Raw genomic sequence first — 230,686 nt, forward strand, 5'->3', positions numbered from 1 at the left:
ATAAAGACTCAAAAAATAGAGATGGGAAAAGATGGGTTTTATAGTCTTCTTGATTATGAAAAAGTTCCCTTTGCAGTGTAAATGCAACTATTCGGTGAAAGTTTGTCTTTCACAAATAGTTGACGGGCGGCGCGCTCCCAACAGCGGGAAAATGAATGTCCGCGCGCTGTCAACTACCACTCGCACTGCGTTTCCGTTTTCGTGAAAGACCTATGACTTTCACGAATAGTTGGATATAGGTAGTATAACACTACTCTACATAAAAATCAATTCAAAAAAGGAAGTAATCTCATAATGTGAAAATTGTCACGTTTTTAAAATACTGTTTCCCCGGAAATAATAACTTCTGATGCGGTAAACTCCATTCCTACGGACATTCCGGCCCTGATGTCCGTAAAGCCGCCATAAAAATCTACATTTTCTCCCGGGAATTTTGATTCATAATCTTTCCGGCTGTGTCTGTCTCCCAGAATCATATACTGATCGGAAAGTCCCTCGCGGATAAGACTGTAGTCCGCTCCTTTCCGGGCGGAACGCCGCTTTTTAAGCTCCAGTTTAATCTGTCTGACCCGCTTTTCCTTACGGGCCTTCTCCGCATGTTTTTTCCTTACTCCCAAAAGCTCTTCCTGATCTAGCTTTCTGATCTTTTTGCTTCCCCTGGCGAGAAGCTTCTTAAGAGAACGCATAGCCCTCCCAGCTTTCACACGCTCCTTTTCATCCCCATAAACAGCGGCAAGACGGAGGTTATTGATACTCCGGTGAACATCACTCATGACTTTCTTTACTTCTCCTTTGGAACCGGCTCTCGCGAGGCTGGAGAAATGATTCATGGAGGAATAAGAGACATGCACCCTTTTACTGAAATCATTTTCCTCCGGTTTTTGTGCCCAGCTTTCAGGACCTCCGGAGGAGTTCGCCATATTTTTCTTTAATGCGTCGGCCATCTTCTTTGCTGCGTCTGTTTCCGACTGTTCAGGGATATACCAGGAAACTGCTTTAGACTCACTCAGGTAAATTCCCCGTGCCTCCATGTCTTTTCCCCCTGCCGATAACTGTCTCAAAGCCTCGGCCAGGGCTGTCCTGCATGCGTCATAATCTTCCCGGCTTCTTGCCATCCGTTCTAAGAATTCCCGGCTGACAACCAGATACGTGCCCCGTCCCAGTTCGGCCGCCATCTGTCTGATATTGTGTGTCCCGCTCTGCTTTTCAGCAAGAAATGTAATTCCCGGATAATCCTTTGAAAGGATATCAAACAGATCGGAAATTGCAGTATCGGAGACGGACGTATCCCGGTCTGGGGATAATTCGGCAATATCCCTGTTTCGTCTCAGGATCTGTGCCGGCAATTTATCCTCCCGGCCGGATTCCGTCTTCAAATTTCCCAGGGCTCCTATTTTACCGGATGAAGATGAAATAGACGGACTTCGATTTACCTGTCCGGCCTCCATATAATACAAATCGTGATTCCCCTTCCTGTAGCTTTTTACTAAATCAGCGCTTCTATCCACTATGCCCACAGCCACGCCCCCTTCCAGCGGCTTCGCCGCCAATAAGCCTTTTGTTCTTATTGAAATAGTACCACATGGAAATGGACAAATCAATCACTGTTACAGCGGGTGGAAACTGAAAACAAGTATGATATCGGACCGGTCGGGGAGACGGCTGCGGAATGCCTCTTTTATTCTGTTTTCTACCAGTGCCGCATGTTCCGGGGCGGCGTCCGGGATTACGGCCAGAAACTGGCAGCAGCTGTATTGGATGAAAATATCACTGGAGCGGAGGGCGCATCGGATGCTCTTCTTTAACTGATCTGCTAAAAAGTCACGTTCTCTCAGACCGATAAAACAGCCGTGCTGTTCCGATAAGGATATCAGCACCAACTGGGCACAGAATCCTGTCCGGAAAAACCTGTTTTTCAGGAATCGGCAGACAGCCAGGAAGTTCAGGTAGTCCTGTCCGACGTCCATTCCGCAACTATTTATTCCTTCCAGCTGGCGGCAGACATATTTTAGATCGTCAAAGCGCTCTGCTTTTAGGCAGCCCATCTCCGCCTCATTGTCATTGTGTTCCAGTGCGCCATGATAAAAATTAACCTCTTTTCTCTGCCCTGCTTTACCCGAGCGCATGGCAAGAGACGCTCGTTTGCATAAGCTCTGGAACGTGTCTCTGTTTTCCGTTACGGCTGCCCCTATTGTTACCTCAAGATATTCCAGTCCCATTTTTTGAGCGGCCTGCTTGATTCTGGCCTGCATTCCTCCCATTTTACCGTAGAGAAAGTCTTTTTTCTCAGTCCCGGAGATAAAGACTGAAAATTCATCTCCGCCGATACGTCCGATAACATCTTTCTTAAAGAAATAATATCCCATAATTTCCGGCAGTTTTCTTAGGAACATGTCTCCTGCCATATGGCCATATTCCTCATTGATGTGCTGGAAGTTGTCTATATCCATAATGAGCAGTAAACCGGGACGCTTGCCTGCGAGCAGTCTGTCCACCTCCGTCTCCATGGCGTCCCGGCATAAAAATCCCGTTAATGTATCTCTTTGTCCGTAAAGCGCGTTTTTACCGCCGTTTTCCTCTTGTGAAATATTCGTTTTATCCATTCATCACACTCCCTGCCCTGCCTGCTGCAAATTTCAAATTGCTTAAAACCGGATCGTAAATACAGTGCCTTTCCCCTGGGCGCTTTCGGCCCGGACCGTACCGCCCATTGCCTCCACAACCGTCTTTACGATATACAGTCCCAATCCGCTGGAACCGTCCTTTTCCCCGCGTTCCGGAGACACCTTGTAGAAACGTTCAAAGATATGCGGCAGGTGCTCAGGGGCGATTCCCTCCCCCGTGTCGGATACCGTAAGTTCGGTTCCGCCGCCGGTTTTCCGGACCCGGAGAGAAATACTTCCTCCCTCCGGCGTATAACGGATCGCATTGTAGACCAGGTTATCCAGTACGCTCCATATTTTATTGCCGTCCACGTTCAGTTCCAGTCCATCCTCAGACTCTGCCGAGAAATGAATTCCGTTATCCTGAACCAGTTCGCAGTATTTATGTTCAGCTTCCTGCATCAACCGGGCGGCAGAAATGCTCTCCTTCCGGTAAACAGCCGTGCCGCCCTCCATGCGGGTGACCTCGAACAGGTTATGGATGAGTCTCTGCAAATCCAGATTTTTGTGATAGGCGATACCCAGGTATTCTGCCCGCTCCTGTTCATTGGCGGCAACCGTGCCGTCTCCCAGCAGCTCCAGATAGTTATTTAGCACGGTCAGCGGTGTCTTGAGATCATGGGATATATTTGCTATCATTTCCCGGAGCGCCGCCTGGGAGGCAGCCAGCTGCTTATTAGCATTATGGAGCTGTTCTGTCCTCTGTTCCACCAAAAGCTCCAGATTTTCGTTGACGCGCTCGACCTCGTTATGCGCCTTGGCGTAGTTTCGCGAGAGCATAAGGCACTGGCTGAGAAGGAGAAACATGTTTGGGACTATGCCTGGTACGAAAAGTTCCCCCTCAAAGACTGTCTTAGACAGAGGGCCAAAAAATATGAAAATGATCAGGCTGATAAAATATAAAAGCCGATATGGATCTCTTCCGATTTTTCTGTTTTTCACCACCAGTAACACCGAAATACAAAATGGAACCAGTACCAGGAACATCCAGTTTACGGCCACCGCGTAAGGAACGCTCTGAATGATGATGAATATCATAGGCAAAATGAATGCGGCTCCGTATACTACCCGCAGGACCCGGCCCAGCCGGATGGAAAACAGCTGCAGCATAAAGAGGCAGATACACAGATTCTGAAGGGTAAATAAAAGCAGAAATACCCGGTTAAGCACCGGCCCTATCCCGCCCGGCAGAAAATACTGGACTAGGTTGTTGCTTTCCATAGCCAGCCGCATTGTGGTCACCAGACAGGTGACACTGTAAATGAGATAAATCCTCTCCCGGCGGCGGAATGCAAAGAGAAACAGGTGGTAAATTCCGATAAAGAAAATGCCGCCAAGGGCAGCCGCTACCAAAATGCGCTGCCGGAATATGTGATGGGTCAGCACCGTATCGCGGCCGATGAGAAGCGGATAAAACAGGCCGCTCCCATTCATATGGTAGTTGGCCGCCTGAATTACCAAATCCAGAGTACCGTCCATGGGCACAACAGCCAGCAGGTCGTTTCTGACTCCCGGAACTGTATGCTCCGCCGAGCTGCCCGGCCTGCCTGCTTCAAAAAGCTCCCTGCCGTTGACCCAGATAACAGAGGATGACATGATTTCCGGGACATAAAGAAGCAGCGCATCATCTGTGGCGGTCTCAATATGCAGACGGTACGTGGCATATCCAAGCCTTGGATATCCGAGCTTCAGCCACGGTCCCGGCAGGGAAATATACTCTGCCTCCACTTCTTTTCCCTGTCCTAAATCATCAGGGGTATACAGACAGCCATAGTAAAACTCCCATTCACCGGACAGGGCATAGACATCGGAAGTAAAATCGGTCTCTCTTAAATCCATCACCCCTTTAGAAGCGGCCGGGCCTTCCGAGACAAAAGGCTGCGATGCGGTAAACAGCAGGGTGACACAGACCGTCATGATTAAAACAAACATAAACAGAAACCGTTTCATATTTTTGTCCTCGCTTCTGACCTGGAGTGAAACAGATACCCCTCACCGCGTATTGTCTCAATGGTGCCGACAAGATGCCCTGCATCACCCAGCTTTTTTCTCAGCCGTGCAATATGTACCGCAATGGAGTTCGTTGTGTCCGGCAGGCCTGTCCGCCATACCTCACGGTATAATTCCTCTGGAGACAGGATACGGCCGGGATTGCCCAGAAGATAAAGAAATACGTCAAATTCTTTCTGAGACAGCAATATCACGCGGTTCCCCACCGTCAGGCTCTGCTGCTGATGGTCAATGGTAAATCCCTTCATAACGCTGCGGCGCACCTGTGCATATACACGGGCGGCCAGTTCTTTGAGACTGTATGGCTTGGTAATATAATCGTCGCCGCCGGACATTAATCCGCGGATTTTGTCTTCTTCATCGTCCATACAGCTTAAAAACAGGATTGGTGCGGAAGTAATCGCCCGCACTGCCTTGCAGAGCTCAAACCCGTTTAAATCCGGCAGCAGGACATCTAAAAGAATACAGTCATAGCTGTATCTGCGCAGAAGCTCCAGGCCGTCTTTGGCACAGGCTGCGGTATCCACCCTGTATCCTCTGGACTCTAAATATTTCTGGTTGGTACGCAGAATGTCCGGTTCGTCGTCAACAGCCAGCAGCCGGTAAATATGTTCCATCGCTTCTCCTCCCCTCTATGCACTATGAACAAAATCGTTCATATTCCCCTAAATGACAATATGCGAACGGCAGGGGCCGTTCGCATATTTACTCTTACTTTATTATATTGTTGAAATGGTTTTCTGTCAAATGATTTTGAATTGGTTCAAATCTTGAAGAGGCAGCGTCATGAGCACTTAGCGGACAGGATTTTTTGTATGTCATCAAAATGCGCCTTGCAGGTGACCCGGTATTGGATCCAGCCGCCGTCACCACAAGGATATTGATTGTCGATATACTCCTGCGTGTATTTCTGTAACTGTGCATATAACAATTGATACTGATTTGCGGATAAGCGTACCATCACTGTAAATGAATTATTTTCGGCGAAAACATTGCATATCAGTTTTTTCTTCAACCTGTGGGCTATCCCCCAGCCATATTGTTTTCCATAAGGAAAGGTAATCTGCTGCGCTGTAGCATACGTTGCAGTCAGCCACTCGTTCAGCGAAGAAAACATCCCGGCAGTCTCACCGCAATAGGATGCCAAATCGGCCGGCGAAGGCGTCTCCTGTTTGTTTAGCATTCTCTCGTACATATCAGGTGTCTCCCGAATTCTTATTTTATACTTCTTAAATATTATTCATATATTACCATTCTTTTTTCAGCTCCGTATACCAGTCGAGCTGATAAGGACCGTCCTCCATGGCTTTCAGGGACTGATAAAGATAAACACGGTACTGAAACTCAGACTGTGGGTCGGTGGGATCGGATTTACTCCAATATACATACCCGTAAATATAACTTTGCATAAAGTCTTCCCAGGACGGGAACATGGCCTGTGCCTTTTTGGCAATTTCCAGAGATTTGTCCATGGCCTCCTCATAGGTATAATATCCAGTTACATAATACTGTCCCAGAAGCATCAGTGCGCGGCTCAAATCCCAGCCTGCACATGCATGTTCCCCATAAGTCTTGTACGCCATATAGGCTGCCATCTGCCGGCCCGCCTCACCGTCGGAAACAGAGCTTTGGCTGCCGTTGTCTCCCCAGGATGCATTCAAAGCGATATCCGTCTCATACTGACCAAGATTATGTTCATTGTAATAATTTAAAAGCGCCTTGTTATGCCCTTCCGTCTCCAGCCAGGTGATTTTGTCTTCGGCGCTTTGACGGTCCGTAATGCCCCAATCCCGCTGCAAAACCTGCCTGAGAGCCACGGAATAGACCAGATCATTTGGGGAACCGCCTCCCGGTTTTGAGATATCCGCGCCGTTGCGGACACACCAGAGGGCATAGGCGGAATTGAACCAGCGCACCGTATCCGGGTACGTCCGCGACTCAGCCGCGCCGCCGGTTCCGGCCTGCACCGTTAAACCGGCGCCGGGCAGCGGGGAAAGACAGCATGAAAAAACTGCCCCCAGAAGTAATGCTGCTATTAATTTCTTTTTTATCATTCCTTTTCCTCCATCCCTTCTGTACCGCTGAAGTTTATGCCGTAAACCTTCACCATATGTACTTCATTATAATAGATTTTTGGTGAAATAGTGCCGCTTTCCGGTAAGCGGATAGTTCTCCAAAAGGAAGACCTCCTCATAGCCGAGTTTTTTATAAAAATCAGGGGCCTGAAAACTGAAGGTGTCTAAGAATACGTATTTACATCCTCTTTCCCTGGCTGTGTCCTCTGCCTGATTGAGCAGCCGGCGGCCGATATTCTGCCCTCTCAAAAGTGTATCCACCCATAAAAACTTTATCATAAGCCAATTGCCGTGCGTTTCCCCAATCAGTCCGGCCGTTTTTTTCCCCTCTGCGTCTTCCAGGAAAATTCCCACTTCCCTGGGATTTTTGTCTTCCAGTCTTTCCATGTTGTATTCCAGCAATCCGGCATAGATTTCGGCTCTGTCATGCTCCTCAATTTTATCTGTAATCCGAAAATGAACGGTATTCTGATATTCCATTTTACTGCCCTCCTTTTATCTAACTTATTCTTTTTCCGGAATTACATTCAGGGTCTTAAGCAGCTCCTTGTGGGTACGTTCTGCATCCGCGTGGAAAACGGCAATATGGTTCGGATCTCCGCTCCTGTCGGTAAAGGCGGGAAATAAAAATCCGCATTCCGGTTTGCCAGGTTCATACTCTCCGGACAGGGGACAGATGGCGCAAATCATATATTCAAATACCTCTTCCGATTCCCACAGACGTTCCTTGTCGGACGCTTTTGCCGGTATATCATAGCGGTCGTGGAAAACGAGAATGGCGTACCCGGAGGATGCGTGATAGTTCTCCATGATGACATCGTAAAACGTATCCATCAGGGCGTCGTTTTTCAAGCCGCATTCGTTCATCGCCATCAGTAACTGCCACATACCGCCCGGCTTTCGTACCGCCTCGGGAAATTCGTATTTCTTCAGGTTCACATTGGTGGCCGAAAAAGGGATTTCCTTTGCCAGCGCCAGCTTTTTAGTCCGTTCCGGTGAGGAAAGCTTCAGAAAATTGGTATTAAAACTTCCGTCAAAATCACCGTCCCTGTCCACATAACATCCTGCAATTCTCGTGAAGGAGGTCCGTGAAAGAGTCATCCGCCTTGTCAGCTCCAGCATATCTTCTCTGTTAATCATAATCTGCGTTTACCTTTCTGTCATATTATCGGTTTTTTATTAGTCGGGAGTGGGTCAGAACCTCATCAGAAGAAAATTCGCCGTCAGTCCGGCGGCCGTTCCTATGAGCAGTATTAGATCCCCCCGTTTGATTCTCCCCTCCTCAACAGCCTCACAAAGCGCGTAGGGGACCGAAGCGGAGATCAGGTTGCCATACTCCGGGACGCGGTCAATATAGGCGCCCTTCCCAAAGCCAAGTCTGGGCATGATGAGATTAAGCGCCCTGCTGGCCTGATGGGGAACCACCAGATCAATCTCATCCCGGGTCACGCCTGCTTCCTTCAGACAATGCTCTACAAAGCCGGGCAGACACTTGGCGGACAGCTTCAGGATCCGTTTACCCTTCATATCAAAATAATAGTCTTCCCGGTTCTTATCATTCATCGAAAAGGAGGGCATCAGGCCGCCTCCGCCTCTGATTTCCGTGTCATGTGCGCCCTCGGACCAGGTTCTCTGGCAGCTGTAGAGGATCGCGGACGGATTGGATTCTTCGGATTTTGTCAGCACACAGGCGCTGGTTCCATCTGAAAACAGTTCGTAGCTCTCCGTCTGCTCCGGGTTCAGGGCCGCGGATGCCGTATCGCCCGATATAATCAGCGCATTGTTATACCGTCCGATTTCAATCATGCATGACATTACATCCAGGGCCGTGATAAAACTGGTACACGTTGTATTGATATCCATAGCGGGAATCTGAAGGCCTTTCGCCAGCCGTTCATGCACAAGGGCGGCGTTGCAGGGAATAGCCTGCAGCGGAGTTGCCATGGCACAGACAATACAGTCTATCTCTTCTATCTTCATCCCGGCGCATATAAGCGCCTTTTCTGCCGATACCACCGCCAGATCCAATAGAGTTTCCCCCTGTTCCAGCCGGTACCGGGTCTGTCCTCCAAAATCTATCTTATGCGCCGCCAGGTTATTTCCCCAGCCTGCAATCTTTACCCTGCGTTCCTTCATCCGTTCCCCTTTCCCCTGCGTTCTTCCTCTCCACCCGCTTCATCTTCCTGCCTTTTTCCCTGACGTATGCCGTAAATCTGATTTCCGGCAGGATAAAACCGCAGTCCTCTGAGAGAAGTAAAAATTCCTCCGCAATTCTCTGTTTTCCGTATTCCGTCAGGTCGGCATAAACGGTCAGACGGCCGTCCCGCTCCTGCACAATCCTGTAATCTCCGGATATGCCCGTCTCTTCCGATTCTCCGCCCCCATCCGCAAACAGGATGCATCTTCTGATAAAGTCGGGGAATACGGACACATCCCGCCCGTCATGGCCCTGGAAGGTAAAGACGTCATCCTCACGGCCCTCTATCTTTTCGAGCGCCAGGCATGGACTGCCGCAGGCACAGGCAGCCTTCTTTTCCACCAGTATGTCATTTAAACGGTAGCGGATGATGGGTTGAGCCTTCCGTTCAAAGTCGGTCACAATGGGTACAAATCTTTTTTCATCCAGGTATTCCCGTTCGATATGTACGATATCCTCGTTCAAATGGAGCGTTCCCTTTGGACAGGTGGAAGCCAGGCAGCCTTCGGTGCACTGGTAGACCTGGTGAATCACGGGCAGCCCGAACGCTTCCTTAAGTCTCTGTTCATCCTCCTGTTCCAGTACCTCGGCAATGGAAATCACGGTTTGCGGCTGGAGTTTTGTCTTCCCCTGCCTGATATCTTCCGCAATCATAAGAAGGAGTGAAGGCTGCCCCGCCAGAATCTGCGGCCGGATTTCCTCAAGACGTTTCCGATGCTCCTCCATGTCTTTATAAATATCAAAGAAATGAAACCGGATATTTTTTGACTTTACCGCCTCATAGAGGTTACTGTCAGCCCTCATGAAAAATGCGATGGCGTACTTACCCAGGATGCTGCCGGGAAGGAATTTTGCAAGGACATATCCGGCCCAGCGGTTCTTCTCATCGTCGGATACCAGGAAAATCCCTCTGCTGCCTGAGGTGCCGGAGCTGAGCCCCACCGTCACCCCCTTGAGTTTTGGCGTAAATTCCCGTTCCCGTTCCGCCCGGACCGCAAAGTCCAGGGCTTCCTCCCTGCCGATCCCGACCGTGTTGAGCTCGTCAAAATGTTCCATCATGAATGCTTTATCCGTAACCGGACAGGAAGACAGTTGTTTTACTCCCCTGTAAACGGTGGAATGGTCTGCAATATATTTTAAATGTTTTTTGACTTTCTGTTCCTGCCATCTTTCCAGGGAACTCCTGTCGGAAAACGGCCTTCTGTATTTGTAATAAAGATAATATTTAAGCACGGAAAGCTGGTCTGCCATAAGTCTTTTCACTCCCTCTCTGGTGGGAAAACACGAATTGGATTTCCGGGTGCTCCCGCTTCAGCCTGCAGAGCTTCCGGAGCGAATTTTTGTACTCCGCAAAATCTTTCTGGATCAGGCGCGGAATCACTCTCATCCGGAGCGTATCGCGGACCAGGTCACCTCCCCAGCAGGCATCCGCCGCCAGGAACAGCTTCAAATCGGGTATCCAGAGTCCCATCTGTCCCGTACAATGCCCATGAAGCGCTACGCCGATGAGGCTGCCGTCCCCGAACAGATCGTAAACCTCTTCAAAATACCGGCAGAGGAAATGTTCGGTAAGCCGGTTCTCCGGTTCCAGGCGGCTCACCCCGTCACTTTCCCCGGGCAGCATCTCCGTAAACACCAGATCCCGGATTCCCGGTTTTTCAAGCGTCTTCATGGTTCCGGCCGAAGCCACCAGGCGGTATCCGCTGAATTTCTTAAGCCCTCCGATGTGATCCGGATGGGCATGGGACAGAATGATGGTTCCGATGCTTTCCGGACTGATTCCGTCGGCTTTCAGCCGTTTATCAATCACCTGTTCCGGACTCACATGGACCGGGTTTAAAAGACGGTACAGTTTATGAAACGGGCCGCCCTGATAGATGGCCTCCGAGTATCCCGTGTCAAACAGGATGTTTCCAAGCCGCCTGTGCCGTATCAGGGCCGCCATTGCCGGAAACTCTCTCTTTTCACCGGGATGTCCCCGGAAAAGGAGCCGCAGGTCATTGGTGCAGGAACCGCAGTGATACAATTTTACCACATCAACCAGCGCGGGCGGTTTTGGCAATCTCTGGGACATCTCCGCTTTTGGGGAAAATTGCCCCGGCAGCGCTTTCTTCCTCTCCGGCTCGTTTTCCTTCCACCAACGCCCATATTCCTGAATCGATTCCGTCAGGGATTTCTCAGGTTCATAGCCGAGTATGTCCCTTGCCCTGCTGATATCCATGGTCTGGGAAAACGCCAGCGTGCATACCGTGTACTTTGTAAGCGGAGGCTCTCCTGACAGGCGGAATGTCCTGTAAGCCCATTCCAGGGCCCAAGCCACGCCGTAAACCGCCTTAAAAGGCAATTTCCTGTAGTGGGGCTGCTTATCAATGGCGGCCAGAAAGGATTCCAAAAGGATACGGAATTCCATCGGCTCCCCATTGGTGATATTAAACACCTTTCCATCCGCCTCCGCCGCAGTCAGGGCCAGACGGCAGGCCTGAGCCACGTTTTCCACACTGGTCAGATCCACGGTGATGCAGCCGTCCCTCATAAGGGGAATCCCAATCCGCTCATTCGCCCGTAAAAGCCGGGGAACCAAGCTCGTATCCCCGATCCCGATCAGCCCCCTGGGGCGGAGAATGACGGTCTCCAGTCCCTTCTCATGCATCTCACCAATCACCCGTTCCGCCATCAGTTTCGACTTGATGTAATAGTTTAAATCGTTCTGTTTTGGCGCCTGCTCCTCACGGATTCCATAGCGGTCATGCTTCTCCGTATAGATGCTTGGGGATGAAATATAAATGAGACGTTCGACGCCGTTTTCAAGGCAGAGTTCCGCCACTAGAGCGGTTCCCGCCACATTCGTCCTGTAGAAATCCTCCCATTTTCCCCAAACCGTGGAAAGGGCGCCTGCATGGATGACGTACCGGACATTCCGAAAATAGGTCTCACACGTTTTGCGGTCTGTGAAATCGCCGGGACAGAATTCAGCTCCCAGTCTTTGAAGCGCTTCTCCGCGCTCCCGGTTTCGCCCAAGGGCTAAAACCCGGTATTCCTTTATAAGGCACTTCACCAGATATCCGCCCAAAAATCCGGTAGCCCCTGTGATCAGAACTGTATCCCTCATTCGCCCTGCCGCCTTTCCTCTTTCGTTGTATTGCTCCGCTCCAGTAAATTAAGTGCCGCACTCACATGAACCGCCGTCGCCTTTTTTCTCCGATCCCAGCTCCATGAATTTTTCAGAGCCATGGCAGCCATGGCTTCCCGATACAAATCTGCTTTTTTTCTCAAGATCCTTCCAAAACCCATTGCCTCAAACCGCCTGGCATTTATAAGCTGTTCTCCCTGCTGGGGGCACATCAGGCAGGGGACGCCGTAATAAAGAGCTTCATGGATGCTGTTCATACCGCCGGCCGTGATAAAGAGAGAGGCATGTTTCAGGATCTCTTTCTGGTTTACGAAGGGACGGACAATGAAGTTATCCGGAATCCGGTCCGTTTTTTCGATATTCCAGGCCATAACTACACGAAAACCGGCTCCCTTTCCCCGGCCGAACTGCCTCAGTATCTCACGAAGCAGTTCCCGATCCCGGTTAAAGACGGTTCCCAGGGAAATGTAGATTAGTTTTTCAGGCGGACAGATGAAATCATTGCTCCGGATGCTCTTCATATGGGGAGACAGAGGCCCGAGGAATACATAGTTCTCCCCAAATTTCCCGCCTCCGGGCTGGAACATCCTGGAGTATCCCATCAGGTTCCGGTTTCCTTTGTTCATCAGGACGGGGAGCATTCCCAGTGTCCGTATTCCATAACTTTGACCAAGCTGACGCCGTATCCGGAGCGCCTGGGGAAGTTCTCCCGCATACCGCAGAAAACCGCAGGAAAATCCCGAGGCATATGCGAAAAAGGCCCTACCCCCGATCCGGTCAATGGCTGCAATACTGTAGAAGCTGAAAGACGGTACCGAAAGAAGTTCCCCAACTGCCCTGCCCCACAGAGCCAGGGAATCAAATATAATATGGCACGGCTTGTCCTGAGCTGCCTCCGAAAGCAGCTCAGGCAGCATATCGCGGGTATATTCAAGAATCAGCCGGTACAGCTTCAGCAGCTTGTTCCCATCCGAAGTATCAATGGTTTTGCCGCCCAGCGGATAAGCCCTGTATTCCCCGCCGTTAGCCTCTATCTCCGCCCGGTAAGGTTCCGTTGCATAATAGATGACACGGAATCCGGCCCGGGCCAGCCGTCCGGTTAAATACAGGTTCGAATGAATATGCCCATAGGCAGGAATCGAATAGAACAGAATGGTCTTTTTCGTTTCCTGCTTCTCTGATTGCTGCTCCATTGCCGCCTCCTTGCTTTTTTTTGCCGCCTTCTGAAAACGGGCACCAGCCATTTCTGACTGATGCCCGTTGGCCCATCTGATACTGGTTTTAAACCGTTATATTTTGTAATGCAGGTAACTGAATAGTTACTATGTCTCTTAAAGAAGCGCGTCCTTCTTTGAAAGGATTGCCTCTGCCGCAGCACAGGCCGGGCAGTCACAGTATTTCGCTCCGGCTGCTTTGATTTCTTTTCCATGAGCAGCCACGCCTTTTGCAACCTCGGCTCCGAAAACCTGAGCGCCGGTTTCAGACTCTGCGAAAGCAATTAAACCGTCGACCGGCATAATGTCTGCTTCCAGCTCATCGATATATTTCTTTGTCTCTGCGGCCTCATTTTCAGTTCCAACGGCATCCAGCCAGGTTTGAGCTGCTGTTCTTGCCTCACCGCTGCATGACTGTGCATCCATTAATTCGTGTGTCTTCTCAACAACATAGTTTAAAACTTCCTTATCCATAATCGGTGCTCCTTTCTTCTGCTGAAATATACTATATTTTACCACATTAGCCGGGCCTTTGCAATTTCATTCTGTTATGGCCCGGATGACGTCCTCTTTGGAAAGCCATTTATCCCACTGATAGCCCTCTTTGGCTTTGGAAGTGTCGTAGACTGCATTAAGCGCCTGATAATACTCCTCTTTGGACATCACGGCGCCGTTCCACTCATACCGGTAAACCGGTTCCCCGTTCTCATCCAGCTGCAGGTTCGAGTTATCCTCCGCCCCGTAGTAACCGGCGGCAATCTGTGTCAGACGTCCGTCCGCCATGCTGTATACCAGATCATAGTAGCTGTCCATATGTCCGTCGGAATTGCAGAGAAGATTCCCTTTTTCAATGTAAGTAAAACCGAGCCTGTCGAGCTGTGTTTCGCTGACCGCACCGTCCGCAAAGCTTACAATCCCGCAGCCTGCGGCTTCGCTGCCGCCAATCTCCACCAGCTCCGGTACGGCATCGTCGTTAATGTAAATCAGGTTATATCCCTGCCACTGCCCTGTCTCCTGCTGAAGGTGGCTTAAGTAGGCCTGCTGCCAGGCGGCCATTTCCTGCTCTTCCTTCTTTCCCGCCCCTAAAAAGCCGAGAACCGACTTTACGGTCTTCTCTGCGAGGGCCGAATTGGCCGAGTCAGACAGTTCCTTTTCCAGGGTAAAAGAACCGTTCCCGCTTCCGCGGTAGATTCTGGCTTCGGAAAAACGGCTGGAAGCGCCTGACGCAGGGGAATAGCTGCAGATAATAATGATATCACTGTAACCGTCGTTGTTATAATCGGGAAATGAGACGGCTTCCACTTTATTGAAGTTCTCGTTTTCACGACGGTTGTCCTGAACCATGCCGTCCAATATCGCGATTGTCCGTTCACCGTCCATCAGCTTGAACAATGCATCCTCATGCAGGCCGCTGCCGTCCGGCTGATAGGAGGCAAAAGTCACCTTTCCCTGGGGGTTCAGCGTCACTTCGAAGGTCTGGGACTCAATCAGGCTGTAACGGTCCGCTTCGCTGCTTTCGCCGTTCTGCGCAGCCCCGGTTTCCTGCTGTGACACTGATTCAGCCTCTGCGGCTTCCGTACTTACGCCGGCCGTCCCGGATTCCTCCGGCTCCCGGGCTTTATTCTTGCTTCCGCAGGCGGCCAGTGTGCTGCACAGAGCCATACAGAATAATGCTGTCTTCCACTTCTTGGTAATACGTTTCATAATCTTTCCTCTCATCTTATGTTCTTTATTTCAGGTCTGGATATCAGGTCTGATCGTGGTGGATTTCCACCCATTTCTATTATAGCAAACGGGAGAACATAAATATAGCGATGATACTTCGGGAAAGAAAAATTAATAATTATGAAAGAAGTCGTCGGCCGTTTTCCATCTGTTCTGCTTTATGTTCATATTTTACCCTCCGGCTGTTTTTCGTTTATTGGTTTTTCTTTTCTTCTGTCAATTGCAGGAAGGATTTTGTTGTGTTACAATACGAGACGGGGCATGAATATATGAAAAATCACATGTCAAAATTATAAAATTATTGGAGGATTATCATGAAAAAATGGGGGGCGGTCAAAGAGTTTGCGGTGATTACTTTTGCGACCATCATTGTGTCTTCGGCTGTATTTTTCTTTCTGATTCCGAGTCATGTATCGGTCGGCAGTATTTCCGGTCTGGCTATCGTTCTGGGGAACTTTGTGCCTTTAAAGATTTCTGCAATCACCTTTATCCTGAATATCTTTCTGCTGATACTGGGATTTCTGTTCATCGGCAGGGAATTCGGCGCCAAAACGGTGTACACCTCTTTTCTGGTCCCCGTTGTCCTGGCCGTACTGGAAATTATGTTTCCGGATAACCAGTCCATTACCAACGATGCATTTTTAGATATGCTCTGCTATATCTTTACCGTGAGCATCGGTTTGGCCATGCTGTTCAACCGCAATGCGTCATCCGGCGGTCTCGATATAGTGGCAAAATTCCTGAATAAATATATGCATATGGATTTGGGCAAGGCCATGTCGCTTTCCGGCATGTGCGTGGCGCTCTCCTCCGCTCTCGTTTATGATAAAAAGATCGTAGTTTTAAGCATTCTGGGCACCTACTTAAATGGAATCGTGCTGGATCATTTTATATTCGGTTTCAATATTAAAAAGCGGGTCTGCATTATCTCCGAACATGAGGAAGAAATCAGGGAATTCATCCTGCATCACCTCCACAGCGGAGCGACGATTTATGAGGCGATCGGCGCATACGACGGCCGTCCGCGCAGGGAAATCATCACAATCGTGGATAAGAACGAATATGCCATGCTGATGACCTATATACTGAAGACGGATAAAAATGCATTTGTAACGGTCTATGCCGTCAATGAGGTAATCTACCGGCCCAAACGGTAAAAAGACGGTAACGGGGGAGGATAAAACATCCTCCCCTTTTTAATGCCAGCGGTATCCGCAGTCCGGATTCAGGCACTCATATCTTCCGAGCAGCAGGGGATTCCGCTCGTGGGGAACTCCCGCTATCACCGCCGCTATAAGATTTCCGCGCACCATCAGTTCATCCGTTGTCAGCCGTCTGATATCCCGGCAGCCGCACTTCGGACAGCCGGGATACCTGCCGTCGTTGTCACGCTCATAAACCGGGACAAAGGAATTGATCTCAAATTCTTCCCCGGCATCTTCGTAGAAAGCTCCGCAGGCGCTGCATTTTTTCATCTCGGCCTGATTGACCGTCTCAATCATATATTCTTCACATCCGCAATAGGGACACTGTTTCATCAAATTCCCTCCTCTCCCTGATTACAAAATTTCCAGGCCCAGGTTTGTAAGCTCCTGCCCCCGGAAGGCGGCATAGGCTCCGGCCAGGCCGGAAAGCTTCTGCCTGTCTTGAAAATCCCGCCATAAAGAGATTTTCATCTCCAAACCCTTACTTTTCTTTTTCCCCGTAAAGACTCCGATTACTTCTCCGCGGTACACAACGGCTCCGGGATTTGTCACGAGTTTCCATATCCGGCTGTGCAGCGTCTTGTCCGGCTGCAGAATCAGTCTGTCACGCTGATCCAGGTAGGGATCGTGCCCTCCGAGAAGGAGAAGCTCCCTTTGAAGAGGGGCGGGATAAATGAATTCCGCCCTGTCGGAGGAAAGAATAAACGCTTTTTTACCGGATACCGTGACCGTCTCCATCTCATCCGAGACGGTATTCCACATGCGGCGTGCCTGTTTCCCGGAACAGCCGAGCCAGACTGCGAACATGTCGGCCGTGGCCGGTCCGTAGCAGTGCAGAAATTTGCGCACCAGTTTCCCGGCAGCTTCGTTTGAAGCGCCGCTTTCACCAGCGCCGTTTTCCACGGCCGCTTCCGTTTTGCCAAGCCAGTTTCTGCGGGAGGTAAAAGTCGGGCTTGTTCCTTCCCGTTCCCCGAACACGACCAGGCCTTCAAAAGCACAGGGCCGGAGTAAAAAAGATACAACAGCCCCGCCGACGGTCTGTCTGTCCGGATCCCCGTACATGGACGGCCGGTTCCAGATAACGCGTTTTTCACCGGGCAGATAAGGAGCCATCCAACCGGCGAGTGTTTGATCCAAATCACTTTTACTGGTTATAATGTTGCCGTCCAACCGGGAAATCACCCGTTTGAGGAGCAGAAACAGCTCCTCAAAATCCATCTGGAGAAAATCGAGCGCCGCAGAGATCCCCCGGGTATAAATCCACGGCTCATCCTCTTTTGGCGTAAGCGCGGTGAGAAACGCATCCCATTCGGAGGCGGGGAACACAACGGGTGCTCCCCGGAGGCTCCATGCCTGAAGCAGAGTTTTTTTCCTGTATAAAAGTTCTTCCATATCCGCCAGGCTGAAATCAGGAATGCGGTTAAAAAGAGCGGTTTCCCATGCTCCCGGCGGGGAGTTCTGCAGTCCGCATGCTCCTGCAATATCGAATAGATCCGATTTCCCGTATTCCCTGTCCAAATGGTGGGAATGCAGCCGGAACATCCGAATCTGCGTTACATCCGGTTCCTTTATATGATTCATGCGGCAGTTCGTTTTTTCCATAAGTAATACTCTCCCTATTCTGGGTAATGTGTTTTACACTAACATTAACTATACCATATTTTTGCGGGAAACGACAGGGTCCACAGACGGCGGCCAAAAAATATCCGGCCTTCTTCTGTGGACCCTGTCTTAATGGGAAGTCTTTATATTCCCTGTATTCTTTGCATGAATCAGCGTCAATCCAGCAGTGCCCTGTAATACGGCCATCTGGCATCCACGATGCTGACTGTGACGTTGCTCACGCTGCCGCCTGTTTCGTGTATGCAGACCATCTGGCCTCCGGGTGCCCAGGCGAGAAACATCATGACATGGGAATTGGCTCCCAGCCTTACGATGATGTCGCCCGGCTGAAGTTCCGAGCGGCTGATGCCTCTTCCCGCATGGATCAGGCCGCTGGTGCCCAGGTTCGTGGGAACCTTCCCGAGGGAGGACCAGTAAACCCAGTTTACCCAGCCGGAACAGTCTAGTCCTGATATGATGCGGCCCTTTCGGTCCGGGGATGTGATGTTTGCAAAATTATTACCCTCATAGCCAGGGGCATGTGCTTTGCCGCCGTAGTAGTAAGGGATTTTCCCGACGGAGTGCAGGGCATATGTAATCACTGCTTTCCTCTCATGGGAGACATCCGCCGGAAGCAGCTTCAGGTAATCATTGATTTCACTGAAGGTAAGCGGTTTTCCAAGGGCCAGTTCAATCGGGGACAGCTCGTATTCAAGGGACCAGTCCTGGCTGTTCAGCGTATCGACGTAGGCCTTGTTGTAGGGAGACCATCCCGGCCATGTATCGGTTGCCGCTGCGCCTCTCCTATCGATAGTATAGAGGTTTTTACGTTCCGACAAGCCTACGATGCGGGCCGTAACCGTCAAATCCACATGTCCTGGACAGAATTTCCCCTCGCTGTTGAGCTGGATTTCAGGCGCCGCCGTCAGTGCTGCTTCGGAGGCATTTGCACTGCCCTCCTCCGCTGCGGCAGTCCCGCCTGCCGGACCCGACAGTTCCGAAGGTGATGCCTCCGATCCCTGGGATGCCGGCTGTGAGCCATCGGATGGCTGCGCGGAAGCTGCTGCAGTCTGTGCAGGAACCGTCTCCTGCGCTCCCAGGAGCGCCGTCTCTGCCGCAACTGCAGTTTCCTCTGCAGAGGCGTTAGAAGCCCCATTTTGGCCTTCTGACGATACGGAGGAAGGAATTCCCGCCTGCTCTCCCTGCGGAGCCTCTGACGGCGCATCTGAGGCTTCCTGGGAGCCTGCTCCTCCGTTTAAAGCCTCAGCGCTGCCGCCGTCGGCACCGGTCCCTACCTTTGTATCGGCCTCATGCGGATCGACACAGCCGTCACAGTAATAGACTGGTCCGATGGCCACGCTGTATGCATGGGATAACTGCCATAATTCATCGATATAATTCTGGAAGTTATCCACATCGTTCCATCCGGTGTACCAGGTGTACACGCTGGCCATCGACGCTATCTCCTGTGAATTGGAATAGAGCTCGATCCGTCGGCCGTCACCGTCGAAGAAATTAAAATCGACATTTTTCCAGGACGGGATCAGCCATGTCGCGCTATTGGCCGGATCATGTTTTTCGTTGGTCGGGTCATACTTTCCGGTGACGGACGCCTGAGACAGCCGGAGCATCTTTGCCGCCTGTTCAGGAGATGCCTGAAGCCATTTATAAAGGCCGGAGGTCCACTCTGCGTCTTTCCGGTTTAAATATTCATACATACGGCCTCCATAAGAATCGGAAGCCCGTGTGCTAAAGGACAGTCTGAAAAAGTCATAAAATGGTTTCAGGTTATGTTTCAGAAGACGGAACAGCCGCTCGCGTTCCGAGGCCGTCTCATCTTCCGGTGACAGCTCCTGTTCCTCCGGATAGAGAGCCATCAGATTGTATTTAAAAACGGATGGGGAATACTCCTCCTCCCTGCCGGAGTTCATTCCGGAAAAAGCGGCGGCCGATCGGCCTGCAAACCGGTTCATGGCATCCATAATCCTGACCGGCAGCGATTTTTCGTCAAAATCTGTATCAGGATTGCATGCCTCCACATTAAACGGTTCCGTTTCCGGATGAAGCGCCGCGGTATTCTCCGGCGTACCTGCCTGGGTTATGGCCTGAGGCGGCGCCAGGGAAGGGGAGGGCGTATAGGTCCCTGCTATGGAGATAAGCAGGAAACCTGATGCAGTCATGACTAAAATCCTCATGATAAGGGGATGAAACTTTCTCATTGGGGCTGCTCTTTTCTATCGTTTATCGTTTGTTCTGCCATTAGGACGTAATTTCCTATGAATTAAAAAAAGACCAATATACCTGTCTAAAATAAACAGGCATACCGGTCTAATTATATCAGTTACTTATAATTCTTTGTTTTAAGAAATTCTTGTTTCTTTTTGGCGAATTCCTTAATAATGTCTACTGCCCCGTCATAGCCTACAATGCTGCTGTTGAGGCACATATCGTAGCTCTTGCAGCTTCCCCAGCGTTTGCTGGAATAATAGTTATAATAGCTGGCTCTCCGCTTGTCTGTTTTGATCATGATATCTTTTGCTTTTGCTTCATCCACATTGTGGCGTTCCATCAGGTGGTGAATCTTATCATCCTCATTGCCGCAGATGAAAACGCTGACCATGTTCGGATATTCGGCAAGGGCATAATCGGCACAGCGGCCTACGATCACGCAGGACTCCTCTTCGGCCAGTTTCTTTATCGTGTCGAACTGTGCCAGGAAAATCTTGTGGTTAATCGGCATATCCATATAAGCCGAGGTGTTGTATCCCAGAGAATATGTATCCATTACGAGCGAATAAAGAAAGCTGCTCGTCGGTTTTTCATCATGAGTCTTAAACAGTTCTTCACATAAACCGCTGTTCTTTGCGGCGAGAGTTAAAAGCTCCTTGTCATAACATTTTACACCGAGATCTGCTGCCAGTTTCTGTCCTATCAGCCGTCCGGCGCTGCCGCATTCACGACCGATTGTAATCACTAAATTACCCATCATCGACCTCACTCCTTTCAATTTGTAAAACTATTCTGCTTCTTAACTCTATTATAGCGCAAAAATTCTGAAAAGTCATTATTAATTTTGTGAATTTTGTATAGATTATAAAGTCACGTTATGGTTCGTTCAAAATTTGTATGCCGGCCGGAATTCTCAGGTCAGACGCCTGAGCTTTGTAAGGAGTTCCTCGAAATAATCGGGCAGAGGAGCCGAAAATTCCATATATTCGCCCGTGCGCGGATGAATAAATCCCAAGACGCCCGCATGCAGTGTCTGGCCGTTCAGACGGAAAGGCTGTTTGGCGGGCCCATACACCTGATCTCCCAGCAGCGGATGGCCGATACTCGCCATATGAACCCTGATTTGGTGGGTGCGGCCTGTTTCCAGCCTGCACTCCACATAGGTATAACCGCGAAAACGTTCCAGAACGCGGTAGTGGGTGACCGCGTCCTTCCCGTTTTTACTGATGACGCTCATCTTCTTCCGGTCGGTCGGATGGCGGCCGATGGGAGCTTTTACCGTGCCCTCGTCATCCGGCAGATTGCCGAATACGACGGCATAATATTTCCTTGTGATAGAGTGTACCTTTAGCTGTTCCGCTATGGAATTGTGTGCCAGATCGTTTTTACAGGCGATGATTACGCCGGTTGTATCCATATCAATCCGGTGGACGATACCGGGGCGCATGACTCCGTTAATTCCGGAAAGCTGATCCCGGCAGTGGTGCATAAGGCCGTTGACTAGTGTTCCCTCATAATGTCCGGCGGCCGGATGGACCACCATACCCTTCGGCTTGTTAATCAGAATAACGTCCTGATCTTCGTACAGAATGTCAAGGGGCATCTCCTGCGCCGTGATCTCCGCTTCCACCGCCTCAGGTACCTCAAACGAAACCGTTTCACCGGCAGACACTTTATAGCTGCTTTTCACTGTCTTTCCGTTCACATCCACCAGCTCCGATTTGAGGAGCTTCTGGAGAAAGGAACGCGACTGCAGGGGGCAGCTTTCGGACAGAAATTTGTCGATGCGTACGCCGGAAAACTCTTCCGGAACAATATATTCCTGTATCAAGCTCTTCTCTCCTTTTTCAGTTATTCCAGTTGTTTTAAGGTTCTGCCTTATTTATTCTTCTTCCCGAAAGAAAGAAATTCCAGCTCATCGTCGGAGTAGACAAAAAAGAAAAGAAGGATTAAAAGGCATGTCGAAATCACAACGTAGCAGTCCGCCACATTAAAAATCGGAAAATCGATCAGTTTAAAGTACAGAAAGTCCACCACATATCCGTTTGTGACGCGGTCGATCATGTTGCCGACTGCACCGGACAGGAGCAGGAATAAACAGCTTGTGAAAGGCAGATATTTTTTCTCAGCCGGCATCCGGAACAGGAGCACAATGACTACTGCAATGACAACGGCGGCAATCAGGAAGAAAAATCCCTGTTTCCCCTGCATCATGCCAAAGGCGGCGCCCCGGTTTTCGGAATAATAGAGTTCAAAAACACCGTCCCAGATGACAAAGGGGGGCCTTCCCTTAAGCTTCAGGACCGCCATATATTTTGCCCACTGATCAAAACCGATGCTGACAATCAGGCCGGCAAAGAAAAACAGGATCTGCCGCATTTTCTTATTCATGGCTCTCCTCCTGTGTCAGGATAAAGGCAAGCGCCTGCTCCATCTCACCATCGGTCACGGTCCGATCCACATAAGCGCAGCCCACACTTTCCAGCAGGATGAACTTAATGACGCCGGATTCCATCTTTTTATCATTTTTAGACGCTTCGATGACGGCAAGAGGCGTGAGGCCGGAGACGCGGTCCGGGATCCGGAATGTCTTAAGCGCCTCCCTGAAGCGGTTAATATCCTCTTTTGCAATCATTCCCCGGATTTCCGATAAATGCATAGCCGCAAGGGAACCGAGAGCCACGCACTCGCCGTGGAGAAGTTCAAAATTTTTAAGTTTTTCAACGGCATGTCCCAGGGTGTGGCCAAAATTCAGAAGCATCCGGTCCCCTTTTTCCGTGGGATCAGTCTCCACCACTTCCCTTTTAATCAGGTTGCTCCCCACGACCGTCTCTCTCAGGGCGGAGAGATCTTTTGTCTGGATTTCCCCGGCATGGTCAAGAAGCCAGTCGTAATAAGCCCGATCCCTGATGAGGCCGTGTTTAATCACCTCGCCCATACCTGCGGCAAACTGGCTGTCCGGCAGGCTGAGCAGTGTACTTATATTGGTATACACCAGCCGGGGCATATGGAATGCGCCGACCATGTTCTTATATGCGTCGAAGTCCACGCCGGTTTTACCTCCGATACTGCTGTCCACCTGGGAAAGCAGGGTCGTCGGGATCTGTATAAAAGAGATGCCTCGCAGATAGGTGGCCGCCGCAAAGCCGCAGAGATCGCCTACAACGCCTCCTCCGAGCGCCACCAGCATATCACTCCTGTCGAAGCGCTCTTTAATCAGTTTTTCATACAGTTTCTGCACGGTGGACAGATTCTTATGGGCCTCTCCGGCAGGAAAAACATAGGAAGTCACGAGACGGCAGCAGGGCATCAGAAGCTCCCTTACTTCCTCCAGATAAAGCTCCGACACTGTAGAGTCGGTGACAATGCAGAGTTTTCTGGAAGCCACGTCAAGTTTCATAACCTCCCCGGGGAGGCCGGTAAAATCTTCCGTTATCACGATATCATAGACCGGTTTATCATTCAGATGCACAGTCAGGCGATCGGTATTTTTCTCTTGTATCGTTTTATCACTCATAAAAAATTACTCCTTATCTGTATTTTTCTGCGCTTACAAACAGGCGCCCTTTTTTCGTTTCATTTAAAGCTCCTGTATAGAGGAACTTCCCAAGGCCGCGCACCGACACGATTTCCCCGCCCTTTAACTGCTGTCCGGGTGAAATACACAGGCGGCCGTCGATAAAGACTTTTTCGCCCTCGATATACGGCAGAGCCTTGGAACGCGATGTCTTGAACACAAGGGCCACTACGCTGTCCAGCCGCGGTGAGGCCACGCTCCCGCTTACGGTCTCAAAGTTTGGCGCCACCTCTTCCGCCTGGGTCACGGGGCAACAGACAACGGGCGTATGACGGACCATCTTAAGCTCATCGGCCAGAAAACCGGCCATCTTCTCCATACAGAAAATAAAACAGCCGTTTTCATTCATCAGAATATCGCCAATGCAGTTTCTCTCGATGCCAAGGTTCATAATGGCGCCAAGATAATCCCTGTGGGTCAGGTCCTGGGAAAAGCGGGGGCTGGCCGGAACGGCTTTCAGTATACTGATAGGTAAATCGGCTGTTTCATCCTCGTAAGACGGCAGAAAACAAACAATTTTCCGTTCGGCAGTCTCATAGCCTCCGTTCATCAGCCAGGTGACAGGGGGAAGCGTACGTTTCATGGAATGGAAAATTGTCTGTTCATTTAACGTCAGAAAATCGGTATATGACCGTATATCGCGCTGATAGCAGTGTTCTGCCAGCTCCGATATACGTTTTTTCAGTAATTGTTCTTCTTTATCCAGCATAATAGTAGTTAAAAGTGAAGGTTCATTCCGGAGATATTCAGCGAACCGTCGGCTAACAGTTCTGGAAAGTCACCGGATAATTCTACAGTTTCTGGTGTGGCAATAAATATGTAATTGGAAATCTTCTGCAGGTTTCCGTTCATTGAATAGGTGGCTCCCGACGTGAAATCAATAATTCTCTGGGCCACTTCCATATGGATTCCCTCCATATTCAGCACGACTGCCTTGCCTGCCAGCAGATAATCGCAAATCTCCCTGGAATCTTCCATGGAGGTAGGTTTAATTAAGGACACTTCCATCCCCCTCCTCATAGGGACTACTTTGCTAGAGGAACGCGAAAGAAAACGGGGTTTCGGCTCCGGATCCTCATCGTAATCATAGTCATCATCTTCTTTTTTATTAAATAACCGCTTTTTGGCAGGTTTTTCATCTTCATAGTCATCATCGATGAAATAATCTTCATCGTCTTCTTCTGTTAAACGCATTGTATCCATTAGTTTGTTCAGAATACTCATACTAAATTCTCTCCTATCTTTGTCCTGGCACCAAAGATCCCAGTACCGACTCTAATCATGGTTGCGCCCTCTTCCACTGCTGTCATGTAATCTCCGGTCATTCCCATCGAGAGCACAGCCATACTAACATTATCGACGTTTTTGCTTTTTATGTCAACATTTAATTGATATAATTTTTGAAAAATATCGCGATTTTCTTCAGAATTTTCAACAAATGGTGCAATTGTCATCAGTCCCTTGATATGGACATGGGAAAACTTGGAAATAATGAGAATTGCATCCATCACTTCCTCCACTTTAAAGCCATATTTGCTTTCTTCTTCCGCGACATTGACCTCCAGAAGGATATCGACGTCGATGTTTTTTTTTGCCGCTTCCTTTTCTATGTATTCAGCCAGATCGACAGAGTCTACGGAATGGATCAAAAAGACCTTGTCGATAATCTGGCGGACTTTGTTCTTCTGCAGATGGCCGATCATATGCCAGCGGATGTCATCCGGCAGTACAGGAGCCTTTTGGAGAATCTCCTGCACCTTGTTTTCACCGAAGTCGCGGGCTCCGGCGTCGTAGGCCTCCCGGAGCATCTCCACCGGCTTTGTCTTGCTGACCGCAATCAGGGTCACATCCCCGGAATCTCTGCCGGATACACGACAGGCAGAGCTGATATTTTCTCTTACTTCATTTAAATTTTCTTTTATCATAATGACATACCTTTCCGGAACCATGCTCCGCGTCCGCTCCTGATAAAGCCGCTGATATGACGTCCTGCAGCCGTCCCTCCGCTACTGGTAAATAATCTGACCTTCCGATACCGTGGATGCATTCAGCACAATATGATCATAGACGGAGAGACCGTATTTTGTCCCTTTTTCAATAATATAGTATTCGCCGTTATTAACCAGTTCCGTGACCAGTTTAAAGACAGCGTATCCTTTGTTGATGTTATATACGCCTTCCAGGGAAGCCACAGGGCCTAACTGGTAGCGCTCGCTGGAGTCCGGCTTGACAATGTAGTCACCGGCCGTGAAAGGACTGGCGTCCCCTTTATCCACATAGTAATATTCTTCCGTGGAATTATAGATTGCGGCAGGGGTAAATACAATGGAAGGTTCCCCTGACTCGGAATACACTTCTTTTAAAAATCCCGATTCCGACATCGTGGCGTCTCCGCCCTGGGTCAGGTAGTCCACCGGCACCGTAAAGAATTCTTTTGTTGTGACCGCGGATACGGGAATCTTAAGTCCCGTCGCTTCATCCGAGACGATCTCAAAGTCCATGAAACGATCAGAAGCAAACTGGATCATGAATTTGTCAAAATCCAGCTTTCCATATGGCTTTCCATCGCTTCCCGTTATCTGGCTGTAGGAACCGCGGAGTGTTAAATCAGTTCCGGACGGTTTAATCTGAAGCGTCTTCCGCTCCGCATACGCGGCCTGGTCCTCCTCGGTCAGAGGAAACACAACAGACCAGTTTTCCGACGTGATCAGCTTGTATACTGCCGTCCCGTTTTCGATCAAATCTCCCGCTTTCCCTGTACCCCTTTTATAGAGGGAACGGTCAAAGGAAGTCTCTGAGATATCGGCAGGAGTCATATTTTCATAGGAATCAATAGCATAAGAGACAATTCCCGGCTGGTCTGCATAGACCTGCTGATAATTGATCCCTTTCTCCTTCAAAAGCTCGTCCATGCCGTCGAGGGCGTTAAAATTCATATACTCCGCCACCGAAGCCTGAAGCGAATATTTCTCATCGTAGACGGCGCCGAAGCGCATGTCGCTGTATGAGAGGCAAAAAGAACTGAGCTGTTTCTTTAGCTCAGAAAGATTCTCATCGGACAGAGGGGCCGCGTTTGCCTGGTTCTCTTCCAGAAATTTGCCGAGCTGGCCCGTCTCGTCCAGGGAATAGACGCGGGCGCCTGCGGCAGCCCTCTTGCCTTCCCTTATGTAATAGTTGACAAAGCCTGTCCTGTCGGCCTGTCTCACTGTCTCTTCCCTCAGAATAATGCCGGTATGGCTCTTATCATTTACAATGCTGCCTTCCACCACTTCGTAGAACTGTATTTTGTCCCGGCGGATATACGTGTAAACACTGAAAGAAAGATAAACGAATATCATGGCAAAAATAATCATGCCGACGTTTATGTTCAGTGGTTTTTTATAGCGAATTACTTTTTTGTTTTTAGCCATGACGAAATCCCGTTCTCCTTTCCTTAGTATTATAAGAGCAATTGTCAAAAAATTCAAGCAAAAGAAAGAGCGCTGCGGCCGCAGCACTCTTTCTTTCGTAGGTTATGTACCATTTATAAGGAAACAACTACATTTGGTCTTGCGCATTCAGGTAACATATCTGCATCCATGGAAATACTGAGAACAAATGTAACGTTATATTTTTCACTGATAGATTCCAGTTCTTTATAGGTCGTTTCAATGTTTTCACCTTCCAGGCAGGCCAGTTTGAGGAAACTGTCTAAGTACATCTGCTCCAGGTCGTGATCCTGACAGATGATTCCACAAAGAAAACCTACAAAAGCTTCGCTGGAGTGAATCGGATATTCGTTAACATTAATAAGACGAACCTTGTTATTCAACTCATACATGTGTTTGGCACTTTTGTCAAGATAAACGATCGAACCCTTGGATTCCTTTACTGCTGTATTCGCCATGTCCAGTAAATACTTAGTCTTTCCTTTTCCCTTATTTCCCGCAATAATCTGAACCATAACAATCTCCTCCTTGGATTTTTATTTAAGTTGTATAAAAAGTCATTTAATCTATAAATAATTATAGTATAAATTCATAAAAAGCGCAATCACTAATTGACAATTTTAGAAATTATATTTGTCATATTATCATAGAGTGAAGGACGGCTGTCTGATTTAAGAACTACGGAAATATATTCTTTATCCTGGCTGTCGCCGGAAGCCATAACGAGGCAGTATCCGGCTGCCTGGGTGGTGCCGGTTTTCCCTCCGAGTACCGTAACCCCGGCCGGTGTTTCGCGTTCGCCTTTCTGATACCAGTTGCCTACGGTCCAGGTCTTTGAGACAGCCTCGCCTGTGCCGTTCTGGTAATTGGCCGTATAGGAATCGGTGGCTATAATCTGTCTGAAAAGCGGATTTTTCATCGCTTCATTGAACATCAGATAGAGATCGTATGCCGTTGTGTAATGATTCTCATCCGTAAGACCGCTTGGATTCATAAAATGAGTCCCGGTGGCTCCCAGTTCCCTGGCCCGGGCGTTCATTCTTTCTGCAAATGCATCAATACTGCCATACATGTGTACGGCTATAGCGTTGGCGGCATCGTTCCCCGACGGCATCATCAGGCCGTAGAGAAGATCCTCCATTGTAATGACGTCTCCCGGTTTGATTCCACAAAGAGAAGCGCCGGCCTCGGTAATAACCGCATCCTCTGTTACAGTCACCTGATCCGTGAGCGTCCCCTCTTCTATTGCGAGGATGGCTGTCATGATTTTGGTGGTGCTGGCCGGGTAAAGTTTTTCAAATACATTCTTGCTATAGATAACGGAATTGTCACTTGTATTAAAGAGGGCTCCCGCCTCCGCCGTCATAGACGCGTCACCGTCCTGTACATCGCCTGTGACCACACAGAGGTTCTCTGCAAACAGTGGTGCCAGTTCGCTTCCGCCATGGGTGGACATGGACTGCGAACGCTCTTCAAATACATATGCTTCTTCCAGCCCGCTCTTTTTCCCGCAGCCAGAAACGGTAAAAGCCGACGCTGCAAGTATAAGAGAAAACTGTATAATTATACGTTTCAACATCGCACCCCTATTTATACATCTCACGCCATTCCATATCACCGCGGTCCAGAGATTTGATAAGAAGCTCTGCTGTGGCGAGATTGGTGGCCAGAGGAATATTGTGCATGTCACAGAGACGGATTACGATATTAGCATCCGGTTCATGTGATTTCGGAGCCAGAGGCTCTCTTAAAAAGATGACCAGATCAATCTCATTGTGTTCTATCTGTGCTCCGAGTTGTGAATCTCCTCCGAGATGGCCGGGAAGATACTTGTGGATATTCAGATTGGTAACCTCCTCAATCAGTCTGCCCGTTGTGCCTGTTGCAGAGAGGGAATGTTTGGATAGAATCCCCTTATAAGCGATGCAGAAGTTCTGCATCAGTTTTTTCTTTGAATCATGTGCAATTAATCCTATATTCATCGACAACCTGCCTCCTTAATGATGTTATTGCTCATATCCCTGCCGAAAAACGGCAGTGCTGAACAGTAACATTTAATGATTGCTGCTTTTTCTTTGAAGTCCGATATTTAAGACAATACCCATACCGATAAACATGCTGAGAAGCGAACTGATACCGGAGCTGATAAACGGCAGCGGCAAGCCCGTATTCGGGAAAATTCCCGTAGCAACGGCTATATTAGCAAAGCTCTGAAAAGCAAGCAGAGCCGCCATACCGGTACAGATAAGTTTTCCTGCCGTATCTTTTGCGCGGCTGGCTATGAAAATGCATTCATAGACCAGCAGAGCATAGATCAAAATTACGATAACGCAGCGGATAAAACCTAATTCCTCCCCGATTACCGCAAAAATGAAGTCTGTCTGTTCCTCAGAGAGGAAATTTCCATTTTTAACGGAGCTTAAGGTGTTGTTAAACAACCCTTTTCCGTTAAGCTGCCCTGAACCTATGGCCATGATTGAGTTGTCCTGCTGACGGTTCAAGTCGGCATACTGGCTGTCACTGTGAAATATCTTTGCCAGAATTCGCTGTGCCTGATATTTTTTCAGGAACGGCACCATATCAAACAGCGCCAGGTAGAGAGAAAGCGCCGTAAGCGGTATTCCGGCCGCCATAACTCCCAAAATCCATTTATAACTGAGTCCTGCGGCGTATACAATACAGACCATCGTAAATGCAATGACAATTGTGGTGGACAGGTTCGGCTGCATATAGACCAGGCCCAGAGGAACGGCGCACAGTAAGGCCGCTGTTCCAAGCACGGACGGCTTATTGATCCTTTCCTGGTTTTTCGCTAAAAACCAGGAAAGGATTACAATCAGGCCTATTTTAACAAATTCAGAAGGCTGAATCTGTATACTTCCGATTTTCAGCCATCTGGTTGCTCCTTTTGTATTTTTCCCGAGTAAGTGTACCGCAACCAGCAGTCCGACACAGCCCAGATAAATCAGCGAGCTGAATTTGAAATACTTATGGTAGTCAATCAGGGAGACGATCACGCACACAATCAGCGCAACCACCACTCCGACGATCTGCTTCATAACGGTTCCCCGGTCCATTCCGCTCGCGCTGCCCACAACCAGCACACCGAGTGTACTGAGAGCCAGCATATATAAAATTATGCGGAAGTTGTAATTTTTAAAATTGTAATCGAATATCATGCTGTAAATGGCCCCTTATTCTGTAAGTCGCGAATCGGTATGCTGGCATACAGCGCAGGTACTTTTCCCTTGTATTCATCAGACGCACTTCTGATGACGCATACGGTGAGATCGTTTGTATCCACTTCCATATACCTGGAGACAGCGTGTATAAAGTCATTCCTTATCATCTCCAGCAGTTCCGGCGAGCAGCCTGCCCGATCAGAAACCAGCAACAGTTTTAGGCGCTGCCTTGCGATTTCGCCTGAATTCTTCCGGCCAAACAGCTCCACTAAATGCATCATACAGTCCCTCCCTTATGCCCGCTTCAGCAGACAGGTTATTCTGGACCATATATTCCGGCTGTTTTCCAGATTCATAAACGGCACCGATTCACCAAGTATTCTTTTGCATATGTTCAGATAAGCCTGTCCGGCATATCCGTTCATTCCCACAAGGGGCTCGCCCTGGTTGGTGGAAACGACGATGTCCTCATCATCCGGTACTGTGCCGATGACAGGGATGGAAAGGATATCCATCACATCATCCACAGACATCATGTCACCGCGGTGCACCATATCCATCCGTATCCTGTTGATGATCAGTTCAATACGTTTGGTGGCGTCTGCTTCAAGAAGACCGATAATGCGGTCTGCATCGCGGATGGCGGAAACCTCCGGGGTTGTGACGACAAGTGCTCTGTCTGCTCCGGCGACGGCGTTCTTAAAACCTTGTTCAATGCCTGCCGGGCAATCTAATAGTATGTAGTCAAAATCTTCTCTCAGGTACTCTACTAACTTTACCATCTGCGACGGGTTGACGGATGACTTGTCCCTCGTCTGCGCGGACGGCAGTAAAAACAGGTTAGGATATCTTTTGTCTCTAATAAGCGCCTGCTTCATGCGACAATTGCCTTCCACTACGTCTACCAGATTATAAACAATCCGGTTCTCCAGTCCCATGACCACGTCCAGATTTCTGAGTCCGATATCTGTATCGATTAATACGACTCTCTTTCCGAGCATGGCAAGGCCGGTTCCGACATTCGCGGAAGTCGTTGTCTTGCCGACGCCTCCTTTTCCGGAAGTAACAACAATGACTTCACTCATTTGAACATCCTCCTGTATTCAGTTTACCCTTTTATTCTACTCTAAAATCAGAAATAATTCCACTATTAAATAAAATTTAAATAATTTAAAAAACTCTTCTTAATTGGCCGGACCACCAGGCCGTCCTCTTCTGCGGAAACAACCATAGGGCCTCTGCCCAGACGTTTTCCTTTCTCCTCCGCTCTGGTGCTGAAATCACCGATGCGAAGCTGCACGGGCGCCAGGTCGAAGGCGACAATCACGGCGCCGCCGCCTGCGGCCCCTGCGTGGACGGTGCCGTTCACCGCGCCGAGCACAATCACGTTGCCCTTTGCAATGACGCGGGCGCCCTGTCCGACATCGCCGATAATCACAATGCTGGCCTCCGACTCCAGGACATCGCCCCTGTGAAGGCTGCCCTTATAAAATTGTCCTGTCTGGGATGAAAGTTCCATCAGACGCTCTGTCAGGGCCTTTTCACATCTGGCAATGCGGTTGGCATCGGTGTCCAGAATACAGAGAATATCAATCTGTGAATTGGCCGTGATAGCGTCCACAATCTGAAATTCCTCAGCAGGTGTAAGTGTGCGTCCTTCCAGAGTCAGCGTCATCTGTATCGAACCCCAGAATCTGGAACTCTCCCTGAACTTTTTTCCTATGTCTTCAATCAGTTGTTCAAAGGGGACGTCAGGATTCAGTATTACAGTCATACCGGCCTTGCTTCCTTTGATCACTACTGAGCTTTGCATGAAACACTCACCTCTTAGTCTCCGTTGATCCTCTCATTGGATGCGTCTAACGCTCCCGAGGTCATAATATCATCAAGTGTCGTATTCTTATAATAGTAGCGGTATACATGTTTTGCCGCCATAGCGGCGTTGGATGACGAATAGCCATTTGGAATGTTGACGGTTACGGCAATTTCCGGATTCTCATAAGGAGCAAAGGAAACGAAAAATGCGTGGTTTCCTCTCTTCTCGGTCTCCTGGGCCGTACCTGTCTTTCCTGCTATATGGACATCCAGGTTATTGAAAATACGTTTGGTACTGCTGTTTGCGATAACCTGTCTCATACCCTGCTGCACCGCATCCCATGTGGAAGGGGCAAATTCAAGCTGGGCGTGAACCGCCGGAGTGTAATCCTTCACCAGGTTGCCCTTGGAGTCGGTTTCCTTGTCGATCAAGCTTAAATCAAAAACAGTTCCTCTGTTGGCCAGAGCCGTCACATAGCGGGCGAGCTGGACATTTGTATAGTTGTGAGTACCCTGTCCCATTGAGGAACGCTCCGGATCGGTGTTACTGATCTCAGGCTTCGCTTCAAAAATTTCAATTCCGGAAGGCTGATCCAGGCCGAACATCGTTGCGTATTTCCGGATTACCTCAAGGCCTTTTTCGGCGTTGTAATTCCCTTCTTCATCGAGAGACAGCCTGTGGGCCAAATCCGAGAAAAAGTAGTTACAGGAATTTTCGATACCGCCGATAATATTTAACGGGCCATGGAATCCAGGATACTTCCAGCACTTGATTGGATTGCTCACCTCTTCGTAAATACCGGTACAGTTGATAGTCTCATCGATTCGGATGGCGCCCTCTTCCAGGCCTGCAACGGCTGTAATCGGTTTAAAGGTGGACCCCGGTGCCTTCAGTGTCTGGGTTGCATTGTTTCTAAGCGGCAGAGACTGGTCCGAATTGAGCTGTGCAAAGTATTCCGGATCGGAAATCCGGTTGCTGTCGTAGCTTGGATACGTAACGAGGGCCATAACCTCTCCCGTGCGGACGTTGGTGACGACACAGCTCGCCGTACAGGGATCGAGAGCCAGCTGGGCCGGTGTAATCTCGATATTGCGTATCTTGTTCATCAGGAATTCAAAGGCATATTCATCTCCGCTGGAACGGAGGCGGCTTACCTCCTCCTCATCATAGGCCAGCACATTCTGGGAATAGAGGGCAAGGCAGAGTTCTTTTCCCGTCACAACATTGTTGTTGATCAGGTAGCGGTAAATCTTTTTCGTGAACTCGCGATCCTCCTCCAGGTTCTGGAACACATAGTCCACCAGGGCGGAGAATACGTCATCGGCGTTGGAATACTTGCTGGTAATATTAAGCTTTGTCGTATCGATCCAGTTGCTGGCAATACCGTAGTAGAGGTAATCCCTCAAACTGATGGCATTGTTCTTCCATGCCTGGTACTCCGCGCTCGTCGTATCGATGGAATCCCTGAGGACAACACCCGCCTCGTCACTGGCAAGATAGGTGTAGATGTAAATCATGTACGCCTGCATCTCTTCCGATAAATCCCGCATCATTGTGGCATTCCCGGACATGAGTTCATTTCTGATATCGTTCTCAACCCTGGCCCTGGCGTTCAGATACTTTGCATTGATCTGGCGCTCCACATCGGAGGCTTCCTCGGATGCAAACTGATCTAAGGACAGGACATTGTTGTTGATTAACTGGAAATAAGCGTCTTTAATCGGCAGTTTGATATTGGAGGAGTCGGTGTAAACAATCTCGCTCGCTTCCTGATTGACAATCGTCTTCAGAAGCACACCGGCAAGCTGCCGCTCCAGTATGTTGTAGATTGCCTTCTGTAAATCGAGATCCAGCGTCAGCCAGATATCATTGCCGGCCACGGGCTGGACTTCATCCGTAATATTCAGTATTCTTCCCACATTGTCTACGTAGGCGGTCTGGGAACCTTTCTTGCCCTTGAGTTCCAGCTCCATTGAAGACTCAATACCGGTTCTTCCGACGACATCGTTGAGCTCGTAATCGTCGTTGACCTGTTTCAGTTCTTCCAGACGTTCCGTCGTAACTTTTCCGGTATAACCTACAATCGGAGCAAAGTAAAGACTCTCATTGTAGACGCGGATGGTGGATTCATCGATGTCGACGCCCGGCAGGACAGACGAGTGCTCCAAGATGTCGGTCATCGTCTCGTCGCTGATATTTGTAGCGATGGTGGTCGTCTCGTACTTCTGGAAAGCAGTAAAACGCATCGTGTACCGGATGTTAATCATCTGAAGGGCGATATCGTCCGGGACCTCTATCGGGTCGCCGTTCCGATCCTTTGTTTCCTCCAGCTTATACTGCTTCTTTAATTTATCAAAAAGTTCTCTGGCTGTGACGTCTGCGGGTGCATCGCCATCCTTATCCGTCAGTTCGTCCACACTTTTAAGACCGTATAGATCTCTTAAAAACCGCTTTCTGGCTGCCTCTGTCTTTGTGGAATAGGCCACTTCTCCATCGTGGTCTATCATAAGTTCAAGGCTTCCCTGGGCGGTTTCCCCGTGTTTGTTCAGAATCGTCACCAGTTCGTAAAGCATACTGTTCCAGTCGGCATCTTTCTTAAAGGCTCCGATATCCTGTATGGTAACGGAATATGCCAGCTCATTATAAGCCAGGACATTTCCGTTTCTGTCGTAAATATTGCCCCTTGTACTTGCTGTCTTTATTACTTTTTCTGCCAGGGCTATATAGGCATCCTGATACTCTTCTCCCTCAACGATCTGCAGCTTGAACAGCCTGCCGACCAACACGCAGAACATGATTAAAAAGACTGCGGACAGGGCGAAGAGACGGGAAGTAACCACTTTTTTGATCAATTCTTTTAAAAACTCTTTCAGGTCATCAAACAAGATTCTTGTCTCTCCTTTGCTCCCACGCCTTCAGTTTACGGTATATGAATAAGAAGAAATGGTAAACAATCAGGGTGGTTACGGTTGTAAAAATGATTTCCGGAATCATGATTTTTATAAAATAATGGCCGAAATTCAGCCTGTTTCTGATGAGAAAGCGGAAAATATAAATGTACATATTATATGCCAGATCGTTGACGATACTGAGCACAAGAGGCAGGGTGATATAGTCCTCATAATAGTACTTTGTGCAGATCCCGTTCAGGTATCCCATGTTGATAAAAAACAGGGTGTAAAAACCAAACGGGCCGCTGTAAAAAAGATCCATAAATAGCCCTGCTATCAGCCCATACAGCATACCGGCTTCCTTACCCTCGATAAAACCGAAGATAAATACGGTGATCAGGAGCAGGTTCGGCGCAGAGGACAGAAAGGCAATCTGCGGAAACACGCAGATTTGGATCGTAAACGCCAGGATGAGAAGTATTATATTAATCAGTACTTTGCGCATCTTCATCTCCCCCGTTTTTCAGTTGGGTGATTACCAGTACTTCCTGGAGGTTGTCGAATTCCGCCACCGGAACAATATAGCCCGATTTTGTGACATTGTTGGCATCTGTGGCCAGATCGGCGGCATATCCGATCAGAATTCCGGGAAGGAAAACATCACTGATATTGGAAGTGACAATCTTATCACCGTTCTGGATGTCGTCGTCCTTTTTAATATGATCAAGACCGAGACGGCCTTCCTGATACAACGTCAGGTTTCCGGACACGTTACAGGTGGCGCCGGAGCGCATGGACATACCGCCCACATTGCTGTCGTCGTCGATAATCGCCCTGACGGTGGCGTAATTGGCTCCCACATCGGTGACAATACCCACCAAGCCGCCTCCGGCCATGACGTTCATATCCACCTTGATTCCGTCGGCAGAACCTTTATCGATCCTGAAAATCTGGAACCAGTTGCCGGAATCTTTGGCGATGACGCGCGCGGCTACCTTTTCATACTGCATGTAGTCCTGATCAAGCTGGTAGAGTTCCCTCAGACGTTCCAGTTCAAACTGTTCCGACTGCAGGCGGTTGTTCTCTTCCGTGAGCTGCTCAATCCGTTTGGCAAGACGGGCGTTCTCAGCCTGGGCCTCCTTCAGGGAGGAATAGTCCCTGATATTATTGTAAAGACTTGTCCCCACCGTGTTCATACCGGATTGCAGAGGTACAAGAAAGTATCCGACGCCGGTCCTCAGCGGTGTAAGAAAACTGCTGTTTATGGACGTTACGGCAATCAGCAGGATACAAAAAGCAGACAGTCCTGCCAGGATATATTTGCTCTTCTTCATAGCTATATAATTCCCCGTTCTTTAAAACTGAAATAAGAATTATCTCCAATGATAATGTGATCCAGAAGCCGGATTCCAAGAAGCGCTCCCGCCTCCTTCACCTGTGCAGTCAGTTTCCTGTCTTCACTGCTGGGAGCAGGATCTCCGCTGGGATGGTTGTGGACCAGTATAATATGGACTGCATGGTGACGCAGCGCCTCTATAAACATCTCTCTGGGGGAAGCAACCGACATGTTGACAGTGCCCCGGAATATCAGTGAATCCTTAATCAGTACATTTTTCGTATTCAGCATCATCAGATGCAGTTCTTCCTGTTCCATATGGCGCATATCTTCCATATAGAAGCCGGAAATAGCGGACGGTTCGGTGAAAACGACCGCTTCTTCGGTGACCAGTGTCTTCCAGATACGTCTGGACAGTTCACCGATACATAATAATTCGATTCCTTTGACCTTGCCGATTCCCCTGATGGCCATAAGCTCGGGGAGGGACAGGTGGAGAAGTCCCAGGATTCCGCCCGGATAATTGATATCCAGTATTCTCCTGGCCAGCTCCAGGGAAGTCTCCCCTCTGGCGCCGGTTCTCAAAATAACAGCCAGTAATTCCGCATCGGTAAGGCCTTCCGGTCCCGATGCCAGGCACTTTTCATAAGGTCTGTCCGAATTGGGCAGCTCTTTCATCGTAAGTCGTCTTTCCATAATATCCTCCCAACCGTGCCTCTCCAAGTACAGTGTAAGGATAACAGCAACGAAAAGTACACTCAGACCAGACGATATGTAATCACTGCAATAATCACGCCGACAATGCTTGCCATCGTGATTCTGATTGTCAGGCCGAACGTGATGACAAGAATCCCAAAGTTGAGGACAACCGGTTCGGTCAGCCCGAATGTCTCACCGAAATTCAGCCATGTCAACCACGGAATACCGGAAGCCAGATTCCCGATAAAACCGCCAAGCACAATTCCCGTCAGCAAAAACAACAAAAGGATCCAGAAGTTTTTTGCTCTGCTCATATCTGTTCGTTCTCTCCCTTATATCCGGTTAGCAACTATTCACATATATGGATAATTGAACCGATTCTTCTTATTGTAGCATAAACCGGCCTGCCTGTATACATTGGGAGGACCAGTTTTTTATTAAAGATTTATTAATGGAATTGAAAAATTTTGGCGCGGAGGGGGTGGATGGACGGGGAGTGATAGGTGGTTGAGGGCTTCAGTCCGTGGGGAGATTGGTGTAAACGGGGAATACGGGCAGAAAGCAATTCCTCCGGGAAACGCTTGCGCTCGGTGGAGTGCATATCAGTACTAAGGCGTCTGAAATACGCCGCCTAAGTGCTGATGGACTCCAAGGTTCCCTGCGGAATTGCTTTCTCCCGTATTCCCCCCCTCTACTGCGTCGAACGGACTGAAACCCGCGTAGACTATGCCCGTCCATCCACCTCGCCTTCCACTATGATGCCGCCTTTTTCAAAGGAAAAGCCCCCCCCCTGTCGCCGCCACTGATCGCCTCTAATCAGCCAAAATATTTTATTTTTACTCTTCTAAAAAGATTTGTTATTAAGGCACTCTCCTGAACGATAGGGACGAAAGTCTCTATTCCTTAATTATAGACAAGTAGTGGCCGCTCCAATACCTCTCCCCTGAAAAGAATTAGAACAGTCAGCGGCGGCAGGCCGTTTTGGGGTGGCGGTACACTGCGGCGTCTTCAGTCCCGGCAAAAATCTTCCCCACCCGCGACAACCTGCAAACCGGGACTGAAGACTCACTCATTCCCTCTCACCACCCAACCCGGCCACCCCATCCGCGTTCTTATTTTTCAACAATCCCCGCCTCTGTCAGTTTTTGAAGAGACATAAGGATCCCAAGTTTCGCATGATACCAGGTCAGTCCGCCCTGGAAAAATACGGAATACGGCGGCTTGATCGGCCCGTCGGCAGACAGCTCGATGGAGGAACCCTGGATGAATGCTCCGGCTGCCATGATGACGGGGGAATCGTAGCCGGGCATGTCCCAGGGCTCCGGCGTTACGTAGCTGTCTACGGGGGCGGCGGCCTGGATTCCCTGGCAGAATGCGATGACTCCCTCTGGTTTTCCAAAGGTTACGGCCTGGATGATGTCATGGCGGGATTCCGTTCCGTTTGGAACAACGGGAAAGCCCAGCTTTTCATAGATATTGGCGGCGAATATTGCTCCTTTTAATGCCCCGGCCACTACGGTTGGAGCCAGGAAAAGTCCCTGGAAAAGAGACTGGTTAACACCCAGGCTGGCGCCTACTTCTCTTCCAAGACCAGGTGAACCGAGACGGTAGGCCGCCTTTTCGATGCACTCCCTGGTACCGGCAATATAGCCGCCGATGGGGGCAAGGCCGCCGCCCGGATTTTTAATCAGGGAACCGACTACCATATCGGCGCCCACATCGCTTGGCTCGATGCGCTCTACAAATTCTCCGTAGCAATTGTCGACCATACAGATAAGATCCGGCTTGATACCTTTGACAAAGGCAATCAGTTCTCCGATTCTCTTTACCGAAAGCGTCGGCCTTGTAGCATAACCCTTCGACCGCTGAATCGTTACAAGTTTCGTCTTTTCACCGATGGCGGCTCTGATTCCGTCGAAATCAAAACTTCCGTCGGGAAGGAGATCCACCTGGCGGTAAGTAATTCCATATTCCTTCAGGGAACCGTTCGACGGCCGGATGCCGATCACTTCCTCAAGTGTATCGTAGGGTTTTCCAACCGGAGATAAAAGTTCATCACCCGGGCGCAGGTTGCCCGCAAGAGCCGTATAGAGGGCATGGGTCCCGCAGGTGATCTGAGGGCGCACCAGGGCGTCTTCCGTATGGAAAATATCGGCGTAAACCTGTTCCAGCGTCTCTCTCCCCAAATCGTTGTAGCCATATCCCGTCGTACCTGCAAAATGGATATCACTGACCCTGTTTTTCTGCATTGCGGCGATTACTTTTAACTGGTTATATTCCGCGTTTTGGTCTATCTCCTCAAAGCGCTCTTTCAGTGAGGACTCCACCTCGTTCCCGAAATCAAGCACTTTCCGGCTGATTCCAAGGCCTTCATACATCTCTTCTAATTGCATTGTCCTGTTCCTTTTTCCTTTCACTGCATGTCGTCTGTACTGTTTGCTGCATTATTTTCATAACATGCATTCTGTGTATTAGTATTATCCCGTCCCGTTTCCATATGGTACTCGGATATGATATGATCAAGCACTCTCTCCCTGTCGTTGTCAAAGTCGGGCAGGTTCAGCCACCGTACGCCGCGTTCCCGTTTAAACCAGGTGAGCTGGCGTTTGGCAAAATGGCGCGTATCGCGTTTCAGGATGTAAACCGCCTCCTCCAGGCTGCAGTTGCCATCCAGATAATCGAGGATTTCCTTATAACCGAGGCCCTGCATTGAAACCATCTGTTTTGTCAAACCCATGGCCTTCAGGGATTTTACTTCCTCCACAAGGCCGTTTTCCATCATCTGGTCCACCCGGCGGTCGATGCGCTCATAGAGCACGCTCCTGTCGGTATTGACGACATAGTAGAAAAACTGGTAGGGAGATTCTTTACTGCGTTCTTCTTCATTGTGGGCAGATATTTTTTCACCTGTCTGCCGGTAAAATTCCAGGGCGCGGATCACTCTCTTTATATTGTTTTCATGAATAGCGGCAGCCGACTCCGGATCGGCCTGTTCAAGCATCGCATGGAGAACGGCCGGGCCCTTTTCCCGGGCAAGGGTTTCCATCTCTTCCCGGAAGGTGCCGTCCTCCTCGGTTTCCGTGAAATCGATGTCATACAGAAGAGCCTGGATATAAAATCCCGTTCCTCCGGCAATAATCGGCACGGAACCACGTGAATAGATTTCCTCCAGCGCTTCCTTTGCTTTTTTCTGGAAGGTCACCACATTGAATTCTTCCGAAGGATCCAGAATATCAATCAGGTGATGGGGGACTCCACGCATCTCCTCTTTCGTGACTTTTGCGGAACCGATATCCATATGGCGGTAGACCTGCATGGAATCTGCACTGATAATCTCTCCTCCTATCCGCTCAGCGAGACGGACGGACAGGGCGGTCTTTCCTACGGCCGTAGGGCCTGTAATGATGATTAAAGGTTTCTTCATATGATAGTTTTCCTGTATATGGGGTAGTTTTGTTGATAGGAAACAGACCCTTTCGAATGCTGTCTGTTCCGGGATGGTTTCACGGTAACGCCTCACCAGGTTGACATAATTATATTATGTCAACCTGGTGGCGGTTTCTATACAATGCGCTTGAATTTCTTTTCCAGTTCATACTTGCTCATGGTAATGATGGTCGGTCTGCCGTGAGGGCAGGCGTACGGATTTTCCAGTTCCAGCAGTTCGTCAATCAGTTTGTCGGCTTCCATGGCCGACATTGCGTGGTTGCCTTTGACCGCCGCCTTGCATGACATGGAGGCAATCTTTTCATTGATAATATCGGGCGTGCCCTGGTCGACTCCATCGGTCAGGCCGTCTATCATCTCCATCAGCAGCTCTCTTTTTGCAATGGAAAAAAGATTGGCGGGAACTGCCCTCACCGCATACTCTTTGCCGCCGAAATGCTCAATCTCAAATCCGACCGATGTGAAATGATCCATGTATTTCTTAAGCATCAATTCCTCGTTTCCTGACAGGGTCAGGATAATCGGAGGATTAATTAACTGTGAAGTGTACTCTCGCTTTTTCAGCGAGGCGATTGTCTTCTCATAAAGAACCTTCTCATGGGCCGCGTGCTGATCGATAATGTAAAGATTGTCATGAAACTGCACCAGCCAGTAAGTGTCGAACAGCTGGCCGATCAGGATGTGCTCGGAGCGGGCCTGCTTTGTGAGCAGTTTTTCTTCGAATAAATCAAGCTGCTTTGGCGCGGCCTGTGACAGGGTGTCTGCCGCCGCTGTCTCTGCTTCAGGGCGCAAATCGGAGGGTGAATCCGATCCGGTATTTGGTTCCGGATCAATATTCTGCTCTGGTCCGATACCGTGTTCCGATTCAATCCCGGTATCCGGCTTTGCGGCAGAGAAAGAAACGGGGGCGTCCGGCCGCCCTGAATAGGGGGCGGTTTCATCTGCAATCACGGGTGTCCTTACGGAGAGCAGATCCCTGATATCCTTTCCGGTCAGACCGGAAGAGCCAGAAGGCCTGCCGCCCGCTTCCGGCGCAGCCTGCTCACTTGCTGCTGCTTCGTGGGCGCTTGTGAGATCCGAGGCTGCCGCTGATTGAATCAGGGACTCCGCCTGCAGTCTGCGTTTTTCAAAGGGCTCAGGCCGGTTTTCCCTGAAAATAACGGGTTTGAGTCCCCTGGATGATGGGACGCCGTAAGGCATTCCGTCCTGTGTCCGGCCGTTCCCATAAGACCCGCCTATGCCACGGTCTTTCCCTGTTTCCTGGTTTTCAGCATTCTTCCCGCCAAACGGGTTTACACCAGGCAGTTCGACCTGCGGGATCAGTTCTTTTTGCGACAGGGCCATTGAGATTGTATGGTACACCATCTTATAGACCATCTCCCCATCCCTGAAGCGCAGCTCCATCTTGGCCGGATGGACGTTGACATCCAGAAATTCCGGCTCAATCGTAAACTGGAGCATGGTAAAAGGGTATTTGTGCTGCATCATAAAAGGCTTGTAGGCATCTTCTATCGCTTTGTTGATAAGACTGCTTTTGATATATCTGCCATTGATAAAATAGTTTTCATAATTGCGGTTTCCCCTGGCAATCAGGGGTTTTCCGATATAACCTTCCACCTTCACCGGATCCGCCCCCGACTCCACCGGAAGCAGATTAGCCGCAATCTCGCGGCCGAATATGGTGTAAACAATATCCTTCAGGTTGTGGTTCCCCGAGGTATGGAGCTTGCTCTGTCCGTTCTGGATGAGTCTGATGGAAATCTCGGGATGTGACAAGGCGATTTTCTCCACCAGATCGGCCACATGGGCGCCCTCCGTCATCGGGGTTTTCAGGAATTTTCTTCTGGCGGGCGTATTGTAGAAGAGGTTTCTCGCTATGAAGGTAGTTCCCTCCGGAGCGCCCACCTCTTCCAGGGAAATTTCTTCTCCGCCCTCTATCTGATATCTGGATCCCGACATGCTTCCCGTCGTCTTTGTAATGAGTTCCACCTGGGCTACGGAGGCAATGCTCGAAAGAGCCTCACCCCGGAACCCTAAAGAGGCCACGGTAAATAAATCTTCCACCGTCCTGATTTTACTCGTCGCGTGACGCAGGAACGCAAGCGGAATCTGCTCTTTTGGAATTCCGCAGCCATTGTCCGTAACGCGGATCATGGAAAGGCCGCCGTCGCGTATCTCAACGGTGACCGCCGTCGCTTTGGCATCGACGGCATTCTCAAGAAGTTCTTTTACAACGGAGGCAGGGCGTTCGATCACCTCTCCGGCCGCTATCTGGTTAATCGTATTCTGATCTAATACTTGAATGTTTGCCATCGTTTCGCCTCCTTATACTAATGCTTAATGCCGATTATTACTGTTTGCTGCTCCATCTGTTTCTCAGACGTGACTGCATCTTGTCGAGGGTGGTCAGGGCGTCAATAGGAGACATTTTGTTAATCTCAAGCTCCATCAGCTCCTTGATGATGTCATCCTCGCTCACCGTATCAAAGATAGACATCTGAAGCAGATCCACCTCGTCCGGTTTGCTCAGCTTCTTCCTGACCGCGATTCCACAGCCGTTCTCGGCTATTTCCTTGGCACGGGCGGTGATGTCGGCGTCGCTCAGCTCTTCTACCAGCTCTTTGGCGCGTTCGATGACCGGATCCGGCACACCTGCCAGCTTGGCAACCTGGATGCCGTAGCTCTTGTCCGCCCCGCCTTTTACAATTTTTCTGAGGAAAACGATATCGTCTCCCTGCTCCTTGACGGCGATGCAGTAGTTGTTGACTCCGCTCATCGTGCCTTCCAGTTCCGTCAGCTCATGGTAATGAGTGGCGAACAGGGTTTTGGCTCCCAGAATCTTGGTGTTGCTGATATATTCCACGACGGCCCAGGCAATAGAAAGACCGTCAAAGGTGCTCGTTCCGCGCCCGATCTCATCCAGGATGAGAAGGCTGTTCCTGGTCGCATTCCGTAAAATGTTGGCGACCTCGGTCATCTCAACCATGAAGGTACTCTGGCCCGACGCCAGATCATCGGATGCGCCGACTCGTGTAAAGATTCTGTCGCAGAGACCGATATCGGCATCGTCGGCCGGAACAAAACTGCCGATCTGCGCCATCAGCGTGATCAGGGCAGTCTGTCTCATATAGGTGGATTTACCTGCCATGTTGGGTCCCGTGATGATGGAAACACGGTTTTTCCCATTGTCCAGATACGTGTCGTTGGCCACGAACATGCCGCCCGACATCATCTGCTCCACCACCGGATGACGGCCGTTTTTAATATGGATAATGCCCTTCTCATTGATTGCCGGCTTCACATAATTATTTCTCACCGCCACTACGGAGAGGGAGGCCAGGACATCGATAAGGGCGACGGCATGGGCTGTCTGCTGGATTCTCTTTACTTCCCCGGCAACGCCGTCTCTGACCTGGCAGAACAGTTCATATTCCAGGGAGTAAAGCTTGTCCTCCGCCCCCATAATCACGTCTTCCAGTTCTTTTAAACGGTCCGTTGTGTACCGCTCCGCATTAGTGAGCGTCTGTTTCCTGATAAAATAATCGGGTACCTGTTCCTTGAAGGAGTTGGTGACTTCAAAATAATAACCGAAAACTTTGTTATATTTGATCTTCAGGTTTTTAATGCCCGTCTTTTCTTTCTCCGTCTGTTCCAGTTCAGCCAGCCATGTTTTACCCTCCGTCTTTGCATGGCGCAGACGGTCCGCCTCCTCATGGAAGCCGTCTTTTATGATGCCGCCGTCCCGGACCGATATGGGCGGATCGTCGACGATCGCGTCGTCAATCAGCTTTTTCAAATCCTCCAGAGGATCGAGCTGCTCTTCTGTCTCCTTCAGCATCCCGGCGCTGAATTCCTTCAGGATGTGTTTGATATGCGGCAGCATTTCAAGGGAATTCCGAAATGAAATCAGGTCGCGCGGGTTAGCCGTTTTATAACTGATACGCCCTAAGAGGCGTTCCAGATCATAGATCGGATTCAGATATTCACAGATTTCCTCCCTGGAAATATAGTTCATATTCAGCTCTTCAATCGCGTTCTGGCGTTTCAGGATTTCATCTTTATTGATCAGCGGCTGTTCCACGAAGGAACGGAGCATTCTGGCTCCCATAGCCGTTTTCGTCTTATCTAATACCCAGAGCAGGGTTCCTCTCTTCTGCTTTTCGCGCAGGGTCTCAATCAGCTCCAGATTGCGTCTTGTGGAAGTGTCGAGCATCATAAACTGCCCCGTCGTATAGGGGGTGATTCTCGTCAGGTGATCCAGCGAGTTCTTCTGTGTCTCATAGAGATACTGCAGCACGGCCCCCGCCGCGATAGTGCCCGTCTCGTAGTCGTTCAGGCCAAGACCTTCCAGGTGCTCTACATGAAAATGATCCCGCAGAAGTTTTCTGCAGAATTCATCAGAAAAGAACCGATTATCCAGATCCGAAATAACGACGCGCAGTCTGTTTTTCAAATCATCTAAATCGATTCCCGACATGTAAAATGCTTCATTGCATATAATTTCAGAAGGAGAAAATTTGTAAATCTCATCGATCAGGTTCCGCTCCGATTTGACCTCGGTCACCAGATAATCGCCGGTGCTGACATCGGCTACGGAAATTCCGAATACGCCGTCGGTGTACACAATGCCCATCAGATAATTGTTCTTCGACTCTTCAAGAGCCTGGGAGTTGGTGATGGTGCCCGGCGTAACGACGCGGATTACTTCCCTCTTTACAAGCCCCTTTGCGGTTTTCGGGTCTTCTACCTGTTCCCCGATTGCCACCTTATAGCCCTTTTGGACGAGCTTGCTCAAATAACCTTCAAGCGCGTGATAAGGAACGCCACACATAGGTGCGCGTTCCTCAAGTCCACAGTCTTTTCCAGTTAGTGTAATTTCCAGTTCCCGGGATGCCGTTAAGGCATCCTCAAAGAACATCTCATAGAAATCTCCGAGTCTGTAAAAAAGAATACAGTCGGGATATTGTTTTTTAGTCTCCAGATACTGGGTCATCATTGGTGAAAGCTGTGTCACGTTTTAACCTCTCTTCTCTTATCTTACAATAAGCGGATCCGTCGGATCCCATGTCTGCTCAAAGGAGAGCGGAACCAGTTCCGGAACGTCGAACGGTGATGCCACATTCGGGTCCTCGTAGATTGTAACCGCTGTACCAAGTGCACAGTTATCGTAAATCCATTTAGAGTTTTCTGCGGTTAATCGCACGCAGCCGAGAGATCTTGTAACACCCAGGCCGTTGTAGCCAACCGTCATCAGAGCGTTGATATCCGGTGTCTCATAGGTAATGGAGTGTAACAGGAAGCCCTGTGTGATTCTCGTTGCATACTGTGTGTATGTATCATTTACCATCAGTCTCCAGCGGTATTTCTCAGGAGTGTAAAATGTTCCGATCGGTGTATCGTCACCTACGGATGTCAGCATCGCCTTCACCGGAATGATATATCCGTTGCTTCCGTCTTTTGCATAGACAGTCAGGCAGTTGAGGGTCTTGTTGACCTTCAGAAGATAGCTGCTCTGCTTTCCAATCAGCGGTTCCACATTCTGTACAAGGCGGCCGTATGAATCAAAGTAGAACTTATAACCGTCCACATACTGCCATCCCGTCAGGGCGCGTCCGTCTACAAAATAGTAGCGGGCATGGTCGTTGGATACCCAGCCGTTGTAGTTTGTTCCGTCCTCATTCACCAGAGTGGTTGCATTCTCGGCGAGAACAAGACGGCTCGAAAGAGGCGTTATATAACGCATGGCGTCGCTCACAGGTCCCTGGGCTCCCTTCGGCACAAGTATTACCTCAATGCCGAGAAGTTTTTCACCGATATCGCTTGTACCGGCTATCTGGCCGTTCATGGCCCAGCCCATCTTGCCCTGGCCGGATGAGGTGGCGCTGTAATAAACATCGTACATACGCTCCGCATCACCTGTCAGCTGAATCTGGAATGCCTCAACATAGTTACCGTCTCCCGGAACGCCTGTCAGGCCACCGTCGTGATACCACCACAGGAAACCGCCAGTATTCGTGTAGGCGCGGTAGGATACTCCGCCGATTCCATCGAAGTTTTTAAGATCCATGGAGAAGGCAGTAATATCGCCGGATGATTCAAAGGTATAATTTACTGCCACATGAAGAGAGGTATCCTCCACCGCGGGCTGTTCTGTGCCGGCCTGTTGCTGATGTCCTGCGGCAGTGGTGCCGCCCGGTCCGAAACCGGCATTGTCTGTGTTGCCTGTTGATGCCGATGGAGCGCCGGCTTCACTTGCAGGTCCTGCATATGCCGTAAAGCTTCCGCCGGCGAGCATAAACGCCGACATGGCAACTGCAAGACCTTTATAGTGCTTTTTCATAGAAAATTTCCTCCTTATTTATCCTTAAGAGTGTCCTGGGGGCCGTGATGCAGGCTGCCCATATAATAAAAGCCTTTGGACTGCTCAAGGTATACATTAACAATCTTTCCAATCAGATCCCTGCTTCCGGGGAAGTGGACAATCGTATTGTTGGAAAGCCGCCCGGTGAGATAACCCTCTTCGTGATCATCCGGTTCTTCCACCAGGACCTCCTGAACCGTGTGAAGCTCCCGGCCGCATACCTGGGCCGAAATCTCCTGGACCTCCTTCAGAAGGCGGTCAAAACGGTTCTTCACCGCTTCCTCCGGTACCTGTTCTTCCATCGCCGCAGCCGGAGTTCCGGTACGTTTGGAATAAATAAAGGTGAATGCGCTGTCATAGCGCACGGTTCTCACCACATCCAGAGTCTCCTCAAAGTCTTCTTCCGTCTCTCCCGGGAAACCTACGATGATATCCGTGGTCAGGGAAATATCCGGGATGGCTGACCTAATCTTCTCAGCCAGTGTGAGGTACTGCTCTTTCGTGTACTTCCGGTTCATCAGATTCAGGATACGGCTGCTTCCCGACTGAAGGGGAAGGTGCAGATGACGGCAGATTTTCTTCGAGTCCTTCATCACCTCAATCAGCTCGTCCGACAAATCCTTCGGATGGGACGTCATAAAACGGATTCTTTGAAGGCCCTCAATCTGTTCCACTCTCCTCAGCAGCTCGGCAAAGGTGATGGGATGCTCCAGGTTTTTACCATAGGAGTTGACGTTCTGTCCGAGAAGCATGATCTCAACGACTCCGGTTTGTACCAGAGACTCGATCTCGCGGATGATGTCCTCCGGATTTCTGCTGCGCTCCCGTCCCCTGACGTAAGGGACAATGCAGTAGCTGCAGAAATTGTTGCAGCCGAACATGATATTGACTCCCGATTTAAACGGATATTTCCGCTCAGCCGGAAGGTCCTCCACAATCCGTTCGGTGTCCTTCCATATGTCTATTACCATCTTCTTCCCGTCAATTCTTTCGGAAAGAAGCTCCGCAAGCTTGTAAATGTTGTGGGTGCCGAAAATAATATCGACGAAACGGTAGCTCTTCTTAAGTTTCTCCACAACTTCGGGTTCCTGCATCATACAGCCGCAGAGGCTGATCATCATGTGGGGATTCTTTTTCTTCAGGCTGTGGAGGTAGCCCAGACGTCCGTAAACACGCTGGTTGGCGTTCTCACGGACCGTACAGGTATTGTAAAGAACAAAATCAGATTCTTCGTCCGTCCCTTCCGCAAAGCCTGCTTCCAAAAGAATTCCCATCAGTTTTTCCGAATCGTGGGCATTCATCTGGCAGCCGAATGTGGAGATAAAGCAGGTCATCGGCCTTCCGAGCTCTTCACTCTTCTTTGTGACCCACTGTCTGCACCTGGCGATAAAATACTGCTGTCTGGCCGGTTCCGTCTCCGGAGGCAGACAGGAAAGGTCAATATTTTCGTAATCTATTGAAGTCATAAAATATGTAGTTCTCCTTGTGTCTTCCATCGTTTTCATACATTAGTTAATATTACTATAATGCAGTCAAATGATCAAGTGCATTTCTTTTACGAATTTGCTCCCAATCTTACTTTTTCACTACAATTTTCCCACTTCAGGGGTATTTTTACAGGAAATTGAGGAAGCGTCTGCCACCACAGGGGAAAAATGACAGAAATGGCAATAGGGAAGCGTGAAAAGCCAAAACCCCGCCGGACGTTTTGCACGCCCGGCAGGGTTCCATCAGGAACGTTACTGTCAGCGGACGGATACCACCTTGTAATCCTGATCCTCCACCGTCTTTTTAAGCACATCATCCCCCACCGGGGCGCTCAGTGTCACAACCGCGGTGCCTGCCTCATGGCTGACTATTGCTTCCGTAACCTCGGGAAGTCCTTCCAGGCATTTCTTTACTCTTGCCTCACAGTGTCCGCACATCATTCCTTCAATCGTCATCGTCTTTTCCATCATTTTTTCTTCCTTTCTTTTTGACTTTATTTTTCTGTCCCTTCCGGCATCGTAAAGTTTAAAAAAGTTAAGCCTTAGGGCGTTTGTCACCACACAGAAACTGGATAAGCTCATAGCCGCCGCTCCAAACATCGGGTTCAGTTTCCAGCCGAACAGCGGGTACCACAGCCCGGCGGCCAGCGGTATGCCGACCGCATTATAAAAGAACGCCCAGAACAGGTTCTCATGGATATTTTTAAGAGTGGACCGGCTTAAACGGATGGCAGCCGGGACATCGCTCAGGCGGCTCTTCATCAGGACTACGTCGGCCGCGTCGATGGCAATATCCGTACCCGCCCCGATGGCGATTCCGATATCTGCCCTTGTCAGGGCCGGCGCGTCGTTAATTCCGTCGCCGACCATAGCCACCTTCCCCTTCTTTTTCAGGGAACGGATTACACTCTCTTTGCCGTCGGGAAGCACGCCTGCGATTACCTCGTCAACTCCTGCCTGCCGACCGACCGCCTTGGCGGTTCTCTCATTGTCACCGGTCAGCATTACCACATGGATTCCCATATTCTGCAGTTCCTTTACCGCCTGCGGACTGTCTTCCTTGACGGTGTCGGCTACGGCGATAATTCCAATCAGTTTACCGTCTTTACTGAAGAACAGAGGTGTTTTCCCTTCTTCCGCCAGTCGCTCGGATGCTGTCTTCATCTCGTTTGTCACTTCACACTGGGTGCTGATAAAAGAGAGATTTCCCCCTGCTAAAGATGCGCCGTTAAGGACAGCAGACAGGCCGTTGCCCGGGAGCGCCTTAAAGTCGGTGACCTCTCCGGCTTCCATTCCCTCTTCCTCCGCCCTTAAAAGGACTGCCCTGGCCAGAGGATGCTCACTCTTCTTCTCCAGCGCAAAAGCGGATTTGAGAAGATCGGTTTCCGTGTTTCCGGATGCCGGAACCACATCCGTCACCCTGGGTTCCCCACTGGTGATCGTACCGGTCTTATCAAGAGCTACAATCTCCGTCTTGCCGGCTTCCTCCAAAGAAACGGCCGTCTTAAACATGATGCCGTGCTTTGCGCCCATGCCGTTGCCCACCATGATTGCAACCGGAGTCGCAAGGCCGAGGGCGCAGGGACAGCTGATTACCAGCACGGAAATGCCTCTCGCCAGTGCAAATCCGACGGTCTGCCCCGCAATCAGCCACCCGACAATTGTAACAGCCGAGATGGCAATCACGGCCGGGACAAAAACGCCCGACACCTTATCGGCAACCTTTGCGATCGGAGCTTTTGTGGCGGCTGCATCGCTGACCATCTGGATAATCTGGGATAAGGTGGTGTCCTCTCCAACCCTGGATGCCCGGCATTTCATAAAACCGGACTGGTTTACTGTGGCAGCCGACACCTGATCTCCGGCGTTCTTATCGACCGGAATACTTTCGCCGGTCAGCGCCGATTCATTAACAGCGCTGCTCCCCTCCAGGACAATTCCATCCACCGGGATATTCTCACCGGGCCGTACCACGAAGATATCGTCTTTTTTAACCTGTTCAATGGAAACCTCCGTCTCCACGCCGTTCACCAGGAGGGTTGCTGTCTTCGGAGCCAGCTTCATCAGGCTCTTTAAGGCGTCCGTGGTTTTTCCCTTTGAGCGTGCCTCCAGCATCTTGCCTACCGTAATCAAGGTCAGAATCATGGCCGCAGATTCAAAATAGAATTCATGCATATAGGCCATCACGCCGTCCATATCACCGGCCGCCTGCGCTCCGGTCATGGCAAACAGCGCATAGAGACTGTATACAAAGGAGGCTCCCGAGCCCAAAGCCACCAGGGTATCCATATTGGGGGCTTTGTGTATCAGTCCCTTAAAACCGCTTATAAAGAATTTCTGGTTAATCACCATGACGATGGCCGTCAGCACGAGCTGTAAAAGCCCCATTGCAACGTGGTTGTTTTCAAAAAACGCCGGAACCGGCCAGTTCCACATCATGTGTCCCATGGAGAAATACATGAGCACAATCAAAAATCCCAATGAGTAATAAAGCCGCCGTTTCAAAATAGGAGTTTCACGGTCCTTTAATGCATCACCGGCAGGAGCTGCCGTCGGGGCGTTCTTAACCGCCGCTGCTTTAGCCGCCGCTCCGTATCCCGCCGCCTCGACTGCCGCTATGATTTCCTGATGCGAAGCGCTTCCCTCCACTCCCATTGAATTAGTCAGCAGGCTGACAGAACAGGATTCCACGCCAGGTACTTTTGACACTGCCTTTTCCACCCGGGCGCTGCAGGCCGCACAGCTCATCCCCGTTACTTCATATTGTTCCATTTATTCGGTCTCCTTTCTGTGATCTCTGCATGAGCGGCAGAAATAATGACTGATTCCTTCAAAAATATTGTGTTATACCCGTATAGGGTATCTGATTTATATTTGAATTATATACCCTATTAGGGTATATTGCAAGGAGTTTTTTGGGAATCTATGAAAAAAATGGGTGGGGATTTAGTTGAGATGCGAGGACGCCTCTGTAAGACGGCGGACGGGGGAGTGGGAGGGTGTTTATGAGTCTTCAGTCCCGGCTTGCATGATGTGGTGAGGGGGAATCCAGGAGAAAAAATTCCTACGTGGACTCGCTCCCGCTTGTGGAATGCGCAACGGATGCTAGATTCGAAAAAACCTCATCAAGCACCGGCGGATTCCAAGGTCCCCTTCGGAAAGTTTTCTCCTTCCTTCCCCAGGCAGGTTGTCGACGGGACTGAAGACTCAGCGAAGGTGATTGCCCCGTCCGCCGGCTTCAGGGGCTGATTGTCTCTTTCGTCGAGTGCGGGGAAGGTATTGTCGCGGCCACTACGAAGCGGTGATATTTAATCGATTCGCTGTCTTATAACTGCCTCCCAGTGCATGTGAAACAGGATAGAACGCTGTTTTGAGCGGCTAAGACCCGGAATTTCTACTATTTCATCCTGAGTGAAAGCCGGCTCTCTGACAACACATTTCTCAGGTTTATAAAGAGACTGTTCCCGGGCATCTGAAGGCCCGTGGTGGCAGAGACAATACCCTCTCCCCTTGAAGGAACAGAACAAATCAGCGGCCGCAGGCCGGGGTTCGGGATGGCGAAAAACCTCGGCGTCTTCAGTCCCGGGCCATAAACTTCCCGTGGGGAATCCGGGAGAAAAAGATTCCGCAGGGAACCTGGGAGTTCATCAGTACTTGCCGAGGTCTTTTCGAGGCTAGTACTGTTATGTACTCCAAAGAGCGCAAGCGTTTCCCGCAGGAACTTTTTCTGCCCGGATTCCCCACCCGCGACAACTTACAAACCGGGACTGAAGACTCACATCCCCCCTCTCCCCATCCCAAACCCAGACCGTCCCGGCAGCGTTCTCCTTCCTCACCCCACCTCCCGCATTTAAAATGGCTATACCATGTTATCCATGATATAGCCCTAATCCTTCGTTTTTGGTTCCTTGCTGTCCTGCAGGCTAACTTGAGCCGCTTATGGCCGTACCTGCCCGTTTCCGTAAATAATATATTTCGTGGTAGTCAGTTCCTTAAGCCCCATAGGCCCTCTTGCATGAAGCTTCTGCGTACTGATTCCGATTTCCGCCCCAAAGCCGAACTCGAAGCCGTCGGTAAACCGTGTTGACGCGTTGACATAGACCGCAGCGGCATCGACGCCCTCCAGGAATTTTCTGGAGCTGTCGTAGTCTTTTGTGATGATAGACTCAGAATGGCCGGTGTTATAGCGGTTGATGTGGTCTATGGCCTCTTCCACCGAACCGACTTGTTTTACGGAAAGTATGTAGTCGAGATATTCCGTTCCCCAGTCTTCCTCGGTTGCGGCTTTAAATTCAGGCACAATGGAAAGTGACTCATGATCTGCGCGGATTTCCACCTGTTTTTCATCGAGGCGTTTCTTTAAAAGCGGCAGGAATTCACCGGCAATGCTCCGGTGCACCAGCAGTGATTCACAGCAGTTGCAGACGCTGATTCTCTGGGTCTTGGCGTTGAATATAATGTCGAGCGCCATATCAAAATCAGCGGTTTCATCCACATAGATATGGCAGTTTCCTGTCCCTGTTTCGATGACCGGCACGGTGCTGTTCTCAACAACGGTGCGGATTAATCCGGCCCCGCCGCGTGGAATCAGTACGTCAATGTAGCCGTTCATACGCATAAACTGCTTTGTGGCCTCGCGGTCCGTATCGGTGATTAGCTGAACGCAGTCCTCGGGAAGCTCGCAGCCGTTAAGTCCCTCCCTCAGCCATTTCACAATTGCCTTGTTTGATTCCAGGGCATCGCTGCCGCCCTTCAGGATCACGGCGTTGCCGGACTTAAAACAGAGGGCGAAGGCATCCACGGTGACATTAGGCCTGGCCTCGTAAATCATGCCGATAACGCCCATCGGGACACGCTTCTGCCCTATCAAAAGGCCGTTGGGACGTTCCTTCATCCCCAGGACTTCGCCTACGGGATCGTCCAGGCTGATTACCTGGTTCACGCCCTCAATAATGGCCTCGATCCGTTCATGGGTGAGCGTCAGGCGATCGATCATTCCCGGGTTCATTCCGGCCCCGCGGGCTCTTTCTATGTCCTTACGGTTGGCCAAAAGGATTTCCTCTTCGCCTTTCAGCAGAGCCTCCGCAGCCGCTTTAAGCCCCTCATTCTTTTTTACGGAACCGAGGAGGGCCAGCTTTCTGGAGGCGTCCTTTGCGCGTTTGCCGATCATTTCGAGCATATTAATCATCCTTTCTGTTCAGGCTCTTTTGAGGCGTGATAATCCGATCCATCAGGATATCGTATTGATCCACGGCAATCGCCTCCGTCATCTGAAAATCATAGCAGATGGCAATCTTCTCATGCTGTGGCTCCTTTTCAAAAAAGCGGTCGTAATAGCCTGCGCCGTAACCGGTTCTCTCAAAACGTTCGGAGAATGCAACTCCCGGCACGATGACCGGCACATCCTGTTCGGCAGCCAGTTCACAGCTCTTTTTAGGTTCAGGGATCCCGAAGCAGCCGGGTTCGAGATCTTCATAACGGTCGATGTAATAAAAATCCATCTCCTTGCCTTTTACTCTCGGAACAGCCACTTTGATCCCCTGCTCCAGGTAAAAACGAATCAGGGATTCAGTCCCGGTCTCTCCGCGCACGCTGACATAACAGTATACGGTGCCAAACTGCTTTTCCAGTCCAAGTCCCTTTATTTTCTCACAGATTGTATTGTCCCACTCTGCCATCTCTTCCGTGGTCAGGTGTTTTCTAAGCTCCAGTACCTTTTTTCTAAGGTCAGCTTTGGATGTCACTGATATTCCCATATTTTTTCCCGAGATCGGTAATTGTACCGTCTTCCTCCTTGATTGATATACTGTTTAAGGTTCCGCGCATGTTTTTCCGAATTGTCTCGATATATTCTTTGCGAAGGGCAGCCTGTTCATTCTTCTCCTCTTCCGTGAGGCCGGTTGACTGGCTCTTATGGTAGAGTGTGTTGATGCGATCAATTTTTTCCTGGTCCATATTGTACGCTCCTGTGTCATCATTCAGATTTTGGTTTCTCACCGAGAATCATGTGTTCCTGCATGTAACTCTCGGCTCTTCTTTTCCCCGCTCAGCTTTCGCTGTTCAGGTATGTATTCAAATCAAAGTCTTTGTTCTCATGGGCGGCAAAGAGGGTGCCGCATTCTTTTCCCTCCAGAATCTCATAGATTGCGTTCAGATCATTTGCATTGGCAATCAGCATATCCGAACCGCTTCCCGTGGCAATCTGCGCCGCCGCCAGTTTGGCCGACATTCCGCCCGTGCCCACACTGCTTGCGGAATCCTTGCCCATGGCTTTCAGTTCCGGCGTCAGCTCCTTGACAAACGGGATGAATTCGGCATCCGGGTTTTTATTGGGATCATCGGTGTACAGACCGTCGATGTCCGACATGAGAATCAGGACATCGGCCTCCACCAGGGCGGCTACGATGGCCGAAAGCCTGTCGTTGTCACCAAACTGGATCTCATCGGTCGCAACCGTATCATTTTCATTGACTATAGGAATGGCACCAAGTTTTAAAAGTTCGTTGAACGTATTGTGGGCGTTAAAACGCGACTGCTCATTCGTCACCGTATTCTTCGTCATCAGTATCTGTGCGGCAGTCTGGTTGTACTCCGCAAACAGCTTCTGGTAAACCATCATCAGTCTGGCCTGCCCCACCGCAGCAAACGCCTGTTTCTCTTCCAGAAGGCGGGGCCGTTCATTAAAGCCGAGGGCCTGACGGCCAGCAGCGATGGCTCCGGAGGATACGAGAATCACTTCCCGCCCTTCTCCGCGCAGATCGCTGAGTACCCGCACCAGCTGTTCAATCTTTCTCAGGTTCAAATCCCCTGTCTCAGGATGGGTCAGGGAGGATGAACCTATTTTAATAACAATTCTTTTTTTCTGTTTTAAGGCAGCTCTTTCCTCTGTCATATCAATTCCTCTTTTCCCGCAGCATTGTGCACCGTTTTCGTTTGAACAGTAATCCATTTTCTGCAAGTTTACCTCATTTACAAAATCACGTCAATAAAAAATGGGGGAAAATCTGGAAACGATTGTTTCCGCTGCCCTGAGTCCGTCCATTGCGGCCGAGGTAATGCCTCCGGCATATCCCGCGCCCTCTCCGCACGGATAGAGTCCCCTGACACGGCTTTCCAGTCCCTCGTCCCTGGGGATGCGGACCGGTGATGAGGTGCGGCTTTCAATGCCTGCCAGAATTGCGTCGTCCCGGTCAAAGCCCGGTATGGTGCGTCCAAAACTGTTTATCCCTTCCACCAGGGCCTCCGACAGCGGCTCCCTCATCACATCGCGCAGGTTTGCAAAGGAATAGCCGCCCTTAAATGCAGGCTCTACATCTCCAAAAGTCTCTGATACAGCGCCCGTCTTAAAGTCTTTGTAAAGCTGGACCGGAATTTTACCGTCTCCCGCACGATATGCCGCCTCTTCCAGGTTTCTCTGGAACGACACGCCTCCAAGAGGCCCATTGTCAGGAAAGTCCTCCGGCGTCACCGTGACGATGAGGGCGCTGTTTGCATTTTTTCCGGCCCGGTCGTGGTTGCTCATGCCGTTGACGGCGAGTCTGCCGTCCTCCGACGACGCATTGACGACAAAGCCTCCCGGACACATACAGAAGGAATAAACGCCGCGGCCCGACGAGGTCTGCTTTGTCAGCTTGTAGCTGGCAGCTCCCAGAGAACCGGGATGTTCCATTCCGTACTGCGAAAGATTAATCTGGCTTTGGGGATGCTGAATCCGGAGTCCCACTGCAAAAGCTTTTGCATGCAGATCCAGTTCTTTTCCCGCCAGCATGGAAAAGGTGTCGCGGGCACTGTGCCCGATGGCAAGGACAACGGCCTGCGCCGGGATGATTTCTTCTTTAAATGTTCCATCCTCCTGTTTCTGTGATGCGGTGATAGAGGTAAGCTGCCCGTTTTCATCCGTAAAATCGGTCATTTTGCAGTTGAAACGTATTTCTCCGCCCAGGCGGATAATTTCCTGCCTGATATTTTTCACGACAAGGCTCAGGACATCCGTGCCGACGTGAGGTTTATTCACATAAGTAATAGAAGGATCTGCGCCTGCTTCGGCGAGAATTTCCAGCACCTTTTTATTTCTGCCTGAAGGGTCTTTTACCAGGGTATTCAGCTTTCCGTCCGAAAATGTCCCGGCGCCGCCCTCTCCGAACTGGACGTTGGACTCAGGATTTAACGCTCCGCCCGCCCAGAAGCGGTTTACTTTTTCCGCACGGGAATCGACATCCTCTCCGCGCTCCAGAATAAGAGGCGTAAATCCGGCTCTTGCAAGCATCAGGCCGCAGAACATACCGGCCGGCCCGAATCCGATGATGACGGGCCGTTCCTTAAGCGGTTCTTCCCCATGCTCCGGGAAACGGTATGCCTTTTCCTTATCGAAAAGCACATTTACGTTTTTCGCATTTTTAATGACGGCTCTCTCCTTGCCGGAGACGGCGGCATTCAGCGAATATATGTACAGCAGTTCGTTTTTCTTTCTGGCGTCCAGGGACTGTCTGACCGGGGCGAGGGAAAGAATTTTCTCCTCCGGGATCCGCATCATCCTGGCTGCTTTTTTCTTAAGGTCTGCCTCCGTGTGATTGACAGGCAGTTTTAACTGGTTAATACGAATCATGTTTACAGTCCTGCGTGAGTCCCGGCGATTGCTCCGGTGCTCCACGCCCATTGCAGATTGTATCCTCCGCAGATACCATCCACATCCAATAGTTCTCCTATCAGATACAGGCCTTTCTTTATATTAGATTCCATTGTCTCGGGATCAATCCCGCATACATCCACTCCGCCGCAGCAGATCTGGGCATTCTCAAAGGGATTGACAGCCGTAATTTCCGTGCGGAACTCCTTGATTATGCCGGTCAGCCTCCCTGTCTCCTCCTCTGTCAGAAGTTTCACCGGCCTCTGCGGCTCGATTCCCGCCAGTTTGATAAACAGCGCAGAGAGCTTTTTATGGAACCAGCCCGTGAAAAATTCCTCCATTGTCTTGTGGGCGCAGCTTAAACTTCGCTCCCTTATCATTTTGCGTGTTTTTTCATACGTCTCCTCCGGATAGAAATCCAGGATGGCGGTGACTTTTTTACCCTGGTCGAGAGCCCTTGACGCAAAACGGCTGACCTGGAACACTGGAATTCCTGAAATTCCGTAATCAGTCAATTGAAGCTCGCCCTGATCCCTTGCCATCTCCTTTCCGTTACAGAAAAGAGCGACGCAGGCCTCCGTCCGGACCCCGGAGATCTGTTTGTAAAACTTCTCCCGGCAGCGCAATTGTACGAGGGCGGGAAGGGGTTTTATGATACGGTGTCCAAGCTGCTCTGCCAGTTTGTATCCGCTTCCGTCGGAACCCGTGACCGGCGCCGCCTTAGAGCCGGTGGCGAGAATCAGGGAGTCGGAGGAAAATTTACCCTTTGAGGCTGTAACTTCAAACCTCTTTCCACCTTCTTGCCTGTAAGAAACCTTCTCGATTCCGCACTCCGTGACGACACGCACGCCGCGGTGGATAAGTTCCGACCTGAGGGCATCGAGAACAGAGGCTGCCTGTCCGGAATTCGGGTACAGGTAACCGTTTTTATCTTTTGGGACAATGCCGAGATCACGGAAGAAACAGAGAGTTTCCTCCACGGTGAACCGGCTGATGACATTCATCGGGAAATCGGTTTTTCCGCTTCTATAGCAGTTTTCATCCATTACACGGTTTGACAGGTTACATTTCCCATTCCCCGTGGCAAGAATCTTTTTACCAACGCGGTCCGTGTGTTCTAACAGAGTCACGTCCGCGCCCTGTCTGGCGGCGAAGATAGCCGCCGTCATGCCGGATGCTCCGGCACCGATAATGATAACCTGTTTTTTCATAATACTTTTTCTCCTGTCTTGTAACGATTTAAATCTTCCCAGTCCCCACTTTACAATACGCATTTAAGACAGAATTCTGTTACTGTGCACGGAGTGAACAGTAACAGAATTTTAGCTGCTGTACGATTCCAGATAACTGAACACATCCATCATGGATGTAAACCAGATGCCCTCCATCAGTTTCTCCTGCTCCTCCAGCGGGAATTCGGCAAGCGGCATATGGGTGTCCAGGCATACATTGTTACGGTCCTTCGCAAAGACAAGGAGAAAACCTTCCTCTGCCACCAGACAGTAGTTCTTTACTTCTTCCCTGGTTTCTACCTGGCGCTGGTTGATTACCACATTGTCCTCCGGCGCGGACTCCGATTCCAGAATCTGTCCCGGTATCGGCTGCGCATGCTCCGGCCGATAGAAATAAATATAGGCTCCCGTTAGAATGGATGCAGCTAAAAATACTGCTAATAGAAAAAAGCAGACATAATACTTTTTCATGGAATTCCTCCTTAAGTATTATTAGTATCTGCCTTTTTCTGTTATCTTAAACACAAAATGGGGGTGAAAAATGGATTCCCCCCACTACTCTTTCGCCGGGACCGAAGACGCGAAGTTTTATGCCCGCCCGCCATCGGCCGCTGCCTCTGAAGTATCCTCATTTTTGGGGAAGGCCCCGAAGGGAAGCTGCCTCTGCGGTGCCTCGTTTGGTTTTATATTTTACAGTTCTTCTGCTTTGTATACAAAGTAGCCCTCGTAATAATAGCTGTGATCGATTCCTTTCATGTAAAGTTCTCTGTCGCTTACCCTGTCTGTCAGGGCCTGTTTGAGGAGATGTTTTATTTCGATGTCTTTTATGGGGCTTCTCTCCATGGCAAGGAGATAGTCGTCTTTGTCTATCTTGCTCCAGTCTATGACCAGGTTTAACTCTTTTTTCAGCATCTGATCCAACCATATTCTTGCGCTTCGGCCATTGCCTTCTCGGAATGGATGTACCACATTCATTTCTACGTATTTTTCTATTATTTCATCGAAGGTAGACTGCGGCATTTTCTCTACGTTTTCTATTGCAGCCTGCAGGTACATAACCGGGGCAAACCGGAAGGTGCCTTTGGCGATGTTAACATCCCGTACTTTTCCTGCAAATCCATAGATATCTTCAAATAGATGCCGATGAATTTCAGCGAGCGCATTATAGGTTCCTGCTTGTAAGCTGTCTAAAAGGCCGCTTTCGAATAATTCCACGGCTTTTTTCTTGCTTAGTTTTTCTTCCACTCTTGCGAGTTCTGTAGAATCGCTGATGCCCAATTTGTTTTCAAGTGTCATATGGTTTACCTTTCTAAATCGGATGTTGTTATTCTTAAGTCTGCAAAAAGCGCCGTTCTGTGAACAACATCACGATTTAAAACTCATTTTTTTAGAATTCTCTTTAAGTAGGAAAGATCCAGCAAATTCACAGTTTCGAATTTTCCCTTATAAAATACAGCCCAGTTATTAAATACGCAGGGCAGTTCTTTTGCTTTTTTGAGTGTATCCACCTGGATTAAGGATACAGGGATATCGTTTGTTTCACAATATTCTTTTACCATGTTAATGGTCCGGCCGACAAAGGGGCATTGCATATCGTAATAAATGGTCAGTTCCTTGTTTTCGATTCCCCCGTTTTTGACATTGGGGCCGAAGGCTGGAGTAGTTCCGTCGAATGAGAGGGCAAGCAGTTCGTATCCGTCACCAGTTGTATCGACCGCCTCAAAACCGTACTTTTTCACAAACGACTGATCGGAGAGCCAGGATTTCTGCTTTTTGGAACCGAGCATGCAGACACCTGATTTTCCTTTTGCCCTGGCGTCGGACAGACAATATTCCATCAGCTCTTTTCCATATCCTTTCCCCTTATAGTCTCCTAAAACCCACAAGCAATACAGGTAATAATAATTGTCCCCGTCAATCGGGACCCAGGCAGTTTCAAGAGGGGCATATTCAATAAAAACAGTAGCCTTTGCATTCAGCTTCCGGAAAACATGGCCTTCCTTAAGCCGCTCCAGAAGCCACTGCCGCTTCGCTTCAACACCCGGATAAGGCTTTTTACTGCGGATAATACAGCACAAATGCTCATCGGCAAGGTTTTCTGCCGTCAAATTCACAAATTCGTTATCCATATCGTCTCTCATTTCTTACATCAGCCTCAGTTTCTTTGATATCCTGATAATCTTCGTTCCGCCCGGCATGGTATAAAGCTCTTCCTCATCGATGCAGCGCAGCTTAATCAGGAGAATCCCATAAACCGCAATGGCTGTGATGACCGCCAGGATTGTTCCGATCAGGTTGCTCTTTACGATCAGTATCACGAGCTTATACACTCCGAAAGCCGCTGCGCCCATGAAGGCCGCCGCGACCGCCGGAAGCAGGAAGGTTTTGAGAAGCTCCTGTCTGTAATTCAGGTATTTCCGGATTGCCAGGGCATTCAGGACGCACATGAAAACGGCGAACAGGATGTTGGCAAAGACCATGCTGTAAATTCCCATCTTAAATACCATCAGCATAATATAGAGGGCAATCACATGCAGGACCAGGGAAATAAATGCGTTTCTGACCGGTACGTTCATGTGGTTGATACCCTGCAGGATGGCGTTGGTTACCGTTGAAAGAGACAGGAAAATGACTGCCGCCGAACCGATAATCAGCATCCGGATCGCCTCTGCGTTGTTGCCGCCTCTGAAAAGCAGATTGTTGATCGGCGCAGAAAGAACCGTAAGCCCGACGGCGGACGGAATAGCGATCAGCATCGCAAAACGGATGGCAAGGCCTGTCTTCGCAATAACCGCCCCCTTCTCTTTTCTGGCTACCGCTCCCGACAGGGAAGGAATCAGAGAGGAAGAAAGGGAGTTGGCCATAGCCAGAGGCACATGGACGAGAAGCATGTATTTGTTATTATAAATTCCCCACAGGGAAAGGAACTCCTTTCCCTGACCCAGGGATTCCATACCATAAGCCATAATGCTGTTGTCCACAACCGCATTGATATTGTAAACGGCCGAGCTGATAATGACCGGTACAACGGTGAATAAAAATGTTACCGAGATATCGCCGTAGGAATCGGTGCGTTTGCTTCTGTCCCGCCTTTTGCGCCGTTTCATTACGGGCGCATAGATGGCAAAAAGAAGGAGCATGAAAAGCAGGGCGGCCAGCGCGCCGGCTCCTGTTCCGATAGTGCCTCCGGCGGCGCCGAATGCCTGCGGGTAGCCCGTTGTGTTATAAACACGGTTGGAATCCAGCCCGACTTTGAACAGAACGCTGGCGGCAACCACGCTGATTACCGCATTGACAATCTGTTCGAAAATCTGGGAAATTGCCGTGGGAATCATCGTTCCGTGTCCCTGGAAAAAGCCTCTGAGAACACCGAGATAAGCCATGATCCAGATCGTGGGCGCCAGGGTCTTCAGCGCATAAACACAAAACGGCGTATTGAACGCTGTCGTTGCAAAGAAACCTGCAAAATTCCAGGTGATAAAGCAGGCCAGTCCTCCCACAACAGTGGCATAGACAAGCGCGGCCTTCAGGACCCGGACCGAATTCCGGTACTGCCCCTTCGCCATTCTCGCAGACACCATCTTGGACACCGCCAGCGGCAGACTGTACGAGGAGAGAATCAGCATGATGTTGTATACATTAAATGCCGTAGAGTAATATCCCATCCCCTCGTCGCCGATGATGTTGGTCATCGGCACCCGGTAAAGGATTCCGATCAGCCTTACTACAATTCCCGCCACTGCCAGGATACTGCCCTGGACAACGAAATTTGATTCCTTTCTGCCCGTTGTTTTACGTCTACTCTGTCTGTTCTCCATAAAATTCCGCCTTATCCATACGTTCAGACTGAATGATGCAGATCCAGGTGCTTCCCGGATTCATCATAATCTCCTGACCGCTTTCGTCATAGTATTTTGTCATAGCCTCGGCGCTTCCTTTGGTCCAGGTGATCTTTTCCCCTCTTCCGTTTGTGAAATAATATCCCAGCCCCGGGCTATGTACGTCAATGTCCAGATATTCGGACGGTGAATAATATTTCCAGCCGCAATACTGGAAAATAATATTTTTGGCCGTCAGCTGTCCTTCATTGCCGTTTTGTGGACCGCCGTATTGGAAACGGTAATACAGGCCGTCCTTGCTGTTATATTCAAACCATGGATCATTCATTATGTATCCCGGGCGCACAAAAGCGGCCGCAAAACCGTTCTCAAGCGTCACCGGATATTCCGGTTTTGAGAAATGGTAGTGGCCTTTATAGTCCTCCGGATATTTCTGGGAATACCCCATCGCTTCAATCGCTTTTTGGATACGGTCCCCGCTGGCATAGGCATTGTGGGGGGATTTCTTATCCTTGGTCCTGTAAAAGGCCACGGAACCTTTTCCCTCTATGCCGTTTAAATGCTCCATCCTATCCAGGTAGGGGCGCGCAAAGGAGCTCTGCCCGAAGTGGGCATAGATTGCTTTAAACTCATTTGCAAAAAAAGTATAGTAAGTGCGGCAGCTTCTGACCGAACCGATGCGGTCCAGGCTATCATAGTCTTCCAGGATGGCCATGTACCGGTTCATCCCGCCCTCCACGGGAGCCTCATAGATAACGCCTGCATGATTAATTCCGTAATGGGGCAGCGCCGCCTTGTCATTGCTGATCATGATGGCAATGGGACGGCGGTCCGCTATCGCCACGTCCGTCATCTCACCGGTCAGGTAACTGGGGATTTTTCCGTCCTTCTCCACACGTTCCAGTTCCCGGCTCCCTTCGGTCTCGGGTTCCGTCTCCGGTTCCGTAATCTGGATCACCCTGGTCTCCTCTGTTTCTTTCACACTTGCAGTAACCGATGTTTCTTCATACCTGGTACATCCTGCAGTCAGACAGAGTCCGGCCGCCAGCGCCAGAATAACCCCCCGTTTCATCATCTGGTATACCCTCCCGCTTTCAGGATTTCCTCCTGCTTCTGCTCCATGACGGCGCGCTCTTCCTCTTCCATATGGTCATACCCGCAGAGATGAAGCATGCTGTGTGCGACCAGAAAGGCCAGTTCCCTGGACTCGGAATGCCCGTATTTCTCCGCCTGCTCTTCCACCTTGTCCACCGAAATCACGATATCCCCGAGAAGCAGCTCCCCCGTCTCCGGGTTAAAATAGTCCTCTGACTGTTCCTCCATGCGTTCAAAATCGGATGGGGTTTCAAAATCTCCCATTGGGAAAGACAGTACATCGGTCGCATTGTCTATCTGGCGGAATTCCCGGTTGATGCGCCGGATTTCTTCGTTGTCGGTCAATACCACGTTGACCTCGGCCTCGTAAGGGCATTCTTCGTAGTCCAGCGAGGCTGTCACCACTTCCTCTATGATCGATTCATACGGCAGTTCAAGCTTCTTTTCGGCTTCGTATTCGATATTGATTGTCATTTGTTTTTTCTCCCTCTGGGTGAGGGCCTGTCCTCGGATGTGCCGTGAAATCCGCGTTCTCCGCGCCGTCTGCCCTCATTTTGATCCTTTTTCTCTTTCAGTTCAAAACTTTCATAGGCTTCAACGATTTTCTGGACAAGCGGATGACGCACAACGTCACTGCTGGTCAGAAAACAGAAGCCGATATCATCGATTTTCTTCAGGACCCTGACCGCCGTATCGAGGCCGGACACCGCCCCGGCCGGAAGATCCTTCTGGGACTGGTCTCCTGTGATAATGACCTTGGAGCCGAAACCGATACGCGTCAGGAACATCTTCATCTGGGCCGGCGTCGTATTCTGGGCTTCATCCAGAATAATATACGCATTGTCCAGCGTACGTCCTCTCATATAGGCCAGCGGGGCCACCTCAATCAGGCCCTTCTCGGAATTATGGAGATAGCTTTCGGCTCCCATAATCTGATAAAGGGCGTCATACAGTGGGCGCAGATAGGGATCTATCTTGCTCTGTAAATCACCCGGTAGAAATCCCAGCTTTTCACCTGCCTCAATGGCCGGGCGTGTCAGGATAATCCGGTTCACTTCCCCATTCTTAAATGCCTGGATAGCCATAGCCATGGCAAGGTAAGTCTTTCCTGTTCCGGCGGGGCCTACGCCGAATACGATCATCTTCTTCCGTATCATATCCACATACTGCTTCTGGCCTACGGTCTTGGGTTTGATCGGCCTGCCGTTTATAGTACGGCTGATAATATCCTTATCGATCTCCAGAATCTGGCTGTCCTGCTCCGTAAAAGAAAGGGAGATGGCATAATCCACATTCTGTTCCGTGATCGTATTACCACGCTTCGAAAGCTCCAGCAGGTTGTTGAATACACTTTTGGCCTGCCGGATCGCCTGCTCCGGGCCGATGATCTTCAGGGCTCCGTCTCTTGTAATCATGGTTACATGCAGTGTGCGTTCTATCTTCTTCAAATATGCGTCAAACTGGCCGCAGACGTTCTGTACATGTTCCATGGGAATATCAATTACTGTTTCAATTATGCTCATCGTCTGGCTGTTCTCCTTGTGTTTCGACATTTGTTTCAGTGATAAACGGTTCCTCCGTCTGCATGTTGACCTCAAAGCGGCAGGAAGAGCCATTAACTAATATTTTAACATTATTTTCAATAATTTGTACCCCTTTTTCCATTAATTTTTCCGCAACTTCATTTTTATAAGCCTCGCCCAGCGCTTCCAGCTCTTTTTCCGTGTATTTTTCGTCGTAGGAACACACTTCCTGTGACGTGATAAGCCCCAGTTCCACAGGGAGATAAAAATCACCGAAAAGCCTTACCTGGCGTATCTCCGTCACTGTTCTCCACTCCGTATTCCGGAAATTGGGAATCAGATAGACAAAGGAATGGGCGCCGATGTTCGTCATAAGCCCCTTCCTGACCCGGCCCGTCTTTTCCTCCTTTTCATGCCAGAGGGAGATTTCCTTTGTCTCCTGTCTGGTGCGTCTGGCAATGATGTCTGCGTCAGAATGGACATAATGCTCCGCCACCACGGTGCCTCCGTCGTCGGTGATGGGGATGGCTCCGCTGACGAGAATCTGGCCTTTCACCACCTCGTCGCCCGGTTTTACCATCGGAATTCCACTCCTTACAATCATGGAGGTGATGGTCCCGTCGGCGTCGGCCGTGAGATCACAAGGCGTGTTATCCCTGACCGGAATTTCCAGAGGCACGTCATTTTCCTTGACATGGACATAGAGCTTTGTTCCGATCAACCGGGCCGAAACCCAGGTGATGCCGTTATACTGGTTTCTGAGCGCCGCTTCCAGCTCTTCGCAGGAAACCTGATTCTTCATGATTCCGCAGTGGATCCCCAGTGTGTCCAGAAAATGTGAAAGTTCATCGTCCGTATACATTACATTACCCTGATATCCAATATCCCATACAAAAAAGGAAAGCGTGTAAAGAAGCATGAAAAAGCAGATAAAACCGGCGGCCCACAGCTTTCTTTTCCTGTTTTTATATAAAAAAAAAGGAAGTCCCAGTTTTCGCTGTATCCTAAGCCTGATCTTCGCTTTCTTTGCATAGGGCTTGCTGGAAAAGAAATCCCGTATCCCCATCGAAAATATGTAATTGCCTTTTGAAAATATTACATCCCAGATATCGAGCCCGGAAGCCGCGCATAAATTAAAAAAACGCTCCGGAGACTGCCCCGTCATCTGGATCCGTACACTGCCGGACCAAAACCTTCGCAGAAACTTCATAAAATAACGCCTCCTGAAATCAGAGAGATTCAAAATCCACCGACTTGATGTGTCCCGTCAGCTTCAACTGCTCCTTATCATAATATTCAATCGATAAATTTTTCCCCTCCACGGTCAGTTTTGTGGTCTTTCCCTGGAGTTTCAACATCGTGTCCGTAAATAAAACAATGCTTCTGTAATTTTCCACTACAGCCGAATGGCTGCCGGTAAAGGACAGAAGCATCTCTCCAAAAAAGACATCTTCCGGCAGATTGAGGGCCGATACCACCGCTTTTTTTTGTCTGCTGAACAAGAGCGTACCGCCTTTTGAAGTCCTTACTGAGATTATATGAAAAAAAATCCGGTTTTATTCTTTTACAATTCTCTCCCGCGTCCGGTAAAGGAGAATTTCCGTCATCAGGGGAACGCACACAATCAGAGGCAGCGCATACCTGACACAGGTAACCGGCCCGAGAAGCAGCGTGCCGAAGTATCCGAAAATCATCGAAAGCGGAACGAGAAACGCTGCCTGCCGCCTGTAAAGCAGCGCGGTTCCCGTAAGAAGCATCAGCCAGAACGGAAACGCCTGGTTGAGAATCAGGGCCAGAAGTGGAATTTTCTCGTATTCCGGGGTCAGGCTGATATTACGCAGATAGTTTTCATACTGAGGGAAACGGCTGTTCCTGAATATGTGGAGAATATTATATTCTTCCTCCATAAAAGAGCCGTCAAAAACGATATAGTCGATCCAGTACTGTGTCTCTCCAGGATACCAGTATCCCCAGTTTCCCATTAAAAAGGAGTCGAGGTAGACGAGAGGCTCTTTTGCACCTATTGCGGCCCACGTCTTTAAAAATGTTCCGGGATCGCTTTTCACGACCTCTGTCTGGAAACCACTCTTCACCGGATCCGCATTTACCCTGACATAACCCTCCAGGGCGTCCGGCAGGATTAGAGCTTCAATATAAGACTGCTCTTCTTTTGATAGACTCTCCGGTTTCTCATGCCATACTCTGGCAAGCTGCTGCATCGGGACAGACAGCATCTCCTTCGCATCCCCTTTTTGCACGCCGAGGGACGTCAGCACGGGGCCGTTCATTGTCATATATACCGCAGTCAGAGCGGCGGCGAAGATAAGCCATCTGGGTACAAAAGAACGTGTCCCGCCGTTTTTTTTCTTATACCGGATAAAGAAAATGAGCGCAAAAAAGGAATAAAACAAAAACACATAGATACCCTGGTTTCTGAAAAAACAGGAAAAAAGCGCCGATAGAAAAAAGCCTGTCATAAGCGCCCGGCTTTTGAAAAAGTGTTCCGGATCGGATATCATATCGATGGAGAAATCAAAAGCAAGCAGGAAAAATGCGCTGAAAAGCACATCCTTTGTTGTAAGCAGGACAAGTACCTGCATATAAGGATTTGCCGCCAAAAACAGCCAGGAGGCGAGAATCAGCCAGAGAGGCGCGTTTCGTCGTATCATGCGGTACAGAACGAAAGAAAACACCGCCGCCATCACTGTGATCTGGATCAGGCTGTAAAGAGCCAGGCCGATCTGGTAGCTGTGGAAGAACACTTCCCCAATCTTCAGGCTGCCGCAGAGAAACAGCGTATGCAGAACCGGATGATGGCTTGTCAGCGGCTCGCTTCCGAAAACCTGAAGGATCTGAACCGAGGCATCGTAGGAATACACTCCCGGATAAACTGCCAGGAGCGTTGTCATATAGACGGCAAAGGTGATTAGGAAAATGAGCGCAAGCGGTTTGATTCCCGGTTTCTTCCCACTCTCACCCGCCGTTTGGGATACAAAAGGAATCATCCGCAAAAAGAGGCCGGTAAATGCCGAGAACAGCAGCGCAGCTGCCGAAAGCGCCGTTAAGAAGCCAAAAGCCGCAGGCGCCGGAATCTCATTCAGGGAGTATCGGATACCCAAGATGAACATAAGCCCCATCAGCAGTCCCGATATCAGGCTGAGGATCAGTCTTCTCTTTTCAAAAGGAAAAAAAGCTTTTAAATAAAGAAAAGCAATCCCTGCTGTAACCGGCACACAAAAGACCGATGCCGGATCCATTAAAAGGGGGAAAGCCAGTGTGGTTTCACTGGTCAGAAAATATACGGTGGCTATTGCCAGAACCGCAGACCACAATATTCTCCTCTTCATTCCTTTCATCTCCCACAACCTCCTGTTAATTCTGCCAATCAATCAACAAAAATCCCTGGCTTAAATAAACCAGGGATTTCATCTCGCTCTTGACAGTGAAAAACATGTTTAACACGCCCCTCACCCATTAACCGCGGTGAAAAGTATGCTTGACATATCTTTTCATCGTATAATTAATTATATTTGCGTTTTCTAGCAGCTTCAGATTTCTTTTTACGACGAACGCTTGGTTTTTCGTAATGCTCTCTTTTGCGAATCTCCTGCTGAATGCCAGCCTTTGCACAGTTTCTTTTGAATCTGCGTAAAGCGCTGTCTAAGCTTTCGTTATCTTTAACGATTACATTTGACATAGCTCACACCTAACCTCCCTCCAGTTGTGTAATAAGTGCATATTAATACAACTGTTTGGGTATTTTTTTAGCACTAGTAAAATTATATCATAAAAATTCCATACGTCAACAGGATTTTTATGTTTTCTCAAATTTTCTTTGATTTGATGGCAGAACCTTATTTAATCTGCTCTTTTGCGACCTCTGCCGCCCTTTTCAGCGCGTCCGGCACACCGGCAGGGTTTTTACCTCCGGCCTGGGCCATATTCGGCCTTCCTCCGCCGCCGCCGCCGACAAGACCTGCGATAGCCTTAATCAGGTTACCCGCATGGGCGCCCTTCTTCTGAGCCCCATCCGTAACGGATGCCATCAGGTTTACCTTACCGTCCTGAACGGATGCAATCACAACAACGCCCTCGCCCAGTTTCTCCTTGAGCTGGTCACCCAGGTTTCTGAGTCCGTTCATGTCGACATCCTTCACCTGGACTGCCAGAAGCTTCACGCCGTTTATCTCCTGTACCTGATCCATAACGTCACCGAGTGAATCGTTGGCCAGTTTGCTCTTTAACTTCTCATTCTCGGAATGAAGAGATTTGAGCTCGTCGAGCATGGCTTCCAGTTTGGTTCTTAAATCGGCCGGTGTGGACTTAACCACTCTGGCTGCTTCGTGGAGTTCTTTCTCCATCTCTTTGTAATAATTCATAAGCCCGGTGGAGGTCAGGGCTTCGATTCTTCTGACGCCGGCTGCAATACCTGCCTCGGATATAATCTTGAATGCGGAGATGGTGCCTGTGTTGCCCACGTGGGTACCGCCGCAAAGCTCTGTGGAGAAATCACCCATCCTGACAACGCGGACGCTGTCGCCGTACTTCTCGCCGAACAGAGCCATAGCGCCTGTCTTCTTTGCCTCGTCCAGACTCATGATCATCGTTTCCACAGGAAGGGAAGCGGCGATCTCATCATTGACTATCTTCTCCACTGCTGCAATCTCCTCACTCGTCATAGCGGAGAAATGAGTGAAGTCAAAACGCAGCCTGTCCCTTGTAACCAGGGAACCTGCCTGCTCTACATGAGTGCCCAGCACGGTGCGCAGGGCCTTGTGAAGCAGATGGGTTGCGGAATGGTTTCTTTCCGTCAGTTCGCGGTTCTCTTTATCAACGGTCAGGGTCACGGTGTCGCCCGTACGGAACATGCCTTTTGTGACAACGCCGACATGGCCGATCTTGCCGCCCTGAAGCTTAATTGTGTCTTTTACCGTAAATTCGGCATCCGGAGTCGTGATGACGCCGATATCGGCCTGCTGGCCGCCCATCGTAGCATAAAACGGTGTCTTTTTAACAATCAGAGTGCCCACTTCTCCGTCTGTCAGCGCTTCCACAATCTCCGTCTCCGTCGTCAGAACCGTGATTACAGATTCGTCCGTCAGCTTGCCGTATCCGTCAAATTCGGAAGTGATGGACGGATCGATAGACTGGTATACGGTGACATCGGCTCCCATATAGTTGGTCGTCTTTCTGGCGGCTCTTGCTTTCTCTTTCTGCTCTTTCATCGCAGCGGCAAAACCGTCCTCGTCTAAGGAAAGATCTTTCTCCTCCAGAATCTCCCTTGTCAGATCGATCGGGAATCCATAGGTGTCGTAGAGCTTAAATGCATTCTCTCCGGAAAGCACTGTCTCATGGTTCTTCGCCATCTCATTCTCCATATCAACGAGAATAGCAAGTCCCTGATCAATAGTCTTATTGAATTTATCTTCTTCCTCTGAAAGCACTTTGAAAATCATAGCGCTCTTCTCTTCCAGCTCGGGGTAGCCGTCTTTAGAGAGGGCGATCACCGTCTTTGCCAGTTCGGCCATGAACTTTCCTTCAATGCCGAGTTTTTTTCCATGGCGGGCCGCACGTCTTAAAAGTCTTCTGAGCACATAGCCCCTTCCCTCGTTGGAAGGCATAATGCCGTCGGAGATCATGAATGTACATGATTTGATATGGTCGGCCACGATACGCAGGGAAACATCGGTTTCGTGATCCTTCTGATATTCCGTGTGGGCCATCTCGCATACGCGGTCTAAAAGAGCCTTGTTCGTATCTACGGTAAAGAGGGAATCCACCTCCTGCACGACAACGGCAAGGCGCTCAAGTCCCATGCCCGTATCAATGTTCTTGTGCTCCAGCTCCGTATAATTGCCGTGTCCGTCGTTATTAAACTGGGTGAATACGTTGTTCCATACTTCCATATAGCGGTCGCATTCGCAGCCTACGGTACAGTCGGGGCTTCCGCAGCCGTATTTCTCACCGCGGTCGTAATAAATCTCGGAACATGGACCGCACGGGCCTGCGCCGTGCTCCCAGAAGTTGTCTTCTTTGCCGAAACGGAAAATTCTCTCTTTCGGAATTCCCATCTCCTTGTTCCAGATATCAAATGCCTCATCGTCATCTAAGTAAACGGACGGATAGAGACGGTCGGGGTCAAGCCCCACAACCTCGGTTAAAAACTCCCATGACCAGTGGATTGCTTCTGTCTTAAAGTAATCACCGAATGAGAAGTTTCCGAGCATCTCAAAAAAAGTGCCGTGGCGGGCCGTCTTACCGATGTTCTCGATATCTCCTGTCCTGATGCACTTCTGGCAGGTCGTCACCCTCTTTCTCGGCGGGATCTCCTGTCCTGTGAAATATGGTTTTAACGGCGCCATGCCGGAATTGATAAGCAGCAGACTGTTATCATTGTGTGGAACCAGAGAAAAACTCTTCATTGCCAGATGTCCTTTGCTCTCAAAGAACTCCAGAAACATCTTTCTAAGTTCGTTTACACCGTACTTTTCCACGTTGCTTCCTCCTGTAAGTTTCTGTCTTTTCTATTTATATAATTCTTCATTCTTTATATCCTATCATAGGAAAATCTATTTATCAAGAGGAAATTGAACGTGTTGCCGGGGAAGAAAAAGACAGATTGTAACAGTGCAGACAGCACGAACTGTTACGACAGGTTACTGTTCCCTCGGGATGTATTCCGCGTGTTACTGTTCACTGCGCAGCACGCTATTTTCAAGCGGAATATGAACAATAACAAAGGAAGGACTCTGTCAGTCCTTCCCCTCTGTAATATATGTTCCGTATTGTTCTAATAATTCATAGGCCCTGGTCCTGGTGGAGTCCGACAGGGACGCCGTGTATTCCAGGCTTTCCATCGTGCCTCCGCCAAATTTGGAAGCTGCTTTCTTAGCTGCCAGATCACGGTTTCGAATCCAGGCCCTCTCCTCGGTCTTCAGGTCCTGCGCTTCCTCCTCGGTCATCCCTTCCAGAATTGCCTGGTAAATATGGTTCAGTTCCGTATCCCAGAGATAGTATTCGTAGTCGGCGACCTTCTTCAGGGAATCCGTATTAGAGCTGGCTTCCGATCCCTGCATATTCTGGATCAGGCCGTCTATCTCGTTCAGCTTCTTCCTGTAACCGTCGAGGGTTGTAACATACTCCGTTACCGCCGTATCCGATTCACTGACGCCGGTCAGGGGAGATATCACGACGCTGCTTTTGGCGGCAGGCGCATTCTCCGCAGCCGGAGCCGCGGCGGGCGCATCCGAATCTGCGGAAACAGCGGCCGCTTCCTCTTTTACGGAATCCGTTCCTTCCGAATCCGAATAAGTGGAAACCGAGCCGCTTCCCGCCGTGGCTTCCGCCATCCGGCCGGCCGCTTTCTGTTCTCCCGTTTCGGAACCGGCTTCCGCAGGAGCAGGCTCCGCTGCCGTCTCCTGGACAAGGGCATCTCCCGCAGCAGCCCCGGCTTCCTGTCCTCCGCTTTCCGGCAGGGAAGTCATCCCTGCAGCCGCCATGGCCATACTCTCCATGTCAAGCTCTTCGGAGGGGGGAAGCTGGCTCTGAAAATTGGGCGCAGCACCATCAGACGTCTTATCGTGTATAAAACGCCTGGTTCCTACAGTCACGCCTGCACCCATTATCAGAATTAAAATAATTGCAATTATTACTCCTCTATTTTTCAATATCGATCCATCCTCGCATTGTTTGAATTAAAGATATCATATTTATGCGGGAAAGGAAATAGGTACCAAAAATAAGTAATATTTTGTAAGATTTATTTAATATTTGACCGGTTTCAAACGTTCCCATAAACGGGAAAAAGTGAATCTGCTCAGGCTCCGGGATCGGTCAGAAGGTTGTCCCCGTCGGCGGCGGAAGTTGCAAGGAAATCACACCGCTCATTTTCAGGATGTCCGTTGTGGCCCTTCACCCAGATAAAGGTTACCTGATGGGGCTCCCTTGCTTTCAAAAGGCGCTGCCACAAGTCCACATTCTTGACAGGCTCATTCTTTCCGCGCTTCCATCCCTTTTTCAGCCAGCTGTCTATCCAGTGCTGGTTAAAAGCATCCACCAGATATTTGGAATCGGAATAAAGGCTCACCTCACAGGGACGGTTCAGCGCCTCCAGGCCGGCGATGGCGGCCATCAGCTCCATCCTGTTATTTGTGGTGCGTTTATATCCGGCGGATATCTCCTTTACATGCAGTTGTCCGGCTGCGTCCCGGTAATGAAGGACGCTGCCGAAACCGCCCGGTCCGTCAGGATTGCCCCTGGCAGAACCGTCTGTATATACTTCTACTTTCAAATTCAGGTCTCCTTTGCAGGTTTATTCTCAGTCTTATTGTATCACTATCTGTCCCATTTGTCGCAGAGCGAATTAATCTGATCCGCAAAACGGGCCAGATCCTTGTTAGCGCCGCCCTCATTGTGCATGATGACCTTACGGAGCCTGTCGCCCGCAGCCAGAAGTCTTGCAAATACGCCGGACGCTTTCTTAGCCGGTTCCGTATCGCGCTTAATCGGAATACCCTCGGTAACGGTGATAAAGCAGCCCTCTTTCAAATCATAGGAGCTTCCGCTGAACGGCGCATCCGCCTCCATTCCGAACTTCTCCTTCACAAGGGAGGCAAAGGTATCACAGACCTCGTCGTCTCCGTGTACAACAAATACATGCTTGGGGCGTTCCATGAAATTGCCGACCCATTCGAGAAGTCCGGTCTGATCCGCATGGCCGCTGATGCCCTCGATCTTCTCGATCTTGGCCCTGACTTCAATAGACTCGCCGAAGAGTTTAACCTCTTCCCTGCCCTCCACGATACTGCGTCCCAAAGTTCCCACAGCCTGGTATCCGGCAAATAGAATCGTACACTCCGGTCTCCACAGATTGTGTTTCAAATGGTGTCTGACACGGCCGGCGTCACACATGCCCGCCGCAGAAATAATAACCTTCGGTTCTTCGTCAAAGTTGATGGCAATGGAATCGTCACTTGTGATCGACAGGTGCAGCCCCGGAAATGAAATCGGGTTGATGCCTTTTTTAATCAGGACTTTCGTCTCATCGTTGTAACAGTCCATCATGTTTTCTTTAAACACGGCCGTGGCTTCCACCGCCATCGGGCTGTCGAGATAAACCGGGAAATTGTCGTGCCCCTTGACCAGATGGTTTTCCTTGATTACTCTGATATAGTTGAGAACCTCCTGGGTACGGCCGACCGCAAAGGCCGGGATTACCACATTACCGCCGCGGTCCAGCGTCTCCTCGATCACCTTGGCAAACTCTTCCACGTGATCGCCGACATGCTTGTGGAACCTGTCGCCGTAAGTGCTCTCCATAACGACATAATCTGCCTGGTGAATATACTGGGGACTTCGGATCAGAGGTTTATTCTTATTGCCGATATCACCGGAGAAGACAATTTTCTTTGAGCAGTCTTCCTCGGTCATCCAGATCTCAATGGAAGCCGAACCCAGGAGATGGCCGACATCTGTAAAGCGGATCTCAAAGCCGTCCTTCAGTTTGATTATCTGATCGTAATTGCAGGGGATAAAGTGTTCCAGCACCCCATTGGCATCGTTCATCGTGTAGAGAGGCGGAACCTCCGACTTGCCTGCACGTTTTGCCTTCCTGTTCTTCCACTCCGCCTCTGTCTCCTGGATGTGTGCACAGTCTCTGAGCATGATCTCACAGAGATCGCAGGTGGCCCGTGTCCCCATCACCTGGCCCCTGAATCCCCGCGCATAGATAAACGGCAGCATCCCCACATGGTCGATATGGGAGTGGGTTACCAGCACATAGTCCACATCAGCATAGCTGATGGGAAGTTCCGCATTCTCAAACTTGTTAATCCCCTGCTCCATTCCGCAGTCTACCAGGACATTCAAATCACATGCCTGCAGTAAATGGCAGCTTCCTGTTACTTCATGATCCGCACCGATAAAAGTTAATTTCATGTAACCATCTCCTGTATTGTATTTGTTTTTGCCAAAACTGATGGTTTAAGTATACCCGATATCAGATAATAATGCAAATCATACCGCCATTACTGTCATTAATAATTTTCTGGAGCGTATCCTGGAGCTTCATCTGGCAGTCTTCCGTCATCTGGGAAATCTTTGCCTGGATTCCGTCATCCACTATCTGTTCAATGGATTTTCCGAAAATATTGGTGCTCCAGACACCCTCTTCACTCTGGCCTGCATTTTCTTTTATGTAGGTAATCAGATCCTCCGCTTGCTGTTCGCTTCCCACGATCGGTGCGATCTCAGTCTCAATATGGGCTTTGATCAGGTTAATGGACGGCGCCTGGGCTTTCATTTTCACCCCATACTTATTGCCGTGGCGGATCAGCTGCGGCTCATCCAGCACAATCTCGGAGCGGTCCGGCGTCACGACGCCATAACCTTTTAATCTCACCTGGCATACGGCATTGCTCACCTTCTCATATTCCTTCTGCATAGAGGCCAGGTTCTTTAAGGTCTGCATGAGCTGGTATTCTCCCTCAATCGGCACGCCCACGTATTCGCTCAGAATCTGGTAATAATGGCTGTCATCCACCTCGATCTGGGCCTGGATGCTGCCGTCAGCCATCTTCATGCCTGTAATCTTAATTCTCTTCACCGCCTCACTGTCCTCGGCCGGAAGGGCGTCCTGGGCGTCTCTCATGTGGTCGGTTTTCTTAAGCATATCCTTTACGGACTGGATGACCCTGCTTTTCAGCCAGTGATCCTTCGGGAGAATTTCCATCCATTTCGGAATCGTAAAATCGATCTCAGTGACCGGGAATTCATGCAGAATCTCTTCCATGATCACCTTGATATCTTCTTTTTTGAGCTGCTCGCAGTTGACAGGCATCACCTGGACGCCGTATTTCTCCTCCATCTGCTTTGCCATTTCCCTGGTCTCATCGGAATAGGGCCTCATGGAGTTCAAAAGAACCAGGAACGGTTTTTTTAAGTTTTTCAGTTCTTTGATCGTCTTCTCTTCCGCCGCTATGTAGTTGCCCCGCTTAATATCACCGAAGGAACCGTCCGTCGTGATGACAAGGCCGATGGTGGAGTGGTCGTTGATAACCTTTCGGGTGCCGATCTCCGCCGCTTCCGTAAACGGAATCTCTGTGTCAAACCATGGAGTTTTTACGAGGCGTTCCGTGTCATTCTCAATATGGCCCGCCGCGCCTTCCACCATAAATCCGACGCAGTCGATCAGCCGTACCTTCACATCCACGCCGTCGCTTAGTGTGATCTGGGCCGCCTCTTTTGGAATAAACTTCGGTTCCGTCGTCATAATCGTCTTCCCTGCGGAACTCTGGGGAAGTTCATCTCTTGTGCGTTCCCTGGAATGAGGATCTTCCATACCCGGCAGCACCATCAGCTCCATAAAACGCTTGATAAAAGTGGATTTGCCGGTCCTGACGGGGCCTACGATACCTACATAGATTTCTCCGTTGGTCCTGGCCTTAATGTCGCTGTATACGTTAAAATTGTCCATAAAAATACCCCCTTGGCTATGCTGATACAAGTATATGCAAGGAGGAAGGGGGAGTATGCGAAAAAATATTGGCGGAAAGGCGTGTGATTATGGTAATCAGGAAAAAGTAGAAATAAAATTATTATTCTGTATATTTGTCCAAAGTGTTTGATTATAAGGATTTAAAGTAGATAAGCATGATTGCTATCGCTCCTAATTCAAAGCATCAACTTCCGGCTCTTAAACATCCTCATCAAACCTTTTCCAGAGCTATCTTTCCCAAGTGTTGTATAGTTGTTTTTTGAACAAAAATTACTTTATACGCTCTAATTTCTCAAATACATATAAGTAACAATCATAGTTGGAAGAAAACTCAAAAAGCACATCAATTTTGGATACCTTAATGTTTTATATGCCCTATAGTCGGCTACGGCAACCCAAATCGAAAAATAAAACAGCTGAATCCATCTAGCTGTTCTGTATTCAATATCAATAATATCTGGCAAAAAGATCATTATAACGCCTGTAATGCAGAGGATAAAATAAATTATTTGAAACTTTTTCATGTAGTAAACCTGCCTTTCATTTTTTAATTTCCCGCATCATGGCATAGAGACTACTAAAAAATGATAAATCGAAAACCTCCGCTCCATATCACCTTTCGGTCATATTTTCATAACAAGCAGCATTTCGCTCTTAAACGTATTCAAAAGTAATTACAAATACATCTTCACGACAGAATCCCCCAAAAAGAGTAACATACCCAAAATAAAAACATGAAACAGGAAAAAACTTTGTTATATAAATGATACTTAAATGTCAAAACCAGTCCAATCCCCGCCAATAGAACCGAAACTGCAAAATAAACCACCTTTGTTTCTGCACTAATATTTCTATGCCAGGAGGCGTTTGTAAATATAATAGCAATAAATATAATAATTGCTGTTAATACTCTTAATCTAGTTTGACTGTCATTATCCAATGGCTCTCCCCCTTTTATTCCCCTCTATATAAATCCAAGAAAATAAACAATATCGATTACCAAAACGATAAGACTGAGTCCCCAAAGGATCCCTGTCACAGGGTCCTCTACAGCGAGCTGAAACCACTCTTTCGACGTTTTGATTCTCGGCTTCATCAGAAACTCAACATAATAGATTATTACGCCGCCGGTAAGACATAACAACAAATGCCCCGTCCGGTATATTTCTGACAATCCCAGGAGCGTTGCCAGTCCTTCCCCGAAAATGCATATGTCAGAAAATAATATTGCGGCTGCCTGCCGTCTGCCGATTCCGGTTCGCTCTGACCTTGTACAGTCCTTTCACTCAGCCCTCATTCTGATTCCTCCCTTATTTGAAAAATAAGCGCCAATAGTAACAGTGATAATATCTCTGTTGAGACGAATGTCATAAATAAGCGGTAGTGAACGGCTAAATACTTAAAAGCAACAAAGCTGATACCGAATATGACAAAAGCGGCACCTGTAAAAAGCACTATTTTCTTTACGCCGATCTTCTCCCTTTTACAGGGCCTTGCCAGGACGTTCATATATCCAATCAGAAAAATGCACGAAAACAGCCATTTTACAATATAGGAAACGGCTAAAATTAAATTTTCGTTCTTCACTGCACTGCGCTCACAGGAAAACCACGTCCAATATTCCTCACTGACATGTTTAAAAAACGGGTTTACTACAGTAATAACATTGTAATTGCAAAAGAGCTGGAACAAAAAAACAGCCTGGAACAATAAGATAGAAATTTTCAGAATTCTGTCATTTCTGCTTTTCAAAAAAATCATTTTTCTACTCCTCCCTCACCAAAACCAACCGCTGGGGCTGAAGAGTAATAGAGCAGCTCCACTCCCCCTGTTCGCCATCTTCCATGGACGTCCCCGCATCTCAACTAAACTTAGCTACCTAAATTTTACCATATCCCGCAATCCTTTTTCTTTCTTTTTTCTGTCAATTCATTGACATTAATTTTATTAATCTCTCAACACCCCGGTTTTCTCTCAATTACAGCATATTTGATGCATCAAAAAAGAGCTGTTACATCATAGAAAATATCCGAGATAAATTCTATTCCGCAACAGCTCTTCCCTGTTAAAAAACAACACCAGTCTATCCTATTCGCTCAAATACGCCTTCTTCACCGAATCATCATTCATCAGCTCTTTCGCATCGCCCTTTAAAACAATACTTCCCGTCTCAAGGACGTAGGCCTTGTTGGCAATTGAAAGCGCTTTCTTGGCATTCTGCTCCACCAGAAGGACCGTGGTCCCGTCGGCGCTGATCTCCTTGATGATATCAAAAATCTCATTTACATAGATTGGGGAGAGGCCCATCGAAGGCTCATCCATAACAATCAGACGGGGATGTGACATCAGGGCGCGGCCCATGGCCAGCATCTGCTGTTCGCCGCCCGAGAGGGTTCCTGCAAGCTGGTTTTTTCTCTCCTCCAGCCTCGGGAAACGTTTGTAAATCTTTGCCAGCGTATCTTCTATCTCCTGCTTATCACTTCGCGTATAAGCGCCCATTTTCAGGTTCTGCAGTACGGTGAGCTGGGCAAATACCCTTCTGCCCTCCGGAACGTGGGCAATTCCCATGGGCACCAGCTTGTAGCCGGGAACCCTGGTGATGTCCTTTCCCTCGAAGACGATACTGCCTGATTTGGCAGGAATCAGTCCGGTGATTGTGTGAAGGGTGGTCGTCTTTCCGGCTCCGTTGGCTCCAATCAGGGCGATGACATCGCCCTCGTCAACTTCAAAGGAAATCCCCTTCAGCGCCTGTATGACGCCGTAATATACGTTTAAATCTTTTACTTCCAGCATTGCCATAAGACTGTCCTCCTTATTCTCCCAGATATGCCGCAACTACCTGCGGGTTGTTCAGTACATCGCCTGTGGGGCCTTCCGCCAGCATATGGCCGAAGTTTAATACGGTCAGGCGCTCGCAGATTCCTGATACAAGCTTCATATCATGTTCAATCAGAAGGATTGTCATATCGAAATTATCGCGGACGAAACGGATGGTGTTCATCAGCTCCGCCGTCTCATTCGGGTTCATTCCGGCCGCCGGTTCATCTAAGAGGAGGAGCTTCGGTTCCGTCGCAAGGGCCCTTGCGATCTCCAGCTTCCTCTGTTTTCCGTAGGGAAGGTTGGATGCCTTATAGCCGAACTCCTTATCCAGATCAAAGACCTTTAAAAGCTCCATTGCCCTCTCATCCATCTTCTTTTCCACTTTATAATAACCGGGAAGGCGGAAGATGCCGGACAGCGTGGAATACGTATTGTGGTTGTGAAGTCCCACCTTAACATTGTCGAGAACGCTCAGTTCCTTAAAAAGACGGATATTCTGGAACGTCCTGGCGATGCCTGCCTTATTGATATCGGCCGTCTTATGGCCTGTTATATTCTTTCCATCCAGTGTAATCTGACCGCAGTCGGGCTTGTATACGCCGGTCAGCAGGTTGAAAATCGTCGTTTTTCCGGCTCCGTTCGGTCCTATCAGGCCGTAGAGCTGGCCTTTTTCAATTGTTACATTAAAGTCGTCGACCGCCTTCAGGCCGCCGAAGGAGATACTTAAGTTTTTTACTTCCAGCATTGCCATAACCTATGCCTCCTCCTTTGTCTTTGGTTTCCTGATTGAGGCCACGAGCCTCTCGCGCACCTGGATTGCTTTCGGGCTTGCCGTAAGAAGCATCATGGCAATCAGCACAATGGCATAGATCAGCATACGGTAATTATTCAGTCCGCGGAGCATCTCCGGAAGCAGAGTCAGAATAACGGCCGAAATCACGGAGCCGCGGATATTGCCGATGCCGCCCAGCACGACGAATACCAGGATCATGATCGACATATTGTAGCCGAAACTCTTCGGAGTCGCAGCCAGTGTCGCCAGGTTATGGGCATAGAGCACACCCGCCACGCCGGCCAGAGCCGCCGATACGGAGAATGCCAGCAGTTTGTACTTTGTAATATTGATTCCAATGGATTCCGCCGCGATACGGTTATCACGGATCGCCATGATAGCGCGTCCCGTCCTGGAGTTGATCATGTTGAGGACGATAAAAAGGGTGATTAACACCAGGATAAAACCGATAGTAAATGTCGCCATCTTGGGTGTGCCTGTAATACCCTGGGCGCCCTTGATAATCACTTCGCCTTCCGGCGCAAGATTTAAAGATGCCACGTCTTTCGTGGAAATATGGAGCCCATTTGCATCCATGCCCACGTAAAGAACGTTGATGACATTCTTAATGATTTCACCGAATGCCAGCGTTACAATCGCCAGATAGTCGCCCTTAAGCCTCAATACCGGGATACCGATGAGAATGCCGAAAACGGCAGCCACAAGAGCTCCCACGAAAAGAGCTATGATAAAACGGACCTGATTGCTTGGAATGGCGGCCGCCATCGCATGGGTAAAGAAAGCGCCCGAAAATGCTCCCACACACATGAAACCCGCATGGCCGAGGCTGAGCTCACCCAGAATTCCAACCGTGAGGTTCAGAGATACCGCAAGGATAACATAAGTACAGAGGGGAACCAGAATTCCCTTTAAAAGGCTGTTGATATGGCCTCCGGCCATCAGGGCCTGGATCAGGAGATAGCAGCCGATCACCAGAGCGTAAGTGATGACATTTTGAACCAGAATTTTATTTTTATATGCTTTCATCTGTAACCACCTACACTTTCTCGTTAATTTTCTTGCCGAGGATGCCGGTCGGGCGCACCAGAAGCACGATAATCAGTACCGAGAATACGATAGCATCGGACAACTGGGAAGAAATATAGGCTTTTGCCAGGTTTTCTATCACGCCGAGCAGGATTCCTCCGATCATGGCTCCGGGAATGGAACCGATACCGCCGAATACGGCGGCCACGAATGCCTTGATACCGGGCATAGAACCCGTATAAGGAGTCAGGGACGGATATGCGGAACAGAGAAGTACGCCTGCAATGGCTGCCAGGGAAGAACCGATGGCAAATGTAACGGCAATTGTTCCGTTTACATTGATACCCATCAGAGTTGCCGCTCCTTTATCTTCCGATACGGCCAGCATTGCCTGCCCCATCTTCGTCTTATTGATGAAGGTGGTCAGAGCCAGCATAATGACGATACAGGTGACGATTGTTACAATTGTTACACTGGAGATGGACAGCTTTCCGTCTGCCAGCTTAAGCGCCGGAAGAGTCACAACGGAAGTGAACTGTCTGGCATTGGAGCCGAACAGCAGCAGAGCAATATTCTGCAGCAGATAGCTGACGCCGATTGCCGTAATAAGGACTGCCAGTGGGGAAGCTCCCCTGAGAGGCCTGTAAGCGACTTTTTCAATGGTGACGCCCAGAACCGTACATACTACAATTGAAGCCAGAACCCCGACGACCGGAGATCCCCCTGCCGTACTCACGACCGTAAATACGGTAAAACCGCCGATCATAATGATATCTCCATGGGCAAAGTTCAGCATCTTGGCAATGCCGTAAACCATGGTGTAACCAAGGGCAATGATCGCATATACACTTCCAAGGCTGATCCCGTTGATTAAATAAGAAAGAAAACTCATACCGCCTACACCTACCTCTTTGTCTTTTTTCTCACGGCCTCAAAGCGCTGTTGGCTTTTACCGCCGTCAATGTTAAAAAAGAGGGTTGTCATTCAGACAACCCTCTTGAAGGGCTAATTACTATAATTACTGTAATACATATACTCCGTCTTCAATCTTAACAGCCTTAGGAGCTTTGTTCGGCTCGCCTGCTGCGGTCCAGGTCATTCCTGTACCTGTTAAGCCGTCGATGGAAATCTCAGTCATGGCTGTCTTCATTGCGTCACAGATATCGGATGCGCTCATATCTGGTGTGATACCTGCCTTCTCAGCGGCAGCCTTGATAGCGTACATACCGTCGTAAGCGCCTGCAGCGAACTGAAGCGGTTCTTCGTTGTAAGCGGTTCTGTATGCTTCAACGAAATCCTTGCTGCTCTCCTCATCTACGGAGAATGGCGTTAACAGCATTAAGCCTTCTGCCAGGGATTTATCAAAGTTCTCAACGCTTAAGATACCGTCCATACCGTCACAGCCAAAGAAGATTGGGCTGAATTCTTTATCGGAAGCCTGTTTTAAGATAACGGATGCCTCCTGGTAGTAGATTGGCAGGAATACCAGCTCTGCGCCGGCTTCTTTCGCCTTGTCAAGCTGTACGGAGAAATCGGTGTTGCTGTCTGCCGTAAATGCTTCGCTGGCAACTACCTCAAGTCCCTGGTTGCCGGCCTCTGCCACGAAGGACTCGCGGATACCGTCGGAATACTCTGTGGAGCTGTCGTAAATAATTGCAACCTTTGCAGCAAGCTTGTGCTCGCCTATGTACTGTGCGGAAGCTTTACCCTGATCCGGATCAGAGAAACATACGCGGAATGCGTTGTCGCCGGAAATACACTCTACGGCCGAGCCGGATGGTGTAATCTGGAACATGTTGTCAACCTGTGACTCTGCCACTACTGCGATACAGGGCTTGGACGTAACGGTGCCGAGTAACATCTGCATATCCCAGTCTTTTAATGTATTGTAGGCATTGACTGCCTTCTCAGGATCATGCTCGTCATCCTGGAAATTGTATTCGATCTGAACGCCGCCTATTCCGCCGGCTTCATTGATCTCTTTGGCTGCCAGTTCCATACCGTTTTTAACGGCAATTCCGTAAGCTGCTGCCGGTCCTGTCAGAGGTCCGATACCGCCAATCTTAAATACGCCGTCTGCTGATGCGGCTGGCGCCTGTGATTCACCCTCGGCCTGTGCCGCCGGAGTTTCTCCCGCTGCTGCTGTTGTGTCAGCAGGTTTGCTGCCTGAACCGCCGCATGCGGTTAAGGATGCTGCCATGGCCACTGCAAGGCCTAAGCTTAATACTTTCTTTTTCATAATGATCTCCTCCAATTTTTCCGCTGGCACCGGTCTTTCGGACAACGATGCTAACTGATTGATTGACGACATTATAAGTTTAAGAATTTAAATTGTCAATATGAAAACCGAACAAAAAAAAGGAATTCGAAAGAAAAACTTCATTTTTCCGTTCAATTCCCTTTAAATCATAACCTGTTGTTATACCTGCCATCTCTTCTGATTATAGAAAGAGGTGAAAACAGGCCGTTTGTCTTCCGCCTGCGCACGCTTGGTTACAACAGGAAGACAAACGGCTTCTTTTCTACAAAAATCATCTTTTTTCATCTTTTCAGGGAAATTTAGAAAATATGCTTCTTAAGCTTCCCACGGCAGGCTGCTGCTCTCAATCCGGCGATCACGCAGCATCAGATCACCTACAGCGTCTTTTGCCGGCTTGCCGTCAAAAAGCACCTGGTTGACCTGCTCCACAATCGGCATGTCGATTTCGTATACCCCGGCCAGCTTTTTACCGGCCTTTGCGGAGTAAACGCCCTCCACCACCATCTGGACTTCCTTCATGGCCTCTTCCATCGTATAGCCTTTTCCTATCAGAATACCGGCCCTTCTGTTGCGGCTGTGCATGCTGGCACACGTTACAATCAAATCTCCGATGCCGGAAAGTCCGCTGAAAGTCTGTTCTTTTCCGCCCATCTTAACTCCCAGGCGCGTCAGCTCGGCAATTCCCCTCGTAATCAGAGCTGCTTTTGTATTGTCTCCGTAACCCAGTCCGTCCGCGATACCGGCCGCCAGGGCGATTACGTTCTTAAGCGCCGCTCCCACTTCGATTCCAAGCATATCGGGGCTTGTATAGACACGGAAGACAGGACTCATAAATACCGACTGGATATAGTCGGCCACTTTCTTTCTATGGGCTCCGGCCACACAGGTTGTCGGGATTCCGCGGCTTACCTCCTCCGCATGGCTCGGTCCGGAGAGGACGGCCACCTCAGCTTCGGGAAGCTCCTCCTCGATGACCTGGGACATCGTCTTTAAACTGCTCTCCTCGATTCCTTTGGAGACATTGATGACGATTTGTCCGTAGCGGATGTACTCTCTCATCCTGGCGGCCGTCGCCCTGATGTAGACGGAAGGAACCGCCAGCACGAGAATGTCTTTTTCCGACATGGCTTCTTTTAAATCGGCCGTCAGGAGCAGTTCATCCGGCAGCGCTACTTCCGGCAGGTTCTTGTGTCTCCTGCTCTCCTTCATCTCCGTAATCTCTTCTTCGATGGCAGACCATACCGTAACCTGACAGCCATTCTTACAAAGCAGCAGGGAGAGGGCTGTTCCCCATGTCCCTGATCCAATCACACCAACTGAAGTCATTTCGTAATCCTCCGCTATTTTTTCGATGCACCCAGTTTATTCTCCGTCCCGGACAGCAGCCGGCCGATATTGGCCCGATGGCGCCATATAGCCATACACATCAGTACGCCGCCCAGTATGTAAAATTCCGGCAGAAGGGCAGCAGCCACATGGTAGCTCCCCATCCGTCCGAAGATAATAAGCTCAGTAAAAAAGGTAACCGACACGAGAATGGATCCTAAGGAAACATATCTCGTAACCGCTACCACAACTGCAAAGACGACAAAGCAGGTCAGGGTAATCCTGAAATCCATGGCCGTCATGATACCGGCCATGGAGGCAATTCCCTTGCCTCCTTTAAAATGCAGATAAAAAGGAAAGTTGTGTCCCAGCGTAACGCCGAGCCCGGCATACAGGGCGAGAAGATCCGTACTGTCCGAAGCAGAAGCAAATAAAACCCTGACAAGGCACATCGCGATCACCGCTTTGAAAAAATCGCCAAGGAAAACGACGGCCGCCGCCTTTTTTCCCATCACCCGCAGCACATTAGTGGAACCGGCATTGCCGCTTCCGTGCTGCCTGATATCGATATTCTTCACTTTTCCAAATAGATAGCCGGACTGAATCAGGCCGAATGCATAGCCGATTACAACACAAATAAGCCGTTCCATACTTACTGCTCCTTTCCCTTCCTTTCACGGACTAAGAACTTAAGAGAAGTCCCCCTGAATCCAAATGCGTCACGGATTCTGTTTTCCAGATATCTGGTGTATGAAAAATGCATCAGTTCTTTATCATTGACAAAGACGACAAAGGTCGGCGGCTTTACCGATACCTGCGTCATATAGTAGAGCTTCAGTCTCTTGCCCTTATCGGACGGCGGCTGCTGCAGCGCCACTGCCTCCGTCATGATCTCGTTCAGCACGCCTGTTGCGATACGCAGCGTCTGGTTCTCCCTCACCATATCGATCATATCGTAGAGTTTGTTAATACGCTGTCCCGTGGTGGCGGAAATAAAGATGAACTCCGCATAAGGGATAAAGGACAGGGTCATTTTAATTTTGTTGGTATATTCGTAGATTGTCTTATCCGTCTTCTCAATGGCATCCCATTTGTTGACAACGATAATAATGCCTTTACCCCGCTCGTGGGCAATTCCCGCTATCTTGGCGTCCTGCTCCGTCACGCCCTCCACGGCATCGATGACAACCAGCACCACATCGGCGCGCTCTACCGCCGTTACGGTCCTGATGATGCTGTAACGTTCCAGCTCTTCCTTTATCTTATTCTTTCTTCTCAGTCCGGCCGTATCGATAAATACATACTCCGTACCGTTATGGATAATCTCGGTATCCACCGCATCCCTCGTGGTTCCGGCAATGTCCGATACAATAACACGGTTCTCTCCCAGCAGTTTATTGATAATGGAAGATTTACCCACGTTGGGCTTGCCTACGATGGCGATTCTCGGACGCTCATCCTCCTCTTCCTCACCGGCACCGTCCTCAAAGTGTTTTACAACTTCGTCGAGAAGTTCGCCCAGGCCGAGCCTGGATGCGGCCGATATGGCAACCGGATCACCGATACCCAGATTATAGAATTCATATACGTCGTTGCCGAACTTGGAAAAGCTGTCTACTTTGTTGACCGCCAGAACCACCGGTTTTTTCGACTTGCGGAGCATGTCGGCCACCTTGGAATCCGAATCGGTCAGTCCCTGTCTCACATCCACAATAAAGATAATCACATCCGCCGTAGCGATGGCTATCTCCGCCTGCTCCCGCATCTGTGACAGGATCACATCTTTCGTATCGGGCTCAATGCCGCCCGTGTCAATCAGGGTAAACGCCTTATCTAGCCAGGTACATTCGGCATAGATTCGGTCTCTTGTTACGCCCGGAGTATCCTTTACTATGGAAATCATGTCGCCCGCCAGGACGTTAAACAACGTGGATTTCCCCACATTCGGACGTCCTACCACGGCCACAACCGGTTTCTTCTTATTCATATTACGTTACGCCTCCGTTCAAATATTCTGTGCATCGTTATTCTGCAATTCAGATCTCTTCTGTCTTTTGATTATAGGAAGATAATTCATATTCCCCATGTTCAGGCGCCTCTTCTTCCACCGGCCCGAGCACTGCATCTACAAAGTCATGTCCGCTTGATTTTACAATATCCACCCGGACTTGTAAAGCATTTTGTACTTCTGTTTTCGTCACGTCGTCCAGAAAAACCTCTTCTCCGCTGCGGAACATGGCGCAGGGCAGCAGAAGGCGCTCTCCCAGTTCCTGCCCCTTCAGCTGTTCGATCAGATCGGTTCCCGTAATCAGACCGGCCACCGTAATCTGCTCTCCGAAAAAATGATTGATAATCTTATAGAGGTGTACCTTTCTGCCGGGATAAATCTTCGTGATTTGATCCAGATATTCCTTAATATAAGGATAAGCCAGGACGCCGGTAGCCATGGAAAGCTCCTCCGTCCCCCCGTCGTCGCAGGCATCCTTTAACGCCTGCTCTATCTCGGACGTCAAAAGACGCACCATACCCACCCCGTTCTCAAGCTGGATATAACCGTCGTACCGCTCCTCCTCCGGCATCGGCCGCCCGGCCAGCATATAAAGCTCATCGCTGGCATGGATAAAATGGATTCCGTGCTTTTCATAGATAATCTTCTGCCACCGCTCAATGATCTCAAGGTTTTCCTCCGCGTCTTCCTTTGTGAACGGTTCAAGCGGGAACAGTCCCTCCCGGAACTTTGAAAGCCCGACCGGAACCACCGAAACGCTTGCCATGCAGGGAGCATAGCGGGAAAGGTCACGGATGGACCGCTCAAGCTCCGCCTTGTCGTTTACATTCTTGCAGAGGACGATCTGCCCGTTCATCGGTATCTCAGCCTCATAGAGCGTGTCTATCTTTGACAGCGCTTCACCGGCAAAGCGGTTGTGAAGCATCAGGCACCGCAGCTCCGGATTCGTCGTCTGGACGGAAATATTGATGGGCGCCAGCCTGTAGCGGATGATCCGGTCAATATCCTTGTCCTTCATGTTCGTCAGGGTAATATAATTGCCCTGGAGGAATGAAAGCCTGGAATCATCATCTTTAAAATAAAGAGTCTCCCTCATCCCCGCGGGCATCTGATCGATAAAACAGAAAATACACTTATTCTTGCAGGAACGGTAGTCACTCATCAGACCGTTTTCAAAGGTCAGTCCCAGATCCTGGTATTCATTCTCGATATCCAGCTCCCACTCTTCCCCGTTTTTCTTCTTCACAACCAGGGTGACGGCCTCGCTGTCAATCATGTATTCATAGTCAAATATATCCTCTATCTCGTCCCCGTCTATTGTCAACAGCGTGTCACCCGGTTCCAGCTCCAGCTCTTCCGCAATGGAGCCGGGATCGACTTTACTGATTAAATGTCCTTTTTTCACCATACTTTACTCTGCCTTTCTATCCCTTTCTTTATCATAACAACATTACAGAATTTTGTAAAGTTTTTGTCTTTTTGTTAAAAATTACTGTTTTTCTATTGACGTTTCTTGTCTGATAATGGTATAAAAACTATATAAAAGTCAGGCAGGGATTATCCTGCCTTATTTATGGAGGAGCACACATCATGTCTAATGACTATGTTTTTAATGACACCCTTCCGGTGGCGCCTTTAAAAATCGCCGCTTTGGAAAGCTGTAAGGATCTGGCCGGGAAAGTGAATGAACACATTCTCAACTTCCGCCACAACGATATTGAGATTCTGAAGAAACGCCAGGAAAACCTTCAATACCGCGGTTATGACGCCGATTCCTATCTGTTAAACTGTTCTTGTCCGCGTTTCGGCAGCGGTGAAGGCAAGGGAGCGATCCATGAATCCGTCCGCGGCACCGATATCTACGCCATGGTGGATGTAACCAACTTCAGCCTCACCTACAAAATGAGCGGTTTTACCAATCACATGTCTCCCGATGATCATTTCCAGGATTTAAAGCGTATCATCGGCGCCACGATTGCAACCGCACACCGTGTTAATGTTATTATGCCCTTTTTATACGAAGGCAGACAGCATAAGAGAACCAGCCGTGAATCGTTGGACTGTGCCATGATGCTGGAAGAACTGGTTCATATGGGCGTCAACAATATCATCACCTTTGATGCACACGACCCGAGAGTCCAGAACGCAATCCCGTTAAACGGCTTCGACAACTTCATGCCTACCTACCAGTTTATTAAGGCTCTCTTCGCCCACGATAAGACCCTTAAGATTGACAAGGAACATCTGATGGTAATCAGCCCGGACGAGGGCGCCATGAGCCGCGCCGTATATCTTGCCAACAACCTCGGCGTGGATATGGGTATGTTCTACAAACGCCGTGATTACTCCCGCGTTGTGAATGGCCGCAACCCAATCGTAGCCCATGAATTCTTAGGCTCCTCCGTGGAAGGAAAGACCGTCCTCATCATTGACGACATGATTTCCTCCGGCGAAAGCATGCTCGATACCGCAAAGGCGTTAAAGGACAGGAAGGCGGAGCGCGTAGTCGTATGCACCACCTTTGGCCTCTTCACCAACGGCCTTGATAAATTTGATGAATTCTACGCCAAAGAATATATTGACTGCGTGGTGACGACCAACTTAAACTACCGTCCGGAAGAACTTTTAAAGCGCGAATGGTATGTGGAAGCCGATATGAGCAAATTTATCGCTGCCATCATCAATGCGTTAAACCACAACGTATCCCTTGAGAATGCTCTGACGCCGACTGCAAAGATCCAGAAACTGATCCGCAGATATAACGAAAATACCGACGGTTTCCAGTATTTTAAAACATTAGTTTAGATTTGATATGATATAAAATGAATAGAAAGCCTGAGCCGTCCATATCACTATGGTAAAGCTCAGGTTTTTTAATTACAGTATACGATATTCTAATGCGTCGGTCTGAAGGAAGCGGACGTTCCCGTCACACCGGAAACACCGCCTCTTTAAAGTCATCCTTTAGAGCCGCCATGTCCTGATAGTCCCACGGTTCCCCATCGAAGCAGTCATAGTCCCGGTGGAGTTCTTCATCCTTAAATCCCACCGAAAGATAGCATCTGTGGGCGGCCTCGTTCACCGTAAAGACTCCCAGCGTCACCCGCTCCATTCTGAGGAACCCAAATGCGTACCGAAGAGCCAGGGTAACCATTTCTCTTCCATAGCCCTTGCCGCGCTCCTTGGGATTCACCACAATAAATCCCATGTGGGCGCTGTTTTTCGCATAATCCACCCTGCGGAAGGAAAAATGGCCGCAGGGTTTCCCGCTTTCGTCCACAGCAAGGAATATCCAGGCATTTTCGTCTGAAAGGAAGTCCTCCCAGTATTGCTCCAACTGTTCCTTTGTCAGCGGATAAGAGAAACGGTCCGCCCTCCAGAGGCGCACGGTCCTCTCATCCTTCAGCCAATCCATCAGATAACCGGCATCGTCCGGTTTATACGGTCTTAAACGCAGCATTCTCTTCCTCCTTTGCCTGTAACTTCTCCTACAGATTCAGTTTTTCGTAGCTTCTCTCCAGATAAAGATCCAGTTTCCGCCTCAGCTCCCTGTTCTCCCCGCACTCCAGGAACGGATCCCGATCCATCAGCTCCTTTACCTCATCAGATACGGTTTTCAAAATATCGGCATCGGTAAAAATATCGGCCAGCCGGAACTCCAGATCCCCGCTCTGGCGCACGCCGAAGATGTCCCCCGGGCCCCTGAGCTTCAAATCCTCGGAGGCAATGAAAAAACCATCGTTGGATTTATTAAGGATCTCCAGACGCTTCCTGGCATCCTCCTCACCGGAACTGTTCACCATAATGCAGTAGGACTGGTCCTTTCCCCGGCCTACCCGGCCCCTCAGCTGGTGAAGCTGGGCAAGACCGAAACGCTCCGCATTTTCTATCATCATGATGGTCGCATTCGGCACATTGATGCCGACCTCAATAACCGTTGTCGAAACCAGGACCTGTATCTCATTGGCGGCAAAAAGCTCCATAATTGCATTCTTCTCTTTTGCCTTCATCTTTCCGTGCAGATATTCCACACGGATATCCGCGGGAAGATGTTCTCTCAGGGTTTTGGTATAGTCGATTACGTTCTCGGCCTCCAGCATCTCGCTGGCCTCCACCATCGGGCAGATGACATAAGCCTGGCGGCCCGCTCTCGCCTCCCTCTCGATAAAACGGTAGGCATTTTCGCGGTAATCCTTTCCTACCACACAGTTTTTAATGGCCTGGCGGCCCGCCGGGAGTTCGTCTATGATGGAGATATCCAAATCTCCGTAGATAATGATTGCCAGCGTACGTGGAATCGGTGTGGCGCTCATGACCAGAATATGCGGCTCCATACCCTTGCTGCCCAGCATCTCCCTCTGCCCCACGCCGAACCGGTGCTGTTCATCGGTGATGACAAGCCCAAGTTTATCGTAGACGACTTTTTCCTGGATCAGCGCATGGGTGCCGATGACGATATCCGCTTCATGCGCTGCAATCTTTTCATAGGCCAGTCTTTTTTCCCTGGCGGTCATGGAGCCGGTGAGCAGGATTGGTTTAACGGGCAGTGAGAGGCCCGTAAACAGCTCATTCATCGATTCAAAGTGCTGTCTGGCTAAAACCTCCGTCGGAACCATCAAAGCGCCCTGATAGCCGTTATACGCAGCCTGCAGAAGAGCCAGTACGGCGATGATTGTTTTGCCGGAACCTACGTCGCCCTGGATCAGGCGGTTCATGATATGGCCCCCCGAAAGATCCGCATAGACCTCGTTAAGGACTTTTTTCTGGGCTCCGGTGAGGGCAAACGGTAGTTTTTCCTCCAGAGCGGCTGCCTTACCGTCTATCACGAACGGACAGGGGCTCTGTTTGTCCTCTTTTTTATCCTTTAAAAGCCGTACGGAGAGCAGGAACATGAAAAATTCATCAAATACCAGCCTCTTCCTGGAAAACAGCAGCTCCGTCTCATCCTTGGGAAAATGGATATGCTCCAGGGCAAAATTGTACTCCGCCAGCTCATACTTTATCCTGAGTCCCGCAGGCAGGTAATCGCGCTCCGTATCACGGGCCTCCAGTGCCCCTGCCACGGTCTTTGCGATTGTCTTATTACCTAGTCCCTTGGTCTGGCCGTAAATCGGCTGCATGGAGTGCACCAGGGACGCATATTTCTCCGGCCTGTAGATTTCCGGCTGCTCCATTGTGAGCCGGCCGCGCTTTTTAACGATCCTGCCGCGGAAAATAAAGCGTTCCCCAGCTTTTAGGGTTCCTCTTAGATAGGGCATATTGTACCAGGTGAGGGTCAGAAGCCCGCTGATATCGCGCAGCGTCACCGTCGTCACCTGAAGGTGGCCGTATTTCACCACATCGGCCGTCTTTGTAAGCATTCCCGCTACGGCGGCCATGGTCTCCGGAAGCAGCTCCGATATGGGCTGCGGTTCACGGAAGGTGTCGTAGGCTCTGGGATAATAATGGAGCAGTTCTTCAACCGTTTCCACCCCCAGCTTGCCGAAAAGTCTGGCAGTCTTGTCTCCGATGCCTTTCAGGGAGGTAACCGGCTGTTCCATAAAGCCGTTCTCTTTCCTGCCGGAGCCGGTTCCTGTTTTCACTTCTTTTTTCGGATTATCGTTTTTCATCATTCTACCTGCAAATAATTTATTTATAAAAGTAACGAGTTCCGCAAGCGGAGTATTTTTTAAAATAGACAAAATTTCTATGAATTAAGAAACAGAGGCGGACCGGAATCCTCAGCCCTGGTCCACCTCTGTATTATAATTGTACCTGTCCCGCCGCCGTTACTCTACGGAAATCATATAGTAATAAATCGGCTGGCCTCCGTTGTGAAGCTCTATCTCGCAGCCGGCAAATTCCTCCTGTGCCTTTGCATACAGGCTCCCGGCCTCGTCTTCCTTGATATCCTCACCGTAGTATATGGAAATCAGTTCCGATTCTTCGTCAACCATGGTGCGGAGTGTCTTGAGAGACACATCTTCGACATCTTTTCCGACCGCCAGCATACCGCTGTCGCCGATACCCATGATGTCGCCCTGGGAGATCTCCATTCCGTCGATGGAGGTGTTGCGCACCGCATACGTAATCTGGCCGCTCTTTACGCGTCCCATCTCCTGGATCATCAGATCCAGATTTTCTTCCGAGGAGAGATCCGGAGCAAAATTGATGATAGCCGTGATTCCCTGCGGAACCGTTTTGGAAGGAACAACTACAATTTTCTTATCCTTTACAAGACTTCTGGCCTGCTCCGCCGCCAGAATAATATTTTTATTGTTCGGCAGGATGTAAATAGTGTCGGCATTGACACGGTCGATGGCATTCAACATGTCTTCCGTGCTGGGGTTCATTGTCTGTCCTCCCTCAATGAGGTAATCGGCGCCGATGCCCTTAAAAATCCCGCTCATGCCTTCACCGATGGAAACGGCGATAAAGCCATATGTTTTTCTTGGTTCCCTGGCCTTTTCCTCTTCCTTCTGCTCCTTAGCCAGTTTCTCGGCATCCTTAATCAGCCTTTCCTGATGCTCTTCCCTCATATTGTCGATCTTCATCCTTGAGAGGGAACCGTAAGTGAGGGCTTTCTGGATTGCCAGGCCAGGATCGTTAGTGTGGACATGAACCTTTACCATGTCGTCGTCGGACACCACCACGATGGAGTCTCCGATGGATTCGAGATAGCTCTTGAATTCATGTTCCGTCTTCTGGTTGTATGCCTTCTCAATATTCACAATAAATTCAGTACAGTAACCGAATTTGATGTCGAAATCACCTGAAGCGCTGCCGGTCTGAAGCGGCGCCTGGGGAGCTTTAGCACCCTCGACGGACAAATCGAGTTCCTTGCCCATAAGTCCGTCCAGACAGCCCTTTAACACCTGCATCAGGCCCTGGCCGCCGGAATCCACAACACCTGCCTCCTTGAGGATCGGCAGCATCTCCGGCGTCTGGCTCAGCACATAATCGCCATGTTCTATCACCTTCTGAACAAATTCGATAATATCCTCCGTCTGCGACACGAGTTCGGAGGCCTTGTCCGCCATTCCCTTGGCAACCGTGAGGATTGTGCCCTCCTTCGGCTTCATGACAGCCTTATACGCCGTCTCGGTTCCCCGGTTGAACGCGTTGGCAAGCGTCGTTGTCGTAATGACGTCCACATTCTTGATTTCCTTCGTAAAGCCGCGGAAAAGCTGGGAAAGAATTACACCTGAGTTACCTCGGGCTCCTCTTAAAGAACCGGATGAAATCGCCTTGGCGAGAGATTCCATGGTTGGCTTTTCAATCGCCGCAACCTCTCTGGCCGCTGAAAGTATCGTCATCGTCATATTCGTTCCCGTATCGCCGTCCGGCACGGGGAATACGTTCAGCTCATTAATCCATTCTTTATTAGCCTCAAGGCCTTTTGCTCCGGCCAGAAATGCTTTTTTCAGCATCTCGGCGTCTATATAGTTCATACCCACGGGTAGTTCCTCCTTAATCTATCACTCTTACGCCTTCAACGAAGATATTGATCTTCTCGACCGTCATGCCTGTAAATTCTTCAACTTTATATTTAACATTCTCTATCAGATTGTCTGCAACAGTCGAAATACTTACACCATAGCTGACAATGACGTGGAAGTCAATGCTGATTTCATTCTCTTTGATTGATACATTAATACCATGGGTCAGACTGTCCCTCTTAAGCAGCTTTACGAGCCCGTCCTTCATACTTACAGCGGCCATACCGACTATGCCAAAGCATTCCACTGCTGTAGTCCCTGCATACATGGCGATTACTTCAGGGTCGATCTGGATCGAACCTAATTTATTATTAATGCGACCTTTCATATCTCACAGCCTCCATTTCTTACTCAATTACTGAGCTTATTATGCCGGATGGCAACATCGTATCCGGCTATTAGTGATTATACATTATTTTCGCAAAAAAAGAAACAAATTTTTAAATTTCACTTGCAAAATTCCATGCTTTCTGCTATTATAAATTTTGTTATGGATTTTTAATAGGAAGTCCAATGTTCGGTTAAGGAGGTGCAATAATGGCTAAATGTGCAATCTGTGAAAAAGCTGCCCACTTCGGTAATGCAGTAAGCCACTCACATAGAAGATCCAACAAAATGTGGAAAGCTAACGTTAAGTCTGTTAAGGTAAAAACTAACGGCGGAGCTCAGAAGATGTATGTATGTACTTCTTGCTTAAGAGCCGGTTTAGTAGAAAGAGCTTAATCGTCATGGAAAGTGAGGCCCCTGGTATCTGCCGGGGGCTGTTTTTTCTTTTTCTCTATTTTTGATTCTATAAGCACAAGAGCCCGGCACGCCGGACTCTTACGTTATCTGCAATAAGGAATTCATTTCATAATCCCCTCTGAGTTGTTCACTTTAACAAAAAAACATATTATATCCGATAATCAGGCATGAGATGGCGGCACAGACCCACAGGAAGTTCTTGGGAAAAATGAGTACCAGCATCATTCCAATGCCAATGGAAAATATTACAAGCCCGCATAGACGCCTCACGGCAGTCTCCTCCCTGAATAATCCGGTTATGAGTAGTATATGCCCGGCCTGGCCGTTTGATGCATCTTAGCATTTTCCATTATTTTTCAGTATTCATTATTTTTCAGATAGGTCTTCGGCCATCGCTTCTGCCTTCTCCATTGCGTCGTCGGAGATTACGCTTTCCTTGCCGTTTGTAAAACGGTTTACGAAGTCGGGCACCATATCGATAATCTTTGTCACGGCATCCTGGTGCTTAATATTTACAAGCTTTGTAACCCCGTTCTGTATCACGAGGATCGCACTTGGACTCATCTTAGCGCTCATGCCGCCGGCGCCGTTATTCTTGGACGGCTGGCTGAAAGCGCCTGCCGCCATACCGCAGGTCACGTCCACCAGCGGGAGGATGATCGTATCATCGATCTTCACCGCTTCTCCCACCACGGTTTTTGTGGTCACAAAATTATCCATTCCTTTAAACAGCGCATCTACCGTAGATGAAAACTGATTATCTGCCATATTACATTCCTCCTCGGTTCAGGAAGCGCTTAAGCTGTTTCCTGAAATTTTTATTTAGCAATACTCTGATTCCTGCCATAAGGAGCGTTCCCGTCCGGATGCGCCCTTTTAAAGATACGTTTCCCTCCAGTACCTGTCTGTCAAATACGGGTTCTATCACGAGATTATCGCGGTACAGGGGGTAGAGAAGAGCCGCCCAGGTAAGCACCTGTCCGGTTATATACGGCTCATCGGAGCCAAAGGTAATATTCCCTTTAAGTTTCACCGGCAAAATGTGGCGTAATACCTTTTTAAGCTGTTTTTTTATCAGCCGGTATGTTTTTCTGTTCTCTTCGTCTTTCAGATAAGCCGTCACGGTTTCTTTCCAGTCGTCCGCTTTTTTCAGGGCTGCAATGATATTCCTAATAAAAAGCATCACTCTGCGGAAAAGATTCTGAATCCCGGCGGCGATGCGGGAGAAGATATTCCCCCTGCCGGCTTCTTTATGCGGGGGCACGGGGATTTCTTCCTCAGACCGTAAAAACGGCGCTCCGGCTTCTTCCTCCTGTTCCTCCCCGCCCGGTTTCTCCGGCTCTTCTCCGCCCAGTTCCTGTGCGGAAAGAAGGGGTTCCTCCCGGAAATCGCCGGTATAACTGTCCGCCGCGTCGTCGATAAACTCCTCGGCGTCGGGAATAAGCTCTTCCTCCACGGTTTCTTCCGCCTCTTTCCCATCCTCACGGAATACGGGAAAGCCCAGAATCCGGACCAGTATTTTCAGTTCGCCGTAATAGCTCACCCGCACCGACAAAAGATGCAGAAACCATGTCAGACGGAACATTCCTTCCGGCTTTCCGTAATAGGAACCCTGCAGCCTGTATCTGAACGGAACAAGAAGGACAGACAAAAGGACCAGGATAAGCAGTCCCAGGACGGCAAGCAGCAGGAATCCCGCTATTTTCAATATTAGCAACAAAATATGGAGCATTCCATTCACCTCTGCCCATTTATAGAAAGAAATTCCTGAATGGAAAACCCGCCTGTTTTCTGGTACATTTCATCTACAATATCGCGCACCACTTCCAGTGCCTCATAGTAGTCGGCAGCAATCCCGAGAATCAGTAAATCCTCTTTCTTACTGTAATATTCCGAAAGGAGCACGGCGGCAGGATAAATATCCATGATGTTTTGTCCTCCGAATGAAGGGGTGATCACATGGACTCCGGCCTGAAACCGGCCTTTGCGGATATTCTGAATAATCGAAAATCGTTTTTTCTTGGCTTTTCGGCCTACATATAAATGCTTATACCAGTGCATTCCCCTCCACCATTATCTGCTTCAAATTCACCATGCTGGCGTCTCTCTCCGCCGTATCCAGGCACAGCGACAGGCTGTCCCTGATGTACGCCTGGATCTCTTCGAGCGTATTAAACCAGACCGGAATCTCGGCAAGCACCTTTGCCATAACGGCTCTGGAAGTAAATTTCGCCGTGCGTTTCAGGCGCGTCTCCAGTTCTGTAAACAGCCGTTCCAGCGAGGTCTCGTAAATCTCATCCGTCACTTTCACGCCGTCTGCGTTCATCTCAAGCGGCGCTGCAAAATTTCCGGAAAGAAGCTGGCCGGCCACAAAGACATCTTCATCACCGGTGCTGTACCGATCCATCTGTTTTACATACTGCTCCCAGTAATACTCCTGCTTTCCCTCCAGAGGGGCGAACATTTCAAAAACCCGTCCGTCATCCTCCGTGAAAAATCCGTCTTTTCCCCTGCGTTTTTGCAGAATCGCCCCCAGGGTCTCCTGCAGAACGCTCTGGTATGGAGACGGTTCCGCAAAGGCCTTGGCCCGCATCATCACACACAGATCATTGATCAGCGGAGGCAGGCAGACAAGCTGCCCTAAAAGAAGAGAAAGGTTTCCATAGCTTTCCTCATAGCGGCTCTTGAGTTTTGTATAATCTTCTTTTGGCAGGCTAAGATAATCACAGTTTTCAAGCTCCAGGGCCAGGCTTCTGAACCCTGTAAAAAGTTCCGGATCCTCTCCCGCCTTCTCAAATAAGGGCAGCGCGGCAGCGCTCCGTATCCGCCAGATCATGCGGTCAAGATCGCTTTTGTCCCTGCCCTTGTAAGGCCGTAAGCTCTCCTCTATCACACTGTAGAATTTACTCTTTGTAAAACGGACGGGAAGTTCGCCGATGATTGTCTGGATGCGGTGGTTGACGTCAAGCTGATTCTCTCCGTCCATGACATAATCCATCAGATCGTCTGCCAGGACCTCAGGAGAAATCAGGACCGGGTCTGTGCCGTACAGTTTCCGCTCCATTCTGTCCAGGGCGTATTCGTGGATGCAGAAGCAGTCCAGATAAAGTGTCATCTGATTCAAAAGGCCAAGTACGCGTCCTCTCACAGCCACCAGGCCGGGGTACTCATTTCCCCACTCCAGAAAGGCCTCCGTCTTTTCGGTAATCATCTCTGCAAAGCCGTCCAGAAATCCGGTTGTCTCCGCTTTATCCATATCTTCAAATAAACTGAACAGATTAAGCACAAATCTTGTATAGGAATAATAATACGCTGCCGAAAGCAGCTTTTTCTTATCAATACTGCCCAATTCTTCTTCCCTTCAGCCTTTCTCCTTCATAGTCGGCAATGAAAAGTCCGCAGGGCGGGCTTTCGTTGTCTTAGTCCTTTTTATACTGGTTCAGGACCGAACGTCTGAGCAGATCCAGGGCCTGGACTACTGTCTGCTCCCTGATCTTCTCCCTGTTTCCGTTAAAATGGAATTCCTCCACTTTGACACTGTCCTTCATGTAACATGCAATATAGACAAGGCCCACCGGTTTTTCCGGGGTACCTCCGTCGGGACCGGCCACGCCCGTAACCGCCACACAGATATCGGCATCGGTTGCAAATACACCGCCGGTCGCCATCTCCTTGGCCGTCTGCTCGCTGACCGCCCCGTATTTCCTGAGCGTAGTTTTGCTGACATCGAGGACTTTCCTCTTGGCTTTGTTGGAGTAGGTGATAAAACCCTGGCGGAATACTTCCGAAGCGCCCGGGACATTGACAAGGCGTCCGGCCAGAAGGCCGCCCGTACAGGATTCCGCAGTCGTTACGGTCAAATCATACTTGGTGAGCAGGCGCACTACAACGTCTTCCAGCGTCTCTTTCTCGTCCGTCGTATAAACTGCTATGCCAAAACGCTTTTTAATCTCCTTCACAACCGGTTTCAGTATCTTCTTGGCCTCGTCATCCGATTCGGCCCTGGCTGTAACCCGGATATGCACTTCCTTTGTCTTGGCGTAGGTGGCGATGGTGGGGTTCGTCTGGTTGTCAATCAAATCGAGGAGCATCTCCTCCACCTTGCTTTCACCGAAACCGCAGATTTTGATCATCTGGGAACGGATAACGCCGGACTGTTTTCCCTGGATATAAGGGCTGACCTGCTTTTCAAACATCGGGTACATCTCCCCTGGAGGTCCCGGAAGCAGAATCGCAATTTTGCCGTCTTTTTCCATGGCAAGCCCCGGAGCCGTTCCGTTCTGGTTTTCAAAGACCACGGCGCCTTCCGGAACGAGAGCCTGTCCCCAGTTACTGTCAGGCAGCTCGCTCTTCATCCTCAGCTTGTACCACTCTTCCAAATGGGCCCTGACGGAACTGTCCTCGACGAGATGAAATCCCATCACCTCCGCACAGACTTCCTTCGTAATATCATCCTCCGTCGGCCCGAGGCCTCCGTTTAAAACAATGACATCCGCCCTGCCAAGCGCGGTTTTTATCACCTCGGCCATGCGCTCCCTGTTGTCGCCGACCGTCGTCTGATAATAGACGGACAAGCCGAGCATGGCACATTTTTCAGAGAGATAACGGGCATTCGTATTTACAATATTTCCAAGCAGCAGTTCCGTTCCCACGGAAATCAGTTCAACAACCATCTTTAGATGCTCCCTTCTGTAAGAATCCTGAAGTTCTTTGCGATATAGTCAATAAGTGAAATTACGGTCAGGGCAAGCGCCACCCAAACGCAGAGATTTGTGATGAGTGAAAGGGCCGGTATGTTCAGGATCAGAAGGACCACCGCCACCATCTGGAATGTGGTCTTGAATTTACCCCAGTAGCTTGCGGCGATCACAACGCCGTTGTCGGAAGCGACCAGCCTGAATCCGCTGATAATAAATTCACGGCTGATGATAATGATGACCATCCATGCTGGAAGCTGTTTAAGCTCAATCAGGCAGATCAGCGCGGAGCAGACAAGAAGTTTATCCGCCAGCGGATCCATGAACTTGCCGAAATTCGTTACCAGATTATATTTCCTCGCGATCTTGCCGTCCAGCAGATCCGTCAGGCTGGCGACTATAAACAGAACCAGGGAAATCATGCGGAAGGTGGTGTTCTCACCTCCCTGATACAGCAGAAAGAAAACAAAAAAAGGAATCATTATGACGCGCAAAACCGTCAGCTTATTCGGTAAATTCATCGATCATCTCTCCTATCAAATCATAATCAAGGGCTCCGGTTACTTTTACCCGGCAGAAATCGCCGGACATAAGAGGAACATCCGCACTTACAAATATCAGTCCGTCCACATTTGGTGCATCCATGTAGGTCCTTCCTACAAAGGCGTTTTCATCCGCCACCTTGCCTTCAATCATAACTTCCAGAATCTTTCCGACCATATTTTCAGCCTTCTCAAACGCTATCTCCTGCTGAAGCTCCATAATCTCGTCGCGCCGCTCAGCCTTTATCTCTTCGGGAACCTGGTCCGGAAACGCTGCGGCGGGGGTATCCTCCTCGGCTGAGTAAGCAAATACGCCCAGACGGTCAAATTCCATCTCATCCACAAATTCCATCAGTTCTTCGTGGTCTTCCTGCGTCTCTCCCGGAAAACCGGAGATCAGGGTGGTCCGGAGCACAATATCCGGCACCTCCGCCCTCAGACGGGCAATCCGTTCCATGAGTTCCGCCTTGTTCGTCTTTCTTCCCATGCTCTTAAGGATCCGGTCGCTGGCATGCTGGATCGGAATATCCAGATAGTGACAGACCTTCTCTTCCTCTTTAATTACCTGTACCAGTTCTTCGGTAATCTCTTCCGGATAACAGTACTGGACTCTGATCCATTCAATTCCGGAAATCTTTGAAAGGCGGCGTAAAAGTTCGGGAAGCATCTTCTTCCCGTAAAGATCCACTCCGTAAAGCGTGGTCTCCTGCGCCACCAGGATCAGTTCCTTAACCCCCTGCTCTGCAAGCCCCGACGCCTCCTCTAAAAGGCGCTCCATCGGCACACTGCGGTAGGGACCGCGCAGAGATGGGATAATGCAGTAGGTACAGCGTTTGTTGCAGCCTTCCGAAATCTTTAAAAAGGCGTAATGGCCTCCCGTGGTCACAATCCGTTTCTCCGCCACCTCGGGAAGGGCCGAAAGATCGTGGAAACATGCCATATGTTCACCCTTCAGGGCCGCATTCAGCACATTCGATATCTCATCATAGGTGGAAGTGCCGAGAATACCGTCCACCTCCGGAATCTCTTCCATAATCTCTTCCTTATAGCGCTGCGCCATGCAGCCGGTTACGATCAGGGCTTTGCAGCTTCCTGATTTTTTCAGCTCCGCCATCTCAAGGATCGTGTTTACACTTTCCTCTTTTGCGTCATTAATAAAACAGCAGGTATTCACAAGGATAATATCCGCTTCATTTTCATCGTCGGTAAATGTATGGCCGTCCTTATTTAAAAGGCCCAGCATCATCTCCGTATCCACCAGGTTTTTATCACAGCCCAGGGAAATACAAAGTATTTTCATTCTTTCGCTCCAATCGGTCAATTGTTGTAACAGTTCAGACAGCATGAACTGTTACGGCATTCGGCTAATGAAATCGCTGCGCGATGAGCCGAATGCTTGCTGCCACTACCTTTTTGTACGGTCAGCGCAGTAAATGCGCAGACCTATCTGAACTGTTACCATTTGTTCTCTTCATTACATAAAAAGCCATCTCCTTGCGCTTTACAGCGCGAGACGGCCTTCTTCTTTAGTATTCGATCTCATCTTCAGGAGTATTATCGTCATTGATAATCTTAACTTTGGACTGATACAGCTCGTCAATGGCAATGGAAAGCGGTTTTCTTGCATCGGCCGGTACGGCGGACTCTTCCCCCGCTATCAACTGTCTGGCGCGCTTTGCCGTGGCAATGACGATAGAATAACGGCTCTGGATTAACGGCTCGTCGCCGGGCTCCACACCGCTGTTTACAACTTTAATTAAATCATTATAGGATGGACGTAACATCATAATCGATCAGGCTCCTTTCAAAAGTCCTTCATTTCTTCTCTGATTGTTCTGATAAAAGTTAAATGACTGCTCACCTTGGCATGCATCGACTGGATCAGATGGTGCATCCTGTCCACACATTCGTCAATGTCATCATTGACCAGGAGAAAATCATAATTTTCAATTCCTTCGGCCTCTTTTGCAGCTCTTGAAAGTCTCGCATTGATCGTTTCAATCGGCTCTGTGCCTCTGTTTACAAGGCGGCGGCGCAGTTCCTCTGCGCTGGGAGGCGTAACAAACACCAGGACTGCCTCGGGAAACTTCTCCTTGATCTTGAGCGCTCCCTGAATCTCAATTTCCAAAAGCACGTCTTTGCCGGCTTTCATGCTGGAATCGACATACTCTTTCGGTGTTCCATAGTAATTCCCGACATACTGGGCGTACTCTACCAGCAGATCGTTCTCTATCATCTCTTCAAATTCTTCACGTGTTTTAAAAAAATATTCTCTTCCGTCTTCTTCTCCGTCCCTTGGGCCGCGGGTTGTTGCGGAAATTGATAAAGCATAGTTATCATATTTTGTAAGAAGGGCCTTCATTAATGTCCCTTTGCCTGCGCCCGAGAATCCGGAAACAACCACTAAAACACCCTGATTATTCATCATACAAGTCTCCGTCTGTCTTAATTGTCATTACTCAATATTCTGAATCTGTTCCCTGACCTTCTCAATCTCGGTCTTTAATGCAATCGCCTTATCAGACACTTCCAGATCATTGGCTTTGGAAAGGATCGTATTGGCCTCGCGGTTCATCTCCTGGGCGATAAAGTCCAGCTTTCTGCCCACGCTGCCACCGGCAGTCAGTTCCGCTTTCGTAGCCTCGATATGGCTTCTGAGACGCACGGTCTCCTCGTCGGTACAAATCTTATCGGCAAAAATAGTAACTTCTGCAGCGATTCTTCCGTCATCGATGGAAGAACTTTCCAGAAGCTCCTTTACTTTCTCTTCCAGCCTGGTTCTGTATTCATCCATGATCTTCGGCGAGCGTTTCTCAACCTCGTCCACCAGACCGGTCATATAGTCAAGCTTACCCAGAAGATCATTCTTCAGGTTCTCGCCTTCTGTGATTCTGCTGTCTACAAACCTGACGGCGGCCCCGCTGACGGCCTCCTCCAGAATCTTCCACATATGCTCCTCGTCCTCCGGCTCCTGCTCCATTGTCAGGATCTCAGGAAATCTTGCCAGCGACGACACCCGGACATCGTTCTCGATGCCGAACTGCTCCGACATCCTGCGGAAATATTCGATGTATTCTGCCGCCAGAGAGGCATTGTAATTAAGAGACATCCGGCCTTCGGTATAGTCTTCATAGGAAATAAACAGATCCACCTTGCCGCGCTGGATATACTTCTTGAGCAGATTTCTGATCCCTGCTTCAAAGAAATTAAACTTCTTCGGCATCTTGATGCTCAGATCCAGATAACGGTGGTTAACCGCCTTCATCTCCACTGATATCTTATATTCTTCCGTCGCAATTTCACAACGTCCGAACCCGGTCATACTCTTTAACATGACAGTACCCTCTTTCGTCCATAGATAATGGTATTATAATGCAAATGGGAAAGGGAGTCAACTGAATTGTGTGGGATTTAGTTGAGATGCGAGGACGCCTCTGTAAGACGGCGGACGGGGGAGTGGGGGGATGGATGAGTCTTCAGTCCCAGTTTATAGGGTGTGGTGAGGGGGAATCCAGGAGAAAAGATTCCTACGGGGACTCGCTTTCGCTTGTGGAGCGCACAGCGGATGCTAAGACGTCAAAGAACGCCGTCTAAGCACCGGCGGGCTCCAATGTCCCCTTCGGAATCTTTTCTCCTTCCTTCCCCCGGGCAGGTTGTCGACGGGACTGAAGACTCAGGGAAGGTTGTTGCCCCGTCCGCCGGCTTCAGGGCTGATTGTCTCTTTCGTCAAGTGCGGGGAAGGTAACGCCGCGGCCACTATGCAGCTGCGGTATTTTTACATTTTGACGGTGCCTTGGCTGTAGGCGTATTCAAGCTAAAACGAAACAGCAGGTAATCTCCTTGCATTTATAAAGAACGTAGTGTCAGCGACAAGTTCCTCTCCTCTTGAAAAAATAGAACAAATCAGCGCCCGCAAGCCGAGGAGCGGGACAGCGAAAACCTTCGCGTCTTCAGTCCCGTCGACACACTGCCGGGGAGGGAGAAAACTTTCCGAAGGGGACATTGGAATTCGCCGGTGCTTGATGAGGTATTTTCGAATCTAGCACCCGCTGCGCATTCCAGAAGCGAAAGCGGGTTCCCGTAGGAATTTTTTCTCCCGGATTCCCCCTCACCACACACTAAACACCGGGACTGAAGACTCATAACCTCCCTCACCATCCCGCCCCCGGCCGTCCGGCGGCGTTCTCATTTTTCAGCCTATCAGTAGACCGAGCACCGCCGCCAGCAGCATAGTCTTCGGCACCGACAGGCGGAACTTATACATGGCGCCGCCTGTGACGAGGGCGATGATGACCAGATTCCAGTGAACCGCAAAGCTGCCGCCTATGAACGTGCTGCCGCTGAGCGTGATTACGACCGCAGCCAGCATTCCCACGCAGGCCGGGCGGATTCCCCACAGGGCGTGTTCCATCCAGGGGTTTCCCTTTAATCGTTTCAGGAAGTGGGCGGCCAGCATGCAGAGAGTCAGGGAGGGGACCATAACTCCGAGGCTGCTGAGCAGGGCGCAGGGTATACCGTCTATCCGGTAGCCGACAAAGGTGGCGCAGTTGATGCCCATGGAGCCAGGCGTAATCTCGGCCAACGCCATAATGTCCATCACCTGCGCTTCCGTCATCCATCCGTTCGCCGTAACCTCATCCAGGATAACGGGGATCATCGTAAGGCCGCCGAAGCTGCAAAATCCAATCCGTATAAATGCAAATACCAGTTTAAGATAAATCTCTGCCACGGCCTCTCCTCTCCTTTACATACACCGCAATTCCGATCAGTCCGCACAAAACGACAATCGCCAGTTTATTCAGATCGGAAACCACACAGATAACGGTAACAATGATTCCTATAAGATAGGCAGCCCTGTCCGTCAGAGCGTTCTTTTTTAACTTCCAGGCCGCTCCGATGATGACGGGAATAACGGCGCTTCTGACTCCGTTCATCATCCGTATCACATAGGGATTATTGCAGAAAACATCATAGAAATTAGTAATCACCGCAATCACAATCACTGCGGGTGAGACAAGTCCAAAGGAAGCGGCTAAGGCTCCCGGGATACCCGCCACCGTATAACCGAACAGGACCGAATAATTGACAATCATAATACCTGGCAGGGACTTCGCCACGGACATAAAATCCAGGATCTGTTCCTCGGTCACCCAACTCCTCTTACGGCAGAACTCCTCTTCTATCTGGGCGATAATGCTCCATCCTCCCCCAAATGTAAAACAGCCTATTTTAAACATCGTAAAGTATATCACGAGCAGTTTTTTGTATTGTTCTTTCAAACTTGTCATCCCCCTTTTCTAAATTTATTATACCCTCCGTGCATAGCAGTGTCAAAGCAGTAATTGTTTACCGTCCCCCTAATACTAGTGGTTTTAAAACGCGGTTCTATCGAAACTCGGTCATTGCTATTTTTTTCTGGAAATGATATGATCGTAACACAGCGGCGTTTCGGCTGCTGCAAAAGCAAACACAGACGGGGGAATATCAAATGAATCTTAAACATGCCCAGTACATGCTCACTGTCCTTCAGGAAGGAAGTATCACCGGTGCGGCAAAAAAGCTTTATGTATCCCAGCCTTCTCTGAGCCAGATGATCAAACTCGTGGAGACCAATCTGGGGACGCCGATTTTTAACCGTTCCACTGAGCCTCTCACACTGACTTATGCCGGTGAAAAATATATGGAAGCCGCCCAGCAGATTCTGACTATCAATGCGAATCTCGCTAAAGAGATTGAGGAGATTACACAGGAGGATCACGGTAAACTCCGGTTCGGCGTTCCCGTTCAGAGAGGAATGCAGGTGCTCCCCTACGTGCTGCCTAAATTTTTCAAGATGTACCCTTACGTGGATGTGGAAGTTTTCGAGCAGGGATCGGGACTGATGGAGAATATGGTTCTGGACGGAACCGTGGACATGGCCTGCATGACGACCACCGCCCGGCACAGCGAACTCAAATATATCCTGGTGGAGAACGAAGATCTCGTCCTCCTGACTTCCAGAAACACGGCCCTTGCCAAACGGATTCCCGAGGGGACTCCCATCCCGATTACGGAGGCGCGCAATGAAAAGTTTGTCTCCAACAGGCCCGGCCACAGTGTGAGGGCTGTACAGGATAATCTTTTCATCACCAATGACATGCATCCGAAGATCATTCTGGAGACAGTCAGCATCGAGGTGGAGAAAAAAGTCTGCATTGCCTGCGACGCCGTCATGATTTGCCCTAAGAACTACATTGAGAAGACGCCTGAGATGCAGCAAAAGTCCGTTACATATCCGATTCTCAACACCGACAGCCAGCGCCACTGCTATATCTGCCACAGAAAGAATCTGTATCTGACCAAATATATGCGAGATTTCATCAATATCCTGGTTGAAGTGGAAAATCCATTCCTATAACAGTATCAAGAACCCCGGCTGACCTTACTCTGCTTTTACAGAGTGAGATGTCAGCCGGGGTTCCTGCATAGACAGCGGCCTGTTTAAAACACACAGCTCACCGTATCTATTTACTTTCTGCTTTGTTTTTGACTAAAAGTGGTTTAATAAAAGGATAAATCAGCATGATGATACAGCAAATCATGATGACTGCGGTGATTGGCTTGGTGAAAATCGCCGACATGCTTCCGTTTGTCAGTGTGTACGCACGGCGGAAGTTGGATTCACACATCTGTCCAAGTACGAGACCGAGCACAAGGGCGGCCGAATTGTATCCCAGCTTTACAAACATATATCCGATAATTCCGGCGCCTGCCATCAGGGCAACGTCGCCTGTATTATTGTTCAGCGCATAGGCGCCGATTGCCGCCATCATAATGATAACAGGTCCAAGGATACTGTAAGGAACGGAAAGGATTCTGGCGAATACCTTCGCCACCGCCATTGCTACGATTACCATGATAATATTTGTTACAAGCATGGAACCGAATACAGATGCAAGATACTCAGGCTGAGTCTTAACAAGCATAGGTCCAATCTGAACGCCTTTGATTACAAGGGCCGTCATCATGATAGCCGCGGCGTTGCCACCCGGGATACCCAGGGAAAGCAGGGGAACCATCGAACCGCCTGTAGCCGCGTTGTTGGCAGCTTCGGAGGCTACGATGCCGTCCGGGATACCGGTTCCCAGTTTTTCGGGATGTTTGGAGACCTTCTTTTCAATCGCATAGGATAAGAAGGACGCGATCGTTGCGCCTGCACCGGGAAGGATGCCTACAATTGTTCCGATTACGGAAGAACGGGCCATCGTATACTTTGTTTCCCATACTTCCCGGAAGCTTGGAAGAACCGTCTTCATCTTTGTGGATGAATTGCCGGTCGCATCTTTTTCCGTGTCAATCTTCTTCGGCTTAACCGTCTGCTTGAGAACCTCGGTCACGGCAAAAAGACCAATCATGACCGGAATCATCTCAATACCGGAAAGCAGCGTGGAGTTGCCCCAGGTGAAACGTGCGATTCCCAGCATCGGGTCCATTCCTACACAGGCGAGCAAAAGGCCTAAGAGTCCCGAAATCAGAGTTTTTATAATATTGTCGCTGTCCAGACAGGACAGAACGGAAAGTCCGAGGAAAGATACCGCAAACAGCTCGGAAGGACCGAACTGCAGCGCTACCGTCGCCAGCTGGGGAGATACGAGAGCCATGGCAAATGCGGCAACAAGACCGCCTACGGCAGACGCGATCAGCGAGAAACCAAGCGCCTTGCCCGCCTCACCCCTTTGAGCCATCGGATAGCCGTCGAATGTAGTGGGCGCACTGGATGGAGTTCCCGGAATACGGAACAGAATCGCCGTGATGCCGCCGCCCGTAATCGATGCGCAATATACGGAAACCAGGAACGCAATCGCGATAACCGGATTCATCGCATAAGCAAATGGGAGAGCCAGGGCGACCGCCATCGATGCGCTTACACCCGGCATTGCCCCGAATATAACACCTAAAACCGTACCTGCTACTAAAAGGAAAAATGTAGAAGGCGTAAATACTATTTTTAAACCAGTCAGTAATAAATCAAACATACCTTACACTCCTTCCTTAAAATGGCAGTTTTGTTTCAAAGAACAATGCAAACTCACGGAAAATACCGGTACCTCTGGCGAGCATAATATCAAGCGCTCCCTGGAACAGTAAGTAGAGGATAGCCGTAATTACGAGGGCTACAATAATCAGAAATCCGATTCTCCTCTCCCCTAAAAGCACGCCGTAGGCGATCAGGAACAGGAAGGAAACCGGTATAAATCCGATAATCGGCATCAGCACGGCCATAACCGCCACTAAAATCATGCCGACGAATAATTTACTTTTTAAGAATTCTCCCAGATTAAATCCGGCGGTCAGCTTCTCTCCGCTTCCCCTCATCTTTTTCAAAGAATTCACTATATTCACGATTATTAATATTATAAGAAGGACGAGAATAATTCTCGGCCAGAACGCTGCACCAAGTTCTGTCGCTGTAGGAGCTGGTGACTCGGCGCCTACCAGGAAGAAAAGGTATATGCAGAAGATTCCCAATACAAGTGAAAAAATAACGTCCAAATCAGATAACCTGCCTTTCCCTGCCTCTTTTATTCAGGGGGAGCGGATAAATCCACTCCCCTCAGTTTCATTGTTTTAAATATTCATTTGCAGTCAACATCTGTTAAATCAATTATTTCGTACCGAACATTTCTGTTAAATCTTTGTAATCGTTATCCCAGGATGCCTGGTAGTCTGCCGTATTTAACCAGCCCTGTCTCTGATCGAGGCCCTGCTGTTTTGCCCATGTCTGGAATTCTTCGCTGGCAACTGCTTTTTCTGCTGCTGCTTCAAACGCCTTGATAGCCGCTTCCGGAGTTCCTTCGGTATAGAAAATACCGCGGGACGGTCCAAAGTAGCAGTCCAGTCCAAGGTCGCCTGCGCTGTCTACGTTCTCAAATCCTGCCAGTGTCAGTTTTTTCTCCGTACAGGACATAACAACCTTCATATCGCCGGATTCCAGCATAGCGGAAACCTCTGCCGGTCCTACACATGCCAGATCCACATGTCCGCCGATAACGTCTGCGTTTAACTGGGAACCTTCCGTGTAAGCAACTGCCTCTACATCGCCTTCAAATGCCGCTTCCACACATGCCGCATCCAGACCTGTGATTGTCATAACGCCGCATTTAACCTTGCCCGGGTTAGCCTGTGCATATTCTTTCAGCTCTGCATAGTTGTTGTATGGTGACTTGGAGCTTGTAACAAAAATGTTGCAGTCGTGTACGAGCTGGCACAGAGGTTTGATTTTTCCATATACGTCGAAATCGGTTGCACCGGAAATCTGTGCTAACATCGGGGACTGTGTACAAAGTAAATATGTATATCCATCGGCCGGCTGGCTGGTTGCGAACTGTACGCCGGTAACGCCGCCTGCACCTGCTTTGTTATTAACAACTACGGATACGCCAAGTTCTTTCTCAAGAGCGGAAGCAAATGTACGGAGTGTTGTGTCGGCTCCGCCGCCTGTGCCCCATGGACAGATAATCTCGATGTTCCTCTCCCATTTCCAATCCTCAGCGCCTGCCGCGGCTTCCTGTCCGCCTTCGGCTGCTTTTGTCTCCGCCGGTTTGTCTGCCGTACCGGAACTGCTGCTTCCACATCCTGCGAGACTTACTGCCATTGCTGCTGTCAATGCCAGACTAATCACTCTTTTCTTCATAACATCTTCTCCTTTTCAATCATTATTTTGGTTTGCTGCGGGGTGCTGCTTTTCAAACCCTTGATTCTATTATACCTTTTTTTAGCAGCTTTTCAACACTTCTTGTATGAATTGTACAATTTTTGGTGCTTTTAACGAATTATAATTGTGCAATTATACCAGTCATAAGACAATACTTATGTACCGCAAAACCATATAAAATAAGGTTTTTTTACATTTCTTTAACAAAAATTTTATAATTTTCCGTTTTTGGAAAAAAGTCTCAGCAAGCCGTTTTTTGTTCAAAGTGACATTTATTGTATTTTTACACGTGCAATGTTCTGTTCTGCAAGCAGGAGGTACACTCAGGAATCAGAACCTGCCTGGGTGATAATCAGGGAGGTCCTGTGAAAATTTCTTATTCCATCGGGAATTTCGAAGTAACTTTCCGGTAAAAACGAAAAAAGAGCCGGTTTTCCGCTGATTTTGGAAAACCGGCTCTTTTTAGCCGAACTGATATTCTGGTCAAACTGATATTTTAGTCAAACTGATTTTTTAGTCGAACTGATACTCCCGGATCTCTCTTACAACATCCATGATGGTTCCGTCACGTCCCTCGATAATTCCGACAACACGTTCGCCAAACTGAACCGGCTCCGGTTCACCGACCATGCTGTACGCTTTATCGCGAAGTTCCTCTATTGTGCAGAACGGCAGGTTGACATTCTTCATGCACTCGATCAGATCCTGGCGGCGCGGGTTGATAGCAATGCCGTAATCCGTGATTACGACATCCACGGTCTCGCCCGGCGTCGTCACCGTCGTAACGTTGGTGCAGATGGCGGGAATCCTGCCCTGCAGAAGCGGAGCGATAACAATCGTGCACTTTGCCCCGGCCGCTGTGTCGGGGTGGCCTCCCTGCGCGCCGGTGATGACGCCGTCGGAACCTACTACGACATTACAGTTAAAATTGATATCCACTTCCAGGGAAGCCAGGATAACAAAGTCCAGCTTATTGACATAAGCGCCCTTGTTAAACGGGTTGGCATATTCAGAGGCGGAGATCTCGATATGGTTCGGGTTCTTTTTGATGGATTCGATGGCTCCCTGATCAAAGTCCTGTGTATCCACAAGGGTGCGGATCAGGCCTTTTTCCAGAAGTTCACACATGGGGGTGGTGATTCCGCCGAGACCGAGTCCCATCTGGATTCCCCTCTCCTCCATAATCTTGCCGAGTGAAATCGTGGAGGCGATGGACGCGCCGCCTACACCTGTCTGGTAGGAGAAACCGTCTTTAAAGTAAGGGGTATTGATTACAAATTGGGTGCAGTAATCGGCCATCATGATTTTTCTCACATCGGTCGTCGGTTTGGCGGCGCCGGTCGCAATCTTATCGGGATTACCGATGGCATCCACAACGCAGACATAGTCTACGTTTGTCATGGAAATGCTGGCCGGGATATTCGGAAACGCAACGAGGCAATCCGTCACAGCCACCACTTTATCCGCATACTGGGCATCCACCATAGCGTAAGACAAAACGCCGCAGTCGCTCTTTCCGCCGTTCGGGCGGCAGTTGCCGTATTCGTCGCAGGTAGGCGCGCCGATAAAGGCGATGTCCACATGCACCTCACCCGTCTCAATGGCACGCACACGTCCGCCGTGGGAACGCATAACGGCCAGGTTCTTTAACTTGCCGGTCGAGATCGCCTCGCCGATTTTGCCTCTCACACCGGAGGACTGAATGCCGGTGATCGTCCCATCCTCGATAAACGGCACAATCGGATCATTAGCCTTGCCGAGAGAGCTGGCGCAGATGGTGAGATCCTTGATACCCATGGTGTGAATCTCTTCCATCACCATATTGACAACGTAATCACCCTCACGGAAATGATGATGGAAGGACAGAGTCATGCCATCGCGGATTTCACATTTATCAAGCGCCTCCCTGATGGACTGCACCATCTTGGAACGCGTCGGATCGGACAGCGCCCGCACTACGGGAGCAGCCTTCTTATACTCATAATTATCATATACGTAAGCGCCTTCAAACACTTTTTTGCCGGTCGCCTTTAAAACTTCCTCCGGAATATCTCTTCCCACTTTATTTATCATTTTACATATCCCCCTCATAAACGCCTGCGGCTTTAGCCATAGCCAGGGTCCTCTTGGCCCCGTCATAGAAAGCGATATCAATCATTTTTCCATCTACCGTAAATACGCCGATGCCTTTTGCTTTCTTGTCATCAATTTCACGCACTACTTTTTCAGCAAAAATAATCTCCTTTTCGGTAGGCGTGAATATCTTATGGACAATTGCAATCTGACGCGGGTTGACAAGCGATTTTCCGTCAAACCCCATCATCTTGATCATGGCGGTTTCTTTTTCAAATCCTTCCATGTCATCCAGGTTTGTAAACACCGTGTCGAAGCACTGGACGCCTGCGGCACGGGCAGCCATAATCATATGCTGTCTCGCTCCCATCAGCTCGACGCCGGTGCCTGTGATCACGGTCTGAAGATCTTTCGTATAATCTCCTCCGGACAGGGCGATTCCGATCAGACGGTCGGAAGAAACACAGATCTCCTGGGCATTCAGAACACCCTTACAGGATTCCAGAGCGGACATTAAGAGGGTGCTGCCCTCGGGACGGCCAAATTCACGCTCGGCAGCCAGCACATGCTCTTCCACCGTGCGGACATCCTGGGCGGATTCAGTCTTTGCAATACGGATTGTATCAGCGCCTCCTGCCACGCAGACACGGATATCTTCCTTCCAGTGCGGCGTGTCAAGCCCATTAATACGTACGACTCTCTCCACGCCCCTGTAATCGATCTCCTTAAGCGCATGATACAGGGAATACCTTGCGGCATCCTTCTGGTTCTCGGCAACCGCGTCTTCCAGATCAAGCATAATGGAATCCGGTTTATAAATATATGGGTCTTTAATCAGTCCCGGTTTCTGGCAGTTCAGAAACATCATGGATCTTCTCAGTCTCTTTTTTAATGGATGGCTCATTATCTGATTGCACCTCCCCATGGTAAATTTTCAGTAATGCCGCTGGAACGGTATACGGCGCATTCCACTCTGGCCTTTAACGTACAGTCTAAAGCTCCCTTGTCCACAACTTTTACCCTTGCATCGTTCACATCAAGGCGCTCCAGCGTCTCCAGGACAACCGCCCTAATCTGCTTTCCGAACTGATGGATGACGCTGCTCTCAATGACAAGCTCAACCTTTCCGTCACCCGGTTCAACTGTAATCTGCGCATCACTGGACTCCAGTGTACCGGCCACAGCCGCTTTTTCGATTACCATAAGATTTCCTCCTCTATTGCTTATATGTTTGTGTATATTGATACTTTTTCTGTATTAATTATTGGGTCTTTCTACATATTATCTAAAAATATAGTAGCATGGTAAAATGGATAATTCAAATACTTATGCTGTTATGGAGTTCATAGGAGAAAAGTTATCAGGGGGCAGTTGGAGGGGCAGGGAGAGCTGTAAAATGGGGCGGGAACGTGGCAGGGGGAAGGTTGGTGAGTCTTCAGTCCCAGCGTTAGGTTGTCGTGACAGGGGAATCCGGGACGAAAAAATTCCTACGGGGACTCGCTCCCGCTTGTGGAATGCGAAACGGATGCTAAACTCGTGTAAAACCTCGTTAAGCACCGTCGGATTCCAAGGTCCCCTGCGGAAAGTTTTCGCCCTCCTTCCCCGGGCAGTCTGTCGCTCGGACTGAAGACGCGCAGATTATCGGCCTCCCGCCGTCCACTGCCGTTTCACCGGTTGTTCTCCCTTTCTCCAAGTACGATTTGGCGTATTGTCGCGGCCACTACATAGTTTCTAAATAGGATAGATTTGAGATAAGATTTTCCTGGGAACTGAATTAAAGATGACTGGATTAAGTCCTGTTCCAAAGTTAGAAATCAGCTATACTGACATATTATATTGATACACTCCGTTAATATCGCTTTCTGTCTTGAGGGAAAATTATATTTATAGATATTTAAGGGCTCTTATTTATCAGCTCCACAAGCTGGCATTGGGTGAGACAATAGAAAAATAAAATAAGTAATACGGATACTTTTAACAGGAGATCCGTATTACTTATTTTCTATCACATAGGATTGTTTACTTGATGGTACCTACAATATTTACGTTCCCGCCCTCTTTAAAAACACCGGAACAATTATACTTCCAGACTCCTTTTTTCAAAGCAATCGTTATTGAAGTTTTAACGGAGCCGATGGAGATGCGCTGTTCTTTACCGTTCGGGTCAAATAAGAATAACTCTATCGACCCGCCTTTCACATCCGAAGTAACATTTATAATTAATTTTTGATTATCCTCCGCTTGGAATGAACCGGATTCAGCTATATTCGTTTGATTGGCATTATTTGTTAAGTTCATAACGACATTCCCATCGGAAATGAGGTCGCCAGTCACTTCGTGCGAACTGCTGTTGCCGGGGATTAAATCGATTATATTTTTTTCACTATCATAATTAACCGTATATCCGAATTTTTCGAGCAATTCATTGACTGGCATATACAAGCTCGCATTTTGCTCATCATCCATTGTAACCGAAATTAAAGACCTGTTAAGCGGCAATGAAGCTCCATTAAGCGTAACATTCGCATTGCTCAAAATTGCGGACTTAATACCCGTTGCTGCAAAAACTGTCGTTATCCCCATCGATCCTATGATAATTCCGGCTATTAAACTTTTTATATCAAATCTTTTCATACATTTATTCCTCCTGTTTTTGGACTTAAAATGCTGTGTGTTAACATAACCACTATCCACCATCCCAGTAGTGTTGGTTTCTTCTTAACTTCTGGCAGTACCTTCTGGGGTCTTCAGTCCCGTCGACAGCCTGCCCGGGGGAAGGAGGGAGAAAACTTTCCGAAGGGGACATTGGAGTCCGCCGGTGCTTGGCGAGGTTTCTCACGAGCTTAGCATCCGCTGTGCGCTCCACAAGCGGGAGCGGGTCCCTGTAGGAATTTTTTCTCCCGGATTCCCCCCCTCACGACAACCTCCCACTCGGGACTGAAGACTCATCCCTTCCCATTCCGGCCCCCAGCCGTCCCGGCAGCGTCCTCATTTCTCAATTTACATTTCTCAATTAAATCTCAACTTCCTGTTGTTTTAAATGCCGCTTTTCTTTATAATAAGAAGTCAGGGGCATAATATCTCTGTGCCCGCACTGTATGGGAACATTTTCCCGAAACTAATCTACAGGAGGGTTCAGACATGGATTTGACGTTGAATAATGAGGTATTACTTGAAGAAATGCTGGCTGCCAGGGAGCGGCGCGTCTTCCTGCAGAACACTTTGGCGAAAAGATATAATACGACGCTCATCAGCTTTACCTTAAACATCCCGGGACCTGTGAAGGTGTTTGCAGGGATACCGGAGGTTTTTGACGGCGGGTACCGCGAAATTCTGGAGGCGCTTGCCGCTGCAGACATTTCCGTGCTGCATGAACATATAATCCGCGAGAAGACGGGCTATGAGGCTTTTATTGCCGCCGACGCCTCTCCTCTCACAATCAAGCGGCTGATGACAAGACTGGAGGATGGCTCTTCTATCGGGCGCCTTTTTGATATTGATATTATAAAACTGGACGGGAGCAAGGTTTCCAGGGAGGAGCTTGGTCTTCCCTGCCGTACCTGCCTGATATGCGGTCAGCCCGCCCACGCCTGCAGCCGAAGCAGGAATCACAGCGTGGAAGAACTGATTGCCCATATTAAGAAAATAATATCGGAAGTTTACCCGGGAACTGATAAAGGCGGGACTGGGCTATGAATTTGAAAAAAGCGATTGGCAGCCGGGAGTTTTCCGTGAACCTGATGCGGAAACAGTTTTTGGATGCGTTAGAATGCGCGGCAGGCCGCTCTCTCACTGATGAGGTGGAGGCCACTCCCAAGCCGGGGCTGGTGGATTTAAAGGACAGCGGCGCCCATAAAGATATGGATTACAGGACATTTAAACTCAGCATTGAAGCAATTCTGCCTTTTATCAGGGAGATGGCTGAGATTGGAATTCATCACGGGGCTATGGAAGAGGAAACCGGACCGCAAAGTAAAAATGAGCCGGATACAGAAAATGCAGAACAATTATTTGCAGCTATCCGGCCGGCCGGGGTGCGGGCTGAGAAAGCTATGTTTTCAGCGACAGGCGGTGTCAATACCCACAAAGGCATCATTTTTTCCATGGGAATCCTGGCTGCGGCGACCGGGCGTTTTTGGGGCAGGCGCCTTCTATGCCCCGGTGCTAAAGCGGAGGAACTTTTATCCTACTGCAGCCTGATGTGCCACCGGCCGATGGAGCGCGACTTTTCCGCCGTCGTACCGGGAAAAGATAACACGCACGGGGAACTGCTCTACCTGAAATACGGGTGCCGTGGAATTAGGGGAGAAGCGGCCGATGGATTTCCAGCCGTCCGTTATGTCGGACTTCCGGCGCTTCGGGAATACTTTGAATATGCGAAGTTATCCGGTGTTCATCCAGGCCGGAACCAGCTTTCCCTCCACATCCTTCTTCATTTGATGGCAAATGTGGATGATACGAATGTGCTTTTCAGGACAAACTATGAATCACTTGAATATGTAAAGCAGTGCGCCCTGTCGGTCCTCTCGCTTGGGGGCAGCAAAACGGATAAAGGGATGGAAGCCCTTACACGGCTGAACAAAGACTTTACGGTTAAAAACATAAGTCCCGGAGGCTGCGCGGATTTACTGTCCATGACTCTTTTCCTCTGGCGGATTGAATCACTTTTTCACACTGATAACGGCGCTAATGACATAGATAGAAATTTCCGGAATGGAGATTGATTGAAATTATATTAGCCTTGGATTTGAAACTATACTGGATTTGAGGCTATATTAGATTTGCAACTAAATTTGATTTGAAAGGAATGACCAACTATGGCTTTTGACGGAATAGTAATTGCCGGTCTGGTAAAGGAATTTAATGATAAACTGACCGGCGGAAAGATCTCAAAGATTGCCCAGACGGAAAAGGATGAACTCCTTTTTACAATAAAAAACAACAGGGAGAATTACCGTCTTCTGATGTCTGTAAATGCAAGCCTCCCGTTAATCTATCTGACGCAGACGAATAAACAGAGTCCCATGACGGCCCCCAATTTCTGCATGCTCCTCAGAAAACATATCGGAAACGGGAAAATTGTATCCGTGAGCCAGCCTGGGCTGGAACGGATTATCCGTTTTGAGATTGAACACCTGGATGAACTTGGCGACCTCTGCCGCAAGTTCCTGATTGTCGAGCTGATGGGAAAACACAGCAATATTATTTTCTGCACACCGGACGACAAAATCATAGACAGTATCAAACATATTTCCGCCCAGATAAGTTCTGTCCGGGAAGTGCTTCCGGGACGTGATTATTTTATCCCGCAGGCTGCAGGAAAGAAAGATCCGCTCTCTGCCGACGAGACCGTGTTCACGGAAACGCTCTCTGCCGCCCAGGCACCCGCCGGCAAAGCGATTTACACAAGTTTCACCGGAATCAGCCCCGTCATGGCGGAAGAATTCTGCCATCTTGCCTCCATTGACGCCGATGTGCCAGCTTCGACTCTCTCTGAACTGGAAATCACCCATTTGAGCCGTACGCTCGCGCTTGCCATGGAACAGGTGAAGGAAGGCAGATTTGAGCCGAATATTCTTTACCGCGATGAGGAGCCGGTTGAATTCTCCGCTCTCCCGCTCACCTCCTGGCCGCCGGAGTACAGGGCCGTCCAGTTTGATTCCATCAGCAGCACACTGGAACTTTATTATGCATCCAAAAATGTAATTACACGCATCCGGCAGAAGTCCTCCGATCTGCGAAGAATTGTCCAGACCGCACTGGAGCGAGGATATAAAAAATACGATTTACAGTTGAAACAGTTAAAGGACACGGAAAAAAGAGACAAATACAAAATTTACGGCGAGCTCCTCAACACCTACGGCTATGAACTGAGCGGAGGGGAAAAAGAGCTTGAATGCATCAACTATTACACGAATGAAACGGTAAAGATCCCTCTGGATCCCCAGCTTACCGCCAGAGAAAACTCACAGAAATTTTTCGACAAATATAATAAACTGAAACGAACCTGGGAAGCGCTCTCCAAATTTGTGGAAGAGACAAAACAGGAGATCGAGCATCTGGAATCCATCAGCACATCCCTCGACATTGCCCTGAAGGAGGAGGATCTGGCACAGATTAAGCAGGAACTGACGGAGTACGGCTTTATCAAAAAGCACGGGCCGTCCGGAAAGAAGGTCAAAATCACCAGCCGTCCGTTCCACTATATTTCCTCCGATGGGTTTCATATTTACGTTGGAAAGAACAATTACCAGAACGAAGAACTGACCTTCAAGGTGGCCTCAGGCAACGACTGGTGGTTCCATGCAAAAGGAATCCCCGGCTCCCATGTCATCGTAAAGGCAGAGGGCCGCGAACTTCCCGACAGAACGTTTGAAGAAGCCGGTTCCCTTGCCGCCTATTATTCCAAGGGGCGCGGCAATGAAAAAGTGGAGATCGATTATATCCAGAAAAAATCCGTCAAGAAAGTGGCCGGAGCCGCCCCGGGTTTTGTTATCTACCATACGAATTATTCGCTGATGGCGGTACCGAAAGTAACATTGGAGGAAGTGCTTTAAACTCTCATATTCACCTGTCTTTCGGAAGATAAGAAAAAAGAATTAAAGGAGTTCAGCGACTTTTTAAATTTGGTTCCGCCTACGTGCTGAACTGCCAATCCATATAGAATGCCCCCTCTTTTAAGAAAGAGGGGGCATTCTATATGGATTATTTTGACTGCATCCCTATTCTCCCAGCAGACGGTCTATCATTCTGTAACCTTCTTTTACCAGGATACCGGATTTCTTTCCATTTGCCTCACTGTATAAGAGTCCCTGGCCTGATTTCTTTCTGCTGTCATAAAGAAGATACGGCACCGGGTCGGAGACGTGTGTGCGGCAGCGGATTGGAGTCGGGTGGTCCGGCATGATAAGAAGCCTGTAATCCTCGCCTGATTTGTCCATCTCTTCCGCCACAATTCGGATCAGTCTCTGATCCAGATATTCGATGGCTTTCACCTTTTTCTCCACGCTTCCCTGATGTCCCATCTCATCCGGGGCCTCCACATGGATATAGACAAAGTCGGCGCCCTCTTCCAGCAGCGCTTTTACGCCCGCCAGAGCCTTTCCTTCATAGTTTGTGTTAAGGCCGCCGTTGGCGCCGGGAACCTCGATATTTCTCATGCCTGCACCGACCGCAATGCCTTTGAGAAGATCGACAGCCGAAATCATAACGCCCTTCTTTCCTGTCTTTTCATAGAACGAGGATAAGGCAGGCCTTGTTCCGGCTCCCCAGAACCAGAGTGAATTGGCCTTGTTCTTTCCCTCCGCGGCCCGCTTTTCATTGAGCGGATGATGGTTCAGGATATCAAAGCTCTTCTTCATCATTTCCCTCATTTTTTCATCCTGGGGGAGATGTTGGCCAATCTTCTGTGTCAGCACATCATGAGGCGGCGTCAAATCCACAACCTCACCTTTTTCCCATATCAGAAGATGGCGGTAGCTGGTGCCTACATGGAAATGGTATGTCTCATTTTCAAATACTTCTTTTACCGCGTCTAAAAGCACGGCGGCGTCCTCCGTGGAAATCTCATCGGAACTGTGGTCGATGATCGTCCTCTCCTCGTAGGGGCCCTCCTCCTCGGACAGCGTAACAATGTTGCAGCGCAGGGCAATGTCGGTCGTCTTCATATCCACGCCGATGCTGAGAGCCTCTAACGGTGAACGGCCCGTGTAATATTTCTGCGGGTTATATCCGAGAACGGCAAGGTTCGCCGTGTCACTGCCCGGTTTCATTCCATCCGGAATCGTCGCTGCCAGTCCCACCTCGGAAAGAGGGGCCAGCCGGTCCATAGCCGGAGTGTCCGCATATTCGATCGGGGTCTTTCCCCCCAAAGACTCAATAGGCTCATCTGCCATTCCATCACCAAGCACAATTATATACTTCATTCTGTCAACCTCCTGATTTTCGTTGTACCAATATTTCTGATTGCTGCCTTTTATTCTACACGTTCTTTCTATAAAATGCAACCGTCCGTGTAAGACGGACAAAAAGAGCGAGGTGACTCCGTGACTGTTCACTTGGGATGTATTCCGCGAGGTGTTTTCACGTGTTTTTCGTGAAAATCCCGAGTTCTTCGGCAAATGGCGTTACTGCCGGCAGGCGGCAGCTTAGAGCCCTCCCGTCAGAAGTACGGCCAACGCGGCTAACACGGCCAGAAAAGCCAGGTTCCATCCGGTAAATGTTTTAAAGTACACGCCTTTCTTTTCATCGTAGGCCCTGGCAAAAAATTTATAGGAAATGAGGCTGGCAAGGGAGGCAATCAGCGTCCCCAGCCCTCCCAGGTTTACGGCTGTCAGAAGGGTTTTATATTCTCCTGTAAAACCCGACAGTAAAATGGCAGCCGGAACATTGCTGATAATCTGGCTGGCCGCGATTCCCGTTATCAGTTCGTGGCCGTTAATCAGACTGCTCAGCCATAAATTCACCGCATCGATCCGCTTCATATTACCGATGAATATGAAAAAGCAGACAAACGTCAGCAAAAGGAAATAATCCAGCTCTTTTAAAACCTTCCTGTCTCTGGCAAGCATCCAGCACAGCACAGCTAAAAGCGCAAGCTGCCACGGTACGATATGGATTACTACCAGGAGGCTGAACAGAAACAGCAGCAGATAAACGGCCAATCTTTTGACGAACGCTCCCGCATCTTCCGGCCCCGTTCCCATCCGCACCTTCACTTCAATTTTTTCATCCTTCTCTGCGGCCAGGACAAAACCAAGGAGAAGCATGGAAACCACGGCATAGGGCAGCACAGCCCCCATGAATTCTGCCATTGTAATCCCGGACACCGAATAGAGATAAAGGTTCTGCGGATTCCCCACCGGAGTCGCCATACTGCCCAGATTGGCGGCGATTGTCTCAAGCACAATTAATTTAATCAGCCTCTCCTCCTTTCCCACCATCTGATAGACCAGAATGGTAAAGGGGACAAAGGTGATAAGCGATACGTCGTTGGTGATTGCCATGCTGCAGAAAAAGCAGAGAAATACCAGAATAAATGAGAGCTTTTTCGTGCCGTGGGTGCCGGACAGAAGCTTCTGTCCCAGCAGGGTAAAGACACCGATGGACTGCATGCCCGCCACCACCGCCATCAGGCAGAATAAGAGCGCCAGTGTCCTGAAATCAATATACCCCACATACTCCTTCCCCGGCCGTACCGACAGGGAAGACAGAAAGGCAAGCAGCGCCGCGATGCAGAACACCGTCTCGTTCTTCAAAAATTGTTTTAATGATGTAATATTATGATTCATACTTCCATCCCCGTCTACTCGATAAAGAATACAATCTATCCTTAAAAAATAGGCAGGAGCCGTCTCCGGTTATCTCCTGCCTTTTCATTATATTATTTTACTGTTGGACCGATATAATAAAACCGGATCTGGTTTTTTCATCGAAACCGCACAGTTCAATATGGATGCATTTACCGTGGCATCCGTATTATCCCCGCAGATTAGCGGATCTCCGTCATTCCACCCATATATGGACGCAGAGGCTCAGGAATTCTGACGGAACCGTCCGCCTGAAGGTTGTTCTCCAGAAATGCAATCAGCATACGCGGAGGAGCTACCACCGTGTTGTTTAATGTGTGGGCAAAGTATTTGCCGTCCTGGCCGTTTACGCGGATTTTAAGCCTTCTGGCCTGAGCGTCTCCAAGGTTGGAACAGCTTCCGACCTCAAAATACTTCTTCTGTCTCGGGGACCATGCCTCCACATCGACCGATTTCACTTTCAGATCGGCCAGATCTCCGGAACAGCATTCCAGCGTTCTTACCGGAACATCCAGGGAACGGAATAAATCAACGGTATTCTGCCACAGTTTGTCAAACCACATCTTGCTGTCTTCCGGTTTGCAGACAACGATCATCTCCTGCTTCTCAAACTGATGGATTCTGTATACGCCTCTCTCCTCAATACCATGGGCTCCCTTTTCCTTACGGAAACATGGGGAATAGCTGGTAAGCGTCTTAGGAAGCTCTTCCTCCTGTACAACCGTATCGATAAATTTACCAATCATGGAGTGCTCGCTTGTCCCGATGAGGTAGAGATCCTCTCCCTCGATCTTATACATCATGGCATCCATCTCGGCAAAGCTCATAACGCCGGTAACAACGTTGCTGCGGATCATGAACGGCGGAACACAGTAAGTAAAACCGCGGTTGATCATGAAATCCCTTGCATAAGAAATTACTGCGGAGTGAAGTCTGGCGATATCACCCATCAGGTAATAAAAACCGTTTCCTGCCACTTTCCTGGCGCTGTCCAGATCAATTCCGTTAAAACGCTCCATGATCTCCGTATGATAAGGAATCTCAAAATCGGGAACCACCGGCTCACCGTATTTCTGTACTTCCACATTCTCACTGTCGTCTTTTCCAATCGGAACGCTCGGATCAATGATATTCGGGATAGTCATCATCTTCTTTAAGATCTGCTCTCCCAGCTCTTTCTCCTGTTCCTCCAGCTCGGCCAGACGCGCAGACTGCTCGGCAACCTGCTTCTTCATCTCCTCAGCCTCGTCCTTTTTCCCCTGTCCCATCAGGGCGCCGATCTGTTTGGCAATCTTATTTTTATTGGCGCGAAGGTCATCCGCTTCTTTCTTGGCTGCTCTGTTCTTCGCATCCAGTTCAATCACTTCATCCACAAGGCACAGCTTATTGTCCTGAAATTTATTTTTAATATTCTGCTTTACGATTTCAGGATTTTCTCTGACAAACTTTAAATCTAACATTTCTTCCTCCTGTTAATAACTGTCTTTCTTTCGGTTTGCTCCGTGCCTGTCGGCACGCTTCGCGGAATCGCTCCGGTGTGAGCGGCAGCCAATTTTTTCCCCGACTGCCATATCTTTGTCGATTATACTACAGTTTTTTCTTTATGGAAAGCCCTATTTCAGGTTGTGCCCTTTATTAGTTGAGATGCGGGGACGGCTTTGAGGGATGCGGGCGGGGGATTGGTTGGATAGGTCTTCAGTCCCGGGGGGTAGTGAGTGGTGAAGGGGAATCCGGGAGAAAAAATTCCTACGGGGACTCGCTCCCGCTTGTGGAGCGCACAACGGATGCTAAGCTCGAAAAAACCTCACTAAGCACCGGCGGGCTCCAAGGTCCCCTTCGGAAAGTTTTCTCCCGGATTCCCCCGGGTACGTTATCGGCGGGACTGAAGACTGGGAAGGGTTCGGCTCCGTCCGGCATCTTCAAAGGCTGATTGTCCCTTTCGTCAAGTGCGGGGGATGGTATTGTCGCGGCAAACAAATCAGCGGCCGCAGGCCGTGGTTCGGAATGGCGAAAACCTTCGCGTCTTCAGTCCCGGTCATAGCCTGCCTGTGGGAAAGGAGGGAGAAAATCATTCCGGAGGGAACCTGAAGTTCATCGGCACTTACCGAGGTCTTTTCGAGGTTAGTTCCGTTATGAACTTCGAAGAGCGCAAGCGTTTCCCGCAGGAATCATTTTCTGCCCGGATTTCCCACCCGCGACAACCAAAACCCGGGACTGAAGACTCATAACTGCCCTCTCACCGTCCCGCCTCCCGACCTGACGGCGGCGTTCTCGTTCCTCAGCTAATTTTCATTAAATAGGATAAACATTCCTCCAGGCACAGCCCTTCCACTTCCGGAACGCCCAGTTCTTCGGAGCGCTCGACGCATTTTCTGGTGAATGCGGCTGCTCTTCTGACCGCTTCCTCCAGGCCGACGCCTTTTACGATGCTGGCTCCGATCACGGCGGAGAATACATCCCCCGATCCGTGGTGGCTTCCCTCGACATAATGGGCAGTCTGGAAGACCGGTTCTTTTCCCCTCTCATGAATCACATTGAGGATGAGGCTGCCTTTGACCACTCCGGTGAGCACCACGGCTCCGGCTCCCATCAGCAGTAATTTGTAGGTCAGATCGGCAAGTTTTCTCTTGCTCCATCCCTTTTCCTGGTACTGGGTATCCGTCAGGATGCACGCCTCGGTCAGGTTCGGAGTGATGATGTCCGCGTACTGTATCAGTTCTTTCATCCCGTCGAAGAGCTGCTGATCGCAGACGCTGTATGCCATTCCGTTGTCTCCCATCGTGGGATCCACCAGAAGCATCGTATTCTCTTTTTTGAAATAACGGATAAACTCCGTTACGATTTCCACCTGTCTTGCAGAACCGAGAAATCCGGTCATAATCCCGTCAAAGGAAAAGCCAAGCTTCTTCCATTCCTCGATGTAAGCCTCCATCCGGTCCGTGTAATCATCAAAAAAGCAGGAGGGATATCCTGCATGGTTGGAAAGCACAGCTGTGACAAGCGGACAGCACTGTACCTTCAGTGCGCTGATTACAGGAATAGCCGCTGTCAGTGCACAGCGGCCATATCCTGCCATATCGTTAATCGCAGCAATTTTTTTAGGTTGTAAAGATGTTACCTGTCTTTCCGTAACATTTGCCATATTCAAATCTTTCATGTGTTTTTCGTTGTCCCCATCGTTTTTTTTACGCAGACAATCCGGAAAAGAGACCGGCTTTCCTGAGTGCCGGGCGAAGCGCCATATACACAGCCACCGATACAATAGCCGAAGTTACGGCATTGATGGATGTGGAAGCCACATTCCAGGCCAGGCTCAGCTCCGCCGCCGGTTTTCCGATAATCCACAGTTTATAATAATATCCTATCAGCGGATCGGCTATCACATTAAAGAGAAGTCCTGCCGATGCTGCTATTACCGTATAATTAAAAATATGTTTTTTATCACTGCTGTGCTCGATTTTCCCAAGCTTATGTGCAATTAATCCCGTAATCAGGCCGATGCAGAGCTTGCAGATAAATGTCTTCGGCGCATAGATGACGTAGACGGGATCCAGAAGATCTCCAATGGTCATGCCGATGGCTCCTCCCAGGCCTCCGTAAAAGCCTCCTATCAGAAGCGCCCCAAGTACACAGACCGCGTTTCCAAGATGGATGGATGTCGCGTCACCGCCCGGCAGTGAAATCCTTATCTGGCCGAAAGTAAATACTACATATGAGAGGGCGGCCAGAAGCCCGGTCATTGCAATTTTGTAAGCCTGAGTGTTTCTTGATGTCATGATGAACTCTCCTCTTTTGTTACGGTTCTTATTTCCTTCACTTCGGATATGCATCATCATAGCATAGATTTGTACTTGTAAAAACATACAGATTCTATTATTTTAATCAGGTCAGTTATTCTGTATTTAGTTTCAGTCGTGCGCTTCCACGCAAATCAGGACGCCTGATTCGACCTCCATGATCCCTTCTTCCCCGTTCAGCTCATTGCTGATGCAGAGACAGGAACCGAGTTCAATGCGGCGCCTGTTTAACGGATACTTAAATCCTTTTAACGTCAGCCCTGTCACAACTTCGGTGAGCGGCATGAAAGAGATGTATTTTCCGTAAATTTCCGACCGTCTGAACACTTTTCCGCCGTCCAGCAGGTACAGCTTGTTCTGGGCGTCGTAAATGCATACCTCCATACCCTGCTTGAAGAACTGGTAAATGAGCTGGATGTTGCTGATCTCATGATCCATCCTTCCGCCGAGGGCGCCTAAAAGATCCACCCTGTCGCAACCGCAGCGGGCGGCAGTCAGAAGAGCCAGTTCCGTATCCGTCTCATCCTTCTCCGGCTTATGGATCTCAAATGTCACGGAAGGGTTGTCCCTGTATTCTTTGAGCACCGACGGCTCCACCGTATCCAGATCCCCCACTACCTCATCCGGCATGATATGCAGGGAATTCAGTATCTCCAGACCGGCGTCCACCGCAATAACCCAGTCATAGTTCCGGTTCTGCAGAAAATCCTTAACAAATGAGATATCAATCGAACCGCCTGTTACAACCAAACACTTTTTCATACATTATCACTTCTCTTTTTGATTATTTGTCATATTCACTAAAAATATCCAGGAATGTCTGCACATTCTTTTTGGCATCCCCCTTGAACACCGCCGAACCGGCCACAATAACATCTGCGCCGGCCTCGATGACCTCTCTCACATTGGATGGCGAGATGCCGCCGTCCACCTGAATACGCGTGGAAAGCCCTTTTTCGTTGCAGAGATTCCTCAGTTCCCGGATCTTATCCAGGGTGTAAGGAATGAACTTCTGGCCTCCGAATCCCGGATTGACCGACATGATGAGAACCATGTCCACCTGGTCGAGGATGCAGTTCAGCGTAGATACCGGCGTCGCAGGATTCAGCGCCACACCGGCCAGCAGCCCGGCCTCTTTGATCTGATTGATGGTCCGATCCAGGTGGATACATGCCTCCTGGTGCACACAGATTAAATCTGCGCCGGCCTTTTTCATCGCATCCACGTATCTTCCCGGCTCTTCCACCATCATGTGTACGTCAAATACCTTGTCCGTACAGCTTCTAAGGCTCTCGATTACCGGCATCCCGAATGAAATGCTGGGGACAAAGGCCCCATCCATAATATCCAGATGAATGTACGGCGCTCCAGCCCTGTCTACTTCCTGTACCTGTTCTCCAAGGCGCTTAAAATCGGCCCCCAGTATGGAGGGTGCTAAAATAATCATAATCAGTATCTCCTCTTATCTTTTAATTCCTGGTAAAGAAGAAGGTAATTGTCGTAACGGCTCCGGTCTATCTTCCCTTCTGCCACGGCCGTCTTCACTCCGCACACTTTTTCGCCCACATGGATGCATCCAAGGAAACGGCACTCATCCTCATAGGCGGAAAATTCCGGAAAATAGTCTTTCAGTTCATTCGGTTCCAAGTCTTCAATATACATGGAGCTGAATCCCGGAGTGTCCATCATATAGGTTCCTTCTTCAACAAAGAAAAGCTCCGAATGTCTTGTCGTATGCTTTCCTCTTTTTATCTTTTCGCTGACAACGCCCGTCTCCATCCTGGCTTCCGGCTGCAGATAATTGGTGATGGACGATTTCCCTACGCCGGAGGGACCCGCCAGAACGGTCGTTTTACCGGCAATCAGCCGGTGAAGCTCCTCTAGCCCCGATTCTTCGTAGGTGCTGATGAAGTGGAGCGGATAGCCGGGCGGGCCGTAGATGGCCTTCAGCCTCTCAATCTCCGCCTCCCCGGACAGATCAATTTTGTTAAAACAGATGATTACCGGTATCTCCTGGCGCTCCATCATGACAAGGAACCGATCCAGCAGGTTCAGGTTCGGCATCGGTTCCGTCACGGCAAAAACCACCACGGCCTGGTCTACATTCGAGACGGCCGGGCGGATCAGCCTGTTTTTCCGCGGCAGGATGGCGTCGATATTCCCGGTCTTTTCCTTTTCATCGAGAACCGTGAATTCGACGTCGTCCCCCACCAGCGGTTTTATATTTCTGTTTCTGAAAATTCCTTTTGCCTTGCATTCGTATATTTCACTGTGTCCGTCGTGGACGTAGTAAAAACCGGCAATGCCTTTGATAATCTTACCTTCCATTCGTCTCATTTACCCTTATTCATCCACTTCCAGAAATTCCAGAGGATAGGACTTCAGTACTTTGTCGTTGCTCAGGTCCTGGATCTGAAGTTCTCCGGTTAGAACACCCGGCTCTCCCGTAATCCTGTAATGGACGGGAATCGTGATATTGCCGCCCATTGTCCGCGGAGGCATAAGTTCTTTTTCTACTTTTCTTCCATCCACATCCTGTATCGCTATAATCCGGACTTGAATCTGCATATCGCCTGAACTGGGGCCGAACAGATCCTTCAGCGGAAAATCGTCGTTAATTACGGCTATATACTGTTTTCCCTTGCCCGTGCTGACCGTGTAACCAACGGCCGTTCCCTGCGGAGTATCGGTCGGGGCCAGGATATCCTGGCTGATAATCATGCCTTTGGCCACATCCTCACTCTTTTCCTCCTTGCGTTCTCCAAGTGTCAGGCCGATTGCCTCAAGGGCCGTTTTGGCATCCTCTTCCGACATCCCCGTGATTTCAATCATAGGAACAAGAGGGATAGCCGGGCCGGAACTTACAAAGAGCTTCACCGTCGAACCGGGCTCCGCTTTTTCCGGATCGAAACGCAGCACCTTGCCCTTTTCGATTGTTTCACTCGATTCATCCTGTAGTTCCACAAGAAGTTTCTGGGCTTCCAGCGCCTGTTCGGCCTCTTCCGCTGTCATCTCAGTCAATCCCATCTTCGTCAGGTCCACCCTGCCGCTTCCGAGTCCGACCGTAACAACGATCTCAGACTGTTTTGAGACAATGGTTCCCGCCAGGACGCTCTGGCTGATAACGAGTCCCTCTTTCTCATCTTCCGAGTCGTCGTATTCGTATCTTATTTTCAGGAATGCGTCCTTTAATGTTGTCTCCGCCTGTTCCGCGCTCAGTCCGAGAAGCTGCGGAACCTTACATTCGGTGCTGTTGAGCGTTTCTTCCGTCTGAACCGAAGATTCCGTGCTCTTATCCGGAGTCTTCCCGGAACCCAGGTTAAAAATTCCTCCCAGTCTTGCAAAGATAACGAGAACCACGGCTACGATAATAACTGCGGCTATAATTCCAATCGTGGTCATTATTTTTTCGATCTGAGGGTTTACATCGTCCGAAGGATCTTTTTTCTTTTTCCTGGCCGGAGGGGCTGCCGGAGTTCTGGGTTCTCTTCTTATAACAGGAACATCGATTCCGTCATCCCATCCTTCTCCGTGGTTTGTCGAAGTATTGCGGCGCTGTGTATCGCGCACAAATTCCACTTCACCCTGATCACGGATTACCGTAGGAGATGATTCGTCCAGCTGCGGTTCCGGTTTCAGGTATTCATCCTCCGGATCCACCAGCGCATGGCGCAGATCGGCAATCAGTTCATACGCATCCTGATAGCGCCGCTCCGGTTTCTTCGCCGTACATTTTAGAATAATGCGCTCCAGGCTTGGAGTGACATCCCGGTTTAAACGGCTTGGGGGCGGCACCGGCTCCTCTAAATGGGCCAGCGCAATTGTCACCGTATTATCTCCGTCAAATGGCACCTGTCCCGTCACCATCTCGTACATCGTGATTCCCAGCGAATAGAGATCGCTTCTGGCGTCACTGTAGCCGCCCTTAGCCTGCTCCGGCGAAATATAGTGCACGGAGCCCACGGCATTGGAACCGATAGTCTGGGAAGACACGGCCCTTGCAATTCCGAAATCGGCAACCTTGACCTTGCCGTCGCGCGAAATAATCATATTCTGCGGTTTGATGTCACGATGGACGATATGCTGGTCATGGGCGGCCGCAATACCCTGGGCCACCTGGATCGCGATGCCGATCGTCTCCTTGACCCCCAGATGGTTCTTTTTAAGGATATAACTCTTGAGCGTAATGCCTTCTATCAGCTCCATCACAATATAATGGAGATCGCCCTCATCCACAACGTCATAGACGCTTACAATGTTGGGGTGGGAAAGACCGGCGGCCGCCTGGGCCTCCATCTTGAACTTGCTGACAAAATTAGAATCCTGGCTGAATTCCTCCTTCAGTAGCTTTATTGCAACAAGGCGGTTCAGTTTATGGCACTTGGCCTGATAAACTTCCGACATACCGCCCACGCCAATCATGGCGAGTATCTCATATCTGTCCTGTAAATAACTTCCCGGCTGCAGCATCATAATGGATTCACCTCGCTTATCTGGGGATCTGCAAGGATGACGGCTATGTTATCCCTGCCCCCGTTCTGATTCGCCAGCGCAACGAGAGCCCTGGCTTTCATCTGAAGTGAACCCGGCAAAAGCACCAGACGGAATATGGCCGAGTTGTCAACCATGTTTGTCAGTCCGTCTGAACACAGCAGAATATAATCGCCCGGCTTTAAAGGAACTTCGAAAAAGTCCACATCGACTTTCCTGCCGATACCCACGGCCCTGGTGATAATATTCTTTTTTTCCTTATATTCGCTGCTGCCTCTGTCCATCTGTCCCATGGAGACCATCTCCTCCACAAAGGAATGATCCCTGGTAATCTGGCTGATACCCTCCCGCTCGATGAGATAAAGCCTGCTGTCACCGACATTAGCTACGTAGAGGGTGGAATCTTCGATTGTCGCTGCGACAATCGTAGTCCCCATTCCGGCCAGTTCCGTATTTGTGAGAGACTGTTCATACAGTTCCCGGTTTATTTTTGCGATTCCGTTGTTAATGGCGGATACCGCGCTCCCATCGTCACATTCTTTTATGTAAGATACAAGGTGTTCCACCAGATAGCGGGATGCGTAATCCCCCGCTTTATGGCCTCCCATACCGTCTGCTACGATAAACAGGTTTGAAAGAGGCCCCACAGATTCTGTGCTGGCAAACTGATAATCCTGGTTGATCTGCCGGACACGGCCGACATCTGTCAAGGCGTATGCTTTCATTCTCCCTCTTTCCTTTCGTCGTCTATAAAACTTTTTCTAAGCTGTCCGCAGGCGCCGTCAATGTCCTTTCCCATCTCTCTTCTGACCGTAACATTGATGCCGCTTTTTTCCAGCAGGTTCTTAAATGCTTCGATGGCCTGACGGCCGGAACGGACGTAATCTCTCTCTTTTATCGGATTAACCGGTATCAGGTTGACATGGCCGTGCTGATCTTTAATCAGACGCACCAGGGCCCTGGCTTCATCCAGATTGTCATTTACTCCCTGAACCAGACTGTATTCAAAAGTAAGCCTGCGCCCCGTCTTCTCAAAATAGTAGCGGCAGGCATCCATCACCTCATCCAGGCTGTATCGCCTGGCAATCGGCATCAGTTCCCTCCTCACCTCATCATTCGGGGCGTGCAGGGAAAGGGCCAGCGTGATCTGCAGTTTTTCCTCCGCCAGTTTCCGGATGCCCGGCACGATGCCGCAGGTGGAAACGGTAATATTTCTCTGGCTGATACTCAGTCCGCCTTCTCCGGAGAGCAGGCGGATAAAACGGATCAGATTATCGTAATTATCCATCGGTTCGCCAGAACCCATCACGACGACATTGGAGACACGCTCCCCCGTATCCCGTTGGATGCGGTAGATCTGTTCAAGCATCTCGGAGGGAGTTAAATTCCGTTCCAGTCCGTCCAGGGTGGAGGCGCAGAAACGGCAGCCCATCCGGCAGCCGACCTGGGAAGAGATGCAGACAGAGTTTCCGTGTTTGTATCTCATCAGGACACTCTCAATCACATTGCCGTCATTCAGCTCGAACAGGTATTTTCTCGTATCGTCTATTTTGGAAATCTTCACGCATACCGTCCTCAGGGTGGTATAGGTGCAGTTTTCCTTCAATTTTTCACGCAGCTCCTTTGAAAGGTTTGTCATCTCATCAAAAGAAGCCGCCAGTTTTTCATGCATCCACTGGTAGAGCTGGCCTGCGCGGAATGGTTTTTCTCCCATCTCATGCAGTAGATCCTTAAGCTCCGGAAGCGTCAGCGACTTAATATCTGTTTTTTCCATAATACTACTGTTTTCTCCTCATGACTGCGATAAAGAAACCGTCACAGGGGTGCACTCCGGGCAGAAACTGGATATACCCGGACTCCATGGTCGGTTCCGCAAGTTCTTCTCCCAAACGTCCTTTTATGTTCACCGGTTCAAAGGGAAAATGTTCCATAAACCAGCGCATGTTCTCTTCATTCTCTTCCCTGTTGACCGTACATGTGCTGTAGACCAGCGTACCGCCCGGTTTTACATACCGGTGCACAACGGAAAGAATCTCCCTCTGAAGGCGGGCCAGCTCATGCAGCTTCCCGGGAGTCATATTGTATTTGATGTCGGGTTTCCTGCCTATAATTCCAAGGCCGGAACATGGAAGATCGGCTATTACGACATCGGCGGCCTCCTCGGATGCTTTGTCAAATGTGAGTGCGTCAAAGACGGCGGCCCTTACATTGCCAAGGCCGCTTCTTGCGATATTTTCCTCTATCATAGCTGCTTTCGCATCGCTGATATCCCGGATTTCCACCATGCCGGTGCCGTTCAGGATATCGGCGGCGTGAAGGCCTTTCCCGCCCGGCGCGCCGCACACATCGATCACGTAATCGCCTTCCTTAATCCCGGCGGCATCCCCCGCCAGGGAAGAACTCAAATCCTGGATCTGAAGCAGCCCCTGCCTGAACGCATCCAGGCTCTCCAGATAGTCCACTCCGCTAAGACGGATAACATCGGAAGCATACCGGCTGTCCTCCACCGTAACTCCCTGTGCCTTCAGCGAGTCGATAATCTGCTGTTTACCGGCCTTATTAAGACAGCATCTGGCCGTCAGGGGACGTTCCGTAAGAAGGCTTTCAAGCATCACCTTCAATGTTTCCTCACCGTACGACTTTTTCCACATGGCAAGCAGCCATTCCGGAACGGAATACCGGACGGAGTCATTCGGGAATTTAAGATCCGATTTTCCTCTGGATATGCTTCGGAGCACTCCGTTTACAAAGCCTTTTAAGCCTGAAAAGCCGCGCTTCTCAGCCAGCTTTACCGCCTCATTGCAGGCGGCCGAATCCGGGACACGGTCCATATGGCAGATCTGGTATACAGACATCCTGAGGATCGTGCGGATCACCGGTTTCATTTTATTTACTTTTACTTTAGAATATGAATTTATAATATAATCAATCTGAATCAGGTACTCCACCGTACCGTCCACAACCCTCTTAATGAAGGAACGGTCCTGCTTCTCCAGATACTGGTACTTCGTGAGCGCCTGTGAAAGAATCACATGGCTGTATTTCCCCTTTTCCAGCACTTCGAGCAGTATATCCAGGATAATCTCCCTGAGAGCCGGTTCTTTAACGGTCATCTCTTCTTCCTCCAAACAGGATTAACAGACGCAGAAGCTGTAAAATAGAGCCTGCGGCTGCCGCTACATAGGTGAGCGCGGCTGCGCCCAGTACATTTTTCGTATATCCGACCTCTTCTCCGGAAAGGATTCCCGTCTCATCGAGAAGCTTTACGGCGCGCGAGGACGCGTTGAATTCCACGGGAAGCGTTACAAGCTGGAATAAAACACAGAGCGTAAACAGCAGAATGCCGATCTGCACCAGCGGGGAACCTGCGCCTCCAATGAAAATACCCAGGATAATCATCGGCCAGGAAAGCTGGGTGCCGATATTCACAACCGGAACAATGGCTCCTCTGACTTTTAAGGGTACATATTCCGTATTGTCCTGAATTGCATGGCCGCACTCATGGGCCGCCACGCCGATTGCCGCAACCGATGCCGAATCATAGACCGATTCCGACAGGTTTACCGTCTTGCTCCTCGGATCATAGTGGTCCGTCAGATTGCCGGCCACTCTGCGCACCTGCACGTCGTATATTCCCTGGGAATTTAAAAGACGTTTGGCCGTCTCGGCGCCGGTCATCCCGGTCATGCTTCTGACCCTGGAATATTTCGCATAGGTGCTCTGGACTTTGGATGAAGCTATCATCGAAAGCACAACACCTATTAAAACAAGTATCATTGTCGGATCAAACAGGTTATAATATCCGTATCCATAGCCGTACATAAAAAACTCCTTTCATCACTCGATTCATATCAGGCGTTTTTCATACTTATCCCGGAAGACAATCATTATTCTCCCAGAACCGTCCCCTCTTCCACCGGATACCCACGCAGAAATGCGCCCGTATCCATCCTCTTTTTGCCTTCCAGCTGAAGTTCATTAATCTTCAGGCAGCCTTTTCCCGTTTTTACAAGAAAACTGTCCTTCAAAACGCCGACAATCTGTCCGTTTACGGCTTCCGGCGTTACTTTTGCCTCATCACAGGAAACTACCTCTGCATCCCAGAGCTTTAACGTCTTTCCCTCATAGGAGGTGTAGGCGCTCGGCCAGGGATTCAGGCCCCGGATCAGGCGCTCGATGGCCTCTGCTTCCATATCCCAGTTTATTTTACCAAGCGCCTTGTCAAGCATTCCCGCATAGCAGGCGCCCTCTTCCGGCTGTCTGGTCCTTAAAAGCGTCCCGTTCTCCGCCTTTTCGAGGGTGGAGAGAATTAATTCCCCGCCCGCGGTGCTGAGCCGGTCAAACAGGCTTCCTCCGGTTTCCTTCTCATCCAGAGCCACAACGGTTGTCTCGAGCATATCGCCGGTATCCAGGCCCACATCCATCATCATCGTGGTGACGCCCGATTCACGGTCGCCGTTGATCACGGCCCACTGAATCGGCGCAGAGCCCCGGTACTTCGGAAGCAGAGACGCGTGTACGTTGATACAGCCGTATCTCGGGAGATTCAGAATTCTCTCGGGAAGAATCTGGCCGAAAGCGGTCACCACAATCGCATCGGGAGCAATCTCCTCAAGGATGTGGAAAAATTCTTCGTCCTTCTTTATCCTGGACGGCTGGTAGACAGGTATCCCATATTCCAGCGCTTTCTCCTTCACAGGAGTCATGAGCACCGCTTTCCCCCTGCCTTTCGGCTTGTCGGGCTGGGTCACAACGGCTTCCACCCGGTGTCCTCCCCTGATCAGCGCCTCCAGTGTCGGGACGGCAAAATCAGGCGTACCCATAAATACAATTCTCATTCTTAATCCTCTTCCTCTTCCATCATCACATCTTCCAGCTTGCCTTCCACAAGGCTTACATAGAGCTGTCCCTTCAGATGGTCGCATTCATGGCAGATCGCCCTTGCAAGAAGGCCTTCACCCTCCAGCTCAAACTCTTCCATCTTTGCGTTTAAGGCTTTTACCTTCACTTTTTCCGGTCTTGTGACGATACCCGTCTTGCCCGGTACGCTCAAACAGCCTTCTGAACCGGTCTGGCTGCCTTCCGTCTCCGTAATCTCCGGGTTGATCAGCACATACTGATTGCCGTCGTCCACATCGATTACGACGATCTGCTTTCTGATTCCCACCTGAGGAGCCGCAAGGCCGACTCCGTTCGCCTCGTACATCGTCTCAAACATATCTTCTATTAACTCAGCGGTATGCTCCGTCATCTCCTTAACAGGTTTACACTCTTTTTCCAGGACTTCGTCCCCCATGGTTCTGATTGATCTGATTGCCATTTCTCATTCCCTCTCTGTAAATAAACTTCTTTTTCTTAAAATCAGGTTAAGAAACATCAAACTGAAGTGACAGTGTTTTGAACCTCTCATCCCCTGCCGCCAATGTTTCGATATTACACCTGATTTTATCAAGTATATCACAATTTTTACTCTTTATATATAAAATTTTTCTGTATATATCATTAACTTTGTATACGGGCGCCCTGACGGGGCCTATGATTTGCACTTCTTTTTCCGTGTATCCCATGGCCTCCACCGCGGCCAGGGCAAGGCCCGAGCAAAGTTCCAGCTGCCTTTCACTGTTCGCCGAAAAGAGCACGGCCTGCATGAAACAGGCTGGCGGATAACTCATCATCCTGCGGTAAACCATCTCCTGCCGGTAAAATTCTTCATAATTCTGCTCCGCCGCCGTCACGATGGCATAATGCTCCGGCTGGTAAGTCTGGATCACCACATTTCCTGAAAGACTGCCTCTTCCGGCCCGGCCCGCCGCCTGGGTTAAAAGCTGGAACGTCCTCTCACTGCAGCGGTAATCCGGCGTATTCAGGGACAGATCGGCCGCCATAATTCCGACCAGGGTCACATTGCCGAAATCATGGCCCTTTACGATCATCTGCGTGCCAATCAGGATATCCGCCTCGTGTGCGGAAAAAGCGGCCAGAATCTCTTCATGGCCTCCCTTTCGCGCCGTCGTGTCTGCGTCCATCCTGAGAATCCTGGCCTGCGGAAAGGCGTTCTGCGTCAGTTCCTGGAGCTTTTGCGTACCTGCGCCGAAACCGGCTATATAGGGTGAGCCGCAGGACGGGCAGAGCTTCATCAGGGGCACCGAATAGCCGCAGTAATGGCAGACCAGGCGGTTGTTCTTATGGAGTGTGAGCGATACGTCGCAGTGAGGGCATTTAACCGCCTCACCGCAGGAACGGCAGGAAATGAAGTTGGAATATCCCCTTCTGTTGATAAAAAGCATGATCTGCTCTTTTTTCATCAGTCTGTCCTCTATCAGCTGTACTAGTCTCCTGCTGAACATACTCTTATTCCCCTCGGCCATCTCCTTCCGCAGATCGACGACGTCCACCTGGGACAGGGCGCTGCCGCTCACCGCCCTGTTCTTGAGGGCCAGGAGCCTGTATTCGCCGCTCACCGCCCTGGTGTACGCCTCCATGGACGGCGTGGCTGACCCGAGCACCAGACTGGCGCTACACAGTTCAGCCCTCTTCTGCGCCACGTCCCTGGCATGGTAACGCGGCATAGTTTCACTCTTATAGGCGCCCTCATGCTCCTCGTCTATGATAATCAGCCCCAGATCCTGAAACGGGGTGAACAGCGCGGAACGGGGGCCTATCATTACCGAGACCTCCCCCTTTGCCGCGCGTTCCCACTGATCGTAGCGTTCGCCTGCCGAAAGCCTGGAATTGATAATTGCAATCCGATCCCCAAAACGGCTGTAGAAGCGCATAACGGTCTGGTAGGTCAGCGCAATCTCCGGTATCAAAAGGATTACCTGCCTGCCCTGGTTTAATACATGATCCATCAGCTCCATGTAAACTTCTGTCTTTCCGCTGCCCGTAATTCCGTAAAGAAGATAGGTGCTCCGAAGTCCTGCATCATACTCCGTAAGGAACCGCCCGGCCGCCTCCTTCTGTTCTTCATTCAAGCTGGCGGCGGCGCCGGTGTGGGTCAGGGATTTGAACGGAGTCCTGTATACCTCCCTCGTTAAAATCTCCACCTGTTCCTTTTCGATCATCGGCTTTAACGTGGCCGCCGTGATCTGGAGCTGGGCTTCCGCCACCTCCGAAGGAATCACGGGTGTTTCGTCAAGCGCTTTCAACAGCCGGAGCCTGGCCTTATAATTCTTTTTTTCCGCCTCGGCTATGGCATCCCGAAGTTCCTCTTTTTCAAGCAGGCATCGGATGCTCTTCTTCTCCTTCGGCTTCATCTTCTGCTTGACCGGAAGGACCGTCTTAAGAGCCTGGTTCATCGTGGAACCGTACGTCTTACGCATCCACCATGCAAGCTGAATTAGCTGGGACTGGACCGATATACTCCCGGTCACAACCCCAGCTATCTCTTTCATCCGTTCCGTATCAAATTCAGGCGTGTTGCTCAAGCCCACCACGAACCCGCTGCGGGCCGCGTTCCCATTGCCGAAGGGCACCTTAACGCGCACCCCCACATAGATTTCTCCCGCCAATTCTTCCGGTATCCTGTACTGAAACGTGCGGTCTACCTTCTCATGGGATATATCAATAATTATATCGGCATAGGTGTATTTTGTCATTCCATCGTTCCTCTCCGGATAAAGTGTGCAGCCGTTTCCCCCAGCTTCATGCTGTTGGAACCTTTAAAAAGCACGGCGTCGCCTTCCTGAAGAAGTGTTTCGAGGTACTGTGTCATCTCTTGTTTCTGTGCTTCTTTAAAGACTGCGGTTTTGATTTTTTCCTCCGCGCCTTTTGCAATCTCCTCTGCCAGTTCCCCGTAAACCACCACTTCATCCACCGGCTGTCCCGTCAGGAAGATTCCGATCTCGCGGTGGAACAGGGGAGCGTTTTCCCCCAGCTCTTTCATATCAGCCAGAACGGCAATTCTTCTCCTGCAGCCCGTCAGCGATGCCAGCACACGGATTCCAGCCTTCATGGAATCAGGGCTTGCATTATAGGTATCGTCAATCACCGTAACGCCGCCGGTTACATAAATCTGCTGGCGGTTTTTGAAGCCGTCAAATTGCCTGAGCGCCTCCGCCGCGTCTTTTAACGGCACGCCATAGTGATCCGCCACGGCCAGCGCAGCCAGTGCGTTCAATATGTTGTGTTCCCCCATCACTTCCAGCCTTACCGGCAGCGCCGTGTCCCCATGAACCATGTCAAAGGAGGGGAAGCCATTGTCAAAGGCAATGTTTACGGCACGGTAACCGCAGTTTTCCCCCAGTCCATAATAGACCGTACTACAGCCCTCTTTGGCTTTCACATTCTGAAGCAAATCGTTGTCTCCGTTCAAAAACAGGGTTCCGCCTGCCTTCATCCCATCCTGGATATGAAGCTTTTCTTTCAGGATGTTCTCCCTGGAACCGAGATTTTCAATATGCGTTACACCGATGTTGGTAATCACGGCCGTATCCACGCGGGCGATATCCGCTATCACTTCCATCTCCCCCGGTTCGCTCATACCCAGCTCCAAAACACCGATTCCGTCTTCGTTTGAAATTTCGGATATTGTGATCGGGACTCCCACCTGGCTGTTGTGGTTAGCGGGCGTCTTAAAGGTCCTGTATCCCGCCGAAAGCGCCGCCGCAACCATCTCTCTGGTGGTGGTCTTCCCCACACTTCCGGTAATGCCGACAAGAGGCAGCGTGAGACGCTCCCTGATATATCTGCCGATATCCTGAAGGGCTTTCTTCGTATCCTCCACCCTGATAAGCGCCCCTGTAAGTTCCTCCGGCGCCTCATCGTGCTCCGAGGTCAGTGAAGCCGCCGCGCCGTTTTCAAATGCCTGCTTTAAAAAGCGGTGTGCATCCGCCTTTTCACCGATCAGGGGCACAAAAAGATCCGCTCCTTTCATGCTTCTGGAATCAATGCTTATATGGTTTAACGGCGTTTCATCACTGCCGCAGAGGAGACGGCCGTTTACCGCCTCCACAATCTCTTTTACCCTGATATTTTCCATTGTCTGAATGCTCCATATCTCTTCTATTCTAACATCCCAAGCTTTTTGACGGCTTCCTCCACCACGGTCCTGTCTAAGAACGGATGCCTTACGCCCTCGATTTCCTGGTAATTCTCATGACCTTTACCGATTATCGCAATGATATCGCCATCTTCTGCGTGAGACAGGCTGTATTCGATCGCTTCCCGCCGGTCTGGAATCTCGATGAACTTTCCCGTCGTCCTGGCAAGGCCTGTTTTGATATCCGTGAGGATGTCTTCCACCTTCTCAAAACGTGAATTGTCCGCCGTAATAATCGAAAGGTCCGCCAGCTTTCCGCCGATCTCTCCCATAGAATACCTTCTGTCCTTCGCCCGGTTCCCGCCGCAGCCGAAGACAACGACGAGGCGCCTGGGATTATAGTCCCTGAGAGTCCTTAAAAGGCTCTCCATGCTGACTGCATTGTGGGCGTAATCGACGATCACCGTGCACTTCGCCGATTTGTAGACAATCTCCATCCGGCCGTCCACCTGCATGTGTTCCATGGCATGTGCCACCTTTTCCGCCGGTAACCCCAGATAACTGCACACTCCTGCGGCAGCCATCGCATTATAAACATTGAACAGTCCCGGGACATTAACCCGGAGTTCGATGCTGTACTCCCCGGTCATCTTGAAATCAAGGCCGACAAAATTATCTTCCCTTATGTACTTCACATCCCCGGCCATGAAATCCGCGTCGTGTTCCATTGAAAATGTCTTAATCTCTGCCTTAGAACCCTCGATTATGTCACTGTAATGTCCGTCGTCCCGGTTCACGAGGCAGAGGCGGCTGTTCTGCAGAAGCTGTTTTTTATAGTAAAGATATTCTTCAAAACTGGCATGCTCATTCGGTCCGATGTGATCATTGGAAATATTGAGGAAGATGGAATAGTCGAAAAAGATTCCGTCCACCCGGTGCATCAGATAGCTCTGGGAGGAGACTTCCATCACCATGTAACGGCAGCCCTGTTCCACCATCTTTGCAAAATACTGCTGCAGGAGATAGGATTCAGGGGTGGTATTCATAGTCTGGTAATGTTCATCCCCGATGATCGCCCCATTAGTGCCTATCAGGCCGGTCTTTTCCCCTGCCGCCTCCAGGATCGCTTTTATCATATAAGTGGATGTGGTCTTTCCTTTTGTTCCGGTCACGCCGATCGTCGTCATCTTTCTGGCCGGGTATCCGAAACGGGCGGCCGAAAGCAGGGAAAGGGCATTCCTTCCGTTTTCAACCTTTAAGACCGTGATATCGGAAGGCACCTCCACCGCCTTCTCCGTCACCAGAACCCTGGTTCCCTTCGCAATGACGTCCGGAATAAATTTGTGGGAATCCACATTCGCTCCCCGCATGCAGATAAAGACCGAATGCTCCGCGGCCTTCCTGGAGTCGTAGACCACCTCGTTTACCTCTTCGTCCAGGTTTCCCTGCAGAAGCTCATATTTCATCTCACTAAGCCATTCTCTAAGTTTCATTGTAGTTCCTCCTGATTTATCATACGCATTTCAGGGCAAAACAATCACTTCCATGCGTCAAATACCCGCCGTACCCTGTTATTCACTCATCATGTTCTCGAACTGTTCCATGGTCATCAGGACTTTTCTGGGCTTCGTGCCTTCCTCTTCCCCGACAACGCCTGCATCGGCCAGCTGATCCATGATTCTGGCGGCCCTGTTGAAACCAATCTTGAACATTCTCTGCAGCATTCCAATGGATGCCTTGTCCTTCTCGATAATAAACCGGCCCGCCTGGACAAAATAAGCATCCCGGTCACTGCCGCCGGATGGACCGTCACTGAAGGACGCAGTGCTGATTTTGGACTCCACCTCGGGATTGTACTCCGCCGTCATTCCCTGTTCCGTCAGGAATTCAACGACGCGCGATACCTCCTGATCCGAGACAAAGGCGCCCTGCACACGCTGCGGTTTCTGGTAACCGGAAGGATAAAAGAGCATATCTCCCTTTCCAAGCAGCTTCTCCGCACCGTTCATATCGATGATTGTCCTGGAATCCACGCCCGACGATACGGAGAATGCGATTCTGGACGGAATATTAGCCTTGATAAGACCCGTAATGACATTAACAGACGGCCTCTGGGTGGCAATGACAAGATGGATGCCTGCGGCGCGGGCAAGCTGGGCCAGACGGCAGATGGAATCCTCCACCTCCCCCGGGGCAACCATCATGAGATCCGCAAGCTCGTCCACGATAATGACAATCTGCGGGAGTTTCTCCGGCTTCTTATCATCGTCAACATCCGCAATGGACTCTACCTTTTCGTTGTAGCCTTTTAAATCCCTGACATTGTATTTGGCAAATTTATTATAGCGGTCCGTCATCTCGGCTACGGCCCAGTTCAGGGCGCCGGATGCCTTCTTCGGATCGGTTACAACCGGAATCAGAAGATGCGGGATTCCGTTGTATACGCTGAGTTCCACGACTTTCGGGTCAATCATGATGAGCTTGACCTCGTCGGGTTTTGCCTTGTAAATCACACTCATAATGAGCGTATTGATACACACCGATTTACCGGAACCGGTGGCGCCTGCAATCAGAAGATGGGGCATCTTTGCAATATCGGTCACAACCACCTGTCCCGCAATATCCTTGCCGACGGCAAACGCCATCCTGGAGCCGTGACGTTTAAAGTCCTCCGATTCCAGCAGATCGCGGAGCAGGACCACGTTATTTTCCTTATTGGGAACCTCGATTCCCACAGCCGCTTTCCCGGGGATCGGAGCCTCAATACGGATATCCGCGGCAGCCAGGTTCAGCTTGATGTCATCCGAGAGCGCGACAATCTTGCTGACCTTCACGCCCTGTTCCGGGTGAAGCTCATACCTTGTTACGGACGGGCCGCAGCTGATATTGGTAACGGTAACGCCGACGCCAAAGTTCTGCAGCGTCTGCTGCAGCTTGATGGCCGTCTCCTTATACTCTTTTTCAGAAAATCCTCCGTTGTTCTTTGTTCCCTTTTTCAATAAATCCAGCGGAGGAACCTTGTATTCCTTCTTTACAACCTTCTCGGCCTCGGCTCTTTTTTCAATCTGCTCATTGACGCTCATTTCGTCCTCGGGCCGGGCTTTTTTCTCCGCCCTCTTCTTCTCCATGGTCTTGCGGACCATCTCCGTATCCGTCTCGATCACCTTGCCCGATGACGTGACAACGGTCTTAGGCTCCTCCGGGACATAGAAGCTGTCGTAATTAAGCCCCTCGTCTTCCGGGGCGCCTGCGTCCGTATCTTCGTAAATTTCGTCTTCTATGTAATTTGCCTCAGCGCTTCCGTACGGCTCGTTTCCTTCATACTCATCATAGAAACGGTTCACCTGTTCCGAATCATCAAAATGCTCGGGTTCGGGGGACGGTTCCGTATAAGATTCCGTATAGTAGCCCTCCGGATCCTCTCCGCCGTCCCAGGGGATTTCCTCCTCCGCATAATCGGACGTGTTCACGGCTGTAAAACCGGGATGCCTGCCCCCTATCTCGCGCTCTTCACCGGAAAATTCTTCAAAGGTCCTGGTGTCGCGCCTCACATAGATATTCTTAAGGATATCGTCCGTCTCCTCGCTGGACCTGTCTCTCTTTCTGCCTTCCTTCTTTATGTCCGCAGCGGCAGCCGGTTTTTCATCAGGCACAGCGTTTGTCCGCTCCGATGCGGCGGCTGCTTCCTCCTCTTCTGTCTCAGCGGCATAATGGGGCATAGCAATGCTTCCGCGGAAAATATCGGCCGGATTTCCGGGCCGTTCCATATTCTCCCCGCCGCTCACCGCCTGCTTTGCCGGAGTATCCGCTTCCATATCCATGGCCGTATCGTCATCGGCCAGCAGGGTTCCCTCCGGTATACCGGCCGCAAATTCACGCATCAGCGGAGCATCGTTTAAGTTGGTGGCGTCCAAATCCACGCCGCGCACGCGCTGTTCTTCCCTCATGCGCCTCTTCTCTTCCCTGCGCTCCTCATGGATTTCACGTCTCCTGCTCATATCTTCCCTGGCGTATTCATAGGCTCGTCCGCTGCCCTTTTTCACAAGGCTTACCAGGGACTTTTCCGTTATGCACACGGCGCCCAGAATCAAAGCGACAATCAGGACAAGATAAGTGCCTACTTTTCCAAGGGCCGGACAGAGCATCAGCACAAGCGCTCCGCCCGCAAATCCGCCGCCGTCACCGCTGGTTCCCGACTGGACATAATACTGCCCCAGTTTCCAGCCCTCTTTCAGTCCTCCGCCAAATGTCATCTGGTCCAGGCCGCAGAGTGCCAGGAGCACGACAACCACGGCTCCCATCTTCAAAAACGCCCTGTAATTTCCCCTGTTGGACATATAAAAACAGGTGCCCAAAAAGAGGAGTACCGGAGCTGCATAACCCATGCTCCCGAAAACTCCCAGCATCACCTTGCGGAAAAAATCGCCCACTGCGCCGCAAAGGCCAAAGTTACTCAAAAACAGAAGCACCGATACTGCAAATGAAACAATAATCGCCACTTCCGTCCCCATAAAACTATTCTCTTCTACGGCCGGAGCCGCCTTTTTTCTACCAGTGCCTGAACGCTTTGTGTTCGTCGTACCCGCCTGCTTCTTCCTGCTGCCTGTATCCTGTTTCTTCCTGCTCGTGCCTGCCACTGTATCTAAGCCTCCAAACATATTTTCTATCTTCTACTTAGCATAGTATACAAAAGTTTGAGTAAAAAAGCAACGCGGTAGCTTATTTTTTTATCGGCATGAGGGGGTTTAGTTGAGATGGGAGGACGCTTCTGAGAGATAGCGGACGGGGTGGGGGAGGGGGTGGTGAGTCTTCAGTCCCGGCTTGCAGGGTGTGGTGATGGGGAATCCAGGGAAAAAAATTCCTACGGGGACTCGCTCCCGCTTGTGGAATGCGCAGCGGCCGCAGGCCAGGGTTCGGGATGGCGGAAACCTTCGCATCTTCAGCCCCGCGACAACCCTCATCCCGGGACTGAAGATTCATAATCTCACCTCACCATCCCGCCCCCCGGCCGTCCCGGCGGCGTTCTCATTTTTCAGCCACCAAACTATTCAGCTTTTTCAACGCCTCGCGGATTCCGCCCACCTCGTTGATAAGCCCCTCTTTCACGGCATCCGCTCCAACCAGAACGGTACCGAGATCTTTCGTCAGCATTTCCGTATTAAGCATCAGACGTCTAAGCTGGTCATAAGCGATTCCGGAATGGCTGGAGACAAAGTTTAAAATCCGATCCTGGATCATTTCAAAGTAGTCATATGTCTGCACTGCGCCTATCACAGTTCCCGACATTCTGACCGGGTGTATCATCATGGTTCCGGTGGGAACGATAAATGAATAGTCCGTCGCCACCGCGAGAGGAACGCCGATGGAGTGGCTGTCGCCAATCACGAGTGAAACCGTCGGCTTGCTGAGGGAAGCGATCATCTCGGCGAGCGCCAGACCGCAGCTCACGTCCCCTCCCACCGTATTGATGAGAACGAGAACACCGTCCACTTCCCCGCTGTCTTCTATTTCAGCCAGTTTGGGCAGGATATGCTCGTATTTTGTGGTCTTTGTATTTCCGGACAGGTTTTCATGTCCCTCTATTTCTCCGATGACGGATATCAGGTGAAAGTGGGCGCCATCCTTGCTGTCTTCCAGAAGAACCTGGCCGGTTTCACGGATCCGCTCCTCCCTGGCCGCTTCATTTTTGATTTTCTGCTGTTCTACTTCCGGCTCGTTGCCGTCTGATCCTGCATTTTTTTCCGTATTTTCCGCACCGTTTTTCCGGGCGCTATTTTTCTTTTCATAATCAACTGTTTCATTGTCAAACTCACGTATCAGCATCACAGGCCTCCTCAATTTAGAAATTCTTCAACTCTTATTTCCTGTTATTCTGCGTTTTTAGCTGGTAAAATATACGTAACTGTTCAAAAAGCAGCATTCCGCGATGTCCACAGGAAAATCATGCGTCTTTATTTTTCTTGTTGACGCGGTCAAAATCCGTTATAATAGAAGCTGTTGTTATGTCATTTAAGGCGCAAAACGATTTAATGAATGAAAGAAACGGAGAAATATATGTCAGAATATCACTTAAGCCGCATTTTTTATAACGATCGCCGGGAAATGAAAAAGCTGGATGCCCTCCTCGCACAGGAAGGGATTGAGCGCGATGCGAACCTTCACTATACCATTGGGCTGTATGACGACGATTATCATCTTGCCGCAACCGGTTCCTGCTTTGCCAATACGCTGCGCTGCATGGCCGTGGATTCCTCCCATCAGGGCGAGGGACTCTTAAACCAGATTGTCAGCCATCTGATCCAGTATGAATTCGAACAGAACATCACGAGCCTGTTCCTCTATACTAAATATGATAAGGCTCTTTTTTTCCGTGATCTCGGATTCTATGAAATCGCCCGGGCGGACGGGAAAGTGGTCTTCATGGAAAACCGAAGGAACGGATTTTCCTCCTATCTGGAAAACCTGAAAAAGGAGACGGCGGTTCAGCTTGAAGCGCTCTCCCCCGCCGGAAATCTTCCCGTCGGAGCGGTCGTTATGAACGCCAATCCCTTTACCCTGGGACACCTTCATCTGCTTGCCACCGCGGCTGCCGCATGCAGTCTGCTCCACGTATTTGTCGTCTCGGAAGACGCTTCCCTGGTACCCTTTGACGTGCGTTTCCGGCTTGTGAAAGAAGGCAGCTCCCATTTAAAAAATCTGGTCTTTCATCAGACAGGCAGCTATCTGATCTCAAACGCCACCTTTCCCTCCTATTTCCTGAAGGAGAAAGACGTTGTAATACGGACACATGCCAAACTTGACACCGCCATCTTCGGCAGGATTTCACAGACGCTCGGAATCACGGTCCGCTATGTCGGGGAAGAACCGTCGAGCCAGGTCACAGGAATTTATAATGAAATCATGGAGGCCGATCTGCCCGCTTCCGGCGTCGCCTGCCGTATCATACCGCGAAAGACTGCCGGTCCGGAAATCATCAGCGCGTCCACCGTGCGTGAACGGATCCACAGTGGAGATACCGAATCCATACGCGGCCTCGTCCCGGAGACTACCCTGAATTATTTCCTCTCAGACGAGGCGGCGGACGTGGTGGAAAAAATCCGTCAAAGCGACGAGGTGCGCCATTACTAGAGCATGCCCCCAACTGTTATCCGCCGGATGAACATAATTGACTGTGCGGCAAAACGTAAGGTAATGCCCAGTAATTTCCAGCGGCGTTTTCCTCAAAAAGGTGAAAATATACTCCATATAGTGATAATATAATCAGCAGAACAAATTATATGGAGGGAAAAATGGAAAACTATTATCCAACCCCGGAAATGCTTGAAGAGTTTGCCGCGCATCTGGCGCAGGAAGAAAAAAGCGTGCATACCGTTGAGAAATACATGAGAGATATCCGTAAATTCATCGTCTTCCTCGGAGACAGGGAAATCACCAAGGAACTGGCCATCGCTTATAAGAAAAACCTGGCGGAGCAATATGCCGCGAGCAGCGTCAACTCCATGTTGGCTTCCTTTAACCAGTTTATGGAGTTTGCCGGGTGGCGCCAGTTTAAGGTCAGGCAGATAAAGGTCCAGCGCCGCCTGTACTGTGCCGAGGAGAAGGAACTGACGAAAGAAGAATATTACCGGCTCGTGAGGGCGGCCGGGGAGCTGAATAAAGACCGACTCGGCCTCATTATCCAGACCATCTGCAGTACTGGAATCCGGGTCAGCGAACTTGTCTTTATCACGGTGAACTCCGTACAGAGCGGAATTGCCAATGTGGAATGTAAGGGAAAAAGCCGTCAGGTCTTTCTGCCGCAGAAGCTTAGAATACTGCTCCGGAAATACGTCAGGCAGAAATCCATCCGGCGCGGTCCGGTATTTGTCACGAGAGAAGGAAAACCCGTTAACCGGAGCAATGTGTGGAAGGAAATGAAGGATTTATGCCGCCATGCCAACGTCTCCGGCATGAAAGTATTTCCCCATAATTTGAGGCATCTCTTCGCCAGGACTTATTATAAAATGGAAAAAGATATCTCCAAGCTGGCGGATTTGCTGGGGCACAGCAGCATCAATACGACCAGGATTTATATTATCACATCGGGAAATGAACACAGACGGCAGATTGAACGGATGAGACTGATCTTGTGAGATTCTACGGTAAAAGAATTAAAGCAACATAATGTGAATTATGTAGTAGTACATAGTCAAAAAACAAACCGGTTTTTATTTCACCTTAAAAAAAGAGAATCTATCCTGCCAAAACAGAGTTTAAACAGAATTTCCAATGTTTATTCTTACTATCTACAACTTGTACATCGGTCTGAAACAGAAAAATCGCTTCGCAGAAATAAAAGAATTTCCATATTATCCCATTATATCACAATTTACCTGAATTAAAAGTTACAAAGTCCGAACGTTTTTCCTTGTAATCTTTTTAAACTCTTAATATTTTTTTCATAAACGGTCTTCTTCCGAATAATCCTAATGGAATCCAATTGGTAAAAACACTTTTCCTGCTCTTTCCTTCACTGTCCCGAACATATTTTAAAACATAATTCACATTATGTTGTACTTCATCTGGCGGAATCCAATGCAGCCCGTTAAAGGGCAATATCGAGGGAGGTATCACTTGAATATTATAATTGAGGATTTTGGAGGGGAAAAGGGACGAAAAATCCTGATCAGCGACGGTCCGGCAAACCAGAGGGAATGCGAGGCGGATACAGACGCAATGTCGGATGAAAGCCAGAGAATCGAATATATGAATGCGCACCGGGCGGTTTTTCATGCCAGGCAGTGGATTAAAGAGGAGCAGAAAGCCAGGGAAACAGGCCTTTCGGATCCTATACCATAAAAATCCCCCACATTTGCCGCTTTCACATGCAAATGCAGGGGAACTTCATGGCGAGACTACTGTCTCCCGACTTTATTTTTTTAACACACTATCTGTTCCTGTTGTAATTGATCAGACATCCTGCCTTTACAATCTCTCTCTCCTCTGGCGTCATATCGGCAATGTGAAGACAGATTTCATCCGCGCTTTCCCGAATCACATAGCCCCTGATGTCTTTTAAATCGCCGTCCAAAAGTTGTCTGATTCCCGGGATATAAATATAGTCGCCGACTTCAAACTCCGGTTCCTCATCCATCAGGAATGGAATCATACCCCAGTTCATTACGTTGGAACGGTAGCGTTTTGTCGCATACTCTTTCGCGATATTGGCAAGCCCGCCAAGCACTCGCTGGCAGCTGGCCGCCTGTTCCCTTGCAGAGCCGTCTCCCGGCTTGACCGCATAAATCAGGCTGCCAATCTCGGTTTTTAACGGGTCGGCCCCCTCATTTCCCGCAATTGTGCGGATCACCTCATAGACACGCGCAAGCTCTTTTTCACTTTCCGCCGGATTTTTTCCGGATACCCTGATTTTTTCAATGGCATTCGTCTCTTTGGCGCGGCCAACATACTGCGGATCCCTTCTGCTCAACGTAAATTCCGCAAGCCCCAGGGGGTTGGAGCGGTAGGAAGAAGTTTCTCCCGATGGAATCAGCTCATCCGTTGTCGTAACCTCATCCATAATTTTAGAGCAGACCTTCAGAAGGATATTGTCCGTCAGCGGGCTCATCTCGGGCCATGCCTTGATGTTCGGGCCGCAGACCAGCTCCTCCTTCTCCTCCGCCTTTTGATAGCCGAAGAAAACCCTGTTTTTATATACTGTGTCGTCGAATTCATAAGCGGGAATCTCTCCCCAGCAGTCCATGGTTTCCGCCGATGTGAGAATACCGCCGTTTGCCGCCGTGGCTGCGATCGAACGGGCATCCATCAGGGCAACGCCCGCCATCTGGCCGACACCCGGTTTGGAACCTTCGCGGTTCGGGAAATTTCTGGTGGTGTGGCGGATGCTGAGACCGTTGTTCGCCGGTGTGTCGCCTGCTCCAAAGCATGGGCCGCAGAATGCGGTGCGGATGATAGCACCCGCCTCCATCAGTTCACGGACGGCATCCTTCCTTACCAGATCGATAAATACCGGCTGGGAAGACGGATATACAGAAAGGGTAAACTCTCCGTTTCCACAGTTCCTTCCGCAAAGGGCATGGGCCGCCTCAATCACATTCGTATAATTTCCGCCTGCACAGCCTGCGATGACTCCCTGCTGTACATGCAGTTTCCCATCGATAATTTTATCCCTCAGGCTCAGGGAACCTTCGCGTCCCGCAATCCGGTCCGCCTCTTTCTCGACCTCTGCAAGAATATCGGGCAGATTCCGGTTCAGCTCATCAATCTCATAGGTATTGCTCGGATGGAAAGGAAGGGCAATCATCGGTTTTACCGTACTCAGATCCACATAGACAACGCCGTCATAATAGGCGGCCTCTCCCGGATTCAGCTCCCTGTAATCCTCGTCCCTGCCGTGGAGTTTCAGGAACCGCCTCGTATCATCGTCTGTTCTCCAGATGGAGGTAAGACAGGTAGTCTCCGTTGTCATTACATCAATGCCGTTGCGGTAGTCCGTGTCCATGGAGGAAACGCCCGGTCCGACAAATTCCATCACCTTATTCTTTACATATCCGTTCTTAAATACCGCACCGATAATCGCCAGGGCTATATCCTGAGGGCCGACGAACGGAGACGGTTTTCCGTCCAGGTATACGGCAACCACCTCAGGACAGGCCACATCATATGTATCACGCAGAAGCTGCTTCACCAGCTCTCCGCCGCCCTCTCCGATTGCCATCGTCCCCAGGGCTCCGTATCTCGTGTGGCTGTCCGAACCGAGAATCATCTTCCCGCATCCGGCCATCATCTCCCTCATGTACTGATGGATAACGGCAATGTGGGGAGGCACATAGATTCCGCCGTATTTTTTGGCAGCCGAAAGGCCGAACATGTGATCATCCTCGTTAATCGTTCCCCCTACGGCGCAGAGTGAATTATGGCAGTTTGTCAGGACATAGGGAAGCGGAAAACGCTCCATTCCCGATGCTCTGGCTGTCTGGATAATCCCCACAAACGTGATGTCATGGGAAGCCATTGAATCAAACCGGATCTTCAGGTGCTCCATATCCTCCGATGTATTATGCGCTTCCAGTATTGAATAGGCAATCGTATTTTTCCTTGCCTCTTCCCTGGAAATCTTTTTACCAAGCATCTGTTCCGCTTCGGCGCTCTCCGTCACCAGTTTTTCGCCGTTTACAAGATACGCCCCGCCCTCATACAGTTTTACCATGTGATACCTCCTGGACTATTTTAATAATAATGGGTTTCCGCTTTTCTTTTCTCTGGTTTTATTATATAATACGTTCAAGCATAGCTCAAATATTATATTAACTATATACCCTATATTTTTTATACTATATGCCTTTTTACTTCTTATACTTCAGAAAGGAATAGATATGACTCAGCGTGAACTCATTTACATTAAAACGGCAGCCGAAGAGAAAAGTATTTCACTGGCCGCTAAAAAACTCTATATTGCACAGCCTTCCATGAGCCAGTTCATCAAGCGGATCGAGGACAATCTCGGAACCAGCCTGTTCAACAGAACACCGAACGGCCTGACGCTCACCTATGCCGGTGAAAAATATTATCAGATGGCTCTTCAGGTTCTCAAACTGTATGAAAATTTTGAAATGGAACTCAGCGCCGTTAACAACATGCAGGCAGGCCGGATTCATCTTGGCATCACAAGCCATCTCGGCACCGTCGTCCTTCCAAAAATTCTGCCCGGTTTCATGGAGCGGTACCCCTCGATTGAAATAACGGTGACCGAGGACACCTCCGACCGCCTGGAGGCACTTCTCGCCGCCGGACAGGTTGATTTTATCATTGCCCATGCCCCCAAGGAACCGGCCGCTCCCCTTCTGGAATATCAGTTTCTTTCCAGAGATTACTTTCTGATTGTGGCGGGCGGGAATTCTCATCTGCACGGGATGGCAGTACAGCCGGAACCCGGCAGTGAGGCTTCCTATCCGGTTTTAGACATCCGTCACCTCGCCGGGGAACCGTTTATTATGCTGCCGCCCTCCCAGAGAATCCGTCAGGTGAGCGATTCCCTTTTAAGGCAGGCCGGGATTACCCAGCCTGATATCAAACTGACCGTAAAGAATTTTTCCACGGCCCAGCTCCTGGCCGCTTCCGGTGCAGGCGTCACCTTTATTCCGCGCCAGTATTCGAAGCTGACTTCGATGGAGGCGGCGGGCTCCTGTTTTTCAATTCCTGCCGGCTATCATGCCTACTGGGATCTCTCTATTGGTACGTCGTCCGCCTCTTTCCTTTCCAGGGCGGACCTTGTCTTTATCGATTTAATGAAAGAGCTTTTTGGATGACATTTAACAGATAAGTATCATAAAAAGAGGTATCCGGTCTGATTTTTCGAAACTTCAGACCGGATACCTCTTTTTATTTTATTTCTTTAATTTATACTGATTCATACTGCTTAATCACCTAAGACATTGACAATCTTGGCAGGGGTACGGTAGTTCCATGTAGAAATCTTGATACCGTCCCTTGCATTGGACGCATGGCAGACCTGGCCATTGCCGATGTATAGGGCAACGTGGTTAATGGTTCCGCTGCTGTTCGTATAGAATATCAGGTCACCAGGCCTCATCTGTGAGGAATTGATGGATTTGCCGTAACCTGCCTGTGAACCGGAATGGTGCGGCAGACTTACGCCAAAGTGGGCCATAACCGACATCGTAAATCCTGAACAGTCGGCGCCGCGCGTCAGGCTCGTTCCTCCCCATACATACGGGTTGCCGAGGAATTGGGTTGCATAATTGGCAATCTGGGTTCTCTTCGAAGAACCGGCTGCATTTCCGGGCGTATTGCCTACGCCGCTTCCCTTGTTGCCGCTGCTGCCCTTATTGCCGCTGCTTCCGCCTTTGTTGCCGGAGGACTGCGGCGTCTCCTCAATCGGAGTAAACTTAATCGCCTCGTTGAGGGCATAACGTACGTCCACAAAGTCGGTTGCCACATAAGCGCTTGTGGAGTCCAGCTCAATCTCTACCCAGCCGTCCAGCTGCTTCAATACCGCGTAACGCTCACTGTTTGAAATCTGGGTCCAGATAGGCGACTCCGTACTCGGCTCCGTCCTTGCGTTCAGACGGTCTGTGGATACGATTGCCATCAGTTCCGCCACATTTAAAGCTTCCTGTTTTGCGGCATCTCCTGTTAGGATAAATTCAGACTTCACATAACCGGTGACAGGACCCGATTTGATCTTATACCACTCACCGTCATCCGTTTTTTCAAGGATTTCACCGGCCGACTTACTAGTCATCTTACCGATGATCTTTCCGTCTTCCTTCGGCTCCTCCCTGATGTTCAGGTAATTGTTAACGTTGGAAATACCCAGGTTATCATACAGATTCAGAACCATAGTCCTGAGATCCAGCTTTCTCGCCTCATTGAGCGCATACCGTTTGTCCACAAACTCGGAAGAAATATAGCCGTCGCTGATCTGAATCCAGCCTTCCTGCTCACCAAGAATGGAATATCTCTCGTTCTTTAAAATCTGCTCCACGATCTGGGCGTCGGGACCCGGCTCGCTGCGGACATTCAGCTTATCCGCGGTAATGACCGCCATCTCTTTTACCTGCTCAAACGCTTCCATCTTGGCTGCATCGCCCGTCAGAACAAATTCGGAACTGATATAGCCCGTCATGCCGCCGGAACTGATCTGGTACCAGCCTTCGGTCGAGTCGTCCAGAATCTCACAGGCGCTTCCTCCCATGAGCTTACCGATCACCTTGGCGTCTTTGCTGGCGCTCTCACGCATATTCAGATATCCCGATACCTGAACAAGTCCCAGATTGTTATAGGATTCCACAACGCTCTTCTTCTCGTTGTCTGCCTCCGCCTGGGCAAGCTCTTCCGCTGACAGGGTCGGCTCCGCATTAACCGGATCGGCGGTCTCCGCCTCATCCGTGAGTCCAGCCGGAGCGGCCTCCCCCGTCTCCGTCTCCTTTACGAGCCTCGCCTTACCCGGTCCTGCAAATGTACCGCCTCCGGCCAGCTTTACCGCCACCACTACCAGAAGAACCGCAATGATTCCACCGGCAGCGTACATAAAATATTTCATTGGATCTTTACCGTTTCGCTTGTTTCTGGCCTTATTCAGCCTGCTTTTATAATCATCCGATTTCTGCTCTGCCATTAATCTCTCTCCAAACCATTATAATTATTACGTTTTTGTTACAAAAGATACGATTCAGAAAGAATTATATCATATTTTGTCAGGAATTGCGACTATAAAAAACTTACAATTTCTAAAATAAGGGGGGAGGTGAAAAATTAGGACGCTGGGGGGATGGCTGGAGGGGAAATGGAGAGAGGGAGGTTATGAGTCTTCAGTCCCGGCGGAGAGTATCGATATAGGTGGGGGTTACGGAAGAAAGAAATCTCCTTCGGGGACCGCTCCCGCTGATGGAGTGCATAACGGTCACTAGGACGCCTGAGATACGCCGTCCAAGTGCCGATGGACTCCAACATCCCCTGCGGAGATTTTTTCTTCCTCCACCCTCACCGCGGAGGCTATGATGGGACTGAAGACGCGGAGGTTTTTGCCATTTCACGCCAGCCTGCCGCCGCTGATGGATCCTTATTTTTCAGGGGAATGGGGGGCTGTCGCGGCCGCTGCGGATTTTGCAGAGGCCACGAAGGTCTTTTATAAATCTAGTACTGCTGCACATTCTATAAGCGTAAAGTGAGTTCCCATAGGAAATTCCCCCTCCCGGATTCCTCTTGTGTTGCCCCAAATGGGACTTGATATATTACCGGCCACTTCACAGCCTGTCCGCTATTCTTAAAAGTTGGCGTCCTCACTTTTGGACTAAAAAAACAGGCCGGTATATCCGCATGTCTGCAGATACCCGTCCTGTTTTTGGTTTGTTTTTATTTTGTCTTTGTTTTGTTTTTTATTTTGTGTTTTATACTGTGATTTATTTAGTCTCCGAGCAGGTTGATGATTCTGTAGGGGTTACGGTAATTCCACGTCGAGATTTTGATACCGCTTCTGCGGCTGGCGGCGTGTACGATTTGGCCGTTTCCGATGTACATTGCAACGTGGTTGATGGTGCCTTTACTGTTGGTATAGAAAATCAGATCGCCCGGCTTCATGTCGCCGGATTTTATCTGTTTGCCCTGTCTTGCCTGGTCTCTGGATACACGGTTCAGCGAGATGCCGGCTACATGGCTGTATACGTATTTGACGAAACCGGAGCAGTCGGCGCCTGTGTGCGGATCGTTGCCGCCCCAGACGTATTTGCCTCCCACAAACTGAATTGCATAGTTTACTATCTTGTTTCTGAGGGAAACGTTCTCGTCAAGCGGTGTGAATTTGATTGCCTCGGGAAGCGCATAGCGCACGTCGACAAAGTCTGTCGATACGTAGGCTGAGGTGCTGTCCAGTTCGATTTCCACCCAGCCGTCCGTCTGTTTCAGAACGGCGTAGCGCTCGTTGTTGGAAATCTGGGTCCAGATCTGGGAATCCGTGGAAGGTTCCGTCCTGACGTTCAGACGGTCCGTTGAAACAATAGCCATCAGTTCGGCAACGTTCATCGCCTCGTCCTTTGCAGCCCCTCCCGTCAGGATATATTCTGCTTTAACATATCCGGTAACTGGACCGGAATGAATCTTGTACCACTGGCCGTCCTCCGTTGTCTCAAGGATTTCACCGGCCGACTTACTCGTCATCTTACCGATGATCTTTCCGTCTTCGCTTGGTTCCTCCCTGACGTTTAAATAATTGTCAACGCTGGAAATACCGATATTCTTATAGAGGTTTAAGACCATGGACTTCATGTCCAGTTTCCTGGCCTCGTTCAGTGCATATTTCTTTTCTGAATACTCGGAGGAAATATAGCCGGAAGGAATCTTATACCAGCCGTCGCCGTTGTCCTCTTCAATTATATACCGTTCATTCTTCAGAGCCTGTCCCACCGCGTCCGATTCTATGGAAGGTTCTTTTCTGATATTCAATGCATCCACTGTGATAATGGCTCTCGGCACAACGAGTTCCTCCGCCTTTGCCTTCGCTTCGTCACCGGTTAAGACAAATTCGGAACTGATGTAGCCTGTCAGGCCGCCGGAACTTATCTGGTACCAGCCCTCAGTCGAGTCGTCCAGAATCTCGCAGGCGCTGTCTCCCTGCAGTTTTCCAATGACATTGGCATCCGTGCTGGCGCTCTCACGCATATTCAGATACCCCGTTACCTGGACGATACCAAGTCTTGTGTAAGAGTCAATGACCGCCTTCTTTTCGTTTGCCTCCGCAGCCCTGGATGCTTCCTCCGGGCTTTCGGCAGACTCACTTGAAGAAACGTTCACATCCCCTGTTTTTCCCGGTTTTCCGCCCGCCTCTTTATTACGAAGTTTCATTCCGGCAAATACGGCGATTCCAATGACAACGGCAACTCCCGCTGCGATCAGAGCGTATTTTTTATAATCTCCCCGATTTCTCTTTTTCCTGGCTCTGTTCAGGGAAGCCAGGTAATCATTATCTTTTTGTTTGAACATGCGGTAATCTCTCCAATTTGTTTTTTATTAAAAACTGTATAATATTCTAAAATTTTCCTGCGATTGGCGCGTAATTCTTATTTTATCATAAATGAAGGTAAATGCCAATAAAGTTGGCTCCCTGTAAATGTAAATTTTCTTTTACAAATATTAACAAATTGTGAAGTTTTATCCATTTTCTCAAAAAAAACTTTCTGTTGCCCTATAAAAGCAAAAAAATACGGATACCGGAAAAAATAATTTTCCACCGGTATCCGCGTGATTTCTTCTATTTTGCCAGCATCATTCTGTCGTTTGCAAACTCTTCTCCGCTGGCCGTCTCAAATTTCTCAAGAAGGTCTTCGACTTCCAGGTTCTTCTTCTCTTCGCCTGCCACATCGTAAATGATTCTGCCTTCGTGCATCATAATCAGGCGGTTGCCGATCTGGATGGCGTCTTTCATGTTATGGGTGACCATGAGGGCGGTCAGGCTCTGTTCATTGACGATCTTCTCGGTCAGATCAAGCACCTTCCTGGCCGTCTTCGGATCGAGGGCCGCCGTATGTTCATCCAGCAGAAGAAGCTTCGGTTTCTGGAGCGTTGCCATCAAAAGGGTCAGCGCCTGCCTCTGTCCTCCGGAAAGAAGTCCCACTTTACTGGTCATCCTTGTCTGAAGTCCCAGATCGAGCTGGGCCAGGGCCTGCCTGTAGTAATCTTTTTCATTATTTTTAATTCCCCAGCTGAGGCCTCTTACTTTGCCTCTTCTGAGAGCCATGGCCAGATTTTCCTGAATCTCCATATTAGCCGCCGTGCCTCTCATCGGATCCTGGAAAACTCTTCCAATATATTTTGCCCTCTTATGTTCCGGCTGTCTTGAAATATTGATTCCATCGATGACAATCTTGCCGCTGTCTATAGGATATACGCCTGCCACCATATTCAGCATTGTAGATTTACCGGCCCCGTTTCCGCCGATGATTGTAACGAAATCCCCGGGATCCAGATGAAGATTGATGCCGTTCAGCGCTTTTTTTTCATTAATTGTGCCTTTGTTAAATGTTTTCTTTACATTCGTGATTGTTAACATTCTTCTTCATCTCCTTCCGAGTATTCTTTTCTCAGCCTGTACTTGGCAAGAACGACCGGGAAGCTGAGAGCCAGCGCAACAATAATTGCGGAGAGCAGCTTCATGTCATTGGCATCCAGGCCCATCCTGAGCACGAGGGCACGGATTACAAAATAAACGATGGAACCCACGACAACCGAGGTCAGTTTCCAATAGAAAGAAGTCAGGCGTCCCATCAGGACTTCACCGATTACAATCGATGCCAGGCCGATTACGATGGCGCCGGTTCCCAGGTTGATATCTCCGTATTTCTGGCTCTGGCATACGAGAGCACCGGAAAGACCGACAAGGCCGTTGCTCAGGGTAAGCGCCAGGAGTTTTGTCATCTTTGTGTTAACACCCAGGGCGCGGACCATATCTTCGTTGTTGCCTGTCGCACGCAGGGCACTGCCGATCTCGGTACCGAAGAACCAGTACAGGAACAGGATGATAATAATCGCCGCAATAATACCGATAATCATGGATGCCTGGGACTGGGTCAGTCCCGTCATCTTAACAAACTTGCTGATCAGTGTTTCCACTTTCAGAAGGGGAATGTTACTCTTCCCTCCCATCAGCCTTAAGTTGATGGACCACAGGGAAATCTGTGTCAGAATTCCTGCGAGGATAGCCGGAATCTCAAAGAAAGTGTGAAGAATGCCTGTCACGGCTCCGGCGGCCAGACCGGCCATAGCTGAAACCAGCAGTGCGACAACCGGATCAACCCGCTTGTTCACAACCAGCACAGCGCAGACACAGGCGCCCAGCGCAAAACTTCCGTCAACGGTCAAATCCGCAATGTCCATCAGACGGTACGTAATATAAACACCCAAAACCATGATCCCCCAGAGAACGCCCTGTGCCACGGCGCCCTGAAGGGAAGCTAACAAACCACTCATCTGCTATTTCCTCCAATAACTTTTCTAAAATACCTTTATCAGGTGTAGATACCGCATATCCCATATTAAGGGGACCGCTTACCAAAAAGCTGTCCCCTTGTAAACGATAACCTAAATTAATTATTTAATGTTGGATACATCGATGCCCAGTTCAGCAGCCGTATCCTCATTGACCTTCAGAGCACATTTGGAAGCATCCAGGTAGCCAATTGGCATTTCTTTGATGTCTGCGCCCTTTGTAAGGATTTCCACGGCCTGCTCGCCTGCCATGTAGCCCAACTGATAGTAATCAATACCGTATGTAGCAAGTCCGCCTGCGTCTACCATACCTTCCTCACCGCAGATTACCGGAATCTTGTTCTCTGTGGCAACCATGGATACGGTTGTCATACCGGCTGCGATCATGTTGTCGGTTGGTGCATAGATACAGTCAACATTGCCTACCATGGATTCTACTACGGTCTGGATCTCGTTGGAGCTGGAAACCGTATAATCTTTATATGCAATACCTGCCGATTCAAGCGCTTCTTTCGCCATATCGATCTGAAGCACGGAGTTGGACTCTGCGGAACAGTAAAGAAGTCCTACGCTCTTGACATCAGGCATAATCTTCTGCATTAAGTCCATCTGCTCTTTTACCGGTGTTAAGTCGGATGTTCCTGATACGTTGCAGTTCGGCTTTTCATTGCTTTCAACAAGACCGGATGCCGCCGGGTCCGTTACTGCGCTGCAGAGGATCGGGATGGTCTCCGTAACGCCTGCAACTGCCTGTGCCGCCGGTGTGGCAATAGCAAAAATCAGGTCGTTGCCGTTGTTGACAAGAGTCTCGGCAATAGTCTGGCATGCGGACTGATCGCCAGAAGCGTTCTGCTGATCAATATTACAGTCAAGGCCTGCGTCCTTAAGGGCTGCCACAAAACCTTCGTTCGTCTTATCGAGGGCTGCGTGCTGTGTCAGCTGGATGATGCCGATTTTATAAGTCTTTCCGCTGGCAGCCGCCTCTGTAGTAGCTTCGGCCGCTTCCGTGGATGCAGCTTCGCTCTCCGGAGCTTTCGTCGTCTCCGGCTCTGATTTGGAACCGCAGGCTGTCATTGATGCAGCCATCAGTCCTGCCATAACAAGCGCCATAATTTTCTTTGTTTTTTTCATAGTCTCTCCTCCTGTTATTTGTTGCAGCCCCATATTGCATATAGGCAAAAACCTTCTTACATGGACTGTAACGTATGATTCAATTTCTTATCCAGACTGGAATTAAAACTTATCATACTACACTTTTTGCCCGGAGTCAATTTCATTTGTTTAAATTCCTAAAAAATCAACGTATTAAAGTGCAAAAGGTGGGGATTGAGGAGGGAGAACGCCGCCGGGACGGCCGGGGGGGGCGTCCCGGCCACTACATTTCCCTGGCATTTGTCAAAAGAAACAAACAGCCCCTGATGATAACGGACAGCGACTGAGCCTTTTGCGGTCTTCAGTCCCGTCTGCCATCTTTCAGAGGCATCTTTCTTCTTACCGTGTGTCTTCCGCAATAGGGAGGCGTACGGTAAATGTACTTCCTTTTCCGATTTCCGATTCCACCCGGACCGTGCCGTGGTAGAAATTTACGACGTGCTTGACAATAGCAAGTCCCAGGCCGGTGCCGCCCTGTTTTCGGCTGCGTCCTTTATCTACACGGTAGAAGCGCTCGAATATGCGGTTCAGGCTTTCGCTGGGGATTCCTACGCCGCTGTCTTTTACGATCAAGACCATATCCGTATTTTCGCGGCGCACTTCGACCCAGACTTCACCGCCCGGATTGTTGTATTTCACCGCGTTTCCTATCAGATTCATGCAGAGTTCCGTCATCTGTCTCAGATCCGCCCTGATAGTGAAGGAATTGAGGCGCTTATGGATGAAAACATTGCGCTCCGCCGCCTGGGTGGCCAGCGAGGCGATTGCTTCTTCCAGAAGCTCCGCCGCCTGAATCTTTATAATGTCTGTTTTGGCCCCCCGCGACTCCAGCCTCGATATCATCAGGATGTCATCCACAAGACTCGCCATTCTCATGGCCTCTTTCTTGATGCGTTTCATGAAATCCTGGGTAGTCTCCTCGTTCAGGGACATACCGCTCTCCAGAAGTTCCACATAACCCCGGATCGACGTGATCGGCGTCTTCAGTTCATGGGAAGCATTGCTGAAAAATTCCTGGCGTATCTGTTTTTCCTGCTCCAGACGTTCCAGGTATTTCTTTACATTCTGTGACATCTTTGTCGTCGTGTCCGCAATTACATTGATTTCCTGATACGGGCATCTTTCAAAATGAAAATCCGCATAGTCGCCGTCCACCTTAAGCATCTCTTTTGAGATATCCTTCAGGGGTTTGGTGATGGACTGGGAAAACCGTTCCGCCTCCATGGTCGAGACAATGAATGCAATAGCAAAGCTGAGCAGCACGGCGGGCAGGAGCATCAGCAGGTATTCCTGCATTCCGGAATAGGGCGAAGCCAGGCGCAGTATGTATTCGCCGTCCGCCGACATTCTGGCCACATAGAGCATCTGGGCTCCGAGCGTTTCCGATTTTCTGATGGAATGGCCGCTTCCGTAACGGAGCGCCTCCTTCACTTCCTCGCGTTCCATGTGGTTTTCCATGGCCGCGGCATTGCTGATTTCGGTGTCTACCTCAACGCTGCCGTCCCGCTTTACAACGGTAAAACGGCTCTGGTTGGCATCGGCCACCGTTTTGAGCTTTTCCGTCTGCTTTGTCAGATCTTCGGAATAGTCAAAGAGATTATCCACCGTCTCCAGGGCGAACATCATATTGGAGCGCGTCTTTTTCAGGAGCACGCTGCTGGTTACCACATAAAAAATGAATGTGTTTAAAGCAAGAGCCACAAATAATAACTGGATGAATTTTATAAATATGGCTTTACGCATAATCCCTTTCCCTTCCTGTCCTGACCTATTCTTTTTCTTTCAGGAAACGGTATCCCACGCCTCTCACAGTCTTAATCTGCTGGCCGGCAGCCTTTAATTTCTGTCTCAGAGTTTTAATATGCATATCGAGCGTTCTCGTCTCACCATCGTAATCATATCCCCAGATATTGTCGAGAAGTTCATCCCGGGTCACTACGCGGTTCATATGTTCCATCAGATAGCTGAGCAGTTCAAATTCCTTTAATGTAAGTTCGGCCTTCTCTCCGCAGGCAACAACTTCCCTTGTCTCCTTATCGATCTTTACATCACCGGCCGCCATGCAGGCGCTCTCTTCCCGGAGCGAACCGGTACGTTTGAGCAGGTTTCTGACACGGGCGGACAGTTCCAGGATTCCGAACGGTTTTGTCATATAATCATCAGCCCCATTATCGAGCCCTGTTACAATGTCTGTCTCCCGGTCTTTTGCGGTCAGCATCAGAATCTGCGTGCCTTTAAGCGGCTCCATCTCCCTCACCTTTTTAATTGCCGCCATCCCGTCCATTCCCGGCAGCATCCAGTCGAAAACAAACATGGACGGCAGTTCCCGGTATGCTTCTTTCCCGCGCTTTATGATACTGCCCAGACGGTCCAGAGCTTCCTCCGCCGTCTCAAATCCCTCCGGGCGGTATCCAAAGTTCTTTAATGCAACACAGATCAGGTTCCTGATATTTTCATCGTCTTCCACTACATAGATTAAATGCATCATTGTATCTCTTCCTTTACATATCCTGCTACGTTCATCGCGTGATCGGCAATTCGTTCATAGTTGGCAATGGCATCGAGGAAAATGACTCCGCTCTCCACCGTACATTCGCTGTTTGACAGACGGTCCATATGGTTTTCGCGCAGCTCTTCCTCCAGGTTATCCACCGTCTCCTCCCACCTGGCGGTCTGGCGGATCTTCACCATCTCCTTCTCCTCCTTCGCCTCAATGGAGAACTCCACGGCTTTAATGGCCGCATCCGAGATTTCCCTTAACTCGTTCAGCCCCGTTTCTGTAAAAACGCAGTTGGTGTCCATTCTCTTTCTGGCCAGCTCGGCCAGGTTTTCCGAATGATCCCCGATCCGCTCCAGGTTTCCGATCGTATAGTACATATTTTTGACCAACAGATGCTGATCGTCATTCAGTGAAAGGTTGTTAATCTTCAGCAGGTATTCCGTCAGGATTTTCTCCATCCGGTCAATTGTCTCCTCATTTTCAAAAACTTCTTTGCAGAATGCCTCGTTCTTTTCCAGCAGGGCCGCTGTCGCTATTTTTACATTAGCTAACGCAATTCTGGCCATGTTGATAATCTCGTGGCCGGCATTTTCAATCGCAAAAGACGGGGATTCCAGGATTCTCTCATCCAGATGGCGGAGCATATCCGTCTCCACCGTGGAGGCTGCCTTTTCCGTGCCCTTATCTCTCACCAGAATGTCGGACGCCTTAACAAGCAGCCCGGCAAACGGGAAGAGAATAATTGTATTAGAAACGTTGAAAATCGTATGGAATACGGAGATACCGACACTGTCCGCCGGAGCCGCCGCAAATGCCGGGTTGGCAATAAATATAAAGAACAGGAGGAAACCGAAAATAACGGTTCCGAATACGTTGAACAGCAGATGAATCACAGCCGCCCTTTTTGCAGTGCGGCTGGTGCCGATGCATGATAAAAGCGCCGTCACACACGTTCCGATATTTTGGCCGAGCGTAATAAAAATGGCCGACTGCCAATTGACCATGCCGTTGATTGCAAGGGTCTGCAGAATTCCCACGGACGCTGAACTGCTCTGGATAATAGCCGTAACGGCAAGACCGGTCAGAATGCCGAGAAACGGATTTTTTCCAAGTACCCTGAATGCCTCCGAAAAGATTGGGGCATCCTTGTACGGTTTGATGGCTCCGGACATGAATGAAAGTCCGATAAAAAGGAGTGCAAAACCGATTAGGATTTCCGCTCCCTCTTTTTTCTTATGGTTTTTGGCAAAGAGTGTGATAAATGCGCCTATTCCAAAAAGAACCGGGGCGAAAAATTCCGGTTTTAACACCTCTCCCCATTCGCTCATCGAAACAATCCAGCTCGTTACCGTCGTACCGATATTGGCTCCCATGATGATTCCGGTCGCCTGGATCAGGTTGATAATCCCGGCATTGACGAAACCGACTACCATAACGGTGGTAGCGGAACTGCTCTGAATAATCGCGGTTACGCCGGCGCCCACCAGGACACCGAGAAGCCGGTTCGTTGTAAGAATTCCAAGCAGCTTCTGCAGCCTGTTCCCGGCAAATTTCTGAAGTCCGTCAGCCATGGCCCCCATACCGTAGAGGAACATGCCAAGACCCCCGACAAACTGAAAAATCATCCCTAAATCTGTGATTGACATACAATTTTCTCCCATCATATCATCTTTTATCTTAATTAGTATGTCATCACTATATCAAATCTATGTAAAGTCAAAATCATGTGAATGTAAAATCAACGTAAAATATTTACTTTCCCCATACATCACGGTAAAAACGGAGTACATTCCGGTAAAAAATCTTCTCCACCTCTTCCTGTTTAAAACCCTCACGGTAGAGCGCTTCCTCCAGCAGATGGAGCGCCGCCGGTGAATCGATTTCCAGCGTTCCGCCGATTCCGTCAAAATCGGAGCCCAGGCCGATGCACTCGATTCCGCCCACATTTCTGATGTGTTTAATATGGCGTACCATGTCGCTTACGCGGCTCGTCCCCCCATCCTCATTGTCATTTAAAAAGACCGGACAATAATTGATGCCAAGCACACCGCCCCGTTCCGCCATGGTCCGGATCATCTCATCAGTCAGGTTTCTCGTATGGCCTGCCACGGCTCTGGCATTGGAATGGCTGGCGGCAAACGGCTTTTTTGTCATTTTGGCTACATCCCAGAAGCCCGCGTCACCGAGATGGGATACGTCCACCGCCATTCCCAGATCTTCCATCAGTTCCACAAATTCTATTCCTTTTTTCTTAAGCCCGCGTTCCGTCTCCGGCACCGCCATCCCTGTCTTCATATCGACTCTGTTCGGATATGCCAGGTCATTTTCAAAATTCCATGTCAGCGTCATCATTCTGACGCCCTCACGGTAGAAATCGCGAAGCACGTCCGTGCTGCCGTTACAGATTCCGCCTTCCTCAATCGTCAGGACACCGGACATCCTCCCCTCACGGTCGTTCTGAAGAATCTCTTCCACCGTGGATGCCTGCCTAATTAAATCCTCATTCGCCGCCATCTCCTGTTTGAACAGGCTGCAGGCCCCCCTTGCGAAACCGTATGGATCCGGCTCCTCTTTCAGGATAGTAAAAAGGGCGAAATTCTGCGCAAGGCAGTCGCCCTTCTTAAGCCTGTCCAGATCAACATGGCAGTTGTTTTCTCTTAATTTTTTCTCTTCCCCGCTCATTTTGTCAAGATACATGGATGAGATTGTGTCACAGTGCATATCAATGAATTTCATAGCGTAACTCCTCCGACTTTTGTTTATAGGGTGATTTTAGCACGAAGGGAGGGGGTTGGCAAGAGGGGGAAAAATCAGGACGCCGGGGGGAACCCTTTTATTCACTCCTCAACGCCTCAATCGGATTCAGCCGGGCTGCGCGGGCCGCGGGCATATAGCCGAACAGCAGTCCGATTCCCACCGACACGCTGAAGGAAATGAGAATCGACCCGGCCGTCGGTACCGCCGTCATTCCCATTAATTTCCCGATTGCTCCGGTCAGCACGCAGCCCAGGATGATTCCTATGATTCCGCCGATGGAACTTGTCACGGCGGCCTCTATTACAAACTGCTGCATAATCGTTCTTCTTTTTGCTCCCAGGGATTTGCGGATTCCGATTTCCCTTGTTCTCTCCGTTACGGATACCAGCATGATGTTCATTACGCCCACACCGGCCACCAGCAGGGAGATTCCGGCAATTCCGCCGAGCACCATAGACATCATCGCTATCATGGAGTTCAGGGAATCTAAAAGCTCACTCATGGCTGTAACCGTGTACAGATCCTCATTCTTAAATATTGGGTAAAGAAACGCATCGAAAAGCGCTTTCACTGTCTCGGTGTCGCCAGCATCCTTCGTGGTAAAAATATAATTGTTGATCGTCCCGTTCCTGGACAGCTTCATTGCGGCTGTATAGGGAATATAGATAAAATCATCGCTTCCTCCCTCATCCACCGCGTCGCTCTCGCTGGTCTGGCGTTCTACGCTGCCTACGATCTCGTACGCCTCGCCGTTGACCTTGAGCGTCTGTCCGATAGCCTTGTCGGCCCCTCCATAGAGCTCTGTGGCGAGATAATATCCGATGACGCAGACCTTCTGTCTGGATAAAATATCGGAGTACTGGATAAAACGCCCCTGCTGGAGCTCCTGGCTCTTTAAATCCAGATATTCTTCGCTGACGCCGGTGATCGACGTGCTGGTCAGAGATTCATTTCCCGATTTTACCGTTCCGTTGACGCTGACATTCGGTGACATCTGGTCAAAATAGGACTCGTTTTCCTCATAGAATTCATACATCTGGTCGACGGACACCGAGCGGGTGCTCAGATTTACCAGATTGACTGAAATCTGGTTGGTGCCCATGCTGGAAAAGCTTTCCGTCATATACGACATCTGTCCATTGACCAGGCCAACCAGGATAATAACGGCCGCAACGCCTATGATGATCCCAAGCATTGTCAGGAACGAACGCATTTTATTGCTCCATATGCTTTTCAGGGCTAAACTAAATGACTGCCGCATACTCTTCCACATCCCCGTCGAAATTAATTTTACCGTCGTGTATCCGGACTACTCTCCGGGCCTCCATTGCGATGGAGCTGTCATGGGTAATCATGACAATGGTATTGCCCTCCCGGTTGAGTTCCTTCATAAAATCCAGCACGTCACGGCTGGTTCTGGAATCCAGGGCTCCCGTAGGCTCATCGGCCAGGATCAGGGATGGGTTTCCGGCCAGCGCCCTGGCAATGGAAACCCTCTGCTGCTGTCCGCCGGAAAGCTGCTGCGGTCTGCTGGCCCATTTATCCGCCAGCCCCACCTTTTCAAGTGATTTCATCGCCTTTTCCCTGCGTTCCGATTTGGAAAGTCCTGCATAGAGAAGGGGAAGCTCCACATTTTCCAGGAGATTATCTCTGGGCAGCAGGTTATACTGCTGAAAGATAAATCCAATCATCTTATTGCGTATCTCCGCCAGCTGGTTGTCGCTCATATGGCTGACATCCTCTCCGCCCAGGTAATATTCCCCATCTGTGGGCACATCCAAAGCGCCTATGATGTTCATCAGTGTGGATTTCCCGCTGCCCGATTTACCGACAATCGCTACAAACTCGCCCCGCTCGATGCTCAAGTTAATCCCGTCATTAGCCCTCACTTCCTCGGAACCCATCTGATATGTCTTATGAATATCCTTAAGCTCAATTAATGGCCTGTTCTCATCCATGTTTCCTCACTCCTTCTTACGGCCGGCCGCCGCTGTGGCTGCCGCCTCCCTGGCTGCCGCGGTTTCCGCCTCCCTGGCCGCCTACCGGCACATCCATCTGCATCGGCATCATCATCGCAGCGCCTTCGGAGCCTGCGCTCGATTCAGCCACATATACCACATCGCCCTCCTGTAAATCACCGGAGGTAATTTCTACATAATCGGAACTGATAAGCCCCGTCTCCACTTTCACTTCACGGAAACCGGCCGGTACGCGTCCCTGTGCCTCCGTGACGGAATCATCCTTCACATAAACCTTGTTGCCCCTCTGAAGCGCGTCCGCAGGCACCGCCAGGGCGTTTTCGGCGGAATCCACGATAATCGTTCCGTCCACATTCATACCCGGAAGCAGGCCTCCCACTTCGTCCAGAGTCACGGTAACAGGATAATAGGTCACGCCGTTGGAACTGGTACCCTCCAGGCTGATGCCGGTTACTTTGCCGGTAAACTCCTGATTTTCAAACGCATCCGCCGATATCTGAACCGTCTGGCCGACTTTTACGCTGCTGATATCTAGCTCATCGATATTCATCTGGAAGGTGACGGAGGACATGTCGTATATAACGGCCAGAGCCGAAGCGCTGGAACCGTTCTGGACCTTATCTCCCACCTTGTAGCTCTTTTTAATTACGGTTCCCGATATCGGCGCCGTAATCGTATAATCGTCGTATGTATCCTGAGTCGAATCGAGACTGGACTGTGCCTGTTCCAGGCTCGACTGCGCGGAATCCATGGAATCCTTATATGTTTTAATCAGCTTTTCCGCAGTGCTGGCCTTCATCCTGAAAATCGGACTGCCTGCATTTACAAAATCTCCCTCATTGACCAGAAGCTCTTCCACCTCTACATTGGAGGAGAGATCGGCCGCCATCACGGTATCCACGGTCGCTGTAAACGTCCCGTCCCCGCTTGAGACAAACTCTCCCACGGCTGCGGTGGCCGCCATATCTACGGTGAGGCCTCCCGGATTCTCCACCTGGATAGTGACATAACGCACCAGCCGTCCTCCCGTCATCGTTTCATCCATTGTGCTGACGCTTGTCACAACACCCGCCAGCTGCTCCAGCGTATCACTTAAGGTGAGGGTCGCGGCGCTGCCGGGAAGAATGGCCGCCGCCTCCATATTTAAAAACGGCACTTTGATTTTCATAATCTGGTCATTGTAAATGTCGGCAATCTGGGTATTGGAGCTCACCTTGTCACCGGCCTCTATATGAAGCTGCTTGATATAGCCCGATTTGGTGGACTTGTAGGTATTGCCGCTGTATTTGCTGACCGCTTCATTGTAATCGCTGACCGCAGTATTATAATTGCTCTCGGCCCTGCTCACGGAATTGTTGGCGGAACTGAGCTTTGATTCCATCGAGGATGCGTCGATCCGGTAAAGACTTTGTCCCGCCTCCACCTGATCTCCCTCTTCAAAATCGGCCTCTATCACCTCACCCTCCGCCATGGAGGTGATACTGTATGTATCTTTGGGGGATATGGTACCCGAGGACGAAAGCGTGGATGTAATATTCTGCCTTACCACGGACGCGGTATTCACCTTCTGCCCCTGCGCCGCCGCTTCACTGTTTTTCTTCTGTCTGTTTATGAAAAAAACGGCAGATGCACACAGGATGATTATCATCGCAACAAGGATGATTTTCTTCTTTTTACCGCCCTTTTGTGTTTTCTTTACGCCTTTTTCCCGCATCCGGCTGAACAGGCTGATCACTTTTTCATTCATTTTGTTCTTCTCCCCGACTACTCAATATAATCGATCAACTGATATTCCGGACTGTCGTTGTCGTCGTCCGCGGATGCCGACTTGTCTTCCCAGATAACGATGATATCATCGCCAACCTTCAGATCGCCGTAAACCGAAAAAGCAAACTGCATGTCGGAGGTGGTCAGTTCATACTCCGTGCCGCTGACAACGATGGAGGTCGGTATCATGACATCCGAAGATTTGTAGTAAATTGCATCGAGTGTGCCCTCCGTGGCGCCGCGGCCGCCGTTTCCGCTCTCCGAATAGCCGTAAACTGCCCTTGAGGTCGTGTTGTAGTAGATAACGATTGCCTCGTCCTCCACTTCATCCGCCGTTGCCGACTCACCGTCCAGATAAAACGAGGCCTTGGATACGGAAAATGGAAGGATGCTGCTCATGCTTCTGTCTTTGACCGCAATCGGCCCCTTCAGCTTACTTTCCAGCGCCTCCAACGGATTGATCTCCCCGTCGGATGTCAGCGTAAAGTCGAGAACCGAGGCGTAAACAGTGGAACTGGTGGCTTTCTTCCCCTCATTTTCTTTTGTATTGGTTTTCATCAGGTTGTAAAAGAGATTGACGCAGTCAAAACGGCTCAGGACCTCCGTGCCTGATTTGCCGATCTCTTCGTCCAGTTCCAGATAGGCTGCTTTCGCCAGCCTGTTCGCCGCCTGGTTATTTCCAAAATCCTCATTCGTATATCCCAGAAGGGTTAAAACTGCTTTTACCGCCTCCTGCATAGTTATATTTTCATCCGGTTTGAACTTGCCGCCAAGGTAACCCGTCATCCATCCCTGTTCGACGGCAGTTCTTATGTAGGAGGCGTACTCATTATTCCGGTCTACATCCGCAAATATGGAAACATTGTTTTCTGCGCTGATGCTGCTTCGGTAGGTGGAGGCATTTACAAGCATCTTCGCAAATTCTGCTCTCGTCACCAGACTGCTGTCGTCGGACTGCGCCGTCATAATTCCCGCTGCCGTAATCACTTTCTTTCTCATGCTGTAGCTGGAAGAAGCCTCGGCCGTCATCGGAACTGCCGCTGTGATTGCCATAACGGCTGCCAAAGAGACAGCCATGCGTTGTCTGTTCATAGAAAAACTCCTCTCAATATCACTCTGTTTTTAACGGTTCAATCCCTTCACAATTACCGCTTTGCAGGACAGCGTTCTCCGTTTTACCGGTATACCGGCTTTAGGACCGTTTCGCCCGCTATTTCATTTATTTTCCATCGAATTACTTTGTTGCCACTATAACAATAAATTGTGTGCATTTTGTGTTCTAACTGTGAAAATACCGCGTATTTGTATGATAGCAAGCCCTTTCCCCCGCAGGAGTATAGGCTCTCAGAAGAGTACCGGCAGTCTGTTCCGGCCTGTTTGAAAGCAAAAAAAGAAGGCGCGCCCGCCCGCAGACGCCGCCCTCTTTTTACTGAATCTTATTGTCTTCCCCCGGAGTAATGCCCAGATAATCCGTCAAAGCCGTCAGGCGGCTCTCCGCAATTCTGGTTCCCTCCTCATAAAGTTCCTGGAGCTTTCTTACATCCTGCTCAAATCTTGAAACCCGGACCGGGAATTCGGGCCGGATGACAAAGATGCGCCCTTCCTTCTCCAAGTTTTCAATCTCCTCCTGCATCGTGTTATACCGTTCCGGCACCTCGTAGAGTGCGTTTAGCAGATTTGGCAGAGGCGCAAAATAGCGCTCATACGCCCTTCTGGTAAGACTGCCGACCGGTTTCTTCCGATAACCGCTGTGGCGGGTTAAAACAAGGACCACCTTTTCATACCCCAGCTCAAAGGCCCTCTCATAAGCGATAGGAAGTGACACTCCGCCGTCCAGGTAATTCTTATGATCCACCTTTACCATCCGCGAAAGCATCGGGATACTGCTGGAGGCCCTGACCGCCTGCATCATCTCCGGACACGACGACTTATCGAAAAATTCCGGTTTTCCCGTTTTGCACCTGGTGGCCACCACTTCAAACTTCTGCGGCGAACTGTAGAAAGAATCGTAGTCGAAGGGAACCAGTTCATTGCTCAGTTCCCCGAATACAAAATCGAAATTGAATATCAGCCTGCTTTTCACAAGACTTCCAAGTCCCATATACCTCTTATCGTGCAGATATTCTTTATTAATGCGGAGCATACGCCCCTTTTGCCCGCTGATGTAATTCATCCCCGCCATCGTTCCGGCGGAAACTCCGTTTACGTAAGAAAGCTGTATCCCATGTTCCAGCAGTGTATCCAGGACACCCGCCGTAAATACGCTGCGCAGGGAGCCGCCTTCCAGTACAAGTGCTCCTTCAGTCAATTTAAATCCGCCTCTCCTTTCTTCCTGGACAGGCCCGCTGCCTTCGCTCTGTAAAAGCCGGTTACAAAAAGCCCATCATCAGGTTTGCCTGGTGCATCCAAACCTCCATATTGCTGTATGCCAGCAGGAGGAAGGTGACCGAGGCAAAGATAACCGCCGGCTTTATGGCATTTCCCCGCTTCCAGGTACAGTAGAAAAGCCTGGAGAACGCGACAAACAGCGCCGCCATAAACCAGCTGGTAAATACCCTCTTAAAGGTAAAACCATATACACTAATATAAAGGCACATTTTGGAAAATGCAAGTATAATAAATCCCAGCGTTTCCACACAGAGCAGGGAAAGTATTCTTTTGACCATCCGGTTCTCCCCGTCGGAAAACACTTTTATAAAGTAAAAAAGCATAAAATTGATAACCGCGATAAAGCAGAGTTCAAAAAACCCCTGTCTGGCGTATTCACTGTATACAAAACTCTGTTGGTGTGAAAATGCCTTCATAAGGATATCGGAGAATTTGACCAGGAAAAACAGGACATACACTCCGCAGACAGCCGATGAAAAGGACATCATAACCATGAAAGGAATCCTGACCGCCGCACCGGCTCCGCCCGCTAATTTTTTTGTTTTTGTCACTTTTGCATGAAAGGCTCCGTAAAAAAGGCCAAAGAAATAAAAGGTACCTAAAAATACCAGCAAATTTAACAAAAAATCGCCAAATAAGAGTGCCTCAAAAAACTTCTGTGTCAGGTTCAGGCAGAATTGCGAAATCCCCCCTGTAAAAGCCGAAAAACTTTCGTCAGCCGCCGCCAACATTGGCAGGACAATGATAAGAACAGGAATACTCATGACGATTCCAAACAGAATCTGCCCCGCTTTATCCTTCTGCCTTTTCTTCGTCTCCTGATCGCCGCTCCTTAATTTTCTCACTCCGTGAACCGTCACCAGAAATGCCTCGTCAAAATGGGCAAATGGAATGACAAAAAAACCTCTCAGCAGATCTCTGATACAGCTTTCATCCAGCCGCCCTCTCAGTCTTGCCCCTCCTATCGTGAGCAGCCAGTAAACACCCGCTCCGTGCAGAAACAGTGCAACATAGGGCATAATATCCTGCCGCTCCCAGTCCTGCTGCCCCGGAAGATATTTGACAAGAAACCACACCGCCGCTGCCGCCATGAATACAAAGTAGAGTTTCCCCTCCCTATCCATCTTCCTTCCGGAGGACGACAGATAAAAAATCCCGGCAAATGCAAACAACGCCGTAAACAGCGGAAGCCAGGCGTCAGGGAAGACCCCCGAACCTCTCACATAAGCCCAGGAAGCAAATGCCGCGGTAATAGCAAGGATATAGTCATTCCATCCATATTCCCTGCGCCGTGTGATAGTCTTATCTGCCGGATCACTTACGCCGGCCGCTGATACCGGCGTATCTGCTCCTGTACCACTTTCAGGAAGTTCCTGCTCTTTAAACATTTGTTCCTTGTCAGTCATTAATTTTTCTTCAGGTTTTACTTTCTCTTCACGCATTAATTTCTCTTCGGGTTTTAATTCCTCTTCAGACACCAATTCTTCAGCCGCTGACTTTTCTTTCGGCATTAATCCTTCATGATCCATAATCACTCCTCCTCAAACTCCAGAATATCTCCCGGCTGGCAGGAAAGTTCCCGGCAGATGGCTTCCAGCGTGGAAAACCGTATGGCCTTCGCCTTGTTGTTCTTCAGTATCGACAGATTGGCCGGAGTGATGCCCACACGCTCCGCCAGTTCACCGGCAGACATCTTGCGCTTTGCCATCATCACATCCAGATTAACTATGATTCCCATTTAAGCCCCTTCCCTCTATACTGTATAATCATTCTCTTCCTTGATTTCCCTGGCCCGTTCAAAGACATTCTTAATCACCCGGATTAACAGTCCCATAAAGGCCGCGCAGGCCGCTATAATCAGGAAGAACACATAGTAAGCCGTGGAAACCAGGCAGACGGCGGCAACGACAAAACACATCCAGCTAATCAGCCTTAAGCATCTCACATTCTCCTCGCTGAAAATCTGTTCCTCCCCAATCCGTCCGATCATCCTGTAGAGATTCCATAAAATAATTCCAAGAGGTACGGCGCTTACATAGATTGTCGCCGTGAACAGCAGGGCGTCCTTTCCGCGCGCCGAAAAGCTGTGGTTGACAAATTCCCTCGTCATCACCGGGCAGAACGCCACAACCAGCACATACGCCGCCGCAAATAAAATAATAAAAAACTTAGTCAGGCCTATCGACTTTTCATTATTCCAGTTCATAAATAAAGTACACCTCCGGGGTAAATTCAGCTTGGTAAACGGACCATCGCTGTTACAGGAAGTATAGCATGGTAAAAATTGAAAATCAATATATTTTTATCGTTTTTCGATATATTAATGATGTTTTTCGGAAAATGTAAGAAATGGCAACGGGCGTAAAAAGGAAGCTGGCGGGAAAAGGCAAAAAAACCGTTTTCCCGCCAGCTGCAGCATTTCATATGAAACTTTTTATACTATCTTACATTAAAGGGGCAAACAGCCTGAGCGCCTTACCCGCAAAGCGTTTGAGCGGCGAATACCGGCGGCACTCTTCCACCGTAACCGGCTGGCACATCCCGAGGGTTGCCTGGAAATCTTCTTCCACCGTTAGAACTGTCGTATTTTTATACAGATAAGCTGCACACTCAAAGTGCAGATACAGGCTTCTGTAATCCAGATTGATTGTACCGACCACTGCTTTCTCATCATCACTGATAAACATCTTGGCATGGATAAATCCCGGCGTATATTCATAAATCTTCACCCCAGCGCGCAGAAGCTCCTCATAGTAGGTTCTGGCTAACAGGTATGCGTAAAGTTTATCCGGGATATGCGGCATAATGATGATCGTCTCAACGCCCCGCTTTGCCGCATATTTTAAGGCGGTCAGGGTCACATCATCCAGAATCAGATAGGGAGTCATAATATGCACATATCGTTTCGCATGGCCCAGGATATCAAGGTATACCTGTTCTCCCACATTTTCCCCGTCAAGCGGGCTGTCCGCATAGGGCATGACAAATCCCGTGCTGTCCGCCCCTTCCGGCAGCCGGTAATCTTTCGGAACAAGGAAACGGCCATAGTCCTCTTTCTCCATTTCCGTCACTCCCCAAAGCTGAAGAAACATCATCGTAAAGCTGGCTACTGCGTCACCCTTCAGCATAACGGCCGTATCCTTCCAATGGCCGAACCGTTCCTTTTTGTTAATATATTCATCGGCCAGGTTTACGCCTCCGGTAAAGCCGGTGTGACCGTCAATGACGCAGATTTTCCTGTGGTCGCGGTTGTTCTGGTAACTGGAAAGCGCCGGTTTCACAGGGGAAAACATCTTGCATTTAATGCCCCTGGCCCTCAGTGTTTTAGGGTACGAATAGGGAAGGAGCGCAAGGCTGCACATGCCGTCGTACATAAACCGGACTTCCACCCCTTCTTTTGCTTTCTGTTCCAGGACTTCCAGAATCGAATTCCACATGAGTCCCCGTTCCACAATGAAATACTCCATAAAAATAAATTTTTCTGCTTTTTTTAATTCTTCCAGCATCTTTGGATACATATCGTCTCCCAGAGGAAAATATTCCACACTGGTATTCTTATATACCGGAAATTTTCCGTACCGGTTCATATATCGGGCCAGGTTGCCCTCGCTGGAACTGATGCTTTTGTAGTCCTCCATCACTTCCGGATCCTGTATAAGAAAAGGTTCCACCTCTTTTGCCAGGTACTGGATTCTCCTGTTAATCAGTTTCACTCCCGGCTGCAATTTCAGGAACAGGTAAAAAAGAGTTCCAAACACCGGAATAATAAGAATAGGCACTACCCAGGATAATTTAATGCTGCTGTTTTCATCATTGCTGATAATATAGATGAGCACAACGGCGCTCAAGAGGGAAGATCCGCCGTATACATAAATCATATACTCCCTCAGCCAGTTAAATCCTGCCATCAGTACGCCAAACTGGATTAAAAGGAACAGGACGAGAAAGGTCGTCCTGCCAAAAATAATTCTTAATAAGCCCCTCAGTTTTTTCATATGTATCATTCACATCCTTTTATTATTTAGAAAATATTTTGGGATGGATCTCCTCCCTCGCGGGAAACGTACTGCTGCTTTTTGATCCATAAAGGAGATTATATCATTTCTGCGCAAAAAGCGATAGAGTAATTTCACCCTATCGCTTTTTGCAGGTATGCTGCAGTTACTGTCCGCTCAATCCATAAGTACAATACGGTTATTTGCCGCACCATTTACAAATATGCATTTACTGCTGCCTTTTCTCCTTAAATCAATCAGTCACCCTTCCGGTATTTTCTTCTGTTACAGAGAAGTATAAACATACCTCCAAGCATGATAAACACCAGCGCCGAACAAGGCACCGCTCTTTCGCCCATTTTGGGAAGCGCTGCCAGCGGCACGCCGCTCTCATCAACAGTAAAGAGATATTCTCCCAGCGGTACGTCGTTGCCGTCAATAATAGTGAGGCCGTAATTGCCGGACGGCAGTTTCCTGTCTATCGTCACGCCATTTTCATATTTTTTGCGGAATACCTCCTCGCCCTGACCATTTTTAACAACAACGTGGTCAATGCGGTCATCCGGAATCTCTACATGGATTCCCCCATTCGGAGCTTTTCCTATCACCGCAGGCGGCATTTCTCCCTGTTTCGACGGAACGGTTACTGCGGGCGGCGTCTCTGAAGGCGGCGCCGTATTTTCTTCCCCTGGACTTTCAGGGGACGGTGTTTCCTCCGTTTTTGTCTCAGCTCCCGGTCCGGTCGGAACTTTGCTGCTTCCGCCTCCGGAAGCGCTTCCACCGCCGCCTCCGCCATGGCTTCCTGTGCTTTTTCTTCTGTCCCCAATCACAATCTCTCTTAGTTCCTCATCTTCTGTCATATCTGAATCTGCCGTATTTTTCGTCAGTTCAATTCCCTGATTTTCCATATCGGAAGACAAGGTGACGCGGTAAGAAGTCGCAGTGTTCAGATAATAACCGGACGGCGGGGTGATTTCAGCCACAAGATATATTCCGTATGGGATATCCTCGAAGCGAAATACGCCGTCGCTGCCGCTCAGCGCTGTTTTACCCAGATAAACATTTTCTTTTGTAAAGCTTTCGGCGTCTTCTTTAAAAAGGCCCATTAAAGCTCCATCCAGACCTTTGGAATTCTCCGTCACAGGAGCGGTTACTTTTCTGCCGGTTATGGTTCCGCGTTTCAGGTGATTTGTGAACCTGGCTTCCCCGCCTCTGACGATTCCGTCTACGGTTTCAATCCTGCCGTTCCATATAAACGGATCCAGAAGATAGGTTCCCTGTTCCGAAGTCCTTCTGCTCTCCACCTCTTTCACCTGATAGGAACCGGATTTTACGTTCTTAATAAGAATCGTGCCGGCTTTCCCTGTTTCCAGATAAACGCCGTCGTCTTTTATTTCAATTATGGCAGCGCCCTCTACATCTTCCTCCCTGAGTCTTTCCTGAATTGGAGTTCCCCCCACATCCCGGCCGGTCAGAAGGAATCTGAAGCCCGAAATATCGGTTCCGTCGGCTCCGGAAAGAATAGTTCCGTCCTCCGCCTCAACCAGCTTCTGAATCAAAATCGCCTCTTCCAGGAATGAATTGACAAAACTGCTGCCATCCGCATCATTCGATATCACGTATTCACCGTGATCGGCGCCGGTTCCGCCGAGCGCTTTCTGTTTATTTATAACATATACGTTTTCATCGGCCCGGTATCCGGCGGGAGCCATCTTTTCTACGATCTGATAAGAAATATCTCTGCCATAGTATAAGACCGGCTGTGCCGCCGATGCTTCCACTGTTCCGGCCGTCTCTGTTACGCCGGAATAGGTAAAGTAATCCCAGATACTGCTGTCCTTCAGGAGAATCAATTCCGGGTTTTCAGCCGGATCCGGCAGGCTGTGTATTCCTCCTGCTGATTCCTTCAGTCTGCATAACTCCGTCACCGTACCGTTCTCATCCGCGGCCTGAAGTACAAATACCGCATTCTCCAGCGGACGTTTATCCGCATCCGTTTTGTTGATTCCGATTCGGAAGGTTTCAGCCGCGTTGTCAAATTCCAGCCTGTCGATGGAACCGGATGCCGCAGTGGCAGTTGTGTGTTCCTGAACTTCCACAGCCATCTCCATATCCGCCGCACCGGTAACCGGTACATATCCGTCAGGCGCTTTCATCTCACGCAGTCTGTATTGACCAACCGGAACATTCTTAAACATTACGATTCCGTCTTCATTGGATTCAACCGTTGCATAAGGCTCTGCGGCATTCAGTTCAAAGAGTCCGAATACGGCACCTTTAAGCGGCTTTTTTTGTAAGGTTCCTTTATCCGAATACCACGCACCGTTCTTTACAGCTTTAACACTACCTGTCGCCGACTGAATATTGTAATAGAGCAGTGAGGTTTTCTCAGCGGCGATTTCCATTTTTTTATCTCCGCTGTTCAGAACGCCCCCTGACTTTTTATCAAGGCCGACATAGACGGTTTGCTGATCCTGCGTAATTTTAAAAGGAATATAACCTCCGTTATTTACCGTATCCAGTTCTGAATCTTTTACAAAATCCGGAGGACAGCCTGTCTCTTTCAAATAATACTGTGTATTTAGCAGCAGCGTATTATAGTCCGAAATAAAGTTACCGTTTTCCTGCGTAGTAAGCACCTCAACCGGGGTTAAAAGATCCGGAGAGCCGCCTTTATCACCATATACCGTAAACTCAGCGCCTGCGAGACTCTTACCGGTTAAATAAATTTTACCGTCTAACTTCTCAGCCTGAACTTTGTTCACCTGAATATAGCCGTAAGGAACATTGTTTTCTACTTTTAAGTCAGCCGGATTCTTTGGCTGGTAAAAGACAATACTATCCTCCGTTACCGCTTCCACCTCCTGTGAGCCAATCACTATGTGCTGAGCCGGATCCTGAGCCGTTACATTCCTGAAAGTTACGGTTCTGGCTGCTGTCTCGTCTGTCTCTATTGTAACCTCAATTTTCTGAAGAACCTGGTTATCGGACAGGATACCGTTTACGTCCTCCGGCTGTTTCTCTGTAAACAGATAAGTACCGTCATAAAAATTCTCCGCGTTAACAAAGCCTGCATCATCAAGACTGACTTCCGGACAAGGCAGGTACTCCATAAATCCTTTGTCTCTTGTGTCTTCCCTGCTGTTAATGTCTGCAACAACCGGAGATTGGGATGGCTCCATCTCGTTTTTAAATATTTGTCCGCCATCTCCAAGACGGGAAACATAAAACGCCACCCGGAGATTTTCCCCTGCTTTTAACACCTGACCTGTCTGCGTATTTTTTGTAAACCTGATATTTGTTTTGTATGGTACATTTATGGCACTGTATGAAGCATCTTCTTTTATCAGCAGTTCCCCTGTCATTTCCGGCTCAAGATAATCCCCCGTATCCGGATCCAGACGGATTTCAATTTGTTCCTTCTTGTCACTAATCTCATACCCGGCTGCAGATTTTTCGATGAGTTCATAAACTCCGGGATCCAGATTTTCAAAAACAACTTTTCCATTGGTATCGCTCTTTGCTTCACGCTTTACAAAACCTCCGGAGGATTCCAGCGTGAACACAGCTCCGGAAATTGTTTCTCCTTTATCACCTTTCTTTACAAACTCCAGCCTGTTACCAGTTGAACCTGAGTGCGGAGTGTTATCAATGGAAACAGTATCCATATATTCCCTGCAAATCTGGACATCAGGAACCATCTCCCGGAACTTGGCGATAACATCTGGATCCGTGCTGTATACAAAGTAGGCCGGTTCCGCCAGTTTAGTATATCCTGGAGGCGCCTTTGTTTCCGTCAGGCGGTAAAGCCTGTCCCGCTTAAACCGCATGAAGGTTGCTTTTCCATTCCCCTTTGTCGTTTTGATAATTGATTCGTTGCCGGGATCTTCCGTATTCTTGTCTTTCATTAGTTTCAGTTCAAATTCTGCGCCTGGAAGCGTTACTTTCTTTGTATCTGAATTCGAACTGAATTTTTCAATCATCAACGTGTTAATAAGATTTCCGGTAACAAATTGTTTCAGATTAAAATCATTCGCCGATTCTGCTAATGATTCCCTGCTCCCCTCCTCTTTTCCGGAACGTGTAACAGTGATATCATTCGTCATATTATTTTTAGCTGTATTATCTACCAGCCAGGTCGAAAATTCCACTACAAACGGCTGATTAGAAAGCTCGGACGGCGTAGCCGGAAGAGTGATGGTAAAACCGCTCTCATCTGCTTTCAGATTCAGCTGATTAGATGCATCATGAACCGGTTCACCTTTTTCGTAGCTCCCATCCTGCTTTACTGTGGCCCTGTAATACTTAAATGAGTCGGTATCCAAATCAAGGGCGTCTATCAGATGATCCGTTATCACCACCTCCGACATGTCCACGGCAGTTCTGTTGATAATAAGGCTCCAGTCGATCTTTCCCCCGCCAGCAATATACTTTCCATCTTTAACCAGGTATGGACGTAATCCTTCATTCACAGCCTCAGCCTCGGCCGACACTGCCGTTTCACCACCAATCGCCTCTCCTGATTCAGCATCATAAGCGAAAACATAGCCGGTTAAGTATGCATTATTCTTAAAAGTCACTTTATCCTGCAGCTTAAATTCATCGATCCTGTACTTCTCATCGACGTCTGTCAGAAATTCGATTTCATAGCTGTCATTCGACTGATACAATTCTTCCGAAGATCCTTCTTCCCTAAACGTGAAAGTTACAGTATTCCTGGAATATCCATTCTCAGTTAAATTTTTCTCCTCTGCAACGCTCATAATGACAGCGCTGCTATCTGTTTTTGTAAATCTGAACTCCGGCAGTTCCGCTGGTGTGGCCGCCGGGACTTTCTCACCCGAGACTTCCTTGCCCGAACCGTCCTTCATCTTTACCGACGTCACTTCGGCTAAAGATACCCCTACAGGCAGCTCGTCTGTGATTTTTTGTTCTTTTATCAGCACATTGGACAGATTGGCTGTAATACGCCATTTTATTTGATTTTTTTCATAATCGTAGTTATTACCGCTGCTGACATTCATACTTTCTTTTTTAAGAAGTACATTTGGTATAATTTTTGAAGCGGATATTTTTTTCTCTTTTTCTAAGATTGGATCCTTGCCTGAATATAGCTGATATACAGCATCGTTTGATACGGAACCTCCATTTGTATTACTGAATATTAGTGGATCTACTACTTTAGTCACAATTTCAAAAATGTAGAAGTCGTCCTGAGAGACTTTGCCAATATGGATTTCAATCTTTTCTCCCGTTTTTTTACCATCTTTATCCTTTACCTCTGAGATTACATATCCCTTTGTTCCACCTGTCACTTCTGTTAAACGCGGCAGTGCCAATATCTCGTTTCCAAACCCTGTATCCCTGTTATACTTTTTTAATACCAATTCCTGCTTGTCATTGAAGGTGCTGGCAAGAATCTGCTGTTTCACATCATTGAAACCGTCCTTTATCACGATGTCATCCAGAGTATTTCCAAGCTTATTAACCTCAAACTGCCAGGACATAATCTGTTTGTTTTCTATATAATTTCCGGCTGTTTTTTCAACCACATTATACTCCACTTCAATCTGGCTGCTCATGTTATAATCAAAGTACCAGTCTCCGGAGCCTGTACCGCTGCCTTTTTCTGTTTTGTAAAAAAATCCGGCTGCGTTATTAAGTTCTATTTTATCGCTGAACTGACTGTCCCCCGTTTTTTCAGACAATTTTGTCTTGTATTTGATTGTGACTTTTTTATTAAGGATATCTTTCACCGGAAGGATAAATGCGGTATAGACCGTAGCCGTTCCGTCTGATGAACGATATTTATAGGAAAACTTCTGCGCTGAACCGTTCCCATTTTGGCTGTCATTTTCCAACACTTCCAGCGCGCTTGGGGATGCCTTTAAAAACTCAAGTGGATCCGCTTCTTCCGACTCAAAGTATTCCCCTGAATCATGCAGTTCCACTTTGCTGTTGGCTTCGTCACCATCTATAGTAATTCCATCAGAAGTAATTCCATCAGAAGTAATTCCATCAGACAGTATATAGTCCTGAGCTTCCGATTCCGTCCAGTCGATTATATAGGCAGATTCTATCCCGCCTCTTAAAATGCTCTGGAAATTTATCGTCCATTCCACAATATTTCCGTTGTGTCCGTGCAGTTTTCCGTCCTTTTCCAGTGTTCGGTTTAATTCCATTTCTGTACTGATCATATTCGAATCGACAAGGTTCTTAAGCTCTTCACCGTTCTCTTCTTTCAGTGATGCCCTGTTCTCAAATTTCTTAGTATAAACATCCTCCGCATAGTCCGGAATACTTTCATACTCTTCCTCTGTAAGGCGGGCCACAACTGTAATACCAGCTTCGACAATATGACCGCTGCTGTCTGTCTTCTGCCCCGGGTAATCAGAGGCATCGGAAGCGCTGGCGATCTGGTATTTCAACGTATAAATACCGTCTTCTTCTATTATCTGGTACTCCGATGGGGTTGCCAGCAATTGCCCTCCCTTTCCTTTCTGTCCGGCCCAAACTTCTCCGATTTCAAGTCCTTTAGGTAACGTATCAACAATCCATTTTCCCGACAGATCGGCTGTGCCCGAACTGCCCCCTGATTCCTGAGACATGTACTCTCTAAAAAGGCTTCTTTTTTTCTTTTTACCTAATTGATCATATTTATTTTCAAGGCGTTCACGGCTGTCGGACCACTCCTCCAGTGACTGCTCTTCATCCTCGGATATCGGTTCTTCCGATTCCATCATTTCAATATATTCTTCCAGCGTTATTTCATCTCTTAATTCGCCGGCTGTGGCTGCTGCTGAATCAGAGGCCACGCGGAGCACCGAACTGCTCGCTTTCGGCGGCTTCACCTTTGCTGTTATTGTATATTCAATTTCAGTCCCGTTCACTTTGTCCGGTCCTTTTTTTACCAGCTCATACTCACTTTCTTCCCCCGGTTCCGGACTCTCCCCTCCGCCATTCAGGCTCAGTTCCACCTCTCCGTCCGGATTCACCTTAGCTTCTATTTCATCACCTTCTTTGGCTCCGTTTGCAGAAAAATCAAAAGCCTTCATAAAGCTCACGTTTTCATATGCATAAGCATACTCTTTATAAATTGTGAAACTTGTCTCCAGCTTTCCGTTTCCCTTATCCGTAAACTGATAGGAACCAATAGGAGTTCCTTCTGGGATTTGACCGTTATTTTCAGCAACCAGAGTTCCTGTGGATTTGCCTGTGAACTTTATTTTATCGCCACAACTAATTATAAAACGAAACTTCACCTGAGGTAAAAATTTATCACCATCCCCAGTAACCCAGTCTTTTAATTCTCCGTTACCACTATTAGCCTCATACTGTTCTCCGGCATACTCTAATAAATTATCTGAATTTAACGATGCCTCTATACTAAAACTGAATTTCCCGTCACTGCCCACATTTCCCGCCGATATTTTAATCTTCCCGAATGCATCTGACGGTGAAGCCGAAACACTTTCTGTAATATCCACCCATGACGAAGAAGCAAAAACAGGCAATACCCTGCCCGATACCATAGTCTGCAGCAGTATCACGCAGATCAGCACCCAGGACAGCCTTTGCTTCCATTCGTTCCTCAGTCTTTTTAACTTTTCTTCCATACACAAGTCCCTCTTTCGTATCATTTCTTTAAAGCAGAAGATTCATTAATTTCATACCGGCTTATTATAGCAAAAGATTAACAAGCACTCGGCTGCATTACTGTAAAACTGCTTTTTTTACCAAACTGTATTTCTATTACGAAAGGGGGGTTTGCACTAAAAAAGAGGAAACAGTTTTAACTCTGTCTCCTCTTAAAATACTGCTTTTATTTCTATTTTTACTTAAGCGCCTGCCTGATATCCTCAATAATGTCATCTGCATTCTCAATGCCGACACTCAGCCTGATCAGGGACGGATCTACGCCCGCCTCAACCAGCTGTTCATTAGAAAGCTGACGGTGGGTATGGCTGGCCGGATGAAGCACGCAGGTGCGGGCATCGGCCACATGGGTAACGATGGCAGCCAATTTCAGCTTATCCATGAATTCAGCCGCAGCCTCGCGGCCTCCTTTCAAGCCGAATGCAATCACGCCGCAGGTTCCGTTCGGCATATACTTCATTGCCAGTTCATGATACTTGTCATCTTCAAGCCCCGGATAATTAATCCATGCAACCTCATCCTGGGCTTTCAGGAATTCGGCCACCTTCTGTGCGTTCTCACAGTGGCGCGGCATACGCAGATGAAGTGTCTCCAATCCGATATTTAAAAGAAACGCGTTCTGAGGCGCCTGGATAGATCCCAGGTCTCTCATTACCTGTGCCGTTGCCTTTGTGATATAAGCGCCTTTGCCAAATTTCTGTGTGTAAATGATACCGTGGTAAGAATCATCCGGAGTCGTCAGCCCGGGGAATTTCTCCGCATTGGCCTCCCAGTCGAAGTTGCCGCTGTCCACGATACATCCGCCCACGCTCATTCCGTGGCCGTCCATATATTTGGTCGTGGAATGGGTTACAATGTCTGCCCCCCACTCAAACGGGCGGCAGTTAATCGGCGTTGCGAATGTATTATCTACGATAAAAGGAACTCCATGTTTATGTGCGAGGGTTGCAAACTTCTCAAAGTCCAGCACCACCATAGCCGGGTTGGCAAGTGATTCACCGAATACACATTTCGTATTCGGACGGAATTCCTTCTCAATCTCGTCCGCGGGAGCATCCGGATCGACCAGTGTCACTTCAATGCCCATCTTCTTCATCGTAACAACGAAGAGGTTGGAGGTTCCGCCGTAAACAGTGGAGGAACAGATAAAATGATCGCCGGCATTACAGATATTGAACACGGCATAAAAATTGGCGGCCTGGCCGGATGAGGTCAGCATTGCCGCAGCTCCGCCTTCCATCTCACGTATCTTGTCTGCCACAGCGTCATTGGTGGGATTAGCAAGTCTTGTATAGAAATAGCCGTTCTCCTCCAAATCGAAAAGACGTCCCATCTGCTCACTGGTGGAATATTTAAATGTTGTGCTCTGATAAATAGGAAGTATCCTCGGCTCGCCATTCTTCGGCTGCCAGCCGCCCTGGATACAGGTAGTCTCAATTGAACGCTTTTGGCTCATTGGTGTGTCCTCCTCTGAATATAAATCATTAAAATATTGTAAAATTATTTTACAGTCTACCATAAAATCCCTGACAGTACAATATCACAGAGCGTATTTTCAAAATTTCTCCTGTCTGCCTTGAACATAAGCTGCTGTAAGAATACTCCCTTTAGCAAAAAGAGCTAACTCCCCTTCCCTATCTCAGGATAAACAGCATCATCGCCGCATTCTACAGTAGCATTCCTCCCCTCTTTGTGATATAATTTCAAAGAATTTATATTCACCAAAATCATATATAACAACCGTTTGGCCTTTTGCCGGTTTTTGTTCATTCCGTACCCGGCGGCTATAGCCAGGCGGCAGCAAATCAAGCACATAAAAAGACTCAGGGAGGTATCTATGACTGCTTCAAAAGTATACTACACAAATTTAAGGGCTACATTTTCCGAAAATCTTCTTCAAAAACTGGCCCGCCTCGTTAAGAGAGCCGGTATGCTGGAACAGATTGATTTTAAAAGCCAGTACACCGCCATCAAAATCCACTTCGGTGAGCCGGGTAATCTGGCCTATCTGCGCCCCAACTATTCAAAAGTCATTGTGGATTTGATCAAAGAACAGGGCGGCAAGGTCTTCCTCACCGACTGCAACACCCTCTATGTGGGCGGCCGTAAAAATGCATTGGATCACCTGGATTCAGCTTACACAAACGGATATAATCCTTTTACTACAGGCTGTCACCTTCTGATTGCCGACGGTCTTAAAGGCACGGATGAAGTCCTTGTACCAATCGACGGAGAATATGTCAAAGAAGCTAAAATCGGACGCGCTATCATGGATGCTGATATTTTCATCTCATTAAGCCATTTCAAGGGGCATGAAGCTACCGGCTTCGGCGGAGCTTTGAAGAATATCGGCATGGGCTGCGGTTCCCGGGCCGGAAAGATGGAGATGCACAATGCCACCAGTCCTTTTGTCCTGACAAAGCGCTGTATCGGCTGCGGAGCCTGCACACGCAATTGTGCCCATGATGCAATTACCATTACAGACAAAAAAGCATCTATTAATCCCGATAAATGTGTGGGATGCGGCCGCTGTATCGGTGTCTGTCCGGTGGATGCCGTCGCAAACCGCGGTGATGAGTCCAACGATATCTTAAATAAGAAAATTGCGGAATATTCCTATGCCGTTTTAAAAGACAGACCTCATTTCCACATCAGCCTCGTCGTAGATGTATCGCCATACTGTGACTGTCATGCGGAAAACGATGCCGCCATTATCCCCAACGTGGGAATGTTTGCTTCCTTCGATCCGGTTGCTCTTGATATGGCCTGTGCCGATGCCGTAAACAGACAGCCTGCTATTCCGGGAACGATTCTGGATGAGCGTGAGCACTGCCACCATGACCATTTCACGGATATCCATCCTGAGACAAACTGGAAGGTGGCTCTGGAACATGCTGAGAAGCTGGGCATTGGGACGATGGAGTATGAATTAATTGAGATTTGATAAAAAGTAAGAACGCCTCCGGGACGGCCGGGGTTCGGAATGGGGAGGGGAGGAGGAGTCTTCAGTCCCGGTTTGTAGGTTGTGGTGAGGGGGAATCCAGGGAAAAAAATTCCTATGGGGACTCGCTCCCGCTAATGGAATGCGCAGCGGATGCTAGATTCGGTAATACCTCATCAAGCACCGGCGGATTCCAAGGTCCCCTTCGGAAAGTTTTCTCCTTCCTTCCCCGGGTAGGTTATAGATGGGACTGAAGACTCAGCGAAGAGTGTTGCCCCGTCCCTGCGAGACATTGTCTACATTTTTTGCGTACTATTCCGGCCTCTGCTTTATATAGTTGGACTTTCTAAAAAGCGGATCGTTTTGTTTTCGCAGTTGAGTTCAGCTTCTATTCCGTACGGAATTATGGCAATCGGTTTGGCATGGCCGAAGTTTACATTGTAGAAGATTGGCAGTTCCGGTTGGCGGTCGATAAGCTCACAACCGCAACCGTATCTCCCCGCTTTAGCCTCTTCGGCTTTAACCTCTCCGAATTCATCATCCAGACATCCTCCTACTTAAAAGCAAAAAAAGCCTGCCCCTTAATCAAAAAAGAAACAAACTCTATCCATAAAACCCAATCGTATTCTACCACTCAACAATTCCCTATCAATCAAAAATGAATATCTCTAAACCTGGTATTTCTCCAAAATTGATTTCCCTCATCCAGGCATTCTCCACCTCACCCACATAGAGCTTCCGCCAAAAAAGCAGAAACAGCCACTCTCCACCCTCCCCCAAAAAAGAGGCTGCCATCATCGCCAACAGCCCCAGGGACGGGGCGGACAGCAACCCCGGCGTCTTCGGTCCCGGTCATAACCTGCCCCTGGGGAATGAGGGAGAAAAAGATTCCGGAGGGAACCTGAAGTCCATCGGCACTTACCGAGGTCTTTTCGAGGTTAGTGTCCGCTATGGACTTCGAAGAGCGCGAGCGTTTCCCGCAGGAACTTTTTCTGCCCGGATTCCCCGCGACCAAACCCAAACCGGGACTGAAGACTCACTCACTCCCACTCACCGCCCCGTCCCCGTCCTATCGGCGGCAGCCTCATTTTTCATCACATCACCATATCAAACAACGAAAGCTGATTACTCTCCGGCAGCGATCCCAGCAGCCCCAGTTCGCCCATCAAATCGCAGACCGTCTTTGTAACCTTCGTGCGGTTGATAAAGTCCTCTTTTGAGAGGAACGGTCCGTCCTCCGCGGCAAACACGATAGCATCGGCCGCTTTTTCCCCCAGTCCGTCGATACTGCTTAAGGAGGGCATCAGTTTGCCGTCTACAATCTGGAAACTTCGGGCGCTGGCCTTGAAAATGTCAATCGGCGTAAATTCAAAGCCTCTGGCATACATCTCCTGGACGATTCTCATGTCGCGGAGCGTATCCTGTTCTTTCTTTGAGAGGGTATCCGCCCTCTTTTTATAATCGGCAAGATGGTATTCCAGCTTCTCACGTCCCTGGCACATCAGAACGTAGGAAAAACCGCTGGCACGGATACTGAAGAATGCCGCGTAGTAAGCCAGTGGGTAGAATACCTTACAGTAGGCAATACGCCAGGCCATCATAACGTAGGCCGCCGCATGCGCTTTCGGGAACATGTATTTAATCTTTTTACACGACCATACATACCAGTCCGGTACGCCATGGTCAGTCATTTCTTTGATCCATTCGTCTTTCAGGCCTTTTCCTTTACGCACACTCTCCATGATGGTAAATGCCAGGCCCTCCTCCAGGCCCATGCTGATCAGGTAGACCATGATATCGTCTCGCGTACAGATGGCGGTCTGAATCGTTGCCTTTCCCTCCTGGATCAGGGTCTGGGCATTACCCAGCCACACGTCCGTACCGTGGGACAGACCGGAAATACGCACCAGATCCGAGAAATACTTCGGCTGGGCGTCGATTAACATCTGCATGGCAAAGTCGGTGCCGAACTCCGGGATTCCAAGGGCGCCCAGTTTACAGCCGCCGATATCCTCCGGCTCAATCCCGAGGGCCGATGTATTCTGGAACAGGCTCATAACCTCCTTTGAATCCAGCGGGAAATCCGTCAGAGGATCTTTTCCCGTCAAATCCTGGAGCATTCGTATCATGGTCGGATCATCGTGTCCCAGTATGTCGAGTTTTAAAAGGTTGTGGTCGATTGAATGGTAATCGAAATGGGTCGTAACCGTCTTGGTCGTCATATCGTCGGCAGGATGCTGGACCGGGGTAAAGGAATAAATCTCCTCCCCATGGGGAAGTACAATGATTCCTCCCGGATGCTGTCCCGTCGTCCTTCTGACTCCGACGCAGCCGCCGACAATCCTGTCTATCTCGCAGCGGCGCTTTCTCTGGCCTCTGTCCTCATAATACCCCTTCACATAACCGTACGCCGTTTTATCGGCCAGCGTGCCGATTGTCCCGGCGCGGAAGGTCTGCCCTTTGCCGAAGATAACCTCCGTGTAAGTATGGGCCCGGCTCTGGTACTCTCCCGAGAAGTTAAGATCGATATCAGGCTCCTTATCTCCCTTAAATCCCAGGAAGGTCTCAAACGGGATATCGAATCCGTCCTTTGTCAGGGGTTCGCCGCAGACAGGGCATTTCTTGTCCGGCATATCACAGCCGGCCATACCCGAAAACTTCTTTACCTCAGCCGAGTCAAAATCATAATAGTGGCATTTTGTACAGTAATAATGAGGACTCAGCGGATTTACCTCCGTGATACCCGACATCGTGGCTACCAGGGAAGAACCTACGGACCCCCTCGAACCTACCAGATAGCCGTCCTCATTAGACTTCCAAACCAGTTTCTGCGCAATGATATACATAACCGCAAAACCGTTGGAAATAATGGAGTTCAGCTCTCTTTCCAGACGGGCCACCACAATCTGCGGAAGGTCTTCACCATACATTTCATGGGCTTTGTTGTAACAGATGTTTCTCAGCGTCTCATCCGAGTTTGGGATAACCGGAGCACATTTATCCGGCCGGACAGGTTCAATCCGCTCGCACATCGCGGCAATCTTCCTCGTATTGGTGATTACCACCTCCTCGGCCTTGTCGCTTCCCAGGTATTCAAATTCTTTTAGCATCTCCTCCGTCGTCCGCAGGTAAAGGGGCGCCTGATCGTCGGCATCTTTAAATCCCTTGCTGGACATAATAATCCTCCGGTAGACCTCGTCCTCCGGATCCAGAAAATGTACATCGCAGGTCGCGCAGACCGGTTTATTAAACTGCACTCCCAGGTCCACAATCTTGCGGTTAATATCTTTTAAGTCTTCCTCGGAGCTTACCGGGCTCTTTTCATCCCTGAGCATAAATGCGTTGTTTCCCAGGGGCTGTATCTCCAGATAGTCGTAGAAGTCCACAATTTTATGTATCTCGGTATCCGGCACGCCGCGAAGCAGCGCCTGGTAAAGCTCCCCGGCCTCACAGGCGGAACCGATGATCAGTCCCTCCCTGTACTGGGTCAGCAGACTTCTCGGAATTCTCGGCCTCCTGGCAAAGTAGGTTAAGTTGGACTCAGAGACAAGGCGGTACAGGTTAATACGGCCCACATCATTCTTCGCCAGCAGGATAATATGGTAGGTGGGCATCTTTCGGATCATCTCCACCGTCATTTTGCTGAGCGCGTTCAGCTGCGTGAGGTCAAAAATATCGCGCTCCTTAAGCATCTTGATAAAACGGACAAAGATTTCAGCCGTAGCCCCGGCATCGTCCACCGCCCTGTGATGGTTTGCCAGCGAAATCTTAAGTTCCTTGGCAACCGTATCCAGCTTAAACCGGTTCAGGTTCGGCAGAAGCACGCGGGCCAGTGAAACCGTATCCAATACGGTCGGGTTGAATTCCAGGCCCTGCTGCCCCGCATTTTCCTTTATAAAACTGATGTCAAAACCGGCATTATGGGCAACCATAACCGAGCCCTCACAGAATTTCAGGAATTCCGGCAGGACTTTCTCTATTTTGGGTGCATCCAGAACCATGTTGTCGTTGATTCCGGTCAGCTTTTCAATCTCAAAGGGGATAGGCACGTCAGGATTGACGAAACTGCTGAATCTTCCGACAATCTTTCCTTCCTCCACCCTGACTGCGCCGATTTCAATAATCTTGTTTTTGACGGGACTGAAGCCCGTAGTCTCAATGTCAAAAACGACGCAGGTATGATCCAGGGTTTGTCCGGCGCCGTTCTCAACCAGGTCTTTCATATCATCGACCAGGTATCCCTCCACACCGTAGAGGACCTTGAAATTATCTCCCCTCTCCACCGAATGGTTGGCGTCCGGGAATGCCTGGGCGCAGCCGTGGTCTGTGACCGCCATAGCATCCATTCCCCACTGCTTGGCCCTTTTAATCAGGTCCTTGACCTCGGACACGCCGTCCATATCGCTCATCTTTGTATGGCAGTGGAGTTCCACTCTCTTAACCGGGGCATTGTCCATGCGCTTCGTCGTGAAGTCCTCGCACTTCTTGATTCCCACAACAGAACCGATGGTAAGTTCACCGTCAAAACGGTCGATGTTGGCCACACCCTTCAGTCTGACAAACTGCCCCGCCTTCGTCGCATTCTTCAGATCTTCCAGAGAATCCTCGCGGGCAAATATTTTGACGCTGATTGTATCGGTAAAGTCACTGATGCTGAAAATAAAGAGGGAATTTCCGCTCCGGAGTTCCCTGACATCCGTGGCAAAAATCTTTCCGCGGATGACAACCTCGCCGATTTCGCCCTCTATCTTCTCTATCTCCATAGATTCCTCATCGAAATCACGGCCGTAAAGGACATCTGGATTGTCCGATTTCTTGCCGTAGCCTGAACGGCGGTACTCCTTCTTGCCGTCCCTGCCGCCAAATTCGCCTTTCCCCTTTTTCCCGCTCTGAGCGCCGCCCTGTTTACCCTGAGCGGTTCTTCCTGCCGCTTCGGGGGAGGCTTTCTGTTTCTTCTCAGCCTGGAAATTAAGGTCTCCGACCGGTTTTAGCACTGTGCTCCCCTCGTCAAAGGGCAAATCCGCTGCCGGAGCGGAGGAATCTCCCTGCATCTGCGGCTCTGACGCGCTGCCATAAGACGACTGGGCGCCGTCCTGGTTCATATAAATGACGGCCGGTTCGTCCTCCACCCTCTTTCTCACCTGCGCAGGACGGTATGTAAGCTTTACTTCCATCGGAATATTACAGCGCTCCGTAAAAATCTTCTCCAGGATCCGCACCAGCTCCGGCGCCTTGTCCTTTGTGATCATTGTATCTTCCAGCTCCATCGTCAGAAGATCCTTGTCATCAAAGGCAAGCTCGGCCTTGCGGAACATGTTGTACAGGAGAATGCTGTAGTTTTTAAGCTCCATCAGGATACTGTCGCGGTATACGTCCATCAGTTTCCTGGGTGTATACTGGCCGGACAGATGGTATTTCTCCAAAATTTTGATTGTAACCGCTTTTCCGGGAAAGAGCTGGGTTTTAATGCCCTCCTCCAGCTTATAGATATTCTGTTTGTGAATCAGTCTGGGACTGTCGATATAAATGCGGATAGAGCTTCTATCCCTGGTCGTGGCTACCTTCTCCACTTTAACCAGCTCAAAAAGCTCTCTCACATTATCTGCAATATGTAAATCAGGAAATACTTCCAAAAACGATTTCATTCCATCACCTTATTTTTTTACGCTGTTTCCGCATTTTGTTATGGCATTACCCTGGAGCGTGTTTAAAAATTCATTTCCGCAATCCAAGGGCCTCACTTGGCGGCTCTTATCCTGTATTATTACAGTTTTCCGGCCAGCCTGTCAAGCTCTTCTTTGAGAGCCGGCAGAAGTTCTTCTTCCGGCACCTTTTTAAGCACCTCGCCCTTTTTAATCAGCAGCCCTTCCCCGATTCCGCCGGCAATTCCAAGATCGGCTTCCCTGGCCTCCCCGGGTCCGTTCACCACGCAGCCCATGACGGCCACCTTGATATCCAGATCATACTCCTGAACCATATTTTCCACCTTGTTTGCGAGTCCAATCAGATCGATGCTGGTTCTACCGCATGTCGGGCAGGAAACAACCTCAATGCCGCCTTTTCTGAGTCCCAGGGTGCGCAGGATCAGCTTCGCGGACTTCACTTCCTCCACCGGGCTTCCCGTCAACGAAACTCGGATGGTATCACCGATGCCCTTATTTAAGATAAGACCCAGGCCAATGGCCGACTTGATGTTGCCGGAAAGCAGGGTTCCCGCCTCCGTGATACCCACATGAAGCGGGTATCTCGTTTTTTTTGCAATCAGTTCATGGGCTTTTACACACATTAATACATCGGAGGACTTAATGCTGATTACCAGGTTATCATATCCCATCCGCTCGATCAGCGCCACCTTTTCAAGGGCGCTCCGGGTAATTCCCTCCGCCGTCACGCCGCCGTATTCTTCTATCAGATGTTTTTCCAGGGAACCGCTGTTGACGCCCACCCGGATCGGAATGCCATACTCCTTCGCCTTATCCACAACGGCCTGGACACGCTCCTCCGCCCCGATATTACCCGGGTTAATTCTGATTTTGTCGGCTCCGCACTCAATGGCGGCAATTGCCAGACGGTAATCAAAATGAATATCCGCCACCAGCGGAATCCGGATCGCCCTCTTGATCTCCGTCAGGGCCATGGCCGCTTCCATTGTCGGTACCGCCACACGGATGATATCACATCCCGCATTCTGCAGTTCCAGAATCTGGGCGACCGTTGCTTTTACATCCTCCGTCTTCGTATTGCACATCGACTGGATCAGAATCGGATTTCCGCCTCCAATGACCTTTTTTCCTATCTGAACCATCTTCGTTTCATCTCTGTACGCCATCTTAAACCTCCCGTGTATCCAGGTACTGCATCGCATAATTAATCCATTTCCGGTTCACGGCTAATGGTATAATGCAGCACTGCTGTTACAGCATATTCCTGATATCGTTAAACAGAATAAATACCATCAGTACCATCAGTACAGCCATGCCGGCCATGTGGATCATGCCTTCTTTTTCCCTGTCGATCGGCCTGCCTCTCAAAGCTTCCAGTATGATAAATACCAGACGGCCTCCGTCCAGCGCCGGGATCGGAAGCAGGTTCATGATCCCCAGGTTGGCGCTCAAAAGCACACACATATTAGCCAGATTGACAAGCACCACCATGAGCCCGTATTCACTGCTCTCCTTCACCGTGGTATCGATCATGGAAACAATGCGGACCGGTCCCGCAATATCGTCCGTGGTCACCTGCCGTTTTACAATCATCTCAAGACTCTTGAAGGTCAGGTTGATCCAGTACCTCAGCTCGTAGGCGCTGTACTTCGCCGTCACGAAAACGGATTCCGGCCGGTTGTAGACGCCTCCGCTGATTCCCATCATGTACGATTTATTTTCCTCGGAATATTTCGGTTCGAGCACCGCCTGATACAGCTTCTCTCCACGCCTGTACTCGATATTCAGGGTTTCCCCTTGGTGAAAACTCGTATAGGCAAGCACATCGCGGTATATTTTAATATTTTTTCCATTTATCTTAGTAATAACGTCCCCGGATTCCAGTCCCGCCTCCGCCGCCGGATAGCCCTCAACCACATCGTGAACCTGCGCCGGATCGTATCCCACATAACTGATTACGAAAAAGGCGCAGACAAATGCCAGTATAAAGTTAAAAATGGGTCCCGCCGCAATGACGAGGAAACGCGTCCACACCGATGTCTCATTGAATGAAACGCCTGTCGCACCCGACGCCAGCTCGATTCCCGCATAACTCCGCGTTTTTTCCGCATTCGTTTCGCCGTGGGCGTCCTCTGTACTTTTAAACTCATCTTCCCCGTAAGCTGCTTTACCGGCTATATCTGTTCTGGCCTTCTCATCCCTGTCTTCATCTGATAAATCGTCATCCTCTCCCAGCATCATGCAGGAACCCCCGAAAGGGAAGAGTTTGAGTGAATATCTGGTACCGCCCTTTACCATGCTTAAAAGCCTTGGTCCCATTCCCAGGGAAAATTCCACCACGCAGATTCCGCCGCGTTTTGCCAGCAGAAAATGCCCGAATTCATGAAACAGTATGATTAAACCAAATACAAGAATTGCCGCAAGTAAACTTAACAATCTACCACCTGCTCTCTATAAAGTCATAAGTTTCCTGCTCCGCGGAAAGAATCTCATCCACCGACGGATTCTCCACCACGTGATGCTGCTCCATCGCAGCTTCGATCATATCGGTTATCGCAAGGTATCCCGCTTTCCTGTCTAAAAACTTCCGGACCGCCAGCTCATTAGCCGCATTGAAAACGGTCGGCAGCGTCCCGCCGCGCTTTCCCGCCCTGTAAGCCAGAGAAAGCCCGTGGAAATTATCAAAATCAGGAGCTTCAAAGGTAATCTGCCCAAGTTTGGCAAAATCTAACCGCGCGCCGGGCAAAAACTTCCGTTCCGGATAATAGAGCGCATACTGAATCGGCAGCTTCATATCCGGTGTCCCAAGCTGGGCAATCACGGCGCCGTCGTCGAATTCAACCATGGAATGAATCACACTCTGCGGCTGAACCACAACCTGGACCTGATCCATCGTGACGCCGAAAAGCCACCTGGCTTCCATTACTTCCAGTCCCTTATTCACCATGGTGGAACTGTCGATGGTAATCTTCCTTCCCATCGTCCAGTTCGGATGCTTCAGCGCATCCTCCACCTGGATCTCTTTCATCTCTTCTCTCGTTCTTCCCCGGAAAGGACCGCCTGACGCAGTCAGAAGAATTTTATGTATCCGGTTCATCTTCTCGCCGTTTAAACTCTGGAAAATAGCGCTGTGCTCGCTGTCAACAGGCAGAATTTTCACATTTTTTTCCTGTGCCAGAGGCATAATGATATGGCCGGCCGTCACCAGCGTCTCCTTATTGGCAAGGGCAATATCTTTTCCGGCCTCCATCGCCGCGATTGTCGGCCTGATTCCAATCATTCCGACAATCGCCGTCACCAGTATCTCCGAGGACGGTTCGGTGGAAATCTCCAAGAGGCCTTCCATGCCGCTTACGATCTTCACATCCAGATCGCGGACGCGGCCTTTCAGTTCTGCCGCCTTTTTCTCATCCCAGACTGCGGCCAGTTTGGGACCAAATTCGCGGATTTGTTCTTCCAGAAGCGTGATATTGCTACCGGCAGCTAAAGCAGTCACTTCTATATCTTTATTCGTCCTGACCACGTCCAATGTCTGTGTCCCGATTGAACCGGTAGAACCCAGTATTGCTATTTTTTTCATCGTATCCTGTCTGCCTTTCTTCCGTACGCATCTACCGCTCCGATCATTCTATGCAGAGCGTCCTTTCCACGTACCTGATCACTATCCTAAAAATGTAAGCGCAAAGAATATGGCCGGCGCAGTAAATATCATACTGTCAAACCGGTCCAGGACACCTCCGTGCCCCGGAATCAGATGTCCGTAATCCTTTACGTTATGGTTTCTTTTGATGGCAGAGGCCGCCAGATCTCCAATCTGGGAGATGACCGCCGCGATTGTGCAGGCTCCCGCGCAGGCTGCCTGTGGGTTCGTAATCTCCGCCATACTGCCTCCAAATATGGACCCATAAGCAAAACCCAGTACGGCGGCTCCAATCACTCCGCCGACGGCCCCCTCGATCGTCTTCTTCGGGCTTAAAACCGGCGCCAGCTTGTGTTTTCCAAATAAAATCCCGCTGCAGTAAGCACATGTGTCACAGCCCCAGGAACTCAGGAAAATAAGCCATACAAGATATCTTCCGTCCGCCATCGTCCGCACCTGATAGAGGTAGGAAAGCATGACCGCAAGATAAAAGATGCCGAAAAACGCAACGGTCACCTGTTCCGTACCATAGTGGGGAAATGTGAATACATAAATTGTCATAAGCAGCATCAGAGCCGCAATCGCCATCAAAGTAACATATTTCTGCCCGTCGAACCACAATAGGCCATAGTAGGAAATACCGGCCATATAACCGATAAGTCCCAGACTCTTCTTTTCAATACCCATTACGCGGTATAATTCAAACATCCCGATCAGGGAGATCGCCGCAGTCACGCCGTACAGAAGTCCTCCTCCCGTACTTACCACAATTACAGCCAGAATTACAAGTATAATACCGCTTGTCAGCCTTGTTTTAAACATGGCTTCATCCTCCCTCAACTTGCCTGCAGACTGCACAGGTTTTATAAGACCCCAAAAGCCGCTTTGAATCACTATATCACTTATTTTACTCCGCCAAACCTTCTGTCTCTTTTATTATACTGGGCAATTGCCTTTAAAAGTTCTTCTTTATTAAAATCAGGCCACAGGCAGTCTGTGACAATAATCTCGCTGTATGCAAGCTGCCATAACAGATAATTGGAAAGACGGATCTCTCCGCTTGTGCGGATCAGGAGATCCGGATCCGGGATTCCCGCCGTATCCAGATAAGAGGCAACCACCTGCTCTGTGACGGAATCTGCCTCCAGTTTTCCTTCCCTGCAGTCCTCCATCATCTTTTTCACCGCCCTGGTGATCTCGTCTCTGCCGCCATAATTTACGGCAATGACAAACGTCATTCCCGAATTGTCTTTTGTCTCTCGCTCCAGTGTGTCGATTCCCTGAATAATATCTCTATCGAAACGGGTTCTGTCCCCGATCATTTTCACTCTGACATTGTTTGCTTTTGCTATTTTTAAAAGTCGTTTCAGATAGTAGCGGAAAAGCTGCATCAGCGCTCCCACCTCTTCCGTCGAACGTTTCCAGTTCTCTGTCGAAAAACCATATACGGTCAGATACTTAATTCCCAGCCTCGCGGCGTCTTCCACCGTCTGTTCCACCGTCACGCAGCCCTGCTTGTGGCCTGCAGTTCTCGGAAGTCCTCTTTTCTTTGCCCAGCGGCCGTTGCCGTCCAGAATCAGGGCAACATGTTCAGGAATGTTAAGGTCCGACTGTTCTAAATTGTTCTTATCCGTATTTTCCATCATTTCCTCCGATATGTGTATCTGTGTTTACCCGTAATCATTTCTTCATTTACCGATACCTACACAAAATCAGGGGCAGATTACCTGCCCCCTGTTATGCGGTTCAAACTTTGTGCTTTCCAGCTCAAAAGAATTAAACGGTCATGATTTCCTTGGTCTTTGCCTCCACCGCTTTGTCAATCCTCTCAATCATCTTGTCCGTCATCTTCTGGATCTTGTCCTCGCCCTCAGCTAATTCGTCTTCTGAAATATCGCCGGATTTCTCCATCTTCTTGATCACGTCGTTTGCATCACGGCGGATGTTGCGGACAGCGACCTTGGTGTTCTCGCCTTTTTTCTTAACGTCTTTAGCCAGTTCTTTTCTTCGTTCCTCGGTAAGCTCCGGGAAAACAAGGCGGATGGAACTGCCGTCGTTATTCGGGTTGATTCCCAGATCAGAAGTGAGAATTACCTTCTCAATATCCTTGATCAGCTTTCTCTCCCACGGCTGAATCAGGATCATCCTGGGTTCCGGTACGGAAATGTTAGCCACCTGCTGAAGCGGTGTGGGGGTGCCGTAATAATCAACTTTCAATTTGTCGAGCACATGCGGGTTGGCTCTTCCGGCGCGGATGGATGCGTATTCATCCAGCAGAACCTCGTAGGATTTCTCCATCTTATCTTCGTAAAGTTTAATCTTCTCCTGCATATAAACCTCCTGTTATGCGGTAACTACCGTACCATTTATTTTTCCCTGCATCGCGTTTACGATGCCGTCTTTTTCATTAAGGCTGAACACTGCCATCGGCACATGGTTTTCCATACACATGATGGATGCCGTTAAATCAACCACCGCCAGTTTTTTATCAATTACTTCCTGGATAGAAATCGTGTCGTACTTCTTAGCCGACGGATTCAGCTTCGGATCGCTGTCGTAAACGCCGTCGATCGCCTTCGCTAAGAGAATGCAGTCCGCATCCATCTCAATTGCCCGGAGGGCAACGCCTGTGTCAGTGGAGAAATACGGGTGGCCGGTGCCTCCTGCGAAAAACACTACAATTCCCTTTTCAAAATACTTGTTGGCTCTGTCTTTGGAAAAAAGCTTCGTCATAGAGCCGCACTCAAATGGAGTCAGAATCTGTGTCTTCATTCCACTGCTTCTGAAGATTTCGGATACATAGATACAGTTCATCACTGTGGCCAGCATACCGATCTGATCCGCCTTGGTTCTGTCGATCGCATTACTCTCACGGCCTCTCCAGAAATTACCTCCACCGATGACAACTCCCACTTCCATGCCGTTGTCAACTGCTGTTTTAACCTGTCTGGCAACCTCTTTCACCGTCTCTTCATCAAAGCCTGTCTTCTTGTCGCCTGCCAGAGCCTCACCACTCAGTTTAAGCAATACTCGTTTCATTTCCATAATAGGTCTTTCTCCCTGTGTATTTAGTTATGGGTGGCATCTCTGCCTCCTGTCCAGTCCGTGGTCAGGAAACATATTTTTCCGTGCCATGCTTTAACATTGTTATTTTACCACAAAAGAATAAATTGTGCGATAAAAATTTCATAAAATAGAATTTAATTGAGAAATGAGGACGCCTCTGTATGACGGCGGACGGGGGAGTGGGTGAGGATGGATGAGTCTTCAGTCCCGGTTTGTAGGTTGTCGTGAGGGGGAATCCAGGAGAAAAAATTCCTCCCCACGACAACCTCCCAATCGGGACTGAAGACTCAACCAACCATCCTCTCCCGTCCGCCGTCTTATCAGAGGCGTCCTCGCCTCCCAACTAAATATAAGATTCCGCCGCCTTCCGGAAACTCCCAATCCCATCCTCCATCTCTTTCCGGATCTTCTCCAAATCAGCATATACCAGCCGCTTTCCTCTTACCAGCACCTTCCCGCCGACCATCACCAGTTCCACATTAGATGCGTTGGCTGAGTAGACAAGCGCGGAGTATGGGTCGTAGCATGGGAACATGTTGACGGAGTCTGTTTCTACCAAGACCATATCCGCCTTTTTTCCGGGTTCCAGGGAACCCAGGGCAGTTTCCATGTGGAGGGTTTTTGCGCCTCCTGTCGTAGCGAGTTTTACAATCTCTTTTGCTGGGAAAAGACTTCTGTCGCGGTTTTCTGTTTTATGGAAGGAGGCGAACAGGCGCATCTGGGTGAAGAGGTCCAGTGTGTTGCCAGAGGAGGCTCCGTCCGTGCCGAGGCCCACCGGGATCCTGGCTGCCAGAAGATCTTTTACCGGGGCTACGCCTTTGCCCGCCTTGGTGTTGGAGCCGATACAGTGGCTGACCGTGGCTTTGCTCTCCGAAAGCAGGGAGATGTCGCGCTCCGTCAGATGGATGCAATGGGCCGCCAGGAGATGGTCTCCCAGGACGCCGAGGGTGTTCAGGAACTCAATGGGCGTCTGGCCGTATTCGTCTTTGAAATACTTTAATTCGTAGTCCATCTCGCTGGCATGGAGTGTGCAGAGCGTGTCGTATTTGAGCGCCGTTTCATATGCTTTTTTAAGCATCTCGGCGCTGTTCGTGTTGGTTGCGTGGGGGGCGATGATGGGAGTTACCAGTTCATGTCCCTTCCATGCCTTAATGAATTCTTCCGCCAACAGAAGGCCGCCGTACGGCTCTTCGCTGTCACATGTCCTCTGCCCGATTACAGTCTCTCCCAGGACGCCGCGGATGCCGAGTTCCTCGCAGGCTTTTGCCACCTCATCCTCAAAATAATACATGTCCGTAAAAGTGGTCACACCCGCCAGGAGCATCTCGCAGATTCCGTATCTGGCGGAGAGGGCTACGAGTTCTTTTGTCATGGCCTCATTCTCTAACGGAAACAGGAAACGTCGCAGACGGTCGGGACAGTCGTCCCCCAGACTGCGGAACGGCATCATCGGGACATGGCAGTGGGTATTAATAAAGCCGGGGAGGAGAATTCCTCCGCCGGCATCGATTGTCTCATCCGCCTCGGGAAGAACTTCTTTCTCCTCTCCCAGCTCCTCAATTCTGCCGTCCCTTGTAAGGACGTAGCCGGGTGCGTAAAGGTGCATTTCCTCATCCATTGTGAGGACCGTTGCATTTTTAATCAAAATTTTCATTCCATGTACCTCTCTCCGTCACCCTGCCTCTATTCCTCAGGGGATGTGAAGTTCTTTCTCTGATATGGGATAAAGTCGTTGGTCTTGCGGTTGATATATTCTGTTTTCGTCTTGGAATAGACAAATTTCTGGCTGGAATACAGGCTGTAGTATCCGGACAGGGTAAAACTTACCGCGATTATCACAACAAAATACGGCATTGCCGAGTATCCGAACAGTTCAAGGCCCAAAAGCAGAGTCGTGATCGGACAGTTTGTCACGCCTACGAAGAGAGCCAGCATTCCGCTGGCCGCCATCAGCCCGTGTGGCTGGCCGGTCAGCATGGCAAAGGTACAGCCAAACGTCGCGCCGATCGTCAGGGTCGGGACTATCTCGCCTCCCTTAAATCCGGCTTCCAGCGTGACGGCGGTAAACAGGATTTTCCATAAGAACGCGGTGTAATCCACTTCACCCTCAAAACATTTTTCAATCAACTGGATGCCGCTTCCGTTGTAGTCGATGTTTTTGGTCACCATGGTCAGCACGATCACGAGAAGGCCGCCCACGGCAATCCTTTTGGCAGGTGACGGAAAGTGTTTGACATACAGATGGCCCGCGCCGTGCAGCACGATACAGAACAGCTCCGCAACAAGGGCGCAGAGAATTCCCAGAATCACAATCATCACACCCATTTTAAGGCCGAACTCCGGAACTGCCCCGATTGGGAACGCCTCCGGATGCAGACCCAGATGCTTTGCCACCGCCGCCCCCAGGTACGAAGAAAAAATACAGGGGACTAACGCGGCGTAATACATGACGCCGATGCTGATGACTTCCATTGAAAATACGGCAGCCGCCACCGGTGTTCCGAACAGGGCGGCAAAGGCCCCGCTCATTCCGCACATGACGGCGATTTTTATATCTTTTTCATCCAGGCGGAGGGCTTTTCCTATCTGGTTGCCGATGCTCCCGCCCATCTGGAGGGCAGCTCCCTCCCTTCCGGAGGAACCGCCTGCAATGTGTGTCAGAAGAGTTCCTATGAAAACGGCGGGAGCCGTCCCAAAGGTAATCTCCGTTCCTGAATAAATGGACTCTATTACCATGTTGGTTCCACGGTTCTTATCCTCTTTAAGCAGATGATATACGCCGGTAATCAGAAGGCCGCAGACCGGGAGGAACAGAATCGTCCATGGATGGCTCCTGAAATAGGCAGACACCCACAGAACGGCATGGCCGAAGGCCGTCCCCACCAGTCCCGTCACCAGTCCGATTATGACGGATATCGCACTCCACTTGACAAAATAATGAAGGTTTTTGCCAAGGGGTGTATTTTTATCAAATTGATACATACCATTTCCCTTTTCAGCGTTATGCTTCGTAAATTCCTTTTGATTTAACGAGTTTCGGGCGGTATCCGGCCGCTTTCAGCGCATCTACAATCCTTTCTTTGTGCTCTGTGCCAAACGCTTCCACGGTGATGCGCAGCTCCACTGCCGCGTTACGGTTGATGCTGACGAACTGGTTGTGCTCCAGTTTGATAACATTACCCTGTTCCGCAGCCATGAGGGTGGAAACCTTAGCAAGCTCTCCCGGCTTGTCGGGAAGGAGTACGGAAACGGTGAAGATACGATCCCTCTGGATCAGGCCGTGCTGTACAATGGAGGCCATTGTAATTACATCCATGTTTCCTCCGCTCAGGATGGAAACAATCTTTTTCTTATTGACATTCAGATGTTTTAAAGCCGCCACGGTCAGAAGGCCGGAATTTTCCACGATCATCTTGTGGTTCTCCACCATGTCCAGGAAGGCAACGATCAGTTCGGAGTCCTCGATTGTGATAATCTTATCCACATTCTCCTGTATGTACGGAAGCAGAAGATCGCCCGGGGTCTGTACCGCCGTGCCGTCCGCGATGGTATTCACGGAAGGAAGGGACACGATTTTACCCGCTTTCAGGGACTCCTGCATGCAGTTTGCGCCGGCAGGCTCCACTCCGATAATTTTGATCTTTGGGTTTAAAAGCTTTGCCAGTGTGGCCACGCCGGTGCAGAGGCCGCCGCCGCCGATAGGCACCAGGATATAGTCGACCGTCGGAAGCTCTTTGATGATTTCCATAGCTATGGTTCCCTGTCCGGTCGCCACGTCCAGATCATTGAACGGATGGATGAATGTATAGCCGTGCTCCACAGCCAGCTCATTGGCATGGGCCAGGGCCTCGTCAAACACGTCTCCGCACAGAACCACCTCGGCCCCGTAGCTTCTCGTCCTGTTCACCTTCATAAGGGGCGTTGTGGTAGGCATAACAATTACCGCCTTGATTCCCGCCAGCTTGGCCGCGTAAGCGACTCCCTGGGCATGGTTGCCGGCGGAGGCCGTGATCAGCCCCTTGCTCTTTTCTTCTTCTGTCAGCGTGCTGATCTTATAGTATGCTCCGCGGACCTTGTAGGCTCCCGTATACTGCATATTTTCAGGTTTAAAGTAAACCTTGTTTCCCGTCATGTTAGAAAAATGTTCACTGTATACAAGCTTTGTCTCAGAGATCACTTTTGTGACGGCTTCCGTCGCTTCTTCGAATTTCTCCAGTGTCAGTTTTTCGTCCATTTCACTTTCTCCTCTTACTTCCTCTTCTAATTCCCCGTTCATTCCACTCTCTCCTCCGGCCGTTTAAATAACGCGTTTACAAAATCATTGGCATCAAATTTCTGCAAATCATCTATCTTTTCTCCGATTCCCACATACTTCACCGGTATTCCCAGTTCCGACTGGATTGCCACGGCGATTCCGCCCTTGGCCGTCCCGTCCAGCTTGGTCAAGATAATTCCAGTGATATCGGCCACTTCCATGAACTGTTTGGCCTGTGAGAGGGCGTTCTGGCCGGTGGTTCCGTCCAGCACGACAAGCGTCTCTCTGTATGCATCCGGGTATTCCTTGTCAATAATCCGGTTGATCTTTTTAAGCTCCTCCATCAAGTTCTTCTTGTTGTGGAGCCTGCCCGCGGTATCGCAGATCAGAACGTCCGCATTTCTCGACTTCGCCGCCGCAATCGCGTCGAAAATAACGGCTGCCGGGTCGGAACCCTCCTGCTGGGCAATCAGTTCCACGCCCGCCCGGTTGGACCATTCCGTAAGCTGCTCTATCGCCGCAGCGCGGAAGGTGTCGGCCGCAGCCAGGATTACCTTCTTACCCTGGTCCTTTAACTGGCCGGCAAGCTTGCCGACCGATGTGGTCTTGCCTACGCCGTTTACGCCAATCACAAGGACAACGGACTTTCTGTTCTCAAATTCATATGCATTCTCACCCAGATCCATCTGGCCTTTAATGCTGTTGATCAGAAGTTCCTTGCACTCCGACGGCTCCTTGATGTGGTTCTCCTTCACCTTCTGGCGCAGATCCTCCACGATTGCCATCGTTGTCTGGATTCCCAAATCTCCCATAATCAGGGTCTCTTCTATCTCCTCGTAAAAGTCGTCGTCAATCGCGGAAAAACCGCTGAAAATCGAATCAATTCCCGATACAATGGAATTCCTGGTCTTTGTAAGACCTTCCACCAGACGGCCAAAAAAGCCTTTTTTCCCTTCACTCATCTCCTGTTTCCTCCTCTATCTGCTCTTCCGGTTATGATTGGTCCTGGTCATTGTTATGTCATTGTTCCAGCTTATCCTCAATCAGGCTGACGGAAACCAGGGTCGACACTCCCTTTTCCTGCATCGTGATGCCGTAGAGGCGGTCTGAGGCAATCATGGTTCCCCTTCTGTGGGTGATAACGATAAACTGCGTGTATTTTGTAAGCTTGTGCAGGTATCCTGCAAAGCGGTCAACGTTGGAATCGTCGAGCGCCGCCTCGATCTCGTCCAGGAGACAGAAGGGCGACGGTTTCAGGTTCTGGATAGCGAACAAAAGGGCAATCGCGGTGAGCGCCTTCTCTCCGCCGGAAAGCTGCATCATATTCTGCAGTTTCTTGCCCGGGGGCTGTGAGATAATTTGAATCCCGGCTTCCAGGATGTCCTCATCCTCCTGAAGTTCCAGGGCTCCGTGGCCTCCTCCGAACAGCTCTTTAAAGACCTTGTCGAACTCCTGTCTGATTTCCCGGAATTTTTCTTCGAACTGCCTGCGCATTCCCATGTCCAGCTCGTCGATAATCTTTAAAAGCGTCTCCTCCGCCGTGATCAGGTCGTCGTGCTGCGTTTTCATGAACTCGTACCGTTCCGACACCTCTTTATAATCCTCGATGGCATTGACATTGACGTTTCCAAGCGCTTTGATCTGCGTCTTCAGTTTTTCAATTTGCTTTTTCATCTCGGAAACCGGACCCAGTTCCACGTTCCTCAGCTTTTCAGCCGTGGACCAGGTGAGTTCGTACTCATTCCACATGTAATTCGTCTGGTTTTCCATCCGTTCCGACAGTTTTTCCTTCTGGCTCTGAAGCCGGAATAAATCCCGGTCCAGAAGGTTCATCCGTTCGGACAGTTCTTCCTTTTTGTCAAAAAAGGTCTTCTGCCTTCCCGTCTTCTCCTCTTTTTCCCTTACCTTCTCAGCCATGGACTGTTCCAGTTCAAGAGAATTAGTAAGAGTTTCCTCTATCTGCAGTTTCAGGGCCTCAATCTCCGCCTGTTTCGCTTCGATGGTCCGGCTGCTGTCGCTGCCGCCCTGCGCCAGCTCTTCTTTTTCAAGCTTCAGTCTGGAAATTTCATCACAGACACGCTTTATGTTCTCCTGGATGAAGCTGTCCTGCTGTTTCACCTGGGCCGCTTTTAATTGTACGGCGGAAAGTTCCGATGCATTCGTCTCCCGCTCCAATTTGAGGACTTCCAGCTTTCCGGTATGTTCTTCCACTTCCCTGTTTTTAAGCTCCCCGAGTGCAATCAGGCGCCCGGCTTCCTCTAAAAGCTGGGCACGGTTCTCCTTCAGCTCCTTTAACTGCTCCTCCAGCTCCCTGTTTTCGGCAACCAGATCCGCGGAAGATTCCACAATCTCGCGCTTCTTTCCCTCCATTCCGGAAAGGTTCATCTGCGCCGTGTTCTCTTCGATGTATGCGGCCTGTTTCTCCGTCTTTACTTTCTCCAGGGCTTCTTTTGTCTCGGCCAGGACTCCCTCATTTAAAACCAAGTCCTTCTGTATCTCATCCACCGTGACCAGGGCTTTTCTGCATTTTTCTTCCAGTTCCTCTATCTCTCTTCTGCGTCCCAGAAGATTGCTGCTGTTCTTGAAAGCGCCTCCCGTCATCGAACCTCCGGCATTTAAGAGTTCTCCTTCCAGGGTGACGATTCTCAGGGAATATCTGTATTTCTTCGCCAGCGCGATAGCATTGTCGATGTGGTCGACCACGACGACGCGGCCTAACAGGTAGCCTGCCAGTCCCTCATATTGTTTGTCCACCGTCACCAGTTCATTCGCGAGGCCTAAAACGCCTTTTTCCTTCAGGGCGCCTCCCTGGTTAAAAGTTCCCTTGTTCGAGACGCTGGTGAGCGGAAGGAAGGTAGCCCTGCCGTATTTATTCTTTTTCAGATATTCGATGAGCTGCTTGGCCGTGTGTTCCGAATTGGTGACAATGTTCTGGATGCTGCCGCCGAGAGCCGTCTCAATCGCTATCTCATATTCTTTAGTCGTGGAAATAAGGTCGGCCACAACGCCGTGGATTCCATAGATGCGGTCCCTGACCTCCATGACGCGGCGTATGCTGTTGCCGTAGCCGTCGTACCGTTCCGCCAGGTTCTTAAGCGATTCCATCTTCGTGTAGCTCGTGTGGTATTCCTGCTGGGTGGAATTTAAGTTTCTGCCGAGGCGTTTCACTTCCTCGTCGGCCGCTGCGGCCTCCGCCGTCAGGGCATTCTCCCTCTCATTAAGCTCTGAAAGCCTGGTTTCTATCTCCTTAAGCTTTGCCTCCTCTTCCTTCAGGGCCTCGTCCTGTACGGATTCGTCGCTCTTAAACTTCAGGAGCTTCTGGATGACCTCCGCCCTGCGCACATCCACCTGTTCCAGCATCGTCTCATAGCGCTGCTGTCTGGCGGCCAGCCCGGCTTTTTCATTCAGGGCGCGGATAATCTCCGCCTTGGCCTCCTCTATCATCGTTTCAAGGGACTGCAGCTCCCCGTCTTTTACGGCCAGGGCCTGTTCCGCCGCAGCCAGGCTCTCCGTCACTTCTTTAATTCTCCGCGACAGTTTGGCCCGCTCGTTTTCGTATTCTTCCCTGCCTTTATCTCTCTGGGCAATCTCGCCGTCAATCGAACTTACACGGTTTTTAATATGTTCCTCATTCATCCGCTCCGTGTTGATCTGCTCTCCCAGAACCCGGATATGGCCCTCTAAGCTTTCCCTCGACAGCCCGGCCCGGTTCAGGGCGTCCCGTCTTTCCGAAATCAGTTCTTCCAGCCCTTCCACCGTCCGGCTGAGTTCATCGTACTCGGCCTTCAGCCTGGCCGACTCGCTCCTCACCGTCTCCAAATCGCCGGTTACAACGGTTTCCCGCTCTTCCAGCTCCTTCAGCTGGCCCTTCAGGGCTTCCGTCTCGTTTAAGAACAGGTTGGCATCATAGGTTTTCAGGCTTTCTTTTAAACGCAGGTACTCCCTGGCGGCATCCGACTGCTTTGCAAGGGGGCCGACCTGTTTTTCAAGCTCCGACAGAATATCGGAGACGCGGACCAGGTTCTGCTTCTCGTCCTCCAGTTTCTTCTGGGCGATCAGCTTTCTGCGCTTGAACTTGACGATACCTGCGGCTTCGTCGAAGAGTTCGCGCCTCTCCTCCGGCTTACCGCTCAGAATCTTATCAATCTGGCCCTGTCCGATAATGGAATAGCCCTCTTTACCGATTCCCGTGTCGTAAAAAAGCTCGTTAATGTCCTTCAGACGGCAGGAACTGCCGTTAATCTTGTATTCACTCTCACCGGAACGGTAAAGACGCCTTGAAATCGTGACCTCGTCAAAGCTGATCGGCAGCTTGTGATCCGAATTGTCCAGCGTGATTGCCACATAGGCAAAACCCTGGGGTTTGCGCATCTGTGTCCCGGAAAAAATGACGTCCTGCATCGAGCCGCCCCTGAGCTGCTTGATTCGCTGTTCTCCGAGAACCCAGCGGACCGCGTCGGCGACATTGCTCTTGCCGCTGCCGTTCGGCCCTACAATACCCGTGATACCGTTATGAAATTCAAAAAGGATTTTATTGGCAAATGACTTAAATCCCTGGATCTCAATACTTTTTAAATACATACTCCACCTATGATTTCTTAATTTTTAGTATGCCGCGGTAGGCAGCAAGCTGCTCCGCCGCTTTTTTCGTTCTTCCGGTGCCGCGTCCTATCTCTTTCTCACCGATTTTAGCCGCGACCTCAAAAATCTTATTGTGATCCGGGCCTTCCTCTCTCAGAAGCTGATAACCGAGCCCGTCCTCAAACTGGCTCTGCACAATCTCCTGCAAGATAGTCTTGCTATCATAAAAGAGCTTTTTGTGTTCCATGTCATTCAGGATGAATTTGTGAATAAACTCTTTTGCACTAGCAAAACCACCGTCCAGGTAAATAGCCCCGATCAGGGCCTCCATCGCATCGGAAACAACGGAATTCCGGTTCCGTCCGCCTGTCGCCTCCTCCCCTTTTCCAAGGAGCAGATATTTCCCCAGTGTCAGTTCCTCCGCACAGTAGGCAAGAGTCGGTTCGCAGACCATGCTGGCCCTCGTCTTTGTCAAGTCTCCCTCAGGCATGTCCGGGAATTTGTGAAACAGAAAGTCGCTGGACACGATTTCCAGTACGGCGTCGCCGAGAAATTCCAGGCGCTCGTTGCACTCCAGCTTGCTCTTGTGGCATTCATTGGCGTAGGAGCTGTGGGTCATGGCCCGCGTGAGAAGCTGCGGATCGCGGAACTTATAGCCTGTCTTTTCTTCCAGTTCTAACAGTTTTTTATCCATATTTTTCCTTATTCTTCCTTTCCGCCCGGCATATCGGGCTGTATTTATATATGATGGAAGCAGCCCCGTCCCCAGGGCTGCTCCGGCAATCCTTTATTAATTTAAGGCATTCTTAATCTGATCTACTGCATCTCCGACTGTTACAATCTTCTCTGCGGCTTCCGTCGGAATCTCAATATCGAATTCTTCCTCGATACCCATGATAATCTGAAAGATGTCAAGTGAATCTGCTCCCAGATCGTCAACGAATGTGGTACCCATCGTGATATCGTCCGGCTCCGTATTTAATACCTCTGCAATGATTTGCTGTAATTTCTCAAATTCCATAGTCTTCCTTCCTCTCTCACCTTTCTTCTGATTGCCCTTCCACCGGGAAGAGGCTCTCTTTAATTTTTTCGTTTATTCCCTGCTCTTTAAATGTGACGCATTGAATAATGGAATTACATACTTCGGTTCGTTTTGAACTGCCGTGTGTTTTCACAACCAGGCCGTTCAGCCCCAGAAGAGGCGCTCCGCCATACTGACTGGCATCAAAACTTTTCAGTGTTTCCTTCAGGGCCGGTTTTACAAGCAGGGCTCCGATTTTAGAACGCAGGCTGGTCATCATTCCCGCTTTTACTTTGGATATGAGTGTCGCCCCTACACCTTCGTACAGTTTAAGAATGACATTGCCGGTGAACGCTTCCGCCACAATGACGTCGGCTCCCCCGTGAGGGATTTCCCGGGCCTCGATGCTGCCGGTAAAATTGATGTCACCGCATTCTTTCAAAAGCGGAAACGTTTCTTTTACCAGGGCGTTGCCCTTCTCTTCCTCAGCTCCGATGTTTACGATTGCCACGCGCGGATTTTTAATTCCCATCGCATGTTCCATATAAACGGAACCCATCTTTGCAAACTGCACGAGATGGGACGGCCTTGCGTCCACGTTGGCGCCGCAGTCGATCAGCAGTGATACTCCGTTTTCCGTGGGAATAAGAGGAGCCAGAGGAGGACGTTCCACTCCCTTGATTCTTCCTACAATCACCTGTCCGCCCACCAGAACCGCTCCCGAACTTCCGGCCGAGACAATGGCGTCCGCTTCACCGTGGCGCACCATGTTCATTCCGACCACGATGGAGGAATCCTTCTTCTTCCGGATGGCATTCACCGGCGGTTCCTCGGTCTCAATCACTTCGGTTGCATTTACAATCTCAATCTGGTCAGTATTATATGTATGCTTCTCTAATTCAGACGATACACGTTCCTGCTGACCGACCAGAAGAATTTTTATGTCTTTTCTGGTGTTCGCTGCCATAACGGCTCCGGCGACGATTTCCCCTGGTGCGTTGTCACCGCCCATTGCATCTACCGCTACTCTTATCATATCCTAATTTCTCCTTTGCAGCCGCATTCCCTGTTTCAGTGTGAAAGCATCCGCCTTTTCCTACCTACCAAGAATGCCACAATCTATAAAATAATATACTAAATATCATTCTATAAATCAATATGATTTTTTTATAATAAGGCTTTTCCCTGCCGATCACACCGGAAGTATCCCGGGAGGCGTTTTATAGATGTGCCGCAAAGCTCTTTTATACTGTTCACCGTAAGCCCCCGAAGCGGAACGGGGGCTTCCAGCTTTTTCCAGCTTATGTTATATCATATAATGGTTTTTATGTAAATAGGGATTTAATTGAGATGCGAGGACGCCTCTGTAAGACGGCGGACGGGGTGGTGGGAGGTTGTATATGAGTCTTCAGTCCCGGTTTATAGGGTGTGGTGAGGGGGAATCCAGGAGAAAAAATTCCTACGGGGACTCGCTCCCGCTTGTGGAATGCGCAGCGGATGCTAGCTTCGTGAGAAACCTCAGCAAGCACCGGCGGATTCCAAGGTCCCCTTCGGAAAGTTTTCTCCTTCCTTCCCCGGGCAGGTTGTTGACGGGACTGAAGACTCAGCGAAGGTTGTTGCCCCGTCCGCCGGCTTCAGGGGCTGACTGTCTCTTTCGTCAAGTGCGGCGGTGGTATTGTCGCGGCCACGATATAGTCGTGATTCTTTTACATTTTAACGGCATTTTAGGCTGCATAAAAAAAGTATCAAAATAAATACTCTAAGATTATAAGTTTACATAGTCTCATAGCGAACAGGATGTAATTTTCAGTGATCCTGAGAAGCGTAGTGGCAGCGACAAGCGCCTCCCCCATTGAAGGAATAGGACAGATCAGCCGCCGCAGGCCAGGGGCCGGGCAGCCGTCTTGGCTGAGTCTTTCGTCCCGGCCATAACCTTCCTGCGGGGAAGAAGGGAGAAAAAGATTCCGGAGGGAACCTGGGAGTCCATTGGTACTTACCGAGGTCTTTTCGAGGTTAGTACCATTATGTACTCCAACGAGCGAAAGCGTTTCCCGCAGGAACTTTTTCTGCCCGGATTTCCCGCCCATGACAACCTTTCTCCGGGACGAAAGACTCATCGATCCCCCTCACCACCCCGGCCCCTGGCCTGACGGCGGCGTCCTCATTTCTCAATCAAATCCCCATATCTTTTTACAAAAATAAAGTTTATCCTTCTATCTTCTAACGAAGTAACTTGTGCTTTATAATCAGATAATTTATAATAAAATCAGGCCGGCTGGTATTATTATACATTTTTATTTGCATTTTAATACCGGTTTTTATTGTTTCTGCACAGGGGAAGGGAAACGATGGCGGCTCGATGTACATTTGACACTTATTAATAAGTAAGTACACCAGAATTTCACAATTGGAGGTAGGTAGAATGACGTTTGAAACTATTGAGAACATTCTCAACATTAACACAGATGCCATTATGACACTGGCTATGGCCGCTGTCCTTCTGGTTATCGGCTATTTTATCAAGAGCAAGCTTACAATCCTGGACAAGTATTGTATCCCGGCTCCTGTAGTCGGAGGATTCCTTTTCATGTTTATAACATGGCTGGGACATATCTCCGGAACTTTCACATTTAACTTTACGAATACATTCCAGGATCCTTTCATGCTGGCTTTCTTTACCACGGTAGGTCTTGGCGCAAGCTTTACACTGCTTAAAAAGGGCGGCGTGCTGCTTATTGTATACTGGCTCACATGCGGAGTCCTCTCCATCTTCCAGAATACAATCGGCATCGTAATTTCCAAAGTAATCGGCCTCGAAGCTCCTTATGCGCTTCTGTCCAGCGCCATCTCCATGATCGGCGGACACGGCGCAGCCTTATCCTATGGAAGCACCTTCGCGGAGATGGGCTATGAGACGGCTCCCCTGGTCGGCGCTGCTGCGGCAACCTTCGGCCTGATTTCAGCCGTTTTAGTCGGCGGACCTGTCGGACGCCGTCTGATTGTTAAATACAACTTAAAACCGGATGAGAATGAAAACTTCGCCACAGACGTTGAGAGCATCAACGCCGACACAGGCGAAAAGCTTTCCGGCATCGATATTATCAGGAACGTTACGGCCATCCTTGTTTGTATGGCTCTCGGAACCATGGTCTCCAAATGGGTCGGCTCCTTAATCAATATGTCCTTCCCTACATATGTCGGCGCTATGTTTGTCGCTGTAATCGTACGTAACCTGAATGAAAATATTCACATTTACAATTTCAACTACCCTCTGGTAGAAGGAATCGGCGATGTAATGTTAAGCCTCTATCTGTCACTTGCACTTATGACACTGAAGCTCTGGGAGCTGGCAGGCCTCATCGGCGGCGTTGCGCTCGTCGTATTCTGCCAGGTGCTTTTCATGGTACTGATGGCTTACTTCGTAGTATTCCGAATCCTCGGCAAAAACTACGATGCGGCCGTTATGTGCGCAGGTTTATGCGGACATGCCCTGGGAGCAACTCCTTCCGCTATTGTTAACATGACTGCTGTAAACGAGCGTTACGGCATGTCCAGAAGAGCCATGATGATCGTTCCCATCGTAGGCGCTTTCCTGGTTGATATCATTTATCAGCCAACCACCATCTGGTTTATCAAGACTTTCGTACAGGGCTTTACCGGCTGATAGACGGCATTTCACTGTAAAAGAGTGCAGTATAGCGGCTTCCCCTGAACAACGAAAAGCACGCTTCGCGAACTTTTCATTGCCACTCAAAAAGAGCCATAAGACCTGAATTCCAGGCCTTATGGCTCTTTTAATTGAATCTAACGGTACAGTACGTAATCCTGCATTTCCCGCAGGAATCCCGCCTTTATCAAAGTTTCACCAGCTCCGTCCGGAAATTCTTTCACAATCAGCCGTTTCTGCTCCGGAAACAGCCGTTTTTCCCTGAAATCCTTTACAAAACCTTTGAGCATCCGCTCAAGCTCCCCGGCATTCTCTTCACCGAAAATTCTCAGGATTCTGCCCTGGCGTTCAAATACCGCCGCCGGGAGACCGCCAAGAAGAGCCACCGCCGTTCCCGGCAGGTTCAGGAATTCCCTTCCCTCCGGCTGCTTCAAACACTTTCCCCAGAGCTGCGCGGGATCCGATGCATTCATCCAGATGAGTGAATCATCCTGCGCAGCCAGAGCAGCCGTCACACTCCCATACTCGTCTTTTCCGATAAACTGCGCGCCCGACATTCCCTCGATAAAGTATCCTCTCCTGACGCGGCCGGTGTATTCCCAGATACTGAGGATATCGAGAGCTTCCCGCCAGGTTTTCAGCTCATCCGAAGCAGCCCGTCCAAATGTCTCGCGGCTCAGCAGGATATATTCGCGCATACAGCCCTCTAACAGCTCTTCCCCGGTCTTTTGCTTCAGGGGCCTTACAATGTCCCACCGTCCTGCCGACAGAGCCATTACACGCACGTTCACGCGCTGCCTTGCCGATGCTTTTCGGATCTTTTCCCTGTTCATCCACTGTCTCACCGGCACAAAGCTGTCCGCACAGACAAGCCCGCGGCCGGCCAGCCTTAAAAGCACCTCCTGCGCGATGTCCTCCTCCGGTATCTCCGTGAGCGCCCTCAGAAAACTGGCGCCCCTGCGCTTCAGTTCCCTGTAGATGAGCAGTTCATCGCCCTCAAGGCTCTCCTCAGCATCCGTCTGTTCCGCATTCCAGTCAATCTCGTCATAGAGATGGAAACTCAGGTTCCCGCCGGGCGTCATTCTCCAGAAATAGCCGCCTCCGGAAAGCAGACGGTCCAGCATTGCTTCGGAATAGTTTTTGACTCTTTTTCTGAAAATCACATTCTCCCATAATTTAATCGGAAACTCCCTGTCTCGGTACAGTTTAAGCGCGCTCTCGAGCTGTTCTTCGGAGGGCGCATGTACAAGAGTTCTTTCTGCCATAAGCGCCGCATACCGCTCCGGCGGCCTGGTGACGGTCTGAAGGCGCAGATTTTTAAGCGCCGCTTTCCTGGCGCGGTCATACAGTTTCGCGTGATAATACACACCCTCATCCTCCACCACGCTTTCCCGGCGGCAGAGTTCCAGAATGACCTGCTCCGTGAAAAGCGGCGTTAAGAAATACCGTTCCCTGATTCCGCCTGCCGTCTGGCCTCCGCGGTAATAGAGCATCCTTCGCACGATATGGACGGCAGCATCCACGGACTCGGGCTCCTGTGCAAATGCCGTTTCATATTCCTCCCGCTGTTCCGCCGCAATCCAGACTCCGGGTTCCATATAAACCGCCTGTCCCTGTTTCGCCAGTTTTTTCAGCCACTCTGCCGGAACGGGAAGTTCACCTGCTGCCAGATCGCCTTCCATCATCAGGAGGGAATGGAGCTGTTCCTCATTTTCCGGCAGTTTTCTGCGTTCCTGCTGTCTTGCAAGATCCTCCGCAGACGGCTTTAACAGCTCCGTCTGTTTAAGCTCCTCATAGGCGGCCTGACGGATTCCGGGCGTGGACGGGGAGTATTCATACATCTCAGCCGCCTCCGCCTGCCACCGGAACGGCAGAGACATTGGAGACGCCACATCCGTATACACCTCGCGCACCGCTATCATACCGGAACGGATTCCATTTAAAATTTCAATAACGCCATCAATATCCCACAAATCCTCCAGACATTCCCGGCGTGTCTCCCGCATCAGCGGATGGTCTTTTTCTCCCGTCAGGGAATCCAGCATCTCGGTGCTCCTGAGGCGCTGCATCCAGAGCGGCTGGCGCCCTCCATGTTTTACGCCCATCATCAGGGCTCTGGCCGCGCTGTAGCGGAAGGTCATGCCGAATACCGGGGTCAGCGGAAGAAGCGCCTCCAGAACAGGTCGCACATACTCCGGATTCACCCGGTATAAAAGCCCCTCCGGCAGCTTTTCGTCGCCATAGGCATAAAGCAGGAAACCGTCCTCGTCGTCCACGCACCCCAGGTTCAGTCCGCCGTCCTCCGCCGCGGCGTGCTGCACCAGCATGGACAGCGGGGCATTGACCCTCCGGCCGAACAGGGCATGGACCATCACCTGGCTGCTTCCTGTCTGATCGGTAAAATGCTCTATGATAACCGTCCGGTCGTCCGGCAGTCCTCCCGATGCCGCGATTTGGCGTTTCAAAAATCCGGCGGCCGTCCCCGCAGCCGTCTCATCCAGGCCCAGGCGGTAGAGTTCTTGAAGAAGCGCCTCGTCAGAACTTTCCGCACACGTCTCTATTTCCCGCATAATACGGCCGAATGCCAGACTGGTCCTAAGCGTCCTTCCACGGATTTCCCCTTTCCAGAACGGCAGTCTGGCTCCCTCCACCGGAGCCGGGGTCACATACACCGCATCCTTGTCCTGGCCCACTATCCTCCAGGCAAAGGCCCCCAGGAGGAACCGGTCGCCAAGCTGAGATTCATAGACAAACTCTTCATCCAGCTCTCCCAGCTTCACGCCGTCCTCGGTCTTGGCCGTATAGAGCCCCTTATCCGGTATGGTTCCCCCGGCTGCAACGGCCAGCATGCGGCTGTAGGCGTCCCCAATGACTCGGTCGTGGATTCTGTCGTACAAAATGCGCGGCCGGACCGGTATCTCCCGGCTGTGCTCATAATCGCCGGCCAGCATCCGGAGAACCGCCCTCACATCCTCTTTCGTCACATCATAAAACGGATAGGCGCGGCCCAGCACTTCCATGACGTCATCCACGGAATATCCCTCTCCCACGGCCATGGATACAAGATGCTGCGCAAGGATGTCAAAGCACTTCCTGGGAGGCTTTGCGTGCTCCACACCGCCTTTCCTGGCCACCTCCGCCGTAATCCCGCAGTACAGGCTCTCCGGCGCCGTGCGCGGATACATCGTCATCACACTCACCTTGCCCGGATTGTGCCCTGCACGGCCCAGACGCTGCATTGTGCCGGACACCGTGCGCGGACAGCCAATCTGAAGAACCTGATCAATCTCCCCAACGTCAATTCCAAGTTCCATGGAGGAGGTGGCACATAAAAGCCTGAGCTTTCCGGCCCGCAGGGCCGCCTCTGTCTCCGCCCTCTGCTCTTTGGAAAGGCTCCCGTGGTGTACTCTGGCGAATTCCTCCCCTCCCAGCAGGTTAACATAGTAGGCCAGCTTTTCCGCATACCGCCTTCCCTCGGAAAAAGCGATCACGCTTCTGAAGGAAAGGCACTGTTCATAGACGATCTTCGCCAATTCCTCCCAGACCGGATCTTTCCTTTTTTCTCCGTACGGCACCGTACCTACAATCTCGATTTTCACCTTTTTTTCCATAACGGGCGCCGAGATGACGGTCGGTTCCGGCGCCAGGTACTCCGCCGCCAGCTGAAGCGGTTCTATCGTTGCCGACAATCCGATTCTCTGAAGGTTATGGCCGCAGAGACGGTCCAGCCTTGCGATGGAAAGCATCAGATGAGCTCCCCTCTTTGTGTCGATCAGCGCATGGAGTTCATCCAGAATTACCGCTTTGGCAGTCTTTAGAATTTCCCTCCCTCCCTTTGAAGTCAGCATCAGATAGAGGGATTCCGGCGTGGTTATCAGGATATGGGGAGGGTGTTTTATCATTCTCTGCCTGTCCCTCTGCGGGGTGTCTCCCGTCCTGATAGCCGTCACAATCTCTGCCTGCCCCTCCTCTTTCCCGATTCCCTCTAAGGGGCGGCGCAGGTTCTCACGGATGTCTCCGGCCAGTGATTTAAGCGGCGAGACGTACAGGAGATACAGCTCCTCCTTCAGTTCCCCTTTCTTCGCAAGGGCATTCAGGCGGTCAATGAAAATAAGAAAGGCCGACAGGGTTTTTCCGGTTCCAGTTGGTGCGCTCACCAGCACATGGTTTCCACCGGCAATGGCAGTCCATGCCTCTTCCTGCACTTTTGTAGGCATCCCGAACACACTGTGAAACCAGTCGGCTGTCGGCTGCGAAAATAAATCCATGATTTGATTCGTCATAGTTCCTTTGCTCTCCTATCAGCTGCGGAATAGTTCCGTCATAAACTCCCTGTTTTTCTGTTCTTCCGATTCTATAAGTCCTTTCCAGTCTTCTGCGAAAGCAGTCAGAGCATCCTGCTCAAGATGGTCTTCCATCCGTTTGATTTTATCAGAGTAGCCCTTGTTAAGTTTTATTAAATCCTGCCTCAGAATGGCAAAAGGATATCCCCAGGCCAGCAGCTCCCGCAGCTTTCCATAGCACTCCCGTATCATTGCCAGCGGACATTCCTCCGTAATAAACATCAGATACAGTTCAAAACAGTTACAGCTCTTTTTGCCTCTCCTCAGCCCCTTCAGCTGATCTTTTAATCGATTGCGCTTCTCTTTCGTCGCTGACTGAAGCGTACAAAGTGAAATGCCGTAAATTGTCAGGGACAGAAGCTGCAGACTTTCCATATAGAGCACAAACACTTTTTTTATGCCGGTTCTGGTTAAATCCATGTTTGCAGGTTCCATATAGACCACGGTTCCTTTTCCCTGATAAGATTTCGTAATCCCAAGTTCCTCCAAAAGACTTAAGGTGCGGCGTACCGTCGTCAGGGATACCCCGAATTGTTTTTCCATCTGCAAAAGGGTAGGAAGATAGGCGCCTATAGGGTATTTTCCAACCATAATCTCTCTGATGATGAAGGAAGCCAGCGTATATCTTCTCTGCGGCCTCTGATGGTAGATATTCCATTGAAACGGTATCGGTTTTGCATCCTTTAAGCCATACTTGACTTTCGCTTTGTCAATAAACTCGAACACTTCCTTTTCCAGGTAACCATAGGATGTCTCAAATTCCCGGATCAGCAGGGCGGCCATCTTATCTCCGGTGATATCTTTTAATTTTGTCCTGTTAATCCCCTTTGCATTCTTACTCACCAGATAAGGGAAACGCACGTAACGGATTGCCTCCCAGTACAAGTTTAAAATAAGGGTATTATCCAGTGTGCTGAGAGCCATGATATACAGTTCCACAGGCAGGGGCACTCCACATGGGAGGTTTAAATCCAGTTCATCCCTGAAAAGTCCCCATTTTTTCTGTTCCCATCTGCGAAGCCCCTCTTCCCATAAAGGAACAAAAAGAAGAAGGCCGGCCTTCTCAAAATCCTCCATGCCTTCTTTTCGCGGTATAAAATATTTTGCTGCGTTCTCCTCAAAGCCGTCGCGTTCCGCCCGGAAAACGACCACTGCCGTTTTCCGTTCCTCCGTCACAATATATCCCTCTTTTTCCAGCAGTGAGAGCGCCGCCCGGACCGTTGTCCGGCCCAGGTGGAACATGGCGCCAATCTGCTGAATCGATGGAATTTTGTCGCCGTATCTGTAGAAACCAAACAAAATCCTGGTTTCAAAATAATCATAAACTAACTGCTGCAAACCCGTATCTCTCTTCATCGCCTTACCTATGAACCTTTCAGTCCTATATTATGTCTGTATGATCAAGCATTTCTCTTCCCGGCTCCCAAAACCTTTATCAGCGTCCTCTCCAGCATGCCTACGTCGACCGGTTTTGCGATATGTGCATTCATCCCGGCATCGAGTGCAGCCTGCACATCTTCCGAGAACGCATTGGCCGTCATCGCCACAATCGGAATGGCAGCGGCATCCTCACGTTTTGTCCTGCGGATGGCACGGGCCGCATCGTAGCCGTTCATAACCGGCATCTGGATGTCCATTAGTACGGCGTTATAAGTCCCGGGAACCGTATTTTGGAATTCCTCCAGAGCCTGGGCTCCATCGGCCCTGACCACCGTTTTCGCCCCATATATTTCTAAAAGCCCGCAAAGGATTTCCGCATTAATTTCATTGTCCTCGGCAACCAGAAAGCATGCGCCCGAAAGCCGCTCTCTGCCTTCACCAATAGAAAAGCGCTGCGTTCCCTCTTTTGCTGGCGCTTCCTGTGTTCCCTCCGCCGTCTCACATTCCAGTTCCACCAGAAAGACCGAACCGCTGCCGGGCTGGCTTTCAACCGAGATAGTTCCTCCCATCAGCTCAATCAGACCCTTTACGATGCTGAGTCCCAGACCCGTTCCTTCGACAGGGGCCGCCTCGCTGCTTCGGTTAAAGGGTTCAAATATCCTTTCCAGAAATTCTTCCTTCATTCCGATTCCAGTATCGCTTACGGTAAAACGGTACCGGGCCGTGCCGGCTTTATCATCCGCCCCCGTCTCTTCCGTAATAAAATTCACAAAACCGCCTTCCGGCGTAAATTTAACCGCGTTGCTCAACAGATTTAGAAGAATCTGGTTGATTCGCAGAAAATCGCCGTAAAAATGATTATGCCGGATGTCCCGGATCTGGATATTAAACTGCAGTCCCAGAGCCGCCGCCTGTGGCTTCATGATAGCGGATACCTGTTCAATAAGGCTCCGGACAGAAATATTCACCCGGTTCAGCGTGATCTTAGAGCGCTCAATTTTACTCATATCCAAAACATCATTGATTAAACTCAGCAGGTGGTTCGATGAAATCGAAATCTTTTTCAGACAGTCCTCCACGCGGGCAGGGTCATCCATATGAGCGCCGGCCAGCGCCGCCATTCCCATGATGGCATTCATCGGGGTCCGTATATCGTGGCTCATATTTGAGAGGAAATCACTTTTAGCCCGGTTTGCCTCCTCTGCCATCATTAATGCCTGTTTGAGTTCCTTCTTCGTTTTACGCTCCTCTGAAATCACATCCGTCACATCCGCCCTGACCATACAGATCGTCTTGCGGTTTTCATCTCCCCACAGCACATTAACCTGTTTATAACATTCCCGGCCGGCTGAATGGTAAGTAAGCAGAAGCTCATAACCGCCCGGAGTCTCTTCAAGGCGTCTGAGCATTGTTTTTAAGTGGAACTGGCCACGCATTGTTTCCAGGCTTTCCTCCGTGGCATACTGTGCCATAAAGCTGAAAATTTCCTCGTCATAATGAGTCCTGCAATACGGCGTTAGATTTTTTTGAATCGTTTCTCTTGTATGCAGTGTAAAATTACCGGTATCCGGATCGATAAAGGCGGCAAATTCAAACGTATAGGCGATGACTCTGAGAAAACTCTGCTGTTCCCGGATAGAATCCGTGATATCGGTTCTGGACAGGCAAACTCTTCCCAGCCTCAGATCGATCGCAGATACGGTCATGTTCTTCGTGCGTATCTCACCGCTTTCATCCGCAATGCCGGCGGCAAAGGTATAGGTCCCCTCCTTCTCAAGGCGCTTTATGATATTCCCGGGCTCCAGGCACTGTCCATACTGTTCCCTGTCCCTGGGTACCACCCATGATCCCAGCATTTCCGCCATTCGCTCTGAATGTCTTCCCTGCCGCGGCGGAATGCGCCCCGTATCCTTATTCCAGGTCAGCATCCTGAAACGGTCATGGAGAAGATCCAGGTCAAGCACAAAATCGTAACCGTAGGAAGAGAGATGATGCAGGGCGCGGTCGGCTATCATTTGTTCCGTCACATCAGTGAGCGTCATGATGCCGGTTACATCTCCGCTGTCCGGTGTAAGCACCATATTCCCCTTCATTCTGACATAACGGCCAATCTCCTCCCCCGGCAGTTCAATATAGCAGGTAACCAGGCGTTCCATGTCACCGCTTGCAAAAGCATCCAGAGATGATTTCCGCGTATAGGCATTTAAAAATGCCGCCCTCTCCCGCGGAGATTGGATGCATTCCGACCATGCCGCTAAAAAGCCGTCCATACTTCCTCCCGACAGTTCGGAAAAATCAGAACCTGTGAAATCGTTGACCGACAGAATTTCTCCTCTGGTAAGATTACAGTGGCAGATCAGCAGCGTGTCCGCTCCCTGATTCTGGAAATGCTGCTGAAGCATCTCATCATACTGCTGGCGGATATGCTTCTGTTCTTCCCTCTCCTTCGTAATATCCCGATAGGCAGCATAGACCTGGCGTTCTCCTCCCTCTCTCCGGATGATTGAAAATGTCGTCTTGGTCCATAGATAACCGCCGCTGCCATTCCTGATCCGGTAGATGATGTCACAGTTTTTGTGCTGTCCGGCAATATACGCATCCAACTGGCTTTTAAGTAATTCGCGGTCATCCGGGTGCACGCCTTCCATAGCATTATGCCGGTATATCTTCCAAACCTCTTCCGCTGTCATTCCTGACATCGCAGCAAATCCATCGGAAAAGAACTCGGGAATTACCGCTCCGTTTTCTTCAAAGTGAAGCACGGCAATACCGCTGGGAAGATTTTTTACCACCGTCTCAAAATACTGTTCCAGCCTTTCTTTTTCCCTGCGGATTTTTACTTCCTCAGTCACGTCACGGACATATTTGACATAGGCCGGTATCCCGTTCCAGTTGGTTTCCCGGAAACGGGTGGTAAAGGAACGATTTTCTTCCGGAATAATAAAGTCATGTTCCTGAAAATCGGGAGCATGGCTTGTCAGTGAACAGTAATCACAGGGAGCTGTTTTTCCGCGCAGCGCTTCATAACATTTCTGCCCCGGATAATTTTGTCCCCCGCCGAACAGTTCTTTGGACTCATTGACATAGAGCAGATCATAATTTTCCCGCGCAATTACATAGACTCCGTCCGCCGATTCATTGACAATACTCTGGAACAGTCTTGCTTCTTCGCTCATACCGGTCAAAACAGCATAAAATATGGGAACATCCGATGCAGAGTCCATGCAGCGGCCACTGAGATGAATCCAAATCAGTTCTCCGTTCTTGTGATACATCCGGTATGAAACATCGAGCACTTTCCTGCTTTCAACAGCTGCCTTAGAAGCGGCAACTACCCGTTCACGGTCTCCCTGATAGATGATATTCAGGGCATCGTCACCTATCATGGTTTCAAACTCTTTTCGTGTATGGCCCGAAAGCGCCATCACTCCGTCCGAAACAAAATCAGGGATAAAACGGTTATTCTCCACCCGGTATCTGGCAATGCCTCCCGGAACTGCATTAATGATATTCTGCATTCTCTCATTGGCCCTGGTCAGTTTCTTTTCCAGCATAAGACGTTCACTGACATCCGTATATACTCCATACAATAACTTTGTACCGTCTTCCTGAGGTTTAACAGCCCCGTCCAGGCGGAGAAAGCAGTATTCCTGTTTTACGTCGTTCCATATGCGGTAAATATGTTGAAAAAGGCCGTTATTCCGGATCGCTTCGTTAATTTTTTCCTTCAGGACCGCCACATCGTCCGGGTGCACTCCAAGAAAGTCTGTCTTCTGCTCAACAGAATCAATATGTTCCTTGGAGTAACCCATAATCCCGTAAAAGGCCGGGTTATGAAACAGCGGTTTAATCTTGATACCGTCAAAACGGTAGACACAGAGGCCGCACGGCAGGCTTTTAAACGTTTCCTGCAGCTCTCTCTTAAGCTCTCCTGTGTGTGCCTCCTCCCTCTTCTGTTCCGTTACATCCTGTATATATTCAATATGGGCGCCGCTCTCTCCCCAGTCAATAATCTTTCCCCTGAGCTGGTAGACACGGCCGCTTTCGGAATGATAGAAATCGCGCACCAGAAATTCATCCCTTCCCATTTCCTCTGTATGGCAGAAGGGGCACGCCGAACCAAAACCAGCCACGTTGTAGCAGCATGCGTCCTTGATATCTATATCAGTTAAAAATGTTTCCCTGGCCAGGCGGTTTGCATAGAGCAGCCTGTGATTTTCAATTCCGCTTACAAAAACGGCTACGGGAGCATTGTCCAGAACGGCTATCATCTGGCCGGCGGAAGGCGTGTCAATGGAATGGCCTTGAATCATGGTTAATCCTTTCTATTCAACTCTGTGTGAACCGCAGTGGCTGTTCAGTCTGTTTCTGGCAATTTTTCTTACCGTCAGATCCCCTGTCCGACAACAAGCGGACCGACTCCGGCTCCATTAGCAAAATTCCGTGAAAACCTGAGGTCGTTCGGACTCCTGCGTTCTGCTTCCGTACAATCTTCGTTCTTTGCATCAAGCAGTTTTTCAAAATCTTCTATCGGCATCGGCTTATAATATACAAATCCCTGGATCAGGTCGCAGCCAGTTGTCCTTAAAAATTCCACCTGGTCCTCCCGTTCCACACCTTCCGCGACGGTGCAGATGTTCAGTTCGCGTATCATATTGATAACGCTCTTTACGATTGTGTGTTCCCGTTCCACATTCACGCTGATTCTGAAAAACATTCCATCCATTTTCAGCACATCGATTGCCAGATCCTTCAGCAGCCCCAGCGAAGAATAACCAGAGCCGAAATCATCCAGGGAACAAAGGAAACCGTTTCGATGCAGTTGAGTCACCATCTCCATCAGGTACTCCTCGTGTTCAAAGATAACGGATTCCGTCAATTCAAGCTCAATCAGCCCGTCAGGAATATTGTATCTGTTTTTAATATCAGCATAAACATTTATAAAATCCGAATTATAAAACTGGATTTTTGACACATTGACCGAGATCGGCATCACACGCGCTCCGCTGTCCAGACGTTTTCTCAGCCAGCGGCACACCTTTTCAAATACATAGCGGTCCACCTTGCCAATGAACAGGTTCTTCTCAAGCACCGGAATAAAGAGTCCGGGTGACAGAAGGCCGTGCCCCGGGACATTCCATCGTACCAGCGCTTCCGCCCCTTCTATCTCCCCGCTCTGTACTCCCACCTTCGGCTGAAAATAGACGATAAACTCTTCATCATCGAGTCCCTTCTGCATGCGGGATCTGATGTTTGTCTCTTCTATCAGCTTCTGGTGGATCTTCTCATCATAGAACGCATACTTTACTTCCGGCGTATTCTTGACAATCTTCTGGGCAAAGTTTGCACTGTTGACCATAACAGTGGCGTCGGCAAGCCCCGGCAGCTCTTCCCTGCAGCATATGCCGCAGGCTATGGTCATCAGATGATGGTTGGATGCAGCTGCTACGGAGTCAAGAAATTCTTTGTCAATACCCTTCTGGGCATTTAAGACCTCTTCCTTCTTCCCATAATGGCGCAGAATAACAAAATGATCCGCCATCATGCGGCCCAATACCTCGTCCTCTTCCAGCCTGTCCATCAAAAAGTGCGCATAGTTCCGGAGAAGCAAATCACCGTATTCATAGCCAAATACATCATTTACGTATCTAAAATTTTCAAAATCAATATATAATACCGCGTATTTTTCTTCTTTTTTCCGGTTCATGATCCGGTTGGCCTCGGAATAGAACCTTTCGATATTAAGGGCACCGGTCAGTTCATCTCTACCGGCAATCTCTTCCAGTTCCTTATTGCTATGTTTTAGTTCCAGCAGCCTTTTAATAGAATAATAGCTTGCACCGGCAGTCATAATACCGCAGAATGCAGCAGCCAGTACAATTAGTTTCGTGATGCGGTTCGCGGATTCCGTTGAAAATTCTTCGATGGAAAATACCGTCTGGTTAGCAATTTCAAACAGCTTTTCACTGGAATCCAGAAGCGCTCCGTCCGGATTGCCGAGCCTCACTCCGGCAATATCCCCCTTGACGGTGTCCCACTGTTCCTTCAGCACCCGCAATTCTTCCTCATATTCTTCCGAGCTGGCGGCAACAAGCCCAAACTGGCCCTCGCCCGTTATCAGTTCATTCAGTATACTGTCTATGTATTCAATCAGCTCATCCGCAGGCTGTCCATTCATCTCCAGCTTTACCGCGCGCTGCGACGCTCCTCTGACAATCCCTACATAATTAATCAGCTTCCCATATTCACGTATGTCTGATATCTTCATGACAGAGATCAGGCTTACGGCAACAAGTATCCCACACAGGACGGGAAAAAGCATTTTTGCATGTTTTTTCATCTGTATCCCCCTTTAGTAACGTTGTTTCCCCCTGTTCCATATGAATTCCATCGCCCCCTTCCCAAAATTTGGTAAGAATTTTGGATATGGGGATTTGTCGGCACAGAGTTTTAGACATTATTACCATTATAACAGTTTTCGGATAAAAAAACAGACTTTTTCACCTAATTTAGCTAATTTAGGTGAAAAAGTCATTTTACAGGTATGATGGATTATCCTTATAGTTGCCGGCGGACATGAAGCCATGGAGCACCCCATGCTGCAACCGGATATTAACTCAGGAGATGTATCAGTTCTTCCCCACGCACAGGGCGCTCATAATAATATCCCTGAATGTACTGGACACCCGAATCAGAAATAAGCTTCTGCTCCGCCTCGTTCTCTACCCCCTCCGCGACCACGGTGAGGGAGTTAATTTCAGCCATCTTTACAATTGCTTTTAAAAGAGCATACTGTTTTGGATTGCTGCAGATCTGCTGTGTCAGAGACCTGTCGATTTTGATAACATCCACCGGAAGGTTGGAAAGATAATTGAGGCTGCTGTATCCCACCCCAAAGTCATCGAGCGCAATGCCAATCCCCTCTTTCCTGAACTTTTTTAATGTTTCAGACGCACTGTCCAGCGACTGAATTAAAATGCTCTCTGTTATTTCCAAAATAATTTGATTCGGACCGACTCCCGTCGAATGTATCAGCTGGAGTATATGTTCCGCACTGTTACCCACCAAAAGCTGCTGAACCGACAGATTGACATGAATGTGATGCAGTCCTAGTTTCTCACCATAATCACGCATAAAACAGCAGGCCTTGGTCAGGACATAGTCTCCAAGCTGCTCCACCCGGTTGTTTCGCTCGGCCAGGATCACCACCTGGTTGGCCGGGAAATAACCGCCTTTTCCGTCTGGAAGCCTTACCAGCGCCTCCACGGAGTCATAAAATCCCGTCTCAAGGCGCATCATCGGCTGATACCAAATTTCCAGCATGTTCTCCCTTATGGCTGCTTCAAGACGGTGCAGAATCTCGGCCTCCGTGCGGAGCAGTTCATTCAGCTGTTCATTATATATGACGGCATCCTGTTGTGATTCTTTGGCAAAACGCATTCCTGACTGAACCCGATCCAGCAGTAATTTGGGAGCATCCCCATGATCCGGGTACTTGCAGGCTACAGTACGAAGTTTCAGAAGAAATGAGAGTTCTCCGACGAGGATTGGCTTGGAAAGCGTCTGTTTCAGGCGTTCCGTACTGGATTCCATGCTTTCGTCCGACTGCAGAAGCCCTAAAAACACATCGCCGTTAATACGGTATAAATAAGATCCGAAAAGACGTGACATCCGCCTCAGAACCTCCAGCAAAATTTCATCTCCCACATCCACACTGAATAACTCATTATATTGGCTGAATCCGCAGATATCCACACAGTAAAGAGTAAAAGCTCTTTTCTTGTCATAGGATATCAGAATATTGACATCTCTAAGAAACTTGGATCGGTTTCCCACATTAAAAACCGGATCAAAATAGGCCAGCTGTTCCACCTGCTTCCGGTATTGGTTAAACGTCCTTGATAACTCCGTCATTTCCGAGTCAGTGTATTCATCAAAAGAAATATCCCGCTGCCCCTCTATCAGCTGCTGACACTTTTCAGTCAGCATACGGGCCGGCGACTCCTTGGACAGGCAATCATAATAGTCGTGGATCAGCAAGTTAATCTCATCTTCCGCTGTCCTTTCCCCTGGGCGGCAAGCCGTATGCTGATACCCCGCCGTTAAAAACTTTTTTTCACCGGCCACTCTGGTTTTCAGCATGAGTTCAAGAGAAAGCCCCCTTGCAAAATCTTTCTGCTCATTTTCATCCATATCATCACGGACCGCCACTATGAAGTTCCCCGCTCCCAGCCGACCGGCGATAAACTGGTTTTTAATGTACCCCTCCAAACGCGGAAGGATTCCATGTAAAAAATCATTCTCCTCTGCGGGGCCTGCAAGTTGGAAAAAACGGGTATACTCCTGAAACACATAGTAATACAGATTCACAGGGAAGTCCCCCGCAAGCCACTGGTCGAGCGCTTCTGTGAATCCGGTTCGGCTGTAAAGACCTGTCTGGGCGTCAATATAAGTTCTCTGCACTTCCCTCTTCCTGCCGGCTGCCAGCCTGGAACAGGTATAGAGAACCGTCAGCAACACCAGCGCCACTGCCGCGCTGATACCGAAAAATCCAATTCTCTGTTTCAGGCTTATCCAGCCGCCGGCCGGTTGAATGCTGAGCGTCCACTCCCCCGGCAGGTAAAAGGTCGTCTGGATGGCTTTGGAAAAATCAATGGATTTTTCAGTTGCCGCCACCACTTCTTTTTCACCGTTCTGCGGTTCTACCCGCCACAATTCATAGTCATAGCCCTGTGCCTCCAAATCCTTGAGTCCGAGCCGGTCGAGAACATAATCCGCGTCCAGTGCAATGGCCACCTCACCCAGATATGCATTATTCTCGGCAAAAGGCTCCAAAAACAAAAAAACCCTGCGCTGCTCTCCACCGTATTCCATATTAACCGGCCCGTCCACTACAAGGTTCTTTACCACCTTGGCCATCGTATACGCATAGGAAAAGTCCTTTAAATCATTGCCCTTCAGGTGTCCATACTGTTCTTCCGGCAGTGAACTGACCAAAGTATCTCCGGCGAACAGACCAGCGAACACTACTTCCTCCCTCTGGAGCAGCGGTTTCACCTCACGCTCAAATATCCCGGCCCTGTCGCGCTCTGCGGCCCGTACAATCTGCGCCGGCGTATGGGCTTCATTGAGGCCCCCCTGCAGCTGCAGCATCGTATTTTTCCCATAATAGAAAAGGATATTTTCCGCCGCCTGCCGGCGTTCACTTACCACACCCCGGCCTGCCATCCTTCCCAGCATAAATGCTATGAGCAGGACTGCAGACACTGCGGCATACAAAAATTTTTTGGGTTTTCGGGATTTCTTCATTATGTCCTCAATTCTGGTAAATTTTATAATATCCTTTACCATTCTGTTTTACAAAATACAGCGCCTCATCCGCATCGTGTATCAGCTGTTCAAGGGACATACCCGGCTTATACAGCGCCACTCCTATGCTGCACCGGATTGGGACACGGCGCCCATCCAGAGTTATTTCTATGTGGAGCCGCAGAATCAGTTCATCCAATACACTGCAAAGATCCGCCTCATCGTCAAAACCGGACAGAAAAAGTACAAATTCATCGCCTCCATACCGGCCGACGCAGCCGTCATATTTTTTTTCATATTCCCTCAGCACATATCCAATACTTTTCAGCGCTGTGTCGCCGCCGGCATGACCGTAAGTGTCATTAATGTTTTTCAGATTATCCATGTCGACAAAACACATGACATTGATCCGCTTCGGATTGACATTTTTTAAAAATGCAGGCGCCTGATTCAGAAATACGGAACGGGTTACCACTCCAGTAAGCCCATCCGAGAGACCGCTGCTTGTCATTCGAATAATTTCATTAAAATCAATATTGTCGGGCCGCTCATCATGATAGATTTTCTTTTCCAGCTCTTCCACGGAGTGTACCAGTTGATCTACCACCTTCATCTGGCTTTCAAGGTATCGGCGTATCATAAGCATAGCCAGGATGGATAAAAGAAGCGTCAGGCCCGAAAGGAGCAAAAGTCCGGGCAAAAGCCTGGCAAATTCACTTCGGAATCCGGCAGATGCCAGGATATCCCACCCCGTCGCATCCACATGGCAATAAACCGTATAGCACAAATCATTCTTCTGAAAACTCCAGAAGCTGCCTCTCTCCTTTGCCAGTAACTGTTCCTGCAGTTTATTCGCAGTTGTCCCAATCAGAACGGCCGATTGCAGTTCATCCATAATCAGGTCACCATAAGACAGGGACCGGGTGGACGACATAATCTGTCCTCTGGTACCAATCAAAGTGATTCCGGCTCCATTCACATTTGCCGTGTTATTCAAAATCTGCTCCATCTCATCAAAGTAAATAGCGCAAAACAGACAGCCGGTTATTCTTTCCTGCTGATCCCTCAACGGCACTGCTACCGTATAATTAAGAGTAACGCCGTCGGCTCCTGCGGCAAAGCTGTCCGTAACCTGATTCTGTCCCGTCGAGAATAACTGCTGCATATAATCCCTGCTGGCAAGGCTTGCCGGTTCCGAGCCGTCTGAGTATACGATAATATCAGAATCCACATAGCAAATCATCATGTATCCCAAATAGGGACTCATCTGATCCAGTTTCTTCACCTTATCAATTTCCGGCACTTCCGGATCATAAAATTCCGGCAGGCTTGCCATAGACTCCAGCAGATTGATGGTTCCTTTAATCCGCTGGGAAATCTGGGCATGGCTGCTGTCCAGCGATGCAGCGGCATTCTTTTCCATCCTGTCTGCAGCCAGGGCAGCTCCTCCCAACATGAATATCAAAAGGGTAATCAGACAGAAAAACAGGCTGTATTTCATAATCGGCACAAATGAAAATTGCCACTTATTGCTGCTTTTTAATTCTTTTTTTTTCATACACCCACCCTTATCCATTTTTTATGGGTTCACCTGCTTCTTAAAAATCACAGAAAACGGCCTATTTCATTGCTTAAAGACTTCAAATCAAACGGTTTGGGAAGGTGACTGTCCATTCCTGCTTTCCTGGCGTTGTCCACGTCTTCTGAAAAAGCATCCGCAGTCATTGCAATAATCGGTACAGAAGCGGCGTCCTGACGGGGCAGCGCCCTGATTTGTCTTGTTGCTTCATAACCGTTCATGTTAGGCATCTGCACATCCATCAGAATCAAATCATAGTAACCTTCCGCAGACTGAACAAACCGCTGCAGGCCATCCTTCCCATCGTCTGCGCTTTCCGTCACCGCCCCCAGTGAGGCCAGCAGTTCCATTGCGATTTCACAGTTAAGCCGGTTATCCTCAACAAGAAGAATTCTTTTGCCTTTTAAAGAATCTGTCCTTCTTTTTTCCTGGACATGCGGCGTCTTATTCAGATAGAGCAGAATGCCGTTACACAGTGTAGAACGGAACAAAGGCTTTTGCAAAAAGCCGTTAATGCCGACCTCCCTTGCCTCGCATTCTATATCGTTCCAGTCATAGGCAGTAACGATCAGGATATTGGTATTCACTCCGGGAAGTCCACGAATCGCCCGGGAAGTCTGTAAACCATCCATATCCGGCATCTGCCAGTCCAACAGCACAATATCAAAATCACGGCCCGAATCATGGGCCCTTGATACCTCCTTCACGGCATCGGCGCCGTTCTCACACCACTGTGCTTCAGCCCCCAGCTCCCGAAGCGTCATGGACAAATACTCACATGCCAGGGCATCGTTATCCACCACAAGAATATTTAAACCCTCGAAGTCTATCTGTTCCGATACGGATGAGGTGATTTTCAATGGCAATTCGACAACAAAAGTTGTCCCTTCGCCTAACCGGCTATTAACCTGAATTGTACCTCCAAAAAGCTCCGTCAGCTTTTTAGTAATAGCCAGACCGAGTCCGCTGCCTTCCGTCTTGTCCACCCGGCTGTCACGTTCCCGGGTAAAAACATCAAAGAGGGTGGGAATAAACTCCGGTTTGATTCCAATGCCTGTATCGGAAAATGTAAAACGGAACCGTGCCAATCCCGGAGTTTTCGTAATCAGCTCCTCAACTTCCAATACAATAAGACCGTTCTCCGGCGTGAACTTGGAGGCATTTGAAAGAATGTTGATTAATATCTGCCTAAGACGCAGGGAGTCACATATCAGTGTTTCGTGTTCAACATGTTGCAGACGGACGGAAAAATGCTGTTTTCGCTCTTTTACAACCGGCTGCATAATGGCTACCACATTCTCCAACACAACCGGCAGTGACATGGCTTCCATGTTCAGCGCAACCTTCCCGCTTTCAATTTTTGACATATCAAGAACATCATTAATAAGCCCCAGAAGATGCTGGCTGGACAATGAGATCTTTTTTATACAGTCCTTTATTCTTTCCGGCTCGTCAATATGCATCCCCGCGATATCGGTCATGCCGATAATTGCATTCATGGGCGTCCGGATATCATGGCTCATTTGGGAAAGGAAATCAGATTTGGCCCGGTTCGCTTTTTCCGCCATCTCCAAAGCTTTCGAAAGCTTTTCGGATTGGACTTCCAACTGCTGCTGCAATACTTTTAATTCCGTAATCTCTGTGTAAATTGTGTAGATGACAGGAATTCCCTCAAATGTCTCATCGGTAAAACGGCCGGTCACCCGGATCCAGACCACCTTGCCGCCTTTTACATGCATCGGACATTCGAACTCGTATCCGGGCTCCTGTCTTTGATATGCGTCCATAATAATCCTGGTCATAAGAGCAACCGCATCCGGATCGTTCTTATAATACTCATCCACATGATTATGGTATTGTTCCTCGTATTCTTCTTTCGTATAGCCAATCAGACGGTAAAAGTAGTCGTTAGCCCAAAGAACAGTAAAGTGCTCATCAAACAGATGTTTGCTGACGCTGACATTCATCAGTGTCATGAAAGCATTGTATTCATAATCCATTACTTTATTTGCATAGTTTTTAATCATTGTAAGGAACTCCTTATTTTCTATTCCATCATAGAACAAGAGACTGCAGTCCGGTCTCTTCATTCTTAATATTTCCAGCATTTATCATGAAGATAGTTATTGTTTCAATTATAATACATCATATTTGAAAACTCAATCACTTGTGGACAAAGTAAGGCGCTTCTTACCATAAACGCTCCGGTTTAAGCTAAAGATATGGCTTTGCATCATGCTTTGTATCATGCGTTGAATGATATACATTACATTTTATGGTTACTTAGCAATACCAATGCAAATTTCCCCTTTATCCTTTAACGCTATCTTTTCATGGAATAAGTTGAACACAATTCGGTAAAATAACTGGTATTAAGCAGAGAAAGGAAAACATCATGATACCTGAACAAGAAATCATATTATGCACGGAGGAGCGGTTAGACGAATACGTGACCTATTTACGATGCGAGGAACGAAGCACGAATACCATAGCAAAGTATGTCCATGATTTACGCACATTTTTTGTATTCCTGGCTGGGCACCCGGCCACTAAAGAAAGGTTTTTGGAATGGAAAGAACAGCTTATTTCTACACATGCCCCAACGAGCATCAATTCCATGCTGGCTGCCGTCAATGGTTTTTTCGAATGGCTTGGTCTGCCTGGTTTTAAAGTAAAACCTCTGAAAATCCAGCGCGAAATTTTTTCAAGGCCAGAAAAAGAATTAACAAGAGACGAATATCACCGCCTTGTGGAAACGGCGGATAAACAGCAAAACAGGCGTTTATCTCTGCTTTTGCAGACTATTTGTGCGACCGGAATCCGTGTGTCGGAACTGCAGTATATAACAGTGGAGGCCGTACGGTCCGGGCGGGCTGTGGTTGACTGTAAAGGCAAGAGCCGGTCGGTATTTCTGCCGGTAGAATTATCACGCGCCCTCCGCCGCTACTGCCGGAAACAGGGGATTGAATCCGGCGTAATTTTCCGCACCAAAAATGGAAAACCATTAGACCGGTCTAATATCTGGAAGGACATGAAAGCCCTCTGTAAAAGTGCATGCGTGGAACCGGACAAGGTATTCCCACATAATCTTCGCCACCTGTTTGCAAGAACTTTTTACGGACTGGAAAAAGATCTTTCCCGGCTTGCCGACTTACTCGGCCACTCCAGTGTCAGCACCACCCGCATTTACACGATGGAAAGCGGAACTGAGCATGTAAAACAGCTTGAACGCATGGGATTGGTTCTTGACTACTCATAGAAAAACCACATAACGTCAATTATGTGGTTGCAGCAAAAGTTTTGATTAGATTTTAATACATATTTATTTTAACATACGCAGCAGATAAAATCAATATTTTCGTCCTTTACCATGCTGACAGGTATAGTAAACAGACTGGTGTACATTACTGGTTTCACCGGTCTGTTTTCTGCGTCTGTTTCTGTTTTCTATTTCCTGTTCTTACATTAAACCATATCATCCAAGAGAAGCTTTATGAAAAAAAGCAGGGGCATTACCACATAATTGACGTTATGTTGTCTAAGCATTTCAGTAAAATAAAACTACAGTCGGGAGAAATCGAGAGGCGGTGTGAAAAATGGCAAATAATGCGGACAAATTGTTACAGGAAATACAGCAGGCGGCGGGGTGCGTCTATCTTTCGGACCTCCATTCCGTAAAATTCATGTCAAATGCGGATGCAAAAAAGGGACTGCTCAGAATTCCGGATGACCGTTATTCTCTGGACGATTGGAATGAAGCCGTGTCCTATGTTACAGGAACAATTTGTTATTTCCGGACAGTAAAAGAAGCCCGGGACAGAATAATCTGCATTTTTTAATGTATAGGGGATTTCGGGTAAGGTATCAGCCCCATATCCGATAGGGAATCCATCAACAGTTCCAGTGCCTCATTCGTTTCATCCGTCATTTCTTTATTTCATTTCCGTCATCCTTTTCCTTTCTTTCACTCTGTGAATGCCGCTGTCCCCTTGACGGACACATCGGCAATCACAGACACCAGATGATCATCGTCCATTATAAAAAACTCATGGAAATTCTGCTGACCTCCTTAGCCGGGGTCATGATGGCATAGATAACAAACTCCGGACGCTCCCGAAAGGCTGGCTTACTATAAAAAAATACAATACAAAACCTCCGGAGAAAAACTCCGGAGGTCATGACTCCACTGCATTCATACTTCTCAAAATAAATTAATCTTCTACTTTGATGATCTCTTTTTTATTGTAAGAGCCACAAGCTTTGCATACTCTGTGAGGCATCATTAATGCGCCACATTTGCTGCACTTTACTAAGTTTGGAGCGCTCATCTTCCAGTTAGCCCTGCGGCTGTCTCTTCTTGCTTTGGAAGATTTGTTCTTTGGACAGATAGACATGGTTACACCTCCTTAAATTGATTAAAAATCTCCTG

At 49.4% G+C, this 230,686-nt stretch carries 182 protein-coding genes (2 of these 182 only partly in view); 17 read left to right on the forward strand and 165 right to left on the reverse strand.

All coding sequences use genetic code 11. The features are described from left to right. Positions 1 to 81, forward strand: the 3' end of a protein-coding gene (locus tag EJL91_RS02295) for a replication protein (RefSeq protein WP_125140341.1). The gene continues 909 nt to the left of window position 1, outside the view; only the last 81 of its 990 coding nucleotides appear in the window; its start codon lies beyond the left edge, outside the window; the stop codon is at positions 79 to 81. A 233-nt stretch (positions 82 to 314) separates the two neighbouring features. Here the strand turns inward: EJL91_RS02295 and EJL91_RS02300 are convergent, their stop codons facing one another. The 14 genes from EJL91_RS02300 to EJL91_RS02365 form a co-directional block, all read right to left on the reverse strand. Beyond that, positions 315 to 1,517 carry a hypothetical protein gene (locus EJL91_RS02300; protein ID WP_125140342.1) on the reverse strand — a complete coding sequence of 401 codons (1,203 nt, stop codon included), beginning with the start codon at positions 1,515 to 1,517 and terminating at the stop codon, positions 315 to 317. 90 nt (positions 1,518 to 1,607) lie between these two features. Beyond that, on the reverse strand, positions 1,608 to 2,603 hold the full coding sequence (locus tag EJL91_RS02305; RefSeq protein WP_125140343.1) for a GGDEF domain-containing protein: 996 nt from the start codon (positions 2,601 to 2,603) through the stop codon (positions 1,608 to 1,610). 42 nt (positions 2,604 to 2,645) lie between these two features. After that, positions 2,646 to 4,613, reverse strand: a complete 1,968-nt coding sequence (locus EJL91_RS02310; RefSeq protein ID WP_125140344.1) for a sensor histidine kinase — start codon at positions 4,611 to 4,613, stop codon at positions 2,646 to 2,648. Further along, on the reverse strand, positions 4,610 to 5,290 hold the full coding sequence (locus EJL91_RS02315; RefSeq protein WP_125140345.1) for a response regulator transcription factor: 681 nt from the start codon (positions 5,288 to 5,290) through the stop codon (positions 4,610 to 4,612). Before EJL91_RS02315 ends, EJL91_RS02310 begins: the two co-directional genes overlap by 4 nt. A gap of 167 nt (positions 5,291 to 5,457) precedes the next feature. After that, a complete protein-coding gene (locus EJL91_RS02320) occupies positions 5,458 to 5,868 on the reverse strand; it encodes a DUF3788 domain-containing protein (protein WP_125140346.1) in 411 nt (136 codons plus the stop codon). Positions 5,869 to 5,920: 52 nt separating this feature from the next. Beyond that, on the reverse strand, positions 5,921 to 6,727 hold the full coding sequence (locus tag EJL91_RS02325) for a DUF1266 domain-containing protein (protein WP_125140347.1): 807 nt from the start codon (positions 6,725 to 6,727) through the stop codon (positions 5,921 to 5,923). A 66-nt stretch (positions 6,728 to 6,793) separates the two neighbouring features. Next, on the reverse strand, positions 6,794 to 7,228 hold the full coding sequence (locus EJL91_RS02330; RefSeq protein ID WP_125140348.1) for a GNAT family N-acetyltransferase: 435 nt from the start codon (positions 7,226 to 7,228) through the stop codon (positions 6,794 to 6,796). Between the two features lie 24 nt (positions 7,229 to 7,252). Continuing rightward, positions 7,253 to 7,888 (reverse strand): DUF4317 family protein, encoded by a 636-nt coding sequence (locus EJL91_RS02335; protein WP_125140349.1) that lies wholly within the window; start codon positions 7,886 to 7,888, stop codon positions 7,253 to 7,255. A gap of 54 nt (positions 7,889 to 7,942) precedes the next feature. Continuing rightward, positions 7,943 to 8,884, reverse strand: a complete 942-nt coding sequence (locus tag EJL91_RS02340) for a 3-oxoacyl-[acyl-carrier-protein] synthase III C-terminal domain-containing protein (RefSeq protein ID WP_125140350.1) — start codon at positions 8,882 to 8,884, stop codon at positions 7,943 to 7,945. After that, positions 8,844 to 10,196 carry a F390 synthetase-related protein gene (locus tag EJL91_RS02345; RefSeq protein WP_125140351.1) on the reverse strand — a complete coding sequence of 451 codons (1,353 nt, stop codon included), beginning with the start codon at positions 10,194 to 10,196 and terminating at the stop codon, positions 8,844 to 8,846. Before EJL91_RS02345 ends, EJL91_RS02340 begins: the two co-directional genes overlap by 41 nt. Then, positions 10,171 to 12,054 carry an NAD-dependent epimerase/dehydratase family protein gene (locus EJL91_RS02350; RefSeq protein WP_125140352.1) on the reverse strand — a complete coding sequence of 628 codons (1,884 nt, stop codon included), beginning with the start codon at positions 12,052 to 12,054 and terminating at the stop codon, positions 10,171 to 10,173. The genes EJL91_RS02345 and EJL91_RS02350 overlap by 26 nt, the downstream gene beginning before the upstream one ends. Next, positions 12,051 to 13,268 carry a nucleotide disphospho-sugar-binding domain-containing protein gene (locus EJL91_RS02355; RefSeq protein WP_125140353.1) on the reverse strand — a complete coding sequence of 406 codons (1,218 nt, stop codon included), beginning with the start codon at positions 13,266 to 13,268 and terminating at the stop codon, positions 12,051 to 12,053. Before EJL91_RS02355 ends, EJL91_RS02350 begins: the two co-directional genes overlap by 4 nt. 138 nt (positions 13,269 to 13,406) lie before the next feature. Beyond that, positions 13,407 to 13,763 (reverse strand): molecular chaperone Hsp90, encoded by a 357-nt coding sequence (locus tag EJL91_RS02360; protein WP_125140354.1) that lies wholly within the window; start codon positions 13,761 to 13,763, stop codon positions 13,407 to 13,409. Positions 13,764 to 13,829: 66 nt separating this feature from the next. Further along, a complete protein-coding gene (locus EJL91_RS02365; protein WP_125140355.1) occupies positions 13,830 to 14,993 on the reverse strand; it encodes a hypothetical protein in 1,164 nt (387 codons plus the stop codon). A 335-nt stretch (positions 14,994 to 15,328) separates the two neighbouring features. Between EJL91_RS02365 and EJL91_RS02370 the strand changes: the two genes are divergently transcribed. After that, positions 15,329 to 16,171, forward strand: a complete 843-nt coding sequence (locus tag EJL91_RS02370) for a YitT family protein (protein ID WP_125140356.1) — start codon at positions 15,329 to 15,331, stop codon at positions 16,169 to 16,171. Between the two features lie 39 nt (positions 16,172 to 16,210). Here EJL91_RS02370 and EJL91_RS02375 read toward each other — a convergent pair whose 3' ends face one another. The 61 genes from EJL91_RS02375 to EJL91_RS02675 form a co-directional block, all read right to left on the reverse strand. Next, positions 16,211 to 16,552, reverse strand: coding sequence for a hypothetical protein (locus tag EJL91_RS02375; protein WP_125140357.1), 342 nt, complete (start codon positions 16,550 to 16,552; stop codon positions 16,211 to 16,213). A 21-nt stretch (positions 16,553 to 16,573) separates the two neighbouring features. Further along, entirely contained in the window at positions 16,574 to 17,821 is a 1,248-nt protein-coding gene (locus EJL91_RS02380; RefSeq protein ID WP_243125210.1) for a winged helix DNA-binding domain-containing protein, read from the reverse strand. Positions 17,822 to 17,997: 176 nt separating this feature from the next. Further along, positions 17,998 to 20,040 (reverse strand): C40 family peptidase, encoded by a 2,043-nt coding sequence (locus tag EJL91_RS02385; RefSeq protein WP_125140358.1) that lies wholly within the window; start codon positions 20,038 to 20,040, stop codon positions 17,998 to 18,000. 122 nt (positions 20,041 to 20,162) lie between these two features. Continuing rightward, entirely contained in the window at positions 20,163 to 20,810 is a 648-nt protein-coding gene (locus tag EJL91_RS02390) for a cytidylate kinase-like family protein (RefSeq protein WP_125140359.1), read from the reverse strand. A gap of 153 nt (positions 20,811 to 20,963) precedes the next feature. Further along, positions 20,964 to 21,878, reverse strand: coding sequence for an RluA family pseudouridine synthase (locus EJL91_RS02395; RefSeq protein ID WP_479723352.1), 915 nt, complete (start codon positions 21,876 to 21,878; stop codon positions 20,964 to 20,966). Positions 21,879 to 21,928: 50 nt separating this feature from the next. After that, a complete protein-coding gene (lspA, locus tag EJL91_RS02400; RefSeq protein WP_125140361.1) occupies positions 21,929 to 22,441 on the reverse strand; it encodes a signal peptidase II in 513 nt (170 codons plus the stop codon). Continuing rightward, positions 22,434 to 23,567, reverse strand: a complete 1,134-nt coding sequence (gene aroB, locus EJL91_RS02405) for a 3-dehydroquinate synthase (RefSeq protein WP_125140362.1) — start codon at positions 23,565 to 23,567, stop codon at positions 22,434 to 22,436. The genes lspA and aroB overlap by 8 nt, the downstream gene beginning before the upstream one ends. 13 nt (positions 23,568 to 23,580) lie before the next feature. Beyond that, a complete protein-coding gene (locus tag EJL91_RS02410) occupies positions 23,581 to 24,336 on the reverse strand; it encodes a YlmH family RNA-binding protein (RefSeq protein ID WP_125140363.1) in 756 nt (251 codons plus the stop codon). Positions 24,337 to 24,344: 8 nt separating this feature from the next. Next, positions 24,345 to 24,851 (reverse strand): cell division protein SepF, encoded by a 507-nt coding sequence (locus tag EJL91_RS02415; protein ID WP_125140364.1) that lies wholly within the window; start codon positions 24,849 to 24,851, stop codon positions 24,345 to 24,347. Further along, a complete protein-coding gene (locus tag EJL91_RS02420) occupies positions 24,848 to 25,552 on the reverse strand; it encodes a YggS family pyridoxal phosphate-dependent enzyme (protein WP_125140365.1) in 705 nt (234 codons plus the stop codon). Before EJL91_RS02420 ends, EJL91_RS02415 begins: the two co-directional genes overlap by 4 nt. 81 nt (positions 25,553 to 25,633) lie before the next feature. After that, positions 25,634 to 27,037, reverse strand: coding sequence for a biotin/lipoyl attachment domain-containing protein (locus EJL91_RS02425; RefSeq protein ID WP_125140366.1), 1,404 nt, complete (start codon positions 27,035 to 27,037; stop codon positions 25,634 to 25,636). A 113-nt stretch (positions 27,038 to 27,150) separates the two neighbouring features. Next, positions 27,151 to 27,570 carry a twitching motility protein PilT gene (locus EJL91_RS02430; RefSeq protein ID WP_125140367.1) on the reverse strand — a complete coding sequence of 140 codons (420 nt, stop codon included), beginning with the start codon at positions 27,568 to 27,570 and terminating at the stop codon, positions 27,151 to 27,153. Between the two features lie 92 nt (positions 27,571 to 27,662). Then, positions 27,663 to 28,631 (reverse strand): serine hydrolase, encoded by a 969-nt coding sequence (locus tag EJL91_RS02435; RefSeq protein ID WP_125140368.1) that lies wholly within the window; start codon positions 28,629 to 28,631, stop codon positions 27,663 to 27,665. Positions 28,632 to 28,641: 10 nt separating this feature from the next. Next, positions 28,642 to 29,037: a methylglyoxal synthase gene (mgsA, locus tag EJL91_RS02440; protein ID WP_125140369.1), complete on the reverse strand. Its 396-nt coding sequence runs from the start codon at positions 29,035 to 29,037 to the stop codon at positions 28,642 to 28,644. 72 nt (positions 29,038 to 29,109) lie between these two features. Continuing rightward, positions 29,110 to 30,234 (reverse strand): FtsW/RodA/SpoVE family cell cycle protein, encoded by a 1,125-nt coding sequence (locus tag EJL91_RS02445; RefSeq protein ID WP_125140370.1) that lies wholly within the window; start codon positions 30,232 to 30,234, stop codon positions 29,110 to 29,112. Continuing rightward, positions 30,231 to 30,518 (reverse strand): cell division topological specificity factor MinE, encoded by a 288-nt coding sequence (minE, locus tag EJL91_RS02450; protein WP_125140371.1) that lies wholly within the window; start codon positions 30,516 to 30,518, stop codon positions 30,231 to 30,233. The genes EJL91_RS02445 and minE overlap by 4 nt, the downstream gene beginning before the upstream one ends. Positions 30,519 to 30,530: 12 nt before the next feature. Continuing rightward, complete coding sequence (gene minD, locus EJL91_RS02455) at positions 30,531 to 31,322, reverse strand: septum site-determining protein MinD (protein ID WP_125140372.1); 792 nt, start codon at positions 31,320 to 31,322, stop codon at positions 30,531 to 30,533. Between the two features lie 65 nt (positions 31,323 to 31,387). Beyond that, entirely contained in the window at positions 31,388 to 32,050 is a 663-nt protein-coding gene (locus EJL91_RS02460) for a septum site-determining protein MinC (RefSeq protein WP_125140373.1), read from the reverse strand. 14 nt (positions 32,051 to 32,064) lie between these two features. Continuing rightward, complete coding sequence (locus tag EJL91_RS02465) at positions 32,065 to 34,938, reverse strand: penicillin-binding transpeptidase domain-containing protein (RefSeq protein WP_125140374.1); 2,874 nt, start codon at positions 34,936 to 34,938, stop codon at positions 32,065 to 32,067. Continuing rightward, a complete protein-coding gene (gene mreD / locus EJL91_RS02470) occupies positions 34,931 to 35,449 on the reverse strand; it encodes a rod shape-determining protein MreD (RefSeq protein ID WP_125140375.1) in 519 nt (172 codons plus the stop codon). The genes EJL91_RS02465 and mreD overlap by 8 nt, the downstream gene beginning before the upstream one ends. Then, positions 35,430 to 36,278 (reverse strand): rod shape-determining protein MreC, encoded by an 849-nt coding sequence (gene mreC, locus EJL91_RS02475; RefSeq protein ID WP_125140376.1) that lies wholly within the window; start codon positions 36,276 to 36,278, stop codon positions 35,430 to 35,432. The genes mreD and mreC overlap by 20 nt, the downstream gene beginning before the upstream one ends. Before the next feature lie 2 nt (positions 36,279 to 36,280). Then, a complete protein-coding gene (gene radC / locus EJL91_RS02480) occupies positions 36,281 to 36,976 on the reverse strand; it encodes a RadC family protein (RefSeq protein ID WP_125140377.1) in 696 nt (231 codons plus the stop codon). 62 nt (positions 36,977 to 37,038) lie between these two features. Continuing rightward, the gene (locus EJL91_RS02485; RefSeq protein ID WP_125140378.1) at positions 37,039 to 37,293 is read right to left on the reverse strand and encodes a DUF4321 domain-containing protein; all 255 of its coding nucleotides are present in this window, start codon (positions 37,291 to 37,293) and stop codon (positions 37,039 to 37,041) included. Positions 37,294 to 38,091: 798 nt separating this feature from the next. Further along, on the reverse strand, positions 38,092 to 39,372 hold the full coding sequence (locus tag EJL91_RS02490) for a methionine gamma-lyase family protein (protein WP_125140379.1): 1,281 nt from the start codon (positions 39,370 to 39,372) through the stop codon (positions 38,092 to 38,094). A 20-nt stretch (positions 39,373 to 39,392) separates the two neighbouring features. Then, a complete protein-coding gene (miaA, locus tag EJL91_RS02495; protein ID WP_125140380.1) occupies positions 39,393 to 40,403 on the reverse strand; it encodes a tRNA (adenosine(37)-N6)-dimethylallyltransferase MiaA in 1,011 nt (336 codons plus the stop codon). A 137-nt stretch (positions 40,404 to 40,540) separates the two neighbouring features. Further along, the gene (gene mutL, locus EJL91_RS02500) at positions 40,541 to 42,739 is read right to left on the reverse strand and encodes a DNA mismatch repair endonuclease MutL (protein ID WP_125140381.1); all 2,199 of its coding nucleotides are present in this window, start codon (positions 42,737 to 42,739) and stop codon (positions 40,541 to 40,543) included. A 37-nt stretch (positions 42,740 to 42,776) separates the two neighbouring features. After that, positions 42,777 to 45,422 carry a DNA mismatch repair protein MutS gene (gene mutS / locus EJL91_RS02505; protein ID WP_206429463.1) on the reverse strand — a complete coding sequence of 882 codons (2,646 nt, stop codon included), beginning with the start codon at positions 45,420 to 45,422 and terminating at the stop codon, positions 42,777 to 42,779. Positions 45,423 to 45,458: 36 nt separating this feature from the next. Next, the gene (locus EJL91_RS02510; protein ID WP_125140383.1) at positions 45,459 to 46,766 is read right to left on the reverse strand and encodes a L,D-transpeptidase; all 1,308 of its coding nucleotides are present in this window, start codon (positions 46,764 to 46,766) and stop codon (positions 45,459 to 45,461) included. Positions 46,767 to 46,780: 14 nt separating this feature from the next. Further along, positions 46,781 to 48,253: a tRNA (N6-isopentenyl adenosine(37)-C2)-methylthiotransferase MiaB gene (miaB, locus tag EJL91_RS02515; protein ID WP_125140384.1), complete on the reverse strand. Its 1,473-nt coding sequence runs from the start codon at positions 48,251 to 48,253 to the stop codon at positions 46,781 to 46,783. 279 nt (positions 48,254 to 48,532) lie between these two features. Further along, positions 48,533 to 51,046 carry a heavy metal translocating P-type ATPase gene (locus EJL91_RS02520; protein ID WP_125140385.1) on the reverse strand — a complete coding sequence of 838 codons (2,514 nt, stop codon included), beginning with the start codon at positions 51,044 to 51,046 and terminating at the stop codon, positions 48,533 to 48,535. A gap of 1,165 nt (positions 51,047 to 52,211) precedes the next feature. Beyond that, on the reverse strand, positions 52,212 to 53,462 hold the full coding sequence (locus tag EJL91_RS02525; protein ID WP_423243421.1) for a glutamate-5-semialdehyde dehydrogenase: 1,251 nt from the start codon (positions 53,460 to 53,462) through the stop codon (positions 52,212 to 52,214). Continuing rightward, entirely contained in the window at positions 53,455 to 54,030 is a 576-nt protein-coding gene (locus EJL91_RS02530) for a 5-formyltetrahydrofolate cyclo-ligase (RefSeq protein ID WP_125140387.1), read from the reverse strand. Before EJL91_RS02530 ends, EJL91_RS02525 begins: the two co-directional genes overlap by 8 nt. Further along, positions 54,002 to 54,229, reverse strand: coding sequence for a DUF896 domain-containing protein (locus EJL91_RS02535; protein ID WP_125140388.1), 228 nt, complete (start codon positions 54,227 to 54,229; stop codon positions 54,002 to 54,004). The genes EJL91_RS02530 and EJL91_RS02535 overlap by 29 nt, the downstream gene beginning before the upstream one ends. A 91-nt stretch (positions 54,230 to 54,320) precedes the next feature. Next, positions 54,321 to 55,166: a glutamate 5-kinase gene (gene proB / locus EJL91_RS02540; RefSeq protein WP_125140389.1), complete on the reverse strand. Its 846-nt coding sequence runs from the start codon at positions 55,164 to 55,166 to the stop codon at positions 54,321 to 54,323. Positions 55,167 to 55,256: 90 nt separating this feature from the next. Continuing rightward, complete coding sequence (locus tag EJL91_RS02545; RefSeq protein WP_125140390.1) at positions 55,257 to 56,879, reverse strand: NAD(P)/FAD-dependent oxidoreductase; 1,623 nt, start codon at positions 56,877 to 56,879, stop codon at positions 55,257 to 55,259. A 2-nt stretch (positions 56,880 to 56,881) separates the two neighbouring features. Then, the gene (locus EJL91_RS02550) at positions 56,882 to 58,111 is read right to left on the reverse strand and encodes a BaiN/RdsA family NAD(P)/FAD-dependent oxidoreductase (RefSeq protein ID WP_125140391.1); all 1,230 of its coding nucleotides are present in this window, start codon (positions 58,109 to 58,111) and stop codon (positions 56,882 to 56,884) included. 111 nt (positions 58,112 to 58,222) lie between these two features. After that, complete coding sequence (locus tag EJL91_RS02555; protein ID WP_125140392.1) at positions 58,223 to 58,603, reverse strand: hypothetical protein; 381 nt, start codon at positions 58,601 to 58,603, stop codon at positions 58,223 to 58,225. A 219-nt stretch (positions 58,604 to 58,822) separates the two neighbouring features. Next, the gene (gene fic / locus EJL91_RS02560) at positions 58,823 to 59,428 is read right to left on the reverse strand and encodes a protein adenylyltransferase Fic (RefSeq protein ID WP_125140393.1); all 606 of its coding nucleotides are present in this window, start codon (positions 59,426 to 59,428) and stop codon (positions 58,823 to 58,825) included. Positions 59,429 to 59,511: 83 nt separating this feature from the next. Beyond that, positions 59,512 to 60,261, reverse strand: a complete 750-nt coding sequence (locus EJL91_RS02565) for a GNAT family N-acetyltransferase (RefSeq protein ID WP_125140394.1) — start codon at positions 60,259 to 60,261, stop codon at positions 59,512 to 59,514. A 15-nt stretch (positions 60,262 to 60,276) separates the two neighbouring features. Further along, entirely contained in the window at positions 60,277 to 61,950 is a 1,674-nt protein-coding gene (locus EJL91_RS02570) for a putative polysaccharide biosynthesis protein (protein WP_125140395.1), read from the reverse strand. Next, the gene (locus tag EJL91_RS02575) at positions 61,931 to 63,046 is read right to left on the reverse strand and encodes a DUF3048 domain-containing protein (protein ID WP_125140396.1); all 1,116 of its coding nucleotides are present in this window, start codon (positions 63,044 to 63,046) and stop codon (positions 61,931 to 61,933) included. The genes EJL91_RS02570 and EJL91_RS02575 overlap by 20 nt, the downstream gene beginning before the upstream one ends. Next, on the reverse strand, positions 63,043 to 63,540 hold the full coding sequence (gene ybeY, locus EJL91_RS02580) for an rRNA maturation RNase YbeY (RefSeq protein ID WP_125140397.1): 498 nt from the start codon (positions 63,538 to 63,540) through the stop codon (positions 63,043 to 63,045). Before ybeY ends, EJL91_RS02575 begins: the two co-directional genes overlap by 4 nt. Further along, the gene (locus EJL91_RS02585) at positions 63,537 to 64,589 is read right to left on the reverse strand and encodes a PhoH family protein (protein ID WP_125140398.1); all 1,053 of its coding nucleotides are present in this window, start codon (positions 64,587 to 64,589) and stop codon (positions 63,537 to 63,539) included. Before EJL91_RS02585 ends, ybeY begins: the two co-directional genes overlap by 4 nt. Further along, positions 64,576 to 65,799, reverse strand: coding sequence for a sporulation protein YqfD (locus EJL91_RS02590; protein WP_125140399.1), 1,224 nt, complete (start codon positions 65,797 to 65,799; stop codon positions 64,576 to 64,578). Before EJL91_RS02590 ends, EJL91_RS02585 begins: the two co-directional genes overlap by 14 nt. A 19-nt stretch (positions 65,800 to 65,818) precedes the next feature. Beyond that, positions 65,819 to 66,091 (reverse strand): YabP/YqfC family sporulation protein, encoded by a 273-nt coding sequence (locus tag EJL91_RS02595; protein ID WP_125140400.1) that lies wholly within the window; start codon positions 66,089 to 66,091, stop codon positions 65,819 to 65,821. Between the two features lie 54 nt (positions 66,092 to 66,145). Next, positions 66,146 to 67,945 (reverse strand): DUF6020 family protein, encoded by a 1,800-nt coding sequence (locus EJL91_RS02600; protein ID WP_125140401.1) that lies wholly within the window; start codon positions 67,943 to 67,945, stop codon positions 66,146 to 66,148. A 164-nt stretch (positions 67,946 to 68,109) separates the two neighbouring features. Beyond that, positions 68,110 to 68,286 carry a 30S ribosomal protein S21 gene (rpsU, locus tag EJL91_RS02605; RefSeq protein WP_003504099.1) on the reverse strand — a complete coding sequence of 59 codons (177 nt, stop codon included), beginning with the start codon at positions 68,284 to 68,286 and terminating at the stop codon, positions 68,110 to 68,112. A gap of 157 nt (positions 68,287 to 68,443) precedes the next feature. After that, positions 68,444 to 71,050 carry an alanine--tRNA ligase gene (alaS, locus tag EJL91_RS02610; protein ID WP_243125247.1) on the reverse strand — a complete coding sequence of 869 codons (2,607 nt, stop codon included), beginning with the start codon at positions 71,048 to 71,050 and terminating at the stop codon, positions 68,444 to 68,446. Positions 71,051 to 71,341: 291 nt separating this feature from the next. After that, a complete protein-coding gene (locus tag EJL91_RS02615) occupies positions 71,342 to 72,256 on the reverse strand; it encodes a lysozyme inhibitor LprI family protein (RefSeq protein WP_125140403.1) in 915 nt (304 codons plus the stop codon). Positions 72,257 to 72,405: 149 nt separating this feature from the next. Beyond that, on the reverse strand, positions 72,406 to 72,879 hold the full coding sequence (rnhA, locus tag EJL91_RS02620; protein WP_125140404.1) for a ribonuclease HI: 474 nt from the start codon (positions 72,877 to 72,879) through the stop codon (positions 72,406 to 72,408). Positions 72,880 to 72,923: 44 nt separating this feature from the next. After that, positions 72,924 to 74,525 (reverse strand): MBL fold metallo-hydrolase RNA specificity domain-containing protein, encoded by a 1,602-nt coding sequence (locus EJL91_RS02625; RefSeq protein WP_125140405.1) that lies wholly within the window; start codon positions 74,523 to 74,525, stop codon positions 72,924 to 72,926. Between the two features lie 61 nt (positions 74,526 to 74,586). After that, the gene (spoIVA, locus tag EJL91_RS02630) at positions 74,587 to 76,062 is read right to left on the reverse strand and encodes a stage IV sporulation protein A (RefSeq protein ID WP_125140406.1); all 1,476 of its coding nucleotides are present in this window, start codon (positions 76,060 to 76,062) and stop codon (positions 74,587 to 74,589) included. Between the two features lie 2,109 nt (positions 76,063 to 78,171). Next, the gene (locus EJL91_RS02635; RefSeq protein WP_125140407.1) at positions 78,172 to 78,882 is read right to left on the reverse strand and encodes an ABC transporter ATP-binding protein; all 711 of its coding nucleotides are present in this window, start codon (positions 78,880 to 78,882) and stop codon (positions 78,172 to 78,174) included. A gap of 13 nt (positions 78,883 to 78,895) precedes the next feature. Then, positions 78,896 to 79,654, reverse strand: a complete 759-nt coding sequence (locus EJL91_RS02640) for an ABC transporter ATP-binding protein (protein WP_125140408.1) — start codon at positions 79,652 to 79,654, stop codon at positions 78,896 to 78,898. A gap of 3 nt (positions 79,655 to 79,657) precedes the next feature. Next, positions 79,658 to 80,722, reverse strand: a complete 1,065-nt coding sequence (locus EJL91_RS02645) for a branched-chain amino acid ABC transporter permease (RefSeq protein ID WP_125140409.1) — start codon at positions 80,720 to 80,722, stop codon at positions 79,658 to 79,660. A gap of 10 nt (positions 80,723 to 80,732) precedes the next feature. Continuing rightward, positions 80,733 to 81,614, reverse strand: coding sequence for a branched-chain amino acid ABC transporter permease (locus EJL91_RS02650; protein WP_125140410.1), 882 nt, complete (start codon positions 81,612 to 81,614; stop codon positions 80,733 to 80,735). Positions 81,615 to 81,740: 126 nt separating this feature from the next. Beyond that, a complete protein-coding gene (locus EJL91_RS02655; RefSeq protein WP_125140411.1) occupies positions 81,741 to 82,961 on the reverse strand; it encodes an ABC transporter substrate-binding protein in 1,221 nt (406 codons plus the stop codon). Between the two features lie 336 nt (positions 82,962 to 83,297). Continuing rightward, complete coding sequence (locus EJL91_RS02660) at positions 83,298 to 84,308, reverse strand: NAD(P)H-dependent glycerol-3-phosphate dehydrogenase (protein ID WP_125140412.1); 1,011 nt, start codon at positions 84,306 to 84,308, stop codon at positions 83,298 to 83,300. 14 nt (positions 84,309 to 84,322) lie between these two features. Continuing rightward, positions 84,323 to 84,958 carry a glycerol-3-phosphate 1-O-acyltransferase PlsY gene (plsY, locus tag EJL91_RS02665; protein WP_125140413.1) on the reverse strand — a complete coding sequence of 212 codons (636 nt, stop codon included), beginning with the start codon at positions 84,956 to 84,958 and terminating at the stop codon, positions 84,323 to 84,325. A 2-nt stretch (positions 84,959 to 84,960) separates the two neighbouring features. Further along, on the reverse strand, positions 84,961 to 86,295 hold the full coding sequence (gene der, locus EJL91_RS02670; RefSeq protein WP_125140414.1) for a ribosome biogenesis GTPase Der: 1,335 nt from the start codon (positions 86,293 to 86,295) through the stop codon (positions 84,961 to 84,963). A gap of 49 nt (positions 86,296 to 86,344) precedes the next feature. Further along, the gene (locus EJL91_RS02675; protein ID WP_125140415.1) at positions 86,345 to 87,724 is read right to left on the reverse strand and encodes a DUF512 domain-containing protein; all 1,380 of its coding nucleotides are present in this window, start codon (positions 87,722 to 87,724) and stop codon (positions 86,345 to 86,347) included. Positions 87,725 to 87,906: 182 nt separating this feature from the next. Here EJL91_RS02675 and EJL91_RS02680 point away from each other — a divergent pair, with 182 nt between their 5' ends. Next, positions 87,907 to 89,121: a ribose-phosphate pyrophosphokinase gene (locus EJL91_RS02680; RefSeq protein ID WP_125140416.1), complete on the forward strand. Its 1,215-nt coding sequence runs from the start codon at positions 87,907 to 87,909 to the stop codon at positions 89,119 to 89,121. Between the two features lie 124 nt (positions 89,122 to 89,245). On the opposite strand, the gene EJL91_RS02685 is transcribed toward EJL91_RS02680, so the two are convergent. The 4 genes from EJL91_RS02685 to EJL91_RS02700 all read right to left on the reverse strand — a co-directional run bounded on the left by EJL91_RS02685 (position 89,246) and on the right by EJL91_RS02700 (position 94,122). Beyond that, positions 89,246 to 89,776 (reverse strand): GNAT family N-acetyltransferase, encoded by a 531-nt coding sequence (locus tag EJL91_RS02685; RefSeq protein ID WP_125140417.1) that lies wholly within the window; start codon positions 89,774 to 89,776, stop codon positions 89,246 to 89,248. 28 nt (positions 89,777 to 89,804) lie between these two features. Next, the gene (gene recG / locus EJL91_RS02690; RefSeq protein WP_279230027.1) at positions 89,805 to 91,997 is read right to left on the reverse strand and encodes an ATP-dependent DNA helicase RecG; all 2,193 of its coding nucleotides are present in this window, start codon (positions 91,995 to 91,997) and stop codon (positions 89,805 to 89,807) included. A gap of 87 nt (positions 91,998 to 92,084) precedes the next feature. After that, positions 92,085 to 93,752, reverse strand: coding sequence for a DAK2 domain-containing protein (locus EJL91_RS02695; RefSeq protein ID WP_125140419.1), 1,668 nt, complete (start codon positions 93,750 to 93,752; stop codon positions 92,085 to 92,087). A gap of 13 nt (positions 93,753 to 93,765) precedes the next feature. Then, positions 93,766 to 94,122: an Asp23/Gls24 family envelope stress response protein gene (locus EJL91_RS02700; RefSeq protein WP_125140420.1), complete on the reverse strand. Its 357-nt coding sequence runs from the start codon at positions 94,120 to 94,122 to the stop codon at positions 93,766 to 93,768. Positions 94,123 to 94,331: 209 nt separating this feature from the next. Between EJL91_RS02700 and rpmB the strand changes: the two genes are divergently transcribed. Further along, on the forward strand, positions 94,332 to 94,517 hold the full coding sequence (gene rpmB, locus EJL91_RS02705; RefSeq protein WP_125140421.1) for a 50S ribosomal protein L28: 186 nt from the start codon (positions 94,332 to 94,334) through the stop codon (positions 94,515 to 94,517). Positions 94,518 to 94,904: 387 nt separating this feature from the next. On the opposite strand, the gene EJL91_RS02710 is transcribed toward rpmB, so the two are convergent. From EJL91_RS02710 to EJL91_RS02755, 10 genes are all read right to left on the reverse strand, one after another. Next, entirely contained in the window at positions 94,905 to 95,306 is a 402-nt protein-coding gene (locus EJL91_RS02710; RefSeq protein ID WP_125140422.1) for a GerW family sporulation protein, read from the reverse strand. 1 nt (position 95,307) lies between these two features. After that, positions 95,308 to 96,270, reverse strand: coding sequence for a DUF2953 domain-containing protein (locus tag EJL91_RS02715; RefSeq protein ID WP_125140423.1), 963 nt, complete (start codon positions 96,268 to 96,270; stop codon positions 95,308 to 95,310). 5 nt (positions 96,271 to 96,275) lie between these two features. Beyond that, positions 96,276 to 96,464: a hypothetical protein gene (locus EJL91_RS24830; RefSeq protein ID WP_243125211.1), complete on the reverse strand. Its 189-nt coding sequence runs from the start codon at positions 96,462 to 96,464 to the stop codon at positions 96,276 to 96,278. Positions 96,465 to 96,585: 121 nt separating this feature from the next. Continuing rightward, on the reverse strand, positions 96,586 to 97,887 hold the full coding sequence (locus EJL91_RS02725) for a hypothetical protein (protein ID WP_125140425.1): 1,302 nt from the start codon (positions 97,885 to 97,887) through the stop codon (positions 96,586 to 96,588). Between the two features lie 70 nt (positions 97,888 to 97,957). Further along, positions 97,958 to 99,211, reverse strand: coding sequence for a competence/damage-inducible protein A (locus tag EJL91_RS02730; protein ID WP_125140426.1), 1,254 nt, complete (start codon positions 99,209 to 99,211; stop codon positions 97,958 to 97,960). 2 nt (positions 99,212 to 99,213) lie between these two features. Beyond that, the gene (gene pgsA / locus EJL91_RS02735) at positions 99,214 to 99,756 is read right to left on the reverse strand and encodes a CDP-diacylglycerol--glycerol-3-phosphate 3-phosphatidyltransferase (RefSeq protein ID WP_125140427.1); all 543 of its coding nucleotides are present in this window, start codon (positions 99,754 to 99,756) and stop codon (positions 99,214 to 99,216) included. Next, positions 99,740 to 101,077 (reverse strand): 30S ribosomal protein S12 methylthiotransferase RimO, encoded by a 1,338-nt coding sequence (rimO, locus tag EJL91_RS02740; RefSeq protein WP_125140428.1) that lies wholly within the window; start codon positions 101,075 to 101,077, stop codon positions 99,740 to 99,742. The genes pgsA and rimO overlap by 17 nt, the downstream gene beginning before the upstream one ends. A gap of 226 nt (positions 101,078 to 101,303) precedes the next feature. Further along, complete coding sequence (gene rpoZ, locus EJL91_RS02745) at positions 101,304 to 101,564, reverse strand: DNA-directed RNA polymerase subunit omega (RefSeq protein ID WP_003504161.1); 261 nt, start codon at positions 101,562 to 101,564, stop codon at positions 101,304 to 101,306. Positions 101,565 to 101,581: 17 nt separating this feature from the next. After that, on the reverse strand, positions 101,582 to 102,205 hold the full coding sequence (gmk, locus tag EJL91_RS02750; RefSeq protein WP_125140429.1) for a guanylate kinase: 624 nt from the start codon (positions 102,203 to 102,205) through the stop codon (positions 101,582 to 101,584). A 27-nt stretch (positions 102,206 to 102,232) separates the two neighbouring features. Next, the gene (locus tag EJL91_RS02755) at positions 102,233 to 103,111 is read right to left on the reverse strand and encodes a YicC/YloC family endoribonuclease (protein WP_125140430.1); all 879 of its coding nucleotides are present in this window, start codon (positions 103,109 to 103,111) and stop codon (positions 102,233 to 102,235) included. 68 nt (positions 103,112 to 103,179) lie between these two features. Here EJL91_RS02755 and EJL91_RS02760 point away from each other — a divergent pair, with 68 nt between their 5' ends. After that, a complete protein-coding gene (locus tag EJL91_RS02760; RefSeq protein ID WP_125140431.1) occupies positions 103,180 to 103,371 on the forward strand; it encodes a hypothetical protein in 192 nt (63 codons plus the stop codon). Positions 103,372 to 103,969: 598 nt separating this feature from the next. Here the strand turns inward: EJL91_RS02760 and EJL91_RS02765 are convergent. Both EJL91_RS02765 and EJL91_RS02770 read right to left on the reverse strand, forming a co-directional pair. Continuing rightward, positions 103,970 to 104,506, reverse strand: coding sequence for a chromate transporter (locus EJL91_RS02765; RefSeq protein ID WP_125140432.1), 537 nt, complete (start codon positions 104,504 to 104,506; stop codon positions 103,970 to 103,972). Continuing rightward, complete coding sequence (locus tag EJL91_RS02770) at positions 104,487 to 105,056, reverse strand: chromate transporter (RefSeq protein ID WP_243125212.1); 570 nt, start codon at positions 105,054 to 105,056, stop codon at positions 104,487 to 104,489. The genes EJL91_RS02765 and EJL91_RS02770 overlap by 20 nt, the downstream gene beginning before the upstream one ends. 209 nt (positions 105,057 to 105,265) lie before the next feature. Between EJL91_RS02770 and EJL91_RS02775 the strand changes: the two genes are divergently transcribed. Continuing rightward, complete coding sequence (locus EJL91_RS02775; protein WP_125140433.1) at positions 105,266 to 106,174, forward strand: LysR family transcriptional regulator; 909 nt, start codon at positions 105,266 to 105,268, stop codon at positions 106,172 to 106,174. A gap of 106 nt (positions 106,175 to 106,280) precedes the next feature. On the opposite strand, the gene EJL91_RS02780 is transcribed toward EJL91_RS02775, so the two are convergent. The 7 genes from EJL91_RS02780 to EJL91_RS02810 form a co-directional block, all read right to left on the reverse strand. Beyond that, a complete protein-coding gene (locus tag EJL91_RS02780; RefSeq protein ID WP_125140434.1) occupies positions 106,281 to 107,792 on the reverse strand; it encodes a tripartite tricarboxylate transporter permease in 1,512 nt (503 codons plus the stop codon). 16 nt (positions 107,793 to 107,808) lie between these two features. Beyond that, positions 107,809 to 108,309, reverse strand: a complete 501-nt coding sequence (locus EJL91_RS02785) for a tripartite tricarboxylate transporter TctB family protein (RefSeq protein ID WP_243125213.1) — start codon at positions 108,307 to 108,309, stop codon at positions 107,809 to 107,811. 112 nt (positions 108,310 to 108,421) lie between these two features. Continuing rightward, positions 108,422 to 109,450, reverse strand: a complete 1,029-nt coding sequence (locus EJL91_RS02790; protein ID WP_125140436.1) for a Bug family tripartite tricarboxylate transporter substrate binding protein — start codon at positions 109,448 to 109,450, stop codon at positions 108,422 to 108,424. Positions 109,451 to 109,984: 534 nt separating this feature from the next. Next, positions 109,985 to 111,544, reverse strand: coding sequence for a citrate lyase subunit alpha (citF, locus tag EJL91_RS02795; protein WP_125140437.1), 1,560 nt, complete (start codon positions 111,542 to 111,544; stop codon positions 109,985 to 109,987). Position 111,545: 1 nt separating this feature from the next. Next, the gene (locus tag EJL91_RS02800; RefSeq protein WP_125140438.1) at positions 111,546 to 112,448 is read right to left on the reverse strand and encodes an aldolase/citrate lyase family protein; all 903 of its coding nucleotides are present in this window, start codon (positions 112,446 to 112,448) and stop codon (positions 111,546 to 111,548) included. Next, positions 112,448 to 112,747: a citrate lyase acyl carrier protein gene (gene citD / locus EJL91_RS02805; protein ID WP_125140439.1), complete on the reverse strand. Its 300-nt coding sequence runs from the start codon at positions 112,745 to 112,747 to the stop codon at positions 112,448 to 112,450. The genes EJL91_RS02800 and citD overlap by 1 nt, the downstream gene beginning before the upstream one ends. Before the next feature lie 816 nt (positions 112,748 to 113,563). Further along, positions 113,564 to 114,178, reverse strand: a complete 615-nt coding sequence (locus EJL91_RS02810; protein WP_125140440.1) for a hypothetical protein — start codon at positions 114,176 to 114,178, stop codon at positions 113,564 to 113,566. 507 nt (positions 114,179 to 114,685) lie between these two features. Between EJL91_RS02810 and citX the strand changes: the two genes are divergently transcribed. The 3 genes from citX (at position 114,686) to EJL91_RS02825 (ending at position 118,101) form a co-directional block, all read left to right on the forward strand. Further along, positions 114,686 to 115,240: a citrate lyase holo-[acyl-carrier protein] synthase gene (citX, locus tag EJL91_RS02815; protein WP_125140441.1), complete on the forward strand. Its 555-nt coding sequence runs from the start codon at positions 114,686 to 114,688 to the stop codon at positions 115,238 to 115,240. Beyond that, positions 115,237 to 116,268, forward strand: coding sequence for a triphosphoribosyl-dephospho-CoA synthase (locus tag EJL91_RS02820; RefSeq protein WP_125140442.1), 1,032 nt, complete (start codon positions 115,237 to 115,239; stop codon positions 116,266 to 116,268). The genes citX and EJL91_RS02820 overlap by 4 nt, the downstream gene beginning before the upstream one ends. Positions 116,269 to 116,361: 93 nt before the next feature. Next, entirely contained in the window at positions 116,362 to 118,101 is a 1,740-nt protein-coding gene (locus EJL91_RS02825) for an Rqc2 family fibronectin-binding protein (protein WP_125140443.1), read from the forward strand. A gap of 165 nt (positions 118,102 to 118,266) precedes the next feature. Here the strand turns inward: EJL91_RS02825 and EJL91_RS02830 are convergent, their stop codons facing one another. From EJL91_RS02830 to EJL91_RS02925, 20 genes are all read right to left on the reverse strand, one after another. Next, a complete protein-coding gene (locus tag EJL91_RS02830) occupies positions 118,267 to 119,469 on the reverse strand; it encodes a cofactor-independent phosphoglycerate mutase (RefSeq protein WP_125140444.1) in 1,203 nt (400 codons plus the stop codon). 222 nt (positions 119,470 to 119,691) lie between these two features. Continuing rightward, the gene (locus tag EJL91_RS02835) at positions 119,692 to 120,834 is read right to left on the reverse strand and encodes an SLC13 family permease (protein WP_125140445.1); all 1,143 of its coding nucleotides are present in this window, start codon (positions 120,832 to 120,834) and stop codon (positions 119,692 to 119,694) included. A gap of 200 nt (positions 120,835 to 121,034) precedes the next feature. Then, positions 121,035 to 122,312 carry a serine--tRNA ligase gene (serS, locus tag EJL91_RS02840; protein ID WP_125140446.1) on the reverse strand — a complete coding sequence of 426 codons (1,278 nt, stop codon included), beginning with the start codon at positions 122,310 to 122,312 and terminating at the stop codon, positions 121,035 to 121,037. 818 nt (positions 122,313 to 123,130) lie between these two features. Then, complete coding sequence (locus EJL91_RS02845) at positions 123,131 to 123,994, reverse strand: pyridoxamine kinase (protein WP_243125214.1); 864 nt, start codon at positions 123,992 to 123,994, stop codon at positions 123,131 to 123,133. A gap of 43 nt (positions 123,995 to 124,037) precedes the next feature. Continuing rightward, positions 124,038 to 124,628 (reverse strand): ECF transporter S component, encoded by a 591-nt coding sequence (locus EJL91_RS02850; RefSeq protein ID WP_125140448.1) that lies wholly within the window; start codon positions 124,626 to 124,628, stop codon positions 124,038 to 124,040. A 132-nt stretch (positions 124,629 to 124,760) separates the two neighbouring features. After that, complete coding sequence (locus EJL91_RS02855; RefSeq protein ID WP_125140449.1) at positions 124,761 to 125,411, reverse strand: thiamine diphosphokinase; 651 nt, start codon at positions 125,409 to 125,411, stop codon at positions 124,761 to 124,763. 22 nt (positions 125,412 to 125,433) lie between these two features. Next, positions 125,434 to 126,096 (reverse strand): ribulose-phosphate 3-epimerase, encoded by a 663-nt coding sequence (gene rpe, locus EJL91_RS02860; RefSeq protein WP_125140450.1) that lies wholly within the window; start codon positions 126,094 to 126,096, stop codon positions 125,434 to 125,436. Positions 126,097 to 126,098: 2 nt separating this feature from the next. Further along, complete coding sequence (rsgA, locus tag EJL91_RS02865; protein ID WP_125140987.1) at positions 126,099 to 126,977, reverse strand: ribosome small subunit-dependent GTPase A; 879 nt, start codon at positions 126,975 to 126,977, stop codon at positions 126,099 to 126,101. Positions 126,978 to 126,992: 15 nt separating this feature from the next. Continuing rightward, complete coding sequence (gene pknB, locus EJL91_RS02870) at positions 126,993 to 129,122, reverse strand: Stk1 family PASTA domain-containing Ser/Thr kinase (RefSeq protein WP_125140451.1); 2,130 nt, start codon at positions 129,120 to 129,122, stop codon at positions 126,993 to 126,995. Continuing rightward, the gene (locus tag EJL91_RS02875; RefSeq protein ID WP_125140452.1) at positions 129,119 to 129,865 is read right to left on the reverse strand and encodes a Stp1/IreP family PP2C-type Ser/Thr phosphatase; all 747 of its coding nucleotides are present in this window, start codon (positions 129,863 to 129,865) and stop codon (positions 129,119 to 129,121) included. Before EJL91_RS02875 ends, pknB begins: the two co-directional genes overlap by 4 nt. Next, positions 129,862 to 130,914 (reverse strand): dual-specificity RNA methyltransferase RlmN, encoded by a 1,053-nt coding sequence (gene rlmN, locus EJL91_RS02880; protein ID WP_125140453.1) that lies wholly within the window; start codon positions 130,912 to 130,914, stop codon positions 129,862 to 129,864. Before rlmN ends, EJL91_RS02875 begins: the two co-directional genes overlap by 4 nt. Before the next feature lie 4 nt (positions 130,915 to 130,918). Then, the gene (rsmB, locus tag EJL91_RS02885; protein WP_125140454.1) at positions 130,919 to 132,253 is read right to left on the reverse strand and encodes a 16S rRNA (cytosine(967)-C(5))-methyltransferase RsmB; all 1,335 of its coding nucleotides are present in this window, start codon (positions 132,251 to 132,253) and stop codon (positions 130,919 to 130,921) included. Then, complete coding sequence (locus EJL91_RS02890) at positions 132,243 to 132,962, reverse strand: zinc metallopeptidase (protein WP_125140455.1); 720 nt, start codon at positions 132,960 to 132,962, stop codon at positions 132,243 to 132,245. The genes rsmB and EJL91_RS02890 overlap by 11 nt, the downstream gene beginning before the upstream one ends. Before the next feature lie 65 nt (positions 132,963 to 133,027). Further along, entirely contained in the window at positions 133,028 to 133,978 is a 951-nt protein-coding gene (gene fmt / locus EJL91_RS02895; RefSeq protein ID WP_125140456.1) for a methionyl-tRNA formyltransferase, read from the reverse strand. A gap of 2 nt (positions 133,979 to 133,980) precedes the next feature. After that, positions 133,981 to 134,460 (reverse strand): peptide deformylase, encoded by a 480-nt coding sequence (gene def / locus EJL91_RS02900; protein WP_125140457.1) that lies wholly within the window; start codon positions 134,458 to 134,460, stop codon positions 133,981 to 133,983. Positions 134,461 to 134,506: 46 nt separating this feature from the next. Beyond that, the gene (priA, locus tag EJL91_RS02905; protein WP_125140458.1) at positions 134,507 to 136,738 is read right to left on the reverse strand and encodes a replication restart helicase PriA; all 2,232 of its coding nucleotides are present in this window, start codon (positions 136,736 to 136,738) and stop codon (positions 134,507 to 134,509) included. After that, positions 136,735 to 138,120 carry a UDP-N-acetylmuramoyl-tripeptide--D-alanyl-D-alanine ligase gene (locus tag EJL91_RS02910; protein WP_125140459.1) on the reverse strand — a complete coding sequence of 462 codons (1,386 nt, stop codon included), beginning with the start codon at positions 138,118 to 138,120 and terminating at the stop codon, positions 136,735 to 136,737. The genes priA and EJL91_RS02910 overlap by 4 nt, the downstream gene beginning before the upstream one ends. Before the next feature lie 23 nt (positions 138,121 to 138,143). Then, positions 138,144 to 139,613 carry a UDP-N-acetylmuramoyl-L-alanyl-D-glutamate--2,6-diaminopimelate ligase gene (locus EJL91_RS02915; RefSeq protein WP_125140460.1) on the reverse strand — a complete coding sequence of 490 codons (1,470 nt, stop codon included), beginning with the start codon at positions 139,611 to 139,613 and terminating at the stop codon, positions 138,144 to 138,146. 78 nt (positions 139,614 to 139,691) lie between these two features. Further along, positions 139,692 to 142,778, reverse strand: a complete 3,087-nt coding sequence (locus EJL91_RS02920) for an FtsK/SpoIIIE family DNA translocase (protein ID WP_206429445.1) — start codon at positions 142,776 to 142,778, stop codon at positions 139,692 to 139,694. A 367-nt stretch (positions 142,779 to 143,145) separates the two neighbouring features. Further along, complete coding sequence (locus EJL91_RS02925) at positions 143,146 to 143,943, reverse strand: ClpP family protease (protein WP_125140461.1); 798 nt, start codon at positions 143,941 to 143,943, stop codon at positions 143,146 to 143,148. 231 nt (positions 143,944 to 144,174) lie between these two features. On the opposite strand from EJL91_RS02925, the gene citC reads away from it, so the two are divergent. The 3 genes from citC to EJL91_RS02940 all read left to right on the forward strand — a co-directional run bounded on the left by citC (position 144,175) and on the right by EJL91_RS02940 (position 146,958). After that, positions 144,175 to 145,248, forward strand: coding sequence for a [citrate (pro-3S)-lyase] ligase (gene citC / locus EJL91_RS02930; protein WP_125140462.1), 1,074 nt, complete (start codon positions 144,175 to 144,177; stop codon positions 145,246 to 145,248). Positions 145,249 to 145,409: 161 nt separating this feature from the next. Beyond that, positions 145,410 to 146,252: a tyrosine-type recombinase/integrase gene (locus EJL91_RS02935; RefSeq protein ID WP_125140463.1), complete on the forward strand. Its 843-nt coding sequence runs from the start codon at positions 145,410 to 145,412 to the stop codon at positions 146,250 to 146,252. Between the two features lie 481 nt (positions 146,253 to 146,733). Then, entirely contained in the window at positions 146,734 to 146,958 is a 225-nt protein-coding gene (locus EJL91_RS02940; RefSeq protein ID WP_125140464.1) for a hypothetical protein, read from the forward strand. 88 nt (positions 146,959 to 147,046) lie between these two features. Here EJL91_RS02940 and EJL91_RS02945 read toward each other — a convergent pair whose 3' ends face one another. Further along, a complete protein-coding gene (locus EJL91_RS02945; RefSeq protein WP_125140465.1) occupies positions 147,047 to 149,326 on the reverse strand; it encodes a hydratase in 2,280 nt (759 codons plus the stop codon). 166 nt (positions 149,327 to 149,492) lie between these two features. Here EJL91_RS02945 and EJL91_RS02950 point away from each other — a divergent pair, with 166 nt between their 5' ends. After that, the gene (locus EJL91_RS02950; RefSeq protein WP_125140466.1) at positions 149,493 to 150,425 is read left to right on the forward strand and encodes a LysR family transcriptional regulator; all 933 of its coding nucleotides are present in this window, start codon (positions 149,493 to 149,495) and stop codon (positions 150,423 to 150,425) included. 110 nt (positions 150,426 to 150,535) lie between these two features. Here the strand turns inward: EJL91_RS02950 and EJL91_RS02955 are convergent, their stop codons facing one another. The 20 genes from EJL91_RS02955 to EJL91_RS03050 all read right to left on the reverse strand — a co-directional run bounded on the left by EJL91_RS02955 (position 150,536) and on the right by EJL91_RS03050 (position 182,268). Further along, on the reverse strand, positions 150,536 to 152,257 hold the full coding sequence (locus EJL91_RS02955; RefSeq protein WP_125140467.1) for a C40 family peptidase: 1,722 nt from the start codon (positions 152,255 to 152,257) through the stop codon (positions 150,536 to 150,538). Between the two features lie 788 nt (positions 152,258 to 153,045). Continuing rightward, positions 153,046 to 154,617, reverse strand: coding sequence for a C40 family peptidase (locus EJL91_RS02960; RefSeq protein ID WP_125140468.1), 1,572 nt, complete (start codon positions 154,615 to 154,617; stop codon positions 153,046 to 153,048). A gap of 268 nt (positions 154,618 to 154,885) precedes the next feature. Next, positions 154,886 to 155,683, reverse strand: coding sequence for an ABC transporter ATP-binding protein (locus EJL91_RS02965; protein ID WP_125140469.1), 798 nt, complete (start codon positions 155,681 to 155,683; stop codon positions 154,886 to 154,888). Beyond that, on the reverse strand, positions 155,677 to 156,600 hold the full coding sequence (locus EJL91_RS02970) for an ABC transporter permease (protein ID WP_125140470.1): 924 nt from the start codon (positions 156,598 to 156,600) through the stop codon (positions 155,677 to 155,679). The genes EJL91_RS02965 and EJL91_RS02970 overlap by 7 nt, the downstream gene beginning before the upstream one ends. 120 nt (positions 156,601 to 156,720) lie before the next feature. Beyond that, positions 156,721 to 157,749 (reverse strand): ABC transporter substrate-binding protein, encoded by a 1,029-nt coding sequence (locus EJL91_RS02975; RefSeq protein ID WP_206429446.1) that lies wholly within the window; start codon positions 157,747 to 157,749, stop codon positions 156,721 to 156,723. 360 nt (positions 157,750 to 158,109) lie between these two features. Beyond that, positions 158,110 to 159,513 carry a sensor histidine kinase gene (locus tag EJL91_RS02980; protein WP_125140471.1) on the reverse strand — a complete coding sequence of 468 codons (1,404 nt, stop codon included), beginning with the start codon at positions 159,511 to 159,513 and terminating at the stop codon, positions 158,110 to 158,112. A gap of 25 nt (positions 159,514 to 159,538) precedes the next feature. Then, complete coding sequence (locus EJL91_RS02985) at positions 159,539 to 160,258, reverse strand: winged helix-turn-helix domain-containing protein (protein ID WP_125140472.1); 720 nt, start codon at positions 160,256 to 160,258, stop codon at positions 159,539 to 159,541. Next, positions 160,255 to 161,916: a Na/Pi cotransporter family protein gene (locus EJL91_RS02990; protein ID WP_125140473.1), complete on the reverse strand. Its 1,662-nt coding sequence runs from the start codon at positions 161,914 to 161,916 to the stop codon at positions 160,255 to 160,257. The genes EJL91_RS02985 and EJL91_RS02990 overlap by 4 nt, the downstream gene beginning before the upstream one ends. Positions 161,917 to 162,022: 106 nt before the next feature. Next, positions 162,023 to 163,006, reverse strand: a complete 984-nt coding sequence (locus EJL91_RS02995; protein ID WP_125140474.1) for a dipeptidase — start codon at positions 163,004 to 163,006, stop codon at positions 162,023 to 162,025. Positions 163,007 to 163,103: 97 nt separating this feature from the next. After that, positions 163,104 to 164,288 carry an ABC transporter permease gene (locus tag EJL91_RS03000; RefSeq protein WP_206429447.1) on the reverse strand — a complete coding sequence of 395 codons (1,185 nt, stop codon included), beginning with the start codon at positions 164,286 to 164,288 and terminating at the stop codon, positions 163,104 to 163,106. After that, the gene (locus tag EJL91_RS03005; RefSeq protein WP_125140475.1) at positions 164,272 to 164,985 is read right to left on the reverse strand and encodes an ABC transporter ATP-binding protein; all 714 of its coding nucleotides are present in this window, start codon (positions 164,983 to 164,985) and stop codon (positions 164,272 to 164,274) included. The genes EJL91_RS03000 and EJL91_RS03005 overlap by 17 nt, the downstream gene beginning before the upstream one ends. Positions 164,986 to 165,001: 16 nt before the next feature. Continuing rightward, complete coding sequence (locus EJL91_RS03010) at positions 165,002 to 166,753, reverse strand: efflux RND transporter periplasmic adaptor subunit (protein ID WP_206429448.1); 1,752 nt, start codon at positions 166,751 to 166,753, stop codon at positions 165,002 to 165,004. Between the two features lie 17 nt (positions 166,754 to 166,770). Then, entirely contained in the window at positions 166,771 to 167,865 is a 1,095-nt protein-coding gene (locus EJL91_RS03015) for an S-layer homology domain-containing protein (RefSeq protein WP_125140476.1), read from the reverse strand. A 334-nt stretch (positions 167,866 to 168,199) separates the two neighbouring features. Next, positions 168,200 to 169,081, reverse strand: a complete 882-nt coding sequence (locus tag EJL91_RS03020; RefSeq protein ID WP_125140477.1) for a patatin-like phospholipase family protein — start codon at positions 169,079 to 169,081, stop codon at positions 168,200 to 168,202. Between the two features lie 61 nt (positions 169,082 to 169,142). Next, complete coding sequence (locus EJL91_RS03025; protein WP_243125215.1) at positions 169,143 to 170,690, reverse strand: DUF4153 domain-containing protein; 1,548 nt, start codon at positions 170,688 to 170,690, stop codon at positions 169,143 to 169,145. 2 nt (positions 170,691 to 170,692) lie between these two features. Beyond that, positions 170,693 to 170,899: a helix-turn-helix domain-containing protein gene (locus EJL91_RS03030; RefSeq protein ID WP_125140478.1), complete on the reverse strand. Its 207-nt coding sequence runs from the start codon at positions 170,897 to 170,899 to the stop codon at positions 170,693 to 170,695. Positions 170,900 to 170,914: 15 nt separating this feature from the next. Next, positions 170,915 to 171,367, reverse strand: coding sequence for a DUF2975 domain-containing protein (locus tag EJL91_RS03035; RefSeq protein ID WP_125140479.1), 453 nt, complete (start codon positions 171,365 to 171,367; stop codon positions 170,915 to 170,917). A 238-nt stretch (positions 171,368 to 171,605) separates the two neighbouring features. Continuing rightward, the gene (gene cls / locus EJL91_RS03040; protein ID WP_125140480.1) at positions 171,606 to 173,156 is read right to left on the reverse strand and encodes a cardiolipin synthase; all 1,551 of its coding nucleotides are present in this window, start codon (positions 173,154 to 173,156) and stop codon (positions 171,606 to 171,608) included. A gap of 257 nt (positions 173,157 to 173,413) precedes the next feature. Continuing rightward, on the reverse strand, positions 173,414 to 180,772 hold the full coding sequence (locus tag EJL91_RS03045) for a SpaA isopeptide-forming pilin-related protein (RefSeq protein ID WP_164516735.1): 7,359 nt from the start codon (positions 180,770 to 180,772) through the stop codon (positions 173,414 to 173,416). 218 nt (positions 180,773 to 180,990) lie between these two features. Beyond that, entirely contained in the window at positions 180,991 to 182,268 is a 1,278-nt protein-coding gene (locus tag EJL91_RS03050) for an O-acetylhomoserine aminocarboxypropyltransferase/cysteine synthase family protein (protein WP_125140482.1), read from the reverse strand. A gap of 381 nt (positions 182,269 to 182,649) precedes the next feature. Between EJL91_RS03050 and EJL91_RS03055 the strand changes: the two genes are divergently transcribed. Beyond that, positions 182,650 to 183,756 carry a DUF362 domain-containing protein gene (locus EJL91_RS03055; protein WP_125140483.1) on the forward strand — a complete coding sequence of 369 codons (1,107 nt, stop codon included), beginning with the start codon at positions 182,650 to 182,652 and terminating at the stop codon, positions 183,754 to 183,756. Between the two features lie 326 nt (positions 183,757 to 184,082). Here the strand turns inward: EJL91_RS03055 and EJL91_RS25080 are convergent, their stop codons facing one another. The 17 genes from EJL91_RS25080 to plsX form a co-directional block, all read right to left on the reverse strand. Further along, on the reverse strand, positions 184,083 to 184,298 hold the full coding sequence (locus EJL91_RS25080) for a hypothetical protein (protein WP_206429465.1): 216 nt from the start codon (positions 184,296 to 184,298) through the stop codon (positions 184,083 to 184,085). A 549-nt stretch (positions 184,299 to 184,847) separates the two neighbouring features. Beyond that, positions 184,848 to 189,398 (reverse strand): PolC-type DNA polymerase III, encoded by a 4,551-nt coding sequence (locus tag EJL91_RS03065; RefSeq protein WP_125140484.1) that lies wholly within the window; start codon positions 189,396 to 189,398, stop codon positions 184,848 to 184,850. Positions 189,399 to 189,517: 119 nt separating this feature from the next. Then, positions 189,518 to 190,582 carry a flavodoxin-dependent (E)-4-hydroxy-3-methylbut-2-enyl-diphosphate synthase gene (gene ispG / locus EJL91_RS03070; protein ID WP_125140485.1) on the reverse strand — a complete coding sequence of 355 codons (1,065 nt, stop codon included), beginning with the start codon at positions 190,580 to 190,582 and terminating at the stop codon, positions 189,518 to 189,520. A gap of 85 nt (positions 190,583 to 190,667) precedes the next feature. Beyond that, positions 190,668 to 191,852 carry an RIP metalloprotease RseP gene (gene rseP / locus EJL91_RS03075; RefSeq protein WP_125140486.1) on the reverse strand — a complete coding sequence of 395 codons (1,185 nt, stop codon included), beginning with the start codon at positions 191,850 to 191,852 and terminating at the stop codon, positions 190,668 to 190,670. Between the two features lies 1 nt (position 191,853). Further along, a complete protein-coding gene (locus EJL91_RS03080; RefSeq protein ID WP_125140487.1) occupies positions 191,854 to 192,996 on the reverse strand; it encodes a 1-deoxy-D-xylulose-5-phosphate reductoisomerase in 1,143 nt (380 codons plus the stop codon). Between the two features lie 81 nt (positions 192,997 to 193,077). Next, positions 193,078 to 193,878 (reverse strand): phosphatidate cytidylyltransferase, encoded by an 801-nt coding sequence (locus EJL91_RS03085; protein ID WP_125140488.1) that lies wholly within the window; start codon positions 193,876 to 193,878, stop codon positions 193,078 to 193,080. An 80-nt stretch (positions 193,879 to 193,958) separates the two neighbouring features. Then, the gene (locus tag EJL91_RS03090) at positions 193,959 to 194,702 is read right to left on the reverse strand and encodes an isoprenyl transferase (RefSeq protein ID WP_479723351.1); all 744 of its coding nucleotides are present in this window, start codon (positions 194,700 to 194,702) and stop codon (positions 193,959 to 193,961) included. 130 nt (positions 194,703 to 194,832) lie between these two features. Next, positions 194,833 to 195,387 (reverse strand): ribosome recycling factor, encoded by a 555-nt coding sequence (gene frr, locus EJL91_RS03095; protein ID WP_125140489.1) that lies wholly within the window; start codon positions 195,385 to 195,387, stop codon positions 194,833 to 194,835. 12 nt (positions 195,388 to 195,399) lie between these two features. Further along, entirely contained in the window at positions 195,400 to 196,101 is a 702-nt protein-coding gene (pyrH, locus tag EJL91_RS03100) for a UMP kinase (protein WP_125140490.1), read from the reverse strand. A 364-nt stretch (positions 196,102 to 196,465) separates the two neighbouring features. Then, positions 196,466 to 197,776: an amidohydrolase gene (locus EJL91_RS03105; protein ID WP_125140491.1), complete on the reverse strand. Its 1,311-nt coding sequence runs from the start codon at positions 197,774 to 197,776 to the stop codon at positions 196,466 to 196,468. Between the two features lie 29 nt (positions 197,777 to 197,805). Continuing rightward, entirely contained in the window at positions 197,806 to 199,104 is a 1,299-nt protein-coding gene (locus EJL91_RS03110) for a chloride channel protein (RefSeq protein WP_125140492.1), read from the reverse strand. A gap of 19 nt (positions 199,105 to 199,123) precedes the next feature. Further along, positions 199,124 to 200,398 carry a threonine ammonia-lyase gene (ilvA, locus tag EJL91_RS03115; RefSeq protein ID WP_125140493.1) on the reverse strand — a complete coding sequence of 425 codons (1,275 nt, stop codon included), beginning with the start codon at positions 200,396 to 200,398 and terminating at the stop codon, positions 199,124 to 199,126. Next, positions 200,395 to 201,339: a signal recognition particle-docking protein FtsY gene (gene ftsY, locus EJL91_RS03120; protein WP_125140494.1), complete on the reverse strand. Its 945-nt coding sequence runs from the start codon at positions 201,337 to 201,339 to the stop codon at positions 200,395 to 200,397. Before ftsY ends, ilvA begins: the two co-directional genes overlap by 4 nt. Positions 201,340 to 201,397: 58 nt before the next feature. Continuing rightward, positions 201,398 to 204,958: a chromosome segregation protein SMC gene (gene smc / locus EJL91_RS03125; RefSeq protein WP_125140495.1), complete on the reverse strand. Its 3,561-nt coding sequence runs from the start codon at positions 204,956 to 204,958 to the stop codon at positions 201,398 to 201,400. A 7-nt stretch (positions 204,959 to 204,965) separates the two neighbouring features. Continuing rightward, a complete protein-coding gene (rnc, locus tag EJL91_RS03130; protein ID WP_125140496.1) occupies positions 204,966 to 205,652 on the reverse strand; it encodes a ribonuclease III in 687 nt (228 codons plus the stop codon). Between the two features lie 96 nt (positions 205,653 to 205,748). Then, positions 205,749 to 205,979, reverse strand: a complete 231-nt coding sequence (acpP, locus tag EJL91_RS03135; RefSeq protein WP_125140497.1) for an acyl carrier protein — start codon at positions 205,977 to 205,979, stop codon at positions 205,749 to 205,751. Positions 205,980 to 205,995: 16 nt separating this feature from the next. Next, on the reverse strand, positions 205,996 to 207,015 hold the full coding sequence (gene plsX, locus EJL91_RS03140) for a phosphate acyltransferase PlsX (protein ID WP_125140498.1): 1,020 nt from the start codon (positions 207,013 to 207,015) through the stop codon (positions 205,996 to 205,998). Between the two features lie 1,386 nt (positions 207,016 to 208,401). On the opposite strand from plsX, the gene gltS reads away from it, so the two are divergent. Then, positions 208,402 to 209,643: a sodium/glutamate symporter gene (gene gltS, locus EJL91_RS03145; RefSeq protein WP_125140499.1), complete on the forward strand. Its 1,242-nt coding sequence runs from the start codon at positions 208,402 to 208,404 to the stop codon at positions 209,641 to 209,643. Positions 209,644 to 209,783: 140 nt separating this feature from the next. On the opposite strand, the gene EJL91_RS03150 is transcribed toward gltS, so the two are convergent. The 7 genes from EJL91_RS03150 to EJL91_RS03180 all read right to left on the reverse strand — a co-directional run bounded on the left by EJL91_RS03150 (position 209,784) and on the right by EJL91_RS03180 (position 228,284). Further along, positions 209,784 to 213,929, reverse strand: a complete 4,146-nt coding sequence (locus EJL91_RS03150) for a DEAD/DEAH box helicase (protein WP_125140500.1) — start codon at positions 213,927 to 213,929, stop codon at positions 209,784 to 209,786. Between the two features lie 18 nt (positions 213,930 to 213,947). Beyond that, positions 213,948 to 215,327 carry a GntR family transcriptional regulator gene (locus EJL91_RS03155; protein ID WP_164516736.1) on the reverse strand — a complete coding sequence of 460 codons (1,380 nt, stop codon included), beginning with the start codon at positions 215,325 to 215,327 and terminating at the stop codon, positions 213,948 to 213,950. 62 nt (positions 215,328 to 215,389) lie between these two features. After that, positions 215,390 to 219,682, reverse strand: a complete 4,293-nt coding sequence (locus tag EJL91_RS03160) for a PAS domain-containing protein (protein ID WP_125140502.1) — start codon at positions 219,680 to 219,682, stop codon at positions 215,390 to 215,392. Positions 219,683 to 219,756: 74 nt separating this feature from the next. Then, complete coding sequence (locus tag EJL91_RS03165) at positions 219,757 to 221,709, reverse strand: putative bifunctional diguanylate cyclase/phosphodiesterase (protein WP_125140503.1); 1,953 nt, start codon at positions 221,707 to 221,709, stop codon at positions 219,757 to 219,759. Positions 221,710 to 221,981: 272 nt separating this feature from the next. After that, positions 221,982 to 224,678, reverse strand: coding sequence for a bifunctional diguanylate cyclase/phosphodiesterase (locus EJL91_RS03170; protein WP_243125216.1), 2,697 nt, complete (start codon positions 224,676 to 224,678; stop codon positions 221,982 to 221,984). Between the two features lie 7 nt (positions 224,679 to 224,685). Beyond that, a complete protein-coding gene (locus EJL91_RS03175) occupies positions 224,686 to 226,236 on the reverse strand; it encodes a sensor domain-containing diguanylate cyclase (RefSeq protein ID WP_125140505.1) in 1,551 nt (516 codons plus the stop codon). A gap of 47 nt (positions 226,237 to 226,283) precedes the next feature. Next, positions 226,284 to 228,284: a PAS domain-containing hybrid sensor histidine kinase/response regulator gene (locus EJL91_RS03180; protein WP_125140506.1), complete on the reverse strand. Its 2,001-nt coding sequence runs from the start codon at positions 228,282 to 228,284 to the stop codon at positions 226,284 to 226,286. Between the two features lie 368 nt (positions 228,285 to 228,652). Here EJL91_RS03180 and EJL91_RS03185 point away from each other — a divergent pair, with 368 nt between their 5' ends. Then, positions 228,653 to 229,516: a tyrosine-type recombinase/integrase gene (locus EJL91_RS03185; RefSeq protein ID WP_125140507.1), complete on the forward strand. Its 864-nt coding sequence runs from the start codon at positions 228,653 to 228,655 to the stop codon at positions 229,514 to 229,516. Between the two features lie 337 nt (positions 229,517 to 229,853). Beyond that, positions 229,854 to 230,096 carry a hypothetical protein gene (locus EJL91_RS03190; RefSeq protein WP_125140508.1) on the forward strand — a complete coding sequence of 81 codons (243 nt, stop codon included), beginning with the start codon at positions 229,854 to 229,856 and terminating at the stop codon, positions 230,094 to 230,096. Between the two features lie 372 nt (positions 230,097 to 230,468). Here EJL91_RS03190 and rpmF read toward each other — a convergent pair whose 3' ends face one another. Next, positions 230,469 to 230,651: a 50S ribosomal protein L32 gene (gene rpmF / locus EJL91_RS03195; RefSeq protein ID WP_008398008.1), complete on the reverse strand. Its 183-nt coding sequence runs from the start codon at positions 230,649 to 230,651 to the stop codon at positions 230,469 to 230,471. Positions 230,652 to 230,653: 2 nt separating this feature from the next. Then, positions 230,654 to 230,686: the 3' end of a YceD family protein gene (locus EJL91_RS03200; protein WP_125140509.1), read on the reverse strand. It continues 492 nt past the right edge of the window; 33 of the gene's 525 nt are visible here — the last part of the coding sequence; its start codon lies beyond the right edge, outside the window — the gene reads right to left on this strand; its stop codon occupies positions 230,654 to 230,656.

Source organism: Clostridium transplantifaecale (assembly GCF_900626075.1).
In the GTDB taxonomy this organism is placed as follows: domain Bacteria; phylum Bacillota; class Clostridia; order Lachnospirales; family Lachnospiraceae; genus Otoolea; species Otoolea transplantifaecalis.

Excerpts from the sequence above, each read along its gene's own strand:
- EJL91_RS02305 (WP_125140343.1), bottom strand. The coding sequence starts at position 2,603 with ATGGATAAAACGAATATTTCACAAGAGGAAAACGGCGGTAAAAACGCG.
- EJL91_RS02310 (WP_125140344.1), bottom strand. The coding sequence starts at position 4,613 with ATGAAACGGTTTCTGTTTATGTTTGTTTTAATCATGACGGTCTGTGTC.
- EJL91_RS02315 (WP_125140345.1), bottom strand. The coding sequence starts at position 5,290 with ATGGAACATATTTACCGGCTGCTGGCTGTTGACGACGAACCGGACATT.
- EJL91_RS02320 (WP_125140346.1), bottom strand. The coding sequence starts at position 5,868 with ATGTACGAGAGAATGCTAAACAAACAGGAGACGCCTTCGCCGGCCGAT.
- EJL91_RS02325 (WP_125140347.1), bottom strand. The coding sequence starts at position 6,727 with ATGATAAAAAAGAAATTAATAGCAGCATTACTTCTGGGGGCAGTTTTT.
- EJL91_RS02330 (WP_125140348.1), bottom strand. The coding sequence starts at position 7,228 with ATGGAATATCAGAATACCGTTCATTTTCGGATTACAGATAAAATTGAG.
- EJL91_RS02335 (WP_125140349.1), bottom strand. The coding sequence starts at position 7,888 with ATGATTAACAGAGAAGATATGCTGGAGCTGACAAGGCGGATGACTCTT.
- EJL91_RS02340 (WP_125140350.1), bottom strand. The coding sequence starts at position 8,884 with ATGAAGGAACGCAGGGTAAAGATTGCAGGCTGGGGAAATAACCTGGCG.
- EJL91_RS02345 (WP_125140351.1), bottom strand. The coding sequence starts at position 10,196 with ATGGCAGACCAGCTTTCCGTGCTTAAATATTATCTTTATTACAAATAC.
- EJL91_RS02350 (WP_125140352.1), bottom strand. The coding sequence starts at position 12,054 with ATGAGGGATACAGTTCTGATCACAGGGGCTACCGGATTTTTGGGCGGA.
- EJL91_RS02355 (WP_125140353.1), bottom strand. The coding sequence starts at position 13,268 with ATGGAGCAGCAATCAGAGAAGCAGGAAACGAAAAAGACCATTCTGTTC.
- EJL91_RS02360 (WP_125140354.1), bottom strand. The coding sequence starts at position 13,763 with ATGGATAAGGAAGTTTTAAACTATGTTGTTGAGAAGACACACGAATTA.
- EJL91_RS02365 (WP_125140355.1), bottom strand. The coding sequence starts at position 14,993 with ATGAAACGTATTACCAAGAAGTGGAAGACAGCATTATTCTGTATGGCT.
- EJL91_RS02370 (WP_125140356.1), top strand. The coding sequence starts at position 15,329 with ATGAAAAAATGGGGGGCGGTCAAAGAGTTTGCGGTGATTACTTTTGCG.
- EJL91_RS02375 (WP_125140357.1), bottom strand. The coding sequence starts at position 16,552 with ATGAAACAGTGTCCCTATTGCGGATGTGAAGAATATATGATTGAGACG.
- EJL91_RS02380 (WP_243125210.1), bottom strand. The coding sequence starts at position 17,821 with ATGGAAAAAACGAACTGCCGCATGAATCATATAAAGGAACCGGATGTA.
- EJL91_RS02385 (WP_125140358.1), bottom strand. The coding sequence starts at position 20,040 with ATGAGAAAGTTTCATCCCCTTATCATGAGGATTTTAGTCATGACTGCA.
- EJL91_RS02390 (WP_125140359.1), bottom strand. The coding sequence starts at position 20,810 with ATGATGGGTAATTTAGTGATTACAATCGGTCGTGAATGCGGCAGCGCC.
- lspA (WP_125140361.1), bottom strand. The coding sequence starts at position 22,441 with ATGAATAAGAAAATGCGGCAGATCCTGTTTTTCTTTGCCGGCCTGATT.
- aroB (WP_125140362.1), bottom strand. The coding sequence starts at position 23,567 with ATGAGTGATAAAACGATACAAGAGAAAAATACCGATCGCCTGACTGTG.
- EJL91_RS02410 (WP_125140363.1), bottom strand. The coding sequence starts at position 24,336 with ATGCTGGATAAAGAAGAACAATTACTGAAAAAACGTATATCGGAGCTG.
- EJL91_RS02415 (WP_125140364.1), bottom strand. The coding sequence starts at position 24,851 with ATGAGTATTCTGAACAAACTAATGGATACAATGCGTTTAACAGAAGAA.
- EJL91_RS02420 (WP_125140365.1), bottom strand. The coding sequence starts at position 25,552 with ATGATAAAAGAAAATTTAAATGAAGTAAGAGAAAATATCAGCTCTGCC.
- EJL91_RS02425 (WP_125140366.1), bottom strand. The coding sequence starts at position 27,037 with ATGGCTAAAAACAAAAAAGTAATTCGCTATAAAAAACCACTGAACATA.
- EJL91_RS02430 (WP_125140367.1), bottom strand. The coding sequence starts at position 27,570 with ATGGTTCAGATTATTGCGGGAAATAAGGGAAAAGGAAAGACTAAGTAT.
- mgsA (WP_125140369.1), bottom strand. The coding sequence starts at position 29,037 with ATGAATATAGGATTAATTGCACATGATTCAAAGAAAAAACTGATGCAG.
- EJL91_RS02445 (WP_125140370.1), bottom strand. The coding sequence starts at position 30,234 with ATGATATTCGATTACAATTTTAAAAATTACAACTTCCGCATAATTTTA.
- minE (WP_125140371.1), bottom strand. The coding sequence starts at position 30,518 with ATGATGCATTTAGTGGAGCTGTTTGGCCGGAAGAATTCAGGCGAAATC.
- minD (WP_125140372.1), bottom strand. The coding sequence starts at position 31,322 with ATGAGTGAAGTCATTGTTGTTACTTCCGGAAAAGGAGGCGTCGGCAAG.
- EJL91_RS02460 (WP_125140373.1), bottom strand. The coding sequence starts at position 32,050 with ATGCAAAGCTCAGTAGTGATCAAAGGAAGCAAGGCCGGTATGACTGTA.
- mreD (WP_125140375.1), bottom strand. The coding sequence starts at position 35,449 with ATGCGCAAAGTACTGATTAATATAATACTTCTCATCCTGGCGTTTACG.
- mreC (WP_125140376.1), bottom strand. The coding sequence starts at position 36,278 with ATGAAGAAGAGCAAATATATCCTGGCAGGACTGTCTGCTTTTTGTATC.
- radC (WP_125140377.1), bottom strand. The coding sequence starts at position 36,976 with ATGGAAAGACGACTTACGATGAAAGAGCTGCCCAATTCGGACAGACCT.
- EJL91_RS02485 (WP_125140378.1), bottom strand. The coding sequence starts at position 37,293 with ATGAGCAGAGCAAAAAACTTCTGGATCCTTTTGTTGTTTTTGCTGACG.
- EJL91_RS02490 (WP_125140379.1), bottom strand. The coding sequence starts at position 39,372 with ATGCAATTAGAAGAGATGTATGAAGGCCTTGGAATCAGCCGGAAAGTG.
- miaA (WP_125140380.1), bottom strand. The coding sequence starts at position 40,403 with ATGAAGAAACCTTTAATCATCATTACAGGCCCTACGGCCGTAGGAAAG.
- mutL (WP_125140381.1), bottom strand. The coding sequence starts at position 42,739 with ATGGCAAACATTCAAGTATTAGATCAGAATACGATTAACCAGATAGCG.
- mutS (WP_206429463.1), bottom strand. The coding sequence starts at position 45,422 with ATGATGACCCAGTATCTGGAGACTAAAAAACAATATCCCGACTGTATT.
- EJL91_RS02510 (WP_125140383.1), bottom strand. The coding sequence starts at position 46,766 with ATGAAAAAGCACTATAAAGGTCTTGCAGTTGCCATGTCGGCGTTTATG.
- miaB (WP_125140384.1), bottom strand. The coding sequence starts at position 48,253 with ATGACTTCAATAGATTACGAAAATATTGACCTTTCCTGTCTGCCTCCG.
- EJL91_RS02520 (WP_125140385.1), bottom strand. The coding sequence starts at position 51,046 with ATGGAACAATATGAAGTAACGGGGATGAGCTGTGCGGCCTGCAGCGCC.
- EJL91_RS02525 (WP_423243421.1), bottom strand. The coding sequence starts at position 53,462 with ATGATTAATATGCTCGAAATGATCGGCAAACGCGCAAAGGACGCCTCC.
- EJL91_RS02530 (WP_125140387.1), bottom strand. The coding sequence starts at position 54,030 with ATGGGAATATCAGTGACATCCAAAGCTGACCTTAGAAAAAAGGTACTG.
- EJL91_RS02535 (WP_125140388.1), bottom strand. The coding sequence starts at position 54,229 with ATGGACCAGGAAAAAATTGATCGCATCAACACACTCTACCATAAGAGC.
- proB (WP_125140389.1), bottom strand. The coding sequence starts at position 55,166 with ATGACAGAGGAAAGAGCTGCCTTAAAACAGAAAAAAAGAATTGTTATT.
- EJL91_RS02545 (WP_125140390.1), bottom strand. The coding sequence starts at position 56,879 with ATGATTCGTATTAACCAGTTAAAACTGCCTGTCAATCACACGGAGGCA.
- EJL91_RS02550 (WP_125140391.1), bottom strand. The coding sequence starts at position 58,111 with ATGAAAAAACAGGTTATCATTATCGGTGCCGGAGCATCCGGCATGACG.
- EJL91_RS02555 (WP_125140392.1), bottom strand. The coding sequence starts at position 58,603 with ATGAAAAAGTATTATGTCTGCTTTTTTCTATTAGCAGTATTTTTAGCT.
- fic (WP_125140393.1), bottom strand. The coding sequence starts at position 59,428 with ATGACACTTGAAAACAAATTGGGCATCAGCGATTCTACAGAACTCGCA.
- EJL91_RS02565 (WP_125140394.1), bottom strand. The coding sequence starts at position 60,261 with ATGGATAACGAATTTGTGAATTTGACGGCAGAAAACCTTGCCGATGAG.
- EJL91_RS02570 (WP_125140395.1), bottom strand. The coding sequence starts at position 61,950 with ATGGAGAACAGACAGAGTAGACGTAAAACAACGGGCAGAAAGGAATCA.
- EJL91_RS02575 (WP_125140396.1), bottom strand. The coding sequence starts at position 63,046 with ATGATGAAACGGGGGGTTATTCTGGCGCTGGCGGCCGGACTCTGTCTG.
- ybeY (WP_125140397.1), bottom strand. The coding sequence starts at position 63,540 with ATGACAATCAATATCGAATACGAAGCCGAAAAGAAGCTTGAACTGCCG.
- EJL91_RS02585 (WP_125140398.1), bottom strand. The coding sequence starts at position 64,589 with ATGAGCATAATTGAAACAGTAATTGATATTCCCATGGAACATGTACAG.
- EJL91_RS02590 (WP_125140399.1), bottom strand. The coding sequence starts at position 65,799 with ATGAAGTTTCTGCGAAGGTTTTGGTCCGGCAGTGTACGGATCCAGATG.
- EJL91_RS02600 (WP_125140401.1), bottom strand. The coding sequence starts at position 67,945 with ATGAAAGGAATGAAGAGGAGAATATTGTGGTCTGCGGTTCTGGCAATA.
- rpsU (WP_003504099.1), bottom strand. The coding sequence starts at position 68,286 with ATGTCAAATGTAATCGTTAAAGATAACGAAAGCTTAGACAGCGCTTTA.
- alaS (WP_243125247.1), bottom strand. The coding sequence starts at position 71,050 with ATGTTTCTGGAGTTCTTTGAGAGCAAAGGACATCTGGCAATGAAGAGT.
- EJL91_RS02625 (WP_125140405.1), bottom strand. The coding sequence starts at position 74,525 with ATGAAATTAACTTTTATCGGTGCGGATCATGAAGTAACAGGAAGCTGC.
- spoIVA (WP_125140406.1), bottom strand. The coding sequence starts at position 76,062 with ATGGACAATTTTAACGTATACAGCGACATTAAGGCCAGGACCAACGGA.
- EJL91_RS02635 (WP_125140407.1), bottom strand. The coding sequence starts at position 78,882 with ATGGCAATGCTGGAAGTAAAAGATTTAAACGTATATTACGGCGTCATA.
- EJL91_RS02640 (WP_125140408.1), bottom strand. The coding sequence starts at position 79,654 with ATGGCAATGCTGGAAGTAAAAAACTTAAGTATCTCCTTCGGCGGCCTG.
- EJL91_RS02645 (WP_125140409.1), bottom strand. The coding sequence starts at position 80,722 with ATGAAAGCATATAAAAATAAAATTCTGGTTCAAAATGTCATCACTTAC.
- EJL91_RS02650 (WP_125140410.1), bottom strand. The coding sequence starts at position 81,614 with ATGAGTTTTCTTTCTTATTTAATCAACGGGATCAGCCTTGGAAGTGTA.
- EJL91_RS02655 (WP_125140411.1), bottom strand. The coding sequence starts at position 82,961 with ATGAAAAAGAAAGTATTAAGCTTAGGCCTTGCAGTGGCCATGGCAGCA.
- EJL91_RS02660 (WP_125140412.1), bottom strand. The coding sequence starts at position 84,308 with ATGACTTCAGTTGGTGTGATTGGATCAGGGACATGGGGAACAGCCCTC.
- plsY (WP_125140413.1), bottom strand. The coding sequence starts at position 84,958 with ATGGAACGGCTTATTTGTGTTGTAATCGGCTATGCATTCGGCCTGATT.
- der (WP_125140414.1), bottom strand. The coding sequence starts at position 86,295 with ATGAATAAGAAGAAACCGGTTGTGGCCGTGGTAGGACGTCCGAATGTG.
- EJL91_RS02675 (WP_125140415.1), bottom strand. The coding sequence starts at position 87,724 with ATGGTGAAAAAAGGACATTTAATCAGTAAAGTCGATCCCGGCTCCATT.
- EJL91_RS02680 (WP_125140416.1), top strand. The coding sequence starts at position 87,907 with ATGTCTAATGACTATGTTTTTAATGACACCCTTCCGGTGGCGCCTTTA.
- EJL91_RS02685 (WP_125140417.1), bottom strand. The coding sequence starts at position 89,776 with ATGCTGCGTTTAAGACCGTATAAACCGGACGATGCCGGTTATCTGATG.
- EJL91_RS02700 (WP_125140420.1), bottom strand. The coding sequence starts at position 94,122 with ATGAAAGGTCGCATTAATAATAAATTAGGTTCGATCCAGATCGACCCT.
- rpmB (WP_125140421.1), top strand. The coding sequence starts at position 94,332 with ATGGCTAAATGTGCAATCTGTGAAAAAGCTGCCCACTTCGGTAATGCA.
- EJL91_RS02710 (WP_125140422.1), bottom strand. The coding sequence starts at position 95,306 with ATGGCAGATAATCAGTTTTCATCTACGGTAGATGCGCTGTTTAAAGGA.
- EJL91_RS02715 (WP_125140423.1), bottom strand. The coding sequence starts at position 96,270 with ATGCTCCATATTTTGTTGCTAATATTGAAAATAGCGGGATTCCTGCTG.
- EJL91_RS24830 (WP_243125211.1), bottom strand. The coding sequence starts at position 96,464 with ATGGATATTTATCCTGCCGCCGTGCTCCTTTCGGAATATTACAGTAAG.
- EJL91_RS02730 (WP_125140426.1), bottom strand. The coding sequence starts at position 99,211 with ATGGTTGTTGAACTGATTTCCGTGGGAACGGAACTGCTGCTTGGAAAT.
- pgsA (WP_125140427.1), bottom strand. The coding sequence starts at position 99,756 with ATGAATTTACCGAATAAGCTGACGGTTTTGCGCGTCATAATGATTCCT.
- rimO (WP_125140428.1), bottom strand. The coding sequence starts at position 101,077 with ATGAAAATACTTTGTATTTCCCTGGGCTGTGATAAAAACCTGGTGGAT.
- rpoZ (WP_003504161.1), bottom strand. The coding sequence starts at position 101,564 with ATGATGTTACGTCCATCCTATAATGATTTAATTAAAGTTGTAAACAGC.
- gmk (WP_125140429.1), bottom strand. The coding sequence starts at position 102,205 with ATGATGAATAATCAGGGTGTTTTAGTGGTTGTTTCCGGATTCTCGGGC.
- EJL91_RS02755 (WP_125140430.1), bottom strand. The coding sequence starts at position 103,111 with ATGTTAAAGAGTATGACCGGGTTCGGACGTTGTGAAATTGCGACGGAA.
- EJL91_RS02775 (WP_125140433.1), top strand. The coding sequence starts at position 105,266 with ATGAATCTTAAACATGCCCAGTACATGCTCACTGTCCTTCAGGAAGGA.
- EJL91_RS02780 (WP_125140434.1), bottom strand. The coding sequence starts at position 107,792 with ATGTTTGATTTATTACTGACTGGTTTAAAAATAGTATTTACGCCTTCT.
- EJL91_RS02790 (WP_125140436.1), bottom strand. The coding sequence starts at position 109,450 with ATGAAGAAAAGAGTGATTAGTCTGGCATTGACAGCAGCAATGGCAGTA.
- citF (WP_125140437.1), bottom strand. The coding sequence starts at position 111,544 with ATGATAAATAAAGTGGGAAGAGATATTCCGGAGGAAGTTTTAAAGGCG.
- EJL91_RS02800 (WP_125140438.1), bottom strand. The coding sequence starts at position 112,448 with ATGAGCCATCCATTAAAAAAGAGACTGAGAAGATCCATGATGTTTCTG.
- citD (WP_125140439.1), bottom strand. The coding sequence starts at position 112,747 with ATGGTAATCGAAAAAGCGGCTGTGGCCGGTACACTGGAGTCCAGTGAT.
- EJL91_RS02810 (WP_125140440.1), bottom strand. The coding sequence starts at position 114,178 with ATGAAAAGATTTGATATAAAAAGTTTAATAGCCGGAATTATCATAGGA.
- citX (WP_125140441.1), top strand. The coding sequence starts at position 114,686 with ATGGATTTGACGTTGAATAATGAGGTATTACTTGAAGAAATGCTGGCT.
- EJL91_RS02820 (WP_125140442.1), top strand. The coding sequence starts at position 115,237 with ATGAATTTGAAAAAAGCGATTGGCAGCCGGGAGTTTTCCGTGAACCTG.
- EJL91_RS02825 (WP_125140443.1), top strand. The coding sequence starts at position 116,362 with ATGGCTTTTGACGGAATAGTAATTGCCGGTCTGGTAAAGGAATTTAAT.
- EJL91_RS02830 (WP_125140444.1), bottom strand. The coding sequence starts at position 119,469 with ATGAAGTATATAATTGTGCTTGGTGATGGAATGGCAGATGAGCCTATT.
- EJL91_RS02835 (WP_125140445.1), bottom strand. The coding sequence starts at position 120,834 with ATGAATCATAATATTACATCATTAAAACAATTTTTGAAGAACGAGACG.
- serS (WP_125140446.1), bottom strand. The coding sequence starts at position 122,312 with ATGTTAGATTTAAAGTTTGTCAGAGAAAATCCTGAAATCGTAAAGCAG.
- EJL91_RS02845 (WP_243125214.1), bottom strand. The coding sequence starts at position 123,994 with ATGGCAAATGTTACGGAAAGACAGGTAACATCTTTACAACCTAAAAAA.
- EJL91_RS02850 (WP_125140448.1), bottom strand. The coding sequence starts at position 124,628 with ATGACATCAAGAAACACTCAGGCTTACAAAATTGCAATGACCGGGCTT.
- EJL91_RS02855 (WP_125140449.1), bottom strand. The coding sequence starts at position 125,411 with ATGAAAAAGTGTTTGGTTGTAACAGGCGGTTCGATTGATATCTCATTT.
- rpe (WP_125140450.1), bottom strand. The coding sequence starts at position 126,096 with ATGATTATTTTAGCACCCTCCATACTGGGGGCCGATTTTAAGCGCCTT.
- rsgA (WP_125140987.1), bottom strand. The coding sequence starts at position 126,977 with ATGGAAGGTAAGATTATCAAAGGCATTGCCGGTTTTTACTACGTCCAC.
- pknB (WP_125140451.1), bottom strand. The coding sequence starts at position 129,122 with ATGATGCTGCAGCCGGGAAGTTATTTACAGGACAGATATGAGATACTC.
- EJL91_RS02875 (WP_125140452.1), bottom strand. The coding sequence starts at position 129,865 with ATGAAAGCATACGCCTTGACAGATGTCGGCCGTGTCCGGCAGATCAAC.
- rlmN (WP_125140453.1), bottom strand. The coding sequence starts at position 130,914 with ATGGAAAAAACAGATATTAAGTCGCTGACGCTTCCGGAGCTTAAGGAT.
- rsmB (WP_125140454.1), bottom strand. The coding sequence starts at position 132,253 with ATGACCGTTAAAGAACCGGCTCTCAGGGAGATTATCCTGGATATACTG.
- EJL91_RS02890 (WP_125140455.1), bottom strand. The coding sequence starts at position 132,962 with ATGTACGGCTATGGATACGGATATTATAACCTGTTTGATCCGACAATG.
- fmt (WP_125140456.1), bottom strand. The coding sequence starts at position 133,978 with ATGAGAATTGTATTTATGGGTACGCCTGATTTTGCCGTCCCGACACTG.
- def (WP_125140457.1), bottom strand. The coding sequence starts at position 134,460 with ATGGCAATCAGATCAATCAGAACCATGGGGGACGAAGTCCTGGAAAAA.
- priA (WP_125140458.1), bottom strand. The coding sequence starts at position 136,738 with ATGACAAAATACACCTATGCCGATATAATTATTGATATATCCCATGAG.
- EJL91_RS02910 (WP_125140459.1), bottom strand. The coding sequence starts at position 138,120 with ATGGAAAATATCAGGGTAAAAGAGATTGTGGAGGCGGTAAACGGCCGT.
- EJL91_RS02915 (WP_125140460.1), bottom strand. The coding sequence starts at position 139,613 with ATGAAACTTAGAGAATGGCTTAGTGAGATGAAATATGAGCTTCTGCAG.
- EJL91_RS02920 (WP_206429445.1), bottom strand. The coding sequence starts at position 142,778 with ATGTTTGGAGGCTTAGATACAGTGGCAGGCACGAGCAGGAAGAAACAG.
- EJL91_RS02925 (WP_125140461.1), bottom strand. The coding sequence starts at position 143,943 with ATGCTGATACGTGAGTTTGACAATGAAACAGTTGATTATGAAAAGAAA.
- citC (WP_125140462.1), top strand. The coding sequence starts at position 144,175 with ATGTCAGAATATCACTTAAGCCGCATTTTTTATAACGATCGCCGGGAA.
- EJL91_RS02935 (WP_125140463.1), top strand. The coding sequence starts at position 145,410 with ATGGAAAACTATTATCCAACCCCGGAAATGCTTGAAGAGTTTGCCGCG.
- EJL91_RS02945 (WP_125140465.1), bottom strand. The coding sequence starts at position 149,326 with ATGGTAAAACTGTATGAGGGCGGGGCGTATCTTGTAAACGGCGAAAAA.
- EJL91_RS02950 (WP_125140466.1), top strand. The coding sequence starts at position 149,493 with ATGACTCAGCGTGAACTCATTTACATTAAAACGGCAGCCGAAGAGAAA.
- EJL91_RS02955 (WP_125140467.1), bottom strand. The coding sequence starts at position 152,257 with ATGGCAGAGCAGAAATCGGATGATTATAAAAGCAGGCTGAATAAGGCC.
- EJL91_RS02960 (WP_125140468.1), bottom strand. The coding sequence starts at position 154,617 with ATGTTCAAACAAAAAGATAATGATTACCTGGCTTCCCTGAACAGAGCC.
- EJL91_RS02965 (WP_125140469.1), bottom strand. The coding sequence starts at position 155,683 with ATGTTAACAATCACGAATGTAAAGAAAACATTTAACAAAGGCACAATT.
- EJL91_RS02970 (WP_125140470.1), bottom strand. The coding sequence starts at position 156,600 with ATGAGTGGTTTGTTAGCTTCCCTTCAGGGCGCCGTGGCACAGGGCGTT.
- EJL91_RS02975 (WP_206429446.1), bottom strand. The coding sequence starts at position 157,749 with ATGAAAAAAACAAAGAAAATTATGGCGCTTGTTATGGCAGGACTGATG.
- EJL91_RS02980 (WP_125140471.1), bottom strand. The coding sequence starts at position 159,513 with ATGCGTAAAGCCATATTTATAAAATTCATCCAGTTATTATTTGTGGCT.
- EJL91_RS02985 (WP_125140472.1), bottom strand. The coding sequence starts at position 160,258 with ATGATGCATTTAATCTATGTAGTGGAAGACGATGAAAATATCAGGAAC.
- EJL91_RS02990 (WP_125140473.1), bottom strand. The coding sequence starts at position 161,916 with ATGTCAATCACAGATTTAGGGATGATTTTTCAGTTTGTCGGGGGTCTT.
- EJL91_RS02995 (WP_125140474.1), bottom strand. The coding sequence starts at position 163,006 with ATGAAATTCATTGATATGCACTGTGACACAATCTCATCCATGTATCTT.
- EJL91_RS03000 (WP_206429447.1), bottom strand. The coding sequence starts at position 164,288 with ATGCGGCAGTCATTTAGTTTAGCCCTGAAAAGCATATGGAGCAATAAA.
- EJL91_RS03005 (WP_125140475.1), bottom strand. The coding sequence starts at position 164,985 with ATGGATGAGAACAGGCCATTAATTGAGCTTAAGGATATTCATAAGACA.
- EJL91_RS03010 (WP_206429448.1), bottom strand. The coding sequence starts at position 166,753 with ATGAATGAAAAAGTGATCAGCCTGTTCAGCCGGATGCGGGAAAAAGGC.
- EJL91_RS03015 (WP_125140476.1), bottom strand. The coding sequence starts at position 167,865 with ATGAACAGACAACGCATGGCTGTCTCTTTGGCAGCCGTTATGGCAATC.
- EJL91_RS03025 (WP_243125215.1), bottom strand. The coding sequence starts at position 170,690 with ATGGATCATGAAGGATTAATGCCGAAAGAAAAGTCAGCGGCTGAAGAA.
- EJL91_RS03030 (WP_125140478.1), bottom strand. The coding sequence starts at position 170,899 with ATGGGAATCATAGTTAATCTGGATGTGATGATGGCAAAGCGCAAGATG.
- EJL91_RS03035 (WP_125140479.1), bottom strand. The coding sequence starts at position 171,367 with ATGAACTGGAATAATGAAAAGTCGATAGGCCTGACTAAGTTTTTTATT.
- cls (WP_125140480.1), bottom strand. The coding sequence starts at position 173,156 with ATGAAAAAACTGAGGGGCTTATTAAGAATTATTTTTGGCAGGACGACC.
- EJL91_RS03045 (WP_164516735.1), bottom strand. The coding sequence starts at position 180,772 with ATGGAAGAAAAGTTAAAAAGACTGAGGAACGAATGGAAGCAAAGGCTG.
- EJL91_RS03050 (WP_125140482.1), bottom strand. The coding sequence starts at position 182,268 with ATGAGCCAAAAGCGTTCAATTGAGACTACCTGTATCCAGGGCGGCTGG.
- EJL91_RS03055 (WP_125140483.1), top strand. The coding sequence starts at position 182,650 with ATGACTGCTTCAAAAGTATACTACACAAATTTAAGGGCTACATTTTCC.
- EJL91_RS03065 (WP_125140484.1), bottom strand. The coding sequence starts at position 189,398 with ATGAAATCGTTTTTGGAAGTATTTCCTGATTTACATATTGCAGATAAT.
- ispG (WP_125140485.1), bottom strand. The coding sequence starts at position 190,582 with ATGGCGTACAGAGATGAAACGAAGATGGTTCAGATAGGAAAAAAGGTC.
- EJL91_RS03080 (WP_125140487.1), bottom strand. The coding sequence starts at position 192,996 with ATGAAAAAAATAGCAATACTGGGTTCTACCGGTTCAATCGGGACACAG.
- EJL91_RS03085 (WP_125140488.1), bottom strand. The coding sequence starts at position 193,878 with ATGTTTAAAACAAGGCTGACAAGCGGTATTATACTTGTAATTCTGGCT.
- EJL91_RS03090 (WP_479723351.1), bottom strand. The coding sequence starts at position 194,702 with ATGATGGAAAATACGGATAAGAACAATTTAGAACAGTCGGACCTTAAC.
- frr (WP_125140489.1), bottom strand. The coding sequence starts at position 195,387 with ATGCAGGAGAAGATTAAACTTTACGAAGATAAGATGGAGAAATCCTAC.
- pyrH (WP_125140490.1), bottom strand. The coding sequence starts at position 196,101 with ATGGAAATGAAACGAGTATTGCTTAAACTGAGTGGTGAGGCTCTGGCA.
- EJL91_RS03105 (WP_125140491.1), bottom strand. The coding sequence starts at position 197,776 with ATGAAAATTTTGATTAAAAATGCAACGGTCCTCACAATGGATGAGGAA.
- EJL91_RS03110 (WP_125140492.1), bottom strand. The coding sequence starts at position 199,104 with ATGTATCAATTTGATAAAAATACACCCCTTGGCAAAAACCTTCATTAT.
- ilvA (WP_125140493.1), bottom strand. The coding sequence starts at position 200,398 with ATGAACGGGGAATTAGAAGAGGAAGTAAGAGGAGAAAGTGAAATGGAC.
- ftsY (WP_125140494.1), bottom strand. The coding sequence starts at position 201,339 with ATGAGTGAAGGGAAAAAAGGCTTTTTTGGCCGTCTGGTGGAAGGTCTT.
- smc (WP_125140495.1), bottom strand. The coding sequence starts at position 204,958 with ATGTATTTAAAAAGTATTGAGATCCAGGGATTTAAGTCATTTGCCAAT.
- rnc (WP_125140496.1), bottom strand. The coding sequence starts at position 205,652 with ATGGATAAAAAACTGTTAGAACTGGAAGAAAAGACAGGCTATAAGTTC.
- acpP (WP_125140497.1), bottom strand. The coding sequence starts at position 205,979 with ATGGAATTTGAGAAATTACAGCAAATCATTGCAGAGGTATTAAATACG.
- plsX (WP_125140498.1), bottom strand. The coding sequence starts at position 207,015 with ATGATAAGAGTAGCGGTAGATGCAATGGGCGGTGACAACGCACCAGGG.
- gltS (WP_125140499.1), top strand. The coding sequence starts at position 208,402 with ATGACGTTTGAAACTATTGAGAACATTCTCAACATTAACACAGATGCC.
- EJL91_RS03150 (WP_125140500.1), bottom strand. The coding sequence starts at position 213,929 with ATGACGAATCAAATCATGGATTTATTTTCGCAGCCGACAGCCGACTGG.
- EJL91_RS03160 (WP_125140502.1), bottom strand. The coding sequence starts at position 219,682 with ATGATTCAAGGCCATTCCATTGACACGCCTTCCGCCGGCCAGATGATA.
- EJL91_RS03165 (WP_125140503.1), bottom strand. The coding sequence starts at position 221,709 with ATGAAAAAACATGCAAAAATGCTTTTTCCCGTCCTGTGTGGGATACTT.
- EJL91_RS03170 (WP_243125216.1), bottom strand. The coding sequence starts at position 224,678 with ATGAAGAAATCCCGAAAACCCAAAAAATTTTTGTATGCCGCAGTGTCT.
- EJL91_RS03175 (WP_125140505.1), bottom strand. The coding sequence starts at position 226,236 with ATGAAAAAAAAAGAATTAAAAAGCAGCAATAAGTGGCAATTTTCATTT.
- EJL91_RS03180 (WP_125140506.1), bottom strand. The coding sequence starts at position 228,284 with ATGATTAAAAACTATGCAAATAAAGTAATGGATTATGAATACAATGCT.
- EJL91_RS03185 (WP_125140507.1), top strand. The coding sequence starts at position 228,653 with ATGATACCTGAACAAGAAATCATATTATGCACGGAGGAGCGGTTAGAC.
- EJL91_RS03190 (WP_125140508.1), top strand. The coding sequence starts at position 229,854 with ATGGCAAATAATGCGGACAAATTGTTACAGGAAATACAGCAGGCGGCG.
- rpmF (WP_008398008.1), bottom strand. The coding sequence starts at position 230,651 with ATGTCTATCTGTCCAAAGAACAAATCTTCCAAAGCAAGAAGAGACAGC.